The sequence below is a fragment of the Clostridium estertheticum subsp. estertheticum genome (assembly GCF_001877035.1).
GTDB lineage: Bacteria > Bacillota > Clostridia > Clostridiales > Clostridiaceae > Clostridium_AD > Clostridium_AD estertheticum.
Window position 1 is genome coordinate 3,055,778 of record NZ_CP015756.1, and the last position, 230,686, is coordinate 3,286,463.

Sequence of the window (230,686 nt, forward strand, 5' to 3'; positions counted from 1 at the left end):
TTGTACGATTAAAAACAATATCATTCCAAATAAAAGTGGTATTAATAGGATGCACATCAATAAACCCATAGGATTGTAATTTTATTTCATCCTCAGGTTGACAAAACACAGGGATGTTTTTAGAAAGTAATTTTGCTGCTGCCTCGTCGAAGTGATCTCTATGAGTATGTGTAACAATTATAGCGTCACAATTAGTAATGTTATCAATATCTATAGGCAATGCAACTAATGGATTGTAGTTTTGATTTGGCACATTTTCAATAGGAACCATAGACCCTGCTTCACTTAATACAGGGTCTACAAGTATTCTTTTATTATTTACTGATACTATTAAGGTGGCATGACGAATTAATTGAATTTTCAATGTATATCCCTCCAATTCTTTATGATATACTTATTATATATTAGATATTACTTGATTAGATAAATCATAAGAGTCAAAATGACCCCATCATGAAAGGATTTGTGTAATTATGCTTGACCAAACAGATACTCAAATTTTAAGTCTTCTTACAAAAAATTCACGAATGCAGTGGCAAGAAATTGGTGAAGAAGTTCATTTAACTGGACAAGCAGTTAAAAACAGAATAAGCAAAATGGAAAAATCAGGTGTAATTAAAAATTATACTGTAAATATAAATCCCGAAATACTCGGTAAAAATCTAACCGCTTTTATAACTGTTTTTATGAAAACGACTGACCATTTATCATTTAAAAAATACATAAATAATAATTCATTAGTAACCGAGGCTCACAGAATAAGCGGAGATGGCTGCTATATACTAAAATTAACAGCCTCTACTCAAGCTGAAATTGTAGACTTCTTAGATGAAATTTTAAAATATGGAAATTATAAATTAAACTTATCAATACAAAATATAAAATAGAAATATAAGCGCCTTACTTTTATCAAGATATATAATTATATTTCTAATTATTTCAACGAAATATAAACCAAAAGATAAGACAAGGGAATGTATTAAACATAACTCCCTTGTCTTATCTTAGTGAATTCGGAAACCCTTAATGCCCCCGTATATATATCCTGGATTTAGATATACTTAAAGCACTACTTAAACCACGTTTTTCTACTACTGGCAAACCTTCAAATCAACAACCTGAGATATTTTGTTCTTTTATTTTAATGTCTGAACTCCATTTTAACAGCATTTCAAAGTGATAGAATTTCTCAAAGCTTCCCACATTTCATCTTATGCCGTAGGCGTTTCACCCACTAATATACCTGATGTATGTAGTCATTAGGTTATGGCACTTGTATTAATACTGGTGAAAAGCCCTACGGGATTAAACTTTCAAAGTTTAACTTTATATCTATTTTAGAAAAATTAGCTTTACAATTGGCTTACTTTAAATAACTACCACCGTTTTTCCATATAAATACATTCTATGAGTTAGCTTTGCTATGCTCATTTTTATTATTTACATTTTAAATACCAACAAATGAGCAATTCTAATGAACCTACGGTTTAAAACACTTTTTCTTTAGCCTTGTTAAATTAGCGATTAGTTTCCGAATTCACTTTATCTTTATTGAAAATTCACAAAATCCTTTAGCGACTCCTTATCCCTTGACCTTCCGCAGCACATACTAATATTATGACTTTCTGCGGAAGTGACTTGAAATAAGAAGAGCAGAAAGAATTGAAATTCAATTTAGAAATTCTTGTTTTGTAATTGAAAAATTCTCGTGAGCCTGACAGGAAGTCAGGCTAGCGAACCCGAGACAGGACGTCGAGTGTTAGCGCCAGAGAATTTTCCATTTACAAAACACTAGAATTTCTTAATTGAATTTCACATTTCAAGCTCTTATTTCAAGTCACATAGGAGAAAGTCTATAGTTTTCTAGTCTTCCTTCTTTTTCCTAGGTATTTCTTTTATATATTGGTAATAGTAACATAACAATCTTCCATTATATAATTTTCTATTTTTATCTGCTTTCTTTCCAAAATCTTTTTGAAAATCACGATTAGCTGTTATAACAAAACAAGACCATTCATTTAAGCTTGAATACATAACACCAAGATCAATATGAAGTCTCTTTACTTCCTCAATCTCGCCCAATCTTTCTCCGTATGGTGGATTTGTTATTATAACTCCATACTTTTGCCTTGAAGCAAACTCTTGCATTGGTATTTTCTGAAATTTTATATATTCCTTAACACCAGCTTTTTCTGCATTATCTATTGCTGTCTTAATTAATCTTCCATCTATATCTGACGCTAGTATTTCAACTGGATTAGGATTTATAGTTCGTTTTGCACCTACGCGTACTTGCTCCCAAACGTCCTTATCCATACTTGGCCAAGTCTCAGATACAAATTCTCTATTTACCCCTGGTGCCATATTTTTTGCTATAAGCGCCGCTTCTATTGCGATGGTTCCTGAACCACAAAGTGGATCAGCGAGTACTCTCGTACTATCCCATTTGCTTATTAAAACAAGTGCAGCAGCTAATGTCTCCTTGAGTGGTGCCTCACCAGCATATTCTCTATACCCTCTCTTATGTAATCCCACACCTGAAGTATCTATTGATAAAGTTACAACATCTCTTAAAACTGAAACCTCGATCTTATAGACAGGTCCCTCTTCTGTAAACCATTCTTTATCATATTTTTTCTTCATAGATTCTACTACTGCCTTTTTTACTATACTTTGACAATCTGGAACACTATGTAGTTGTGATTTTACAGATTTACCTACAATATGCATTTTCCCTTCTTCTGGTATTAAATTACCCCATTCAACAGCTTTTGTACCTTGAAATAATTCCTCAAAAGACAATGCATTAAATTCAGCCATTTTTATAAAAAGTCTTTCTGCAGTTCTTAACCAAATATTGCATATAGCAATATCCATTTCATCTCCTTCAAACATGACTCTTCCATTTTCAACTATTAAATCCTCGTACCCTAGTGCCTTTAGTTCTTTAGCTGTAACTGCTTCTAACCCAAAGGTTGTAGTGGCTATTAAAGTATATGTCATATATTATCTCTCCCATTTCTTCTTTTCCTTAGGAATATTTAAATAAATAGTATACTAACTTTTTATTCATTTGAAAATCCCTTTTAATTGTATCACTCATATAATAATATCTCTATTTGCCATTATTGTCTATAATTTTAAAATTAGCCGTCCTTTTGAAAAACAAAAGTGCCAGAACTAGTCTGACACTACATATTATGATTTTTTAAGACTTTATTAATTCTCCCCTGACTTGCTTGTTTGAGGTAAAACTAAATTTAATACTATACCCACTAAAGTTGCAAGTGCAACCCCTGCAATTTGCACCTCGGCACCTGCAAAGTGGAAATTAATGCCACCTCCGCCTACTCCTAAAACTATTATCACTGAAGAGATAATAAGATTTCTCTTTTTACTAAAGTCAACTTTATCCTCAACAAAAATTCTAAAACCAGATGATGCAATTATTCCAAATAACATTACACTTACTCCACCAATTACAGGTAATGGGATATTTCCTATAACTACTGACACAGGTCCTATAAATGATAATACAATTGCAATAATTGCAGCTCCACCAATTACCCAAACACTATAAACCTTTGTGATTGCCATAACTCCTATGTTCTCACCGTAAGTCGTATTAGGAGGGCCTCCAACAAAGCCTGCAAACATTGTAGCAATACCATCTCCAAGTATTGATCTATGAAGTCCTGGATCTTTTGTGAAATCTCGACCGCAAACATTACTTGTAACATACACATGTCCAATGTGTTCAGCAAGTGTTACGAAAGCTATTGGAGCCATAAGCATAATGGCATTTATGTTAAATGTCGGCAAAACAAAACTTGGCAGTCTAATAAATTTTGCTGTTGATATCTCCTTTAGAACTTCATGGGGAATTACCCCAAACAATATTGACAATATATATCCAACTACCATTGCAATTAAAATAGGTACTACTCCGAAAAAGCCCTTGAAATACATAGTACCAACTATTGCTACACCTAAAGTTGTCATTGATATAAATATCCATGTGGCTCTAGCTACGCCTTTAAGTCCAGGATCTGTAAATGTTGAATTTAAACCAGACCAATTTATTGCACCACTTGCCAGGCTTAGGCCTATTACAATTACAACAGAAGCTACAACAACTGGTGGTAACATTCTATCTAACCATTTAATGCCTACAAGTTTAATAATTAAAGCTACAATTACATATACAAGCCCTGCAGCAATAATTCCAGATAGCATTGAACTTTGCCCATATGCCTTTGTAGCGACACTCATAGGTCCTATAAAAGCAAATGATGAACCTACATATGCCGGAAGCCTAGCTTTTGTACATAATATATATAATAGCGTTCCCACACCACTACAAAATAGCGCAATTGAGGGACTAAGACCTGTAAGCATTGGTACAAGTATCGTTGCCCCCACCATAGCAAATAAGTGCTGGAAACTTAATGGGAGAGTCTTTAAAATGGGTAATTTTTCATCAACATCTATAAAATTTTTCATTAGTTAGTTCCTCCTTTTAGTCTCGCTGGACTATATTAAAAGATAAGTCACCACCTAAGGTGCCATTTGTTTATTTAAGCTACAGTTCGTATATACTCACTGAATCATTTTCATCAGTTTCTAAAAGTTCAACGGAAATCATCTCTTTACTCGAAGTAGGTATGTTTTTACCTACATAATCTGCTCTTATAGGCAGTTCCCTATGCCCTCGGTCTACTAAAACAGCTAATTGTATCATTTGAGGTCTACCATTATCTATTATGGCATCTATTGCAGCTCTAGCAGTCCTTCCAGTATAAAGTACATCGTCTACTAAAATTACTTTCTTACCTCTTACATCTATGCCCAAATTCACATTATTTAATACTGGCTGGTCATCTAAAGTGGTAAGATCATCTCTATATAATGTAATGTCAACAGAACTTACTGGAACTTTAACTCCCTCAAACTGTTCTATTAAAAAAGCAATTCTTTGTGCAATTGGTACTCCACGCCTCTTTATTCCCACTAGTATAATGTTTTCTGTACCCTTGTTTTTTTCAGTAATCTCATGTGCAACTCTTGTTAATGTTCGATTTATAGCTTTTTCATCTAATAACACTGACTTAAATTCCATAATTTAGCCCCCTATCAAATATATATTTATACGGAATTAATATAAAAAAACCCTTACCAAAAGGTAAAGGCATACTATACTTGTATAATAGTAGTACTATCTTTATCCTTATGCTCTCTCTGGAACATTTAAAGGTATAAATATTATATTAAAAACAATACACATAATATGTGATATTGCACCTTCAATATAGTATCACATGTCATATACTATTTCAACTATTTCTTAACTTAGTTATTAATTTTTCAAAATAAGCTGGGATTGGCGAATCAAATTCCATGTATTTATTAGTAGTTGGATGTATAAATCCAAGCCTTTTTGCATGCAGAACCTGCCCTTTTAAATTAAATTTCTGCTTCTTGAACCCATATATCAAGTCACCAACTAAAGGATGTCCTATCTTTGCCATATGTACTCTTATTTGATGAGTTCGTCCTGTTTCTAAATTACATTCTACTAATGTATAACCCTCAAATCTCTCAATTACTTTATAATGAGTTACCGCTTTTTTACCACTCTCAACTATCGCCATTTTTATCCTATCTTTTGAATGTCTTCCGATAGGTGCATCAACCATGCCTTCATCATCTTTAATAAGACCTTCTACAAGTGCTAAATAACTTCTTGTCATTGAATGATCTTTAAGCTGCGCTGCAAGAGAGTTATGTGCATTATCATTTTTAGCTACTACTAAAGCCCCAGATGTGTCCTTATCGATTCTATGCACTATGCCTGGTCTAAGAACACCATTTATACCTGATAGGTCTGTACAATGATTTAAGAGTGCATTAACCAATGTACCCGAATAATTTCCTGGTGCTGGGTGAACCACCATGTCCTGAGGTTTATTAATCACAATTACGTCACTATCTTCATATATAACGTCCAAAGGTATGTCTTCTGCCTTTACATTTAACTCAACAGGATCCGGAATAGACAAATCAATTGTGTCGTTTAATTTCAATTTAAAATTACTTTTTCGACATTTTCCGTTCACAGTAGCATTTTCCTTTTCAATTATCCCTTGAATGTATGACCTTGATTTATCCTCAAATTCATTAGCAATAAATACATCAAGCCTCATACCAACCGAGTTTTCTTCAACTTTAAAATCATAATTTTCCATCTATACCTCTTCCTTTACTATTGAAATTGCCAAAACCAATGTTCCCACAACAACTAACGTATCTGCTACGTTAAATGTTGGAAAAGAGTAAACCTCTTTATAATGAATTAAAATAAAATCTACTACATACTTATAAAATATTCTATCATATAAATTTCCAAGTGCTCCACTTATAATGAGCGCAAAACTTATTCTAAGAAATTTTGATTTTGGCTTATACTTAATAATATAATATATCATGCCCGATATAACAAGTAATGTAACTAATGCAAGCAATATTAATTTGTTCTGAAGTATTCCAAAAGCAGCTCCCCTATTCTCTAAATATTCCAATTTAAAGAAATCTTTAATTAATATAACTCCATTATTATCTTTCAATGCAGTGAGTGCCCAAACCTTAGTTAATCTGTCCAACGCCAGGCCTAAAAAAATAATTAAAACTTCCATACCCTTCCCCCTAATAATACAAAAGAAAGCATATATTACTCTAAATTTATTATTTTAAAATTATAAGCAATATATACTCTTTTATTTTTTCTAATTAGATATACTGTTAATCTGGTAGCTGACTTTTATATTGTTGATTACTTATTTTCTCTATAGGTTCAACATAACCATCTTCATCATCAAATTCGATTATATCATCTAATTTATTATTAAAACGTTCTACGTCTTGATAAGTATCTTCTTGATCAACACCTACATCACCTTTATTACTATATTTAAAAAATGATCCAAGTATATCTTCCTCAACACATCTATTGTTTTGCTCTGCTGGTTTCTTATTGTCACTAGATTTTTCACATGACACACAATTAGTAGCATATGGTATAAATTCTAATCTTTCTGGGTCAATATCAACTCCACAACTTCTACATTTTCCATAAGTATGGTCATCAATGCTCTTTAAAGCATCTTCAATTTTATTTAATACCGATATCTCATTTCCTTTTAACGCAATTCCCTTTTCCTTATCAAACAATTCAGTGGCAACATCAGATGGATGATTGTCATAAAACGACAATTCAGTTGCCATTTCACTATTAGAATCTATAACCCCATTCTGTCGCATTAATTTAATAAGATCAAGTACCCGTGACTGTTCATTTATCAATTTGTTTTTAAAATATTGTATTTTATTCTTTTCCATAATAACAACTCCTCTAGTTTTAATATAGTAGTAATATTAAAAATTTAAAACTTCTATATGGTTATGTTTTCTCATGGAAAGAATTTTATTACATTTATTTAATAATATTTTTATAAGGATTGATTTCTAAATTAGTTTCAGCATATTATTTAAAATATTTGTAGAATTTTCAACTGCAATATCTTTGAATTTTTCATATTCCATTTGAGCCCCATTACTTGCATTGTCGGATATAGATCTAATAACAATAAATGGGGTTTCATTTAAATAACATACCTGAGCAATGCTTGCCCCTTCCATTTCACATGCCAAACATTCAAATTCAGAATTTAACCACTTTATCTTATCAATATTTGCAATAAATTGGTCACCTGACACGATTCTTCCGGTAAAATGATTATGCCCTTTTATATTTTTACATGATTCCTCTGCAAATTTGATTAAAGAAACATCACATTTAAACTCAAAGGTGTCTAACCTTGGAATTTGTCCTATCTTATCACCAAATATAGTTGTATCTATATCATGTTGTACTAAATTATTTGCAATCACAATGTCTCCTGGATATATGTTATCGACTGTTCCGCCTGCAATACCAACATTTATAATGTAATCAACATTAAAATCATCAATTAATATTTGAGCACAAATTGCTGCATTAACTTTACCTATACCACTAGTCACTACAACAACATTTTTATTATGTAAACTTCCAAGACTAAATTCCATTTTAGCCTTCACTTCTTTCCGCTTAAACTCCATATCCCTAATTAAAAATTGAACCTCTTCCTCCATTGCTCCAATAATACCTATATTCATTTTTATATTCCTCCTTGTTTTATCCTAATTTATACATTACATGTTTGTTACATAAAAAATCTCACCCAATGAGTGAGATTTTTTATGATTTTACCCTTTAGCAAAAAAACTTTTTATTTGTTCCATTTCACCGTTTTCATGAAAATCTTTTTCCTCAATATTTTTGAGTGTTAAATTAGAACATTCAGAATCAATAGCAGCTTCATCATCTACTCTATCATCATGCGTAACATTTCCTATGTTATAATTTTTAAGATAATCGTTTTCGAGTCCTTCAAACATCTCAAGTTGACAATTCATGAAACTTCTGAATTTAGTCCTAAATTTTGCAAATTCCTGCTTAACTTTTTCATATTCATCATTTACTTTAAGTACATCATCATGAGCCTTATTTAGCATCCTTTGGGAAGTGTCGTTTGCATTTTTAATAATCAATTCAGCTTCCTTTTGAGCAGACACCCTTGCTTGTTCTGCTGCATTTTGAGCTAATACTAAAGTATTTTGAATTGTTGCTTCTATCTTGACATGATGATTTAACTTCTCTTCTAAAAAACTTATCTTCTCTTTAAGCGTAGAATTTTCTTTATATGCCATTTCATATTCATCAGATACTGTTTCTAAAAAATCATCAACCTCTTCTGAGCTGTATCCTCTTATGACCTTTTTAAATTCTTTATTGTTAATATCCATAGATGTTATTCTCATTCTTTCCCCCCTACCTATATGTACTTCTTTATTACAACTTTCAAGCGGCCCTTTTGCGTATTTCCTACAGTCTCTACCACCTTAAATTTTCCATATCCTCTAATTGTTAATGTATCATTGTTTTCAATTACTTTATCTTTCTTTAAACAATTAAAATAATTAACTAGTATTTTGCCTGAAGATATTAGTTCAACTGAACTATTTCTAGAAATATTACATACAGCTGAAACTAACCCATCTAACCTAAATGAGGTAGTTATAATAACTTTTTCCTCAAATTTTCTTTCTGGAAGATCCTGTGATACATAATCATACTCAGTGACATCGCAAGGACAATTCTTTATTGTATTTAAATTATTAATTATGAAATCACTAATATCACTGCAAACCGGTGCATAACATACAGAATCTTGAATTATTAAATCACCCAATTTTTCTCTTTTTATGCCTAGTGACATTATTGCACCTAAATAATCCTTATGATCGACCCTTGCAAATTTAGATTTGTTTTTTATTTTAAGTAAAACTATAGGATACTCTATAGGAGACTCACCAGAAGAAAATGATAACATTCTCCTATCTGAATCTTTAAATATTCCATTTGTAAATGGTTTTATTTCATACTCTTCACTTATAGCCAGAATTTGATGCCATATAGCTGGAGGTAAAAAATCATTAGTAAATATGATTTTATTTGTCTTTTCAGCTATTTGTATTTTATTAAATATGTTAGAAATTAAATTTTTATCTTCACAATTTATACTATTTAAAAAATGTTTTTTATCCATTTGTGTTTAACCTTATTACAATAGTGTAAATAAAGCATACACTATTTGTTTTAAAATCATTATAATACCAAGCGCTATTATTGGAGAAAAATCTATCATCATATTACCAAAATATCTATCTTGAATCTTTCTACCAGGCTCTAGCAAAGGATTAGTTATTTTATGTAAAATTTCAGTATATTGATTTGACCGCCCAGCATAAACCCAAGACAAAACTACTTCAATAAGAATTGCATACTCTAACACCTTAAAAAACATATTAATTACATTATACAAATACAAATTTTATAACCTCCTGAATTTTCTAAATATAGACAACAATATTTTATTGTGTCCTAAAAATCTCTTTAATACACATTTTTACTTATTCCAATTAAAAATTCCCTTTGAACTTAGTTCATTTTTCAATTCATTATTAACTTCTATATTTGATGGAGAAATTAAATATACCCCTTTTTCTACCTGCTGAAGTTCGCCGCCTAAAGCGTAACATACTCCACCAACAAAATCTAATAATCTTTGACCAGTTTTTGGTTCTAGCGCAGTTGTGTTTATCACAATTATCTTTCTAGCCTTTAAGTTGTCACTAATCACCGTTGCTTCATCAAAATCATCTGGTTTTATAATTACTACCTTTGTAGATGTTGATGTATGAATATTCACTACTTTACTTTGTTTCTTGTTTGCACTCATCAATGATTCAATATCCACATTTTCATCTTCATTATCTATTTCTTTAACCTCCTCCTCTTCTTCCTCTGCCATACCCAAAAAATCCATAACTTTGTTAATCACTTTATTTGCCATTTTATAATGCCTCCAGTTTTTTATAATCTCTTTTTCCAAATATTTTTGTGCCTAGTCTTATCATATTAGCTCCTTGTTCTAAGGCAATTGGAAAATCTTTGCTCATCCCTAAAGATAAAAACTCCATAGAAACATTTTTGTATTTATAAGTCTTTAGATCATCAAAAACAGCCTTCATCTTCGCAAAATATTTTCTAGAACTTTCATCGTCACCAATTGGAATTGTAGCCATAAGCCCTTTGACTTTTACATTATTACATTCTTCGCAAGCCTTTATTAAATCATTCATTTCCTCTGGAGCAACACCTGTCTTCGCAATTTCGTTTCCAATATTTATTTGAATTAAAACATTTGCTATTTCATTCTTTGCCCCATAACGCTTTTCAATTTCTTTGAGTAAATGTATGCTATCTAAAGAATGTATAAGATGAACTTTTCCAACTATATATTTCACCTTATTTGTCTGCAAATGTCCTATGAAGTGCCATCTAATGTCTTTTCCTATGCTGTCATATTTTTCAAGAAATTCTTGGACTTTGTTTTCTCCAAAATCCCTAGCCCCAGAATCATAAGCCTCTTTAATTTCACTAATTTGCCTAGTCTTAGAAACGCATATTAGTGTTACGTTTTCTGGAATTTCATTCTTTATCTTATTATAAACTTCACCAATTGACAACTATCCGTCCCTCCTTAGTTTTTTAGGGCTCAAAACAATTATTAATTACCCTATCCCATTTCTGTATTAATTCTTCATTAAACATGAAAATCCTTTAAGATTCGTATATTTAATATTATTTATTCACTAAACTCATGTACTTATAAATAAAGTCACCATTATATGCTAATATCTTTATATTATCTGACTTGGCAATATTAATTTTAACATCACTTCTTTGGAGTAATGATGTATGAGTTTGCTCTAAAGTTAAATAATTATACATTATATCCTTGTTTCCAATAGCACTAATATAAAATGGAGTTACTATATTAACACCATTTAACTTAATACTAGCACCATAACATATCCCCCAATTATCATAAACAACTCTTATTCCATTTACTGATATTGCTTCTGCCCCTGCATTTCTAAGATCATTTATTACTTGAACAATATCAGAATCATGAATTAACTGATTCATAGTAACATTCTTATCAAAACTATCGGCGCCATCCTCTAGTTTAATTATAACCCCTTGACCCTGAACATCACTATTCCCGATTATTAAATTATTATTAATAACTTCTTTTTTAATTTCTTTTGAAACCTGGAGTGTTTTTTCATCACCAGTATCATACTTTTTAAGCTTTACACTTGTACTATGATATTGCTCTTTTAAATTGTTTAATTCTGAATATAATTTAGTTCTCTCATTATAGGCTTGATCATACTGTTTTACATCTAAAAAATTAATTTTCCCTTTAAATCCAATATTCATTGATATAAGAATTCCTATGATTATTGAAGCAATAAAAACAAATATGGTAGCTTCATTATTTTTCATTTAATCACCTCATGAGTGGGATTTAGCTTTGTCAATTAAAAGTCGTCTAATAATTGCAAAGTTATCAAATATCCGACCTCCGAATACAATAATAGCGGCCAAATAAATTGGAATTCCTAATTTATCACCTAAATAAACCATTGCTACAGCTAGCGCAGCATTCCCAAAAAAACCTGACACAAAAATATCTGCACGGAAATTATGAGACATTGAACCTCTTAATGCACCAAAAACAGAATCTAAACACGCAAAAATTGCTACCGAAATATATGGAGAAAATTTAACTGGAATATTAACATTCCATACAATTCCTAATATTACACCTATAAGTAATCCTACAAAAGCAACCATTTAATCACCTCTACTTCTTTTCTATTGGTTTCGCAAAATCAAATTTGTATGCTCTATTTGATTTTGCAATTACTATTTCATTTGATTTTTCCATTGTTATATCACAAGTCTGGCTAAGTGTTTGTGGAATTGCTCCTGGGAAACTAATAGTACTTTCCAATATGTCACTTTTACCAATTGCTTTAATAGTTATTCTTTTACTATAAGAAATTCTTTCATCATTTATAATAATCGCATTTCCAGCATTTCTTATACCACTACGAGAGGTTAATCTAATACCATTGATAGAAATTGCTTCTGCATTTCCAGCATTTAATTCATTTACTATATGAACTAAATCTGTATCATTTATTTTTTGATCATCAGAATTACTTCCAAAAATACTACTTTTAGGAGTTATATAAATTGTCATCCCTTCACCTTTTACATCGGTATCTCCAGTGAGTATTCTCGTCTCAACTAATTCTTTATTTAACAGTTCACTTTCTGCGTCTTTCCCCCCTGCAGCAGTTTCATATTCTTTTGTTTTAGCATCTAAATCATCAATTTTTTTCTGCATCTCTACCTTACTCTTTTTTAATTGTTCATTTTCAGTTATAATTTCAGGTGTATTTTTATTTGTATCTGTATCTGATGTTGATGCTGAATTTTGTTTGCTTATCATTTTAAATTGATAAGTTATCATAAATCCTAATAATACACATATAATACCAATAGATATTTGAGATATAAACTTCTTCATAAACTTCCTCCTTGCTACTATCTGGGGGAGATATCTTCTTACTTCTTGTGTTCTACATAAATTGCTGGATTTCCTGTAAAACTTACATCTACATACCCCTTTGCATTCTCATATTGAGGTTGCGTAATAATATTTATCGCCTTATTAAATTTATTTTTTAAATCTAGTGTTGTTCCAAATTTAATATACATATTTCCATATAAAATCTTAATATCTAACACATTTTTTACATCCAGTGCCATTATCTTATTTGATTTACTAATTTTTCTATAATTCTCAATGATACTAGCCATTGAAACTAGAGTATCAATTTTTCGATCACTCTTCTCTCCAATTAAACTACCTACTTGAGCATTTTCATAATTAAATCCAATTAGATTTACTAAGTTCATGCCTTTAATGTCTGATTTTTTTTGAAGTAGATTTCCTTTATTATCTATAATGTAAAAATTATTATTTGCTTTTCCATAAAACGTCGCTCTTTTTTCAGTAATTTCTATAATAATCTTGCTAGGAAAAGCTTTTTTAACTTTTACACTTAGAACGTATGGATTCTCCATAATTTGTTTATTAGTATCACTAAAACTATCATATAATATATTACTACCTAAATGAGTTTTAGCTAAATCATTAATTTCAGTTTTAGATGCATTCACATTTCCTATTATTTCAATATTTCTAATATTAAAATATGGCAATTTCATACATAATGTAACAAGCGTTGTTACCATAATTATAACTAATAAAATTAAGCCCCTTATTTTTTTCCGTTTTTTCCTTTTATGTAATAATTTTTCTTTATTTTCTATAATGTAATTCCCTTTATCAAGATTATTACTTTTCTTTCTCATTCACTTCCTCGCATTCCTTGACGAATTTAAAATTTACAAATTTATACATTAAAATGCAACATTAAAATTTGTATATTGTAAAATAGATCCAGATTTAGTTTACACAATATTATTTAAAACTAGTCTCATATATATAATAACACTTAACATAACTATTTTCATCTGAATTTTAACCTATTTTTAGAATTTATTATATTAACTTTCTGTAACTACACTAGAAGAAATAATAGCCAAAATATACAAGCCATTAGACTTATTATTTATTTAAATTCATACTCATTAATTGTAATTTTAAAATTAGAAAAGGCAATGCTACTACGCATGCCTTTTCTAATTTTCATTTGCAGTTTGCCTTGAAATATTTAAAAGTATTCCCATTGCAATCATATTAAAAACCAGAGCTGATCCACCATAACTTATAAACGGAAGCGGTACACCGGTTACTGGCATGGACCCAGTAACTACTGCAATATTAATTACTGCTTGTATTGCTATAACTGATGTAATCCCAATGCCAAGGATGGTTCCGTACATATCTTTACAAGTAACTGCTGTTTTAATACCTCTCCATATAAAAATTACAAACAACAACATTATAACTGTGCATCCTATTAGACCTAGTTCCTCACCAATTATTGCAAAGATGAAATCCGTTTGAGGCTCTGGTATATAAAGACATTTCTGCCTTGACTGACCAATGCCTGCGCCAGTAATTCCGCCTGACCCCAGTGCAAGAAGTGACTGAACTAATTGATATCCCTTACCTTGACTATCAGCAAAAGGGTCTCTGAAACTCATAAGTCTAGCCAATCTATATGGTTCAAAAATTGTTAAAGCACCAACTGCTGCAACAAGCGTAGAACCTATTGCAAAAAGGTGTAAAAATTTTGCACCTGCTGCAAATAATATAATAACCGTAACAATCATTATAACAGCTGCTATACTTAAGTTTGATCCAAGCAAAACTAGACCTGCATAAAATCCTGAAACTAATAAGTATGGACACATTCCTTTTAAAAATTCTTTTACTCTTTCTCCCTTTTTATCTAAACTCTTAGCCATAAACAAAACTACAGTGTATTTTGCAATTTCAGATGGCTGAATAGATGCGAACCCTAATGGAATCCATCTCTTAGCACCGTTAATGGCTGGGAAAGCTAAAACTACAAGTAAAAGTAGTATAGTAATTACCATCATAATGCCAGTATATCTTTTTAAAATATGATAATCAATTTTAATTGCTACAACCATTAAAATACTTCCAACAATTGCCCACATAATTTGTTTTTTCAAAAAATACTCTGGATCATTATATTTAAAAGCAGCAATATATGAACTAGAACTATAAACCATAACTACTCCAATAGCCACAAGAATCATTATTGTTGCAAATAATATAAAATCTATTTGTCCCATTTTAGAATTGTGTTTTTTCATATTATATCCTCCTTACATCACTAATAGGAAAATGATAGAAATCCAATTAAACAGAAAACTACTGTTGTTATAGAGAATACTGCAACAACTTTAGTTTCATTCCATCCACTTAATTCAAAATGATGATGAATGGGGGACATTTTAAATACTCTCTTACCCGTAGCCTTAAATACAAAAACTTGAATAATAACTGAGAGTGTCTCCATAACATATATACCACCTACAATAGCAACGAGGATCGGTGATTTTAGTATCATGCCAACACCTGCCACTGCTCCTCCAAGTGCTAAGGAACCCATATCTCCCATAAAAATTTGTGCTTTATAAAAATTGTATTTTAGGAATCCTAATAATGCACCCGCAAGTGCTGCACAAAATATTGCAAGAGAGGGATGAAACAACATATTGCTAACCAAAGCAAAAAATGTCATAACTATTATTGTAACTGAAGTTGCAAGTCCATCTAACCCATCAGTTAAATTTACTGCATTTGTAGTTGCCGCAAAATATATAATAATACAAGGTACATACCAAATTCCTAAATTTATACTCCAATTGGTAAATGGTATCATTATATCTGTTCCTAGCCTAATGGAGGTGTAATATCCAATTACTCCTGCAACTATTACTATAAGTAACATCTTTTGTTTAGATTTAAGTCCTTCATTCTCTTTATGTGTTATCTTAAGGAAATCATCAATAAGTCCTATTAATCCAAAAGCTATAAAACAATATAATGCAATCATTGCTTCATCATTTGTATGTCTAACAATTAATAACATTGTAATTATTGTTGAAACCATAAATATTATGCCACCCATAGTAGGTGTCCCAGCTTTTTTAAGATGACTTTTAGGTCCTTCTGCCCTTATATTCTGACCAAACTTAAGCTTATGTAGGAGTGGAATTAAAAGTGGTCCTTGTATAATTGATAATAAAAATGCAATTATTACAGAATAAATAATTAAATTCATTTTTTTATCACCTCTTTATTATTAATATTTTCGCAAAAATTTAAGTTCTCGAGTTCATTGACTATGCCCTCAAACTTCATATATCTTGAAGCTTTAACCAAAACAACATCACCCTGTTTTATAATTCCATCCAAAAATGAAACTACCTGGTTATAGGTTTCAAAGCTTCTATATTTATCTATATCATTAAATCCTTCTTTATATGCATCATTAAATTCGCCAAGTGTAATTAACAAATCAATGTTTTTACTTTTAGCATATTCTCCAACTTGTTTATGTGCATCATATGCACTATCCCCTAATTCTCTCATAGTGCCAAAAATTGCAATCTTTGTTGTGCCTCGAGTATTTCCTAGGACATCAATTGCAGCGAGCATTGAATCAGGACTAGCATTATAACAATCATTAATTATAGTAAATCTTTTCCCTTTTATTATATTTAAGCGCATAGATGTAACTTCAAGTTTTTTAAAACCTACCGCAATTTCTTTATAACTCATATCCATTACCCTTGCGCAAGCTACAGCGAGCATCGAATTAAGTATATTATGTCGTCCTGGTATATTCACCTCAATACCAGTTTCTATTAAATTCCCCTTATCTATTATGTTAAATTTTATTTTATTTTCAAGTATATTTAAATTGCATGCGTTGTAATCGGCCTTAGCGTCAATTCCTGTTTTTATAAGTTTATATTTTGATGTAATATCTTGTAATAGATCATTATCTGAATTTACAATTAGAACACCATTTTCACTAAAAAAGTCCGTTATTTCCATTTTAGCTTTTAAAATATTTTCTCTAGTTTTAAGATTTTCAATGTGAGACATTCCAATATTAGTAATAATAGCAATATCAGGGTTTGCAACTTCACATAAGTTATGAATCTCTTTAAAGTCACTCATGCCCATTTCAAGAACAGCAACATCATAACTTTTATCTAACTTAAATATCATCATTGGTAATCCTATTTCGTTATTAAAATTACCTAGTGTTTTAAACACTTTGAACTTAGCACTAAGCACTGCCGCAACCAAATCTTTTGTAGACGTCTTACCTGTAGAACCAGTAATTCCTACTACCTTTATATTAAGTTTATTTATGTAAAATTTAGCAAGCATCAGAAGTGCTTTTTTAGTGTCTTCTACCTTAATAACTGATGTTTTTTTATTAAACTCACTCCTTTTAAACTTCATATCATCAATTATACAAATTGAAGCTCCTTTTTTACTAGCCTCTAATGCATAATCATTAGCATTAAAATTCTCACCTTTTATTGCTATAAAAACATCTTCATCTTTTATAATTCTTGTATCTATGCATATATTATTGTGTTTAGTCTTCTCGCCTTGCAAAACTAGCTCTCCATGAATTGCATCTATTATCTCATTTGTAGTAATATACTCCATTTATAATTTCTCCTTAAGTATCTCTGAAATGACTTCTCTCTCGTCAAAATGTATAGTTTTATCTTTAAGTATTTGATAATCCTCATGACCTTTTCCTGCAATAACGATTATATCCCCAGTTGTTGCACTCTCTATTGCTCGTTTTATAGCCTCGCGTCTATTCTCTATTATTTCAAAGTTGTTTTTTTCAATTCCGAGAACTACATCCTTTATTATTTCTAGCGGGTCTTCAGTTCTTGGATTATCAGAAGTTATAAATGAGAAATCACTTAAGTTTGTTCCTATTTTACCCATTATAGGTCTTTTGGTTTTATCACGATCTCCACCGCAACCGTAAACAGATATAAGTTTACCTTTTGTGAATTCCCTTACAGTTTCCAAAATATTTTCTAAACCATCAGGTGTATGTGCATAATCCAAAATTATTTCAAATCCCAAATTATGATTATTTTCAACAAGCTCACAACGTCCAGGTACTTGTACTTTTTGTAATGCTTTTTTAATTACCGTAATCTCTATTCCTTGAATTAAGCAAACTGTTATACACCCAAGAGCGTTATATACATTATAATTTCCTGGTATGTTTAATTCTATATCAAAAGAACTTTCTTTATACTTTAAAGTAAATTTACTTCCTCTTGAATGCATTTTTATATTGCTAGCCATAATATCTGCCGTGTGGTTTAATGCAAAACTTAATTTACTATTTTTTATTGAATTATAGGCTTTAGCGCCGTATTCATCGTCAATATTAATTACTGATGTTTTGCTTAACTTAAACAATTTTAATTTAGCATTAAAATAATTTTCAAAAGTTTTATGAAAATCCAAATGATCTTGAGTTAAATTTGTGAAAATGCTTTCGCAAAACTCTATTCCATATACTCTATCTAAACTTAAAGAATGTGATGACACCTCCATTACACAATAATCAACATTAGAATCTACCATTTCTTTGAAAAGCTCATGTAATTCTAGTGATTCTGGAGTAGTTCTCTCTGTATGAATCTTCTTTTTTCCTATAAAATTTGCTATGGTACCTATTAGTCCAACTTTGTATCCACTCTGCTCGAGTATTGCTTTAATCATAAAGGCTGATGTTGTTTTTCCGTTAGTTCCTGTAATCCCTATCATTTTCATACTACGACTTGGATTTTCATAAAAATTAGCCGCACTTATAGCTAATGTCCTTCTCGCGTCCTCAACTTTAATCACAACGATATCTAGTCCATCTTCTATATCCTTCTGACATACAACAGCAACAGCGCCATTATTAATAGCGCTTTGAATATATTTATGACCATCGAGATTATATCCTTCAATAGCGAAAAACACGTCCCCTTTTTTTACCTTTCTTGAATCATATTGAATTTTTTTTATATCTATATCAATATCACCCTTTATTAAATTGAAATTAATATTCTCCATAATTTTTCTTAACTTCATACAATCGCTCCCTTAATTCATAACATATTGCCTCAAAGCAAAATATATTATTCTTTTTATTACTAACCTCTTTTACAAATAATATACAAATAAAGTTGATCTTATTAAAAATCACTCTACCCTCTAACATGGCAAATCCGACAGTTCACAAATGCTGAATACTGTCGGTTTTTGTTTGCCACGTACTAATTTATAATTATACACTATATTTAATAACATTTCACAATGTCAGTCATCTATTACTAAAGATAAAAGCTAATCAGCCATAATATCTAGATCTGCAGTGATTGTAGTTCCTTTCTTTACGACTTTACCTTCTAACGTTTGCTCTGTCACTATCCCGTTCCCAGCAAATGTAACTTTTAGTCCAAGACTACTCAGTAGTTCACTAGCGCTTTCTGAGCTACGACCTATAATACTTGGAACCATAACCGTATTACTATCTTCTTTAACTACGCCCGTATGCAGGATAATCTCAGTTCCCTCTTTAACCGTACAACCAGGTTTTGGTGTCATATCAGTAATAGTACCTCCATCTGAACTTAATTTTATATTTAAATTGTTTTCTTTTATTATCTTCTGCGCATCTGCTGTTTTAAGACCTCTTACCTCAGGTACAATAACATCTTTTAATAAACTTTTGCCAATTTCCTCGCTAGTAGCATCAGATTTTAATGATAAATAATTGAAAATATCATTAAATACCTGTTTTCCAACAACAGTCGCAATCTGACCACCATAGTAATTAGATGGGTCTGGTTCATCTATATTAATTAGTATAGTTATTTGAGGATCATTTGACGGAGCCATCCCTGCAAATGATGAAACATATTTTTGTGATGCATATCCTGGACCTGTCTCACTAATCTTTTGAGCAGTTCCTGTTTTTCCAGCAATATGATATCCCGCGATAAATGCCTTCTTACCACCACCACTTTCTACAACTTGTTCAAGGTAACCCCTAAGCTGCTTTGCGACTGACGGTTCAATTATCTTTCTCTCATTATAATTTGAATATTTCTCTAGAACCTTTTTAGTATTTGTATCCCCATAATCAACTATCTCTTTCATGATATGAGGAGTTATAAGCTTTCCTCCATTTGCAATAGCATTAAATCCTGTTAGATATTGTATGCAAGATATAGCATTACTTTGACCAAATGATGTTGTCGCTACATCTTGAGCAGTCATATCCTTAGTCTTTCTAACTATTCCTGAAGCTTCCCCATTTACATCAATCTTAGTTTTTTGACCAAATCCAAACAAATGAATATACTTATTTAATTTTTCAGGTCCTAGCCTACGACCGAGTTCCATAAATCCAACATTACATGAGTTCTTTAATATATCCACAAAGTTTTCAGCTCCATGCCCTGTAGTTTTCCAACACTTAATTCTTCTCCCTGCAACTACAGTGCTACCAGTACAATTAAATTTATCATCTTCCTTAACTAACTTTTCCTGCATTGCACCTGTGGCTGTAAATACTTTAAAAATAGATCCAGGTTCAAAGATATCACTAACAGCCCTATTTCTCCATACCTTTTGATTTTGATCATAACTTTTGCTAAGATCCCAAGGATCATTAGGATTATAGTCTGGTTTATTAACCATTCCTAATATTTCGCCGTTTTTAGGATTCATTGCAATTATGCTAACTGCTTTTGCTTTATTATCAATCATAGCTTGTGATGCAGCTTTTTCGCAAAAATACTGAATCATCTCATCGATTGTAAGCACTACATCTTTACCATTTATTGGTTTTGTATAATCGGATATTGTGTAAGGCACTTCCTCACTTTTTCTATCGGTTTCTGAAATTTTCATTCCAGGTACCCCTGATAGAAACTTATTGTAATAAAGTTCAACACCTGTTAATCCATTACCATCAGAATTTGTATGTCCTAAGACACTTGATAAGAAATTATTATTGGGATAAAATCTTTTTGTGTCCCCAGTAATCACAATTCCACGAAGATTATGTTTTTTCGAATAATCACTTATTTTATCAGCTGTATCTTTTTCTATCCTTCTCTTCAAAGTAGCTGACCCAATAACCTTGCCTTTTGAATTTGTCTTAGTCAAAGTTGATAAAACGTCACTAGATTCCATTCCAAGTATTGTAGCTAGTTCTGGCGCAATAATTTTCATAGTTAAGTTATTTTTCGTCGTAGTTTCTCTTAACGCATTAAGATCTAAATCTACTCTAAAAACATTTGCACTTATAGCTAGCTCCTTTCCACTTCTATCTAGAATTCGTCCCCTCTTTGGTGAAATTCGAACATCACTTGTCCACTGTAGAATTGCTTTTTCTTTGTAATCATATCCTTTAACTATCATTACGTAGCTTAACCTACTAATTAATAGAAAAAACAAAATAAAAAGTATGAAAAAGACAATTAACATTCTACGTTTAACTATTACCTTGTCTCTATACTCCCCTCTTGCCAACTTCTTTCCCCCTTGCTACTTAACTGGGCATTCCTTACTATCTAAAACATAAAATCTTTTATTTTATTTACTACATTATTACTTATTCTAACTTTCGAATCATCATTTGCTTCTAAATTGTTTTTGCTTAAATTAAAATATTGTATATCGCTTACTTTAGGTTTAACCATATGAAGTTTTGTCGTAGCCGTTTTCTCAATATAACTTATATTTCTAAACTTTATTAGATCTACCTCATATGCATCATTTTGTTTACTTATTGTGTCTATCTGAGCTTTGGCTTTAGAACTTGCTTGTTGATAAGAATATATCATACAGTACCTTGCAATAATAACCATTCCAATAACAAACCCTATAAAAATATTAAAAAGAACTCTTTTTTTCTTTTTAATATCCTTTTGTCTTTTACTTTGCCTAGCCTGCCTTTGTGACTTCTCTAAATCTTCATATTTTCGTTTTGTAATTTGTTCTTGTGGTGCTAAAACTGTATTTCCAAACACTTCAAACTCTTTTTTTGCTACTATCACTTTATTCACCCCATCCACAATTTAGAACTATATTTTTTCTGCCACTCTTAGTTTTGCACTTCTGCTCCTACTATTTACCTCTAGTTCTTCTTCTGTTGCTCTTATAGGTTTTCTACTAATAAGTTTTACGATTGGCATTTTACCACACACACACATAGGTAACTCTTTTGGACATTTACATGGATCTTCTAAGCTTTTAAATTTAACTTTAACAATTCTATCCTCCAGTGACTGGAATGTAATAATCGCCATTCTTCCACCAGAGTTTAGTCTATCTATCCCATCTTCTATTGCTTTATCAAGTATTTTCAGTTCCCCGTTAACTTCAATTCTTATGCCTTGGAAAGTTCTTTTAGCAGGGTGACCTCCATCTCTCTTAAACTTTGCAGGGATAGCTGCATCTATAACATTCACTAGCTCAAGCGTTGTTTCAATTGGTTTGTCCTTCCTCCTATCCACTATGAAATTTGCAATTCTTTTAGAAAATTTCTCTTCACCATAATTTCTTAAAACATCTGCTATTTGCTCTTCTTCGTAATTATTTACAACGTCGAAAGCTGTAATTCCGCGACTTCTGTCCATTCTCATATCAAGTTTAGCATCCCTCATATAACTAAATCCACGTTCTGTATTATCTAATTGATATGACGAAACCCCTAAATCCATAAAAATACCATCAACTTTTTCAATTTCTAATTTATCTAGTATTGTCTTTATATTGTAAAAATTATCATGTACATAAGTAACGTTATTAAATTCCTTAATCTTTTCCTTTGCAGCCTTTAGTGCATCCTCGTCTTGATCAATTCCAATAAGCCTTCCTTTAGAAGATAATCTTTTTAAAATTTCGAGTGAATGACCTGCACCTCCTAATGTACAATCGACATAAATTCCATCTTCCTTTATATCAAGTGCTTCAATACACTCATTTAATAAAACTGATATATGTTTAAACTCCATTTTTATCTCCTTTTATAAACCTAATTCGTTCATTTTTTCTGCAATCTCATCAAAATTCATATCTGACTCATTATATTTATCCCATTTATCTTTAGCCCATATTTCTATTCTAGTTGATACACCTATACTTACTATTTCCTTTTTAATTGAAGCATATTCACATAAATTTTGTGGTATTAAGGCCCTTCCTTGCTTATCACTTGTTATTTCATTTGCACCTGAGAAAAAAAATCGCACAAATGCTCTGGCATCCTTACTCGTTAATGGAAGTTTTTTTAATTTTTCCTCCATTATCTTCCATTCGTCCATTGTATATATATACAAGCAACCATCAAGGCCCTTAGTCAGTATAAATTCGCTACCTAGTCCCTCGCGAAATTTTGTGGGAATAATCATTCTGTTTTTACTATCAATGGCATGTTGATATTCACCAATAAACATAATATTACCCCACTTTATATTATTACTCCACTTTGAACCACTTTAAACCATTTTAAACCACTATTAAGTAATATTCTATAGAAAAACAAAAATTCCTCTTTATTTTATATCATTTTTGAAATTTTAAATGTAATTTTAAATGTAATTAAATCATTTCAATCCTTTACTTGAATTTATTAACTAAAATTACATTAATATCTTTGAAATGCATTAGCTTGAAATAGAATAATATCTAGAGTATAATTTATTAGAACTGAATAATATTAAACGCAGGAAAGGAATGTACATATATATGAAGCTAGGAATTGTAGGTTTACCAAATGTAGGGAAAAGCACATTATTTAATGCAATTACAAAGGCAGGCGCAGAATCTGCCAACTATCCATTTTGTACTATAGAACCAAATGTAGGAGTTGTAAGTGTTCCAGACAAAAGACTGGACGTATTACAAGGTATTTACGATAGTAAAAAAATAATTCACACTGCTATTGAATTTTATGATATAGCTGGCCTCGTAAAAGGAGCAAGCAAAGGAGAAGGTTTAGGTAATAAATTTTTATCTCACATAAGAGAGGTTGCATCTATTGTTCATGTAGTAAGATGTTTTGTAGATGAAAATATCATACATGTAGATGGTAACGTTGATCCACTTCGAGATATAGACACCATTAACCTAGAACTTATTTTTTCTGATCTTGATGTATTAGAGAGGCGCCTCGAAAGATCACAAAAACTTGTTCGTTCTGGAGATAAAACGGCAAAAATGGAATATGAACTTATGGAAAGAATAAAAGAACACCTTGAAGCAAATCTTCCGGCAAGGACCCTTGACTTTACAGAGGAAGAAACTATTTTCGTAAACAGTCTTTTCCTAATTACTTCAAAGCCAGTATTATATGCTGCAAACATTAGTGAAGATGATCTTATGTCTGGTAATACAGAAAATGATATGGTTAAAAAAGTTCAGGAATTTGCTAAAAATGAAAATTCAGAAGTAATTGTAGTTTGTGCAAGCCTAGAGGAAGAATTATCTACTTTAGACGACGCGGAAAAAATGGAGCTTTTACAAGAATATGGCCTTAACGAAACAGGCCTTGATAAACTTATTCATTCAAGTTATAGATTACTCGGACTAATGAGTTACTTAACTGCAGGCCCTCAAGAAATAAGAGCCTGGACTATACACGTTGGGACTAAAGCCCCTGCTGCAGCTGGTAAAATTCATTCTGATATAGAAAGAGGTTTTATAAGGGCAGAAATAGTTTCTTATGATAAATTAGTTGAATGTGGTAGCGAAGCTGCTGCTAAGGAAAAAGGACAATATAGACTTGAAGGAAAAGAGTACATTATGCAAGATGGTGATGTAGTCAACTTTAGATTTAACGTATAAAAAATATAAGCCGCAGATACTAAGAAATTAGTTCTGTGGCTTTTTTTCATTAATTCTTGCTTTTCTCATGTCCATTATAACAAAAGTATATATTGCTACAACTGCGTTTCGCTTCACCTTGAAATTCTAGAATTTATTATATTTATGGATGCTAAAACCCACAAACTCGCTGCGCTCAAACATGTGGGTTTCTTAACGCATACATAAATATAATAAATTAAGAATTTCTAAGGTTTGCTCAAATGCATTTTACGCAATATATACTTTTGTTAACATGTTATGATTAACAACAACGTCTAATTATTTTCTGCTACTGTATTTCTTTAGCTCTTTGCTAATGATTAACATTAGAGATTCAAAGTTCTCATTTGAGTCCCCTATTAGTAATTGAATTGCATCATCGATCGAGGTCATTGTGTATATATGAAAGTTTCCATTTTTAATTTCCTGTTCAACTTCCTCATTTAGAACCAAATCGTCTGCATTAGATAGAGGAATCAACACACCTTTGCCTTTTATAGTGTCTAAGGCTTTGCAGGCTGCAAAGAAACCTTCTATTTTATGATTTACTCCTCCAATAGGTTGGACTTCTCCAAATTGATTTACCGAACCTGTAAGGGCAATGTTTTGCTTTACTGGTATTTTGCTTAAGGCAGAGATCATACTTATGATTTCTGCAACCGATGCACTATCACCATCTATTTTTCCGTATATTTGTTCAAAACTTACGTGGAAATCAACTGGTAGTTTACTAAACCCGCCATTAATATTACTCATGTAACCCTTCAGAATATTAATAGATTTACTATGAATGTTACCACTTAGATTGCTCTCTTGCTGAACGTCTATTATATTACCTGCTCCCTTATAACAACAACAGGTGATCTTTATTGGCTTACCAAAACTAAAATATCCTGTATCAATTACTGATAGTCCATTCACTTGTCCTATTTTACTATTTGTAACATCAATAAGCATTTTCTTTTCAGTATAGTTATTTAAAATTTCCTTTTCCATAATATTTTTTGTGTACCCTACGTCAATTATATCATTTTCATTAATTTCAGATCTATTTTCTGACTCAACCTTATTACTAGCTAATATTAATAATTTTTTAATCTCATGTTTGTCATAATAAACTTTTTTCTTACTTTCTACCCTCTTAGACATTATTCTTGCCACTTCTCTGATAGCTCCATTTGTAAGTGATTTAAAATTATTTTCAAGGCAAATCTTATTAATTCCAAATACTAAGGAGTTTTTTAGATTATTATCTATATTCTGTACTGGATTACATTCTGCTATTATAGTGAATATTTTTTTAAAGTCCACATCATAATTATAAAGCAAGTCGTATGTCTCGTAATCTCCAATAAGAATAATTTTTGTTTTGATGGATATAGGTTCTGGTTTTAAAGTGTTTAAAGAAATAATCTCATAATGGTTACTGTTAGCGCCAACATCTACCTTTTCTGCTAATAAAGATTTCTTTAACTGATTATAAGCTAAAGGGTTACTTAGTAAACTATTTATTCTAATTATCAAACACCCTTCATTTGCTTTGAGTAAACTTCCGCTCCTTATAAATCCAACATTAGTTGAATAAACTCCTTTGTGATTTTCATATTCTATATTCCCAATTAAGTTCGTTAAATTAGGATCTTGCTCAAATATTACTGGTGGTACTTTATTATTGCTGTTATCCACAATTACATTAATAATATATTTATATATAATCTCATTTATTTGCTCTTCATCATCATCATAATTCATAGAATAATTATCTACAAGTCTTGTTTCAATACTAGTACATACTATATCAATATACTCCACTACAACTTTATCTTCCATAAACATATCTTTAAAATCATCTTTTAATTGGCTCATTTCATTTTTGTAGTATATTCCCATTATTTGTTTTATTTTTTCTAAGTCCCTTGCTTCAAAGTCTTTTAATTTCTCTAAAGTATCTTTAGCTTTTTCTTTTAAAATTTTCGCCGTAGCTAAAATTTCTTCTTTTCTCTCTTTATCTAGTGTATCATATTCATTCTCTGACATTTCCTTTCCTTTACTTAAAGGAATGAATGTAAACCCACTATTAGTAGACTTTATGTCAAAACCTCTATCTTTTGCTATATCTATTAGACCCCCAATAAGTTCATTCCTTTTTTTTTGAATTCCTTCTTGGATCCCCTCTTTTTCTTTATTTGATGAGTTATTATAAAACTGAAATGTACACTCTAAATACTCATCTTGTAATTCCTCAAGTATATCTTTTAACCTATTTCCACCCCCATTACTTACAATAATAGGTTTAGGAGATTTTTCATCTTCATATAATACATAACAAATATCTTTTGGTTTACTATTATTCTGAAAGATTTTATCTACACATTCAGTAATATCGTTAAGACTTTCCTTTGAAAAATCGTCTATTAAATAAACATTAAAACCCTCTTTATCTATACTCATAGCAGTTTTAATATTTTTTATTACATCTAAATATTGTGGCATGGGATTTAATGTTTCCCTTGCATCTATATTCTCAATATCAAATTCATATATTATATCCTTTGGAGTTAATTCCTTACTCATATTCCTCCTCCTTTCAATTCTTTATTCTATTAATATTCTTAAATCACACATTTGGGGACAAATATTCTCATTATGGATTAATAATTTTTCTAATTTTATGATTACGCCTCTTTTTATACATATACTGTAAAAATAAATTTATAAATACACCCTTTTTAATACTTGAGTTAAATAACAACTTAAGATATAATAAGCTTATTGACTTTTTATATTTTTTATAATTTTTTTTGTGAAGGAGTAATTTAATGGGATTAAAAGACAAATTGACTAATAGCTACACAAATGCTTATTTAAAAAGATATGGCGATAGACTTACTCAAGCACAAGGCAGAGTTCTATCTGTCAAAGTGGAAGCGAAAAATTATCTTAGAATATTTTATAAATTAACAGTAACCATCCTTGTAAAGGCTGATGGAAGCAAATCGATTTCTAAGTGCATATATAAAAAACATCGTTGGTTTAAAAAGATAGCCTTTATATCAGTACTTCAAGGACAGTCTGTTATAATTCAAGGAATGAAAGGCAAAAAAGGTAAAGAACACAGAGAACATATTCAAATTGTTAACATTAGAAATATGACTACGAAAAAAGATTTAGTTCCACAAAAGCAAGGAACACCACCTCAAAAGGTACAAAGAGTAAGAGCGGATAAACGATTTAAGTAATAAAAGCTATATGACTTTTGTCATATAGCTTTTTAAATTCACAAACAGCACCGCTATGTGACGAATTACCTAGCGGTGATGATTAGTGCTTGTTTGTTAAATATAAATACAAACTATTTATAAAGGAAATAATACCAGAAAAAAACAAAACAATTAACCATTGTCCTAAATTAAGTGGTATAGTATGAAAAACACTTTGCAAAAATGGTATATAAACTATACTAAGTAACATAATTACCGATATACTTACAGCCCCCAATAAATACATATTTGTAAATGGGTTAATTTCAAATAAAGAATGCTTTTCAGATCTACATTCAAACACATGTATTAGTTGAGATAAAACTAAAGTTCCAAGAGCAAGTGTTCTACATGCCTCAATACTCATACCATAATATTTGCCACCAATAAATGATAATATAGTACAAACACCTATAAGGCAGCCACGTATGATAATCTTTTCTGTAAGGCCTCTTGAAAATACACTTTCATTTTTTCCTCTAGGTTTTTCGAGCATTATATCAGTATCTGCAGGATCTACGCCTAGTGCAATAGCTGGAAGTCCATCCGTAACTAAATTTACAAATAAAATTTGAATTGGAAGAAGTGGATTCTCTAAATAAAATAAAGAAGCCAAAAACATGGTAAGTACTTCTCCCAAATTACAAGATAATAAATATCTTATAAATTTTCTTATATTATTATATATAACGCGACCTTCTTCAACTGCAGAAACAATAGTCGCAAAATTGTCATCGAGTAAAATCATAGATGATGCCTCTTTAGTTACATCTGTACCAGATATCCCCATAGCTATACCAATATCTGCCTCTTTTATAGCTGGTGCATCATTAACACCATCCCCAGTCATAGCCACAATATAATTTTTATGTTTAAATGCCTTAACTATCCTTAGCTTGTGTTTAGGACTAACCCTTGCAAATATTTTTAAATTATCAATATTCTTATCTAATTCTTTATCACTTAATTTATCCAGTTCATCTCCAGTTATAACTTCCTCTGGCGATTTACAGATTTCTAAATCTTTTCCTATAGCATAAGCTGTATTTTTATGATCTCCTGTTATCATTATAGGTCTTATACCTGCAATCTTACACTTTATAACTGCATCCTTTACTTCTTTCCTTGGAGGATCGATTATACCTGCTACACCTATAAATATTAAGTTACTTTCCAAATCATCATTATGCACAATACCAGTCACCTTATAGGCACATGCCATACATCTTAAAGCCTTGTTTGACATAGCCTCAACCGATCTCATTAGTTTATTTTTATAAACGGGAAGCATAGGCTGTATAAGTCCATCAATTAATATATAATTACATTTTTCTATAACCCGTTCAGGGGCACCCTTTACATAGCAAACTTCTCTACCATCTTCTTTAACAATAACAGACATAATTTTTCTTGTTGAGTTAAATGCTATTTCATATACACGTCTAGCTTTGTTTAAAAATTCCTGTAAATCCTTAGAATTATTGAAAAAGCCTTTAATCAATGCCGTTTCTGTTGGATCACCAAATAAACACTTTTCAATATTTCTTTCACTGAAATCATAATTACAATCATTACAGTATGTATAGGCTTTTTTCATCATTAAATTAAACGGAATTTTGTCATTGTCAACATTGTAAATCTGTCCATCAAAATAAAATGCTTTTACTGTCATATTATTTTCAGTTAAGGTTCCTGTTTTATCAGTACATATTACAGAAGTACAACCCAGAGTTTCAACGGCTGGTAATTTTCTAACTAGAGCGTTTCTTTTAAGCATTCTAGATACACCAAGTGCCAAAGCGACTGTAACTATAGCGGTTAACCCTTCAGGGATTGCAGCTACTGCAAGACTTACTCCTAGTAAAAACATTTCGTACTTATCTTGTCCACGCCAAATTCCCATAAACGTTACAACAAAGCAAATTATTATACAAAGTATAACTAATATTTTTCCAAGATGCGCCAATCGTTCTTTTAATGGCGACCTCTCATTATCTATACTATGAAGCATATCTGCTATTTTCCCCATTTCCGTACTCATTCCTGTTGCAATAACTTTTGCTTTAGCTTTTCCAGTAAGGATTATTGTTCCCATATAAATGGTATTTTCCTTAGAACTTGCACTTTTAGATACTCCAGCGGATTCTCCAGTAAGTAAAGATTCATCTAGCATAATGTTATTACACTCATTCAAAATGCAATCTGCAGGGATTCTATCTCCGCTTTCTAAAATTACGAGATCTCCGGGCACTAAATATATTGCATCTATTACTGAAATTCCTCCATTTCTAACTACTTTAGCTGTTGGTGCTGCAAGCTTACTAAGCGCCTCTAATGACTTCTCAGTTTTAAACTCTTGAATAAATCCTAATATTCCATTCATTATAACTATTATGAATATAGTTATTGCATCCGCTTTTTCACCCATAAGACCTGAAAGCACCGTTGCCACAATTAATATCCAAGTAATAAAGTCATTGAATTGAGAAATAAATATTTGAAGAGCTGATATCTTTTTTTTACTTTCTAATTTATTAAACCCATATTTTTTAAGCCTACTCTCGGCATCTGCATTTGTTAGCCCCTTTGATGAGGTAATACTATCATAACCAAGTCCACTTGACTTATTTTTATCCTTAGTATTGTTATTTGACATTCGTTCATTAAACACTTATATTCCCCCTTACCCCTCTTTAAAATAGATAACATTTTATACTGCTATCTTTCCTACGTAATCATCTTATTATTTTAAGATAACTACATTGCTATATTCTATATTCTTTACTAATATATGTGGTTACTTTCCTACATATGAAAAGAATATTTGGTTTTTTCTTTACAATATGTAAGTTTGAATATAAAATAATGTTATCAACAATTATTAGTTAAAACGACACGCAGATAATAATTACTATCTGCCTATGGGAAGACAAGGAGGACATACATGAAAAACATTGTTTATATTACTGGTCACAAAAATCCAGATACTGATTCTATTTGTTCTGCTATTGCCTATTCAGAATTTAAAAATAAAACTGGTAAACTTACTGCTGTGCCTATAAGGCTTGGTGAAACAAATTCCGAAACAAAATTTATTCTTAAATATTTTGCTGTACCTGAACCTGAACTTATAACTACAGTTAAAACACAAATTTCTGATTTAGACATTGATGTTGTAGCTCCAATTTCACCGGATATTTCTCTGAAAATGGCTTGGTCTATTATGAAGAAAAAGAATGTTAAGACTCTACCTGTAATAGATGAAAATGATCAACTAGCTGGTGTAGCTTCAGTTTCAAATCTTGCTTCAAACTATTTAGATATTTGGGACAATTCTATTCTTGCAAAGAGTAATACACCCCTTGAAAATATCTTAGATACACTATCGGCTAAATGTTTATACAAACCAGAGACCCCCTTTAAGCTAACTGGTAAAATTATTGTAGCTGCTATGCATCCTGATAGCACAAAAACAGTAATTGAAGCTGGAGATATTGGAATATGTGGCGATAGAGATGATTCACAGTGCTTACTTATTAAGTCAAAAGCATCGCTTGTAATTATTACAGGTGACCATGCACCAACAGCTGAGGTTTTAGAACTTGCAAAAACTAACAAGTGTACAATTGTATTAACACCATATGACACATTTACAGCTTCTAGGCTGATAACTCAAAGTATTCCTATAGATTATGTTATGACTAGAAAAAATCTTGTAACTTTTAATACAGAAGATTTTATTGATGAAATAAAATACACTATGATTGAGACTAGATATAGAAGTTATCCAGTCCTTGATGAAAATAATAAAGTGGTTGGAAGTATTTCAAGATTTCATTTAATATCAGAAAATAAAAAAAAGGTTATACTTGTAGACCATAATGAAAAAACCCAATCTGTACTCGGACTTGAAGATGCTGAAATATTAGAAATAATAGATCATCATAGAATTGCGGATGTTCAAACTGGTCAACCTATATATTTTAGAAATGAACCTGTAGGAAGCACCTCAACAATCGTAGCAACCATATTCTTTGAAAATGGAATTAGACCATCAAAAAATGTTGCTGGAATTTTATGTGCAGCAATTATTTCTGATACATTATTATTAAAATCACCAACATCTACAATAGTTGACGAGCTCACTTTAAAAAGATTAGCTCAGATTGCCGACTTAAATATTGAAGAGTTTGCTAAAGAAATGTTTAAAGCTGGTACCTCACTTGAAGGTAAAACAGCTGAGGAAATTTTCTATCAGGACTTTAAAATTTTTACGCTTAGTGGTTTTAAAGTAGGAGTATCACAAGTTGGTACAATGTATATTGAAGGTTTCGATGCAATTAAAGATGACATGATAGATTTAATGAATAAAAAAGCAACAGAAAATGGTTTCAACTTGATTATATTAATGCTAACTGATATATTAAATGGCGGTTCAGTATTAATAGCTTCAGGGGAACACAAAGACATTGTTTCAAAAGCTTTTAATGTTAATTTAACAGATAGCGGTGTATACATACCTGGTCTTGTTTCAAGAAAAAAACAAGTTATACCACCTATCACAGTTGCCCTAAGTAAAATAAACTGAAATTTTAATTAAATAAAAACAAAGCATTTATTGAGAAATATTTGCTTTGTTTTTTATTTATTATAATTATAAATACCTCTATATCAGCTGTATAACAAGAAAAACTATAAAAACTAGGAAACATATAGAATAACTTATGCTCAAATAATCCTTAATGCATACGTTATCAATTTTATTGTTGTAATCACCATAATATTTTAGATAATGCATATTGTTGCCATTATGGTAAGAATAAAAATTAACTGATTCTATAAAGGCAGCCAAAATATCAACATTAAGGAGAGGTACTATAAAAAGATTACTAATGTAATCTCCTTTAAATTTTATCTTTAAATTTCGTTTTCTAAACACATAAATTATATATAAAAAAACTTCTGCTATTATTGATGGTATTATATTAGCTATAGACACAATAAACCCTAATAGATTCAGGTCCTCATCAGCACTTAAATTATATAATATTGTAAAGACAATTGCTAAGCCGTTACCAAACATTATAATAAGAAATAAAGGTGTTATAAATCCGCATATAAGAGCTCTAGTTATACTAGATATTGTGTCATAAAAATATTTTTTTTCATTGTTTTTTAAATTTTTTCTCTCTGTATTACTAATATCTATTACTATAAAAGCTGTAATAGCATTATATACTTGGTTATTTTTTATAAAAACAAGCCCTAAATATATAATAAATATAAGAAATAGATATAAAAATTGTAATACATATATATTATTAATTTTATCCTTTGATTTTACATTAATAAAATTAAATATCCTTTGCCTATCCACTCTCCACAGTAATATGCTAAATAAACAACCAATTATATATCCTATTCCCACGATCACCCTCCTAAATCATATTATTATGTACTTTACTAATAATATATGAGGAGTTCTCTCCAATTAAAACTATTTTTTGATTATTTATTATAAACAAAAAAAGACATACTTCAAAAGCATGTCAAAACAATTATAAATTAATTACCCACGTAAATTATTAGCCATTTGCCACATTTCATCAGCTGTTTTTAAGGTACTTGAGCTAAGCTGAAAAGCTCTTTGAGTCATAAGCATATCAGTCATTTCAGTAGCAATATCAACATTTGATCCTTCTAAAAACCCTTGATTAATAGAATAATCTTTACTATCCACTACCTTTGTGCCAGGTTTGGGCTGAAATAAATTATCGCCTATTGAAATCATAGAATTATCCCCTACAACAGTTGAAATTTTTATTTTCCCTACAGTACCATTTACACCTTTTATAGATACATTGCCACTTTCATCAACCTGAAAATTATTAGCAGTAAATTTATAACGACCATTTACTGTATTAATATTTTTGCCACTGGCATCAACTATACTTAATCTGTTTCCCTTCTCATCAACTATAGTTTCACTTGCATCTGAAAGGAAATTACCAGCCCTTGTATAAGCCTTGGTATTGTCTGGCTGAATTACTTCAAAATAACCAGCACCATCTATAGCCAAATCAGTTGATAAGCCTGTCTGAGTAAGTGCACCTTGTGTATTATCTCTTTTCCATTCCCCTACTCTAACACCCGTACCATTTTGAAGGGTAGTTTTTGAAGCCGTACTTACTGGATATCCTTTTCTATCAATAGTCTCGTAAACAAGATCTTTGAAATTTGTGTTAAGCTTTTTATATCCATTTGTATTTACATTTGCAATATTATTTGATATAGTATCTAACTTTTCTTGTTGTGCCATCATAGCACTTTTACTATCCCATATAATTCTTAACATATTTAATCACTCCCCCTTTTATAGTGCTTTATTTAACTGTTCCTACTTCATTTACAGCTTTTCCCAAAGTCGTATCAATAGCTTGCATAACCTTTTGATTACTTTCAAAATTTCTCATGATCTCCATCATATTTACCATTTCATTTGTTACATTAACATTTGATTTTTCAAGGGATCCTTGTCTTACAGTAACATTTGCATTTTGAATAGGATTTGCTCCATCATACAAGTTATCTCCAACTTTTTTAATAGAATTATAATCTTTAAAGTCAACTAGATCAAATTTATATTGTTTTTTACCGTTAACACTAATATTTCCGTATTTATCAGATTGAATTTTACCATCACCTACAAATATTGGTTCTATAGCATTTGTTGTACTATTTTTACCTAAAACCTTATCTCCGCTATCTGTTACCAAATATCCACTTCCATCAACATGAAAATCACCAGTTCTTGTATAATAATTTTTGGTAGTTATTCCGTTATTACTTTGAACTGTAAAAAAGCCTTTTCCCTCAATTGCAAAATCTGTAGATTTATCTGTCGTTTGTAGAACACCTTGAGTAAAATCTGTGTTTACATCATCAACTTTACTTCCCTGACTAAGAGAGCCAATAACATTTTTTGTATTTTTACCATTGACCATCTTATCATAGTTTTGTATTAAAACATCATCAAATGATTTGATAGAAAGATTCTCAGCTTTATATCCATTTGTATTCGAATTCGCTATATTATTAGTTACTGTACTTTGCTTTGCTTCTCCAGTTATGAGTCCTGTAACTGCTGTGTATAAAGCTCTAATCATTTTTTCACATCCTTAATAGTTATTGGCATATCATCTGGGTAACGCATACCATACCCACTTGCCTTAATTTCAATTTGTCCTTTACTCGTTTCATAATTTATCTTTGAACCAGCGAGTAAAATACATGCCATAATCAAACCTATTCCTATTCCTATCAAGAGTTTTCTATCACTTAAAAAGTCTATTAATCCTTTTATTTTATATATAAATCCTTTATTAATAGTACTTCCCCCTTACCCAAATGCAATATTTCACAAACTTCGTCAGTAGATGAGCCTTCACTAAATAACCTTTTTATTTCCTCAACTTTTTTATTACTATTATTATGAGGTTTATCTAAGATGCTACTATCAATTTCGCCTTGCTTAGCTATATATGTAATGTTCGTATTTTCTTGTTTAATGTCATCTATAGTAATCGAGTTCTCTTTATTATCGTGATCCACTTCATAATCTTTATGTATTTTATTATTTTTAGCCATAATCTCTTTGATTTCCATTATTTCGCTTTGAAGTTCTAAAATGCTTTCAGAAAACTCCGCTCTAATTTCCCCTATCCTAATATCATCATCTTTAATATTTCCCATAGCATTCCCTAAAACTCCATTAAAGGACTTGTTTTGTTTTTTTATAGACAACACATTTAAAATTATAAGAATTAACCCAATAAAAATTAATAACCCTGTCATAAATTCACCTCAAATCTTAAATTAAATTATTAGTATATAAGCTCTATATTATAAATCATATTTAAGTTTTACTAAGGCCTTTCTTAGATTTATAAGAGCTCTGCTATGGAGTTGGCAAACTCTTGATTCAGATACGCTCAAAATATTTCCTATTTCCTTAAGTGTAAGACCCTCAAAATAATATAAGGTTAAAACAAGTTTATCTTTTTCTTTAACGTTATCTAGTCCTAAAGCTAAATATTCGATTTGCTCTTTTTGTTCTAATGCTCCCTCAGGGCTTGGACTCCTATTATCTCTAATAGTACCACTAAGTGGCATGTCATCATCATCAGAAAAAATCAGATCTTCAAGCGAAACTACGGATATATAATTTATATTGTTTTCAATGCTTGCAACTTCATTTATTGTAATACCAAGTTCACTCGCAATTTCGTGGTTTGTTGGTTCCCGATATAGGCATTTCTGAAGATTCTCAATTGCTTCGTTATATCTGTTAAGCTTATCCATAGCTCCTTTAGATATTGGGCTATTACGCCTAAGCTCATCTATCATAGCACCTTTTATTCTTATTGATGCATAGCTTGAAAACTTCATACCTTTAGTGGCATCGTATTTTCCTAAAGCATCCATAAGGCCTAACATACCATAACTAATTAGGTCTTCATATTCAACATATTTAGTTTTTCCAATAATTACTCTAGATGCAATATATTTAACTAAAGGTATATGTTTTTTTACAATTTGCTCTCTTATATCATCTGCTTTAGCTATGGACATTTAAAAACCTCCTCAAATTTTTTTCATTTGATTTCTCATAAGTTGAAATATAAATCTAATAAGTTGCTCCCTTGTTGCGTTATCTAAAAACTCGAAACTAAGACCACATATAAATCTACCATCATCGTCTTTTATTCTCCTCTTTGTTTGCCCCACAATAAGTACCTCTTCTTCGTTAACAGTTAATGCTACCAATAGAAAATCATTATCCTTAATTTCCTCTGACACCTTAACCCTCATGCCACCACCACTTAAATCAATAATTACCGCCTTTAAATATTTGCTATTATCAATGGTACTAAGATTTACTTTCGGCTCATTCTTAAGATTTATGTATTTAGCAGCTTTTATTAATGGTACTCTAACATATCTTCTTCTTTGTATTTCTTTTATTTCCTCAGGTTTTGCTAGGAGTAAAATGGGGATATTCTCAAATTTACGCCCTATAATTGTAGATGAAAATTTATAAATATTTTCTTCTTCATAATATATTACATCTATTATGGATCCACTTGACAATGGAAGATACTCTCCTGAATTCGTAGGAATGCTAATTGCTATGTACTCTTCTGTTACGTCTTGAACATTACTATTAAAATATTTTTCGTCAACTAATATCTCTAGCTTCTTATTTAATTTAAAATCAACTTTAATCAACTACCCCAACCCCTTATGAAAAAATGCTGAAAATCCTTTTAAATAGCCCCTCTACACCAATACCACTTACTTTATCCTTTGTGCCCTCAAGTTTACTTGCAATCTTATTTATATCCTGAGCCGCCCCAGAATTCGGATAACTTACAATTACAGGCTCTTGTTGCCTTACCGCATAAGACAATTTCTTATCTTCACCGATTTTACCCAAATATTCAAGTTTCATATCAAGAAATTTAATAACAGCATTATTAAATTTCTTAAATGTCAAATCAGCTTCATTATTGTCTAGGGACCTATTTATTATAACTTTAGCAGAATTTTTAATATCAAAATGCTTAACAGCCTTGAGTAAACTATAAGCATCAGTTAGCGACGTAGGTTCTGGCGTTGTTACAATTACTAAATCTTCACAACAAGCAATAAAACCCAAAACGCTTTTATTTACACCAGCTCCTGTATCCATTATTATATAATCAAGTCCCGTTAAAGCTGTAAGCTTATTTAAAAATATATTTCTTTCAACTTCTGTCAAATCCTCAACCTTTGTAAGAGCTGAACCTCCTGGAAGGAGTTTTACACCAAATGGTCCTGTTAAAACCACTTCCTCGATTTCTTTGCCTTTACTTATAACATCAAATACACTATATTTTGATGAACATCCCATTATAATATCATCATTACCCATACCAATATCCGCATCAAAAATCATAACTTTTTTGCCCATTTTTTGAAGTGCTATAGATAAATTCACTACTATATTGCTTTTACCTACGCCCCCTTTACCTGATGTAACAGTTATAATTCTTGGTTGCAAATCCACCTTGTTATCATTTTTCTTTGCCATCTGCCTGAGTATTTGTGCTTGGTCTAGCATATGGTATCCTCTCCTAGTATAAGGCTAACAATTGAATCAGCAGATAACTCTTTAATATCATCAGGTACGTTCTGACCAATTGACACAAAACTAAGAGGTATTTTAGCTATTTCTAGTATATTTAGTATAGATCCATATGTGGAAGTTTCATCTAATTTAGTTACTATTATACTACTATAATTCAAAATTCGATATCCTTCAATAATATATTTCATGTCTCTATTTTTAGTTGTAGAGCTTAGAACTAAATGGATATTTTTAGTATCTGCTTTTTCTACAAATGTTCGAAGTTCAGCTATTTGCATTTTATTTTTACTACTTCGTCCTGTAGTATCAATTAACACTACCTCACATTCACTCATACTTTTTATTGCCTTGTCCATATCATTCATATTATATACAACTTTGAAAGGCAAGTTCATAATATCAGCATAAGCTTTTAACTGTTCTACTGCACCTATTCTATAAGTATCTACAGTAATCAGCCCTACTTTTTTTCCCTCAGCTAGAGCAAGCTTACCTGCAAGTTTTGCTATAGTTGTAGTTTTTCCTACACCCGTTGGACCTACAAGCACTATTCTACCTTGGAGTTTTGGTTTGGTTATATGAATCATTTCTTTTAATATAATTTTTGATTTTTCAAAATCTGTTTTTTCAGTCTTATCATTTTTAATTTTCCTGATTATATTCTCAATATTTTCACTATCTACATCATTATCAAATAATATCTCTTCTATGTCACTCTTTTGATTTTCCATTGGCTTGCCAACTTGAGAGAGTTCTCTCTCGAGAGAGAGCTCACTAATCATAGTTTTCATTTTCATCATTTCACTCATTAAATTCTCTGAATTATTATCACTTTGATTAGAATCTTTATGTACACTGTTATTTTGTTTTTGGACCACTCTTGAATGGTTTACATTTTCATTTTCCTGCTGCACAACTTTTTTTATTGCTTCTATACTATTTAGTTCTATGTTATTTAATTCATTACTATTTCGACCATTGTCATTATCATTTACTGTATTTTGTTTTTTTTCATTTACTTCATTTTCAACTGCAGCGGTAACTTCAATACTTTTTGCAGAAAAGAATCCCTTTATTCCTGGCTTTCTAATTTTCCTTTGGCTTATAATTACCGCATCTCTTCCTAATTCATATCTTATTCTTGTCATGGCCTCATTCATGGTATTAACTATATAATGTTTTATAATCATTGTAGAGTCACGACTCCTTCAGTTTTAATCTCAACTTCATTTGGTATCTCATTAAGAGAAAGCACAGATACTGTAGGAAATACCATTTCAATTAACCTTCTGAATGCTGGTCTTATCTTAGGAGATACAAGTATTACTGGTTGGTTATTATGAAAATAAATTGTATTAATATTTTCTTTAATAGAATTTAATATTTTGGAAGTTGTCTCTGGATCAACTGCCGGGAAAGAGCCTTGAAGAGATTTTTGAATATTATTTGATACAATATTCTCAATTTCAGGTGAAAGTGTCATAATTGTCATAACACCATTCTCGTCAATTAGCCCATTACATATACTTCGTCCAAGTGAAAAACGTACATACTCTGTTAATACTTCTATGTCCTTTGTTATTCTCGAATTATCTGCTAGAGATTCTAGAATAGTTACCATATCCTTTATAGCTACCTTTTCTTTAAGAAGACTTTGAAGAACCTTTTGTACTTCACCAATAGTCATAAGATCTGGTATTAATTCTTCAACTACGGTGTTATATTTTTCTTTAACCGAATCAATTAATAATTTAGTTTCCTGCCTTCCTAGAAGTTCGAAAGCATGATTCTTAATAGTTTCGGTTAAATGAGTTACCATTACAGTAGTTGGGTCTACCACTGTTAACCCCTTGATTTCAGCATCTTCTCTTTGATCATTATTTATCCATACTGCTGGTAATCCAAAGGTTGGTTCAACAGTATTAATACCTTGAATAGTAATGTCTTCTGAACTTGGATCAATACAAAGTAACATACTTGGCATTAATTCACCTTTTATTATTACAGTACCTCTTATCTTAACTACGTATTCATTTGTTTTTAGTTGCAAATTATCTTTAATTCTAATAGGTTGTACAACAATTCCCATCTCGAGTGCACATTGCCTTCTTACCGATGCTATTCTTTGTAACAAATCTCCACCTGTAGCTTCATCGGCAAGTGGTATTAATCCATAACCTATCTCTATCTCCATAGGTTCTACAGAAATCAAGTTCATTACATCCTCTGGTTCTCTATTTTCTGTTTCAAAAGATTCTTGTTCTTCAGTTTCTGATTTTATTATCTTTTGATCTTTTTCATCCTTATTCAAGAAATAAGCACTGGTTGCCATAGCAATAGCTAGTATTATGAAAACAATATGTGGCATTCCTGGAATACAAGCCAAAACTACTAACACAAGTGATGCTAAAGCAATAACTTTTGGGAATGTAGTAAGTTGCGATGTTATTTGGGTTCCCAAATTCACAGTGCTACCAGATCTAGTAACTAAAATACCTGATGCAGTTGATATTAAAAGAGCTGGTATTTGACTTACAAGTCCATCTCCAACTGTTAACCTAACATAAGTAGTTGCAGCTGTCCCAATTGGCATACCAAGCATTACTACCCCTATTATTATCCCACCGAAGATATTAATTATAGTAATAATTATACCTGCTATTGCATCTCCTTTTACGAATTTTGAAGCTCCATCCATAGCTCCATAGAAACTAGCTTCATCTTGAAGCTTTGTTCTTCTCTCTCTTGCCTGTTCCTCAGTTATAACGCCTGCATTCAAATCAGCATCTATACTCATTTGTTTACCTGGCATAGCGTCTAGCGTAAATCTAGCAGAAACTTCTGATACACGCCCAGCACCGCTTGTAATAACAACAAACTGTATAATTATTATTATTAAGAAAATAATTATTCCGACTACATAATTACCACCAACAACAAACTCACCAAACGCTTCTATAATATCTCCTGCATAAGCTTGTGTTAATACAAGTCTTGTAGATGAAATGTTTAGCGCTAACCTTAAAAGTGTGGTAATAAGTAATAATGTTGGAAAAACTGAAAATTGCAAAACTTCTGTCGTAAACATTGTTAATAATAAAATCACAACTGCGAGTGTAATATTAAATGCAATTATTACATCAAGAAGTTTGGGTGGTAATGGAATAATAATCATAAGAACTATTGCGATTACTCCAAATGCAACTAATACGTCCAAATTATTCTTTATCTTAAATTTTGCTTTTTCAGCCACAAATATCATCCTTTACTATTTTTTCTTCAGTTTATATACCAATGCCAATATCTCTGCTACTGCTTGATACATATCAGCTGGTATTTCTGAGCCTACCTCTAATTCCTTGTATATTAACCTTGCTACAGGTTTATTTTCAATAATTGGAATATCATTTTCACTTGCAATTTCTTTTATCTTTATTGCAACGTTATCTGCGCCAATAGCCACAACTATAGGTGCTCCATCCCCTCCTTGCTCATACTTAATTGCAATAGCTAAGTGGGTCGGATTTGTAATGACAACTGTTGCATCAGGTACGTCTTGCATCATTCTACCAGACGCCATTTCTCTTTGTTTCTGCCTAATTTTTGATTTAATCTGCGGATCTCCTTCTTGTTGCTTATATTCTTCCTTAATTTCCTGCATACTCATTTTTAGTTCTTTATTATGTTTATATTTTTGATAAGCGAAATCAATTACAGATATTATAAGCATAACTATTGCTATTTTAAAAAATATATCTATAACTAGACTTCCAAAGGCCGCCAAAATAGCCTCTATTTTTAAGCTCCCGTAATTCATTATTTGCATATAGTTATTTTTAACAAATTTATAAGCTATAACTGATATAAGAGTAACTATAGTTAAATTTTTAATTAAATCCACCACTGATCTCATGGAAAATATTTTCTTAAACCCACTTATAGGATTTAGTTTTTTAAGATCTGGTTTAAGTGGTTCACCTGTAAATATAAATCCAGATTGCATAAGGCTTGCAACTATTCCCATTATCATAATAGGAACCACAATCGGCAAAATTAAAATACCAAATTTCATAACTGATACTAAAAGCACAGTTTTAAAAGTATACTCAGTAAGTGTAAATGTTAAATAATTGTTTAAGAAAAGAATTACTATACCTTTTAAATTGTCTAGAGTATATGCCCCAAGCGTCATCATCAGAATTGTTACTGTGAGTAGTGTTGTGGTAGAAGATAATTCCTTACTTTTAGCAACTTGACCCTTTTTCTTTGAGTCACTTTTCTTCTTAGGAGTAGCATCTTCAGTTTTTTCACCACTATCAGATGAGACAAAAACAAGTAGTGGTATTACTTTATAAAGCCCCTTGATTATATCTGGAATAGTGTAAAAAGAATTCACTATTAAAGTAATCGCCGCAGGAAGCACTAATGAAAAACAAGCAAGTCCTATTACTATTTTTATTGGCATACCTAAAATCATAACATTTAATTGTGGTACTGTTCTTGAAACAAGCCCAATACTTAAATCTGTTATGATAATTATTAAAATAATCGGTATTGCTATTTTTAATCCAAGCGTGAAAAACTCTATGAAAACTTTCAGCATCATCATAGATGTTTGCTGCGATAATATAAATTTCCCAATTTCAACATTATTGAATGAATCAATAATCGCTCTAATTAACATATGGTGGCCATCCACCACAAAAAACATTACCATACTTACCCAATAAAGCAAATTCCCTAGTAAAGTAACATTCTCGTTAGATATGGGATCAAACATACTCATCATAGAAAATCCGATTTGGAAATCCATAAGTTGCCCAGCCATTTGCGCAGAGTAAAAACAAAACTTTGTTAAGTACCCAAGCATTAAACCAGTAACAACCTCTGCTAGTGAAAATATTATGAGCGTTCCATTATTAGTAATTAAATTCACATTTTGATAATTAATTCCTGGCATAATTATAAAAGTGAAAACAGCACAAAATCCGACCTTAAGCAAAGCAGGGGCAGATTTGGGGAAGAAAATTGGTATACTCATAAAGAATGCTGATATTCTAAGAAGTACCATGATAAAGCCTAAATAGTAAGCCATATTAGTCAAAACAATTCCACCTAACCTCCCATATTAGCTATAAGTGCAAAAATCCTAGTAGTAAAATCAAGCATTATATGGAGCATCCAACTACCCATTAATAAGCCAATTAGTGCTACTGCAACGAGTTTTGGCACAAAAGTTAATGTTTGCTCTTGAATTTGAGTAGTAGCTTGGAATATACTTATTATTAGCCCTACTACAGTAGCTACAACTAAAATTGGAGCAGATATCATTATTGCAGTATAGATAGCATCTTTTATTACGGATAATACAATACTCTCTGTCATTTAATTCACCTCAACTAAAACTCATAATCAGCGCTTTTGCAAGCAAATTCCATCCATCAACCATAACAAATAACAATAATTTAAATGGAAGAGAAATCATAACTGGTGGTAACATCATCATCCCCATAGCCATAAGTATACTACCTGTTACTATATCTATTATAATAAACGGTATAAACAGTAAAAATCCCATTTCAAAAGCTCGTCTTAATTCACTTATTATAAATGATGGCACAACAGCATATAATGGTACTTTGTCATATGTAACTACAGGTTTTCCATTTTTAAGTATTTCTTTTCCATTACCATCAACTTGATTTTTAACTGTATCCTGTAATTTACCTACATCTAAGAAAAGTTTTAAATCTTTTGCTCTAGTCTGTTTTAACATAAAGTCCCTCATGGGTTTCGAACCTTTTTCAATTGCAACCTTTTGAGTTATTTTACTGTTTAAATAAGGAGTTAAAGCCTCACTATTGATTTTTGTAAATGTCGGAGCCATAGTAAAAAATGTTAAAAATAGAGCAAGTCCAATTATAACCTCTTTTGGTACTGCATTTTGAATACCTATAGCACTTTTGAATAATGATAACACTATAATTATTCTTACAAAACTTGTAGACATTATAATAATTGATGGCAATAAAGTAAGTACTGTTAGAAGTAATAATAACTTAATATTATCAACATACTCCTTTGGTGTACTCGCATTATCAACCGAAATATTAATTTTAGGTACTGGTATTGTAGTTGCATGTACAATGCTTATCATCGCTATACCTGTTATAGCAAGAGCCAGAGCAAAAACAAACAAATTTTTATTTTTTATTTTCATATCTAACTTCCTCTTTAGTTTGCTTTTTAAAAATATGTTTTTTGAATAAATCCTTCATGTCTTCATATTGAGGTAGCTCTTTAATTTTTTCTATTTTTATAATTTCTTCGCTAGGTAATTCAAATAGAATTTTAACATCATTTAAACTTGATGATACAGCATAGGCTTTATCACCAATTTTTACAACCGCAATACTGTTTTCCTTAGATAAAGAAATTCTATCGAGTATCCTCATATATCTACCATCTTGCAATTTACGAAGTTTTGTTCCTCCATATTTTAAGGATAAATACAACATAAATAATATGAAAGGTAAAAATATTATAATTTTAAACATAAACATCCAAAATTCTTTATCTAACATAATATCACCTACTGTACCAATAAATCATTAAAATATATATGATCTACTTTACCTTTTGTTAAAACTGGGTTTATTTTAGCTATTATCTCTTTTTTTATAAGATCAACACCAGCATCACTAAAATCAGTTGTTTTCTTAGATCTAAGAATTTTAATAACTAAATCCCTAATAACTGGCTTTTGTTCTTTTAGTTCTGTAGATAATTCCTCATTTTCCCCATACCCAACATAAACCAATACCTTTAGGTATCTTTTTGCATCACTATCTGTTAAATTGACTAAGCATTCATCTAATGAATAAGTTGCCTCTTTTGTCTCTACTGCCTTAGTTGTTGTAGTAGGCGTTGCTCCTTTTTTGCCAGCTAACATCATACCGCCAAAGGTTGCCCCCCCAACTACAATTAGTCCGAGTAATACTATAATAACTAATTTTAACGAATTCCCTTTTTTTGGTTTTTCACTCATTTCGTAATGACCTCCTTATCATTTGCAACAATTAAAATATTTACTCTTCTATTTAAAGCTCTATTAGCATCACTATTGTTTGCTGCAATAGGTTGATACTCACCACAAGCTATAGATTTAAATCGGTTTGGACGTGCTTGACCCTTTGTCACCACAAAATACTCAAGTACTTGTAGCGCTCTATCTGAAGATAATTGCCAATTGTTTTTATATTTAGAATTACTAATTGGTTCATTATCTGTATGTCCTTCTATTACAATATCATTAGGAAATGTAGATATTAGTGCATTTATTGAATTTAATACTGACTTACTTTTATCTATAATTTCTGCATTACCACTCTCAAATATAATATTTTCACGAAGTTGAATTATAACACCCCTATTGTCAGTTTTTATCTCAACTATTGACCCTAATTCTTTATCTTTTATGAAACTTTGAACCTTTTTATAAATACTTTGTGTATCACTACCTGCTGCTCCAGATTGTAATGGTAAACCAACTAATGGAACATCTCCATCTTTCACATTAAAATTCAAACTGCTTTTTGTCGTTTCACCCGTTAATACAGATTGAAAAGATGATGCAACTTGTTTAAACTTAGTTGCATCAACTGTTGAAAAAGAATATAATACTACGAAAAAAGTTAGAAGAAGTGTCATTGTATCTGCAAAAGTAGCGAGCCACGTATCGGTTCGTATCTCTGGTCTAATCTTCTTTCTTCTAGACATTCTCACTCACCTCAACTACTTTCGCCTGCTCTTCAATAAACTTAATTCTATCCGCCGGTGATAAATAAGTCGTTAATCTTTCCTTAACACTGCGTGGATTTACTCCAGATTGTATTGAAAGTATTCCCTCAAGCATCATTTCTCGATTATTTACTTCAATACTAGATTTATAGGTTAAATTATGTGCCATAGGAATTAATACTAAATTTGCAAGTAATGCACCATAGAAGGTAGTTATTAATGCTTTACCCATACCAGAAGCTACTGCCGAGGCATCACTTAAACTTGATAACATTTGAATAAGTCCTATAAGTGTACCAAGCATACCAAAAGCTGGCGCATAAGCTGCCCAAGCTTTTAACATATTAATCCCATCCTCGTGGCGCCTTTCCATTTCATCCGTTTCCAGCTCCATAACTTCTTTTATTGTTTCAGGGTCTAGACCATCAACAACCATTTGAATTCCTTTATTTAAAAATTTATCAGGCAATAGTGCTATGTCATCCTCAAGAGATAAAAGTCCGCCTTGTCTTGCTTTTTTAGATAAACTTATAAAACAATCAATGATTTCTGTACTAGATGATGTGTTTTCTTTAAATGATTGTCTTATAACCTTTGTAACTCTCTTCATTGCTGAAATAGGATAAGCTATAAGCAGTGCAGCAAATGATCCACCCACAGTAATTGCTATAGAAGCTGGGTCAAAAAATATTTTTAAGTTAGTTCCACCAGATGCCATCCCCCATACCGTTAACCCAAATCCTATCACTATTCCAATAGTGGTCAAAAAATCATGCTTCTTCATGCAATTGCCTCCTAAAACTTGCCAGTAAATATCCTATTCTTATACTTTATTACCTCTGCAATTACCTCATCTGTACTTTCAATCACAATATATTTTTTTCCATTTGTTAAAGTTATTAGCGTTTCTGGCATTATATCAATCTTTTCTATAACCTCTGCATTTAAGACAAATTCTTTATTATTTAAACCTGTAAGTTTTATCATGGGCCCTCCTATGATACTTTACTTATTCTATCTCTTTAGACCTATTATATCCTGTAGTATCTCATCTCCTGTGGTAATTGTCTTACCCATTGCCTGGAAGGCTCTACTTGCAACTATCATATCTGTAAACTGCTCAGCTAGATCAACATTTGACATTTCAAGCATTCCAGAAAGCATACTGCCGTAGGCTTTGCTGTTGTCATTAGTAGTAGCTCCTAATCCTGATCTAACCACCGCTTGTCCTGAGTTAGAAGTACTTGTATATAAATTTTTACCAACCTTTCCTAATCCTGCTGGGTTATTAAAGGATGCCATAGCAATCTGTCCAATTACAGTTACACCATCACCCTCTAACGTAGCTTTAATAGTTCCATCCTTTTCTATTGAAAAAGATTTCACCTTTTTTGCATCAGTACCTGTTCCTATTGTGTCTGGTATTGATAATGCTATAAGACCACCCGCTGCCGTTGGCGCCGTTTTGCCGTTTGCATCTACAAATATTGTGGCAGTTGTACCATCACTTGCGTTAGTTAAGCTACCACCTACAGAGTAACCCATAACTCTAAGCCCATCTGATGTTAATAAATGACCTGCATCATCTAGTGTTAAAGCTCCATCTCTTGTGTAAGAAATATCAAATCCACTAGATTTAGTTGCATCAATTTTATGATCGTCACCCAATGATACACTCCCTCCAATAGCTCCAGTAGCAACTATTAAATAACCTTCGCCATCCATAGCAACATCTAAATTCCTAGACGTTGGCTGCATCATGCCTTGACCTACCATAGTATCTATTCCTGAAATTTGCACTCCTAGTCCTACTTGCTTTCCATTAACTCCACCTGTATTTGTTGATGATGAAGATGCATCAGACATGCTTTGACTTACCATATCTTGAAATCTAACTCTGGAGCTTTTAAACGCTGTAGTTCCACAGTTAGCTATGTTGTTTGCTATAATATCTAACTTAGTCTGATTTGCTTTCATTCCACTTATTCCAGCATATAATGATCTTAACATAATAATACCTCCATTTTTTTAGTAATCACTTTGCTTCCGTCATTCCACAAAGTTAAGCTCCCTATAAGGTCCAGCTTATATCATAACTACACTATCTATATTTGTTATTACATTTCCTGTGCTTTGATTTTTATCCATTGCGGTAATTACAGTCCTATTTTTAATACTTGTAATCAGAGCCATGTCCTTATATAGTATTAAGGATTGTTTAGCACCTTTACTATCCGCCATATTTATTCCCTCATTAATTTTCTTCCTATCAGCATCATCTAAATTTATATTTCTACTATTAAGCCTTTGCGCTGCATGAGATGATATGGTAAAACATTCTTCTTTTTTTACCTGTTTATCTAAAATATTATTAAATGCACTTTTATCTTTACTTAAGCTACTAGCATCTTTGTTAACTATAGTACTTTTATTTTGTAAAGCAACATTTGAATACCCAGTAAAGTCTGCAGCTGAATATAGTTTACCATTTACTACTCTATAAGACATATTTAAGCCTCACCTTACGATCTTAATTAATTTTTTATCCTACTTTTGAAATGTCATCATAACTTATATCTTTAGTGACATCCTTACTATTCTCTTGATAAGAAATAGTTAAATTAATTCCTGTTGTAGTTTTAGCCACACTTTTAACATTTCCTGTATAAGCTACTTTAGCATCCCCTAAAGCTCTTGTTGTAACTTGTTTACCCATTAAATTTATAGCCGCAGAAAATGCTGTATTGTTATTTAAATAATCTGATGTAGCGTTTGATACATCTATAACATCTGATAAAGTGTCAGCTGGAAAATCTTTTGTAGTGCCATCTATCAATTGTACTGCCATGTAGTTTTTACCTGACTTCTTATAAACAGCTTGGACAGTTCCCCCGTATTGAACACCTTTATCATTATAACTATCAAAAGCTACCATCTTACCCACTAGCGAAGTTTGATTTCCAAAAGTCACATTGCTATTTAAATTTGACATTTGTTCTAGTGCAGCAAATTGTGCCATTTGAGCTACAAATTCTGTACCGTCTTTAGCCGCCGTCGGATCTTGGTTACTAAGTTCTGCTGAAAGTATCTTAAGGAAAGAATTCTGATCCATTGCTGCACCTTTCTTTACAATTGCAGTTCCACGATCTGTAGCCCTTGCTGAACTTGTTTGTGCTGTACTTAAATTTTTTAGTGCTTCATTTGAAGTTTTTGTAACCTCAGTTGCCATTAATATCACCTCTTAAATATTGATTTTTATCTAAGCATAATTAAACAAACTTATTTACTTGATTATCTTCTATAACATAGTTACTACTTATATCAACATCATCGTCTATATCCACATTAGTTTTTGAGTTGTTATCTTGTTTTCCATTATTATTGTTATTGTTTCCACTAGAGTTCTTGTTAAAAAAGGTTGAATCCTCATATACGTTTATATCTAAGCTTTGAATTTTAATGTCCATACTTTTCAATCTATCTTGAATGTCCGAAGCATTATTATTTAACAAGTTATAAGTTTCCTTATTTTGAGCCAATATACTAGCCTTCATAATTCCACTTTCCATAGTAAGTTTTATTGTAATTTCTCCAAGTTCTCTAGGATTCATTTTCACTGTTAAATCCTTTATATTATTAATTTCCATGAATTTTACAGATTTAATTACATCAGCTTGAAAATTATTTTTATCAACTACTAAATTTGCACTTAGTACTTTGGAAACATCTGAAGTTTTCACAGTTTGAAATTGATTCATAAAATTAACTGCTTTTGATATTTTCACATCGTCCTTATCTCCACTTAGCAACTTATTAAGAAATTTTTCCTCAGAAGAGCTATTACCAGAAGATTTATTGTCTTTTTTGTTATCACTTAAACTCTGATTTTGATTTTTAGAAATATTTTCAGAAGTTGACTTTGTGTTTTGCGACTTCAACATTTTTATTAAATTATCTTTTACTGATTTATCCTCACTATTATCGCTGTTAGTTTCAGGAGTAGGTACTTTTAATAAATTCAAATCTGATTTTATATCCTTAACCTGCGTAGTTAGCTTTTGAAGCATAGCAAGCATTTCAGAAGACATTTTTGTATTTTCTTTTGGGTTTTCTAGTAATGATAATATTTCACTAAGATTGTTCTTCAACGTAGTCTTTGTTTCAGGTGTCAATTTTTTTGTACCTACTAATTCTTCTAAATTAATAGAATTAAGTTCAGTTCCTGAAGTTTTAGTAGTTGCAGTTTTATCAGTACTTTGAATCATAACAGTTAAAGATTGTAATAACTGCTGAATTTGTTCCATTTGATCAGTTGTTTTTTCGGTGCTTGCTGATTCTCCTGATGTTTTCTTAATATTTTGCTTTAATAAATCAATAAGTTTTTTTAAAGTATTGTTTATCTTAATATCAACATCTTCTAGCGAGTCTTTTGGTAGTTCCTCAGTGTTTTGCTTTAGTGTTTTAATTGCTTTTTCTATAGTGCTGTTTGTATCTGTACTTACCTTACCACCAGTATCAGAATCATCTAAACCCTTTTTTTTATCTTCTGCTGTAGTTTTACCAACACTCTCCTTCTGATTTTCGTTATTTGTTTCATCTGAATTTTTTATCTTTGTTTCATCCAAATTTTCTTCTTTGTTGTTTGTTTTATTAACATCGTCATTTGAAAAACTCTTAGATTTTAGTGTTTGATCATCTAAGGCTTTTTTAAATTCTTCTTTTCTTTCTGGTTGTTTTGGCGTATCAACTTTAGTAGGAGCATTATTGTAATTTATTACATTATTATTAACATTCACTTTTCTCACCTCCTTTAATAACATTTATGGAAATAAATAACCATTAACATATAAGTCTATTTATTTCCATGAATCCTTGTATTATTTCTAATAAAAGCAAAAAGTGCAAACTCATCATTACTTTTTTGTTCTATTAAATTTTGTTCTTTTAAAAATGAAATTTTCTGCTTTTCTTTCAAAATTTCTACAGTCTTTTTTTCAACTTGACATAACTTTAATTTTTCTCTTTTTTGCTCTAATATCTTCCCTTTATCCTCAAGTACTATAGTATTTTTATCTATTGAATAATTCAAAGCATTCAAATAATTCTGCTTAATTTTCTGCTGTATAATTGATTCATAAGCATCAATATTCCTATGGGCCGAATAATTTTCTTTTAGACTATTCAGCTCTTTTTCTACCATATTTTTTTCTCTTTGTGCTTCTTTAAATTCAAGTTTACTTTTATCTTCAAAATCTTGTCTAATATCGAGAAGTTTTTGAAGTCTGAACTTGTACGCTCCGCTCATATAAAAACTCCTTCCATAAAAACATCCCCAAGAGACTCACTTGAAACATCTATTCAAACATATTTTGGAGTACACTTAAACTAACATTAATGTCTGTATTTTCATTTGTATCCTGCTTTAAAAAAGCTTCTATACTATCATTATACTTAATTGCATTATCAATTTTTTCACTACTGCCCTTTACATAAGCCCCAATATTTATTAAATCTTCAGAATCTTTATAAGTTGCCATTAAGTCTCTTGCAAGGGATGCAGCCTTTTTATGCTCAGGCGTAGTGATTTCAGACATCAATCTACTAACGCTATTTAAGACATCAATGGCAGGGTAATGATTTTTACCAGCAAGTGCTCTTGATAAAACTATGTGACCATCAAGTATTCCACGTACTGCATCTGCTATTGGCTCATTAAAATCATCACCATCTACAAGCACTGTATAAAAAGCTGTAATAGATCCTTTATCAGACATTCCACTGCGTTCCATTAACTTAGGTAACATTGCGAATACTGACGGAGTATATCCTTTACTTGCTGGAGGTTCCCCAATAGCTAGTCCAATTTCCCTTTGTGCCATAGCGAACCTTGTTACTGAATCCATCATTAGAATTACTTTTTTACCTTGATCCCTAAAGTATTCTGCAATAGCAGTCGCTGTAAATGCACCTTTTAATCTTACCAGGGCCGCTTTATCAGAGGTTGCACATACTATAATTGATTTTTTCATTCCCTCGATCCCCAAATCCTTTTCTAGGAAATCACGAACTTCACGTCCTCTTTCACCAATAAGTGCAATAACATTTACATCTGCTTTTGCCCCTCTTGCAAGCATCCCAAGAGTTGTACTTTTACCCACTCCACTGCCTGCAAATATACCAACTCTTTGACCTTCCCCACAAGTTAAGAAACCATCAATCGCCCTAACTCCAGTAGGCAGAATTTCTTTTATTCTACGTCTCTTTAAAGGATCTGGAGGAGATGTATTTAAAGAATATGCTGTGTATTTAGTAATCTCATCACCATTCAATGGATTTCCTAGCCCATCTAGAACCTTTCCAAATAATTCATCTGAGCACTTAACACTAAGTGGATTTCCAGTTGGCACTACTCGGCATCCAGGTGATATACCCACTAGTTCCCCAAGCGGCATGAGTATTACGTCCTTCTCACGAAAACCAACAACTTCGCAGGGTATCTCTTCGTTTGATATATTATAAATGTTACATACTTCACCTACAAATGCTGTTATTCCCTGTACCTCAATTGTAAGTCCTATAACATTTTTCACCACACCCTCGCAGTAAGTGTAGTTAATATCAGGAATCTTTTTCATTAAATACTCAAAATTTAGAGATACCATAAAATCATTCACCCTCTTTATACTTGTAATTGTTCTTCCTTAAACATATCAACTATTTTTTCTATACCATAAGATATACTCACAATACTTTTCCCTGTTTCTTTTTCTATAACAGCAGTTCCATCCTCTAAGAAATTATCTTCTATTACAAATATATCACCTTGAAATGCAAGTTTAGCTTTCCAGTTTTCAACTTGGCCCTTCACATCATCAAAATGGGTGTTATTAGTTTTTATAATATATAATTTTATATTTCTTTCAGCTTTTAGAGTATTAAAAATCATCTCATTTATTGCATCTGGCTCTTTTACTTCTTTTTTTAATATATTCTCAGCTATACTTACAATTAGATCCTTTATATGCTTTTCTTTCTCTATCAAGAACTCATCATACTTAGATTTTGAAAGCTTTAACATATCATCTGCTTGTGCCCGTACAACGTTTGCCTCCTGCGTTGCGCCGCTAATTGCTTCATTATACCCATTTTCATAACCTTCTTTATTTCCTTGTTCAAGCCCTTCTTTAACTGCTCCAATTTTCGCCTCTGCAGCATCAATGACTGATTTTGAAATTATTTTCTCACTTTCGTGTCTTGCATTTTGTAATATATTGCTAGCAAGAGTTTCATAATTTTCTATATTATCATTTTTTATAACTTGCTGCTCATCCATAATTTTGGGCAAAGGTTTTGCACTTAAATGAGTGCTTATTTCTTCCTCACCCTGCTTTATGACATTCGAATTTTTTATCACATTAAATGACAATCGATTCCTCACCGCCTCTTGAAAGAACTATTTCTCCAGCCTCATCTAAACGTCTCAAAATGCCAACAATTTTTTGTTGTGCTTTCTCTACATCCATAAGTCTTACTGGTCCAAGGAATTCCATATCTTCTTTCAAAGATGCTGCTGCTCTCTTAGATTGATTCTTGAATATAGTGTTTGCAACTTCTTCTGAACATCCTTTTAATGCAAGAGATAAATCCTTAGTATCTATTTCTCTTAATGTTCTTTGTATTGAAACATCATCCAATGTAATAATATCCTCAAATACAAACATAGATTCTTTAATCTTTTCTGCAAGTTCTGCATCTTCTCTCTCAAGACCCTCTGTGATATTTTTTTCTGTAGTTCTATCAACTTGATTTAGAATTTCAACTAGAGATTCTATTCCACCAATTACGGCACTATCTGTTCTAATTACAGAAGATAGTTTACCATTTAAAACTTTTTCAATTTCTTTTATAACCATAGGCGAAATACTGCTCATAGTTGCAATTCTATAAGATACTTCACTTTGCAGATCAAGGGGTAACTCTGCCATTATCTGAGCAGCCTTATCCGACTGCATATAACACATAATAAGTGCTATTGTTTGTGGATGCTCATTTGCTATAACATTTAAAAGTTGATGAGCATCTGCCTTCCTTGCTATGGCAAATGGTCTATATTGTTGAGTTTCTTCCATAACTTTGTCTAAAATTTCCTTTGCTCTTTGCGAACCCAATGCCTTTCCTAACAAATTCTTTGCATATTCAATTCCACCTTCTAAAAGAAAATCCTTAGCTTTATTCATTTCCATAAATTCCTCTAAAATTGACTTCCTAAGTTCTGGTTTAACTGAATTAATATTTGCAATCTCATAAGTTATTTTTTGTATATCTTTTTCTGGCAATTTTTTTATTATACCCGATGATGCGTCCGGCCCTAAAGTTATAAATAATATAGCTGCTTTTTGAATTCCCGAAAGTTTTTCACCTTTAGCCACTACTTATCACCTCTCATCTTCTGTCAGCCAAGACTTAATTATATCTGCAACTTGTTCTGGTTTATCAGCAGCATATTTTTTAACTTGATTCTCCATACTAGATTTTTTATCCTTAGATTCAAATTCAATAGTTGGAAAAATCTCTTCCTGTTTTGGAGGAATTTCATCTCCAATCATCATGTCAATTCCCTCTGTAGTTATTTCTTCCTTCTTTCTTGACCTGCGAATTACAAATATTACTATAACTAATATCAGAACAGCTAAAGCACCTATTGCAATACGAGTATATAATATTTTAGACGCTGCCGCCTTATCTGCATTTGCTATATCAAGTAGTGCTTGCTGAGCAGCTTTTTTAGCAGCCGTATTAAAGTACAACCCCTCTATACTTATAGTGTCTCCTCTAGCTCCAGAGTATCCAATAGCTTGTGCAACTAAATTGTTTACAGAAGTCTTAGTAGCTGCATCCAAATTGCCATCAAGTACTACCGAAGTAGTAAGTTTCTTAATTGCACCAGGAGACTTTACTACATTGTCAACTGTTTGTGACACATCATAATTTTTTGTACTATCTTTTACCACAATGTTTCCATCTTTATTAGTCGTTGGCGATGTATTTTGCGTCGCATTATCCACTGGACTAGTTGATAAACCGGTGCTTGTACCACCATTCCAAGTTTCAGTATCATGTGAACTTACGACTGATCCCGTTTTACCATATGTTGTGGATTTTCTTGTAAGCGCATCAAAATCGAGTTCTGAATTAACAGATACCTTCACTCCGTCTTTATATACAGGCTCAAGTACTTTCATTATCTTCTCTTCCATATTCTTCTCAATTTGTGCTTGAAGCGCTTGTTGATCATCGGTAGAGTCAGTTAATGTCTTCTTTTCCTTGTCGTATAACCCTTCAGTTAAAAGTTTAAAGTCATCGGAGACTATACTCACATTTTCCTTTGGAAGATTCTGCACAGATCCAGTTAATAATGAAACTATTGCTTTTACCTGTTCATTAGTAAGTTTAGTCCCTGATTTAAGTTTTAATACAACCGATGCTGTAGCCGGATCTGTTTCTTTAACAAAAGCAGTGCTTTCTGGCATAACTAAATTAACCTTAGCTCCTTCTACTTCTGGGAATGACTTTATAGCTCTTTCAATCTCACCAGATAATGCCCTTTGATACATAATTTTAGTTTCTGTATCCGTAGGTGCCATTTTACTACTATCAAAAAGCTCAAATCCCTTACTTCCATCCGTAAGTTTAACCTCTGACGCAAGCGTCATTCTAAGGCTATCAATCTGATCTTTAGGTACTAATATACTAGTTCCACTTACCTTATAGCTAACTTTATCAGTTTTTAACTGTGTAACAATTGTCCCTGAATCTTCTGTTGACAAATTTGAATATAACACAGCATATTTAGTTTGCGAGGATGCTACTATAAAAGAGATAATAGCTATTAGGATTACTCCCACAAGTATGCTATAAGCTATTTTTTTATTTCTGCTTAAGTTACTCCAACTTTGCGAGAATTTATTTCTCACTTCAAGTAGCTTGCTCATATTCTTGCTCCCTTCCTATATCTGCATCCTATTAAATACATCATAGGCATCCACAAGTTTATTTCTAATTTGTACAGCGGTTTCTAAAGACAGTTTAGCTTCTGCCGTAGATAACATTACCTTCTGTACATCTTTTTCATCACCCTTTATAAACTTTTGAGTGAGATCATCAGATTCAATTTGTTTATCATTAACTCCATCTAATTTTTCTTTTAATGTATCCAAGAAACTAGTACCAGAATTTTCAGTATTAACAGCATTCGTTTTAACATCATTAAGAACCGCTGTATTGCTTACATTTGCACTTGCATTAATGTTCATAAAAACACTCTCCTATTTACCTATTTCTAATGCTTTAGAAAACATACTTTTCTGAGCAGTCATAGAACTTACATTTGCCTCATATGCTCTTGTAGATGCAATCATATCTGCCATTTCATTCAAAATATTTACGTTAGGCATACTCACATACCCGTCTTTATCAGCATCTGGGTGTGATGGGTCATAGACACGCCTTAAAGCAGACGGATCATTTTCTATTCCCACAGCCTTAACCCCTTTAAAACTTGTTTTATATGTACTCGTAGTTTTATCTAATTCTTGTTGTAAATTTTCTTGAAATACAGCTATCTTTCTTATGTAGGGTTTTCCGTTTTCGCCTCTAGTAGTAGTTGCATTCGCAACATTAGAGGATATTGTATCCATCCTTAATCTTTCCGCTACCAGTCCACTAGAGCTTATCCTCATCCCCATAAATGCATCATTCATAATATTATTTGCCCCCCCCTATAACATAACTGGTAAGTGAAATCTTACTATTAACTTGACTAACAAGGGCAGCATACATTAAAGTATTTGCTGCTTGATTAGTCATCTCAAGATCTATATCTACGTTATTACCATCTTGCCTTGCACTAGTACTCTCATCTCTGTTTACTGTAATTTGGTCATTACTATTACCTGCTTGAATATCTTTACTATTATCGGTTTTCATTGTATCTGCTGTCATGTTATCCTTTAATGTTTCCTCAAATGTAACATAAAGCCCTTTGTAGTTTTTCGTATTAATATTTGCAATGTTATTTGCACTTACTTTACTTCTAAGTGCAGAGGCATCCATACTTTTTTTAAGTAAACTATATGTATCTCCACTTGTAGAACCTCCAATTATATTCAAAATCATCATCCCCCTTAATTTAGATTTAGATATAAAATATGTAATTTCAATTTAATGTCCCGCATAAATTGTCGTAATATGTTTTTAAAGATAATATATTCCACCTCACAAGTATTATTATATACTATTTTATCATTTTAGTGAATATTTTTTTTAACTTAATTTCAACAAATTCAATTTTAAATTCTAAGCTACTCCATTTTACTGTCGAAGTACCTATCTCAAGGTTTATAATTATTAATTGTCACGTTTTATTAAATTATGATTTGATTACATATTATTATTATATTATACATTATTGTTGTAATTTGTGTATGTATTAATTAGTATAATTAATACATACATATGATATCCGTGCTTTTATTGTCATATTTATGCTTTTTTGTTAAAAATATAATCTTCATCCTTAACATAAATCAATACTCAATACTAAATACGCATTTTTCGAGTTTAAGTTGCAAAATTATAAAATAAATTTTTAAGAGTTACACCCCTGGGGTAAACGCAAAAAAAATTACAGCCCTTGGTGAACCGTAATTTTGCATATTCCCATGTTTTTTTCTTTTTCTTTTTCACCCCTGGGGTAACCCTCATCCATATTTTACACTCCTAGGGTGCTAAGTTCCAGACTCCACATAACTTTTATATAATTCTCTGTTCTTATCTTTAAAGTAAGATAATATCCTATTGCTACAAACAAACCCTTCTTTCCCACCACTCATATAGATAAGATAACTACTCCATTCATAAGCCTCAGGTTTTTTAACCATTTTAGCTCTCACTGGGTTTAAATGTACATATCTACTTGCTTCAAGCATTTGAGCATCTGTTTCTATAAGTTCAGAATAATATCTATCTTGAAATAAATGCCCAATATAGTTATATTTTTTATTATAGTACTTCGCATATTTACTATGTATTCTTCCTATAAATTATCCTAAAGGCTTTTCTTCAGTTCTAATTAATATGTGCACATGATTATCCATTAAACAATAACTTATTACCTCATATTTGTCATACATATAGTAATCCAACGTTTCTTTCATCAATGTTAAGTAATGCAAAAAATCCTCTTTATTTTTAAAAATATCATTTCTATGATTACCTCTTGCGGTAACATGATAGCTTGCACCCGGATACCATTTTCTTTTTATAGTTGGCATAACAATAACCTCCACTTTATTTGAGTATTGTTAATTATTGCCAAATCCACAAAGATTTACACCACAGGGGTGCTTAAGATTTACACCCCTGTGGTGCTTGCGAATGATTAATATTATCCTATAGCCTTTAGTTTTGCAATATCCGACCAATTATTTGCTGTTATAATTTCAACACTACTCAAATCTTTTCTCATACTCTTAACTTCACCTTTAATTTCTAATACTTCATGCTTTAAATTTTCCTGCTCTGCTGATATAACATCAGTTTTATGTTCTAAAGCTCTAAGTATTTGAGTGTGTTCTTCTTGGGTTATTTTAATTGATTTGATATCACTTTGTGTTAATTTAATATCACTTTGTGTTAATTTAATATCACCTTGCATTGATTTCATATCACCTTGCATTGATTTCATATCACTTTGCATTGATTTCATATCACTTTGCATTTCTTTTAGAATATCTAATATTTCCTTATCCATAAATTCACCGCCTAGATCTTTTGCTATCATTATATCATATATAAACTAAGATTAAAATAATATTTCATCCACCAATATCGATTCATTATTCTACACTACGTTGCTATATATATGTTCTAATACAATTTACAAAATATCTACATAAGCCTCATTATCCTCCATAAAATATATGAATGAATCAGCATCAAATTTACAAATATTTACACTGCCAGAGTTTTGCAGACCTAACCTTTCACTGCAAGGTATTCTTTTTTATTTCAATTATTTTCTCTATTGGTACGCCTGTTCCCTTGGCTCCTATTTCTTCACTTATTCCAAGTTTAAGAAAATTAATGGCATTTTCTATTCCTTTTTCTTCTGCTGATTTTATCCTAGTAAGTTGGTCGCTAATTTCTGCTTGCCTTGATTCATATAGCATTCTTGCCTTTTTATCCTTACTTATTGTTTGCAATAATCCATAGGCTTTCTTTATGTCTTTATTTTTCTCAGCTAACATTTCCATCGCTCCCTTCGATTTTGCATCTTGCATCTTAAATCAATGGTAAATTTTACACCCCTGGGGAGCTATTAAAAATATTTTTCTGCTAATGTTCTATCACTTTCTAACAATTTCTTCCTTGTAACCGATACATATATATCCCCACTCACTGCTTTAGTTTGTGTTATGTTTACAAATAAATCTACTCTAACTGTATCAGTTTTTGTTGTTATTACAGTTCCTTTTCCTATTGCAGGTCCACCTTTTGCTATTGAGTATATTTTCACTATATCCCCTATAGCTAAATTTTGGATTAATACTCTGTCTGATATTCCATTTGAATTATTTATTACTACTATATTGCTTTTATCTAGTGGTATTGACTTTGCTTCCGAGGCGTATATTATCTCTTTTGTTCTATCACTTTCAAGCAATTTTTCACTTGTTACTGATACATATATACTCCCACCCTTTGCTCCAAGTTGTGTTATGCTTACTGTTAAATCGCCTTCAACTGTTACAGTAGTTGTACCTATTACAAGTCCATCTGTTGCTGATGAATATACCTTTACTACATCTCCAATAGCTAAATTTTTAACCACTACTGTGTCTGCTGTTCCAGCTGCATTATTTGTTACAACTATATTGCTTGGATATAGTTGTATTGATTTAGCTTCTGCAGCATATGTAACTGATGTTCTATTACTTTCAAGAAATGTTTTTCTTATTACTGATACATATACAGTTCCGCCCGCTGCTCCAATTTGAGTTATATTTACTGTTAATCCTGACGCTGTTGCAGTTGACGTGCCTATTACGGCTCCACCAATTGCTGCTGAATATACTTTTACTATATCCCCTATATATAAGTTTTGAACCACCACAGTATCCGGTGTTCCAACTGCATTATTTGTTACTACTATTTGAGGTTGATCTAATGGTGTCGATTTCGCCTCTGCATCGTATGCTAAAGCTGTTGTTCTATCACTTTCAAGCAATGCTTTACTTGTCACTGTTACGTATACTTTTCCGCTCTCTACTCCAATTTGTGGTATGCTTACTGTTAAATCTCCTGCTACTGTTACAGTTGCTGTTCCTATTAAGGCCTCACCAATTGCTGATGAATATACTTTTACCATGTCCCCAACAGCTAACTTTTTAACCATTACTGTGTCTGCTGTTCCAACTGCATTATTTGTTACTATTATTTTGGTTGGATCTAAGGGTATAGATTTTACTTCCGCATCATATTTTACTGCTGATGTCCTATCACTTTCAAGAAATGTTTTACTTATAACTGATACATATACATTTCCAGCTTCTGCTCCAATTTGATCAATCTTTACCGTTAAATCTCCTTCTACTTTTACAGTTGCAGTTCCTATCAAATCTCCACCTATAGCTGATGAATATACATTTACTATATCTCCTATAGCTAAGTTTTGAACCACTAATGCGTCTGGTGTTCCAACTGCGTTGTTTGTTACAACTATAGCCGTTGGATCTAATGGTATAGATTTTGCCTCCGCATCGTATCCTACCGCTGATGTTCTAGTACTTTCAAGCAAAGCTTTCCTTGTAATCGAAATATACACCTTTCCGGCAGCTACCCCCAGTTGTGTTATACTTGCTGTTAAATCTCCTGCTACTGTAGCAGTTGCTGTTCCAAGTAATTCTCCACCTACTGATGATGAATATACGTTTATTATATCCCCTATAGCAGCGTATTGAACTACTACCGTATCTGGTGTCCCAGAAGCATTATTTGTTACTACTATAGCTGTTGGGTCTAGTGGCGTCGATCTTGCTTCTGCCGCATATACTGATGATGGTAAAACAATTGATAGTAATACTATTATGATTAGTAATTTTGATAATAACTTTTTCATAAATTTATCTCCTCTTGATTCTATTTAAATATATGATTTATAATTTTTATAAAAGAAAAAAATAAAAAACCCAAAATGAGTTCTTTATCTACTTCTAACATTTTCTAATATCTTTAATGCATTTTGTGGTAACTGATTTGATTGAACCATCATAGCGGTCCCCGCTTCTACAAGTAAGTTGTATTTAGAATATTCCATCAGTTCAGTAGCCAAATCTGTATCTCTAATACCACTTTCAGCAGATTGGATCTTATCTGATATTTCTGTTGTAGAATCAGAAGAGCTTTGGAATCTGTTTTCTAATGCTCCAAATTTACTTCTTGCGCCCATTATAGCATCAAGAGCCGTATCTACAAGTCCTAAACAAACAGCAGTATCTACATTAACTACATCTACCTTGTCTGTTGTTCCATCCCTAAGTTTTAAACCACTTGCAGTTAAATTGTACGTCGGTATGACGATTTTTTCACCTGAAATAACACCCGTAACCATTCCTATAGCGCCTGTAGCCACCCCTGTAGCACCTGTAGCATCACCAACATTTAAAAGTTTAACTCCATTAAATTCATTGTTATTAGCCATATCATCTACTCCTGATAACATTTGGGTTATTTCCTTTTGAATAACTTCTTTGTCCAAATCAGTTGTCGTACCTCCAGCTTGTACTACTAACTCCCTAACCCTTTGTAGCATACTAGTTATACCATCAAGACTGCCTTCTGCAGTTTGGAGCATGCTAACTCCATCCTGAGCATTATTCCCTGCCATTTGAAGTCCTCTTATCTGCATTCTAAATCTTTCACTTTGAGCCATTGCATTAGGATCTTCTTTTGAATTATTTATTTTTATCCCAGAAGATACTCGCTCTAAGGATGAACCCTGTTTAATAAGATTTTTGCTATATTCTCTATATATATTTATAGATGCTAAATTCTTATTTATTCTCATAAATTTAATCAACTCCATTAAATTTTTTTATTAACTACCTATTTTAATATATCGGAGATACTACATTTAACTTTAGCACCTTTTCCAACTACGCCCTTCAATGTTCCAACTTTTGTAATTTGATATATGTAACATTAATATACCATCTCATCAAATGAATACAAACTTAAACAACTATCAAATGAATTACTAGCCTCTTCTTTTGATATCTTACCTCTAACAAGATTTCTATATAACATATATAACTTTACATAAAGATCTGGACTGATTTGCTTAACTTCTATCATTTTATTATATATCATATCTTCCATAAAAGATGTGCTGTCTACCTCAAAAGTACTAACAACAAAACTTTGTAGTTCTTTAATTTTGTTTTTTACATTTGAATCAAAACAAAGACTATTTATTTCATCTAGTCCTTTAATAATTTTTTTTACTGCCTCAACTTGATTTAAATCTTGGCTATTACTACTCACAAAACATCACCCCTCATAATTTAAAGCGTTAAACTTGTCTACGGTTTCATCTGAACATCGTGACACACGAATTAGAATCTTTGTTTTTATTATATCATATATCTAAATTCATTTTCTATATCTTTTTTCCATTGCACGTAATCATCCGAAATTATTGAATTTATAATGCTTTCTTCGGTTTTAAAATTATTCTCAATAAGCGCCTGCATTAATTCTTTAAGTTGAGACTCTAACTTATTTGTTTCTGCCATTACATTTTTATTAGCTAAATCTTCATTCATCGTTTTTAATGCGCTACTTATACTATTTACTCCATCTATAGAATCATTTAATACTGTTTTCACCTGCGATTTTGTACCATTTTTATAATTTAGTTGTATATAAGTTAAAGCTTCTCCTAATGTATCAGAAATCTTTAAGGTATACCTTATTTCATCTGCATGTTTTCCGCTCTCTTTTTTTAGAATTTTCTGATTAGAATTATTTAAAATTACTTTTCTTTTATTTTCTTTTAAAATCATGCTTGTGTTATGTATTTTCGTAAAAATGGATATTACAAAAAAAATTATGCTCATTACAAATATTATTCTTGATTTATCAATTTTAGTTTTTTTACTCATATTATTTACCCCACCTAGCTAAAATCTTAATTTTGTAAATACCTATCCCATACACTATTATCTTTTGTTAACTCCATAATAGGTATAAAGAATTTAAAGATATACTCACTATACCAACTTAAGTTTTAAACTACAATAGTAATAAATACTTATTAAAAGACAACAAAATAAGCACCACAACTACTGATTTAGTCACTAATGCTCATTTTGATTGTCCCTCTTATTTCACATTTACACCAACTTGTCTCATGATCTCTACTAACTTCTATCCAACCATAACATTGAAGTTCATACTACAATTCTATATCTTCATACAAATACTACGCCCATACATCCAAGTTCTGCCCTACATTAGAGTCTACTGCAACATTCTTTATCATTTCTGTCATTTGAGTAGCAGTTTCCTTACCAGTATCCATTGCCATCTTCATTACTGCTATACCTGCTGATTCTTTTACCTTTGATTGACTCATTACCATTGATAATACTCCTATGTCCATCAAAACACCTCCCATTTACTCTTTTCCCCAAATTACCATTACCTTAGTGGATTGTTTAAATTCTATAGCTTCTTTTATACCTGAAATATTTCGTTCCTTTATTTTAATGTCCTACCTTCATTATAACAGCATAATTGTTTATTGTATTCAAATATAGCTATTTTATAATATCTTTGAAAATACTCTATTGTCTCAAACTCATAATAAAAATTATCACTTAATACTATTTTTTTCTAAAACACCAAATATCAAAACCAATCCCACAAGTATGTCTTTTTATCTCTACATTCATTATAATTTAAGCTAGCTATATTAGCAAAATCCAAAAGCAACTAAAAGAATATAAATTCATTTAAACTCTTCCGACGACTTTACTTAGTCTATGATTTAAACCTCACAAAAAATATAAGTTTATACCAAGTATACGCTTATATTCCCTCTAAAATCCCTCTAAATTCTCAGTATTTTATTTTTTTATTGTATTTGTACATGTTTAACTCTTGTTAAATTATAAATACTTATAGCCCAATGAATTATCAAACCTACTTTTTAATATTGTAAGTTTTTTAGTTTTTAATCATTTTGAAAAATTCTCTAAAGTTTATGCTAATTTTTACGAAGATTATATAATACTTCATTTTTACAAGGAGGTGATTTTATTGATAATAAATAACAATTTTTCCTTACTAAATTCATATAATAAACTAACTAAAAACAAACCCCAAAGTGAGAATGTAATAGAAAAAATTTCTTCTGGTAAAAGAATTAATAGATCTTCTGATGATTCAGCAGGGCTAGCTATTAGTGAAAGCTTTAAAGCTCAAGTAAGAGGATTATCTGCAGCCCAGAATTGTATGGGGGACGGCATATCATTACTTCAAGTAACAGACGGAGCTTTAGGAGAAATTTCAACACTTCTTCATAGAATGAAAGAAACCTCCGTTCAAGCTTCTACTGGAACATTATCAAATGAAGATAGAAAAGCTTTAGATAATGAATTTAAGCAAATGAAGGCAGGTATAGATGAAATTTCACAAAGCACTAATTTTAATGATATAAAGCTTTTAACCGATGATAAATATTTAGATATTCAAACTAGAGACACCCCTTATGCTAGTTATTCTATAAAACTATTTGACACTAGTACTACTGCTTTAGGCTTAGATACTGCTTCACTAAATAGCCAAACAGATTCCAGCAATGCTATATCAAAAATTGATGAAGCTCTAATAAGAGTTATTAATAATAGAACTAGCACAGGTGCAGACTTAAATTCTATTCAGCACTCTTTGACAGATGCAACTAATGCAAACTATAATATTAACGTATCTCTTTCACAAATCGAAGATATAAATATGGCAACTGCAACTATGAAAATGGTTAGATTTAATGCCTTGGAAAGCGCTAGCAATCAAATGTTATTATCTTCAAGATTAAATAATGAAAATGTCAATAACATATTAAATAAATGGTTACAATCCTGATGTGAAAGTTATGATTAATACATAAATGGTTGTCCAATGAAATATTTCATTGGACAACCATTTTCTTATATTTCAAAATAACCCACCAGATAGTAAGTGGCATTGCGAGTGCCACTATTTACTTTTTTCCCAAGTAATATTTATCCATTGTTCAGTTTCTTCTATACCTTGTTCTAGCGTATATTCTGGTTGCCAATCCATAAGATCCTTCGCTTTTGAGTAATTACACTTAAGTTTCATTATTTCACTCTGTGGATGTATATGTTTTACATGATTTATTGCAACTCGCCCTTTATTTATAATTTCAGAAAGTTCATTTACAGTAACATCTCTATTTGTACCTGCATTTACTATTTCACCATTTATTTTATCTGAATAACCAGCCATAACAACAAATCTAGCACAATCTTTTACATAAAGTAAATCCCTTGTTTGTTCTCCCCTGCCATAGATGTTTATATCTTTTCCTTCTAATGCATTCTTTATAAATATTGCAACTACGCCACCTTCACCACCAGTTTTTTGATGAGGACCATAGGTATTAAAAGGTCTTATAACTACGGTAGGAAGCTTGTACGCATTGTAATATGAAAGAACCATGTTTTCTGCTGCAATCTTACTTGCTCCATAAGGTGATATAGGCTTTGTCGGATGCATTTCATCTATACCATCTTCATCTGCTGTATCGTACACCATACATGTGCTCATAAAAATAATTTTGCACGGATAAGTATTTTCATTAATATCCAATATCCATTCAGAACCATCCATTTTAGCATTTTCACCAAACATCTGAACTTTAGTTTTTTCTAAAATGTTAAATGTTCCAACAGTGTCATTATAGAATGTAGTTTTGGGATCATCTATACTATCCTGAACATTTATAGATGCTCCTAAATGATATATTATATCAAATTTTTCTTTGAAAATTTTATGTAAAATAATTTGGTCGTTTATATCACCTTTTACGAATTTGAAATTCATATTTTCATTAAATTCTTCTATGTTTTCTAGCATCCCATTGGATAAATTGTCTAATGCTACTACACTATGTCCATCATCCAATAATCTTTTTACAACCCAACGTCCAATAAATCCAGCCCCACCTGTTACTAATATATTCATATATATCCACTCCCCTTAAACTAATCATATTTTTCTAATCAAATTCTCCACTATTCTTTTCACACCACTTCCATCAATAACTTCTTTACCTCTTCTATTGATTTCTTTTCTTTCCCCATAATCATTACAAAGGTTATTTAACTCACTTACAAACATATCTTTATCTAATTTATCGTACCATCCTATATTTTTTATTATTCCCATTTCACTTAACTTAGCAGCTATTCCTTGTTGATTTTCCGCAACAATAATCCCTAGCGTCGCTATCCCGCAAGTTGCTAGTTCATATAATGTACTTCCACAAGCTGAAATAGCTATATCACATTTTTTCATAATTTCATACATATTCGCATTGTAATAAAAACTAATTTTAGGGCTTTTAAAGTTCTTCAAAAACCCTTTTCCATCAAAAGAAGGGCCTACAATTACATGAAAATTGTACTCTAACCTTTCTACATATTCTAGAAGTTGTTCTGTAACATGCTGTGGGTCCCCACCGCCTACCGTTATCATTATATCATTCACATTAATTTTTACATATTTTTTGGAATTCACTCTAAATTCTTCTCGTAACATTATATAAGTTGGCCCTATAAGTAGCTTTGTATTAGGATTAACTTTATATTCAAAATCAGCAGCATCTACGTTCTGATTAATTAAGAAATCTACATTAAAACAATATAAATTCATATCATCTATATATACAGTCTGATTAAACATTTTTTTAGTCTCATTAAAATACCTTTCATCTACATCGTAACTATCCGTAATTAATAAATCTGCTTGTATATCTTTTATATCAAGCAACATGGACTCTTCTCTTATTTCCATAACTACAAATCCTTGTGATTTTATCATTTCAATTCCTATTCTATATTTCTCACTTAAAGGATTATCTACTCTACATATATAAAAAACATCATTAATTTTAGAGAATTCTTTTGCTATAACCAAAGTTCTCATTATATGTCCCATACCAATATTTGCGCCACCATCTGCTCTAATAGCTATTTTCATTAATTACACCAAGCCTTCTTTCTTAAGTAATGCTCGAACTTCCTCTTTCTAATATATCATTAGTTAATTTATAATACTACGCATTCTCCATTGTTATGGATAGGTAGTTTTATAACATTTTCCGCTAATGATCTTTTTCTGCATAATAGCTATCCTTTTAAATTTAACTTCCTTTTAATCTAAAAACTTTGTTGCTATAATTGCATTTTGAGGCAATAAACAAGGTATTTCATCAATTATTGGATATGCAAGAAGACTTTCTTCTGAAAAATAAGCAATGTTCTTTTTCAGAAAATCAGTTTTAGTAATAGGACAGCATAATGGATTTAAAACTTGAAAATTTAAGTCTTTTTTAATAATTATTATTCCAGTGGGGTTTAAAGGATTTGAGCAAATTTCAAATAATTTATGTTCAATAACATTATATCCAAGTTCTTTTGCTGTTGAATATAAATTAGTAACGTATCCATGATTCAACATTCTTTCTCTTGACTCCTCATTTGCAAATTCATATGATGGTTCTAATAAAATTAAATATTTATTCGTTATGCGATATAGTTCCATAAGCGCTTCTTTTTCTTTACCCCCATTAGGTTCAATTGAATGCGATGTATATACTACATCAATAGAATTATCTTTAAACTGTGTACAAAATAAATCTCCTGTAAATAATTGCACATTACTTATTTTTAGCTCATTTAAGAATTTCTTAGCATATTTTATTCTTGACCAAGATATATCAAACCCATAACATTTATTAGGTTTATTTTCTAAGGAAAGAATCAAAGGTGCCAAAGTAGTTGCTTCACCAATCCCAACTTCTAATAATGAGTTATATTCACCTAAATTATCAATGTATTGAGCGAGTTCAAAACAATATTTGTTTATAAATAACGATTCTTTTTTGTATGCCTTAATATATGTACCAGCTTGAAAATCATAGCTAATCATAATATCTTCAATGGAATTACAAATATCCCCCTCTATCTCTTTTAAATATTTTATTATATTGGTATTTTGCAAATACAACTGCTTAACTCTACTTAAAATTTTTAACTTATCCATTTTTAATACTCCTTAGCGTTTTTATTTTTCCACTTTCACATTTTTTTGGTCTTGATAAGCTAGCGCTGCTAAATTACCACCACCATCTGCTCAATTATCTGTTTTCATTTTTCACACCAAACCCTCTTCCTTCAATAATGTTCTAATCTCCTCTTTACGTAAAATATTTTTATTTGCTGAATTATAGCTTTTAATTTCAACTTTTTTATGTTTCTCATAAAATTCATATAAATTTTCTAAATATGCTGATGGCAATACCGAATACATATTACCTAAATCAAAAGCAAATTCCGATTCTTCCTTAGTCATAAGTTCTTCAAATTTTCTTTCTCCAGCCCTAAGTCCAATAATATGCAGCTTCACATCTTCTTTTTTTATATTAAGTATTTTACAAGTTTCTTCGAGCACTACTTCTGCAAGATCATAAAGCTTAATTACAGGCATTTTCAGAACAAAAACTTCTCCGCCTATTGTATTCTCAGCAGTATCCATAATAAGCTTTACCGCTTGAGTTAAAGTCATCATAAATCTAGTCATTTCTGGGTCTGTAACTGTAATCTTTCTATTTTGTTCAATTTGTTTTTTAAATAGTGGTATTACTGAACCTCTAGATCCCATAACATTTCCAAATCTAACTGCAACAAACTTAGTTCTACAATTACCTTTGTTAAAATTTGCTGCTTGTACTAATTTCTCTGCTAAGAGTTTTGTAGCTCCATAAGAATTTGCTGGATTAATGGCTTTATCTGAACTTGTAAACACTACGCATTCCACATTATTGTGCATAGCTGCTTTTATCACATTTTCCATTCCCACAATATTAGTTTTAATAGCTTCACCTGGATTATATTCGCATGCTGGTACATGTTTCATGGCTGCTAAATTAAATACTACATCTATGTTATTCATTGCTCTTTCTACTCTCTCATAATCTCGCACATCACCAATCAGAAATCTAAACTTTTTATCATCATTAATTTCATTTTCCATTATAAATTGTTTATATTCGTCTCTGCTAAGTATTCTTATTACCTTTGGTCCTTGTTTTACAAGTTCCTTTATAAGACCATGACCTATAGTACCAGTTCCACCAATGACAAGAATTTTTTTCCCTGTATAGTATCCCATGTTGTCCCTCCACTTAAACTTATTACTTAACTTTTATATTAAATATACTATAATACTCGTACAAATTCACCAATAGTTTATATTTTTTTAATAAATAACAAAATGATTAGTAGCATCAGCTACTAATCACTTTGTTAATTGTCTATTAAATTCCATTCCATAGGCATTCCTTTATTAATATCTGTTTTTGCTATTTTCCCGATTATTTCATTATAATACCTAGTATGCATTCCATATCCCGGTCTTATAGATTTCACATTATTTTCTGTAAGCACTTCACCCTTTTTAATATTTTCAACAGCAAATAGTGACCTAGAAAATGCCCTGCTATTTTTCATTTTATCAGTTAAATCATAAGTAACAGTCCCTAAAGCCTTCTCGATTTCTCTTATTGATATCACCATAGCTTTTAATTCATCCGGCTCTAAAGAAAATGCTGCATCTGGTCCGCCATCTGCTCTACATAAAGTGAAATGTTTCTCTATAATTTTAGCTCCAAGTGCTACAGCTGCTATAGGTACAGAAATACCTATAGTATGGTCAGATAAGCCTGACACCACATTAAATGTTTCTGCTAAATTAGGTATAGTTTTTAGATTCATATCTTCTAACGGCGCTGGATAAGCACTAGTACATTTTAGAATAGCAATTTGATAATTCCCTACTCTTTTACATGCATCTATGGCTTCTTGTATCTCACTTAATGTAGCAATTCCTGTTGCCAAAATCATAGGCTTTCCTTTTGATGCCATATATTCTATTAGTGGAATATCTGTAATTTCAAAAGAAGCCACCTTATAAACAGGTACATTCATATCTTCAAGGAAATCTACTGCTGTTTTATCAAATGGAGATGAAAAACATATTAAACCTTCTTCTTCAGCTATTTCTTTTAGTTTTGGCTGCCACTCCCAAGGAGTATATGCTTCTTTATATAAATTATAAAGATTTCTACCGTCCCATAAAGTTCCTTGTTTTATTTGAAAATACTCATTATTACAATCAATAGTTATAGTGTCAGCTGTATATGTTTGAAGTTTTACTGCATCAACACCTGCTTTAGCCGCTTCTTTAATAAGTTTTACTGCATTATCGAAATTCCCATTATGATTAGCTGAAATTTCCGCTACTACAAATACAGCTGAATTTTCAGAAATAACTTTATCGCTAATTTTTATTAAACTACTCATATAGCTACCTCCCTATTTAAAGATATTTTAAAAAACGAAAACTGTCATTTTCAATTTTACTTTCATATTGAAGCCTCTGAAAAATCTTTTGTGATGCTACGTTTTCTCTCTTTACGTAACCTACTAAAGTTTTAACCTTCATGTTACTTTTATAAATCTTCTTTTCCAATAATTCAAGCATTTCTATTGCCAATCCTTGGCCTCTATAATCTTTATCAAGGCTATAACTGATTGTTCCAATTTCATTTTCAACATCTAATCTCACTTGTCCAACTGGATTTTCGTCTATACAATATATATATATATAACAACTATTAGAAACCAATCTTCTTTTTAGCCACTCCATATGTTCTTCAAATATTATCGCCTTTGAACTATATGAATTTTCCCTCACCAGTTTCTCATTAGACCATCGAAATAATATCTTACAATCACTTTCAACTGCTTTTTCCAAATATTTTTTCATATATTTCTCCAAACTTTTTTAAACTATTATTTGTTTTATATATATATTTATATCCTTTAGTTCTGGATGAATTCTATATAAATCTAAGATATCATACATATTAAAATTATTTTCCTTCTTACAATGTAAATATTTAAATATAGTATTAATAAGCTTAAAATCCTCTTCAGTATCCAGTGTCCATCTTAAATTCGAATAATTAATGATGTTTTTATATTGGGCTAACCTGAAATTTTTATCATTATCCCATATATATGGAGTAACATGTTCCCTATCTCTTTGTATTATAGCTTCATTAAATGCTCTTTTTAATGATATAAAGCTAAATACTTCTGTATCTAAACCTCTCGGATAGGTTCTTTCTATTGTATTGCTTACATAATCATAATTTCCTCTATTATTTATAAAATATCCGATTATTTTTTCAGTAACCTCACTGTCTATAAGTGGACAATCACTAGTTACTCTTACGACTATATCTGCATTATTTTCTTTAGCTGCATAATAATATCTAGATAAAACATCGTCTTCCGAACCTCTAAAATATGTAATTCCTAACCTTTTAGCTTCTTCAACTATAATATTATCTTTTTCTAATGTTGTAGTTGCAATAACAATTTCATCTATATTATTTACTCTTTTTAATCTATCTATATCATGTTCTAAAACGGATTTCCCACATATTTTCATGAGGACCTTTCCCTGTAATCTTATAGACCCCATCCTAGCTTGTATTATACATACCACTTTCATTTTAAATATCACCTACCTAAGTATTTTTATCTAGTTTTAACTTAACGATAACTCGCAAGCTATGCTTTTTCTATATATTACTTTTGTTGGAATTACAATTTTTTCACATTTTCTAAATCCATTTCCACTGTCCCTTTTATCCTTGCTCCCTTACTACAATTTATAAATCTAACATTTTGATGTTCCTCAATTTCTTTTTCTATCTGTCTTTTAAAATACATATAACCATCATTTGTATCTATCATACTACCATTAACACCTAACACCTTTTTATAAGAAACATCTGCTAGAACATCATTAATTTTCCCTGCATGACTTCTATTTTCTAAAAATCCTAAGTCTTGTCCAAGAAATATAATTTCATTTGCTCCACCTTTTATTGCTATATCTAACGTTGCTACTGCTACAGTTTTCCCTGTGTTTATTATTACATTCTCTTCGTTATTATCATTATAAAACATATATTTAGGTCCTTTATAATTCGAAACAACCCATCTAGATGCGGTACTTAAAAAACATAATGGAATACTTAAGCTTTCATATCCTTTAAATTGCTCAGACACAATCTCCTGTGCATCAATTATAGTAACCATATCTGGTTTAATTCCATTATTCATAAGTGTATTTAAAGCTGTTCCAACAGAAAATATTTTAAATTTTCCATTCAGTTTTTTTAATGTACCTATATCATAGTCTAAAGAAGGTCCTGCCGCTACTATTATCACGGTTTCCCCTTTAACACTTATCCTATTAAAAAATTCTTTAATACCAGAATATTTCAGCCTTAAATTATGTTTATAATTTTCACTCATTACTTCACTAAATCTTTCTACAGCTATTTTAGCAACATTATAATCCTCAAGTATATTTTTTAAAGGTTTATATTCATCTGAGAGTGACTTAACAGAAGGTTTATATATCAATATATCATCTACCAATTGTGCAAGCCTTACAAAATCCTGTAAAAACTTTTGTGAATAATCGTTAAATATTTCCACTCTTTTATCTCTTCTTATATCATCTAATTTGCCTAAATTTTCGGCTATATTAAATATTTCTTTATCAGCATCAAAAATATATATTTTACAATTTACATTACAACTCGCTAACAATTCTTTAATATGATATCCCAGTCCTAAACCATAGATCATTACCACATTTTTATTTTTATAGAAATATTCATTTAATTTAATAAATTTCTTTCCCTCTTTTACTGGATAGTACTTACTATGAAGAAAAATATTTTCTACCAATAAAGTTACATTTGATTCTCTCGTATTAATTATGTCTATTTTCCTATTCATCAAATCGTCGTCCTTCTAATTATATTTACTTGTGATTCCCTAATTAGTATTTATTATATGTTTAGAGTATTTGTGAATAGCTACATTTGATGTCACCACTAAGGCTCCTTGAATATTAGTTCTTACCTCATTTAGTAATGAAGTAAGATTCAATATATACAAATTTTCAATACTTCTTTATTTTTAATATTATTTAAATATCTTCTGAAATATTATATTAATTTCATTCATAACAAGTACTCCACATATTTATCTACTTTTACGTTCGTAGAAAATATAGAATACTTTAATTTTAAAAATGACAGAATCAGTACTGTTCTTGTATTAACTATCCTTATATTAATAGCCGAACGCTCCGTTGCTATTGTTGCTTTGCTTGGGTAGCTTGAGTTAGGATATTGTTCTATGGAAATCCTTATTTTTTTACCATATCAACATCTCTAATTCTTGATTCTGATTTTTCTAATTTCTCAGATGATGTATTTAAATTGATAATTGCATGATCCAGTCTATTTATAAATTTTAGTTAAAATTGAAAAGAAATAAATTTTGTTCCCTTTTAACTATTATTCTTATAATTTTTTATGATTCACCACAATATTCATCAATTGTTTTACTCTAACATCATATGTATGCTCCCGCTTAACCTTTTCATACCCATTAATAATAATCTCCTGTCTTTCTTTTTCGTTATGTAAATAATACTCAGTAATTTCTAAAAGATCTTGTAAATCTCTATATATTATTAAGTCTTTACCATTATTAAAATATCTTACTATATCAGATTTATAGTTTGTTACTAAAAAACCTTTACTACCTAACACATCAAAAACTCTCATAGGTAACCCTGATTCCACATATATACGTGTTAAATTAATATTAATTTTAGATAACTTAAATACTTTAGGCATTTCATTAAAATGCTCCGCTTGCCCCATATATTTCAATTTATTACCATGTATCAACTTCCATGCTTCATCACCATATACTTTAATCTCAAATTTATTTGATATAGTGTCTATTAATTCTCTCCTTTCAATCTCATTAAATTTCCTTGCAAGAAGAAATGCATTCCTTTCCGATTTTGTCAAGATTGACATACTATCTTCATTCTCGAATTTTACTGCTTTATCAAAAAATTCAATATATTCCTTTATTAAATATTTTGTTGTGTCTTTCTTTTGTAAATCAAATAAATCAATTGTTTTTTTCATAATTTCTTCACTCAAAAATTTACTAAAACTATTAAATTCATTATCCATACCTGCAGATCCAACAAAGCTAACATCAGTTACATATTTTGTATAATCCTCTTTATTTATGATGATTTCATCAAATCGTTTAATGTTAGCTGCCACTGGCATATAGTATATATTCTTTACTCCCTTATCTTTTAAATCGTTCACAATTACTTCATCATATATAAAAATAATATTGTTTTTATAATATACCTCCCTTTTGTATAAGTTATAATTGGGAGTGTCAACTGTCCATGATATATAAGTTAATCCAATCTTATCAGCAATATCCGCTATTTCAGCGCAAAAATTAATAGTAAAAATATATTTTGGCATTTCACGTGCAATTTTACTAAAAATTTCTCCATATGATAAACCTAAAATATATTCTCCCATTACTATATTGTAATTCAAATTTTTCAAAGCTTCAATACAGTCATTTGCAATCGTTGGATGATGAAAAAACAATATCTTTTTATTAACAATACATTTATTAAAATGATTAGCTACTTTATAAATATATTCATTGGAAATACTTGAAATGTTTTTATTAATTATTATTTGTGTATCAGATATATCAATGTGTTGAAGTTTTTTATATTCATCACCAAATAAAAAAAGCGCCTTTGAATTTAAAACTATATGTTTTATTTCCTCATTTTCAATTATACTATTATAAAAAAACTCATCACTATCTATTACATAAATTTTTTTTGTTCCACATCTTTTCTCTATTTCCAGTAACTCGTATCCTAAACCTAGCCCTATGACAATAATACAGTTTTTACTATTACTAATATCAGGTATATAAATATTTTTCATTGGCTGATATTTAGAATAAATATATTTAATTTTTCCATCTACCTCAACTTTACAAGTAAGATTGCCATCTTTAGCTCGTTCAATTATAATTCTATTTAATTCCATAAAATCACTTTCCCCAATCATAAGAAATGCAACTAATTATTATGAAGTTAGTTGTCTTATTTTTTTATTTATAATAACTAATTAAGTTTCTACCTATGTTTAGCTTACTACTACCTTATTAATATTCTTTTGAATATCCTCAAGTATTGGTTTTAATTCATATTCAAACAAATCTGCAATTAAAATGAAATCTTCGTTTTCAAATGCCTCCACTATTTCCTTTAATTTTTCGTTCATATCCTGTAATGTTATATCTTGGTGATGGATATTTTTTGTAAGCATTAATGCTTCGCTCATCCATTGTATACCTTCTGTAATTGGTGAAATTAATTCGCAAGCTTTTCTCTCCTCTCCTGCTTGAAAATATTCTACTGCCCTTTCTATTCCATTTATCAAATTAACCATATATTCTTTTACACTTTTTAAAGCTTCAAATTGCTCATTCATTGTAACTCCCCCTACTTTTATGCATTTTTATTAAATCCTCATCAACTTTTTTAAGTTGTATTTTAGCTTCTTTTACTATTTCTAGAAGTCCTTTATATATTGTTTCACTTTTCAGTGCAACTCTTTTTCCCTTTTGTTTTTTGTTTTCATCTACTTTTTCCTTAAATTCCTCCGAAACCATAACTCTGGCCATTAATGGTGTATACAATTTTTTTATAATTTTCACGTTTATTAGTTCTTTATTTAGCTTACAATCTAATTTTTCTAAAAGATCAATTGTATTATTTATATCCACTTTCGAGTTTTTATCGTAATATTTATACATCCTAGAAGTGTATACAATAGCCTTTTTACATATCTCTTCTACATTATTAATTGATTTCAAAATATTAATTATATTTTTAATTACTGTTATTTTATTTACTTGTGATTTGTCGTTTAGTATATATTCTATGTTTTTATCTATACCTTCCTTACATGCATATGCTAAAATTGACTCCTGTAGTGCAATATTAAAGTTCCTTTAATATTTGCTCCGCCCTCTGTACTATTAATAAAAGTGATGTCCTTATTTGCTATTATCATTTGTTCTATGTTTTTTCTGTAAAAATCCATGACCCTAGTCGTAGGAACTTTTTCACCGTATATATCATCTACATATAAATATTCAACATCTTTAGAAATACTATTTCCTTCATTGTGTTTTGCATTTTCAGAATGATATTTATTATTTGTATATGCCAAATCTTGACCCACAAAAATAATTTCCCTACAACCTAAGTACTCAGCTAAACCAATACAAGTATGAGCTACAGACCCACCTTGCTTCAAATTATCTACCTCTATTCCTAGCAAATCCGCTGTAATATCTTCTGAATCACTAGTTTTAAAAAATATTTTTTTACCACTATATTCCTTAACTATTTTACAATTGCTTATTTCACAAAACACCAATGGCACCTTACTATGCAATACTTTTTCAAGAATTGTATAGGAAGTTTCACCAGGATCTATGGTACACACAAAATCCGGTGTTATCCCTTCATCTAAAAGGGTTTTTAAGGTTCTTCCACCAGTTATAATTATAAACTGCTCCTGAACTTCCCTTAACATATGAATGTTTTTTTCTAAAGACGGACCTGCTGAAACTACAATTGCAGGTCTGCCATCAAATATATTTTTAAGTTTATTTATAGTTACGCTATTTATTATTGTAGTAATATTACTCATAAAGCAAGTAAAAAATTGTTTTGAAAAATGTAATGATGTACATAACTCTATTGTCATAAAATTTACAAACTCAATAAAACTCTCCCAAAACTCTTTATATTCTTTATCGTATATCCTATCATAGTTTGCATAATTTACAAATTCCACATTATTAATTTCTATTGTGCTTATATTTCTAACTAAAAATTCTTTTAGATTTTCTTTTTTATAAGAAAACAATAAAACTCTGTCCTCATTTAATATCTCATTCAAATTATTACACAACGAGTTTTCAATTAATATTCTTTCATCTGGTTCAATAATAATAATTTTATTGCTTTTGGTTGTTTTTTTTAATATTTCAATGATATGTTCTCCTGTTCCAAATCCCCATACAAGAATAATAGAATTAAAAGTTATTTTTTTAATATTTCCCATAAATCTTTGAATATCTTTTTCTACAGTATATTTACTACCTAAATATATAAATTTGCCATCCCTCTTAATCTTTAATATTTTTTTATCATCCTTACTATCTTCTATAGTGTATCTTTCTTCATCTCTCAGCTTAACTTTCTTTATACGGTCTATTAATATTCTATTTACTTCATTCATAAAAGTTCCTCCACATATTCATCTACTTTTATATTCGTAGAAAATATAAAATACTTTAACGAAAAAAAGAAACAGAATTAAATTCTGTTCCTTTTTTAGGTATCATTATCTTAATAGTTGAAGAATTTGTTGTGGCTGTTGGTTTGCTTGTGAAAGCATAGCTTGAGCAGCCTGACTTAAGATATTGTTTTTTGAGAACTCTGACATTTCTTTTGCCATATCAACATCTCTAATTCTTGATTCTGATGTTTGTAGGTTTTCTGATGATGTGTTCAAATTGTTTATTGTGTGCTCTAGTCTATTTTGCACTGATCCAAGGTTAGCTCTTTCACTTGAAACAGCTTTTAAAGCATTATCTAATGATGCAGTTGCAAGTTGTGCAGCTGTAGCTGTATTTACCGATGCCTTTGCAGTATCAACACTTAATCCAGTTGCAGTCATATTCTTAATATTTAAAGATATTGTCTGATCTGCATTTGCGCCAATTTGGAAGTCTAATGATTTAGCACTGAATGCTCCACCTATTAATGCTTTAGTGTTAAATTCTGTTTGAGTACCTATTCTTGTAATTTCCTTTTGCATTTGAGTAAATTCAGTAGAAATTGCACTTCTATCTGCAGTAGTGTTTGTTGCAGTTGCAGATTGAACTGAAAGTTCTCTCATTCTTTGAAGAATACTAGTAGTTTCGTTTAAAGCACCTTCTGCAGTTTGGATTAAAGATATACCATCTTGAGCATTTTTAGCACCTTGATCTAATCCTCTGATTTGGCCTCTCATTTTTTCTGATATTGCAAGACCTGCTGCATCATCTGCTGCATTGTTGATTCTAAGACCTGAAGATAATTTCTGCATTGACTTAGAAGCACTTGTAGAATTAATATTTACGTTCCTGTTAGCATTCATTGCACTCATGTTGTGATTGATTATCATAATAAATTCCTCCTTGATTTTTAAAGTGGACATCCCTGTTCCACTGTATTAGCAGTTATGCTCTTTAAGCTCAACTACTTTGTAGCTATTCTAATAATATTTTTGAAGTTTAATATCTAGAATCACCTAATATCCTATTAGCTTTTTCTAGTATCATGTTTAACTTCTATTATGTTTATCGTATAGTAAATTATATACTTTATAGTTTTTTAAAATCTTTTTTGTTTTTATTTTTTGAATTACTCTAATCACTATTAAATTTTTTTACTCAAAAATACTGCTTTAGCAGATATATTATTATAGCCTGCCATTCCTGCTTGCTTTTTTTTGTTTTGTTTTATTTTTTTTAACAAATATTCTCTTTTAACTTTCATTTCAGAAGCTAATAATTTATTTAATTTTTCTATTCCATATTTTAAATAATATTTGTTTAATTCTTCTTTTGAATAATTAGCAGTATTCATCTCATCTAAAATTAACTGCCTTTGCAGAAAGATTTCATCTAATTTATCATATTCTTCTGCTTTAACTGTTTGAATAATAATTAAAGTTATATTTTTATAATTAATAAAATGTTCTTCTATATTCAATTTATCACCCACTTTATGTTAGTTAAATTGACAAAGATTATTATCAGCTATCACTTTCTTCTAAGAACTTGTACCAAGCATGGAGGAAAGTGAACTCTGTTGTGAATTCAACTTACTCATAGCTGTTTCTAATGCAGTAAACTTAGCATAATATCTAGTTGAAGCTGCCTCAAGTTGAGCTTTGAATTTAGCAACACTTAAAGTTTTACTATATACTTGATCTGGCAGTGTATTTTTACCAGAAGTTCCTGAAGCACTATGATCATATTGCTTATTTACAAATATATTCATATACCCACTCAATGAGTAAGTACCATCATCACCAAGTCCCGGTGCTGATACATAATCTCTCATTATTGTGTCCATTTTCTTAAATATGCCATCTTCATTGTATTCTTCTGAACCTATATAGGCTTCATTGGTACCTAAAGTAGCGCTAGATGCTCCAATAAATAATTTTTTAAACTCATCAATATTATTTGTAATGGCGTTTTTAAGTTTAGCCTCATCAGTAATTACAAGTTTACCACCATCAGTATAGTCTTTAGATATATCTATTCCTATAGCTCCAGTACCATAAGTACCAAAATTCAAAGCAACTTTACCAGTGTTCGGTGTTGTTTTATCATAACTATTGTATACTGGCGAATAAATTGCACCTCTTAATTGAGTCATTAAGGTACTTAAATAGTCATCTTTTCTAAGCACTCCAACCTTTGCTTTAGTTTCCCATGCTGTAATTTGACTTTCACTCATACTTGTTTTTTGTGCATCAGTTAATGGAGCATAGGCAGTATTTTTTGTTTCTGTTAATTTAGTATTAATAGTTGATATTAAAGTATTATAATCCTCAATAAAACTTTTGATATTAGTCACTGCTGTGTCTGAATTTGCTGTTACACTTACATTAGAAGTAACCCCAGCTTTACTAACCCCTGAAAGATTATAAGTAACACCATTTACAGCGAATTGGTTAGAACTTTGAGTCGTGGTTGTAGCTGTTTGTCCAGGTTCAGTAATTGATACTATAGCATCTTTGCCTGAAACTGGAATCAAATTATCAACTATCCCCAATTTCCCTGTATTGGCACTATTTTTAATTGTCAAACTTGACGCTGAACCATAATTTTTTGATAGAAAAATTAATTTTCCAGTTGTATCATCCAAACTCATTGTAACCGCTCCACCAGTTGCACTCTTTACTTTATCCATTAAACTTTGTATGGTATCAGTAGAAGTGGCACTAATATTTATTGGTTTTGTTGTTGTTGCTGAGTCATAAGATAATTCAAAACTCATGGTATCAGCACCTAAATCTGTTAATTTTGAGCTTGATGAAATTTGACTATTAATTGAAGTAATTGTACCCAATACTGCCGGACTTGCAGGCGTAGAAGAAATACTTAAACTGGCAGAGCCAGTAGTCGTAAATTTTATATGATTACCATTTGCATCACTTACATACGATGCTGAAACTGTGCCATTTAAAGCAGTTGCCGCTATTTTACTATTAATATTTGCAACAATTTCATCTACAGCTGTTAGATTTGAATTTGTATCTGATATAGTACCTATGGCACCTAGAGTAGTATTTCCTATCTTCAATACAACTCCACTCCATGCAGATTCTTCTGCGGAGGTTTTCACATCAACAATAGAATTTAATGAAGACCCAGAAATTTTAGCTTGCTCTGCTAATTGTTGCACCTCCACCTTATATACCCCAGCTTTAGCACTTGAACTAGGCTTTCCTGAAACAATAGTACTGTCACTATTAGTCGCCGTATTTGTATTCAAGGAATTTCCTGATGACATGTACTTACTTGAAAGTGGATCATAATACTCCTGTAATCCCTTTATTCCTTTAATAATATCCCTATAGCCTTCCTGCTTCCATGTTAATGTCTGCTTGTCTTGATTTGCCTTATCTATCTTAAGTTGATAGTTCGAAACCATAGATTTAACCACAGCATCCGTATCAATACCAGATGACATACCTGGTATCCTTAATAAACTAGCACTTGAAGTGCTACTAGTTGCGCTTGTACTACTTGCATAAATACTTGTCATTTATAACAACCCCCTATTTTATTTTCCACCTTTAGATTTTTTATAAGCTTCATTCCAAGTATCGCGAACATCATCGATTAGTGGTATTACCTCATTCATAATTTCTTCACTTTTTTTAATATTTGCATCCATAAGTCGACGAATTATAAAATCATATACTTTCATTAAGCTTTTTGCCCATTCACCACCCATTTCCACATCTAGCGTAGCCATTAGTTCGTAAAATATATTTTGAGTTTTTACAATATTTTCATGAGCCTTTTTAACATCTTTTTCTAAAATGGCCTGTTTACCTATTTTGGCAAATTTTGCAGCTCCATCTACTAACATTAAAAGCAACTGGTCCTTTGATGCAAAATTTACACTATTGCTTTTATAAGTGTTGAATGCATTACCATAAGCGTTCATCGCCATACTCCTTCACTCCTACTTTTTAGTATCTATAAAATTTCCAATACTTCTTTGCTCTTTTTCTAAAGCTTCCTTAAAAACCTGCACATTATATTGTTCATTTTTAAATGCTCCAATAGTTATTTTATGTTTTTTATTATATTTTGAAATTTCACCCTTGAACTCTTCGTAGGTCTCAGAATTTTTTTTTGGATTTCTATCTTTATTTACAGCGATAGACCCTTTTCTATGAACAACACCAGATTTAGTAGTATCTTTTACTCTGCGTCTTATCTCAACATCAATTTTATTTAATTTAAATTCCATAATAAACCTCCCAACTTTATCCTAGTGGGTTACTCCTTTTATACTAAAAGGTTATGCTTTTTTATCTACTAAAACACCAGCCATTTCACACATTTTAGCTACCACATCAAGTATTTTCCTTGAGGGAATCTCTTTTATAACTTGATTAGTATCGTTATCAACGACCTTTACAATCATTTGATTAAAAAAGTCATGTTTATCATATTGCAGATGGGTACCATCGCCCTCTAAAAATTTATTCACTTTTTTTACTGCACTCTTAATTTCATTTTCACTATTCTCATTTTCACTGAGTAAATTATCATTCTCATAAGGTTTAGAACCATTAATGTTTTCTGAGTATTTATTATAACTATTCAAATCTATAAAATCATTTTTAATGTTACCTCCAATATCCATTTTTCTCTCCTTTTATTTTTTTAACTTTTCTAACATCAATGCATCAACAACCATAGCTCTTTGATTCTCATCTATCACTTCTTTATAAAGTTCTTTTCTTAAAATGCCAATTTCTCTGGGTGCATTTATAGCAATTTTCACTGAACCATTTTCAATCTTTACTATTGTTATTTCTACATTTTCACCTATCATCAGTGATTCACCTTTTTTCCTACCTATTACTAACATTTAGACCTCCCATCTCGCTGCTTTTTAGTAAAAATAACAATTATTATTTGCTATTCTCTTTAAATAGAGGTTCCTTTATTCTATACTTATCATTATCTAATATTAATTGTTCTCCTACTTTTTCTTTTGTATTAATAATGATCGGAGCTTTTAAATTAGTGGTCATCTTATTTACATTTGAACTTAAAGTTACTGTAGTCAAAACCAATACTTCTTCTGGCTCTGTTATTTTAAGTTCTAATACACAGTTGTCTGGTACCTTAAATTCATACTCTTGAGATATCGTAAATGGAGATACCAAAACAAGACCTACTTCGGTATTTTCAATTGAGTGTAACACACTAAAAATGCCATTGTTTTCTATTGGGAATATTATGAATTTTTTTAACTCTTTAAACCCAGGCAGACCTTTTTTAAACTTTATAACATCTTCATCATTATATTCTCTAACTCCATGATACTTAGTGACTAGCTCCATTTTTCACTTCACTCCTTTAGTAAAAAGCATTTTAACCTTAATATTCATTTTACATTTTTCTATTTAAAATTATGATTTAAATTTTTCATTATTTATATTTGTCCATTATAGATAATCAAGTAATGAAGGCTGAAGTACCTTTGCACTAGTTTGAAGAGCTGCCGTGTACACAGTTTGCATTGTAGCATATTCCATTGATTTTTCTGTAATATCTATATCCTCAGTTGTGGATAAAATTTCTGTCATATTGGTGTTTTGATCTACATTTCTAGCTAAAGCACTATCCATTCTGTTTTGCTTAGCACCAACTTGCGAGCGTAATTTCAGAACATTAGTCATAAAATTTTGAATACCCTTTAAATCCGTAGTTGTTAACTCATTAACAGCAGCCGTTGTATCAGCTACATTTTTACCAGCATCGAGATTGCCTGTAATATTGGCTAAAAGACTTGTAAGACTCTTTTCACCTCCAAAATCCACAACATCAGAAGCTGTTACATTATAATCCATAGTCACCCCTTGAGAAATTTCAACCGAAAGTTTAGCTTTTGAATTAGCTACATCTGTTACAGTTGCACTATCAGCTGTTAAACTCAACGTTGTATTATCTTTATTAGTTGTACCTGTTGCACCTGTTACAACCGCGGCAGCTGTAGGCTTATCTGTTCCTCTTGTCCCACCAAATATATATTTGCCATCAAAACTCGTGTTTAATATTTCAGAAAGTTCTGACACCCTTTGATTAATTTCATCCTTCACAGCTGTTCTTTGATTATCACCATAACCAGCATTACCCACCGAAACTAAAAGCTCTTGAATTCTAGTAGCTACTTTGCCTACGTGATCCAATGCTGTGTCTGTTACATCAAGCCAATTTGATGTATTCGAAATATTATCATTATATTGTTTATTTGCATCTATATCTGAATATATTTGCATTATCTTAGAAGCTTTAGAAGGGTCATCCGAAGCCTTTCTTATTTGCTTACCAGTAGCCATTTGAGTTTGAATCGTACTCAGATTATTTAAATTTGTTTTCATGTCCCTTAAAAAATTATTGGATAACATTTTATTGGTTATTCTCATATATTCACTCCTTAATTAATACACTCTAAGTTCTATTGTTTATTTTTTTAAACCATTGACAATTAAATCTAGGAGCTCATCAACAGTTGAAATAATCTTTGCATTTGCTGCATAAGCATGTTGATATTGAATTAGATTAGCCATTTCCTCATCCAAAGATACCCCCGATATAGAAGTTCTAGATTGCTCTAAACTCGCAAGTTGTATTTCATGATTTTTTACAGTTCTTGTGGCCTCTTGAGTCTGTATCGCTAAATCATTAACGATTTTTGTAAAATATCCCCCAATAGTCGATCCATCCGTAGCAGAACTAATAGTCAACAGTGAAGTTGTGCCCCCAGTAATAGTGTTTCCAAAACCAGCTCTAGTAGTAATCCCATCGCTATTATCTGGAATTTTGAATTTAACATCTCTAAGCTGTGCAATAGCTAATGCTCTAGTTCCGTCAGTTTTCCCTGGGTTTTCACCTGCTCCGACCTTTATTTTCGTTGTGTCAGCAATAATTATTGGATTAACTGTAATATTTCCTGCCGTAATTCCTGCTTCCCCAACAGTTGTATGATTTGTACTATTGACAAAAAAATCATCTATCCCATCATTACTAGTAGCCGACCCATCATGCACAGCATTCACAGAAAATGCAATACTCTTAGCTAGGCTATTTAGTTTATTCTTATATGTAGCTATATTAGTTTGTACATCCATGTAGCCCTTTAGCTCTCCTGTTGTGGGAGTATAATCAATTGGACTATGTGGCGGTATATTAACATCATCTTTATCTATCAAAGATATTTTTTCTGTAGTTTCATCATAATAGAATCTTTTCACACCAGTATTTGAAGTTGCTTTTACAAGGTAAGTACTGTTACCATCTTTATCAGTAACTTTTATATCCTGTCCTCCAAATGATTGTTTGTCAATTTTTATGCCAAATTTTGTGCTTAGCTGGTCTTCAAGCAAATCCCTTTTATCCATTAAATCATTAGGCTCATTTCCACCAACCTTTACTTTTATTATTTGTTGATTTAATTCATCTACTTGATTAAGCATACTGTTTATATCTACTACATCCTGCTTAATAACTGCATTACAGTCACCTTTTAGGGTTGATAACTGATTATAAGTGCTATTTAATTCGTCAGTTAGTGCTTTAGACTGCTGTGCAACTACGGTTCTTGTACTTGAAAGTTCAGGGCTTGTTGATAGCGCTTGCCAAGAATCAAAGACCTTTCCTATCAATTTTGACACACCAGTCTCGCTAACTCCATTAAAAACGGTCTCAACCTTTGAAAGGAACTCTTCTTTACCCTGGTTTAATCCCAGAGCACCATTTTCATCTCTTATCTGGTAATCCAAATAACTATCTCTAATTCTCGTTATGGATGAAATTTGTACACCAGTACCTAATTGACCTGGTCCTATAGCGTTATTCATAGATGGCATACCAAATGGTGTTGTAGTCTCCATAGTTGCTCTTTGCCTTGAATATCCGTCGGTATTAGCATTAGCTATATTATGACTTGTTACATCTATTGCTCCTTGTTGAGCGGTCAAACCTCTTACTGCTACGTTCATCGTTGAATATAATCCTGACATTATCCCACCTCCTACTATTTTTTCACTTTACCGTATCCATTGTAAGTTTTTGCTTCCCTTACTGGATTTAATACATTTAACATTCTATTTGTAAAACTAAGTCCTTGTCTTATAAGTAACTCGTTTGTGTCCTTTTGTAATACTACAGCTTGTAATAACAATTTAATTGCATGGAAATTCTTTTCAAGTTCTGGATTTTTCGCCGCCTCAATTATTGGTCCCATAGCTTTATTCTCGGTAATTTTTCGTCGTAACACTTCCATGTGAGCTATGTTTTTATTTGCTGCTTTAATTTTATTTACGCATGCTTCCATTCCAAATATGTCATTAGTGACTATGTTTTTGTGTTGATTTTCAAGTTCTAATAAAAGAACCTTAAGCGATTGCGTTTCGTTTATCATAACATCATTTAGTTTTTGCATCATAACTAAATATCTCTCCCCTTCATGTTATCAATAATTTTTTTAGCTACTAATTTTGAATCCACGTTGTAGGTACCATTATTTACTTTGTCTTTTATAGCTGCTATTTCCTCATTAGAATTAACTGATTTACCATCTAATGCTAAAGCACTTAAACTTTTTCCTGCTGCTGACAACTCAATAGTATCTTTTGTCGTTTTTGTAACCTTGACCTCTGCTTTATTTGTATTCTTTTTGTAAAAATTAATCACATTAGGTTTTACTCCATCTATTTTCATTTTTTTCACTCCTAGCTTTTTATATCTTTGAGCCTCTAATTTCTTATCTACTTCTATTATCGTATAGAATTCTTTAAAGTTTATACGATAAACAAAAAAAGGAATAAATTTTCTTTATTCCTTTTTATATAATATGTAATTTCAGATCTATTCTGTTAGAGTTTTAACTCTTTCTTCTCCACTAATTATACTAGTAATTCTAACTCCAAAATTCTCGTCTACTACTACAACTTCGCCGTATGCTACTTTTTTGCCATTTACTAATATCTCTACTGGCTCTTCCGCCAATTTATCAAGCTCAATTAAAGATCCAGTACCAAGATTTAAAATATCTCTTATATTCTTTTTAGTTTTACCAAGCACTACAGAAATTTCTAATTGAACATCTAATATTAAATCAATGTTTCTAGGATTATTATATAGTGGTGCTTTTTTTAGAGGCTGAAAAGCCGCTTTGCGAACCTCTACTTGTGGCTCTTGTCTTTCAATTGGTTTCGCATAATATTCTGGTTCTGGTGAAGCTTTCGCACTATTTGATTCATATTGTGGTACTGAATCATCAGCCTTTGGTTGTGTTTCTGGTGTTTTTGTCTCAATTGGAGGTTCAACTACTTTCGCTGGCTCCTCACTCGCTTCAGTCCCCATCATAATAGAGACTATTTTTTTAGCAGTTTCTATAGGAAGTACTTGCATTATAACACTATCAACTAATGTACCTATAGTCATTTTAAAAGCTACCTGAACGACCTGCTCATCTTCACCTATATCATCATTTAAGGGTGAAGTACCCTCATCCCATATTTTAGATTGTGGAGGTGAAATATTAACTTCCCTTGCAAACATTGTTGCCATAGATGTCGCAGCAGATCCAATCATCTGATTCATAGCTTCTGATACTGCACTAAGTTCAATTTCTGATAGCTCTGGTTTACCTTCTATGTTACCATCTCCACCCATCATCAAACTAGCTATAACTGCTGCATCAGTATTCTTAATTACTAAAAGGTTCCCCCCCGCAATACCACTTGTAAATTTAACGTCTAAAGCAATATTGGGGATCTCAAATGTACCTCTTAGTTGTTTGAGTGTGCTTACCGTAACTACTGGCGTTGCAATGTTAACAGGCTGGCCTACAATAGTTGAAAGTGCTGTTGATGCTGAGCCCATAGAAATATTTCCAACTTCACCTAACAAATCTTTCTCACTATCAGTTAATTCAAATGATTCTATAGATTCAGTCTTTATATCTTTGTCCGCACTTATGTCCTTAGTATCTACTCCCTCAGCCGAGTTCGCCTCTTTTGCAGAGTCTGTAGTTGGAGTTGAATCCGCACCGTCTCCATTTAAGAGAGCGTCGATTTCTTCTTGTGAAAGAAAGCCGTTACTCATAATTTTCCACATCCTTATCTATTATATCTATTATCTCAATTCCCCTGTTTTTGCCTATAGTACCAGGTTTGCCAGTATAACATAAATGATCTTCAACAAATAGATTAACTTGGCTATCACTTGAATTATCAAGAGTTATTACATCACCTTCAGTTAATTGCAGAAACTCATCTACTGTAATATTAGTGCTACCTAGTATTCCAGTCATTGGAACACTTACTATATTTAATCTACTTTTTAATCTATTTCTAGATTCATTTACAACTTCTTCATCATTTTCTCTAAACCAATATTGAACAACCAGTTTATCAAGTACTTTTTCAATACTTAAATAAGGTATACACATATTTATAAATGTAGTGTTTTTACCCATTTCTACGGAAAAAGTAATTAAAGCAACTGGTTCATTTGGTGCTAGTGTTTGATTAAGTGATGGATTAGTTTCTAATGCCTCAATCTCTGGTTCTACGTCCAAAACATCTTCCCAAGCAAGTTTCAAGTTAGCTATAAGTCCTGCATTAACATTTCGTAATATGTTTTTATCTATATCAGAAAATTCCTTATTTGCAACCTTCCTATTCCCCATTCCACCTAAGAGTATATCAATCACTTGAAAAGAAAATTGAGGATTAGTTTCAAATAATATAGAGCCACTTAAAGGTGGCATCTTAAATATAGTTAAGATAGTAGGATTAGGAATTGAATGAATAAATTCCTCATATGTTATTTGCTGAATACTTTCAATTTGAATCTTTACATTATTTCTTAGCTGTGCAGATAAATAACTTGATATTATTCTTCCATAATTATCATGAATTAACTCAAGCGTTCTCAAATGATCTTTTGAGAACTTTTGAGGACTCTTAAAATCATATAATTTAACTTTATGCTTTTCTTCTTCATTTGGAATCTGATCTGGCTCTATTTCCCCAGAAGATAGGGCAGATAGAAGTGAATCTATTTCACTTTGTGATAATACCTCTGCCATAATTCTACCTCATTCCCCTGTAATATAATTGTAATATTTAACTTACTTTTAGTAAAGTTTTATCTTTCGATAAGTCTTATAGAAAAATAAGCTCTTACCGAAAGGGAATCTCTTATCTTTCAATAAGTTTACCAATATCAATTAATGTGACTATTCTATCCTTAAAGTTTATTATTCCTTTAATATAGGCTTTATCTTTATCAGTTTCAATCTTTTCAATTAAATCTGTTTCAATTTCTAATACTTCATCAACTTGGTCTACAGTTACTCCAACAGACTCTTCTTTTAGATTTAAAATAATAATATTTTCTTGTTCTATGCTGCCTTTTTCAATATCTAAAAGGAGATTAATATCTAAAAGGGAAATTATATTACCTCTTAGATTAATTAGTCCCTTTATGTATGCAGCAGATTTAGGTACATTTGTGATTTCCATCATATCATTAATGCTTTGAACACTTGATGCTTCAACCGCAAATTGTTCCTCATTAACCTTAAATACAATTACTTGCATAACTCTCCCCCTTTAACCTAAAACTTTTTTTATTGCCTCAAGTACTCTATCTGATTGGAATGGTTTAACTATAAAATCTCTTGCACCAGCTTTTATTGCATCCATAACCATAGTCTGTTGGCCCATTGCACTACACATAATTACTTTTGCTGCTGGATCAAATGCTTTAATTGCTTTAACAGCTTCTATTCCATCCATTTCAGGCATAGTAATATCCATAGTAACAATATCTGGTTTTTCTGCCTTATATAATTCTACACCCTTTAGTCCATTACTTGCTTCTCCTACAATTTCAAATCCGTTTTTCTCCAATATATCTTTTATCATCATTCTCATAAACGCAGCGTCATCAACAATTAATACTCTAGCCATTTTATAATACCTCCAATTAGTTTACACCTAGTGAATTTAATATTTTTTCAAGCGATCCGGGCATTGGTATATAATAAAAATGCCCTCTTATTTTTTCATTTTCCTGTAAAAAGTTTGTTTCTAAATCAAGTACATACTCATCAAATTGACCCGCTTCAATAAAGGTCGTTGAGAGTATTGCTGCCATCATATCTAGTGCTACTGCTGGCACGGAAGGCCTAACCTCAAGTTTCGTAAGTTCTGCTATTGCATTCATGAAAGAACTTGAAATAATATTTCCAATCTCACAGAGTGCTGAGTTTCCAATCTCTGTTATTTGCTGCTGCTCTTTTCCTACAAGCCCTGATATAATTCTTAGAGCAACATCCTTTTCCAAAGTAAACAATATATTACCCGGTATATCTCCAAGTACTCGCACAACAACACCAATTACTACTACTTCGACGTCTATACTTGAAAAGATATCATCAAATGGAATAATATTTACTGCTGGCACGCTCATATCTACTTTTTCATTCAGTAACTCTGATAAAGCAGTCGCTGCATTGCCTGCACCAATATTCCCCACTTCCTGTAGAACATCAAGCTGCATAGGAGTAAGCTCAGAATAATCCATATTATGTCCTCCTTAGACTAAAGCCGCAACATCAAGTATCAATGTAACAAGTCCATCTCCTAAAATTGTTGCTCCTATATATTCTTTTATTCCATGTAATGTTTGCCCTAATGGCTTTATTACAATTTCTTGTTGTCCTAGAAGTGAATCCACTAAAAGGCCTACAGTTTTCTCTCCGACTTTTACAATGACAATATATCTCTTTGTAATTTCAATATTTTTTATTTCCATTTTTTCATTTACTCTTACAAGTGGAATTACACTATCATTGTATACAATAACTTCTTTATTATTAGTCTTCTTAATTAACTCTACCTTATAATCTATTACTCTATCAATATATCCAAGAGAGATAGCCATAGTTTCATTACCAACTTTTACTAGTAATGCCTGGATTATTTGTAGTGTCAATGGTAATCTTATAATAAAAGATGTACCTTTGTCAATCTCACTTATCGCATCTACAGTTCCACCAAGTGCAGCAATTTTAGTTTTGACAACATCCATACCCACTCCGCGCCCAGATATATCAGTTACTTTGTCATTAGTACTAAATCCTTGTGCAAAAATCAAATTTTTTACATCAGCATCTGTCATGCCCTCAGTATTTATACCAGATTCATTTGCTTTTACCTTTATTCTCTCTACGTCCAGGCCTGCACCATCGTCTTCAACCTTTATAATTGCTTTAGTACCTTCAGCATAAGCTATAAGCTTAATTGTACCAACTGGACTCTTTCCTTTAGCAATTCGCACGCTACTAGGCTCAACACCGTGATCTGCTGCATTACGAAGCAAATGAAGTAATGGTTCCCCTATTTCATCAATAACTGTCCTATCAAGTTCTGTCTCCTGTCCTTGAATTACAAGTTCCATATCTTTATTAAGATTTTTTGATATATCGCGAATCATCCTTGGAAATCTATTAAATACTACTTCAAGTGGCAACATTCTAATCTTCATTACCAAATCTTGAAGCTCAGACGTAGCTCTAGCTACTTGTTCTAAAGTTTCATTTAAATCAGTTAGTTTATGAACGCTACTTATTTGTTCTAGTCTTGTTCTATGAATTACAAGTTCTGATACCATATTCATAAATTTATCTAGTCTATCTAGTTCAACTCTAACAGATTGATGCGCTTTTTTATGAGCTACAACTTCCTTCTTGTCTTTGTTTTTACCCTCTACCATAGGCTTGCTTTTCACTTCTTCTATTTTAGCCTCAGTAGCCTTTTCAATCCCTTTAACTTCCACTAATTTATCAGATAGAGTAGCCGCAGTGCTGTCAATGTCAACATCCTCCACATTTGCTTTTTCTACTTCAGATATATTGAGTAAAATATCAGTAACTTCATCTTTTTCCTTATTAGTTATATAAATTAAATTTATTTCAAATTCAAAATTCTCATCTTCTAAATCCTCAGCTCCTGGTACCGATTTTATTATCTCTCCGTATTCTTCTAAGCTCTTAAAAATGAGAAATGCCCTAGCTGCTTTTAATAGCGTATTTTCACTTATCAAAATCTTTATGTCAAATGCGTTATACATTTTTTCTTTTGCTTGTTTTATGACATCAATATCATATTCATTAAGACTTACTCTCTCACCCATATCTTCGTTACTAGTGTTTTGTGGCGTATTTTCAATTTTCTCTTCTTGGGCTTTTGGATTTTCACCACTCTCAGCCATTTCAAGTAAATCCTTTAATATCTCGTCTATTGAAATATCTTCTGAAATATCTTCTGAAATATTATTCACCATTTTTTCTAAAGTGTCAAGACACCTAAATAGAACAGTTACAACTTTTTCGTTTACCTTAAGTTTGCCCTCACGAAATTCTGATAAGATATTCTCCATGTTGTGGGTTAATTCAGCCATTTGACTAAAACCCATGGTTGCTGCCATTCCCTTTATAGTATGAGCTACCCTAAATATTTCATTTAACTTGTCTATATCTTCTGGGTTTTGTTCAAGCTCAAGAAGCGACTCATTCAATGTTTGTAAATTTTCCATAGACTCTTCTAAGAACATTGACATATATTGTGATGTATCCATTTTATCCCCCTCATTATTTCTTAATGCTTGTCCACCTATAATTTTTTATAGATAAATGTGGATGCTTTTTCAAATCCATACTCTTTATAATTATATATACTTTCAGTTGCACCTACAAATAATAAACCACCTTTTTTTAATGAATCACTTATTTTTTTATATATTTTATCCTTAATATCTTGATTAAAATAAATAACTACATTTCTGCACACTACTAAATCAAAATTATTATCAAAATTATCTAAAATAAGATCATGTTTCTTAAATTCAACCATTTTTTTAATTTGAGGACTAATTATGTATTTGTCCCCATTAACTACAAAATATTTGTCCATAAATTGTTTGGGAACATTTTTAACTTCTGAATAAACATACTCTCCATTTTTCGCTTTTTGAAGTATTGTACTATCGATGTCTGTAGCTATAATTTTATGATTTCCGCGAGAATTTAAATTATCTACAATCATAGCTAGTGAATAAGGCTCAGCTCCAATAGAACATGCTGCACTCCAAATTTTAAGTCCTGAATTATATGGGAGTTCTGACTTAATCTTTTTTGAAAGTTCATCAAATATTTCAGGATTTCTAAAAAATTCTGTTACATTTATTGTTATAAAATCTAAGAACTTCTGTTTTTGAGCGGGATCTTTTTTAAGTAAACTAATATATTCCTCTACGGAACTAACTCCCACTCTTGACATTAAGCTCAAAATTCGTCTGTGCAACTGATTAGATTTATACGCTGACAAATCTATACTATATTCTTTTAAGACCCAATGCTGAAATTCTATTAAATCCATTAGCGTTTGCTCATCTCCTCATTACAACCCTATTTATTTCCTGCGCAATATTTTCTAGCGGTACAACTTCATCGACTTTACCAGTTTCAAAAGCCGCCTTTGGCATGCCATATATGGTGCAGGTAGATTCATGTTCTGCCATAGTAATTCCGCCATTGTCTTTAATAGTTGCGGTACCTATTGCACCATCGCGTCCCATTCCCGTAAGTATAACGCTTAAAAGTCTGGAACCATAGACTGCTGTTGCTGATATAAATAGCTTATCTACCGCAGGCCTAACCCCCCAGATAGTTGGTTCAATATTTAAATGTATTTTCTTATCACGGCCTACCTCCATATGATATCCACCAGGCGCAATATAAACTACATTTTTTTGGATTAAATCACCATCAGAGGCTTCAACAACTTTTAATTTACTATTTAAATTAAGCCTTTGTGCAAAAGCCTTTGTAAAACCAGTTGGCATATGTTGCACTACTAAAACTGGTACTCCTATATTATCGGGCAATACTGTTATTACTTTATATAATGCTTTAGGACCACCAGTAGATGCTCCAATAACCACGGCCTCAACGGTTGGAACTGCTACCTTTAACGGTCTCTCTATAGCATTACTAGATACTACTTTATTTATAATATTTTTTTTTTCAAAAGTCGTGGTAGTTCTGCTTTCACTTTGCATATAAGCTAATTTTATTTTTTGGACCAATTCATCTTTAACTTTATTTACATCTAATGATATTGCTCCAGAGGGTTTTGCAATAAAATCAAAAGCTCCTAGTCCAAGGCACTGCATAGTTAACTCTGTACTAGCCTTAGAACTGTTGCTAAGCATTATAGCTTGTACATTTTTGTTAACTGCTTTTAATCTCTTTAGCGTCGTTATACCATCCATATGCGGCATTTCAATATCCAAAGTTATTACGTCAGGTAGCAATCGTTCTATTTTTGATAATAATTCTTCACCATTTCTTGCTGTACCTATAACTTCCATTTCTGCTTCAGCATTAATCATATCAGAAATTATTTTTCTCATTAATGCTGAATCATCTACTACAAAAACTTTTATCTTCTTAACCATTATATATCACCCTTTACTTTTGTTTAAATCATCTCCTGGGTCATTAAATCTCCACGGTTCCCATTCCTACAGTCCTAATAGACAGTAGACCATTAGTTGTATCAAATATTAAAGTTCTGCCTTTATTACCACCGATGTCTTCCGCGAGTAGCGGGATAGATAGCATTTTTAGAGCATTTTTCACTGCTATACTATTTCGATTACCAATATCCATAATTATACTTTTATCAGAAAAATTAAACATTGATGCTCCACCTGCTATTTTAGCCCGCATATTGCATAACTTCGCACCTTTACTAATCATTTTAGTAACTAAAATAGGTATAGCCAAATCTGCAAACTTTATTTCATTTGTTATTTTATTAAACTGACTACTGTCTGGAAGCATTATGTGTGCTAGTCCTGCAATTCCTATATATTTATCAAAAATTGCAATACCCACACAAGATCCAAGCCCAACAGTTATTAATTTATCTGGTGAAAGTACTACATTCAAATCTGCAATTCCTACCTTTATCTCATTATATTCCATAATTACACCCTATTTTATAATATTTGTGTTTTTTCTTCATCAGTCAATATAGCTGAAATGTTTAAATATATAATTATTTTACCATCTATTTTAATAAGCCCTTTAATGTATCTTTTAGATATTCCCGTAATTAACTCTGGTGAATCTTCTATATTATCCTTACCTACAGCTTTAACTTCTGATACAAAATCAACTATTATGCCTATCTTACTCTCCTTTTGTTTTGTAACTATTATTTTAGAATCCTTGCCAATTTCAGATGCTTCTAGATCAAATCTTTTGGTTAATGTTATAACCGGTAAAATGCTATCTTCATAATTTATTACACCCTCAACAAATTGTGGTGAATCTGGTACTTTAGTTGACTTTTCATATTCGAGTATTCGCTCTACTTCTAAAATACTTGTAGCATACTGTTCCCCATTTACACTGAAAACAAGTACCTTAATATCTTCCTGCTTCATGTTTACTCCTCCTACCCTTGTAATTTCTCAACTATTAATTCCCTATCCTTATCTATAAATGCATGAACATTTTTGCTAAGAACATCAAGGACATATTCTCTTTCTCCTATAATAAATCTAGTGTTAGGGTAAGCAACATCTGCCCATATATGCCCATTTTTTTCTACAATAAGTTTTGTCGATACTCCCCCTAAACCTCCAACTACTTTGCATTTGATTTCTTTCCCCGCTTTTATAACTCCCCCACGAGCCAAGCCTTTATCCTGCTGGAATAATATACTACCGCTTGCTACAAGCTCTGAAACATATTCACCTTTGCCAGTAAAAATAATATTACCCGAGCTCTTAATTGTTGAGTCTTGTGAGTAATCTAATACTACATCCACTGGAAGCTTTAAATTCATTTCCATTTTTTCAATTTTATTTTCTATAATTGTCACAACATCATTTAATTCCTCGAAATCAACAATATTAAGAGGTGCAAGATTTAGTATTTTATGTTTTATTATAAGTACTAATTCATCTTCATCATTTTCTAATTCTGTTATTCTTTTAACTACTTTAATTGCAGTTTGAGGAAGCTTTTTAAATTTACTTTCAAGTAATATTTTAATAAGTTCTCCATCACTACTATTTTTCCTTATAAGATTTATCCCTTTCACTTGCCTTACGGATGCTATTAATTTTAACATGTCATCTTTCATACTCTTTATATCATTTAAAAATTCTAAATTTAATACATCTTCTTTTCCAGATGAAATGTTTGAATGAATTACATTACCCTTAATCACAACATCACCAGAAGCTTTAATCTCAGCTTCCGCTACATTATTTTTTATCAAAATAGAATTACCTGATTCTACTTTCATACCTTCACGTACACTTCCGCTTATAACTATATCACCAACAAATTGAATATTCCCTGTTTTTAATTCTACATCCCCATTTACTTCATAAGTTTTATAAACGAAAAAGGTACTTCCCCTAAGCGATGGTCTACCTTTACTAGTTGCAGTAACCGTAAACTCATCTGTAAGTTCACACCCTTCTCCTACACCCAGTGTTAATGTTTTAGAATTTTTACATTTTAAAACCTTACCATTAATATCTATTCCATCTTCTCCACTTTTACCACGATGAAGGACAGCTAAGACCTGTCCTTTTTCTACGCCTTCTACCGTTCCTATAGCTTTGTAGTCAATAACCTCATCATTGTTATAATCCTTATGACCGCCATCATACTTTACTTCTAGTCTATCATCTATTGCATCTATTACTTTCTTCCCCTTTGCAATAATCAACTGGGAAACTTCATCTTCTTTTGAACATTTTATAACAACCATTTTCAAAATACCATATTTAATTTTATTGCTTAATAACTCATTGTTAATTTCTGCCTCTGTAAATTTTGGTGGCATATTTTTTTCTTTTACTTCAGACTCTATTAATACTGAATTTTTAGGTAGACTATCTTTTAATTTATAGGTCACCTTAGGTTTATACTTTATACTGATATAAGCTTCCATATTGTCTGGGCTTGTGCTTAAATCTAAATTGCGACTTGCTTCATCTTCTTTTAGAAATACTTCAATAATATCTTCTTTTTTCACATTAGCGCGGTGAGTTACTTTTTCTCCGTTTACAGTTAGTGTAATATTATTAGCATTAGAAATTACAGCCGGTTCACCGCCATCAAAAGGATTTTTTACTATGATTTCACCATTTTTAATTTCTATAGTTCCATCTTTTTCATTATGAGTATCTGTTTTAATATCATCTTTTTGAGCAAAGTCTAATTTTAGACTTCCTTCATCAGTCATCCCATCTATAGAATCGATAGAAATTATAACATGTTTCTTAAATAAACCTCTTTTCTCCTCAAGTATTGAATATTTAATTAGTTCTTTCGAAACGCCTAAACTAAGACTTGCATTTTTTAAACACTCCTTAACATTAGATCCTTCAAATTTTTGAAGTTCTGGCCTATCATCCACTTATACCACCTCTTCCTATATAGAAATTATGCAATAATCATTCTGTGGTATCCCACTCATCTTAATGTTTTATTTATTTATTTATTTATCGTTCTATTCGAAATAAACTTTACAAATTTCTGTTTATTCTCTTTTAATTCATCATCGAACCCCACCATTATTGCTTTTATTATTGAATTTTCTGATGAATTAAAAGAAAATCCATCCACACTTTCTATTGGAAGAACCTTAGGTGATGTCCCTGAAATAAACAAACCATTATATGATTTAAGGTCCTTTTCAAAAACATCTTGCTCTATAAATTTTATATTTAATTTTTCACAAGTTTTTATAATAAATTGTCTTGTAATTCCAGGTAATACATTCATAACTCTCGAGGTTACAACTGTAGTTCCTTTTACCATAAAAATATTTGATTTACTACCCTCTGTAATATATCCAGCATTATCAATTAAGATTGCTTCATAAACATTTTCACCCTTTATTTTCAAATTTACATTTTCACGAAATTCATTATTAATAACCTTCGCATTAGGATTACTTCTCTCACCATGATAAGTAATAGTTTTTACGCCCTCTGTGTATTGATTTTTTGTTGGATATGAATGTTTCACAAAATATACTAAAAACTTTTCATTAGACCCTTTATTATAAAGGTTTTCATCATGTGGATTATAGTTTATAACTAATTTTAAATTTCCATCTTTTACTTTATTGTGACTTATTAATTTAATAACTCCATCTATAATTTCATTTCTGGTAATAGTCAAGCTGTATTTCATAATTTTCGCAGAATTTTCAAGACGGCTTAAGTGTTCCATAAAAAATATTGGAATTCCATCACTTACTCTTATAACCTCATATAATGATTTTCCAGCATCACTACTATAACTATCAAATTCTTCACTGCTCTTAAGTTCATCCCCAAATAAAAAATACATTTCTGTACACTTGTCCATATCAATACTCCTCCCTATTTTAAAGATATAACAATTAATATTTGTCATATCTTCCATGTTTATATTTTTATTATACTTTATATCTTATAAATAATCCTATTTCCATCTCAGAATTTCAATTTTATCATGTGTTTTTTTATAATTTATCAAATAAGGATGCCCTACTAAATTAAAAAGTGGTAAATCAGAGAGTGAATCGGAAAACATACATGAATTTTCAAAATCCACCTCTATATTTTCTTTAAGCAAGACTTCTTTTAATCTTTTTACCTTTTCTTCACCCTTACAATTTTCACCTAAGATCTGATTTCTATGCAATCCATGCTCTTTTATAAAACGAGTTCCTATTACTTTATCGACTTCTTTTATATTATAGAGTTCACTTAAATAAAATTCAGCTGAAGCAGAAATCAAATAAATTTTATACCCCTGTTTTTTCATTTTTTTTATAGTATCTATAGCGTCTTTATATAATATTTTGCTTAAACATTTTTCATAAAATTCTTTAACAATTTTTTTCATATCATTTTCTTCTATACCGTCTATAAATCTTATAAAAATCTTTTTTGTTTTAGAAGCATCATATATTTTAAAGACATAAAAAAGGGATGAAAATATGCTTTTAGGTAGATATTTTATATATTTGGGATTTCTCTTAAGCATGAAAATATAAAATTCTACTAAAGTCTCTCGTTTTGTTATTGTGTAATCCACATCAAAAATAGCTAATTTTTCTTTCAAATCTGTTCCTCCTTTTGAAATACCTTATAATATTATTACCTTAATGTTATTCTTAATACTTATTTTAACACAAAAAAGCCGCTGCATACGCAACGGCTCCTCCTAGAATTATTTTTCGTCTTTAATTAATTCTTCGTAATATTTAGTTACTTCTGCAAATTCTTCATCTTCAGGTATAATTAATTCACCTGTTTCTTCATCTCCAATTACCTTGAAAAGATATATTGAATCATCTTCAGGGTTTTGAACTAAAGCATATTCATTTTCTTTATAAGTAAATCCATCTACTATTTCACATGGAACTACGTTACCATTTTCATCTTCTAAATCTACTGTCAATGCTTCGCCTTCGCCTTCTCCACATCCGCAACCACAGCCTTCATGCTCATGTTCATGTTCATGACCACCGCATCCACAGCCTTCGTTCTTTTCTTCATTATCATGGCCACCGCATCCGCAACCTTTATTTTCATGGTCATGTTCGTGACCACCACATCCGCATGATGTATTTTTATCTTCATTCATAATGTAGTACCTCCTAGTTTCAGTATATCTTAATTCTACCCTAAAACATAAAATAATAAAAGGCTTTTTTAAATTAATTTTTATTAAATTAGTGTAAATGAAAAAGGAAGATGAAATTTAATTCATCTTCCTTTTCTTTTAAAATTTTAAATACTATTTTTCACTAGCAAGTTTTTTGTATCCTGCTAATCTTTCTTTAGCATCATTTTCTGTTTTAACAAATAATTCTTCTGCAACTTCTGGGAAACTTTTTGCAAGTGAAGAATATCTTACTTCGCCCATTAGGTAATCTCTAAATGAAGTAGTTGGTTCTTTAGAGTCTAATACGAATGGGTTCTTTCCTGCATCTTTAAGATCTGGATTAAATCTATACATAGCCCAGTATCCTGATTCAACAGCTCTCTTAGTCTCAAGTTGTGTACATCCCATTCCAACTTTAAGACCATGATTAATACATGGTGCATAAGCGATTATAAGTGATGGTCCTTTATATGCTTCTGCTTCTTTTATAGCTTTTAATGTCTGTGCTTTATCAGCACCCATTGCTATTTGAGCAACATAAACATATCCGTAAGTCATTGCCATCATACCTAAATCTTTTTTCTTAGTTCTCTTACCAGTAGCGGCAAATTTTGCAACTGCTGCAGTTGGTGTAGATTTTGAAGCTTGACCACCAGTATTTGAATATACTTCAGTATCAAATACAAATATATTTACATCTTCTCCAGATGCAAGTACATGATCAACTCCGCCATATCCGATATCATAAGCCCAGCCATCTCCACCAAATATCCATTGAGATTTCTTAACTAAATGATCTCTCTTAGCAAATATTTCTTTTAATGCTTCGTTATTATCTTTTTCAGCATTTAATAATGGTAACATTTTATCAGTTGCAGCTTTTGAACCTTCTGCATCTTCTTTGTTTTCTATCCATTCATTAATAACTGTTTTCAATGCATCACTAGTTTTCATTGTCAATGCTTCTTTAGCTGACATTTCAACCTTATCTCTTAATTGGCTAGTTGCAAGGAACATACCAAATCCGAATTCAGCATTATCTTCAAACAATGAGTTAGCCCAAGCTGGACCTTGACCACGTTTGTTAACTGTATATGGTGAAGCTGGTGAACTTGCTCCCCAAATAGATGAACATCCTGTAGCATTAGCTATTAACATTCTATCTCCGAATAATTGAGTTATAAGTCTAGCATATGGAGTTTCTCCACATCCAGCACAAGCTCCACTGAATTCCATTAATGGTTGCTCAAATTGGCTTCCCTTAACAGTTGCTGTTCCCATTGGATTTTCTTTCTTAGGTAAGTTTATGTTAAACTTCCAGTTTGGTAATTTAGCTTCTTGCGTAGCATATGGTTTCATGATTAAAGCTTTTTCTTTAGCAGGGCAAACTTCTGCACAGTTACCACAACCACTACAATCTGCATTACTTATACCTATTGCAAAATGTTGACCTTCAAGTCCTTTTCCAATAGCTTTCTTACTTTCGTAAGTCTTTGGAGCATTTTTAAGATCTTCATCATTAGTTAAGAAAGGTCTTATTACTGCATGAGGACATACATATGCACATTGATTACATTGTATACATTTATCTACTTGCCATTCTGGTACATTAACAGCAATTCCTCTCTTTTCAAATGCAGCTGTTCCTGGCATTAATGTTCCGTCTTCTATTCCAACAAATGCACTAACAGGTAAAGAGTCTCCTTCTTGTCTGTTCATTACATCTGCAATATTTTTAACGAAATCTGGCCTAGCATCTTCTGCTACAACTACATCTTTAACTGTTTTCCAGCTTGCTGGTACATTAATTTTAACAACTGATTGAACACCTTCATCAATTGCAGCGTTATTCATATTGATAACTTTTTCGCCTTTTTTACCATAAGATGTAATAACAGCAGCTTTAAGATACTTAACTGCATCTTCTACTGGTATTATGTCTGCAAGTTGGAAGAAAGCTGCTTGCATAATCATGTTAACTCTTCCACCAAGACCTATTTTACCTGCTATTCCAACAGCATCAAGCGTATTGAAATTAATATTGTGATTAGCAATATAGTTCTTCATTGTAGCTGGTAAATGTTGTTCTAATTCTTCTGGAGTCCATATACAATTCAATAAGAATGTACCACCATCTTTAATTCCTTTTAAAACATCATATTTAGTTACATAAGCTTGGTTACCACAGGCAACGTAGTTTGCAGAACTAATTAAATATGTTGATTTTATAGCTTTCTTACCAAATCTTAAGTGAGAGATTGTTACTCCACCTGATTTTTTAGAATCATAAGCAAAATAAGCTTGTGCAAACATATCTGTATGGTTTCCTATGATTTTGATTGCACTCTTGTTAGCTCCAACAGTACCATCTGATCCAAGACCCCAGAATTTACATTCTTTAGTTCCTTCTGGTGTTGTTGTAATAGCATCACCAATTACGAGTGATTTATTAGTAACATCATCAACTATTCCTACAGTAAATCCGTTTACTGGAGTTTTTGCTTTTAAAGCATCATATACAGCAACAATTTGAGCTGGAGTAGTATCTTTTGATCCAAGTCCATATCTTCCGCCAACTATAACTGGTCTAGTTTCTTGATCAAAATATGCACTTCTAACATCTTGATATAAAGGTTCTCCAATTGATCCTGGTTCTTTAGTTCTATCAAGTACTGATATTTTTTTAACTGTTTTTGGTATGTATTTAAAGAAATGATCTACTGAGAATGGTCTAAATAAATGTACTTTAAGTACTCCAACCTTTTCTCCCTTAGCAATTAAATAATCAATAGTTTCTTCAATTGTTTCACAAACTGATCCCATTGCTATTATTATTCTATCTGCATCAGGTGCACCATAATAGTTAAATAAGTGGTAGTCAGTTCCGATTAATGAATTTATTTTTCCCATACATGTTTCAACTTTTTCAGGTAATGCATCATAATATGTGTTTGAAGCTTCTCTTCCTTGGAAATAAACATCTGGATTTTGTGCTGTTCCACGAGTTACTGGATGTTCTGGGTTTAACGCTTTATTTCTAAAAGTCTCTAATGCTTCTTTGTTCATAAGACTTCCTAAAGTTTCATAATCCCATGCTTCTATTTTTTGTATTTCATGAGAAGTTCTAAATCCATCAAAGAAGTTTACAAATGGAATTTTTCCCTCTAGTGCTGTTAAATGAGCAACTGGTGATAAATCCATTACTTCTTGTACACTATTAGATGCAAGTAAAGCAAAACCTGTCTGCCTAGTTGCCATTACATCTTGATGATCTCCAAAAATATTAAGTGCATGAGTTGTTAACGCTCTAGCAGCTACATGGAATACTCCTGGTAATAATTCTCCTGCAATTTTGTACATGTTTGGAATCATTAATAATAATCCTTGAGAACATGTAAAAGTTGAAGTTAAAGCACCTGTTTGAAGTGAACCATGTACAGCTCCTGCAGCTCCTGCTTCTGATTGCATTTCCATAATTTTAACTTTTTGACCAAATACATTTTTTGTTCCTTTAGCTGCAAGTTCATCACAATATTCTGCCATCGTTGATGATGGTGTTATAGGGTAAATTGCTGCAACATCAGTATATGCATAGGCAACATGTGCCGCTGCTGTATTTCCGTCCATAGTTTTCATTTTTCTCATTTAATAAGCCTTCTTTCTTAAATAATATTATAAAAATTGTTAAAACGCTTTTATTTAAATTAAATGTAAGAGTATTATATTAAATATCTCTATACTTCAAAATAATAACTTCCTAATAGATTTTATGCAAAACTAGCTAACACTTATCAGCGTTAGCTAGACATGATGAACCCTTGTAATCTACATATTCTGTAACTTACCTCACCATTTCATAGTCCTGCATGTTTTTATAAAAAAACTTATTTAACCAGGCTTTTTCCCATTTCTTCTGCTTTAACTAATTGTTCATTAGTAGGAGCCTCGTTAACTGTTATGTTTTGTACAACATTAAATTCGTATTCTTTCATTAAACTTACCCATTTGTTCATAAATTCTCCATTATCCCATCCATAAGATCCAAATAAACCTGTGATTTTATTATTAACTGGAATCAATTTGAATTTATCAATAAAAGGTTGCATTTCTTTTTGATCAATATTATTGTTGTCCATTGATGGACTACCAAATGCAACTACATCTGCATTAGTTACATCTTCAACTGATGCTTCGCTAACTAGTTTAAGTAGTACCTGAGCACCTGCATCCTTTGCACCTTTAGCAATGTGATTTGCTAAAACTTCAACATTTCCACCGTTACTTAAGTAAATTATCGTTAGTTTTTTCATTACTATCACCCCCATACTTTCATATTAATAGATAGTCTACGTTACAATTTAATTATACATCAATATGAATAATATTCAAGTTTTTTCGTTAAAAATACTACATTATATTTAAAAATAAAATACTGTATAAACACAATAAGTTAGTGTTATAGAACAGTTTTCCAAATAATATTCTCTAAATGTGATAAAACATTGTTAATGTTTTATCACATTTTACTAACCACTTGTTCTCTCTTATATTATAAAAAGAACAAAGAAATTTTACCTTTTTCTATATTTTTCTATTAATTCTACTATTAAATCAATACTTTTTTCAGTATTGCTATTATTCATATTTTCAATATATTTATTTTTATCATTATATAATTCCTTAATTTTCATTTCTACATTTTCAGGTGTTAAATCTTCGTCTTGAATAACCATACTATAACCACTTTTTTCAAAAGATCTTGCATTAAGTATTTGATCACCACGACTAGCCTTTGCTGATAACGGTATTAATAAATTAGGTTTTCTTAGAGCAAGTAGTTCAAAAATAACATTTGCTCCTGCCCTAGATACAACAATATCTGCACTAGCCAATAAATGAGGTAATTCGTCTTTTATATAATCAAATTGCTTATACCCATCTTTGTTTTGAAGCGATTTATCAATATTGCCACTACCACAAATATGAATAACATTATATTCTAGTAATAATTTATCAAGCTTCGCCCTTATAATCTCATTTATAACTTTAGACCCTAGACTACCACCTATAATCATAAGTACTGGTTTTTTATCTTTAAAACCACATATATGGTTACCTTTAATTTTGTCTCCTTCGAACAATTCATGCCTGATAGGATTTCCAGTTACAACACCTTTTCCATTTTTTAATTCTTTTAATGCTTCTGGAAAAGTTACACATACTTTTGTGCAATAAGGAGATACTAACCTATTTGCAAGTCCTGGTGTAATATCACATTCATGCGCGATCACTGGTACTTTGTTAAAAAATGCAGCAAGCACAACAGGAACAGAAACAAATCCACCTTTAGAAAAAACAATATCCGGTTTTTCCATTTTAATAATTTTTTTCGCCTCAAAAATGCCCTTAATTACTTTTAAAGGATCTGTAAAGTTTTTAAAATCAAAATATCTTCTAAGTTTTCCGCTAGATATAGGAAAGTACTTAATATTTTCACCCTCTATTATTTTCCTTTCTATACCTTCCTTTGTTCCAATATATTCAATTTCATAACCTAACATTTTAAGTTTTGGTATAAGTGCAAGATTTGGTGTTACATGTCCTGCTGAACCTCCACCGGTCATTATAATTTTGTGTTTTTCCACTTTAACACTCCTTTTAAAACATGCTTTATTCAGTTTATACTATCTTATTATATACTACTTAGAATAAGAAGTTCAGTATTTATAAAAACTTTCATTATCCACAATTTTCTAAACAACTTACGATTTTCAAAATTATCCTTCAATCAACTAATATAAAAAAAGAATATGCGGTTAAACTACTATCATCAAATAATCACCAAAATAAAAGGAGGCAATTATTATGACAAGTAGAAATAGACAATTAGTACCAGAGGCAAGAGAGGGACTTAATAAATTTAAAATGGAGGCTGCTCAAGAAGTTGGAGTTAATTTAACAGATGGTTACAACGGTGATCTTACTTCTAGACAAAATGGATCAGTTGGCGGACAAATGGTTAAAAGAATGGTAGAACAATACGAGAAAAACTTATAATTCAAACCTATATTTTCCTTGTTTACCTCTAATAATCTATTATATATTTATAGATAATGCACAAGATATTATCATAACAAAAATATATTAAAAAGGAGTGAGTTAACAATGGCAAATAAAACATTAGTACCACAAGCAAAAGCAGGTCTTAACAAATTTAAAATGGAAGCTGCTAAAGAAGTTGGAGTTAATTTAACAGATGGTTACAATGGCGATCTTACTTCTAGACAAAATGGATCAGTAGGCGGACAAATGGTTAAAAAAATGGTTGAAGAATACGAAAAAAACTTATAATTTAAATTTCAAATAACAAATTATTTCAACAAAAATAAATTATAAAAGGAGTGAATTAACAATGGCTAATAATAAAACATTAGTACCACAAGCAAAAGCAGGTTTAAACAAATTTAAAATGGAAGCTGCTAAAGAAGTTGGAGTTGATTTAAAAGAGGGTTACAACGGTGACCTTACTTCTAGACAAAATGGATCAGTGGGCGGACAAATGACTAAAAAGATGGTAGAACAGTACGAGAAAAATTTATAATTAACATTTTAAAATTGGTTAAGAGGTATATGCAAGTCATATGCCTCTTAACTTTTTTATTTTATTTACTTACAAAGATTCATTTTGAATACTTTACTTTCCTAATTTCCCTCAAATATTCTATTATAAATTTGTTATTTCTACACAAGATACTATCATAACCAAAATAAATTATAGAAGGAGTGATTAAAATGTCAAACAGACAATTAGTACCTGAAGCTAAAGCTGGATTATATTCTTTCAAAATGGAAACTGCAAAAGAATTAGGAGTCAACTTTACAGATTACAATGGTGACTTAACTTCAAGAGAATGTGGTTCTGTTGGTGGACAAATGGTTAAAAAAATGGTAGAACAATATGAAAGAAATTTATAATTTAAAAGAATAATAATAGTAAGGGCACATAGATTTAGTCTATGTGCCCTTACAAATTAATTACATTACAGTTCCAGATTTAACCGCTCTGTAAACGATAATTAGCTAAGTTGAAATTCTAAAATTTTAAGTTGAATGGATTTACGCCCATTATACTCATTGATTTGAGGCGAATAAATTAAGTCTAATTTCAATCCTCTAGGGTTTGTTAGATAATTCATATGCTCTTCTCCATATCTCTCTTTTAACATTTCTATAAATTCATCTACCCTATTAAAAAATATTCCATCAATAGTCTTGTTTAATCCCGGTATTACACACTTTATTTTTATTGTATTTGCGCTCTTACCTAAAATATCTATTTTTAAAATAGGAATATTTTTCTCAGCAAGTAAAGGTGACGAATTTCCTTTACCAAATGGTTCTAACTGTTCTAACTCGTTTATCATCTCATAATTTATTTTACCAAGTGGCATTCTCTGGTCTATTCTTATCTTAGGTTTTATATCCTCATCTGTTAATGTACAAATAAGATTTAATTTTTGCCTTAGATTTTCTATATTTTCTTCTTTTATTGAAAGACCCGCTGCCATTGGATGACCTCCAAATTTTTCAAGTAATTCTTTACATTTTATTAATTCTTCAAACAAATTATATTCTTTAATAGATCTTGCTGAACCTTTAGGGGTTTCCTTTCCTTTTGTTAATATTATTGTTGGCACATTAAAAGTTTCCCTAACACGACCCGCTACAATCCCTGCAATACTCTCATGAATAGTATCTTTATAAATTACTAATACTTTATCATTTTTAAAAGTTGAATTATGTATAAGTTCTATAACTTCTTCCACATTTTCTGTAGTCATTTCTTGTCTTTTCTTATTAAGATCAAATAAAGTTTTAGCAAGCTCTTTTGCTCTATTTTCTTCCTCACATAGGAGTAATTCAACTGATATAGCTGCAGATTCTAGCCTACCAGTAGCATTAATACATGGTCCTATTTGAAAACCAACATGGTAACACTTAATCTCTTTATCATTAATACTTAACATTTCCTTTAAACACCTTAAACCAAGATTCTTTGTATTAGTTAACATATCTAAGGCATTTTTAGCAATTATCCTATTCTCATCCACTAAATCTACCACATCACAAATAGTTCCTATCCCTGCAATTTCTATAAATTCATTTGCAAATTTCACATCAATCCCAATTTTTATAAATAATGCTTGTACAAATTTAAAAGCAATACCGGCACCACATAAATTCTTAAATGGATAATTACATTCTTTTTGTTTTGGGTTAATAACAGCATCTGCTGGTGGTAACTTAAAGGTTCTTTCCCCCGATTCATTTTCATCAAATTGTAGTTCATGATGATCAGTTATTATAACAATCAAACCTAATTCTTTTGCTAGTTTCACCTGCTCTATAGCTGCAATTCCATTATCGCATGTTAAAACAACTTTAAAACCTTCATCATTTAGTTTTCTTATCCTATCACTATTTATACCGTAACCTTCATGTTCCCGATCTGGGACGTAGTATTCCACGTTAGCCCCAGAACGTTTTAATCCCTTATACATTATAACGGTACTTGTAACTCCATCGGCGTCATAATCACCGTAAACAACAATTTTTTCTTTGTTTTCTATTGCGAGTTTTATTATATATATAGCTTTTTCCATATCTTTCATTAAAAAAGGATCATACAAATCATCTATACTTGCCCTCATAAATTTTCTTATGTCTATTTCATTGTCAAATCCCCTATTAATTAAAATCTTAGCTACAACTGGACTTACGCCCGATTTATTTGCGAGTGAAATAACATCTTTAGATGTATTTCTTAGTAACCACTTTTTCTCCATATTTATCTCCTACTTTCCAAATTTGGCATTAGAACCTGCACCGTAGCATTAACTAAAACCTTGTTTACTACATCCATTATCTCGGAATCTGTAATGTCTTTCATTACTTCGAATTCAGAAAATAGTTCAAAACCATCATTATACATAATTTCATATACGCATAAGCTCACACTAGTTTGAATAGATTTCTCGAGTGCTACCATTCTACGAAGTTTATAACTTTTACACAATTTTAGCAAACATTCCTTATCAAAAAAATTTCTAAGTTCCTTAACTTTTTTTATTTCAAAATTAATAATTTCTATAGTCTTGTAAGCATTTTCATTTGAAGTTCCAAGTGATATAGTAAAAAGTTTTATTCCTATTTCATTTTTAATCTTACTACTTATATCATAAACAAGACCTCTCTTAGTCCTGACTTCATCAAACAAAATACTGCTTGTACCGTCTCCAAAAACTACGTTAAATACTTTTAACGCACTAACTTCTCTAGGTGATAAATTATGTATTGGGAAACAATACTGGATTTTAGCACCTTGCAAGTCATCTCTATATTCATAATATATACCTGGTTTATTATTTTCGTAGATGTTCTCTAAGTTTTCTTCTATAATGCCTTTTTCAGAGACTAATTTAGCCTTCATATTACCGATATATCTCTCCACTATTTTTAAAATATCTCTAATATTCAAAGAGGATACTACACTTATTACGCAATTATCAGTAGTGTAATATTTCTCATAAAAGTCCTTAATTTGCTTGATGGTAATAGAGCGTACACTTTCCTCAGTGCCTATAATTAGATCCTTAATCCTTCTCTTTTCAAACCCATTATAAAACATGGAATCTTCACAAAATTGATTGGAATCATCCTTCCATTCTTTTAGTTCGGCGCAAATCACTTCTATTTCCTCGTAAAAGCCTTTTTGGGGAAAACAAGGATTTAAAATAATATCAGAATAAATTTCAAATCCTTTTTCAAAATCCTCATCTAAGGTTGTGCCATAATATACTACGTACGGATAATTAGTCATTGCATTACAAAAACCAAAAGTTTCATCACACAATTTATTTATTTCATATTCTGAGCGCGAATTTGTACCCTTAAAAAGCATATGCTCTACCACATGAGCAATTCCTAAATTTTCTTTTTCCTCTCTATTGGCTCCTGCATCAAACCCTATTGTAAAAGAAGTTAAATTATTTTCAGCCCTTTTATATAATAATTTTATACCATTTATTAACTTTATTTTTTCCATATACTCACCTTCGCTTCTTTTTTTAAAATGTTTTTGTTTTATTTTATTTTGTTTTGTTGTACACTAATGTAGGCTTACTAATATTACAAATAATTTCATTATATCTCTTTTTAAAGGTGGTGACTAATTTCTTAAACAAATTTCATTTAAGAAAAATATTATATGAACAATAAAAAAAAAATAAATCAGTCCCTAGCTCAATTTATTAAGTATTCTATAGTTGGTGCTTTCAACACCGTAATAGATATTGGGGTATTAAATATACTATCCTATATTACTGGCATAACTCATGGAAAATTTTTATTTCTTTTTAACTTCATCGCATTTTTAATTTATTCAATTTGCGGTTATTATTTAAATATAAATTACACTTTCAAAGAAAATGAAACTAAAAATGCCTACTTTCAATATTCCTCTTTACTATTTTTGGGTATGATTTTAAATAGCTTTATTTTAGTACACTTAACACGTAGGAATCCCTTAATTCATATTTTGCATCACCATAGAAGTATGGCTCACTTAAATCACCTATGGCTTAACATATCCATGATAATCGGTTGTACAATATTAGGTCTTCTTGGATTCTTTATTAACAAATTCTTTATTTTCAATAAAAAAAAGGCACTCTAAAATTAAGTTTTTTTAACTTTTAGTTTGTGTCTTTTTTATATTTCTATTTTAAAGTAACAGTTTCTATATAATCATCTATGAGGGAACTAGTTAAATTTTTTCCTCTACCTGCTCTATTTTGAACATTTATATCATTGAGTTTTATAATTTTATTTTCACCACCAAATGAACTAACCGCCAAACTTAAGTTCTCATCATTTATTTCATTTGATCCTTCCGCAGTTTTTGCATCTATCAAATTTACAAATATAACTTCATCATTCTCTTTTAAGCTTATTCCAGTTACCCCTGATGCACCTTTGCCCATAAAATTAATTGTATTTACATTAAATCTTATACACATTGCTTTTTTCGTCACAATTAAAGCGTCTTTGTCTAACTTATCGTCATTAACTTTTACAGAAATTAATTTATCTTCTTGTGTTTTAAGTTTATATACCAAAGTAGAATAGAAATCTCCTTCTAATTCTTTAAGTTTAGTTCGTTTTGTAATTCCTTTCTTTGAAAAGAAGTATAAGCTTTTTTCTTCATTAAGGTTATCAACGGAAATTATCTGGGCTATTTTATCGTAAGCATTAAAATTATCTATAAGAGTATTTATGCACGTACCCTTTATAGTAATATTCTGAACCATATAGCTAGGTAATTTATGAACTAACCCATTTTGCATAAATATTAGTAATGTAGATGTTGATTTAGTATATGTGCTTAATTCTGTATTAGTCTTTCTACTTGATATTTTTATAACACCTTTTGCATTTAAACTAAGATAAAATTCTTTATAATCGTAATCATTTGTATATTCAAGTTTTACCACTTCATCACCAGCAGTTAGATTAAATAACTGAGTTCCAATTACATTTCTATCAGTAGCTTTAAGCTCTGGTTCCTCTATAGAAAATTCTAGACCCTCTTTAGTAATTATCTTTATATAAGCTTCTTTTCTTTTTTTCTCCATTAATTTAACATCAATAAGGTTTTCATTGTCTTTTAGTTTTAAAGCAGATAATTTAGAATAACTTGTAACAAATTTATCTAAAAATGTTTTCTTAATGTTTCCTTTGCTTGTAAAAAACATAAATTGCTTACTTGCAGACAAATCTCCTAATAAAAAAGTAGCAATGATTTTTTCTTTAGTTAAATCCATTCCACGAATAAGGGTATCCAGTCTTTCGCCTTTTTCCTTCCACTTATATTCTGGAACTAAATCTCCTCTTAATTGATAAACATTCCCTATATTAGTAAAAATCATCAATGTTTCTTTAGTATTGGTTCCAATTAAATCTGTATTAAAGTCTCCCTCTCTATACTCAATGTCATCAATATTTGCGTTAGACCTATTATAATATTTCATAGGAACTCTCTTTATATAACCATCATTAGATAAAGTTATCATAATGTCTTCGACTAGTATTATATCTTCAACTTCTATTTTTGCTTCACTATCATCTTCAATAATTTTAGTTCTTCTTGGATCATTATATTTTTCTTTAATTTCTAAAATTTCTGTTCTTATTACATTAAGAAGTTCTTTCTCACTTCCAAGAATTTTGTTGTACCCCTTAATTAGTCCTTCTAACTTCTTATATTCCTTTAAAAATATCTTAAGTTCTAGCCCAGTTAGCCTATATAACATAAGTTCTAATATCGCTTCAGCTTGGATCTGTGTAAAATCAAACTTAGCTATGAGGTTTTGTCCAGCATCTTTTTTAGATTTTGAACCCCTAATTGTTATAATAATTTCATCCATTACATCTATAGCCTTAATAAAACCCTCTATAATGTGGAATCTGTTTTTTGCGGCCTCAAGTTCCATTTGAGTCCTTCTAGTAACAACATCCTTTTGATGATTTAAATAATGCATAAGAATAGTTTTAAGACTCATTGTTTGAGGTTTTCCATTGGCAAGTGCTACCATGTTAAATGGCACATTACATTGGAGTTCTGTTTTCTTCATTAAGTAGTTAAGCACCTTTGTTGCAATATCTCTATTTGTAGACTTCTTAAATTCAATAACTGATCTAAGTCCAGTTCTATCAGATTCATCTCTAATATCTACAATGGACTCTAGTGCTTTCAAATGCTTCTTCTCAGCTGTCATATCAGAAATAGATTGGAGTAATTTCGCCTTATTCTTCCTGTATGGGAATTCAGTAATAACTATACCTAGTCGTCCACTTTCTAAGACTTCTATTTTCATTTTAGAACGTAACGTTACTTTTCCCTCTCCAGTCTCATAAGCAGATTCTATAGCATTTCTACCAATGAGAATACCACCTGTTGGTAAATCTGGCCCTTTAATATACTGCATAAGCTGTTTTGTTGTAATTTCATTATTATCAGCATAAGCAAGTAACCCATCAATTACCTCCCCTAAATTATGGGGCGGTATGTTTGTAGCTATCCCTACTGCAATACCAAAGGTTCCATTAACTAACAAATTCGGATATCTCGATGGCAATACTGATGGTTCCTTCTCTGTATCAGAATAGTTATTTACCATTTCCACAACGCCTTTATCAATATCCCTTATCATTTCAAGCGCAATAGGAGAAAGTCTTGCTTCTGTATAACGCATAGCAGCAGCGTTATCCCCATCTTGACTTCCCCAATTTCCATGACCATCTATCAAAGGTTTTCTTGTAGCAAAATCTTGAGCAAGTATAACCATTGCACCATAAACAGAGCTATCTCCATGTGGATGGTATTTACCAAGAATATCTCCAACAATTCTTGCTGATTTATAATAAGGTTTATCTGGAAATGCTTTTAGCATATATGCGCCATAAAGAATCCTTCTATGTACTGGTTTTAAACCATCTCTCACATCTGGAAGCGCTCGTTCTCTAGCAACTTCAACAGCATATGGGAGGTAATTATCTGGCATTGCTTCTTCAATTGGTGTCATTACTATATTATTATCTTTTGGTATTTCAATTTTTTTTGCCATTTGAAAATTCCTCCTAAATCATCACCTACAGTGATGAATCACCTACAGTGCTGTTTATCATCACGCAATGTGATGATTACGACTTTTAAATATTCGTTAGAACTCTGCATATTTATACATGTAACTTTTTCTTGGTGCAACCACATCTCCCATTAGAAGTGAAACCATTTTCTCAGCTTTTGCTGCATCTTCTATAGTAACTTGCTGAAGAGTTCTAGTAATTGGGTTTAGCGTAGTTTCCCAAAGTTGGTCTGGGTTCATTTCTCCAAGGCCCTTATATCTTTGAATAAGCGCACCTTTGCCAATTTCCTTTTTAGTCTCTTCCAATTGCTCATCACTATATGCATACTTAGCAACTTCTCCATTTTTACTAGCTTTATAAACCTTATAAAGTGGTGGCATTCCCATATAAAGATGACCATTCGCAATGAGTGGCCTCATATATCTATAAATAAAAGTCATCCATAATGTTCTAATGTGGTATCCATCAACATCTGCATCACTTAAAATAATTATTTTACCATATTTTAATTCTTTTTCACTATAATTTTCGAGTACTCCTGTTCCAATGGCAGTATTGAATATTTTTAATTCTTCACTAGCTAATACATTTTCTAGCTTTTGTTTTTCTGTATTCATAATTTTACCCTTAGATGGCATTATAGTTTGAAACCTTCTATCACGAGCTTGCTTAGCACTTCCACCAGCTGAATCTCCCTCAACCACAATAAATTCTGTAAACTCTGAATTTTTTAATGTGCATACCGCAATTTTACCTGCAAGAGGTGATGCTCCCTTACCTATCTTTTTTCTTTCCGCATCATTAATTTTTTTTATTTTATCTCTTCTCGATGCTGCAGAAATGGCATTATTTATTATATTAGTAGCCATATCTTTGTTGTCTTCTATCCATTCTAAAATTTTAACATAACAAAGTTCATTCATCATGCTATACGCCTCGTTATTACCTAACTTGCTCTTAGTTTGACCTTCAAAGATCGGATTACTTATTTTAATTCTGACTATTGCAGTCATCCCTTCTCTTAAATCGTCACCTTCAAAATCTTTATCCTTGTCTTTCTCTTTCAAAAGATTAAGTTTCTTAGCTCCATCTTTAAAAGCCCTTGTCATACCAGTTTTAAAACCGGTCTCGTGAGTTCCAGACTCTGTAGTCGGTATATTGTTAACGTAGCTAGCAATGTATTCTGTAGTAGAATCCGTAAACTGCATACACACTTCTCCGTATAATTGTATCCCATTTATTTCTTTTTCACCTTGGAAAAATATTGGTTCCTTATGCAGAAGGGTCTTACTCTCATTTAGATAGTCAATAAAATCTAATAATCCTCTATCTGAGTGATATTCTTTTATAGTGTTTCCTTCTTTTCTATTATCAATAAACACTAACGTAATCCCTTTATTTTGAAAAGCCAATTCTTGTAGTCTCTCATCAATAAAATCAGAGTTAAATTGAAGGGTTGTAAATACCCTCGAATCCGGCATAAACGTAATTTTACTGCCTGTATCTTTTGACTGTCCAATCACCTCAAGCTTACTTACTGGTGTACCTGGCATAATTCTTTTTAATTCCTTATCAAATGAATATTCGAATCTTTGAGAAAAAATTTTTCCCTTTTGTTTTATTTCAACAACCAACCATTCTGATAATGCATTTACAACCGCTGCTCCAACACCATGAAGTCCACCAGAAGTCTTATAGTTTTTATTATTAAACTTTCCACCAGTGTGAAGTTCTGTAAATACCATTTCTACACCAGATTTATTTTTCATAGGATGTATTCCTGTAGGAATACCCCTACCATTATCAACAATAGTAACACTTTTATCTTCATTTAATATTATTTTAGCTTTATCTCCATAGCCATTAGCTATCTCATCTATTGAGTTATCTAATATTTCCCATATACAATGATGTAGGCCTTTGCTACCTGTAGAACCTATGTACATGCCTGGTCTTATCCTTACAGGCTCTAGCTTTTCTAGAGAAGTTAAGTCTGTTACATCATATGTTTGAATTTCTTCATTTTCAAAACTCATAAAAATCCTCCAGTAAAATTTTATCATACATTTGCTATTTTATATGTTTATTCACAAAAGGTAAAGAGATTTTAATAAAAAAATAGAACGTTAGTTTCTATTTTTAAGAATAGTTTTATCCTTTTATATTATTTTCGCCCTATTTTATAGAAAAATATTGACCAGCGAATTAAAACTTTTCTGCCGGCCAATACCGTAGTTTACTTTAATTTTTGCCGCCACCTTACTTAATTACTTTATTAGTTGGTGGCAATAATGCCGCCGCTACTCTTATTAAATATTTTAAACTTTCACCATCTATATTTTTTTTAAACCCTAATAAGCTTGTAGCATCCTTTGCCAATTGAATAGCTTTCTCTTCTTTAAGGGCATTATCGCTATTTCTATAATTAATTTCTATATTTTGTACAACTTGTGAAATAATTCTAAGAATTGTTTTTGCATTTTCGGGTGTAAATTCACTGGTAGTTAACGATCCAAGTATTACAGAAGCAAACCCAAAATAATCATCTTTTAAATTACTATCTTTATCTTTTAATAAGTAAGCTAAATAAGCAAGTCCCATTACTAAAAACACTATTAATACATATTGTATAATTATTTCTACCATCACGTACCCCTCCTTATTTGTTTTTATATTACTTATATGCCGCTCAAATAAGAAATGATACGTTTTTCAACTAAATTGTAATAAAAAAAAGCCTTTCAGCTTTATTTTATATAGATTGTTATAGTTTTCACTTAACTTTCTATAACTATATTACTTAAACTGCATGTTGTAAAGATAAGAATATACTCCATCTTTCTCTATAAGTTCATCATGTGTTCCTCTTTGGTTTATTCCCTCATCAGTAAGTACTACTATCTCATCTGCATTTTTTATTGTACTTAATCTATGAGCAATAACCAAAGTAGTTCTATTTTTCATAAGCTCTTCCAATGATTTCTGAATGAATTGTTCATTTTCATTATCAAGAGCAGAAGTAGCTTCATCAAGTATTAAAATTGATGGATTTTTTAAAAATACTCTTGCTATAGATATTCTCTGCTTTTGTCCACCAGAAAGTTTTACTCCTCTCTCGCCAGTGTACGTACCATATCCATGCTTAAGACCTATAATAAATTCATGAATATTTGCCTTCTTCGCCGCATCAATTATTTCATTTTCCAATGCCCCTGGCCTACCATATAATATGTTTTCTCTAATGCTTCCTGCAAACAAATAGACATCCTGCTGAACTATTCCAATAGATTTTCTAAGTGATTTAAGTTTTATGTCTCGTATATCAATACCATCTATTGTTATGCAGCCGTCATTTACCTCATAAAACCTTGGTATTAGGCTAGAAAAGGTTGTTTTACCACCACCTGATGGACCAACAAGTGCGATATTCTTACCTGATTGTATTTTTATATCTATATTACTTAATATGTCACTACTATTATTATAACTAAAAGATACATTGTTAAAAGCTATCTCTCCCTTAGGATTCACAAGTTCTACTGCATCCTCTCTATCTGTTATTTCTGGCTTTGTGGTTATAACTTCAACAAATCTTTGAAATCCTGAAAGCCCTCTTTGAAACTGCTCTGTAAAATTTACAAGCTTGTCAATAGGATTTAAGAACGTATTTATATAAAGTATGTATATTACAAGGTCAGTTACTTTTAATGAACCGTCACTTATAAATATACCCCCTGCAAGAATAACACTAAGATAAAGCAATCCTTGAAAAAAGGTATTACCACTAAAAAATCTGCCCATTATAAAATAGCTATCCTCTTTAGTCTTTAAATATTCATTATTACCTTTAGTAAATTTAGCATTTTCGATTTCCTCATTAGCAAATGATTTCACTACTCGTATACCCTCTAAACTGTCCTGAATTTGTGCATTTACTCCCGCTATCTTTTCCTTATTTTCCACAAAAACATTTCGCATTTTCTTATTATAAAAATATGAGAAATATAACATTACCAATGTAAATAAAAGAAGTATAAATGTTATTTTTAAATTTATACCTGCGAGTATAACAAAAGATCCAACTATTTTTAGTATGGATATGAATACATCTTCTGGTCCATGATGTGCAAGTTCTGATATATCAAAAAGGTCTGTAACTATTCTCGACATGAGTTTTCCAGTACTTGCTTCATCATAATAAGAAAAAGATTGCTTTTGAAGATTATCAAAAATATCTTTTCTCATGTTTGCTTCCATTTTTGCTCCCATTATATGTCCCCATGAGGTTATGAAATACTGACAAAAGTACCGAACAATATACATAATTAATAGAGCTATACCAACATATATAACATACTTAATTATCTTATTTCCATCCTGTAATACATAAACATCATTTAACAAATACCTCACTATTAACGGAAACACCAAATCTATTGCAGATAAAATTAATGCACAAAACATATCTGCAAAGAATAGAGCCTTATATGGCCCATAATAACTTATAAAGTTTTTAAAAAGTTTCATTATTCTTGTAACCCCTTATCCTTAAAATTAGTTTACTTTTTTCAAAAGTTAAACTTAGTTAAATTATAACATGTTTTTTTGCTTTATGGTTCACCTACCTAACCTCTCATACTTAACTTTGAAGATGTTTTTCATAGAATACTAATGTCATTTTACTGTTTATAACTTTAGTCCTTCCAGTTTTTACATAACCTAATTTTTCATACAAATAACAATTCCGCGATTCTTGTAGTATAGTGTCTAATTCCCATACCTTTGCATCATAATATATTTCTTCAATAATTTTGAAACTCTTTTGTGCGATCCCAAACCCTTGGTGTTCTGGTAAAATGAAAATAGGGCTAACACGATAGAGTTTATTATCCTTTTTCACTATTCTTATAGAGCCAACAGGTGTATTACCTCTTTTAATAATATAGTAATCTGTAAACGCTTGGTTTATTCGCATAATAGTTTTTTCTATTGATTCATTTGCAGGACTTGTCTCAAAATCCTCATATTTTGATAATAAATCCATGAATGATTTGATTTGCATGATATAAATAGTTTCTGCATCATCTAGTGTTGCTTTAGTTAAACATATATCCATTGCCTTATTCCCTCCCATTATTATTAAAATATAAACTGTAATCCCCCGTTGGAATATCATCTTCTAATCCAACAACTTTAGGCCATAATCCTGTTTCCGCAATAATAAATCCCATAATCATTCCCATGTGACTGTGTAAATGCCTATGTTGTGCAAGAATTAACGTAAACCTTGTCCACTCACTGTTTTCAGGTTTAGCTAGAATTATATCATTTGTTAAACTATTGTTATATTTATTTATTTTCTCTTCAATTATTAAATAATAATGTTTTAATTCCTCTTTAGATAAAATTTTATCTGTCTTTACGTCCAAATTATTTAAATTTTCGATATGAAATAATGGATGAGAATATTTTCGTGGATTGATATACCACATATCCAAAGAATGTAGTGTATGATAAATATGTTTCCACAGAGGCATTTCACAATAATTTTCATTCCAATATTCAATAGGGACACACTCAATAACATTGCTTAAACTCCACAGAGCACGCTTTGTTTGATCTTTTATTATTTCAATATAACTTGCTTCATTCATTATGGTATACTCCCCTCACAATAGTATTCAACTATAGATTGTTTTTTTATTAAATTAAATATATAAGTCCATTAGTATATCATCGTCAAAATTAGTTCTGGTATTCATGCATTAAGTTTAGCCATAAAATAATACCCCTTTGTTTAATTATCATATAATCATGTCTAAAATGTCTTCTCTACAATCCATTGAGCAGCCTCTAATACATTATTTGCTACATAGTCTGGATCTATTTGTGACCACCTGTCTCTATCTTTCCCTAATGTCTCATTACCAGCCCCAGTTAGTACAAGAATTTTCCCCATATTAGCCATCTTCGCAGCCATCATATCGCTCCACCTATCCCCAATTACAAAACACCTTGAAAGGTCAAGTGCATATTCGACTTTTGCTTTTAATAACAGTCCCGCTTCAGGTTTCCTACATTTACAGTTATGTTCTGGGGTATGAGGGCATATATAAACTTTTTCAATCCCAAATTGTTCTAATTCATTAATGAAATCTTCTTCTGTAGCTTCTCCGGCTGAGATGCCTGGTTGATTTGTGAATGCAAATACTTTGATTCCGTCGCTCTTTAACATTTTTATAGCCTTTTGGGTAAATGGATATAAAACAAATTTATCAGGGTATGTTACATCAGTATCGCCACCCATTGTGCCATCTCTATCTATAAATACTGCTTGGACCTTTTTTAAACCTACCATATCATCTACTCCTTAAATTTTTATTTTCTATTTTCTACATATCAGTAGTGCATGGTTGCTGCTCCCTAAAATGCTCTTCTCTCTACAACTACATAAATTATAATAAATCCATGCTTCATATTCTTCATCATTCATTTCATCTACAAGCTTTCCTAATAATGGACTTATCCCATCTGTTGCCGCATGTTCAATAATTTTAGTATTAAATTTCGAAACTAGTAACTCCATGTCTGTTGGAGTGGTGAAAAATGCATCAGTCCAAAAACATTCTTTTTCACCTTCCTCTATAGTCCCACCACTTAAAATTTTATCAATAAAACCATGAGTTAAAAATTTTTTATCTTGCGACATAATAGAATTAAGCACATAGTGTTTATTTATATATGCAACTGCGAGTATTCCTCCCTTTTTTAATATTCTCAAACTCTCACTAATACACATTTCTCTATCTTTTTCATTTACAAGATGGTACATTGGTCCAAGACATAATACTACATCAAAACTTTCAGGATCATATTGCTTTAAATCTATAGCATTAGCTACTTCTGCTTGTAATTTAATAGTGTTACTAACCTTAGAAAGCTTTTGCTTAATAATTTCTACATGTTTAGGTGTTATATCAGTAGCCACTATCTCATTTCCCATATTTGCATAATAAAAAGAATACACTCCTGTCCCTGCGCCTAATTCTATAATTTTATCCTGATGCTTTATATACTCATCTAAAATACTTGTTGTTACATTAAACTCTACTTTTCTTGCTTTATTGGTTGAAACCCTGCCGTCTTCATCATATGTATTATAAAAATTAACAATATTATTCATAAAAATACTCTCCCCTTAAAAAGTGATAGTGTTAACACTATCTTTGTTTTATTTTTAATAAAATTAAATTATTACTTAGCAAATGGTATAAAATAAAAATACTCTCACCTCCAAGAATTGCATATCTTGGAGATGAGAGCTACTTGTTTACTCTTCTTAACATCACTTTCTTATATAAAATTATTTTGTTAAATTATACATCTATATACTCATATTGTAAATATTATTTTTTCCTACTTTATAACTAATTAGCCCCATAATATATGAGCCATTTAAATTTTATATTCTTATTTATTTTGATTAACAATTTTGTGATAAATAATATATGAGTATACAGTAGGCACAATTGAAATTACAGCAACAATAATTATAAATCCTAGCCAACTAAAATTTACTTCTGTAATAGTTAATAATATATTTAAAATTCCTCCTATTACCCATATAGGTGCCGCCATTCTATGAGTTTTCCTCCATACTTCTTCATTTGCTAAAGTCCAAGGAGTTTTTATTCCCACAAAATAGGTGAACTTAAATCTACCCATTACATTTCCTAATAAAATAAATAACAACGAAACCATTATTTGAATGATGATTGTTATATTAATCGCAACACCTGTACCTATTAGAAGTGTAGTCACTTCTATCCCAAGAAAAAGTATAATTAATAGATATTTTAAATATTGGTAAGTTGACTGGAAATCTTTATAATTTTTTCCTTTAGGGTCGATATAAGGTAGCGCAATAAATAATAAATACATTGCTAAATTTATAAATGCTAAACCAAATGCTCCTAAAAATTTACCTCCATAACCATCTACTTGGCCTTTAAAATTCCAATGTATTGGTACTTTAGTAGGAAGCAATGGATAGAAATATACTCCAAGTGCAAACCCTAAAATAATAAGAAATAAAATCCCCCAATCTTTTTTTAAAACATTACTTATCTTTTTCATTTTCATTTCCCCCCTCATTAACATGTGTTGCATTAAAAAACCAATTAGTTACTTCCTGGAACACTGTAGTATCAAGCGAATAATAAATATATTGACCTTTTCGCTGATCTGTTACCAAAAGTGATTGTTTTAAAGCATTAAGATGGTGAGAAATACTTGGTTTTGTCATATTAAAATGTTCTGCTATTTCCCCAGCAGTCAAATCTTTCTCTTTTAATAATAAAATTATTTTTCTCCTTGTTGGATCTGCAAGTGCCTTAAACGGTAAATTAAGAATTGACATATTAATTTCTCCTTACATTTTTTAGGTTTAGATAATTAATTAGATATTTAGATAACTGTCTAACCTTCTAATTGTATTGTATTCCCATTCTGTATAAATGTCCACACTTTTTCATTCTTTATATGGTTATAATTTTCATGTATATAAAACTATATACACAAAAAAACAAAAAAGAAGATTTCTCCTCTTTTTATCTACATTAATCATTTTCCACTAAGTTTTTGGAATAAAATGACCCCCCCGGACAATAATACAGCCACTAATTATGGTTATAACTGTTATAAACAGCATATACTAAAGCACTCGCGTTTACTGTTTTTATCTTGTTTATCATAATATCACGTCCATTTCTACTTTTTCAGAATTTATAATATCATTCAAATAATTCATTGGTGATTCCTCCTATAAGGTATTTGATAACATTAAGATTGAAATTTAAAATCATTCATATTATTTATGTGCTTTCATAAACTATTATTTTGATTGCTAAAATGACATTACATCTGAATTTTCAAAAAAGGTTTCCTTATGATAAATAAGTCCTATTCCAATAAGTCTTCCATCAATATCCTCTATAACAAATTCATAACTTCCATAATCTGTTCTACTTGGTTTTGAGACTACTTTAACACCTTTTGATTTAAACTCTTTATAGAGTATGTCTACCCCACCAACTGTATCTGGGTCAATATATGCATCATAACCTACACCATATGTTTTTTGATTTGATTGAACTTTTCCAAATTTTGATTGCACAATTACAAATTCAATTGAATCTCTATATACTGCTGCAAAATTAATAATTTTATCATAATGCTCTGCATACTTAAATCCAAGTTTTTCAACATAAAAGTTTACAGTTTTTCTTACATCTTCAGATATAAATACTGGACATAAATTTGTTAATTTTACTTTGTTGTCTGACATTATACATCGCCCCTATTTATTATTAATTATGCATATTTTATTAAGCCCTTATTATAGTTTGAATTTTCCTATGCATCTCTCAAACATCACAATCTTTATATGTGAGACAACGTCATTAGATGTCCAGTTATCATAACTGCCCAAAAATCCTTCTTTTTTATATTCCAAATTAATTTTAAAATTTTCTTCCTCCATATTGACGTTATGAATAATCTCAAGTAATTTTATATTCCATGACCTGTCCCCCTAATTACCATCTTCATATCTCGAATTCAAGAATATAATTATTCTCTTGCTCAGTCGAACTATTTACTCTAAAATTACAATTATTTAATATTTTATTCGAACCTATATTTGTTTTTGAAACTTTGGCAATTATTCCTCTGCATTCTCGAAATCCATGAGCCCATCTTATTAATGTTTCCAAGGCTTCCGTCATAAGTCTCTGCCTTCTATAATTAGGTGAAATACTGTATCCAACTTCTGAATAACCATTTCCGTTTAGCAACCCTTTAAAACCAATAAAACCTACTCCTAGTTGATTTTGCTTATTTATGATTAGCCAGTATGTATACCATTTTTGAGTATCTTCACTAATACTTTTCATCTTTTCTAGTTTCATTGTTATTGCTAATTTAACAGAATGCGATATTGCTTCTAATTCAATGCTAGGTTCAATATTATCAATCATATTTTCACTAATATATAATAGTTCATTAAAAGATAAAGGCTTTAAAAGTAACCTATTTGACTCTAATACTTTCATACGCAATACAATACCTCCATTTGAAGTTTTTACATAGATTTAATAATTTTTGTATAAAAATGTCCATGTTTTTGACAATCAATCAATATAATCGGATTTGAAAATATTATAGTATAAGGTGATAACTTCTTTATTATCTAACAGTATTAACCTATCAGTTTTTTGAAACCTATATTTAAATCCACATTTTTCAATTACTCTTTTAGACTTAGAATTAAAGTCAAAATGTCCACACCAAATTAAATCTAAATTTAATTCATTAAATCCATATCTTATTAAATAATTTACGGCCTCTGGAATAAACCCGTTTCCCCAGTATTTAGGGTTAAGAACATATCCTATTTCTTTTTGCTTCAAGTCAAAAAGATTATCATCAGGTTTTCTATTATGGAGCCCTATACCACCGATTACTTTGTTTTCTGATTTTAGAACTACAGCATATGTTTCATTATTTTCAATGAACATTTTTATTATACCTTTACTGTCTTCCTCATTCTTATGTGGTGGCCAGCCAGCACTTGGACCTACTAATTCACTTTTAGCATACTCATATAAGTCAGCGCTATCACTTTCTTTCCATTCCCTTAGTATCAATCTATTAGTTACTAATGTTTCCATATTTGTTCATCCCCTTTTTCTAAAAGTACTTACCCCTAACAACTAATTTATTTGTAATTAACCTTTACTTTCACAAAAATACTATTGTGCAAAACAATCAATTTCTAACAATCTACTTAACACCAATACGCATCCGATAGCAAAAATCTATATTAAATTCACTGCTGCCAAAGATATCAATAATTCGCTCTTTAAAAGAAATCAAAAGAGGATTAATTTCATCTATATTGGCTTTCATAATAGCCTGTACTCCTCCTTGGCTTAAAGCAATTGAAATAAATCTTTGTGCATTACAAATCTCAGAGTTAGAAAATACTATTTCTCTTACATATCTGAAATTACCACTATTTTTTATATTTGAAAGATGCTTGTCTTTGTCCCATCTCTTAAAACTTTCTTTAATATCTGGATGTGATAATTCAAATTCTCTTACTTTATCAAAAAGCTTATTATATTCAAATTCTGCTTCCCAATTACATACGGGTGGCCAGTCATTATCGTAGACTGCAAATATACCACCTTTCTTTAAAATTCTCGATACTTCATTCAAGGTATTTTCTGGACTCATCCAGTGAAATGATTGCGAACATGTGATAATATCTGCACAGCTATTGTTTAATTGAGTATTATCTGAAAATGCAGAATTAAATAATATATTATCTAACCCCACCGATTTTTCTCTTGCCACTTTAATCATGTCAGTACTTGGTTCTATCCCAATTACTCTATTACTTACCTCACTCCAAATTCTTGTAGAAAGCCCTGTACCACATCCCAAATCAACCACAAGAGTTGGATCACGATTCAAATATTTGAGTATTATCTCCTTAACTTTCTCTGGACATTTAGGTCTTGCATTATTATAAACATCAGCAAATCCCATAAATCTATCTGCATTAAGTTGCAAGTTTTCTTTCATTTATCCATCATCTCCCCCAATTCCATATGTACACTATTTCATGGAAATTTATATTTCATTCTTTATTCTCTATCCAAATTTTTCTAATCGGTAATTTGTGCTTCCTTTTAAAGTCCACCTCAAAAACTACCATGTAAAGCTACCCATTTATAATCCCTTAATATCTTACCTCTCCCCTCTTCATTTTCAAACAAATCAAACCAATCACATATTTCAATTGCAAAATCAATAAATGCTACTCCTTGAGCAGTTATCACATTTCTATACTATATTTCTAATTAAACCAATCTTTTATGATGCTTACTCTCTTATTTGTAGCATCAAGTTCAATTCCACATCCTATTGGTAGCGTCATCATTGGGTGCGTATGACAGCAATCAAAATCGGCAATAAATGGTAACTTATTATCTCCCAATACTTCTACTAAAATTTCATATGGTTTTCTACCTGTCTTCATATCATCAAATAATTCATGTTTCCCAAGTATAATTCCAGAAACTCTATCAAATACTCCATTTAATTTTAGAAAAGAAAAACTTCTTTCTATCGTTGCAGTATCTTTTAAAGAATCTTCTATAAAAAGTATATCTCCATCCTTTATTTCAGGCATATATTTACTACCCCATATCCCTTGAATTGTATTTAAGTTGCCACCCATTACCCTTCCTCGGACATTTCCTCCATAAATTGTAATCCAAGAGTTTTCTCTTTTCTCTTTGCCTCTATCTTGTGTTTCCCAATTAACGTACTCATCTGTCCAGTATTCTGGAGTTTTAAAGACATAAGGAAAACTCATTTTATCCATAGTGATTTCTTTGAAATATTTATAAGTAAGATCAACAAATGGTGCAAATTCTCCAAATGATGCCACTAATGCAGGTCCATAGTATGTACTTATTCCTGTTTGTGCATATATAGCAAGCAAAATTGCTGTAACATCAGAATACCCTATTATTATCTTAGGATGTATCTTAAACTCAGCGTAATCTATATAAGGAAGAATTGAATTTGAATTCATCCCACCAATTGTTGCCATGATACATTTTACTTCTGGATTTCTAATTAAACTATTTAATTCCTCTGCTCTTTGCATAATACTCCCTGACCTATAAAAATCATATTTTCCTGTTAAACTTCCCTCTATCAGCTTAAAGCCTTTACTTTGTAAATATTTCTTGGCTTTATCAAATCTATTAGGACATGAATATGTTATAGGTGCTGATGGCGAGAAAATACCTATCGAATCATCGGCCTTTAATTTGGTTATTTCATCCATGTATATCCTCCTAAAATATTTTCAATTTTCCACCATATTAATTCTTCATCTTCCTTATATTTAATAGCACCCACATTTTTTAATACTTTATGAGATTCTATATTATCCTTTTCTGTATCTGCAATTATATATATAGCCTTTGGATTTTTGAAAATCCATTTTTTTAAACCTTGTAATGCTTCCGTAGCATAACCCCTATTTCTGTACATCTCTTCAATACCATATCCAACTATTACTTCACCATTTTCATTAGGACATCCTTTAATCATTATAAATCCTATTATCCTATTTTCTTCTTTAAGAACGATCGCCCAATTTGTTAACCATAAATAGTTTTTATTATCTTCACTCACCTTTTGCAACCTTACGTTCATTGCATACTTCATTTCATCATCAAGTATTGTATTAGAAACACTTAATCCTAGCTTACTCTCCATTTTTCCATAGCTCTCTACAGCTAATGCCAGGTGTTTTGCCTGTAAGGGTAATAATTTTAATCTTTCACTTTCTAAGTTTATCACGTGATTCCTCCCCAATGATTTATTAAATAATGTATATTATTTGTTGGGTTATAAAACACCAATATTCTACCTAATACTAAGTTTATTCATTAACACTATTTATTACTTCTATATTCATCCTCGAGAATACTCATGTTAATCAATGACCAGTACTTTCCATCTATTTTTCTACATTCTCTAAAATTCCCTTCAATAATAAATCCTGCTTTTTTATAGCAAGCAATTGCAGATTCATTAAAATCGAATACACCCAAATCTACCCTATGTAAATTTAATTTATTAAATGCAATGTCCAAAATTACATTTACCATTTCCAAACCAATTCCTTTTCTTCTATATTTTTTATCACCTACAAGAACCCTACCTACTCGAGCAGACATATTTACTCTATCTATACCAAGTAACTGTATATGACCAACCATCTCATTACTTTCAAGTAATTTACAACTAAACATTAAATTTTTAGGATTCTCACCTATCATCTCATTTATATCATTAAGAAACTGTTTCCGCATAAATTCAAAATTATATAAGGGCCCTCCCCATTGAAGTAAGAACTCTTTATTAGGAACCCATGACACTAATTGCATAATTTCCTCACTTCTAAATTTTTCAAGTTTGATTAACATAATAACTACTCCCCCTTAATCCCTATAAAATATTTTTTCTTTAGGATTTCAAAACTTCAAATTATTTCATGAATATTCTGTCTATTGTATTATTAGCTCACTTATAAATTTCTCTACACTTCCACTACTTTTCAAAATAATAATACTCTATTGTGAATGATTTTTTAATAATTCATAAATACGGGGACGCATAGCTCCTAAGAAAAGATGATATGTCATTGAATCTTTTGCTTATTATACCATATTTTCCAAATAACCTTCTCATTTTATAAAAATTATATATTTATCATTAAAGATTTATCCTTTTGCTCAGTTTCTTAATAATGTAAAAAAAATAGAGCTAAGGAAACTAAATCCTTAATTCTATCAGAAGTCCGTGCATTTGCTGTATCCATCTATATATGTGGTAATACATTTGGAGTATATTATCACATTTTTCACAATCAAGTCGTAGCTGTTCAATAACACATATTTTCAACTAAATATTATCCACATTATTTATAACAAACCATGTATCTTAAAACTGTTTTCAATTTGGATTCTTCAGTTTTCCTTGCATCAGAAAGATATATTTCTTTATGATGCACATTTGATACAATTCGTAGATTATTATCCATACAATATTTATCCATTAACTCAAAACTTTTAGGTTCATCATCATATGAGCCAATATGAATCATTTGAACAGATAATCCATCTTCTATAGTTTCAAAAGTTACATCATCTAAAAAAGAATTAGGTTTTTTCTTTCTAACATTTTCAAATGCTAGATCCACTATTTCTTTTGTAACAAAATCAGGCTGTCTAATCATAATTGTATACACTAATTCATCTTTATTCAATTTTTTAAATTGTCTTCCTTTTTCAGTCAAATTCCATGTCGCCTCAAGTGGGTAAACAGTATATTCGAAATATCCATTTGGAACATACCCTTGTTTAGGCATCATTCTAATAGCATAAGCTAAAGAATACAAAACACCTATTTTCTCAGAGTACTCCTCATCATTAGGATTTCCTTGTCCCCTTAACATAAAAAACTTTTGATTCGGAACCGTTATTAAATTTGGTTCGTCCTTTGGTAAGTATAAATTTTTCTCTTGCTTTCTCCATTCATATTTCATAATGTCCCTACTTTCTACTAAATTTACATTTATCCCTAATTAACCCTTAAAATCCATTCTTTCACTAATGAATTAAATAATTCTTCCTGTTCTATTTGCAAACTATGTCCAGCTCTATCTAGTATAGCGAAAGTCGCTCTTGGAAAATTGTCTAATATATTCCATGAATCTTTATATCCAACACAATTATCTTGTTTTCCTAACAATATAAGAGAAGGTTTATCAAATTTATTATTTAACCTATCTACACCGAATGTGAATGCATATCCATCTTTTTTAAGAGTTTTCAAAAATACCCTATCAGCTATTTTAGCTCCAGATATTATTTCATTTTCACATCTCTCATATATTTTTTCACTTTGAACCACTGAGCTAGAATTAAAACCTTCAGCCACTTCTGGTGTCAGTTTAGCTAACAACTTACTATCTTTAAGCAAAACAATATGCTCCGGAACATTGCGTTTATTATGCTCTGCTACTATAACTGGGCAAATCAGTAAAACGCCATCAACTCTATCTGCCATTCTATAGATTACTCCTCTTGCCAAATATCCCCCATATGACTCCCCAGCAAGTAAAAAATTTTCATTTGGAATAATCTTATCAATGAAACTAATTACAATATCAAGCATAATATCAGAATCAATAATCCATTCAGCACTATCTGATTTGCCCATGCCTGGTAAGTCAATATATATCCTTTTATAACCATTTTCAGCACTAAATACAGGTTCCATACATCCTGCCATTAACCTGTGGTCTACATTATAACCATGTAACATAATAATCGGTTTTCCATTTCCTATTATTTCATAGTTTATAAATATGTTTTTTATTTTGCATTTCATCCTTTTGTCTCCTTTATTGAAGTACTTTTATTCAATCCCTTCTATTTCTAACTTTAATCTGTTAAAATATTCTTTCATGAATTCAAGTCTTCTTTTCCCTATTTCCTTTGCTTTTTTTGTATATAACTTATCGGGGATTTTTTTAAACTTTACTTCATATTCAATAAAAGGTGTATGTTTTGAAACATCTTTTATCCGCCCATTTTCAACAGTATTGGAATTTAAATAGTTATCAAGCGGTTCACCAATTGTTAATCTTTGTCCAAATTGTCCTGCTAACATAAAAGTACGCGCAATTCCACTTGCCCCAATAACATCAAGTTTATCTGAATCAAAAAGTATTTTTGATTCTATTGTATTAGGCTCATTTCCAGTTCTAAATCTATGTGCTATAATGCAGTGCTTTATCTTATCTATATTCTCTTCTTCATATTCCAAATGTCTTAATATCCCCTCTGCAATTTCACTGCCCAAAACAGCATGGTCAATTTTTCCTGTTTTATCTTCACTCTCTTCAACTCTTGCAATGTCATGCAACAATGCTGCTGGAATAAGAACCTCCAAATCAACATTTTTTTCACCTTTTGAAATCAACAGACAAAGATTGTACACCCTAAATACATGATCTAAATTATGAGCAGAACAAGTTAATTTATCCTTAACAATTTCTATGATTTTTTTATGTTTCATTTCCATATCCATTAATATTACTCCTTTTATATATCACATACAGAAGATTTTATTGTTGGTTCTCCTTGGTTAATTTTATTTCTTCAAATCTTTTCTCTGCTGCTTTTATAACTTCAACGCCTGTTTTACATAACACATTAATACCTTTTACAATAGTTACAATTACAAACGCTTCTACTAATTCTTCCATGGTTAAACCTGCTTCTATTGCAGTAACAGCATGTGCTTTTGCACCGCTTACCTCATTATCTAAACTATCCAATATTGTAAAAATTAATTCGCTTGTCTTTTTAGGCAAATGACCATTTTGAACGGATTCACGCATTACCAAATAACCTTTCAATCCCTCTTGGGAATATTTAGAGAGTATGTCAGCAAAAGGCGGATTCCATTTTAATTCATTCTTATAATAATTAAGTATACTTTCAACATCATCCATATTAAATTAACCTCCATTTTATCAGAAACATTAGTGACTAAAAAATATAATCCATGTAGCTCATTAGTATGAATCGGCCTTACACATTTCACCATTACGCTGCTTTTTAAGAAGGCTTCCTCTTAAACTGTCAGTTTTATATTAGTCAAAATAATCATCAACATCAAAAACATTATTTTTATAGTAATATTTACGGTCTTTTTCAGTAATTTCACGAATAACCTTGCATGGATTCCCTACTGCTATCACATTATTTGGAATATCTTTAGTAACAACACTTCCCGAACCTATAACAACATTATTTCCAATGTGAACCCCAGGATTTACAACAACATTTCCACCAAGCCAAACATTATCTCCTATTGTTATACCAATACCATATTCATATCCAGAATTTCGTGAATCAGGATGTATTGGGTGACCTGCTGTATATAGAGAAACATTTGGAGCAAATTGAACATTATTACCTATGATTACTTTTCCCACATCTAAAATTGTACAGTTATAATTCGCATAAAAACAATTCCCAATTTCAATATTCTTTCCATAATCACAATGAAAAGGAGCTTCAATATGTATGTCTACACCAGCTTTACCAAGAATATCTCTTATTAATTTATCAATTTTTCCGTATTCATCTGGTAGACAGTGATTATACCCATATATCTTCTTTTTATTCTCCATTCTTTCTTCTGCCAATCCGTCTAACCACGCCTTATATGGCAAACCCGCAAGCATTCTATCTTTCTGATTCATAATTTTTCACACCTTTCAGTATATATTAATATGTACCATAATTTCTTTTCCCGAAAGAATTATATTATCCTCTAGGTCTTTAATTTCTAATTCTCTTAACACTGTATTTATTGATTTTATTTCTCCTTAAATCTCAAAAATATTTTTGATATTAATTTAGCATAAACCTTCTGCATATGAGGTTCATTTGAATATGTATTAACTTCATCAATGGGAATCCACTTAACATCACTATTTTCATCAGCTTTAACACTAAGTAATTCCTCTTCATCAGCTTCTACTAAGTAAGTAACCGATAAATGTAAATGTGGAGAAACATATTCACCTCTTTTTATGTGCCCAAGTACAGTCAATATATCTAATGAAAATATTTCACAAGATATCGGCCTAACATTTTTTATACCGGTCTCTTCCTTTGCTTCTTTAATTGCAACAGCCAATAAATCTTTTTCTCCATCTGCATGACCGCCTACCCATGACCAAGAATTATATATATTATGATGTACCATTAACACCTTATCTTTTGCCTTATTTACTATAAATGCTGAGCTTGTTATATGTGCTATCTTATTTTCCCTAGTTAAAATATCATCAAATATATCTATACAATGTAAAATTAGTTCTTTATCTTTTTCTTCTTGACCATTATAAGGATTATATTTTCTTATCAAATCAACCCACTCCATATTTCCTCTCCTTTTTATGATAAAACGCTTTCCGTTTCATTAACAATTTTATGTCAAAGTTTAATAGTCATACCGTCATACACAAACCTAACATTTTCATAATCTTTTTCTAAATCAAGATAGTCATCATATTATTTCCCCTTTTTTCTGAAAATATATCTTCTAAAATACCTACGGCATCCATTATTACTTTAGGGCAAATACTATTAAAAAGTCCCTTTTCCCTAATAATATTGTATTCTCTTTCATCAGACAAATCATACCCTAATAATTTTTTACAAATTATTGATTCATTTTTCTCCTCAAACCTTCTTATAAATTCCTTCGTCAACGCATATGCTTTGCTTTTTGATTTTGTATCACCTTCTATATAATGACCACTCCCTAATCCTAAAGTCATTATCGCTCCAGAAACTGCTCCACAAACCTCACCTTTACGAAACCCTCCGCCAAATCCTGTAGAGATTTTTAATGCGGTTTCTTTATCTAAGCCAAACTTCTCACAAAAGACACTTAAAACTGCTTGACTACAATTAAAGCCATTATTAAATACATTTATAGCTTCTTCTTTTTTATCCATTTTATATTCTCCCTTTTAATATCGTTATATTATGGTATTAGCAAATTATACACTAAGAATTTAAAACTCTAAATTGTAATATCTGTTACTAATTTTTCTACTTCTTGAAGAGTATTAGCAACATAATTTGCAAGCAACACTTCATCTTTTCCAAAGCCATATGTTACGCCAATTGATATTCCCCCATTATGTGAAGCTGCTTCAATATCACTTGTCCTATCTCCCACCATAATAAATTTTTCTACTTTATATTTGCTCTTAAGCCTTCCAACTGCTTGTATTTTGCTAATTCCATCACTACTATAACAAATATCATCGAATATATTAAAAAATGAAAATTTCTTAGAAATACCTAAAACATATTCTTTATTCCCATTTGAACAAATGCACAGAGTATATCCTTTTTCCTTTAATGTTTTTAAGCATTTCAAAACCCCATCATATAACTCACCATATTCTCTTATATATGGTTGTTCGAATGCTATAATATCTCTTGCAAATTGATTAATACTATCTTCATCAACTCTATTGATTAACACCTTACATACATCTCTCAACGTTAATCCAATTAAATTTAAAATCTCATCATCAGATTTCATCTCATATCCATTCTTAACCAAAGCATCGTTAATTGCTTTTATATCTACAGTCTCCGTCCTAAAAAGTGTTCCATCTAAATCAAATATAACAAGTTTTATATCTTTCATAATAATCACCTATCCCCACTTTGTTAGATACAATAATAATTAAATTAGGTTAAAGACATATTCAACAAGTATTTATTGCTTTCCTATAAGGTATAATTCTACTGTATCGTTAATAGCTACTTCATTTCCAGCTTCTTCAATAGCTGTTCTAATAGCATTAAAAAAAGGTCCTTGTATTGATTTGCTCAAAGCTATATGGTCTGAATTTCCTAATCCTCAACATATTTTGATTCAAATGGGTATTTTGAATAAGCCGTTTTATGTTTTTTAAACCCTAATTTCTTATAAAAGCCTTCATTTCCAAATGTTGAAGTTAGGTGAATTGTCATATGTTCTTCACCTTTTAAAAGTAACCTCATCAACCCTTTCCCAATGCCTTTTTTCTGATATTCAGGTAATGCTGCAACATCAAAAACAGACCCATAGCATATGCCATCCGATAACATTCTACAAGACCCCACCAAAGTATTTTCTTCCCATGCTGTAACAACCTTGTAACTCACTTGAAATGCAGACTGAATTTTATTAAATTCTTTACTTTCTATAAAACGCTTTAGCATCCCTACCTTTTCATATAACCTAAAAAGTTGAGACCACTCAATACACTCTAATCCAATTTTATAAGAAATCATTTTTATATCTCCTTCACTAAATTCATATTGAATTTTTTCTATCTAAATGAATTTATGATTTAATAGAACTTAATATTTACTTATATACCACTTCAAATTCCTCAAATACTACTAACATATCTTGAGAAAACTCCCTTTTCACTTCTTTTAATTCTCTTGTAAAAAAATCTATATGTACCTTTCTCCAATACTCTAAAGACTTATCACCTTCGCCTTCTATTTCCGCAAATTTTTCATTTACATCTTTAAAAGGTAATACTGTTACTTTTTTAGTTTTTATAACACATTGAGCAATTCCATTCCAAGTTGTAATAATGCTATGATTATCTTCCATAGGCAGCTCTTCATTTTCTACACCATAGAAATAATAAAGTGAACATGTCCCTCTTTTGACTTTTCCTCTAACCAATTTTGCTAAATCATTAGCACTTTTTTCATTATCACAAAAATGCCATGAAGTATAATTTTTATTAGTATTGTAAGTAGACCCTCCTATAGATTTTAAATACTTTCTCCACATTTTTTCTACTGATTTATGTTCTTGTTCCATAATTTAAATTCTCCTTTGCATGTATAAGTTATAACGTTAACTTTATTAGTTAAACTTACCTTCGCAATTTTAATTTTTTCTTACTTGAATATGTAGTAGTTCTTTTTTCTGCCATAAAAATATAGTAACTATCGATTTCAGTTATTTTTACACCACCAAAAATTGAAACCAGCTTGTTCTTATACCAGTCTTTTCTTTTAGTAACCATATATATTCTCCCACCAATGGCTAATCTATTAAATCCTTTTTCAATAAACTCCTTTGGAACAGAAAAATCCGCATGATACGGAGGATTTGAAATAATTAAAGTTAAGTCTTTTTCATTAATATTTTTAAATCCATCACTTTGGTATACTTCAATTCCTTTAACATTATTTAGATCAATATTTCCTCTTGTAAGCTCTACTGCTCTACTATCTATATCTGCCATAACTACATTAGTCGCTCCAACTATTTTTGCAGAAAGTATTCCAACTATACCGTAACCACACCCCAAGTCTAGAACCTTATCATCATTTTTAAATTCAATAATTGACAACATCGCTAAAGTACCTTTATCAACATTTCGAGGTGCAAAAACTTCATTTGATGTATTAAATTTCATATCAATATTTTTTACATTTACATTTAACATTATTATATGCCTCCAAAGATATTCTTAACTTAACATTTGTTCTATTATATATTGCTATTGTTATGTAACTATAATAAATTATACCATTATATACAATAGTTAACTACTCTCACTGTATTTACATTTAATTGGTCATTTAGTATACTTTACATGAAATGATTAAAAGTTAAAGCTATATCCTTTTAAAATAATAATGTTAGGGGTTGATTCTATGGAAAATGTTATAAATGTAATTTCTATGAGGTGGTTTACTACCTAACTCAAATTTATAGGTATTACTCCACCTTTAATTCTATCAAATTATTTTAAATTGAAAGGTTGAAAATATAATGGATTTAAAAAACATACTTACAGACAGATTAATATTAATACCAGTAACATTTGAAATTACTAACTCTTTATCAGATGGAAGTAGTAACGAAATCGAAAAGCTCGGAATAAAAACAGATGAGCAATGGCCTACTAAGGATACAATGGACATATTACCTATTGTTAATAAATCCTTAGAAAAAGATAGGATCCCGACTGGATTCGAATTTTGGATGATTGTAAAAAAAGATACTATGCAAGTAGTTGGCGATATAGGTTTTCACGGAAAACCTAATGAAAAAAGTGAAGTTGAAGTCGGTTTTGGGTTAGTAGAACATGAAAGAAGAAATGGTTTCGGTTTCGAAGCACTAAAAGCAATTATAAATTGGGCCATTTCTCAAGATAGTGTTAAAATTATTAAAGCAGATTGTTTGATTAGTAACAACCCTTCCGCACGGATATTAGAAAAGGTTGGTATGAAAGAATTTAATAGGGACCAAAATTTGATTTATTGGGAGCTTAAACCAATAAAAAGCAGACATATATAAGGTTTTTTTGTTAGTTAAAAAGGCAGCAATGTCTTTTTAACTATATAATCAATAAATCCCTGGCGTATTTTTTCTCCTTCATATATTCTTTCTAGAACTCTATTTTCTTTATATAATATCTCCATATCGTAGAAATATTTATCTGCTTCATATTCTTCACAATACGAGTGTATCACAGGAAAATAATCCATCTGTTCATACTCATTTTCTCCAACGGCTGTGCCTTGTCCACACCGAGAATCTTTTGTGCTTAGAAAATTTACAAAAAGTAACCCATTAGGCTTTAATACCCGTTTCATTTCACTGATAGATTTTGATATATCTGCTTTTGTCATGTGAAATACGGAGTTATATGAATAAACAAAACTTAATGACTCATCTTTAAATTTCAATTGTCTCATATCACCTTTTTCAATATTCAAATTTTGTTCTTTTTTCTTTGAATAAATATTAGATTCTTCTAATTGTTTAGTATTAAATTCTACCCCATGTGTTAAGTATCCACATTCTAGAAATAAACTTAGTGGTGGGCAATCTCCTCCTGCGCCACAATCTAATACTTCTTTGTCCATATTTGTGTCATTACAAAACATTATAAATCTGTATAATGGTATTTGCTTAAATATTTCCTTCATCTTTTTTTCCACCTTTTTAAATATTTTCTAGGAATTAATATAGCTCACCCTTTCCGCAGCTATAACTAATTCGCCTAAAACTACTTTACCAATAAATGCATTCTTATAATTTTAGTAATTCTAATAAATTATACCATTATATGTATCAATTAACTTATTTCCAATTTAATATAATTTCTATGTCTTTTTAACTATTTTAATATATAATGAAAATCTATTATTCCTAATATAAGCGTTAATTCTCGTCCTATATAATCTATCGTACATTACTCGGATACGAATATGTTTCCCGTTTTAAAAGATGTTTCATCATATCAATCCACTCATCCGGATTAAATATAAGAAATTCTTCATGATGCATTCCCCCCAAGGCAACCAGTTCAGCTTTAGGAAAATGCTGAATATAACGTCTAGTCAACGTTTTGGTATCCTCCTTAGTACCATAAGTACAGTAGATTATAGTATTTTGTAAAACTATATTATCTGCCACAGGAGTTACTAAATCCGTATAATAGACGTTGTATAATGACTTGTATGAGATACCTTTATACATTACTCCCAATACTTTTGAGGAATCACCATATATTTTATCCAAAAAATTTCTAAGAATTTTAACGGGATGCTTGGCCTTAATTAAGTAATAGAAAAGCGGGGTAATCAATGCAGTTGATAAGATGGCCCATGGATTAGCCTTTTGCTCAAAGTCGGTACTGCCGGTTATTGCAATATCAATTTGTACATTGTTTCTTTCTAGCAGCTTTCCAATAACAGAGCCTCCTAGAGATGATCCGTATACACCGTATAAATGGCCGTTATAATGTTCTTTAATATATTTTTCTATTCCAAGTATCTGGTCGTTAATATGCCGAAATGTATTATGATCATTTTTATCATGTCCGTCAAAACCGACGCAGATAATTGTGTAATCTTCAGCAAGTCCATCAATTACCTCAGCGAATTCCCCCTGCCAGCTAGAGCCTGTACCGTGAATCAACAAAACAGCCAGATTACCTTCTTTTCCAAATTCATAAAATTGCATCTTACCACCATCCTTTACACATATATTTATTTTATCCGCTTTAATTACATATCGCAGCAATTATTACCATTTACTAATTTGCCTTACGAATGAATGCTGTGTTTTATTTCATAGTTGTATAAACTATTTTTTAAGCATTTCCGCATATTCTTTCGGATGATTTAGTAAATATCCACAATGACCATAACCTGCTTTTTTCAAAATATTACTGTATTTATATTTTTTTAATCGAAATATGCATATACGTGCTGGTTCCTTGGTTCCGTATATAAAAGTAACTGATTTCTGTGCTGTTTCATCTAACTTCGGTAATGGAAAGCTATAGCATGCTCGAGATAGATTTTCAACACTTTCCTTACTTATATAGCAACACACATTAGACATCAGTTTACCTAAACCAGCGAATAATTTGTCTAATCTTTCAGTACCATTTTGGGCGTTTTGTCGCATTAAATAGCAAATACGCCAAAATTTCTTCATTGCAATCCTCTGAAATAATGAACCAAATTTCAAAAATGGTCCTCCATCCAAAAACACTTTCTTTATATGTACTATATTTCGATGATATACTTCAAACGCAATTATTGCACCCAAAGATGTACCTAATATAAAATCTAATTCGTCAATATTATTTCCTTTCAAATAAGTCAATATTTTATCTACTTCATCATCAATAGAAAAAAAAGTGGAACTTTCCTCTACATCATGTCCATCTAACGTAGGCATAATTATAAAATAATCTTCCTTTAAATATTCTACCAAATTTAAAAAGCTCTTATACGTCATAAACATAGCATGTATAAGTAATACTTTAGGACCATTAGGGTTACCTATGGTTTGAAATTTCATGTGATTGTCCTCCTTTTCTATTTTTACGTATATAATAGCTAGTTTTTAGGTCGTAAGTGACTGACCTAAGATGGTCATTTTATTTCAGTGTTTATAAATTTAAACTCATAGTATTCACCACGTTCATTCCACCATGAATTATAAAATTTATCCTTTATTTATATTATATAGAAATTGTTATTGATAATCAATATCACTATGATGAAATAATTAATAGACAGTATATTGACAATTATGAAATATTTTGCTATTATTAATTTAGACAGTATACTGTCAACAAAGGAGATATTAATGGATACTTACAGAGAGTTATTTTTAATGCAACAAACTTACGCAACACTTTTTTCTGTTACCAATAAGCTTCAGGTACAAGGAGATAGGTATTTTGAGGTCCTAACGTCAAGACAGATGATGGTGATGATTGCGATTATTCATTTACCAGAAGATGAAACTACACTCAATAATATTGCAAGAAAGTTAGGTACCACAAAGCAGAGTGTGAAACAAGTCATAACCATTTTAGAAAATAAAGCTTACGTAATCACTTCACCAAGCAGACAAGACAAACGTGCCGTGAATGTTAAAATTACAGAACTCGGAAAACAGACTATGATTGCTTGTGCTGAAAAATCATTGAACTTTTTTGCAGATGTTTTTGAAAATTTTACAACAGAAGAAATGGAGATATTGTGGACCCTATTAAAGAAAATGTATCGTTTTGATGGTGAAGAACAGGATGGATTTGAAGAAAATGCCAGTTCAGAAGAAGAACTTAATGAGGATCAAACTAGAGCATTAAAGGAATTTGAAAGGCGAAGAATTGAGAGGAGATAGTATAAAAATGAATAACGTTGTTACAGTCAAAAATTTAGAAAAAAGTTACCATACTAAAAAAGCTATTAATGGAGTGGACTTTGTAGTTCATAAAGGTGAAATCCTTGGTCTCTTAGGCCCTAATGGAGCAGGCAAAAGTACAATTATAAATATCTTGACTACCATATTATCATCTGATAAGGGTGAAATAACTATCTTAGGACATGATTTAAAAAAGGATGCGAAATTCATCAAACAAGAAATTGGAATAGTTCCCCAAGACTTAGCCATTTATGAGGAAATTTCCGCGGAGAAAAATGTACATTTTTTTGCAAGTCTCTATAAACTCAAAGGAGAACAATTAGAAAACCATGTCAAGGCGGCTTTAGAATTAGTAGGTCTTTATGATAGAAAGGATGAAAAACCTAAAAGTTTTTCCGGCGGAATGAAAAGAAGATTAAATATTGCTTGTGCCATTGCCCATGAGCCACAACTTATTATCATGGATGAGCCAACGGTTGGTATCGATCCCCAATCAAGAAATCATATACTCCAATCCATAAAAATTCTAAAAAAAAGAGGTGCAACAGTTATCTATTCCACGCATTACATGGAAGAAGTCGAAGAAATTTGTGATTGGATAATTATTATGGACAATGGAAAAATTATTGCACAAGGTACAAAAGAAGAATTAAAGCAGAAAGTGAATGATGAAATTACCTATTCCTTTTGCGTGGATAATTTAAATAAATTAAGCACTAAGGAGTTTTATTTAATTGATGGCGTAACAAAAGTTAAAATATCACAAAATATTGTTGAAGTAACTATAGAAAACTCTAAGGACAATATCAATGAAATCATATCAGTTATAACATTAAAGGGCTGTAAAATTGAAAGTCTAAACAGTAAAAAAGCATCTTTAGAAACTGTATTCTTAGAGTTAACTGGAAGGAATTTACGAGATTAGAGGGGAGAAATATGAACTTTATAAAAATGGTGAAATTTGATTTTATGAATATTATTAGAAATCCAATGCTGTTAATTGTAAATACAATATTTCCATTAATACTTATAGGTGTCATGGGTTTTGTAATGAGCAATGTTTGGGGTAAAGGAAGTATGAGTATCTATGATTATTATGGCATAAAGATGATGATTCTTACAGCGCTATTTATTGCAATGACGGCTACTAATACGTTTATGGAGGAAAAGGTCAAAAGTGGAAACAGTCGCATCATATATGCACCAGTTTCAAAAACATCAATATATTTATCAAAATTGATATCCACTTATATTTTGGGTACAATTTCATACAGTGTTTTAATCCTTATAGGACAATATTTATTGCACATTAACTTTGGTGGGAATAATATTATTTATATTATGGTGTTAATCAATATACTAGCTTTATTTGGCTGTAGTTTAGGTACCATGTTTTGCTGCCTTTTCAAAAGCGAAGAAGGCGCAAATAGTATTATGCAAATTCCATTAACATTATTTATATTTTTCGGAGGAATAATTTTTGGAGTACATAGACTTGGAAATGTGGTGGCTGAAATATCAAATTTATCTCCAATCAAGTGGGTTAATGAATGTGCTATTCGCATAATCTATGATAATGATTTTAGTATTTATCTACCAGTACTGGCATTTCTGCTAATTGCTTCTATTGTCTGTATCATAATATGTCAAATCACCTTTAAACCGGAGGAATATGTATAATGAATATAATTAATCTATTTAAAAATAAATTAGACAGAATCTTATCCAAGAAATCAATAATTATATTTGCAGTGGTAGTTATACCTATTATGATTGGAATTGCTGTAATATTTTCAACCAAAGCACCGTCAAAAGAAACCATTGCTTTTCTTTCTAACAATGTGCAAAATACTCCAGTAGATAGTAGATATGATGTTCAAGTAGTCCATAAAAAACCAACTACGGCTGATCTTGTTTTAGGTAAATATGTTGCTATTGTGGAAGAAAAAAATAGTGGGAATTATGAGGTAACAACTTTAAAAAGTGAAGAGGATAAAAAAATAATAGAAAATTTTTTCAAGTCCGGCAAAATAGCAAAAGATTATAAAGGTGAAGATGAAATAAGAGCACTGTTGGCATAGCTACAATGTTAATGTAACTCAATTGTGTTATATTAACAAAACTACTTTGCCCAATTATCCAAAAATTTAATTGTATCATTCCATTCCTCAATATTTGCTTTTGCCCAACCGTCTATGTCAACTCGAATTCCAAACAAGTAATTTCTTCACCTTTATACATCCATGAAGAATTATGTGCAGGAAGTCCACCCTTTTTCATCTTCTCATATGAATAGCAGCTTGGCATACTAGCAATAACACAATTAATATCCTTAAATATAGATGCTGCCAAAAGAGCCCTCTCTCCCCCCTTAAACCTTCCTACATAGCTGTTTTGTCTTATTAAAATCTTCAAATATACTATTCATCATATGCAGCTAATGCAATAGGTAGTGCTTGGATAACTATATTACCAACAGCAGGTAATCCAACTAAAATGCTACTTATAATTTCCTCCCTTGAAGCTCCTAACTTTTTGGCCTGTTTTACATGAAATGTTATACCGCCTTCAAGTCGAGCAGCTGCTAATACAGCTAAATAAGCAAGTGCTTCTGTCTTCTTATCAAGTTTACACGAAGTATCCAATTTTTCAATAAATTCACCCCATGCCTTTTGTTGTTCTGGTGCTTCTTTAGAAAATGCCATAAATGCATTACTTATGCTCATAATATATCCTCCTCAATTTATAATGTTTTACAAAACACAGTCTGTCCCCTTTCATTCACACTATTATACCATTTATTACAATTAAGCTCTATATTTACAAACAACTTATGTCAGCTATAAATATTTATATTTATTCAATGAAAGACAAGGCTGAAAAATTAAAATATGTGGTGCAGGATTATATATGAGGCTTAAAAATATATAATATTGTAGCTAAAAGTAACCTTTTATGTGTTCAATTAATATAATAATAGTGAATGAAAATTTTCAAGGAGGATTTACTATGTTATCTAGTACTGAATTCATACGACAATCGCTGGAAATACATCTTTTTTTTGCAAGGATTATGAAGGAACACTCATTCTTTTTAGAAGTTGGGTTTACACCAAAAGACTCAATTTATATTAAGCAGGCAAATAACTTTAGAATAGAGTTTGACAGACTTTTAGCAGATACTATATCACTTTCTAACGGTGCTGTTAGCCCCAGTGTATTACAGTCTGGTGAAGTAATAACACCTTTTACACTAAAAGCTGAGATGGCTTCAGCATATTTTACAGGAGTGAATATTCCATTTAATTTAACAAAATCAGAAGCTGGTTTAATGGGCAGTAATGCATCAATGCTAGGCAATCCTATAATTGAACAAAGAGTATGTACACTTAATCAGAGAGCACTAGTATTAATTAAAGCCTTAGCTCAGTTTAAGACTATGGTTTTGTCTGAAGTTATATCCTGTAAAATGTTTACAAGTAGCTACCCTTTGCTTATAGATCATATATTAAGAGAGGCAAAATTTTATTTTCAAATAATTCAAAGGCTGCAAAACCGTGAGGAAATCAACTTTGAGAAAGATATGTATGTGCAAGAATCTTTTTGGAATAGAATTATGGCTGAACATTCAAAATTTATTCGTGGACTTCTTGATCCAACAGAAAATGAGCTTATAAATACAGCAAATAACTTTGGAAATGAATTTGATAAGTTAACAACAGAGTCAAAAGAAGCAATGGATAATATAATCCCCATCTCAAAAGTTACGCAAGACAGCCTTACAGCAACTATTGAAATAGCTAAATTTAAATCGCAAGGTACGCAAGGATTGCTAGAATGTAAAATCAAGTCCATAATAATACCATTATTAGCCGACCATACTTTACGTGAAGCAAATCACTATTTACGTTTATTGAAAATATTTACAAAAAATAAATGAAATATAGATAAATAAATCTTTTGTTTTATGCTTGTAATTATTCTGCATAGTATTAATGACTGTTAACATAAAAATATGAAGAATTTTCATACCTAAAATTAATGGATAGAGTTTGACACCAACTCTATTCATTAGTTTATTGAAAAAATACAATAAATCAAGTAAGAAACATTACCTTCATTGTATTTGTCATCCATTTTTTCTACTATCCAATTTATCTTTGCTTGGCACTAATATTCTCAAATTATATTTGAATCAATTGTATTATCACTTTCTTTATAATGATTTAACCTGCAAACAGCTGGCCCTTCTATAATATCACCTTCAAAAGAAAATCTCGATCCATGGCAAGGGCAATCCCAAGATTTTTCTTCACTATTCCATTTTAATTCACAACCTAAATGAGTACATGTTATATCAACTATATGTAGTTCTCCATGTTTATCTCTATATGCCCCATACCTTTCTCCATCAATCTCTACTATCTTTCCCTGATCATTTTTCAGATCAAAATTATATTGCCCAACTTGAAGCTTTCCTTTTATTAGCTGCTTTGCAACATCAAAGTTTTCCTTAACTAAATTTTTAATTCCATCAGTTAAAATTTTACGAGATGGATTATATACTTCTTGATAAGGACTTTCATTTTTAACTATAATATCCCTTAGTATAGTCGCTGCTGCTGTTCCATTTGTCATGCCCCATTCACCATAACCTGTAGCAACATAAATATTTTCTGATGTAGACGTAAGCTTACCCACATAAGGTACACCATCTATTGTTATATAATCTTGAGTTGACCATCTATACAAAAAATTTTCAACATTAAAGTTTTTTTCAGCATAATTTTTTAAATTAACATAATGTTTAATCATGTCGCCACCATGAGCGGTCTTATGCTCTTGCCCCCCAATAATTATCATCTGACCATCCTTATACTTTTGTGAACGGAAATACCAACCTGCCTCTCCTGAATCTACAAATGTTCCATTTGGTAATGCATCCTTTATTATTGCAGATATTACATATGATCTTTGTGGTCGAAGTTTTGCAAAATATAACCCCAAACCATCATAAAATGGAAAATGTGAAGCTAAAACGACTTTTGAGGCTATTACTTTAAAGCCTGTGTCTGTTATTACAGTATATAAATTATCATGCTTTATATCTACCGCTCTTGTATGTTCATATATTTGACTACCATTACCAGAAATGTTTTCAGCCATTTTAAGGAGATACTTTCTAGGGTGAAATTGAGCTTGATTTTCAAAGCATAGTGCCCCGCTTATTGAAAATGGTAAATCTAGTTTTTCAATATATTTTGCTTTTATCCCTAGGCTTTTAGCTGCTTCTGCCTCTTCCTTGATAGTATCTTTATAGCTTTCATCTGTTGTATAGATATATGCCGGTAACCTACAAAAATCACAATCAATGTCGTATTCCTTTACCATGTTTTCTATAAAATCTATGGCACCTTCATTTGCATCTGCATATTGCTTAGCTTTCTTAATTCCCATCGTGTTAATTAAATTACTATATATGATATCATGTTGTGAAGTAACATAAGCTGTAGTGTGTCCTGTAGTTCCCTGAACTATTTTATCTGCTTCAATTAATGCAACTTTGTAACCTTCATTTTTCAATAGGAGGGCAGTTGTAATTCCTGTAATACCTCCTCCTATAATTGCTATATCAACTTTAATGTCTTTTTCTAAAGTTGGATAGTTTGTTTCATCTGTTGAATCAAGCCAATAAGATTTTGGTGTTAAAATATTATTAATACACATATTATTTTTCCCATTCATGAATTTGCTCCCTTCCTATAACATAATTAACATATTTATTTTATGTTTATAACCATTCTCATACATTGTATTTTTATTTTATTAATTCCCTTTATCATTAGGATAATTAGCTGGAAATATACCCACAATATATTAGAAACAATTTAAATAAATCCATAATAAATTTTTCACTTCCGGGACAATATATAAAAATACAAGAATTTAACCAAGGAGGTATTTAATTATGGAAAATAAAGAGAAGAAAGGTACTTTTAGTGGCATACCAAGTATAATAATAAGATTTGTAGTAACTTCAATTATATTAGCTATAACGTCATTTTTAACACCAGGCTTTGTACTTGTGGGTCTACGATCAATTATATTAGCGTCGGTAGTTATTTGTTTAATAGATTATTTAGTGGAAAAACTTATGAAAGTTGATGCATCACCTTTTGGGAAGGGAATAAAAGGATTTGTAATAGCGGTTATAATATTATATATAGCACAATTCTTAGTTCCTGGAATGAGAGTATCTATAATAGGCGCTATACTTGCTTCAATAGTCATTGGAATACTAGATGCAGTAATACCTGGAAGATCCATATAATCTCCAATAGACTTCATGTAGTTTTGGACTTACATTATTAAATGTAAGATTGAAATTTTAGTAATTAAAATTGCACCTATCGATTATAAGTAAAGCAAAACCATTCAAGAAAAAAATTATCTTGAATGGTTTTTAATTTTGACAAATAATAGCTTCACACCTTAAAATATTCATCTTCATATAAATCCACAATATAAAAATAACTATCATTGTTAAGCAATCCATAGTTATATAACTGCTGATTCCATGATTGAAAATGTATTCTTCTCACAATCAATTTCAGCTAAGATACCATATGGCAGACAAATTTTAGGTTCTGTATGGCCAAAGTTCATATTATACAAAATCGGTAAATCTGCTTTATTAAACTCTTTCATTACTTTGTAAATTACTTCTTTATATTCAAGATAATTTTCTTCATCCTGAGGCTTTCCCCAAATGATACCATTAATACGATCAAGTATTCCAGTGATGCCATAATTTCGTAACTCACCTTCTACAAACCATACCGGTGGCTTTTCCTCTGAGGTTTCTAAAAATAATATTGAATCATCAAACTCTTCAGGTGTTGGATATACTGCTGTTCCACGAAGACTATCAAAAACTTCCATACATCCGCCTATTAGCCTTCCCTTTACAACGCCTTTTCCTTGTAATAATTCATAACCATTATTAGGTTTATACTCTCTTTGCATTGACTTATTTGACTCTTCCCAAGATAGATATTGGCTTGTCCATTCTGGACCTGCTTTTACTTCTCCAATTGCATTTGTTTCGAATAATGTTTTTTTAATATTTTCAACTGTGTAAGGGTGCATAGATACATTCTCTGCAAAATCAACTAATAATGTCGGTCCATAAATACTTGATATCCCTGCTTTAAGGCAAAATAAGTGGGTAGTAGTTGTATCTGAATAACCCATAAATACTTTAGGGTTATGATTTATAATATTAAAATCAATATATGGGAGCATTCGAATGCTTTCATTTCCACCAATACATGCTATAATACCTTTTATTGAATCATCTTGAAATGCACACATTAAATCTTCTGCTCGTTTCTCAGGATGATTGTATATATAATCTGTTCCAGCCAAAGTGTATTTCATATCTACAACTTTTAATCCAAATAATTTCTCTAAACGATCCTTCCCTTGTTCATAGCGCCACAATATTTCTTTGTCACCAGCGCCACCCCAAGATAAACTGACTAATGCAACCTTATCTCCAACTTTTAACTTAGATGGTTTCTTTAATTTTTTCATTGTATATCTCCTTTATAATATTTGTTTTTTAGTCAATAAACAAATTTGCTTGTATTTATATATTTAATATTTAAAACTTATTAAGGATTTTGTTTTTATTACAAGTCAACACAATTCCAGTAGCCACAATCATTCCTTATTTTATATGTTTATTAGCAAGTTTATACACTTGATTAATTGTTTTTTGTGATAAATCCCATGTTTGAAGTTCTAATTTTATTAATTCACTATGCCTTTTACTTATATCCTTTAATGCGTTTCCGACCGATTTCCTAACATATTCACTTTTATCATTCTTCAAATTAGATATTAAGCTTATTGCTATATTAGGATTCTGTTTAAAATAATCCCTACTTGTCCATATTCTTAATCCCTCGGTAACTGCTCTCCTTACGTTTGGATTACTATCGTTTAACCAAACTTTAATTATGGGTAACGCATTTTCATATCCTATATCGCAACAGTATTTATCAAAAGCCTTTGCCAAAATCTCTTGAACACGCCAATTTTCATCTATACTTATTTTCTCTTTTAAAAATACTAATGCCTCATTTAACTCACATGAAATTGAACCACAGATAAATGTAGATAACTCCCTAACTTGATAAAATTCTGATGAGTAAAACTCTTTTGCAATAATAAAACATTTATTAATAGAATTATTGTTGAGAATAACTATAGATTCTTTTTCTATTTCTTTAAATCCATTTTCGACCATTTTAACTTTTTCAATTATATCATCATACAATTTTAGTCTAACCTCCTAACCCAACGGTGTCCTTCATAAATTCAAACTCAACCTAATCATATCAATACATTCAATTCCATTTTCAATAATAATTTCTTTATAATGTTTTTTAAAAAAATCTCTATCTATACCAACTATACGGAATCCACATTTTTGATAAAGTGCTAACTGATATAGGCTAGAATTTCCTGTTCCACCCTCTAAGACCCTTGCACCTTCTCCTCTTGCCATATCTATTGCACTAAATATTAACCTCTTCCCTATACCTTTACCTTGATATGCTTCACTAACTGCAATATTTACAAGCTCTAAAGTCAATGGTCTCGTCCTAAGAATTATATAAGCAGCTACTATATTATTGTTTATATAAGCAACATAACAATCGCCTCTATATACATAATCATTAATTATATCCATAGATGGGTCTGCTAAAAGAAGCAACTCATAAGGTACTTCTTCGTCATTACTTAGCTTCTTTATTACAACATCATCCATTTACTAACCCTCCTTCTACTCTTAATAATCTACATTGCTGCTTTATATAAAGCTTTTTAAATTTACATTAAACGGAAATCTTTATTCACCATCATAATAATCTACGTTAGTATCCTTTTTATAAAATGTTCCTGGTTTCCCATTTACAAGTATGCCCATTTTGTTAGAATTGGGGTAAACCACTACCTCTGGTGAATTAACAGTGTCGCAACTAAAGTACACAAGCATTTCAGTCTGCGAAGAATTAATTATTTTATGTGCTCCTTTTTCTGATGGCGGGCAAACAATAATATCTCCTACTGAAATTGATTTATTTCCGCTATGTGTTTCTAATATGCCATTTCCTCTAATGATATAAAATACTTCTTCATTTTTAAGATGGTAATGATATGGGTAATTTGCTTTCTTAGGTGGAATTTCATAGATAGCAACATAGCTTTGATTTTCATTCCCTTGCCCTGTTACTTCGTACTTATTATACTCGTAAGGCTCATGCTCACATTTGTGTTTTGGCTTAATTAAATTTTTATTAGTTATCCGAATTTCACGACTATCCATCTAATAATCTCCCCCTTAATATCTCATGTGATTTATACACACCTCCACTTTGACCTAATAAGATGTACTAAATATTAACCTAAAGATTTGTCAACTTCCTTACCTTCATTAAAAATAAAGAATAGTTAACTGTTTCAGCATCTATAACTTTTTTATCATAATTAAGCAATTCATAATCTTGTTTATATTTTTTTAAGCGTGACTGCAATTATTATGACTCTATAACCCTTAAAAGCCATTCATTCACTAATGAATTAAATACTTCTACCTCTTCTATCTGCAAATTATGTCCTGCTCTATCCAATACAGCAAAAGTTGCTCTTGGATAGTTGTCTAAAATACCCCAGGCATCTTTATAACCTACACTTGAATCCTGTCGTCCTAATAGTATAAGAGTCGGCTTGTTAAACTTTTCATCCAGTCCATCCACATCAAATGAAAACGCATTCCCGTTTTGTTCAAGCTTTAGTAAAAAATCTTTATCTGCCAATCTTATGCCAGATAAAATTTCATTTCTATATCTATCCCAAATTTTTTTACTTTGCACTACTTGTATTGAATTAAAACCCTCGGCATCATATGGATCAAGTTGTGCTAATAATTTATCATCCTTTTTTAAAACAATATGCTTTGGAACATTGCGTTTTTTTAAATCCATTGTAATTGAAGGACATAGTAATAATAGTCCATCTATTCTATTTGCAATTTTATGTACTATTCCCCTTGCTAAATAGCCACCATATGATTCACCTGCAAGTAAAAAGTTTTCATTCGGAATAATTTTATCAATAAAATCAATTACAATATCCAGCATTATATCTGAATTTGTAATCCACTTCTCGCCTTTAGTTTTTCCCATTCCTGGCAAGTCAATATATATCCTTTTATAACCATCTTTATTACTAAATACAGTTTCCATGCATCCTGTCATCAATCTATGGTCTACATGGGAACCATGTATCATAACAATTGGTTTGCCACTACCCATTACCTCATAATTTATAGATATATTGTTCATCTTACATTCCATTCTTTTATCTCCTCTCATCCGACACACATCTTAATACTAAATCATCAAAAACTTCAAATACATTTTCATTCATTACTATTCTAAAAAATTTTTTTCACTTTTTAAACACAACGATTTATCATCTATGACTCTCATTGTTGCAATTATTCCGTCGAGATGGTCATATTCATGCTGCAATAATTCTGATAAATCTCCTTCAAGTTTCATCTCATTATCAATAAAATCTATGTCCTTAAAATGAATTGTACATCTACAGTGCCTTTTAACCTTTACCAATAACTCTGGAAAGGACATACAGTCGTCTATTACCTCCATAAATTCATCATCTTCAAAAATCAATATTGGATTTATAAAAACTACAGGCTTGTCAATATTCATATATATCAACCTCTTAAATACACCTATTTGTGAGGAAGCTATTGCTCTACCTACACCATACTTGTTTCTAAAATTCATAAGTGTATCATGCAAATCAATAACAAGTTCTTTTATAATGTCCATTTCATCCTTTTCTATAGTAGAGCTTATCTGATATAATTTAGGGTTTCCCAACAAAATGATTTTTTTTACCATATATACACCTCCTTCAAGCTATTATAAAAATGTTCTTCTTATCATATATTTTGTATAAATTCCAATAACCTGTTTACGATGGTATGACTTATGAATTATCTATCCTTTCTTTATATACCTTTGGGTATATGGACATATCTCTATGCATTTACCACATAATGTTATTTCTTTAGCTATTTTATCATTTGCTATCTGACGTGCCTTACGTCGACAATTAATAATGTTAATAAACTCATCTCTATCAATGCCAACATGCCATAGTTCACCTGAAATGGCTCTGCCAGGGCAAGCATCTTTGCATTTTAAGCAATCCCCACACTTAGATTCTGTTACTGGCGTTCCATAATCTAATTTTGCATTTGTAATAATTGACGTTAACCGAATAGACGAACCAAATTCGTCTGTTGTTAACAATGCATTTTTCCCAATCCATCCGAGTCCAGACATTGTTGCAACAGTCTTATGAGGTAATAATGTTCTATAGTTAGAGAATTTTTTTACAACGTCAGTAGTTTGTGCAACTGCTTTATATCCCTTATTTTGAAGATATTCAGCCCCACTATTGGCTATTTCATTCAATTTATTATTAAGCGAGTGATATTGATTAAAATAATCCATATTAGGTCCATTACAAATTGACTTAACGACTTCCACTGGTATATTTATCGCAATAGATATTCCGTGATTTATTTCACTATCTACAATAGATTCTAAATTCGCAAATCCAACCAAAGAAGCCCCTTTATCATACAAATATTCTTTTAAATCCTCACTATTTATCATAATATTTTTTTCGCCTCCAAATCAATAAAATGTGAATTGCTATCGTAATCCCAATAGACAAGCTACTATACAGAAGCCACAAGCATCTTTTCTATCATGTTTTTTTTAAAATAAACTCCTTTTGAAATAACATAATTGCTGCATCACATAAAAGAATAATTTTGATATTACATATTAGTTCCATCCTTATAATAAGCCCATAAAAGTAAATGTATGATTATAAGTTAAACCTTATTTATAACATTTTAAAAAAACTACAACTTACTACATCAAAATTTAATTTCACATTTTTTTACTAATGAGAATATTATAATAATTTAATGTTATATTACCATAACATGGTATTAAAATAAAGATGAGTTAAGATTTATTTATTATACAACTAACAAAAACGCCACGAACTTTTATTGTTTGTGGCGTTTCATATTAAATGTGTTTTTCTTTTATGAATAAAGCGTTTTTCTTCCACTAATATACAAAATAATATAATCTACTTTATATCCAAGTCTTTTAATAAGTCTTTTGCCTTCTGGGCATCTTCTATTGGGACTTGTATTTCCATAATATTATTAAGTACAGCAATACTTCTAATCATTTCTCCTTTAATAAAATATCTTATTTCCTCAGAATCTAAAATTGACTTAACAATAGGTATTATAGAAAAGTCCATTGTTTCTGCTATAGTGACAAGTTCTGAATACTCAAATTCTTCACTTGACAATTCTTCGCTTGGTAATTTTTCAACCAATTCAATTTTACAGTCCGAACAGAAATTAAATCCCTCTCTATATTCACATTTGCATTTTGGACAAAACATTTTATACCTCCTTAAAATTTTATTTTATACGGATTATTCTACAATTATTCATATAGTAAAATTCGGATTGATGTAACACTAAATAAAAATGTGTCCTAACTGTACTTACTATTTAGTCTTCGCTTATTTATGCCAACTTAATTCTGGAGATAAATTCCTCTTTCAAAATCAAATAATATAGCCTATCTACATATTGTCCATCCATATAAAAGAAATCTCGTAATGTTCCTTCATAAATGAATCCACATTTTTTAATGACGTTCCGAGAAGGAATATTTATTGATTTACAACAATCTAAATATGCTCTAAGGTATTTTTAGCAATTGATAAATAGTAATAGAGGGTTTATAATTGTATAATATGGTGATATATTCAAATTTATTACTGTAAAAAAATTCAGGAAGTGACTTTATGATAAATACAATAGAAGACAATAAATTATTACAATCGTTTTATAACTTAATGCCATATTTCCAGCATTATTTTGAGGATGAATTAGTATTTACAATATCCAATACTGAAAAGTTCCTTTTAGTACAAGATTGTAAAAATCTAAAAATGTCATCAAAAACAGGGGATGCAATACCAGTTGGTTGTGCAGCAGATATATGCTTAAAAGAGAAAAAACCAATATCAGTTATAGTACCTAAAAATGTTTTTGGAGTTCCATTAAAGACAATGGCAGTTCCGGTATTTGAAAATGATAAAATATCAGGAACAATGATAATAGGCATGAGTTTGAGTAAAAAAGAAAAAATGTCAAATTTATCAAATACATTATCAGATTCATTATCACAAATAAGTACTAATTTATTTGATATGACATCAGGAATTCAAAAAATAGCTGAAACAAATTCAGGTATTCAAAAATTCATTGAAATAACAAAGGATAATTCTAAAAAAACTGATGAAGTATTAAGTTTTATAGAAGGTATTGCTAAACAAACGAATTTGTTAGGATTAAATGCTGCAATAGAATCTGCTAGAGCAGGAGAATTTGGAAAAGGGTTTAGTGTAGTATCAAATGAAATTAGAAAACTTTCACAATCAACTAAAGAATCTGCGAAGCAAATTAATAGCATGTTAAATACTATTCAAGATTCAATAAATGAAATTTATTTGAGATTTAATGATTCGAATTTAATATTAGATAATCAATCATCTGGACTCGAAGAAATTACTGCTACAGTACAAGAACTTAATTCTACTGCTACAATTTTAAATGAATTTGCTTCAAAAATGTAGAAAGGGGGCTCTAAAATGAAAATAACTACTTTAATAGAAAATACTCAAGATGAGAATCAAAAGTTAAACTATGAACATGGTATTTCTATGTTTATTGAAACTGAAAAGTGTAATATTCTTTTCGATACAGGAAAAACAGGAAATTTTATTGAAAATGCTGAAAAGTTAAATATAGATCTTAAAAGTATAGATGTTATAATTTTAAGTCATGCTCATTATGATCATTGTGGTGGTGTAAGAAGATTACTTGAAACTTACAATATAACTCCTCAAATTATAGTGAGTGAACATTTCTTTCAAAATTCCAACAAATTTCATTATTCTGACGGCAGTCTTAAATCGGATTTTTCAAAGGAAACGGGATATACATATGTGGGAATAGATTTTAATAAAGAATATTTACAAAGTAAAGGAATTTCTATAAATTTCGTACAAGCTGACACTCTAGAAGTAAGTGACGATGTTTTTGTATTTTCTAATTTTAACAAATATTATGATTTTGAAAAATTAAATAAAAATATGAAACTTAAAATTGATAATGATTATAAAATTGATACTTTTAACGATGAAATTGCTGTAGGACTTAAGACTAAAGATGGAATAGTGGTTTTACTTGGCTGTGCACATCCGGGATTTTTAAATATTGTAAAGACTATTCAAGAAATAACTAAAGAAAAAATAGTAGGAATAGTTGGTGGGACACATCTTATAGAAGCTGATGAAGAAAGAGTAGATAAGTCAATTGAATGCATAAATAATTTAAATGTAAATTTATTAGGTTTATCTCATTGCACAGGAGACAAAGCTGTGAAAATGTTTCATGAGAATTGTAAGAATTCATTTATGAATATAACAGGAACAATCTTAAGGTTAGAATAATATAATAAATGTTATTCTAACATAAAGGAGAGAAGAAAAATGTATATTTTAATGTTAACATATATAAAACCACTTGAGGAAGTTGACAAAGAGATAAGTTCTCACATAGAATATTTAGAGAAATTTTATTCATTACAAAAATTTATTTTCTCAGGTAGAAGAAACCCAAGGATAGGTGGAACAATTATTTGCAATGCAAAAAATAAAACTGAAGTTGAATCAATAATAGGAGAAGATCCGTTTTTCATTAAAAAAATTGCAGAATATGAAATAATTGAATTCCTACCTACAAAATGTGCTGATGGATTAGAACGTTTTCTTTAAAAACATTTCACATAATAAGGCTACATTACTTTTAAAAAAATTAAAATGAATATAGTCTTATGTAGTGATTCGATATTGCTTTTGAAAACAAATTAATTTAGTACCTTTTATCATTAAAAAGATTATTGCTTTCTTGTATTATGAAGTCAATATAAGATAAAACATCTACTCGTCTCTCAAAAATAGATTTATAGTATGACTTTGGATTACCCTTGCGTAATCTCATTGCCTCATTAATTACCTTATGCCATCTTTGAGGCACTTTCTGTAGTATATATTCACCTGCCCCTACTTTCGATGTCATATCTCGTTCTTTGAATGTGTAATATAAACGAGAAACACCTAAAACTCCCCATTCAATCATTCCTAAATCAACAAATAAGCCTATGTATTTTTCGGATAAAAACTTCTTACAGTCATCATTCCAGTTAAGCCAATAAGTATTAAGATTTTCTCTCATATCATGAATTAAGATGTCCCAGTTTACGTTAAAATCAATATTATCAATTTCTTTCCCTTTAACAGTTAAACCATATTTTTTTAGTTGAAAAGCGTCAATTGAATTTTTCTCAAATTTTTCAAGACCTTTATATACTCCACCTATGAAACAAGGGCATGATTTCTCATTTTCATACTCTAATTGAAGATCATTGCCCATTACATAAAGTCCCATTAAATCTGTTTCAGGAAATTTTTTTTTAATATTGCTATGAATTTTTTTTAGAACCTCTATATCTAATTCTGTAACTTTTCTTTTAACTACTGCTATAAAATCAATATCACTCAGCCCATAATTAAATGCACCTAATGTAATAGAACCATAGATATAATATGATTCTAAAAAATTCGGCAATTCTGATTCAAACAAATCTAAATACTCTTGCAATATTGTCTTAACGCTTTCTGGAATACTATTCATTTTACCCCAAAGTTCCATTTAGAGACCTCCAACAAATATGATTATGCTCCTTCCCTTGATATAAAAATCCCCTTCATAAACTCTGATTTATTATGAAATCTATATATCGTTTCTTTTTCATTATTAGTACAACCACTCAGTATTTTGATTTCAGAATCTTTTTTCAACAAATCCACAATACATATAATCCCATCTATTTCATGTTTTTCATCCGTTCCTCTCCATATATCAATTCCTCCGCCATCCATAGAAGTTGTATTCTTTAAATATCCATAATCAACTTCATATAACATATCAGGATATTTAGGATGCCTTGAACCCTTAGGTCTATCTATTACTATTTCAGAACCGCTTACTAAATCGTCTAACATACTCCAAAATCCTTTGTTATTATAATCCATTATTTATCCTCCACTCATTCTAATATCCATAAACTCACGATTGCTACAAAATTTCAAAAAATTGTATATCAAGTATTTTATTTTAAATGGAATGTTTTTTTATACATAAGTGAATTAAGCTCAGGATAGGTTAAATTTTCTGGTAACCCGTCAAACATCATAATTTCACATATTTCTGAAATTGGTAAACCACCTATCTCTTTTACTTCACTAAAAAATAGCCTTCCATATGATTTGTCATTAGAATTATTCATATAAAAATCACAAATTGAATAATCGCAGACTGGTATTAAGTTAAATTCCTTTGCACCAGTTTCTTCAAATAACTCTCTTTTAGCAGTATTAACAATACTTTCGCCTATCTCTCTATGCCCACCTGGAATCTCCCAAGTTTCACTCTGCTCTTCTCTAACGTAAATCCATTTCCCTTTATACACACTTGATATTACTGCACACTTAAGGCTTTCCTCATCAACCTTTCCTAACTCATAAAATTCTACTTTCATAGATTTATCCCCCACTCATTTCTATAATTGCAGTACAAAATTAAATACCAGTGTGACACAATTTATAAAAACTATTTTTAATAATCCATAGGTAATAAAATTAATAAACCGTTACTATTATTTTTTCTACTTCTACTCTATCTCGAACCAACTTACTATTCGATCTTTTTTAAACCCTAAACTCATTGCTAACTTCATAGATCTTTCATTTTCTTCTTCAATATGCACAAATGGTATTTTATTTTCATCACGAACTTTGTTAATTAAATCTATCATTACATCTCGCGCGTATCCCATCTTTCTATATTCAGGTAAAACATGCAAAAATCCTATAGCTCCATCGTCTTGTGTAATCCCCCAAGCTATTAATTTATCCATATAACGTATACATGAACTTACTCCATTTGTTATTGTCTCAATGATATATGGCATAGATATAAAATCTTTATAATTTGAATTTTCATATATAAATTTAGAATCACAAATCGCCAATTTTGATACACTATGTTTTGGTTCAGCTTTTTCTCCCCACCTTTACATCTCAAATGCAATATATTGTATTCATGTTTTGCTCTGTTTAAGAATACTATAAGATAAATACTTATATATTTTTATGGTTTTGTTGTCATAATAATTGAACGTGGATAAAATCCTAATTTCTGATAAAACGATACTGCTTCGTTCCCATATACTACTGTAAGTTCTATATCATTTATATGATTTTCACCAAACCACTCCATGGCACTACTCATTAATTTGACACCTAATCCATTTCTTCTATATTGTTCATCAACAAAAAGAACTTCTACCTTTCCGCAAATCCTTTTGATAAATGCTATGCAAAATCCTATAATATTGTTTGTTTCAGCGTCAATCAATAACTCAATTCTGTATTCTCCTAATTTTGCGTTTTTTCTATACATTTCTACACGCTCTTCAAACGTTATTCTTGGATAATCACCAGAAAAATATTCTGATTTACTGTTATGGTATTTATGAAGTTTATCTAATGATTCTCTTAAAATCTCCATTTTTTCAATAGGAATCTGTTTAGTAATAATTTTCACACTAATACCCCCTAATACCCAATTTTCAATTTACCTTCTCCTCATATAATATTTTTGAAAATTTCAAACCCCATAATATCTTTAATATAGTTTGATTTTTCTTCGGATGGTTACTAATTCTAATAGCTTAAAAGCGACATCTATTGCTATTGAAGGATTCTAACAACTTCCAATAACCCTTTGTTTATTTTTTCACATTATACCATTTTAGATTATTTATGAACGATATTAATTTATATTAAACAAATTTTAATACCTAAAACGCCATATTTTTTTTCTTGTTCCTTTGTATAAATATCATATGTTTCATCAATCATACGTTTCATTAGATAACCCTGACAACCAAATAAAGAAAAATCAAAATTACTATATAATTGCTCAAAATTCTCAAATACATATTTATCTAAAACTTTAACAGTTAATTTTTCTTCCCTATCAGGAAGTTTATAAAAGATAATTAAATCTCCAATACAAATGGTTTGTCTTTTTTCATCATTCAATCTAACTTCTATAATCTTTTGTCTGTTTTTAATCATATTGAAAGGTTCTTTAAACAGAGTCATATCATGTTCCATTTTAATTTTCCCCCTATTATATAATGTGGTCCACAACAAATTACCATGGTGACGCACCCAAATAAAGAATTCTTTTTATTCAATAAGTGGCGTCCTAATACAGCATGATAACTTCCCCTGGTTTATCCTCACTCTCTTCTACCCTTCATCATGCAATAATGCTGAAGGAATAAAAACTTCTAAGTCAACATCTTTCTCATATTTTAGAAGTAACAGGCAAATATTTGTCATAAGTTTTCTTAGAATGCTCTAAGAATATTATACTATTTTACCATAAAATAGTATAATTATAAAGATTGAGATATTAATTTTTTTGTTTAACCTAATCCACCAACTCTATCATAAAGAAAAACGCCACAACCTTATTTTTGACAGCTTCCTTTTTGAGGTGCAAAAGATTTTATTTTTAGGTTTTAAGCATATTTTTCAACCTTATAAAAATAAGAGATTCTCGATAATAATATTTTACATTTTTGGAATTTAGCGATGTGAAAATATGATATAATTTCTATAGAGTTAAGTCGGTTTCGTTAAAAACTCCGACACAAAGATTATAGATATTTACCATAGAAATATATAAATAATATAGATATTTTAGAGGAAAGGAACAGCATACATGAAAGTTAGAAGTTTGAGTATTAAAGTAAATCAATACAGGAGGGGACTAAATTGAATAATATAGTTACAGATAGATTAATTATTAGAAAGTTTAATAAAACGGATTGGAAAGATTTATATGAATACTTATCAAATGACACAGTAGTAAAATATGAGCCATATAATGTGTATACAGAAACTGAAGCTAAGAAAGAGGCTATAGATAGAGCAAAAGGTGAATTATTTTATGCTGTATGTTTAAAAGAAAGTGGTAAACTCATAGGAAACTTGTATTTAGCTAAAGGTGACTTTGACACCTGGGAAATAGGCTATGTATTTAATCTGAATTATTGGGGAAAAGGTTATGCAACAGAAAGTGCAAAGGCATTGATGAATACAGTTTTTTCACAATTAGGTGCGAGACGTATTGTGGCAATGTGTAATCCTTTGAATGTTCATTCGTGGAAACTATTAGATAGGCTTGGTATGCGGCGTGAAGGAACTCTTATTAAAAATATATATTTTAAGAAAGATATTAATGGAGATCCTTTATGGTCAGATACCTATGAGTATGGTATTTTAAAGTCCGAATGTATAATATGTAACTAATCATCATTTATAGTTATGTCGAAACATTCTTCAACTACGTCACAATTGTATAACGATATGGGAGATAATCAAATAGTCGTTATATTTCCAGGTGGAAATTATAGCACATATTAAGCATTGTCATATTATGTAGGCGTTAAGTTTGAAGTTCGAGGATACGAACATAAATGTAGATTAAAAGATTAATTGGGATATGTTGAGCTTATATAATAGAACATAATTAATATCTATTTGATATGATAGGTTAATATCATTTCATAAGAAGTATATTATTTTATTAATGAGAATAAAAAATTATGGGGGTTAGGTTATGAAAATCGTGGTACTTGCAGGCGGATTAAGTCCAGAAAGGGACGTTTCATTATCTTCTGGAAGTCAAATTGCTAATGCTCTTAGAGAAGCTGGTCACCATGTGGTGCTATTAGATGTATATGAAGGTTTAAGAACAAACGAAAGCGAATTTGAAAGTTTATTTGAAGATAACATTACTGGGAAGCCATATTATTATAATGTTAAAGGTACCGAGCCTGATTTAAATGAAATAAAGAGAAAAAGCAACAATGGGGATTCTCTTATAGGTAAAAATGTATTACCTCTTTGCCTATTTGCTGATGTTGTATTTATAGCTCTACACGGTTCAATGGGGGAAAATGGTCAAATACAGGCAACTTTTGATTCACTGGGAATTAAATATACTGGAACTGGCTATATTGGTAGCCTTCTTGCAATGGATAAGGATTTAACAAAAAAACTGTTGCACCAAGTAGGTATTCCTACAGCTAAATGGTTAACTTTTAGTAAAAATCCACTAACAACAGAATATATAGTTAAAACGATTGGTATACCGTGTGTAGTGAAACCTTGTAGTGCCGGTTCAAGTATAGGGGTATCAATTGTTCATAATATTGAGGAGCTTGAAGTTGCAATTGCTACAGCTAATAAAATTGAATCAAGTCTACTTATCGAGAAAATGATAGTAGGTAGAGAGTTTTCTGTAGGTTTATTACATGGGAAAGCATTACCTGTTATTGAAATAATACCAAAAGAAGGATTTTATGATTATAAGAATAAATATCAAGCGGGATTAACTCAAGATATATGCCCTGCAAATCTTTCAGAATACGATACAAATAGGATTAAGAGTCTAGCATTAAAAATATGTGAAACTTTACGGCTTGGGACATATTCTAGAATTGATTTTATTTTAGATGAGAGAGATGAATTTATATGTCTTGAAGCTAATACGCTTCCAGGTATGACACCTACAAGTCTAATTCCTCAAGAAGCTTTAGCTGATGGTATTTCATATATAGAATTGTGCAATATCATTGTTAATGCTAGAACAAAATAATCCATTAAACACCGTATTATTCATACTGAATTTACGGTGTTTAATATCATACTTTAAATCTTAAATAACATTAAATTTAGCATATAAAACAACATTTAAATTCAATTTATGTGGTTAAATTTTTGAGCAACAATTACAAATCTATGTTGCTTGCTTTCAACAAAGCCCTTTTGCTCAACTATTGATTGCAATTGACATAATTGATTAAAACAACTATCAACAGAGAACTTAGGGAATTCCCATTCGATAATTCTCGCATAATAAACCAATGCTCCCACATCCAAAAATCTCTGTTTTGGAAAAGACTCATCTGCTTTTAAAATAGTAAAACCTTTACTTTTTATTAAATCCAGATTATTTTTTAAATTGTGTTCATTGGCGTTAGTTTCATTAAAATCACTTATTAAAAACCTTCTTAGTTCCTTATTGTTTAATTCACCAACTTGCTGAGTAATAAACAAGCCATTCGGTTTTAACAATCGATAAACTTCGTTCATATCAAAAGACGCTTGTCTGTTTATTATGACGTCAAACATGTCATTTTCAAATGGCAAATAATTATCATTAAAAACTTGTCTAACATCAATTCCAAGTGGTGTTAGTTTCTTTTTACACAATTCAAAGTTAGGTTGATACGCCTCTGTAGCAAATGTATTGTTGTAAGGGTGCTTTAGCGTCAATAAATGTTCCCCACCACCAGTTCCCATATCCAATAAAATTGAATTGGCACTTAAATATTGGTGAACCATCTTATCATAATTCCAATGTAAGGGTTCTTCCGATTTTCTTTCACCAATATATGAAAAATTCCACCCTTCAAATATCTTTTTCTCTTCTGACAACCAGTACTCTTTTAACTTCATATATTCCATAACATAAACCCCTTTTCATAATTAATTTTGATGAAAAGCAGTGCAGTTATCTGATGCCAAATTTAACTATCTCGGTACAATCTGCTATCAGATTATGTTAACTGCACCAAGTATTTAATTAGCTTTATTCTTTTCATAAGAGTCACCACCTTCCCACGTCATGTGTTTCTGTAAAACCATCTAAAAATTTTCTTTTAACTTTTTTAATGAAGATTCTACATCATCAAAGAATAAAAATTTTTCATCATTATAGACATTATCTCTTGCTAAAAGTTCAATAATTTCATTATTAGCCTTTGAATAATTAATTTCATCTAATGCGATTCCATAAAATTTCTTAAGCATAAAAAACTCCTGTTCTTCATTTTCTACTAATAGTATTTTATTAATATGAACAGAAGCTTTTTCCATAGCATCATCTAACTGTTTATATGAATAATTAAACTGTGAATTTCCAATAATACTATGAAAATTATTTTAGCATATTTTCTGCAAACCCCTCTTTCGTATACCCTTTATTAAATACCATTTTCATGCATGGCTTATTTTCAAATGATATCAATAGCCAACCATTATGTAGTAGGGTATCTCTTAATTATTCAATATTGATTTCATTATCTATTTCCAACAAAATATCGACTGTTGGCTTAGCAATCAAACCTTCAACCGAAGTACTTCCTATATGATTAATCCGGCTAATATCTTTTCTATCAATACGACTTAAAAGTTTTTGTTTTTCAGTTTCATACCACTCTTTATAATCTGTATTATGTTTTTTTAATATTATCGGGAATAACTCCCACAATTCTTTCAGCGCCATTTCTGACAATTCTTTTCCCATTTATACATACCTGGTTAATTAAATCTAAACAAATCTGAACATGTCAGATTATTTATAATCTAAGCACCTTATCCTTTCAAATAAATTTTTGTTTAGTTGTAAGAAAATAGATGCGAGCTTTTCACAGGTTTTTCGCTCAGCTCCTAGATTCCGAAGAACCATCAGCAATGCCAACGTGCCTTTAGTTTTCATAAAGCTAAAGTTCAGCAGCATTGGGGCAGTTAACCCAGCATAGTAGGTTGCATAAGCCTTTCTCAACGTGTACTTATGCAATATTCTATTTTAAGTTATTACTTGTATTAAGCAAGTATCATATCTCTTATATCTTTACGATTCTTAATAACAAATCCTGGGTAACAATCCTTTTGAAGTATCATTTTGAATCTCGCAGAAACATTAAACCAATTACTCCATTCGTTAGAATAAGTCGTATTAGTATAAGTTAATTTTCCATCTTTAATGATTGGTATTGGCTTAAAGAAACCCTTATATAGCTTCGGGACTTTTTCTTTAAATCCATAACTTCGCCTTGCTATAACCATAGCCGCTCCGTTATGAACATCCATTCCATACTGGTGACAATATTTATATAAACCAATCTTACTTGTATATTGTGGTTTAACTTTAATAAATTCAACACCATTTTTATAACAAGCTGATTCAAGCATAGTTAGTATTAATCTATAACAAAACTGTGATGTTTTTCTTGCAATTTTTGAATGAACATCCTTATCATTAATAAACTTTAAATCCTCTACAGCAATGCCACATCCGTAAGTTTTTGATGCCCAAACTACTGATTTAGCTAGTTCCCCGCATAGATTTACTCTGCGGGTACTACTTGCGGTTAAAAGTTCTGTATTTTTTAAATAATAATGCCATTTATAATTGCCTTTGTTATCTATCATAGTTAATGCTAAACCATCTGGATTAGTATCAATTCCGATAATGAAATTATGGCAATTATTAGTAACTTCAGTTTTTTCTAGTTCAAAAGTAACATGTGCATATATCTTTCCATCTCTAAGAAGTAGTTCAACTTGATATGGATTTTCATTTACTACTTGCATAAGTAGTTTATTTTTATAGTTAAATCCATTTATCTTGCCAGTTTTTTTAGATAATTTTTGTGGAATGTATATTGGCGTTAATATTTTTTTGTAAGTTATTTTTGATTTTGTAACGCTACCGTCAGATTTTAACCTAGTTTCTTTTGTGGTTGATTCAAGTGTTGTTATTTCAAGATAAATATTTGTATCTTTAATAACAATTCTAAGATTAGGATTACCTTTCTTAGTTTTATCACCACGAGAAACAAATTGATTATTTCTACGTAATTGATAGTCTTCCTTAGATATTGTACCCTTGCAACGGTTGTAGAAATTTTCTTTGCCTCCAAATATAACTGAAGGTAACGTATTATTTGTTTTGTGAGTTAAATAAGTACAAAGTTTTCTAAGCCTTTTATCTAATTTAGTTATTAGACCATGTCTTTGTTCTAACTTAACTCCTTTATCAAATTTCTTAAGAAGTTTTTCTACTTTGCCTTCATATTCTGTTATTCTTAAATTTAATAGCTGTACCTGGGAAATCATTGTTTGTCTAGCTTGTTCCACAGCATCTTTAGATTGCCTTGAATTTAAACCGTAGTTTTCAGAAACAATTTTACTCAATTCATGGATTTTAAAACCTTCTGTAAATCTATTTTCTTCAAGACGCTTATAAGCAAAATGCTTAGCTTTGCAAAAATGATTCATCATGTCACTTATTAAGTCAAAGTCTTCGTTACTTGGATTATAAAGTAGACATCTTAGAGTCGCCTTCAATTACATTCACCGCCTTTTCTATTAATTTAGGCATGGCTAGTTCATCTAAGGTTTTTTTTACTTTTCTTCGACCTCTAGCACCATATAATTTAGCAGAAAAACATGTTATTATACTTATAATATCTTTGGTCATATCCTCATTTATAGATTTACTTTTAGCATCTTCGACAAACTCCACGGTAATACCTATGTTTTTTAGCATTAAAATTAGATAATTCAAACCAAATCTAGCTAATCTATCTGGATATTCAACTATTATTTTACTTACGCTGTCCAAATTAGATAGCATTTTACTTAGCTTGGGTCTTCTATCGTTAAGACCAGAATCAACTTCGTTATAGATTTCAACAACTTCATAATCTTTATCTAAACAATATTTTTGTAATCTTTGTGTTTGTCTATCTAAATTACCACTTTCACATTGTTTTCTTGTTGAAACTCTTGAATATATATAAACCTTATTATCTATATTAACAACATTAGATACTCTTCCCAGTGCTAATGACTCAATTTCATCTAAAGAGTACCTTCTATGACCTTTTGGTGTTTTATAACTTTTAAGCACACCTTCATTGTCCCATACTCTCATAGTTTTAGGTGTTACACCTATTATTTGAGCAGCTTTTGTTATACTTACATATTCATGCATATTTACTCACCTCTAATACTATTTTACCCAATAGTATTAATTACTATACCTTTTGGTTCATATATGTCTATAAATGTACAATTATTTTATTACTGCTTATACCTCCACAATATATCAAATTTATGCATCTCCCTATTCCTCCCTTAAATATAAAGACCTCATTTTCTTAAATTTATAATTGCTTATTATATTTTTCCTTCTGTCATTTAATAAAAATAATGTATATAATAATTCATTTCTTTGCTTTAAAAATACACGATTTTGTAGTTATTGTTAACTTTCCTTTTTCTTTAATATAATCTCCTACATACTTTGTAAACTCACGCTTCTTTTCCCCCATAAGTACCGAACTCCCCTTTATAGAAGAAGCTTTATAAGCTACCACTGGTTCAGCATTATCTACTATTATTTTCCCTTCAAAAGTACCCACCTTAACTTCACTAAAATATTCTTTTAGCAACAGTTGTCCACATTCCAAATCAAACCTATTGCACATTCCATTATCATGCAATCCCATACTACAATCAAAGTTTTTTACAAGTTCATTTAATTCGGCCATAGCTTCGCCCGAGTTAGTAGTTGCATAAAACAAGCCACCTTTAACAAGAACTCTCTTTATTTCGGATATAGCTTTCGTAATATCTGGTACAAAATAAAGCATATGTCGTGCTATGACTACATCAAAACTTTCATCTTCATAAGGAATATTTTGTGCATTAATCTCCTCATATAAGAAATTACCATCTACTAAGTCCAATCTATTTTTTGTGCTACTTAGCATACCTTTAGAAAAATCTGATAAAGTTATTGTCCATTCCTCATTTATATTATGACTATTTTTACTCCACAACTCCCCCGTTCCACATCCAAGTTCCAGTATTCTGGCTTTAGTGGGGATTTTCATTTGATTAAAGCACCAGGTATTCCAATCTGTCTTATTTGTATTATAACTATGAAGATTACCCCTTAAATTAAGATTTTCATCAGTCTTATACTGCTCAATTACCTTATTTTCCATATTAGTTATCTTGATAATATCAATTAGTTTATCAACCTCTAAGAATCCATTTTCTTTTATTTGGTTCTCGGCCTTGTTAAAGACAGTTATAACTGATTCTATATGTTTTTTCTTTTCTTCTAAAGCTTTCTTTTGAATAATGATCATATTTTCTAAATTTGCTTCTGTTTCATGCAAAATCTTTCTTATCTCACTTAAAGATAGACCAATAAATTTTAAAGTAGTAATTTGTTGAAGTACCAAAAAATCTTTTTCGCAATAAATTCTATATCCACAGTCAGTTTTTTGTGATGGTTTCAATAATCCGATTTTATCATAATACAGTAACGTCTTTACAGTTACTCCTGCTCTTTTAGCAAACTCGCTGATTTTCAAGATATTACCTCCCTTCAACTGTATTATAAACTCTGACCTCAGAGTAGAGTCAATACAAATTTTTATTGTGGTACACTAAAAAAAATATGAACTAAGAAACTCAAATAAATACTTTATATGATTTGGGTATTCACCTTGTTTTTTTTAACAAAACATGGTTGTAAAAAGATATATTTATATAATCCTCTATATCAGAAACCATCATTTCAACCTCAAACATCTTTTCTTGCCAAATTGGGTCATATCTAATCTCATTATTCGGGTGCAAAGCAAAAAACGTTCTAATTCCAAGCATCTTTTCAATATTAATATCTAATTCACCTATCCACCCCGTAATATCATTGATATTACAATAATTTACCTGACCAAAATTAGCTACATTACTTACTCCACCATTAAGCAACCTGATTGCCTCGTCCATATTATTTTCGAAAATGACCTTGGACATGATTCTTCCAGCATGATTGTGTTTTACCATAGAAATTATTCCATTGGGTCTAAGAACTCGATAAAATTCTCTAAATTTTTCCTGTTTTGTAAGCTGTCATAGTAGAATTTTTTTAATACTTCTAGGTATTTGTCCCAATCATAATTTTCAATATTGTTGTTTACTTCCTTGAGTAATTTAATTCTTAATTTTACAAAACTATCTATATCATTAATTGTCGCCATACTTATCATTATCAGTTACTCCTCACTAATTACTTTACTATTTCACTTGTTAAATGTTGTATCGTACTATCTATATTCAGAGCTCTCATTCTCTACAAGTTTACAGCATTCTTTTAAATCTGATTTAAAAGAATTCACTTTATAATTTTATAGCCTTTATAATAAATGACATTGGTATAATCTTAGCTTTAAAAGCTGAATAATATTTTTCTGAAAAATTAGCAGCATGATTAAGTGTTTCTGTGTCCGTTTTCTCAATTAATCTTTCCACCTTCATCCCTGCGTTTGAAAGTGCATTTATGTATGTTGATAACTTCCAATTATAAAGCGACATCTGTTGTCCACCTTTTTTCATATTTATTAATTCTTCCTCCATATACGAGCAATTAAAAAAAATCTTGTCATCCTTTGCTTCTAAACACTGCATAAGTGGGTTATCCCAACTAAAAATGAATATCCCACCTGGTTTAAGATAATTAGATACCATACTTATTGTCTTTTCCAAATCAATAGTCCAACCTAAAGCATATATTGAGTAAACAATATCAAAATAATTTAATGGTATCCCAGGATTATTTTCCATTGGTGAAACAAAAAGCTTTTGTGAGTAACCGCTTTTATTAAGAACATCTTTAGCACTTTTTATCTGTGTTGATGAAATATCAATTCCCCACAATTCGGATGCACCCTTTTCACCCATATAACACAGCGAATGACCACTACCGCACCCTATATCTAATACATATTTACCTGAGACATCTTCAAATAAATTTAATTCATCCTCTTTAGGAGTAAATGGGCCATAAGTAGGAAGCGCTGTTACTCCAAACCAATCATCAGCTATGATATCCCAACTCTTACTGTTTTGGTCTAATATTTTTTCATTATCCATTTTTTATACCTCCGATTTTGGTTCAATTGTCTTATGTATTTCTAATTATTTCTTATTACCATACTACTATCATATTTTAACTTAAAATATACATTAATGAATAATATAACCGATTACATTCCCATTAATTTATTCCATTTAAAATTTCTATAATATACTGTTTTGATTGTCTTCTATTTTTGAATACTATTACCTGTTTATTATTTTTTTCAAGTTTATCAATATTTATTTGACCTGGTTTATTAGAGAAATTCCAAATATACTTCATAAATTCAAAATCAAACTTTTCAGGGCAACCCTCTGGCATATCAGGTCTTATTTTACCTAAATTTGTTATAACCCGTTTAAAGTAACTCAATAAGCAAACAACTCTACTTAATTTAAAATATATTATTGTATCAGCCTTTTCAAGACGAATATCTATAGTACCCCCATAGTTACCATCTACTATCCATTCATCTCCTGATACTAACTTCTTTTGCTTTCTCACCCATTCAGTCCTAGGGGTTTCAATCCATCCATTATTCCAAAACTCTTTATCAAGATGAATAAGAGGAATACCCGTGATTTTTGACAACTTCATCGAGAATGTACTTTTGCCACTACCTGGTGAACCTATAATCATTATTTTTCTTCCTATACTACTCATTTACATCCCCCCCTTCATTCTAAACATATTAAAATATCACTTACTAAAAATTATTATCAAATAATAATTTGATCATTTTCAAGCCCTCCAAGAAAAGAAGCTAATGTGTCTTAATAGTGTTAGGGTACGATTTACAATCTTTCTTTCTTGCTCTAATAGATGGCAGCACATCTACCATAATAGAGCTAATCCTTTCTTTAAGTAAATTAAAATTAAATGAAGAGTTATCAATTTTATACTTAATTAGTTTAAGTGAATCATAAACCTGGGTTTCAAGGCTTTTTCTTGCTTCAAGAACTTGAATAACTCCGTCTAACCCCTTTAAATTATTAGATAAACCATAGCCTTGTCTTGTATAATAGTCTTTAAATTCTTCAAACCACTCCTTGGTTCTTTCACATACAATTGTATTAAATGACACTTTAATATCACCTTGCTCTAGATATATTAATACAGGCTCTAATGGCATAATTATTTCAGTCAAACTATTGATATAATTCATAGTAACCTCTTTAGGAGAATTATTTCTAACCATACTTACTGTTATTGGGTTTTGAATAAAACAACATTCAAAGATAACAACCTTATCTTCATTAATGTATTTATTAACAAAGTCCTTCCATCTACTTATTATTAATTCTGTATGAATCTCTATTGGCAATTCATATATATCATTTTTAGTTATAATATTAAACAATTTCTCTTCAAATGATATTTGTTGTTCTTCAATAGCTTTTCTGTATGGAATTAGGTATCCATTATAAAATTTAATTTTTATTCTATTTAAAACATCTCTACTTGTTAAATTAAATTGTCTCAATATATTAAAGTCATCACTATTAAAATAAGCTACTCCATCAAAGTCTGCGGGGTGATTATAATTACCTTCACTATAGAGTTCTGTAGTAATACCTTTTTCTTTACAAATATCATATACTATTTGAGCTGTTGTTGATTTCCCTGACCCAGGTAAACCCTCTACAATAATCAACTTTGTTGCCATTTTTTATCTCCTTTATTTTCTAAAAAATATTGAATTCATCTTCTTCTCAAACAACACTATCCTTCAATACAATAAGTTAGTTTATTATATTCCACTTCAATTCCTTGCTTGATGGATTTATAGTTCTTTTCCTCTTTAATTTTAGTCATATCACACTTTTCCATAACTCTGTAGGATGCCCGATTTTTACTAGTACAGTTCGACATAATTTTAGTAGTGTTTAATTTATTAAATGCATATTTAATGATTTTTCTAACCGCTTCTGCCATATAACCATTGTTCCAATATACCTTATTAGAAATCCAACCGATTTCTGTGAACCCTTCTTTAATTTGCAGTAAATCTTCTCTTTTAGACATGAATATCAGCAACTGTAGTTTTATATAGAAAAACAAAGCACAAGATGTATTGATTACAACTTGTGCTTTTTGTTTAGGCTTTAACTACAGTGAACAAACCTAAGAACATCATAATACAACTAAATGTTAATTTCAATATTTTTTGTTAAAATTATAAAAAAAAGTATTTTAAAGGTTTTTTAAAGAATTCACTCCGAAAGGAATTAAACATACCAGAATCAGATAAACTCAAGAAAAATGTTACATTCAAACGTCGACTAAATATTCTGTTAGTGTGCTTAAAGGGTAAGCAAAAAAATCTTGTAAAAATAAAATGAGATAACTTAAATACTAAGCTATCTCATTTTATTCTCTGTATTATTTACCAAACCCAGTTGAGCCAAACCCACCTTTACCTCTTTGAGTAGAATTTAATTCATCTACCTCTACAATACTAACTTTTAAAACTGGCTTTATTACCATTTGTGCAATTTTCATATTCATTTCAACTCTAAAATTAATTTTACCATGGTTGATTAAAATTATTCCAATTTCACCTCTATATCCCTCATCAATAGTTCCGGGTGTATTTAGTACTGTTATAGAATTCTTTAAAGCTAGTCCGCTTCTGGGCCTAATTTGAGCTTCTGTATCTTTAGGTAACTCAATTTGAATTCCTGTATGTACAAGTACTGTTTCACCTGGCATAATAATCATTTCTTCAACTGAAAATAAATCTAAACCTGCATCACCTTCATGAGCATATTGAGGAAGTATAGCCAATTCATTAATTTTTTTTACTTTTACATTTAACATAAATCAATTCCCCTTTCTTGAATGATCCTCTGATTCTACATAATTAACAACCTTATTGAATTCACTTAACTTACAATTTTATAAGGTCATTCCATAAATTAAAAATTCCCCCAAACACTCGTCTGAGGGGACATGAAATATATTTTAATTTACTATTAAAAGTCTTTGATACAATCCTATGCCTTAACTATATCAACAATAGTTTCTATATGAGGTGTGTGAGGAAACATATCCATCAATATTACCTTATTCACCTTATATCCATTATTAATCATTTCTTTTAAATCAACAACTAGACTTTTAGGATTACAGGAAACATAAACTATGTGCGGTGCATCAAATTTTATTACATAGTCTAATGCTGTAGGGTGAACACCCGCTCTTGGAGGGTCCAAGATAATGCTATCAGGTTTATCTTGGACATCTTTTATAATTTTCGCTACATCACCTGCTATAAACTCACAATTATCTAATCCATTAATTCTTGCATTTTCATTTGCAGCAGCAACTGCCTCTTCTATTAATTCAATTCCTAAAACTTTTTTAGCTTTAGCTGCAACAATTTGACCTATAGTTCCAGTTCCACAATATAAATCAAATACAACTTTTGATTCTGAATCACCTAAAAAGTCTCTAACTATACTATAAAGCTTTTCTGCACCTTTTGAATTAGTTTGAAAAAAAGCAAAAGGGTTGATTTTAAACTTAAGATCTAATATGTTTTCCATAATGTACTCTCTACCGTATAATGTTTCAGTTTTATCAGCTTGAACTATATCTGATAATGAGTCATTATATGTATGCATTATTCCGGTAATAACTCCATCACATTTTAATTCCTTAAGCTTACTCGTAATTTCACTAAGATCTAAATCTATCTGAGATGTAGTTACTAAATTAACCAGTATCTCACCAGTATTTTTAGCCTTTCGGATAACTAAGTTTCTTAAATAACCCTTACGCTCCATTACATTATAGTGTGGTAATTTTAGTTCTATAAAATAGTTTAATACTAATTTTAAAATTTCTCTAAAATCTACATCAACTATTTTGCAATCATCAACAGTAACTATGCTAAAACTTCTTCCTTTTGTATGCATACCTAAAGTTAATTCTTCATTTTTTCTAAAATCTCCAAAAGTGAATTCCATCTTATTTCTATACTCGAATTGTTCAGGACTCTGCTGTATACCCAAAAATTCATAATCTTTGATTTCTGCATCTTCAAATAATTTTAGAACTTGTTGTTTTTTAAATTCTAATTGCTTTTCATAAGAAAGAAATTGATGGCTACATCCTCCACAAAATTCAGTGATTTTGCAAAGAGGTTCAACTTTATAGTCTACATCTTCAAGTATTTTTACAAGTTTTGCTTCTACCCCTACTGGCTTCTTTCTTGATACTTTAGCAATTACCTTTTGACCTGGTAATGTGTTTTTAATCAGTACCTTTTCACCCTCATAGTATGCAATTCCCTGTGCTGGAAATTCTAATTTTTCTATATTAAATTCATATTCTTTTCTTTTTTGCATATTTTTTTCACAAACTCCTATCGTTTAGTAATAAATAGTCCTGATGCTTTCTTACCAAGTGTAGCAGACATTTTTCCACTTTCCATAATGCTCATGTATAATACCATAACAACCATAAAAATCACAAATATCATTCCAAATTTTTGAGTTAATGCAAATCCTGATATTCTAAGCACAGCATCTGCTAAAAATACTACTACTGTTGATGCCACACCTATAACTATTAAATCTATAAGGCTAGCCATAAAAGTGTTTAAAAAAGTAGGTCTTGATGCATTATTAGAATTGGATTTAACCGATTGACCGTCTTTACTATTTACCTTTTTTTCTTCTTGTTCTAACATTTTAATTCCCCCTATTATTATATTATTATTTTTGCTAACTTTTATTTTTTTAATTCCCCATTATAAAATGCTTATAATTTTTTACTCCACCTATATATAATACGTATTTTTGACATATAAATCAATAGTTTATTAAGTATCTTGATGTATTTGCCTGTTGTTTTTGGTGTTTATTTAATTTAAATTTCATCAATATGACTCTTTAATTTATACTAACAATCATTTATAATAAAGGAAACCCTTATTATTTGTTTTAATTTATTGAAAATTAGGAAGGTGTTACATGATTACTAAAATTATCCTCTTATGTATGGCAGGCTTTTTAGCTTCTTTTGTAGATTCCATTGCTGGAGGTGGTGGTTTAATAAGTATGCCTGCCTTTATGCTTGCAGGTTTACCTCCTCACATGGTGCTTGGAACCAATAAATTCAGTGCTACTGCTGGTTCTTTTACTAGTTCGCTACAATTTATAAAATCAGGAAAGGCTAATTTCAAGTTATTAAAATATCTTATTCCCTTCACCTTTATAGGCTCTATATTAGGTGTTAAAGCAGTTCTACATATAGACCAAAAGTTTTTAAATACATTAGTATTAATTCTTATCATGTTTATTGGAATCTATACTCTCTTTTCCAAGTCTTTGGGATTAGAAGATAAATTCCAAGGCCTCACTAAAAAAAATGTTATTCTTGGAGTAATCCTCGCACTCTTTTTAGGTTTTTATGATGGATTTTTCGGTCCCGGAACTGGTTCATTTTTAGTATTTGGATTTATAAGTATCTTTGGTTTTAACTTTGTAGCTTCTTCTGCTAATGCAAGAATTTTAAACTTTGTCAGCAATATTACAGCTCTTATATTATTTGCCCTAAGCGGTAAAATAAATTATATGATAGGATTACCAGTAGCGATTTCTATGATTATAGGTGCTAAAATGGGGACAATCGTTGCATTAAATAAAGGCTCAAAACTCATAAAACCTATTTTTGTAACTATGTCTTTAGCTGTTGCCTTAAAAATGCTTACAGGCCTTTTTAAATATCTCTAAATATAATCAACCACCATTTTTATTGAATTTTTCTTATTAATGAATAAAAAGTGCGAATAATAACTAATCGCACTTTTTATTATCTAAATTTTCAAGTATGAAATTCCCTAATTTTTATTTCTATTTTCCAATATCTTTTCTATAATACATTCCATGAAACTGAACTTTTTTCATATCAGCATAAGCTATTTCCCTTGCTTTTGCGAGTGTTTCACCAAATCCTGTTATTCCTAGAACTCTTCCACCATTTGTCTTTAAAAGACCATCATCAAAGGTAGCACCTGCTAAATATAATTTACCTTCTAATTTTCCAGATTCACTTATTTCATATCCAGTATTGTATTTTCCAGGATAACCTTTTGATGCAGTAATTAGGCAGCAAGAATATCCCTTTTTCCACAACAACTCAAAGTTTTCAAGATCTCTACCTATCGCACTAATTACAAGTTCCGTAAAATCACTCTTCATTAATGGTAGCACCGCTTGCGTCTCAGGATCTCCAAATCTTACATTGTATTCCAGCGAATATACACCTTTTTTAGTTATCATTATACCAAAAAATATTATGCCCCTATAATCCATTTTTTCCTCTTGAATTCCTTTAAGAGTAGGCAACAATATATTTTTGTAAAATTCATCTAATACTTCTTTAGTACAGTATGGATTTGGTGCTATAGCTCCCATACCTCCTGTATTAGGTCCAATTCCTCCGTCAAATATTTGTTTATGATCCTTTGAAGATACGAATGGGAGTATAACTTTCCCATCTGTTATAGAGAGTATAGATGCCTCAACACCTTCTAAAAATTCTTCTATTATAATTTTCTTCCCACTGCCTTTAAATATATCCACTACCATAAAGTCATTTATACTACTTTTAGCTGCGAGAAAATCATTGCAGATAACTACCCCTTTTCCTGCTGCTAGTCCATCTGCCTTAATTACTATAGGATATTCACAATTTTTAAGATAATCTATAGCTTTGTTCTCATCTTCAAATACTTCATACGCAGCTGTTTTTATGCCATATTTTTTCATAAATTCTTTAGAATAGGATTTACTTCCCTCTAGTCTTGCCGCTTTTTCACATGGTCCTAATATTTTAAGTCCCTTTTCATTAAACTTATCTACTATTCCTTGTACAAGCCATTCTTCTGATCCAACTATTGTAATATCTATCTTGTTTTCAATAGCAAATGATAAAAGCTCATCTATCTGCGTAATATTAATATTCTCACACTTATTTTCTTTATATGTCCCACCATTACCAGGTGCACAATAAACCACCTGAACATTAGAATTTTCTGCAACCTTTGATGCTAAAGCATGCTCGCGTCCACCAGAACCAATAATTAATGCCTTCATTATTCCATCTCCTTTATCTATATAAACTAAAATTGATGGAATAACTAGGTTATCCCATCATGAAGTTATGATTAGTGCTTGAAATGTCTAATTCCCGTAAATACCATAGCGATTTCATTTTTATCACACATCTCTATTGATTGTACATCTTTAATTGAACCACCTGGTTGAATTATAGCTTTTATATTATATTTTGCGGCAAGTTCTACAACGTCTCCGAATGGAAAGAATGCATCTGATGCCATAACTGTTGCATCTACTCCTCTTTCTAAAGCGTGCTCTGCTGCCCATATTCTATTAACTTGGCCTACTCCGATTCCTTTAGTTACACCATCTTTAACTACTACAATGGCATTAGATTTAACATATTTGACTACTTTCATAGCAAATATTAGATCTTTCACCTCAGCCTGGGTTGGGCTCTTTTTAGTAACTACTTTTATTTCCTCTGCTAATTTATCATCTGAGCTTTGTACTAGTATTCCGCCATCAACAGTAACCATATTAATAGTGCCTTCTGATTTGTTTAAACACTTCACAACTCTTAAATTTTTCTTACCTTTTAATACCTCTAATGCATCTTCATCAAAGTCTGGTGCAATAATTACCTCTAAGAATATCTTTTTAAGCTCAAGCGCAGTTTCTTTATCAACTTTTCTATTAAAAGCAACAATGCCTCCAAAAATAGACATTGGATCACATTCATATGCCTTTTTGTAGGTCTCAAGTGTACTACTACCTATCGCCACGCCACATGGTGTATTATGTTTAAGAGCGCAACAAGTAATTTCATCGAAATCACATACTACCTTCCATGCAATATCCATGTCCTTTATATTATTATAAGATAACTCCTTGCCATTTAACTGCTCAAAATTTTTCATTGCTCCATTTCCTGCTGTCTTAACGTAATAAGCTGCACTTTGATGAGGATTTTCCCCGTATCTTAGATCCATTTGCTTTTTATATGATATAGAAAGATAGTCTGGGTAAGACTCCTCTCCTAGTAAAAAATTACTTATAGCTGCATCATAAGCTGATACTAAATTAAACACTTTACCTGCTAGGTGTTTTCTAGTATCAAAATCTACTTCTTCTTTTGCATCCATTTTTTTTATTATATTTTCATAATCAGAAACATCACTTAATACAATAACATCTTTAAAGTTTTTAGCTGCTGCTCTTAGCATCGTTGGTCCACCAATATCAATGAATTCAACTTTCTCCTCGAAACTTATATCTTCGCAAACTTTATCAAAGAAGGGGTAAAGATTAACTACTACCATATCAATAGGTTTTATTCCTTTAGCTTTAATAGTTGCCATATGCTCTTTATTATCACGAATAGCAAGTATTCCACTATGAATAACTGGATGTAATGTTTTAACTCTTCCATCTAATATTTCTTCGAATCCCGTAACATCAGAAATCTCCACAACCTTTATACCATTTTCTTTTAAATACTTAAATGTTCCGCCTGTGGATATAATCTCTACACCACTGTTTTGAAGTGATGTTGCAAGCCCCAAAATATTTTCTTTATCAAACACACTTATAAGTGCTGTTTTAATCATTAAAATTCCACCTTTCATATAACTAGTACTTTTCTTCCTTCAATCCTTATTTTTCCCTCACTTATATATTTGATAGCTTCGGGTAATGCCTTATGTTCCTGTTCTAAAATTCTTAATTGCAGATCTTTCGCTGTATCCGTGCTAAAAACATCTACAACTTTTTGAATTATTATTGGACCAGAATCTGTACCCTCATCTACAAAGTGGACAGTACACCCAGAAACTTTAACTCCATATTCTATAGCCTTCTCATGTACTTTTAATCCATACATACCCCCACCACAAAATGATGGGATAAGAGCTGGATGTATATTTATAATTTTGCCCTTAAATGCTGAGAGAAGTTCACCTTGAAGTATAGATAAAAAGCCAGCTAGTACTATTAAATCTACTTTTCCATCTAGAATTTTTAATATTTCAGCTGACATACTTTTCCCATACTGCTTTCTGTCTAATATATATGTTTTTATATTTTTAGCTTTTGCCCTATCTATGCCATATGCATCTTTTTTATCACTAATTACGACCTCTATAGAACAGTTTAAGTACCCACTTTCTATATTATCTATAATAGATTGAAGGTTGCTTCCGCCACCTGATACTAATACGGCTATTTTAAGCAAACTCCTGCACCTCCAGCCTCAACATGACCAATTTTATATGCTTTGTCTCCTAAATCATTAATAGTCTTTATGATTTTTACAACATCTTTATCTTCAACGCATAATACATATCCTATTCCCATATTATATGTGTTAAACATATGCTCCTCTGTTACTCCAAGAGACATTAGGTGTTTACAGATGTCTGGAGTATTAAAGCTGTTTTTATCAACTACTGCTGTGAAAGCTCCATTAAACATTCTTGGTATATTTTCATAAAAACCGCCACCAGTTATATGTGCCATACCTTTTATATCAAATTTATCTAAAAGACTTAGTACAGTTTTTACATATATTTTCGTTGGAGTTAAAAGAGTCTTTCCAATCTTATCTCCATTAAAATCTTCATCCAAATTTGGTATTAACTTTCTAACTAATGAATATCCATTACTATGAAGACCTGAGGATTCAATTCCTATAAGTGAATATCCACCTTTGATAGCAGAGCCATCAATAATTTTATGTTTATCAACTATTCCTACAGTAAATCCAGCCATATCATATTCACCATCTCTATAAAAGCCTGGCATTTCAGCAGTTTCACCACCTATTAGTGCACAATTAGATTGAATACATCCATCTGACACACCTTTTACAAGCTGAGCCGATACTTTAGAATCTAATTTACCACAAGCAATATAATCTAAAAAGAAAAGAGGTTTTGCACCATGACAAAGGACATCATTAACACACATAGCAACGCAGTCAATACCTACAGTATCATATTTTTTCATTCTAAATGCTATATCAAGTTTTGTTCCAACTCCATCAGTACCAGAAACTAAAATAGGATTTTTATAACCCTCTCCTATTTCGAACATACCAGCAAAACTTCCTAAATGATTTAAAACACCTTTTGTAAATGTTGCCGCTGCATATTCTTGTATTAATTTTACTGATTTGTATCCCTCTTCAATATTAACACCTGCATCTTTATAAGTTATCATAAATATCCCCTACTTTCCTAATTTTTCTTTCTCAGTTTCGTATGGAGCTGATACTGGATATGTACCATTAAAACACCCTAAGCAAAACTCGTTATGACCAAGTGTTTTAAGAAGTCCATCTATACTTAAATATCCAAGGCTATCCGCACCTATCTCTTCTCTTATTTCTTCAACGCTAATACTCGAACCTATTAGGTCTTTCCTATATGGCGTATCTATTCCAAAATAACATGGATATTTTACTACTGGTGAACAAACCCTAAAATGGACTTCTGTTGCCCCAGCTTTCCTTAAAATGTCAACCAATCTTTTACTTGTAGTTCCACGAACTATTGAATCATCTATTAAAATAACTCTTTTACCTTCTACATTTATTTTTAATGCATTTAATTTTACAGAAACCGCTCTTTCGCGAATTTCTTGAGTTGGGCTTATAAAAGTTCTACCCACATATCTGTTTTTTACAAGACCTATTCCAAAAGGTATTCCAGACATTTTAGAATAACCTATTGCTGATGCCAGTCCTGAATCTGGAACTCCTATAACCATATCTGCATCAACTGGAGACTCTTTAAATAACTGTTCTCCAGCTGCCACTCTTGAAGTGTACACATTTATTCCATCAATTGTGCTATCTGGTCTTGCGAAATATATATACTCAAAGGAACAAGTTGCATTTTTAGTTTTTTCTGCAAAATTAATAGATGTAAGGCCGGCTTCATCTATAATTACTATTTCACCAGGTTTTACATCTCTTAAGAACTCTGCACCAACTGCATCAAGTGCACAACTTTCTGAAGCTATAACATAACTGTTTTCTATTTTACCAATGCAAAGAGGTCTAATACCATTTTGATCGCGAACACCTATTAACTTATCTTTTGTAAGCATTACTATTCCATAAGAACCTTTAACAGCTTGTATTGCATCAACTACTGCCTTTTCCATGCCTTTTTTTGCACCTCTAGCAATTAAGTTAAGTATTACTTCTGAATCTATTGATGTTTGAAACATATAGCCGCAATCCTCAAGTAACTCGCGGATTACCTCTGCATTTACTAAATTACCATTATGAGCTATTGCTATGTCACCTAGTTTCGATTTACTTAAAAGTGGTTGTGCATTTTTCACTTCACTAGATCCTGTAGTTGAATATCTAACATGTCCAATAGCAGCTATACCTTTCATTTCACTAATCTTTTTCTTATCAAAAACATCGCTTACAAGTCCCATAGCCTTTTCACAAGTAAGGGAAACTCCATCAGAATATACTATTCCAGCACTTTCTTCTCCCCTATGCTGAAGAGCATAAAGCCCATAATAAGTTAACGATGCAACATCTAAGTCTTTATCCGCCGCAAGAATTCCAAAAACACCACATTCATCCTTAAACTTATCTTGATCATTAATAATGACCTCATTTGATTCTATAAATTCACTCAAAGAAATTCCTCCCTATATGTTCATTGCTATTGTTCATCGCTATTGTTCTTTGTAGGCTACTTTCTATATCTTCATTAAAATTTAATTTTTATTTAGTAATTCTACTTAATATTTCTTCATACGCTTCTGTAACATTTCCTAAATCTCTTCTAAATCTATCTTTATCTAGTTTTTCTCCAGTTTCAACATCCCAAAATCTACAAGTATCTGGTGATATCTCATCTGCCAAAATTACTTCATCATTAAATCTTCCAAATTCTAATTTAAAATCTATTAAATTAATACCTTTTTTAAGGAAAAGTTCTCTTAAAATATCATTTATTTTAAAAGCCATTGTATATATTTCTCCTAATTCCTCAAAAGTAGTAAGTTCCATAGCTACTGCGTGATAATCGTTTATAAGAGGATCACCTAAATCATCATTTTTATAACTTAATTCAATTACAGGTATTTTAAGCTTACTTCCCTCTACTATTCCATATCTTTTTGCCATGCTACCAGCGGCAACATTTCTTATAATTACTTCTAGAGGTACTATTTCAACTTTTTTGCATAATTGTTCTCTATCATTTATTTTCTTAATAAAATGAGTTTTTATATCATTTTTCTCTAATAACTCATATAACATAGTAGTTATACTATTATTTAATATTCCTTTTTTCTCAATTTGACCCTTTTTAGCGCCGTTTCCAGCCGTTGCATCATCCTTAAAATATACTCTTATCTCATCTTTATTATCTGTACTAAACATTTTTTTAGCTTTTCCCTCATATAATAAAACTGAATCTCCCATTTATAACACTCCTTAATATTTTATTTTTTAAACTATATATTTAATCCTTAAAATTCGATTTGCTCTTCATTCTCTGCTATAAATTTTTCTTTCATTTCTTCTCTATATATAATTAGTTTATCTTTAAGAAGCGAATACTTAAGAGATAAAATTTGTACTGAAAGCATACCAGCATTATAACTGTTATTGAGACCCACCGTAGCTACAGGAATAGCTTTTGGCATTTGCACAATTGAAAGTAATGAATCTATACCTCCAAGAGCTGCTTTAATTGGCACCCCTATTACTGGTAATATAGTCTGAGAAGCAATTACGCCCGGAAGATGTGCTGCAAGACCTGCTCCTGCGATAATGCATTCTACCCCTCTGTTTTCCATTTCCTTTATTACCTGTGTTAATTTTTCTGGTACTCTGTGTGCTGAGAGGATGTGTACTTCATACTCCACTCCAAATTCCTTAAGCGCCACTCCAGCATTCTTCATTATATCTTTATCTGATTTGCTTCCAAATATAATTCCTACTCTCATATATTTGCCTCCTTATTTACATAAAGTATTTATCTTTATAATTGCAATAAAAAAAGACTACACCACAAAATAATGTTTTTATGGTGTAATCTTGAATTAAGGGCATAATACACACCCTTATAACTTCAATTCAAGATTCACCAATAGTGAGAAGTTAACGGCCTCTCGTAGAAACTTCTAAGCCATTTCCCTAGAAATATATCGATGAACTGATTATTCGTTTTTCCCTAATTTATGTTTTAATATTAACATCTATTTCCCATTAAGTCAATTCATTAATTATGTTTTTTATATTATTGTTCGGATTTATGCCGATATATGCACAAATAAATGTATTATTTTAATTTATCGTTCGTATTTTATTTAAAGTAGTTTACTCCAGCATCAAATATTTTTTGGTCTTTATTTCCGATAACATTCACTAAAGTATTAACACCAACTCTTTCAGAATGTCCCATTTTACCCAATATTCTTCCATCTAAACTTGTAATTCCTTCAATTGCATATCTTGATCCATTAGGATTAAAATTTATATCGTTACTTGCAGCCCCATCAAAGTCTACATATTGAGTAGCTATTTGACCATTTGCAAATAATTTTTTAATCACATCATCATTTGCTACAAATCTACCTTCGCCATGTGATACTGGAATAGAATGTACATCTCCAACTTTTACATTACTAAGCCAAGGAGACAAAGTTGAAATTATTTTAGTTTGCACAACACAAGATACATGTCTTCCAATTTCATTGTATGTTAATGTTGGACTATCCTTTGTTATATCAGTTATTTTTCCATAAGGGAGAAGTCCAAGCTTTATTAACGCCTGGAATCCGTTGCATATTCCCAGCATCAATCCATCCCTTTTTTCTAATAATTCACTAATGCTTTCACTTATTATAGGATTTCTAAAGAATGTAGCTATAAATTTACCCGAACCATCTGGCTCATCACCAGCACTAAATCCACCTGGAAGCATAACAATTTGAGAATTTTTTATCTTTTGTGCTATTGCTTTTATAGATTCCTCAATATGTTTTGCTGATAGATTGTTTATAACCACAATTTCTACTTGCGCGCCAGCTTTCTCAAAAGCCCTCATAGAATCATATTCACAATTAGTTCCTGGGAACACTGGAATTATAACTCTAGGTTTCGCTATTTTAATAATAGGAGTAGATTTAGTTTTTATATTTTTAACATCTATTTGGTTTTTATTAATTATATTATCTTTTGAAATAGCAACTTCTTTCATGCTACTTACTTTTGCATTATTAACTTTTGTGTTAAATACACTTTCTAAAGGTTCTTCCCAATTACTCAAAGCTTCTTCTAAACTAATAGTTTCCCCTAAGACTTTAATAACTGGCTCTTTCGTTGTATGTCCAAGTATTTGAATATTTGAACTTTCCTTTGTTAGAACATCAAGAACATCATTTTCTATTTCCATAACTATGCTGCCATAATTTTCTTTAAATATATCCTCTACTTTAATATCATCTGCAAACGCAAATCCTATATTATTACCAAAACTCATTTTTGATATGACCTCTGTAAGTCCACCCATTCCAACTGCGTAACTAGACATTACTTTACCACTACTAATTAATTTTTTTACTAATTTATAATTTGTACGAAGTTTTTCAAAATCAGGTAATCCATCTTCACCTATAGTTGCATAAATTAAAACGACCTTACTATCGCCTTTTTTAAATTCTGGCGATATAACCTTATCTGTATTTACAACATCTACAGCAAAAGATATCAAAGTTGGTGGTACATTCATCTCATTAAAAGTACCTGACATACTATCTTTTCCACCGATTGCAGCTATACTAAATTCTTTTTGAACATGTAGCGCTCCTAAAAGAGCTGAAAATGGTTTACCCCATTTATAAGGTTCTTTTGATAATTTTTGAAAGTATTCCTGGAAGGTTAGTTTAATGTTTTCATAATCACCACCGCTGGCAACTACCTTTGTTACAGAATCAATTACTGCATATGCAGCTCCATGAAAAGGACTCCAAGTCGATAATTTAGGATTGTATCCATAGGCCATTATTGTACCTGTGTTAGTATCACCGTGAAGAACAGGTAATTTTGCAACCATAGATTGAGTTGGTGTTTTTTGATATTTCCCACCGAATGGCATAAGTACTGTCCCTGCACCAATAGTACTATCAAATCTATCTGATAATCCCTTTTTGCTACAAACATTTAAGTCTGATAATGTAGATTTCCATAAAGCTTTTATTGATTTAGTTTCACTTGAATTTTCTAATTTATTTTCTTTAAAGTAATATTCATCCTCTTTAGGTGTTGCTATTTTTATATTTGCATGCTGCTTAACTCCATTAGTATCAAGGAAACTTCTACTTACATCAACTATAGTTTTACCCTTCCATACCATTTTAAGCCTATTATCGTTAGTTATTAGAGCCACTTCTACAGCCTCTAAATTCTCTTCTTCTGATAATTTTATAAATATGCTTGCATCCTCTTTCCTAACCACAACAGCCATACGTTCTTGTGATTCCGATATAGCAAGCTCTGTACCATCTAACCCCTCATATTTCTTAGTAACTTTGTCCAAATTAATTATAAGTGCATCTGCAAGTTCACCAATAGCTACTGATACTCCACCTGCACCAAAATCATTACATCTTTTTATAAGTCTAGTTACCTTAGGATTTCTAAATAATCTTTGAATTTTTCTTTCTGTAGGGGCATTACCCTTTTGAACTTCTGCTCCCGAATCCAGTAGTGAGCTTTCACTATGTTGCTTAGATGACCCTGTAGCTCCACCACATCCGTCACGTCCTGTTTTACCTCCAAGAAGTATAACTACGTCAGACGCAACCGGCTGCTCTCTCACTACGTTACTATAAGGTGCTGCTCCAATAACTGCTCCTACTTCCATTCTTTTAGCTACAAATCCTTCATCATAAACTTCAGAAACAAGTCCTGTAGCAAGTCCTATCTGATTTCCATATGAGCTAAATCCATGAGCAGCTTCAAGTGTAATTTTTCTTTGAGGCAATTTTCCTTTTATAGTATCTGAAATTTCTGTTCTTGGATCACCACTTCCCGTAACACGCATTGCTTGATACACATAACTTCTACCTGATAATGGATCTCTTATTGATCCACCAAGACAAGTTGCTGCGCCACCAAAAGGTTCTATTTCAGTAGGGTGATTATGGGTCTCATTTTTAAACATTACAAGCCATTTTTCTTTTTTGTTATCAATATTAGCTTCAACTACTATACTACAAGCATTGATCTCATCTGAAACATCAAGATCTTTTAATTTTCCTTGCTTTCTTAAATCCTTCATACCAATAACAGCCATATCCATTAATGTTACGTCTCTAGTTGTTTCTCCATATACAAAGTCTCTAGTATCTAAGTACGACTTGTAAGCCATCTTAATTGGTTTAGAGTATTTTCCTTCGTCTATGCACACATCATCAATTACAGTATTAAAAGTTGTATGCCTACAATGATCTGACCAATATGTATCAATAACTTTTATCTCCGTTATAGTTGGATTTCTCTTCTCAGTTTCTCTAAAATAATCACTACAATATTTCAAATCCTCAAAACTCATAGCAAGCCCATTACTTTTTAAGAACTCTGCAAGCTTACCATCGGTCATATTAGTAAAAGATTCTATTATTTTAACCTGCTCTGGTTCATTAAAACTTTGCTCTAAATCTTTTGGTTTATCTAAACTCGCTTCTCTAGAGTCTACAGCATTTATACAATATTCTTTAATCTTATCTAATTCACTGATGCTAACATTTCCTTTTAATAATATCAATCTTGCTGTTTTAACTATATGTTCATCTTCCCTTGTTAAAATTTGAATACATTGAGCTGCTGAATCTGCTCTCTGATCATATTGTCCTGGCAAAAATTCAATAGCAAATACTATATTATAATCCTTCATATCTAGTTCTTCATCATAAACGTCATCTACTGTAGGTTCTGAAAATACAGTATTTTTTGACAATGGATATTGATTCTGTGTTATCCCTGTTACATCATATCTATTAACTAATCTAAGCCCCTCAAGACTTGTTATACCTAAATTTATTTTTATATCGCGTAAAATTTTTCCACCTTCAATATCATAGTTCGTTTTTTTCTCAACATATAACCTATATATCTTATTTTTCATGATTAATACCTCCAAAAATTAAATTTATACGAATATTAAACATTATTTATCTTTTATAATTCGTTATATTAAGATTATAATATACTTTGATCAATTATAAAAGGTCATTTGGCAATAAATTTTTTTATATTAATAAAATTTAATATTTAAGGTTGATATAACCATTAATCCATTAAAAGTATCTGCGAATTCGCATATTAATTCAACATTTAGATATGCGCCTAAAACTATAAATACTAGAACTACTATACACATATTCTTTAAATGAAGGTGATAAAAATAAGAGTATTTCTAGCTATTAATTTCGATGATAATACTAATTCTTACCTTAATAATATACAACACAAACTAGGTGAATACTGTACTAAAGGTCGATTTACTAATATAGTGAATTTGCATTTGACATTGCAAATTATTGTTGAATTAGATAATTGCTATATTAAAGAATTAATAAAGGATATGAACTCATGCATTTCAAAACATGAATCTTTTAATATTACATTAGATTCACTCGGATCTTTTAAAAAAAGAAATGCAAACTTAGTATGGGTAAGTAATATAAAATCAGCCTATATTTACTTAAGAGATATAGGCTTAAAGCTTAATTACTTTTAGTATTTATATGTACATGATTAAAAGTTTCGGATTAAGGAACAATATATAATAATTGATTCCTTAACTGGAATATACCTTGCAATGTTTATTAAATAAAAAATTAGGAGATTGATTATATGAGGTCTATATTACTAAAAAATGGATTACACATGAATATGGAAAATGGAAGTATTTCTAAGCTGGATATATTAATAGAAAATGGTAAAATTAAAAATATATCTAAGAATATTATCTGTGGTTCTGCTGACTTAGATATTATTGATTTGAAAGAATATTATGTCTACCCCGGATTTATAGATTGTCATACTCACATGGGAATTATAGAGGAAGGTACAGGCAAGATTGGTAAGGATAATAATGAAGACTCGAATCCCGTAACTCCAGAGATTAGAGCAATAGATGGTATAAACCCACAGGATATGGCTTTTAATGACGCTGTTCGACATGGAATTACATGTGTAATGAGCGGTCCTGGAAGCCATAATGCAGTAGGAGGACAAAATGTTGCTATAAAAACAGCCGGGAATATTATTGATAAAATGATTGTGAAAAATCCTCTGGGACTTAAAATATCCCTTGGAGAAGAACCCATATGTACATATGGTGTCCAAGGTAAATGTCCAGTCACCAGAATGGCAACGACAGCACTTATAAGAGATTTATTTCTACGTACACAAGACTATATGCAAATCAAAGAAAATGGAAAACTAAAAGAAAGGAATATACAATTGGAGGCTGTTATACCTCTATTAAAAGGTGATATGTATCTTCGTGCCCATGCGCATAGAGCTGATGATATTATTTCTGCTATAAGAATAGCAGAAGAATTTCATATAGAGAAGCTTGTAATTGAACATGGAACAGAAGCACATTTAATTATTGATTACTTAAAAGAAAAGAGTATCCCAGTTGCCTATGGACCAATGTTTACACCTAGAATTAAAATGGAATTAATAAATAGAAATTATAGTTCAGCAGTTAAATTAGTTCAAGGTGGAATAAAAGTGGCATTTATTACTGACCATCCATACAATTCTATCGACCAACTAAGATCCGTTGCTATACAAGCAACTTCAGAAGGGTTAAGCCCATTAGAAAGCATTAAGTGTATTACTATAAATCCAGCAGAGATAATGGGGTGTGAGGACCGAATTGGTAAATTAAAAGAAGGATATGATGCAGATATAGTTGTACTTGATAAAACTGCATTAGATATTATGGCAAAGGTAAAATTAACAATTATAGATGGTAAAATAGCTTATAATTCTGATATCTCCTTTTAATATTACAAAATAGCCTATAGGTTAATGCAGACTATTTTGTAATATGTTATCAATAATTTAGTTATACATTTATTTAAAGTACAATGAATTTTTATTTATGCTCTTTCTTAATTGAATTATATTTAGATTTATTTTTTTCTTCAGGATTAATATACACATAATCATTTTGTTCATTTTTTTTAATCCCTAATGAAGCCATTTTATTTTTGTTTACACTTAATTTATTACTCATATTGTTTCTCCTTTCAATTTTTATAACATTATTAAATATATTTTTACCCTATACCTATTTATTATCCATACTTATTTTTTCATTCTTAACCTTCACTTCCCTCTCATAGTTAAAATGAATATGCACATAATAACATTAGAAGTTAATAAGGAGGAATGAAAAATGGCAAATAGAAATAGAACTCTTGTACCTGAAGCAAAGCAAGGATTAAATAGATTTAAACTTGAAATTGCTAGTGATTTAGGAATTGATAATTATGATCAATTAGATAAAGGTAATTTAACTTCAAGACAAAATGGTTCTATAGGTGGTGAAATGGTTAAACGCATGGTTGAAGATTACGAAAAAAAATTAGGAAATTATGATCTTTAAATAAAAAATTAATACTAAATAATAAAAACGCAAGAAATAATAAATTCTTGCGTTTTTACTATTTAATGCTAGGAATAATTAGACCAATAATTATTCCTTATACAGCCTCCTTCAATTATGTTCATCTCTTGGACAGGAATATAATTATAAACTTTAGGGTAATTTAATTTTAAACAATATAAGGGAGGAATCTACAATGAATAATAATAAAACAAATGTTAAAGATGGTTTCACAGATAAAAAATTAAATAAGGAAATTAGTAGAGAATTATTAACTAATTCTACAGAGCAAGTACAGCTAAATTCTCAAAGACAATCTGATACTCAACTTACTCAACAAATTGAAGATTGTAAAATTATAAATAAAACGAGAGAAGAATTAAGCAAAATGGGATACAGGTAAGAGCTTTGAGATTCTATATAATTATATGTTTAGGAGGCGTATGTTAATGAATAAGGTAGTTATTGTAAGTGCAGTTAGAACTGCCATTGGGTCTTTCGGAGGTAGTTTGAAGGACGTTCCAGCAGTTAATTTAGGTGCGTTAGTTATTAAAGAAGCAGTAAGTAGGGCTGGAATAAAAACTGAACTTATTGATGAAGTTATTATGGGAAATGTATTACAAGCAGGATTAGGACAAAATACTGCAAGACAAGCCGCTATAATAGCTGGATTACCTGTAGAGATTCCTGCTATGACAATTAATAAGGTTTGTGGATCAGGATTAAGAGCAGTATCATTAGCTTCACAAATGATACGATCTGGCGATGTAGATATAGTTGTAGCAGGTGGTATGGAAAATATGTCAAGAGCTCCCTACATATCTAATACACAAAGATGGGGGGCAAGAATGGGGAATGTTCAATTAATTGATGAAATGATTAATGATGGACTATGGGACTTTTTCAGTCAATATCACATGGGCGTTACTGCAGAAAACATAGCGGAACAGTGGAACATAACTAGAGAAGAACAAGATCAATTTGCAGTAAATTCGCAAAATAAAGCAGAAACAGCAATTAAAGCAGGGAAATTTAAAGATGAAATTGTTTCAGTTACAATAAAGACAAAAAAAGGTGATGTAGTATTTGATACAGATGAGTTCCCGAGATTCGGAACAACTTTAGAAGGTTTATCAAAGTTAAAACCAGCCTTTAAAAAAGATGGAACAGTGACAGCCGCTAATTCCTCAGGTATAAATGACTGTGCCGCAGCCTTTGTTCTAATGAGTGCTGAAAAGGCTGAAGAACTTGGAATAAAACCACTTGTTAAAATAGTTTCTAATGGTACAAAAGGGCTTGACCCATCAATTATGGGATATGGTCCATTCCATGCTATCAAGAAGGCACTAAAAATGGCATCTCTTACTATTGATGACATAGATTTGATTGAGGCAAATGAAGCTTTTGCAGCACAAAGTCTTGCTGTTGCAAAAGATCTTAATTTTGATATGAGTAAAGTCAATGTAAATGGCGGGGCCATAGCATTAGGGCACCCAATTGGAGCTTCAGGAGCTAGAATTCTTGTTACTCTTATACATGAAATGCAGAAAAGAGATTCTAAAAGAGGTCTTGCCACTTTATGTATAGGTGGAGGAATGGGAACAGCTCTTATTATAGAAAGATAATTGCTTAAAATAAGAACACCACTCTTTTATTATAATTAAATTGGATTTGCACATAATAACTTATATTAATTTAAATAAACATTAGGAGGGCTATTAATGTCAAAAAATAATTATATTATCCCACCCATAGAGAAACATGATACTGCATCATGGGCAAATATAAGCGATCAAAAACCAGTTTCAAAAGTTCCAATTCCAAGCGAATTGGAAGTTAATAATGCGAAGGATTGGGTTGATGATGAAAATAAAAAATAATTTATTTTAATTTAAGAACGCAAGAAAATATAAATCTTGCGTTTTTATCAATGTGATTTAAAACTAATATTTAGGAAATAATATATATAGTGTACTAAAAAAATCCATGGAGGTATAAAAATGTCGGATAAGCAAATTAAAGAATCCTATGAAAATAGTTCAAAAAGAATGAGTGGTCAAGATTCTACCATAGGATCAAAAATTAACGATTCAAATGATCCAAATATGCATAAAGATCTAAATGATAAGATTAATATTGATTATACAAAGATAAAAAAGTCACCAGAATCAATGGAAGAAGTGCATAAATGGCAACGAGATCATGTTGCTAAAGGAGATCAATCAAAAGAAGGATATCCCTTAAATGTAATTATTGATCCAGCAATGAGAGAGATGTATCAAGTTGTACACAATGCTTCTATGACTAATGTATTTGATAGGTTTTCACAACAACAGCCAATACAATGTAAATTTTGTGTAGAGGGTCTATCCTGTCAATTATGTGCAAATGGTCCGTGTAGAATAAGTGAAAAGGTTCCTAGAGGAACTTGTGGTGTAGATGCACATACTATGGTTGCAAGAAATTTTATGTATAGACATGTAACTATAGGAACCTCAGCAAATATATTTCACTGTCATCAAGCAGCCAGAGCCTTAAAAGCTGCTGGAGAAAATCCAGAGAGTGGTTTTAAAATAAGAGATGCAGAGAAGTTAAAGAAATATTCGGCTATAGCAGGACTTGATATAAATATGCCAATTGAGAAACTTGCAGTTGCATTTGCAGATTGGGTAATTAATGATATTCATTCACCTTCTGAAACTCCATCAAAAACTGTTGAGGCTTTTGCTCCACAAAAGCGAAAAGAATTGTGGAGGAAACTTAATTTACTTCCTGGAGGCGGATACAGTGAAATTGCCTATGCGCAAACTCGATGTATGACTAATTTCACCTCAGATCCAGTTGAGTTTTTACTGAATGCAGTTAAGTTAGGTATAGCAAATGAATATCAAGGCTTATACTTACTTTGTATAATACAAGAAATTCTTATGGGTACACAAAAAATCACTATGAAAAAACAAAATATGGGACTTTTAAAAGATAATATGATAAATATTATAACTAATGGTCATATGCCATTACTTGCTAATGTTGCTTTAGATTTAGCTTCTACAGATGAGTGGCAACAAAAGGCAAAGGCAGCAGGCGCAGACGGCATGCAGATTCTTGGTCACGTATGCGAAGGTCAGCAATTAATAAATTATGACGGCACCCATAACCAAAAAGCATATGGAGGACAAGAGGGAGAATGGCTTTCTGAGGAATACTTACTAGCCACTGGCGTAGTAGACTTATTTTTATTTGATTATAACTGTACAATGCCAACACTTCCTATCTATGCTAAGAAATTCGGTACAAAGTTACTTGGAACCCATGATGTAATAAAGCTTCAAGGCACAGAAAGCTTAGATTTTATTCCGGAAAAAATGAAAGAACAAGCTATAAAGGCACTTGATATTTCTATTGAATCCTTTAAACAGCGCAAAAAAGAAAAAAGAAAGACATATATTCCTCCTCATGTATCAGACTGTATGGTGGGTTTTAGTACTGAGTCCGTTAAGGAAGCCTTGGGTGGAAGCTTTAAACCATTAATTGACCAAATAGTGAAAGGTAATATTAGAGGAATTGCAACCATTGTTGGTTGCACTACAGCAAGATATGGTCAGGGTGGAAGCAATATATTTAAAATTACACAAGGTTTAATAAAAAATAATATACTTGTACTTTCAGGCGGATGTACTTCATCAGTAATGGAGTATACAGGACTTACAAATCCTGAAGCAGCGGATGAATGTGGAGAAGGTCTAAAGACAGTGTGTAAACAGCTCGGTATTCCACCAGTACTTACCTATGGTGCTTGTGTTGATATTGGAAAAATGTCTCAAACTGCAGTAGAAATTGCAGATGAGCTTAATATCGATACAAATATGTTACCTATTGTTATAGGCGCACCAGAATATCTAGAGCAGAAGGCAGTGGCGGATGCTTGTACGGCTATAGCATTAGGATGGCTTGTTCACATAGCCCCTGTTCCCTCTATTACTGGTAGTGACGTGGTAGTTAAAACCTTAACTGAAACTACCGAAACATTAGGTCTTGGTAAGGTCGTAGTAGAAATGGATGCTCAAAAAACCATTCAAATCTACGTAGATCATATTGAGAAAAAAAGGAAAGCATTAGGGATTTAATTCAACAATAAAACTTTTTTAGGTATTAAGGAGAACTTTAGATGTAAAAAAATAAAAACGCAAGAACATTTAAGTTCTTACGTTTTTATTTTTTCTGATTTATTCTGCTAACTTTTTATATGTTTCATATCTTTCTTTAGCATTCCTCGCAGAAAGTGCAAACATCTCATCTGCTATTTTAGGAAATGTTGTTTTTAATGAAGCATATCTAATTTCACCATTAATAAAATCTCCATATGGCAATATAGGTTCCTTTGAATCCAAAACAAAAGGATTTTTGCCTTCTTCCTTTAACTCTGGATTATACCTATATAAATGCCAATAACCTGAATCAACAGCTTTCTTTTCTTCTTTTATACTACTCCCCATTCCAACTTTTATACCATGACTAATGCATGGAGCATATGCTATTATAAGTGATGGTCCCTTATATCTTTCAGCTTCAACTATAGCCTTCATTGTCTGATTCATATTAGCCCCTAAAGCTATTTGAGCTACATAAACATATCCATAGCTCATTGCCATCATACCCAAATCTTTCTTTTTAGTTTTTTTACCTAACGTTGCAAATTTTGCTACTGCTGCTGTCGGAGTCGCTTTTGAAGACTGCCCACCTGTATTTGAATATATTTCTGTATCCATTACAAATAAATTCACGTCTTCTCCCGTTGATAATACTTGATCTACTCCACCGTAGCCTATATCATAGGCCCATCCGTCACCACCGATTATCCACTGAGATTTTTTAACTAAATAGTCCTTTTTATTAATTATTTCTTGAATTATTTTATTATCAGCATATTTCTCATGACCTAATTGAATTTCCTCTAATATTTTCTTAGAAGCAATTTTCGAAGCATTTCCATCTTCTCTTGTAGTAATCCATTCATTGAATAGCTCTTTTAAATTTTCACTTATAGGTGATTCTATAGATGTTTTCATTAATTCCTCTAGGCGATTTCTCATTTGTGACACTGCAAGATACATTCCATAACCATACTCTGCATTATCTTCAAATAAGGAATTCCCCCAGGAAGGTCCCTTTCCATTTGCATCAGTAGTATACGCAATTGATGGAGCACTAGCTGCCCATATAGATGAACATCCTGTTGCATTTGCTATCATCATTCTCTCACCAAACAATTGTGTTAAAAGTCTTATATAAGGTGTTTCACCACATCCCGGACATGCTCCATTAAACTCTAATAATGGCTTAACAAACTGACTTCCCTTTAATGTATTTATATCCATTAATCCATCTTTTTGAGAAAGTTTTAATGTAAATTCCCAATTCTCTGCTTGAGCTTCAATTTCTCCATCTGAAGGCATCATTACTAAAGCCTTCCCAGGTGCTGGGCAGACATCTGCGCAATTGCCACATCCTGTGCAATCTAAAGGTGTTACTTGTATTCTAAATTGATACTTTTCAAGTCCCCTTCCTTTCGCTTGTATAGTTGTATAGTTTTCAGGCTTTGCGGAACTTTCTTTGTCATCTAAAGCGAATTGTCTAATGGTTGCATGTGGACATACGTATGCACATTGGCCACATTGTATACACTTTTCTGGTTGCCACTGAGGTACTAGTACTGCAATACCACGCTTTTCATATGCAGTTGTTCCTAATGGGAAACTCCCGTCCTCCATACCAACAAATGCACTTACAGGTAACTCATCGCCCTCATGTCTTTCCATCGGCCTTTGTATTCTTCTAACAAAGTCCGGTTCATTTTGGCTAGTATGGCTTTCTTTTACATCCAATTGAGTCATAGCTATGTTCTTATCTATATTAAGCCAAGAGTTTGGAACTTCAATCTTTAACAATTCGGATATACCCTTATCCACAGCAGCTTTATTCATATCTACTATTTTTTGTCCTTTTCTACCATAACTTTTTTCAATAGAATCTTTTAAATAGTTAACTGCCTCTTCTACAGGAATCACCTGTGACACCTTAAAAAAAGCTGCCTGCATTATCATATTAATTCTTGATCCAAGTCCAATTTCTTGAGCAATTGCAACTGCATCAATAGTGTAGAAACTTATGTTATTTTCGGCCACATATTTTCTTATAGTACCAGGAATTTTTTCTTCCAATTCTTGACCTATCCAAGGACAATTTAGAACAAATGTACCGCCTTTTTTTAATCCTTTCAAAATATCATAATTATATAAAAAAGAATTGTTGTGACAAGCAATATAATCGGCCTCAAATATTAAGTAAGGTGATTTTATTGGTTGTTTACCAAATCTTAGATGAGAAACGGTAGTACCTCCGGACTTTTTACTATCATAAGAAAAGTACCCTTGTGCATATAGCTCTGTATTATCACCAATAATTTTAATTGCAGATTTATTAGCGCCCACAGTGCCATCTGATCCAAGTCCCCAAAATTTACACTCTATAGTACCAACAGCTGAAGTTTGCACCGGTTCCTCTTCTGGTAATGAATTATACGTCACATCATCATTAATCCCTATTGTAAAATTATCTCTTGGTTTATCTAAAGATAGATTTTTAAAAACAGCTAATATCTGAGATGGTCTTGTATCTTTTGACCCAAGACCGTATCGACCACCAACAACTATTGGCCTATCCTCACTATTATAAAGTACCTTGGTTATATCTAAATATAAAGGTTCTGCCAATGATCCAGGTTCTTTGGTTCTATCAAGGACTGCAATCTTTTTAACTGACTTTGGTATTACATTAAAAAAATGTTTCTCACTAAAAGGTCTATATAAATGTACTTTTATGCATCCAATTTTTTCTCCTTTAGCTCTTAAGTAATCCACGGTTTCATAAATAGTATCGCAAACGGATCCCATTGCAATTATAATACTTTCAGCATTAGGATCACCATAGTAATCAAAAGGATGGTACTCTCTTCCTGTAACCTTATGTATTTCTTCCATATATTCTTCAACGATATCTGGAAGATTGTCATAATAGTTATTTGAAACTTCTCTGCCTTGAAAATATATATCTGGATTTTGAGCCGTTCCACGCACTACTGGATGTTCAGGATTTAGTGCCCTATTCCTAAATTCTTGAATTGCACTATAATCAACAAGTTTTCTTAAGTCCTCATAATCTATTACTTCAATTTTTTGTAATTCATGAGAAGTTCTAAATCCATCAAAAAAATGCATGAAAGGAACCCTTCCCCTAATTGCACATAAATGTGATACACACGCTAAGTCCATGGCTTCTTGCACATTAGTAGAAGCTAAAAGTGCAAATCCAGTTTGCCTGCAAGCCATTACATCTTGATGATCACCAAATATAGATAATGCATGCGTAGCTATAGCTCTTGCACTTACATGAAAAACTGCAGGCAATAATTCTCCCGCCATTTTATACATATTTGGAATCATTAAGAGTAGACCTTGTGAGGCAGTATAAGTAGTAGTTAAAGCCCCAGCAACTAATGAACCATGAACAGCACCTGCCGCACCTGCTTCTGATTGCATTTCCACAACTCTAACCTGTTGATCAAATAAATTTTTTTTATTGTGAGCAGACCACTCATCTACCACTTCCGCCATTGACGTTGACGGTGTAATTGGATATATAGCCGCTACCTCAGTAAATGCATATGATGCATAAGCAGCCGCACTATTACCATCCATTGTTTTCATAACCTTTCCCATGTTTTCTCTCCTTTTGTAAAGTATTTTAAAAACTAACATTAATGTTAGTATTAGTATTGGTAACTATTCAGATATCATTCATAATATAATTACTGTCCTTAATTTTAAAATAGTTCGTGTTAAAATTATTTATTTAATAAGCCACTAATATTTAAAATAAATATTAGTGGCTTACTTAAATTGTTAATTAAAAAACATACTGCATAAAGGCAGCAACCTTATACAGTTCTATGGATTAAAATTAATAAAGGCTTACATTATAATTATGTACAGTTTTAAAACTTTTAAACAAATTACTTTAAATTAAATTTTATAATTCACTAAATTAAAAACCCATCTGAGTTTAAGATGGGTTTTACCGTTATACTAAATAGTTTTGTATAATATTATAGTATGACAAATAAAATAAAACACCATGCATTAAACATAGTGTTTTCATTGGTGTGAGTAAGTCTATAAGCCGAGTCCTGTATTAGACAATCATCTATCTAGGCCTATTGTTACCAATAAGCTCAAGCGATACACCCGAGAACGAGACGGGCCGTCCCAAAATGTTCTCCTATTCGATCTTGCTCCAAGTGGGGTTTACATAGCCGCAAAGTCGCCAGTGCGCTGGTGAGCTCTTACCTCGCCTTTCCATCCTTGCTAGTATATTCTAAAATCTTAGTAAACTAAACTTTTAGAATACCTTTAGCGGTATCTCTCTGTTGCACTTTCCTTAAAGTCGCCTTCACTGGGGGTTACCCAGCACCCTGCCCTGTGGAGCTCGGACTTTCCTCTTCTAAGTATTGCAAGCAATACTTAGCAGCGATTGTCTGGCTTACTCGCAAAACTATAATATCATATTATTAAAACAAAAGCAATCACTATTTGATTTTATATGGATCAAAGGTGCACTTAGAAATTATAACCTCATTGTCATATCCATCTTTTATTAGTTGTTTTTTGAATTTTTCAATAAATACTTTAAATGGTATCCACTCCGTTTTAAAATGGCCAGCATCGATTAAAGCAATATTTTGTTCTAGTAAATCACAGGCACCATGGTATTTAGTGTCTCCTGTAATAATGCAATCTGCTCCAAGCTTTATACTCTCACTAAAAAAATCTTCTCCACTGCCATTTATAATGGCTATAGTATTTACTAATTTATCATCCTTACCTACAACTCTTATAAATTCTGCTTTAAGTGTCCTTTTAACATTTTCGCATAACGATTCAAAACGCATAGGTTCATCTAAAATTACTAATCTACCAATTCCTGCATCAGTTTTACCTGAATCATTTGTTTCTGACATCTCTATTATTTTATATTTACTAAATCCTAAGATTTCAGTAACAATATCATTCAAACCACCTTTAACAGAATCAAGATTTGTATGACTAGAGTACACATTTATACCATTCTTAATCAGCTCAATAACTTTTCTTCCTACTAATGTATCTGTAGTAATAGTTTTAGGTTTAACAAAAAGAAGAGGATGATGCGTCAATATAAAGTTACACCCTTTATTTTTTGCTTCACGTATTACATCCATTGTGCAATCTAATGCGACTAAAATTTTTGTAACATTTTCCGCGCTCTCTCCAATCATAAGTCCTACATTATCATAACTCTCTTTTAAAATAGAGGGTGCGTACTCTTCCATAATATTTTCTATGTCTTTTACTTTTAAAAGCATTCTAAAAACTCCTTAAGTTTTTGTATAACATAATAAAGCTGCTCTTTCCTAGTGTTTGATAAAATGGTATCCTCGTTTAAACAATCGTATACTTTTGAGTATTTATGCAATTTGTATTCTATAAATTCTTTCATCACTAAATGTTTTTTGTCTAATAATATTTTACTTATTTCATAATATATATTATCTAACACTTTAGGTTTAGAATCATATCTAACTTTAATTATTTCATAAAACTTACCATCATCATAACAAATTTCTTCATCAATAAATTCATATCCAGTTTTATATAAATACTCCCTAAGCACTTCAGCATTTTGAACTGGTTGAAGCACCATGTATTTTAATTTTTTAACAATATCCAAATCAGTTTCTAATATATCTCTTATTAAATTGCCACCCATTCCTGCAATAATAGCTACCTGAACTTCGCCTTCTTTAACAGTAGACAATCCACTTCCTAGCCTACAACTAATTTCATTAGCAACCTTATTGCGAGTTACATTTTTTTTAGCCTTTTCAACAGGCCCTCTATTTATATCAGATGCAACAGCCTTTTCTGTTATACCCTTTTGCACTAAATAAATAGGAACATATCCATGATCCGTACCAACATCAATAACACTATCACATTTTTCAATCATACTTGCTATTGCGTTTAATCTTATACTAAGCTCCATAATCTACATCCTTATCTAAAGTTAATTAATATTTTAAACTGCATAATCAAAAATATAAGTGCCACAACTAGTGACAAATAAATATATTTATATGCCGATTTTCTATCATATTTCGCGCAAAAATAACTTGCATAATACATGCAAAAAAGCAAAGCCATATTTAGTACTCCATAAAGCATCTGAGTAAATGCAAATTGCTTACCTGTACCCATTTTTATTGGCTTAAATTTTGCATCAAAATTTAATGGCATAATATCAGGTATCGCATTTTTCAAATGTAATATAAGTGGATTTAAAGTTAATATTAGTATTATAATACTAACTATCATTAATGGCACAATAAAATATTTGTCTTTATGAAGATTATAGCTATTATTCACATTATGCTTCCACTGCGCAACAGGTATATCATGATAGATTAAATCTTCCTCAAATCCTTTATAGTTAAGTGGCGAAACTGCATAATTCATATGTTTAGTTTTTATATAAACAACATTTTTATTATCAGTTACAAACATTCTAGACATTCCAATTTTATCAATTACAAATCGACCCATTACAAAACCGCTAGCAGCTATACCATTAAGCTTTACACCTTTAATTTTACCAGTCGTCATAAAATATCCTTCAATTTCATTTAGTGGAATTATCACCTTTTTTAATGACCAAATAGCATAAATTTTAAGATTTTCCTCATCAATAGAACATTTAACTGAGGAGAACAGCAATATATAATAAACTTGATATATATTGCAAGCGACTAATAAAAGTTTTAATAGATTAGCTACAATGTATGAGTTAGTAAATTTAAGAAATATTAAAATTAATATATTATATAATGCAATAGTCAGTATCATAAGCACTAACCCGTATCCTCGTTTCGATTCATAACTCTCCATTTAATCACCTTCTAAAATGTATTATATCATATATAAATCTACCTTGTAAATGCATTTACATATTTTTACACGATAACAAAAAAAACACCTTGAAAAGGTGTTCTTTTATGCTTAATATGTTCTAATCTAAATAATCTTTTAATTTTTTACTTCTGCTTGGGTGTCTTAATTTACGTAGTGCCTTTGCTTCAATTTGTCTTATTCTCTCTCTAGTTACATTAAACTCTTTTCCAACTTCCTCAAGAGTTCTTGCACGTCCATCATCTAACCCAAATCTTAATCTTAAAACTTTTTCTTCTCTAGGAGTAAGCGTATCTAAAACATTAATTAATTGCTCTTTTAGCATTGTAAATGCAGCTGCTTCCGCTGGTGCTAGCGCATCATCATCCGGAATAAAATCACCTAAATGACTATCTTCTTCTTCACCAATAGGGGTCTCAAGAGACACTGGTTCTTGTGCAATTTTCATTATTTCACGAACTTTTCCAACTGGCATTTCCATTTTTTCAGCAACTTCATCTGGTTGAGGTTCGCGTCCAAGTTCCTGTAACAATTGCCTTGAAACTCTAATAAGCTTATTTATAGTTTCAACCATGTGAACTGGTATTCTTATAGTTCTTGCTTGATCGGCTATCGCTCTTGTAATCGCCTGCCTAATCCACCATGTAGCATAAGTACTAAATTTAAAGCCTTTTCTATAATCATATTTTTCTACAGCTTTTATTAGTCCTAAATTACCTTCCTGAATAAGATCTAAGAACAACATTCCACGTCCAACGTATCTCTTAGCTATACTTACTACCAATCTTAAATTAGCCTCTGCAAGTTTTTTCTTAGCAGCAAGATCTCCTTCTTCGTTTCTTTTAGCGAGATCAATTTCCTCAGCCGATGATAATAGTGCAACCTTGCCGATTTCTTTTAAATACATTCGAACTGGATCATCTATAGATATACCTTCTGGTATGCTAACATCAAGTTCTTCAGTTTCAGGTTCTGCTTCTGCTTGGGCACCTGTAGCAGGTGCAGCTTTTGCATGCATATCCCCAACAACCTCAATCTCCATTGATTCTAAAACTTCATATACTTTCTCTATTTGTTCTGGTGACAATTCTATTTCATAAAGTTCATCCATTACTTCTTTATAAGTTAAGGATCCTTTTTTCTTGCCTTTTTCAATAAGTTTTTTAACAATAGTCATTTTTGAGCTTTTATCCTTCATCATATAACCTCCTTTCTGAATACTATAATTGTTTTAGATTCTTTTGTAATTCTATTAGTTCTTGAGCAAGTTTTATAGATTCTTCGAGCAAACCTTTTGATTCGTATTGTTTGATTTTATTCATAATTTCTTTTTTCGACTCCTCTAACTTGAATTTTTTCAGTTGTTTTATGCAGTCATTTATTAGTTTTTTATGATCCTCTTCATTTCCAGAGAATTCAATTTCCATAATATTAATCCATTCCTTTGTGCATTCTATATCTTTCTCACACATAGGTTCTATATTTTTTATTTTTTCACCTATTATTAAGTTTTTATATTTAACAATTAGCTCATATATGTTTTTATGACTTTGAATTACTAATTGGTCTACAGACATGTTTTCTGTAATATAGTTACAATTTTCTTCATTTATAAACATAAACTTTAATAAAGTTCTTTCAGCCTTAATATAAGCTGGCTCTAAATATAATTTTTGTCCAAAATCCTGTTGTATATTCATTTTTTTCATTTTATTAGAACTTTTATTGAGTTCTTCGCTTAATAAGTCATATATTGCCTGTTCTTTGATACCCGTATCCTCAGAAACCTTTTTTATATAAACATCTTTTTCAACAGGATCAAGTTCTGCAATAATTTCAGTAACTTTTTTTACATACTGTATTATCATTTCACTATTTGAAAAATTTATTCCGTCTCCTGCTCTTTTAAGTCTATAATCTATTAAAGGAAGAGCATCATCTATTAATTTTTGAAAGGCCTGCTTACCACTATTTTTTATATATTCATCAGGGTCTTTACCACTAGGAACTATAAGAACTCTTAAATCGAAACCTTCACTTCTTAATATCTCAAGTCCCTTTATAGTTGCAGCCTGACCTGCAAAATCAGCGTCAAAAGAAATAATAACTTTATCTACATGTCTTTTTAATAACTTTGCTTGATTAATAGTGAGCGCAGTACCAAGCGACGCAACTACATTTGAAAAACCATATTGATGAAGTGAAATACAATCCATATATCCTTCTACGATTATTATTGTTCGAGATCTGTTATTTTTAATTACAAAATTTAATCCATAAAGATTTAATCCTTTATGAAATAAGGGAGTTTCCGGTGAATTTAGATATTTAGGTTTCGAATCATCTAAAACTCTTCCACCAAATCCAATTACTTTCCCCATATAATCAAACACAGGGAACATTATCCTATTTCTAAATCTATCATAATAAGACCCCTTAGGACTTTTAATAATTAATCCTATATTAAGTAAATCTAGTTCTGAGTAGCCTTTCTTTTTTAAATATAATAACAATCCATCCCATTTATCGAAAGAAAAACCTAATCCAAATTTTTTCATAGTAGCCTCTGTAATACCTCTGTTAAGGAAATATAATTCAGCTTTCTTATCCTTTCTTAAGTTTTCATAAAAATACCTGGCCGTTTCAACATTAATATTGTACATTTTTTTATACATGTCACGCTGTACATTATTTTCTCCATTATCTACTTCTATACTAATGTTAGCCCTTTGAGCAAGTATCCTTGCAGCTTCTGGAAAAGTTACATTTCTATCCTTCATAACATAACTAATTACATTTCCAGCTTCTCCACATCCAAAACATTTATAAATTTGTTTTTCCGTTGACACTGTAAATGATGGACTCTTCTCATTATGAAAAGGACAAAGGCCAGTATAATTTTTTCCTGTCTTTTTAAGTTTTACTCTTTCAGATATTACATCCACAATATCATTTTGTTCCTTTATCTTTAAGATGACATCTTCAGCAATCAATATATTATTACCACCTTACTTATATAAGTTCACAATATGTTCTTATTCGACAAAAAAGCATGCTATCCTTCTTTAATTTTACTTTTTTTAATAATAATTATGTCTGCTTATAATATATTCTTGATAAAATAGAAATTTCCTGCATTTTTTTAAATTTATTTTTTATTTATAATTTTTATACTATAATTTTTAGAGGTGTTATCCTTTATTATTATCTTTAATAAATACTAAGTTTAGGTACATATATATTATTAAAGAGCATTAAGCAATAGTCATCACTCATACCTGAAATGTAATCTGCTACCCCTATGTAAAGCCCCTCATCCTCAACTATACCCTTATAGAACTCTGGCATAGCAGATGGATTCTTATAGTAGTATTCAAAAACATTTGTCACCACAAATTGTGCCTTTTTCCTTTCTTCCTTTAATATTTCACCTTTATATATATTCTCAAACATAAAATTTCTTAAATCACCTAATGCATTTCCAACTTCCTGCGTAAGTGATACCCCTATAACTCCTGTATCTAAATTATTTATTGTATTATAAATACAATCTTTTACTAAAATATCTATTCGCTTACCATGGTTCGTGCCTAATACTTTTGTAGCTCCTTTTGGTAGCATTTCTTCAGTTAATAGATGAGCCCTTATAGAATCATCTATATCGTGGTTTACGTATGCAATCTTATCGCTATACCTAACAACTTGCCCCTCAAGAGTTGCAGCCTCACCAAATTTCTCCGAAAGTCCACTATGATTAAGAATTCCATCTAATACTTCTATGCTTAAATTAAGTCCAACACCTGCTTTTTCTATTTTTGTGAGTACCCTGATACTATTTTCATTATGCCTAAATCCCTTTGGCAAAATATCATTAAGCACAGCTTCACCATTATGTGCAAAAGGGACGTGGCCTATATCATGCCCTAAAGCTATAGCTTCTATTAAATCCTCATTTAACCCAATACCACGTCCTATGGTTCTAGCTATCTGTGCAACTTCTAATGTATGAGTTAACCTTGTTCTATAGTGATCGCTACTTGTCTTTATGTATACTTGAGTTTTATGCTTTAGTCTTCTAAATGATTTACTGTGTATTATCCTATCTCTGTCAACCATATAACAAGTTCTTAGATCATCCTTCTCCTGCATTTTTTCGCGTCCCTTTGAATTTATGGATAACGCGCCATATTGTATAATGGTACTGCTTTCATTAGTTTCTATTTTACTTCGAATGTTCATAGCTTTCCTCCTAAATTTAAAAGTACCTCTTTGTTTTATTTCTTATTTAGGTTTCTTAAAAACGTCTTGCCAATTTAATTTTAAATTTAAAGTTATATTAGTTAGTATTCTACAAATTAAATTAATTTCCCTTTTTTTACGTTAAACGTATATTATTTATATTTTATTAATATTCTAATAATGTAATAATTTTTAGGAGTGTTAAGATGCCATCTACGGCTAAAAACTTTAATAACATAAATTTGTTATCAGAAGAAAATGTAAAAAAGAACATTTTACCTCAATATGACTTAGCTAACGCTGATATATCACAAATTAAATTTAAGGATACTGATAAACAAAGAGCTGTATATAAAGTGCAATACTTTGACGAATGTTATTGTCTTAAAAAAGTTTATTACTCTATTAAAGATTTATTATTTGTGTACTCAGCAATAGAATGGTTATATAGAAATAATATTCATGTACCACGAATCCTTAAAACAAAAAACAATAGTAGATTCGTAAATTACAACAACATGTTATTTATACTCACACCCTGGATTAATGGCATAAAATGTGATTACGATAATATCGATCATATTTTAGTATGCAGTACGAATCTAGCAAATATGCATAAAGTAAGTATTAACTTTAAACCTATATGTGGTAGTTCCTTAAAAGAAGACTACAGCCCTTTAGGACCTTCCATCTATAAACATTACGAAAGCCTTCTTAATTTTTCAAATTTAGCTTATAAATACGATGATTCATTTTCAAAATTATATCTTAAATATTTTGAAACAAGCAGTATTCTCGCTAAGTGTTCTTCAAACATTGCTTATAGCTTAAACCTTAATAATCTTACAAAATCATTGTGTCACCTTGACTATGTTAACAAAAATATTATTTTTGACACTAATAATGAAATATGGGTAATTGATTTTGATAAGTGCAGGAATGACTATTGCGCCCATGACATCTCATATTCATTAAGAAGATTGCTTAAAAGAGACAATACAAAATGGGATTTAGAACTAGCCATAAGTTTTCTAGATTTATATGATAAGATTCTACCTTTAACCTTGGATGATTATAAATATATTCTTGTTTATTTAGCTTTCCCACAAAGATATTGGAAAATATCAAGAGATTATTATGGTAACATTAATAAGTGTAATAAAAAAGCCTTTTTAAATTTACTAAATAATGCAACTAATAAAAATGACTATCAATTAGATTTTGTACAAAAGTTTAAATCCTATATTGAAAATAAATTTAATGTGACACATAAACTATAATTAAATCATCTCCTGTGACGCGTAAGTATTATCCATGTAATATTTTTTAAATTATAATAACACCGTTAATGAATTCATTAACGGTGTTATTATAATTAAGAAAGTTATTTAAGATCTACTTATTTATTTTCCCACAGAATCCATTACAATTAATCTTAAAACTCGGCACACTATATATTCTTTTTACATCAGTATTCCCACATTCACATTTAATCTCAACTTCCTCATTCATAGCCTTTTCAATGATAAATTCATTATTACATTTATTGCATTTATATGTATATGTCAAATTGTTCACCTCTTATTTGCTGTTTTATTATATTCCTATATCCATATACCATATTTAATAATAGGTCATATCATTTATTATAACAAGCTTAATAATAACTTTATAATATTAAAATAGGGCATTGTACTTAAAATCAATAATGAAATTAAGATGCAATACCCTATTCTTTTTATACTATTTTTTTCTTGGGTTGTTTATTTCAGCTTGAGCAGCTGCAAGTCTTGCAACTGGAACTCTAAATGGTGAACATGATACATAATTAAGTCCAACATTGTGACAGAATTCAACTGACGATGGGTCTCCACCATGTTCGCCACATATTCCAAGCTTTATATTAGGCCTAACCTGACGTCCAAGGTCAGCTGCCATTTTAATAAGTTTACCTACACCTACCTGGTCTAGTTTTTGGAATGGATCAAACTCATAAACTTTCTTTTCATAATAATGCTTTAAGAAGTTTGCAGCATCATCTCTTGAAAATCCGAAAGTCATTTGTGTTAAATCATTTGTTCCAAACGAAAAGAACTCGGCTTCTTTTGCTATTAAATCTGCTGTAAGTGCCGCTCTTGGTATTTCGATCATTGTACCAACCATGTATTTTAAATCACTGCCAGACTCTGCTATGATTTTATCAGCTGTTTTTACTACTATATCTTTAACATATTTTAGTTCCCTAACTTCTCCAATTAAAGGAATCATTATTTCTGGAACAATATTATATCCTTTTCTATTTTTAACATCTATAGCAGCTTCAATAACTGCCCTAGTTTGCATCTCTGCTATTTCTGGATATGATACTGCAAGTCTACATCCCCTATGTCCCATCATTGGGTTAACTTCATGTAATGATTCAACTGTAGCCTTTAACTCCTTAAAAGTTATTCCCATATCTTTTGCTAATTTTTTTATATCTTCATCAGCATGTGGCAAAAATTCATGTAGTGGTGGATCTAAAAATCTGATTGTAGTTGGTTTTTCTTTAAGTTCTTCATATATTCCTACAAAGTCACCTCTTTGAATTGGTAATAACTTATCTAATGCTACTCTTCTTGCGTCCTCATTTTTAGCTACAATCATTTCTCTTATAATCATTATTCTATCAGAGTCAAAAAACATATGTTCTGTTCTACATAAGCCTATGCCTTCAGCTCCATATTTAACTGCTTGAGCTGCATCTTTGGGAGTATCAGCATTAGCTCTAACCTTAAGACTTCTTACTTCATCAGCCCAACCCATAAATATTTCAAAGTATCCATTTATCTCAGGCTCAACTGTTTTAATTACTCCAGCATATACACTTCCTGTACTTCCATCCATTGAAATAAAATCACCTTCATGATATACCATTTCTCTAATTTGGAAGCTCTTAGATTCTTCGTTAACTTTTAAATCAGAACAACCAGCCACGCAGCACGTCCCCATTCCTCTTGCAACAACCGCAGCATGAGACGTCATCCCTCCTCTTACTGTTAATATACCTTCTGCAGCAACCATGCCTTCAATGTCCTCTGGTGAGGTCTCAAGCCTAACAAGAATAACCGCTTCTCCAGCCTCATGTTTGATTTTTGCCTCATCTGCAGTAAAGTAAACTTTTCCACATGCAGCTCCCGGAGATGCTGGTAATCCTTTAGCTATTATCGTAGCTTCTTTTAATGCAACTAGATCAAAATTAGGATGAAGTAATGTATCTAATTGTTTTGGATCAACCTTCATTAAAGCTTCTCTCTTTGTAAGCATTCCTTCTTCAACAAGTTCTACTGCAATTTTGAGTGCTGCTTGCGCAGTTCTCTTTCCATTTCTTGTTTGCAAAAAGAATAACTTTTTATCTTCAATTGTAAACTCCATATCTTGCATATCTTTATTATGTTTCTCAAGAGTATTAACAATATTCATAAACTCGCTATATACTTTTGGCATATCTTTTTCAAGTTGTGAAATATCTTGTGGCGTCCTTATTCCTGCAACAACGTCTTCACCTTGAGCATTCATTAAGTATTCCGCAAAGATTCCTTTTTCTCCAGTAGATGGATTTCTAGAGAAAGCAACACCAGTTCCTGATGTTTCACCTTTATTACCAAACACCATTTCTTGAACGCTTACAGCTGTTCCCCAGTCTCCCGGAATATCATTTAGTCTTCTATATACATTAGCACGAGGATTGTCCCATGATCTAAATACTGCGGATATAGCCTCTATTAATTGTATCTTTGGATCACTTGGAAATTCTACACCTTTAGTTTCTTTATAAAATTCTTTAAATTGTACTACTAATTTTTTAAGATCACTCGCATCTAATTCTGTATCGAATTTTACACCTTTTTCTTCCTTTATCTTATCCATCATATTTTCAAAATTTCTTTTTTCAACGTCCATAACAACATCAGCAAACATTTGTATAAATCTTCTGTAAGAATCATAAGCGAATCTTGGATTATTTGTAAGTCTTGCCATAACTTCTACTGTTTTATCATTTAACCCCAGGTTTAAAATTGTATCCATCATACCAGGCATTGATGCTCTTGCTCCGGATCTAACTGATACAAGTAATGGATTTTCTAAACTTCCAAACTTCTTACCGGTAAGGTTTTCTAGTTCAGTCATTTTAACATAAATTTCACTAACAACTTCAGGTGTTATTACTTGACCATCTTCATAGTATTTATTACAAGCTTCAGTAGTAACGGTGAATCCCTTTGGAACTGGAATTCCAAGACTCGTCATATCTGCAAGATTTGCACCTTTTCCACCTAGAAGATTTTTCATTGAAATATTACCCTCACTAAAATGGTATACGTACTTTTTCTTTTCCATTTGCACACAACTCCTTCGATTATAATTAATATATGATAATGGTTATAAGAATATCCCATTAACAACAATAAGCACCCTTCAAATTCACTACAATTTTCTAAAATGGTATATATTTGAATCAAAACGTTTGCACGAATTGATAATATTCTAAGATTTCACATACCATTTGTAACATTATACCACGTTTTCGAATTGAATGTAGGCCTTTTTAATCACTTTTTTCGTCATGTTTATTGCATTTTTTACATTTATAAAGCCAGCAACTAATAGCTGCTGGCTTTATAAATGTAAAAAATTACTTAGGTTCTATTTAAAAATATTAGACTGAAAAAACAAAATCATTATATTGTTATTCATCTTCTTTAATATTTTCATTTTCTATATCTTCTTTTTTATCTTCTTCTTTATCTTTTTCTTCAAACTTTACAGTATATTGGTATACATTGTCAGTGTTAGTATCTTTATTGTCTTTGTTATCTTTATTACCTTTGTTAAAACTGTCCTTTGTTTCATTGTATTTTTCTTTTACATCCTCACCCATATCACTCATCTTGTTTACTACATCATCAACTGTATTTTTAATTATAGTATTAATTATTTCTACGCTACCATCTGCTTTAGTTATCTCTATAGTAACATTTGTTACTACAGCTGCAAATATGCCTATACCAAATAAATAAGGTATACATAACCCAACTATACCTACTGCAATGCCTGCATTAACAGGGATATCTATAACAACTTTATCATCCCTTTTAATTTTTATCCGTGTTACATTACCTTTTCTCGCTATCTCTTTTATCCATGATAAAAATTCATCCTTAGTAGTATACATTTCATCCATATTAAATTTAGCTGATTTTTTCTCTTTTGCTTCGATATAAATCAAAGCATCAACTACGTTAGCATCACATTCCTCTAGCGCTTCTTTAGCATCAGTATATGAAACCCCTGTACGCTCCTTAATAATATCAATCTTTTCAAGTGTAATTTCTTCCATTAAAATCATCCTCCTTAAAATTTATCTAAGTAATCAAACATTTCTAAGCTCTTTGGCTTTCTTGTATAATTTTGAGAAATAATAAGCGATAAAATTTTATATAATTCAAGCTTTGATGTTTTAGATACAATAATTCTATTAATTCTATCCATACCAAAGTTATTTAAGAATTTCAATGTATTATATGTAGGATTTGATATATATATACTATTTAACTTTTCACACTCGCTGCAAATTGGACCATAAGATATTAAATCTATATAATTCGAGATAGTTATTTTTTTTCTACACCTTACACACTTATTAAAATTTAATTCATATCCTGTTGCTTTTAAGATTCTTATTTCAAAAGCCCTTGCAAGAATTTCTATATCCATAACATCATTTTTAATAAAATAAAAAGCAGTAACTAAGTCTTTAAACAGTTCTTTATGAATCTCATCATTTTCAAGTGTTATATCAATTAATTCATTAAAATATGAGGCATACGTAATTGTATCCAAATTCCTTAGTAATTGCTGAAAGGAATCTATAATTGTAACTTCATTTATTGTATGTAAATTTTTTCCTTTAAAAAGCACAAATTCGCCATAGCAGCAAGGTAACGTGGATGATATATACCTACTTTTACTTTTCCTCGCGCCCTTTGCTATAGCTGTTATTTTACCAAAATCTTCAGTAAATAACCAGACTAACTTATCATTTTCCTTAAACTCTTGTGTTTTAATGACAATAGCTCTAGTTTTTAAAATCGCCAGAAGATCATCCCCTATTTATATCCAAGTTCCTTCAAAATACTTGAAGTATCTCTCCATTCTTTCTTTACCTTCACCCATAATCTCAAATGTATGTTTTCTCCTAATAATTTCATTATATCTTGTCTTGCATAAGTAGAAATTTTCTTTAATGTTTTTCCACCTTTTCCGATTATTATACCTTTATGGGAATCTTTTTCACAAAATAAGTTAACTTCAATATTGTATATTTCTTTTTTGTCTCTTTTCATAGAAATAATTTCTACTGCTATTCCATGAGGCACTTCCTGTGATAATAATTTTAGAGCCTTTTCCCTTATGATTTCAGTAATAATAAATCTTTCTTGTTGATCTGTAATCATATCTTCTGGATAATATAAAGGACCCTCTGGGATATTTTCCTCTACAAGTTTTGTAACTATGTCAATATTTTTTCCTTTTATTGCAGCTATTGGTATTATTTCTTTAAAGTTAAAATACTCAGAATAGCCTTGAACTGTTTTAGCCACTCTCTCTTGAGTGTTCTCATCTATCTTATTAACTAATAGGAATACTGGGATTTTAGTGTCTTTAAATTGTTCAAGAATATGTTTATCACCCATCTCAATCTCATCACCAGGTGTTGTTATAAATAATATAACATCAACCTCATTCGCAGATTGTTTAGCTACTTTAACCATATATTCTCCTAGTTTATGTCTAGGTTTATGCATTCCTGGAGTATCTACAAATATTATTTGAGATTCCTTAGTTGTTAAAATAGTTTGTATATTATTTCTTGTAGTTTGGGGTCTACTAGATACAATTGATAATTTCTCCCCCATTATATAATTTATTAATGTAGATTTCCCTACATTAGGTCTTCCAATAATTGTTACGAATCCTGATTTAAACATATATCCTCCTTCTTTTTATCTTAAGTAAATAGTTTCTATTTCTATCTTACTTTAATAAATTTTCTTTTATAAAAACACCTAACCTTATAATATATCGTCAATTTTTTTATTAATATAATTTGAATATCCTTCACCTAAAAATCGTGTATACCAATTATATCACTAAATATTAGTATTTCAATATTATTATAATTATATTTAAAGTGCTTGTCATTATCAACAAATAAAGTTATCATCCTAACATTTTAAATAGTAATAATGTTAATAATGTACCAAAAATACCACCAAACACAACTTCTAAGATAGAATGGATTTCTGAATCAACCCTACTTTGTGCAACAATTACAGCTATAAAATATGATAATACCATAATTAAAGGTTCACTAGTTAATAATGTTATAGCTGTTGCAACTGAAAATGCTATAGTACTATGTCCACTCGGCATCCCACCCCTAAGTGGAGTTCCCTCTCCATATATTGCCTTAACTACAACAGTCGCAATACATACTATAACTAGTATAAAAAAAATCATGTGAGGGTCAGATTTTTTTATTTTGAGCATCACACTCTTATTAAATGGAGTGACTCTATCCCAAAATATTATATATCCTACTAAGACTGAATTTATAGCAGTTACAAGTACTGCGCCAGCCGCTACATTTTTAGCAATTTTAGCTAGTGGATGATAGAAATTTGTTGTGGCATCTATTGCACATTCTACTGCAGTATTTATCATTTCAGCCACTATTACTAGTGTTATGGTTATAGTAATAATTAAAAGTTCTATTTTTGAAAGATCATAAAAAAATGTGGCAGTAAGTACTAATATAGTAGTTAACATATGTATCTTCATATTTCTTTGTGTACGAATTGAATATATAATTCCCTCAATAGCGTAATTAAAACTATCAACTAATTTCTTTACTTTCATACTTGACCACCTTTAATAATATTCTCTGAAGTAAGGCACATTAACATAACCCTGCTGCATTTTATCTAGTTAAGCTAAAATTCTTTAATATTTCCTCCTCTCTCTTTCTCATAATGTTTTTTTGATCCTCTTCCATATGGTCATATCCAAGCAAATGCAGAATTGAGTGAACTGTAAGGTAAGCACATTCGCGAATGAAGGAATGTCCAAATTCCTCACTTTGCTGCTTTGCCCTCTCAAGTGACAACGCAACATCTCCAATTACTAACTTTTCATCATATAGATCACTCTGGTCAAATTCGTAATTTATATACACTTCTTTAAAAACCTTGTTTTCTGGATAATTCAACATTGGAAAAGATAACACATCCGTAATTTTATCTATTCCCCGATACTTTTTATTTATTTCCTTAATTTCTTCATTATCTATAAATATAACACTAACTTCATTATCTATAGAAAGTTTTTCCTCGCATAGTGTATACTCAATAACATCCTTTATTACGGCTTCGAGTTCCTTTGTAACTTCAATCTTATTTTGCCTATTATCAATTAAAATCATACTTGTTTTTGCTCCTTTACTTGCCTTCTATTCTCGCAAGACTTATCCTTTTCCCATTTATCTAGTGGGTACTCTATTCTCTCATGATATATCCCTGAAAGCACTTTTAAAAATGATTTTCTTATCTTTTCTAAATCTTTTAAAGTTAAATCACAATTATCTAATTGTCCATCATTAAGCCTAACTTTTATTAAATTATTAACCATTTCCTCTATTTTACCTTTAGTGGAATTTGGAATTGATCTCACGGCTGCTTCAACTGCATCTGCAAGCATTATAATTGCTGCTTCTTTACTCTCCGGATTAGGCCCATTGTATCTAAAATCTTCTTCTTTAATTTCATCTGGATTTTCACTAGAATTTTTCATAGTTACATAAAAATACTTAACCAAAGTTGTACCATGATGTTGTACTATAACATCTTGAATAACCTTAGGTAATTTATATTCTTTGGCAAGTTCAAGTCCATCTTTTACATGTGAAATAATTATAAGTGTGCTTAAATTTGGAGTTATTTTATCATGTGGATTATCATTTCCCAATTGATTTTCCTTAAAGAAATAAGGTCTCTTTATCTTGCCAATATCATGATAATATGCGCAAGCCCTTGCTAGAACAGGATTTGCTCCAACTACTTCCGCTGCAACCTCTGATAAATTAGCTACCAGTACCGAATGATGATAACTGCCTGGTGCCTCTAAAAGTAACCTCTTTAATAGAGGGTGATTCGGATTAGATAGTTCTAAAAGTTTTACCGTAGTTACTATATCAAAAATGCTTTCGAAAAATGGTAAAAGTCCTATAGTAAGTGTTCCGGCTACTAAACTTGCTATATAAACCAATCCTGCTTTTTTAAATACCTCTATTATACTATTACTAAGCAAAAATCCCATAGAAAGATATATAACTAAATTCACCATTGCAATATATAAAGATGAATATAATATATCGTTTCTTTGCTGCATTTTCTTAAGTAAAATAACCCCTACAATAGAGTTTAGTAAAGCGAGTATTGTAATTTCAAAATTAAAATTAACTGCAACACTAATTAGAATACAGTTAAAAATATTTAAGACTATGGATATTTCCTCATTGCTCAAAATGGCCATAAGCATAGGTACGCAAGCTAGTGGAATTACGAATATAGAAATTATCCCAAGAACCCTTGCTAGCAATATTGCAATTATGCTAAGAATATTAAGCATAATTAATTTTTTCGTATCATAATAAATCTCTGGATGGTACTTGTATAAATAGAACCATTGTAGCAAGATTACAAAACAAACAAGTGCAGCTAAACTTAAGTATAATGACCAATCAAAATTATTAGTGCTATTTAGGAGGCCTAATGATTCGAGTAGTGACATCTGCTCAGATGTTATTGGTTCCCCCTCTTTTATTATAATTTGATCTTTCTTAATTATAACTGGTTTAACATTCTTTTCAGCTTCTTTGATGGCAACATCCGTACTTGCCTTATCATATATTGTATTAGGTCGAACTTCTACATTTGCAATAGCTATTCCTATTTCTCTTATATTCTTAGGGAAATTCGAGTTTATAAAAGTTGTTGCTATCATTCCCTTTGCCATGGTAATTTCTTCAGGCTTGTTTTCATTAATTGTAGTTATATCATTAATTGTTGTCATTGTTTTTTTAATAAATTTTTCTAATTCATTAGCTTGTTTAAGTTCTAAATTTATTAAAAACTGATAGTTTTCATAAGTAAAATTAGAAATTGGATTGCTTTTTTTTAGTGATGTTATTTTCTCCTTTTCTAAGGCTGCTTTACCATCTAAATCTTCATTATTTACTGAGCCTGCTTTATTAACATCAGCAGCATTTAGCTTACTTACTGTAGAAAATAACTTATCTATATTTTCTATAGCCTTCTCATTAACGGGGACTTTTATTGTTTTTTTCCCTACACTTTCTATCGCCTTATCTATATCACTTTTTGTTAATTGTTCATTTTCAACTTCTCTTGGCGCTTTTATATCCGCCTTTGCAATATCTCCAACGGTTAAAGTGTATTTTTTAGGAACTAAAGCTGTTACTAAAATTGAATACATTATAATCGTCGTAACTATAAAAATGATATAAGGCTTTGTTTTCCTTAGCTTTATAAGTTCCCTAATATTTCTCATGCCCCATCTCCACCTTTTTCTAAAGTAAATTTAAAAATATACTAATCTTTATTTTTCTTTATTGTGATTTTTTTTGAGATTCACTATTTTTTTCAGGTACTATACTTGCTTCCGTTGCAATATTTTCTTCAGCAAGAACCAATACTCTTATCGAATATTTATCATTTTCTTTTTTTACACTTTCTATTTTATTTATAATCCTTACACTTTTATCTAACTTTCTCAAAATATTAGAATATATTTCATCTTGTGTTTTAGTAACATTCGCAGGTATATTTTCCACTTTAACTTCATAATATGTTTCTTTGTGCACAAACTTATTGTTATTTTCTATTTTATCATAAGTCTTATATGGATTTAAGCTATTTTTAAGATAAACTTTTTTATTTCCTAATTTAATGTAAAAATTACTAATAATGTTCCCTGTTTTCACTCTTGTCTCTTTGGTTATTGGTACTTCGTTAATCTGCTCATAAAAAGTTCTTGCTATAACTTCACCTTTCGCGTGTACAGGATAAACACTCCCTTCCTTTCCTTGCTCACCATTAACTAATATATCACCCTTTTGCACCGAATCTCCATCTTTCACAATGGCTGTACCATCCGTCGTGTATACCCTAGATACTATGCCATCTTTACTCGCTATTAAATTGCAAGGGGTTTTATTGCTAACTATGACAGGTGGAGACTGTCTTTCTATTACATCAACTTTTAGCTTAATGCCGTCAATTCTTGCTTTTACCCACATTATTTCATCATTACTTCTTAAAATTTTGCTTTCAATATCATAAACATCTATGTTCTTCTTCCTCATTCCAGGTATTACTCCAAATCCTTTGATTTGATTTCTGAGTTCATATGGACTTATGTAATTTTCTGTATTAATTTCTATATTCCATACAAATGTAGATAAATAATATATTATACTGCCAAATAAAATTATTCCAATTAAAAGAGCTACTCTGCTCCTTAATTTTATTAAAAAAAACGACATTCCACTTCTTCCTACAATTTTAACTCTTGTACCTGTTCGTTTTGCCACTTTACTAATTTCACCATAATCACTTAGTTTTACTTCTAAAATAACAGTTGTTATGTTAATCTTTCGTATGTTTTTTACTACAACACCATTTTTCCATAATAAATTAATAAATTTTTCTGGAATTAATGATTGAATTTCCATTGTGACGACACCTTTTTTATATTTTTTAAAATTATTCATGGCTTTCATACACAACTGACTTAAAATTACCACTTAAAGTTATTGTGTTTCCTCCTATAAATAATATTTTAAAATTTCTACCATATATCGAAATCGGTCCCACATTAGAATTTATTTTTATTTGTTCTTCTTCAAATATTACAATACCTTTATGGTTTTCTATATTTATTTCATTATTTGCCAAAATAGTAATTTTAGGTAAATCTAATAAGATATCCCTTGGCAATTCTAACTTACTCGCAATAATTTCTCTTGTTTTATAAAATTTATTATCCATACACTCACCCCACAAAATACTTCATATTAAATTTATGAAAAAAGTGTCTAATAAATAACCGTTTATAATTTATTTTAATAAAAAAAAGATTCAGCAAATGCTGAATCTTTTTTTTATTAAAATATTATTTTGCAAGCAAGTTCACCTTTAACTATAGGTTATGAGGTAAACATAACTTTTCTTTTGTCTTTTCATACTATTGTATCCCAACCCACCACTGCTTTTTTTGAATAGCTCTAATTTTCTGTTTTGTTACTGCTGAGGAAGGTATTATAACAAGATTCTTTTACATTATAAAACAAATCCTGTCTTTCTCAATTTTAAAAATCTATTTAAACTTTCTTTTTCTTGCAGCTTCTGATTTCAATTTCTTTTTAACGCTTGGTTTTTCGTAGTGTTCTCTTTTTCTTACTTCTCCGAGCACTCCACTTCTTGCACACTTTTTCTTAAACCTTCTTAAAGCATTCTCAATTGTCTCGTCTGTTCCAACTTTAATTTCTGACATCATTATCCCTCCCTCCGCTAGCTCAATTCAATTTAAAAGCAGCTAATGCGGGGCCTAAATAGTACATTTTTTATTATACAACACTGCTTTACATAATGTCAACATTTTCATTGCTGTTTGTTATATATATAACAGTTTTTTTATAAAATATTATCAAAATTCAAATATAAAATAATTATAAATTAACCAGGTGGCCACTCAAGTAATCTTCCACCGAGCAAATGAAAATGTATATGTTGAACGGTTTGACCCCCTTGCTCCCCACAATTAGATACAATTCTATATCCAGACTTTGCAATCCCTAAAGTCTGTACAACCTTAGTTGCAACCATAAATATATGACCTACTATTTCTGATTGATCTTTTGTTAAACAATTTAAATTATCTATATGCTGCTTTGGAATAATTATAGCATGTATGGGAGCCTGAGGACTTATATCTTTAATAACTATAACTTTGTCATCTTCATATAACATTTCTGATGGAATTTGTTTTTTTACAATCTTACAAAAAAGACAATCTTCCTTTTCCACATAATCACCTCCAATTCATCTTATACTATACTATTCAACATAAAACTTAATTTTCCTTCTAAGTAAATTTAGTTGAATATTTATTTTACACTTCCCCCAAGATCACCAAATTCATACATTATTAAGCTTAAACAAGTAAACCCTGCTGTTTCAGTTCTAAGTATTCGCGGTCCTAAAGTAATTATTTTTGATCCTATCTGTTTAAGTTTTGATATTTCAAATTCCTCAAATCCACCCTCAGGTCCTATGATAATTGCAACTTTATTAATAGTCTCTTTGTCTATGTCTTCGATTAATTTTTTCATGCCGTAGCCCTCTTCATTCTCATATGGAACCACCACTAAATCCATAGCTTTTAACTCTAAAAGTAAATTTTCAAACTCTATAGGCTCATTAATCACAGGTATTAAACTTCTTTTGCTTTGCTTAGAAGCTTCAAGGGCTATCCTATTCCATCTAATTATCTTTTTATCAATTTCTTTATCTTTTTTAAATTCCATTATTTCAGTTTTAAGTTCTACCCTTTTCGTAATTATAGGGGTTATTGACTTAACACCAAGTTCCGTATTCTTTTGAACTATTAAATCCATTTTTGTAGATTTAGGCATACCTTGAAATAAATATACTTCAATAGGACTTTCATTGTTTATAGGATTTTCTTTAAGAATATTTATATTTACAACTTTCTTGTCTATATAAGTTATCTCACCTATGTATTCCTTGCCGCAAGAGTTGTTTATACTTACCTTTTCTCCAACCTGAAGCCTTAATACCTTATATATATGTTTTACATCTTCGCCTTCTATAATAGCTTTATTCGCATCTATACTGCTTTTGGGCACAAAAAATTTATGCATTATTTATTCTCCCCTCACTTAGACATTTACTATAATTTTGCAACTATGCAAACCCATTCTCCCTCTATATTTATCTCCTCAATTGTAAAACCACACTTTGTTAACTTATTTATTACTTCATCTTTTTTACATAAAATTATTCCTGAAGATATAAAATATCCGCCCTTAGTTATAACTTCCTTAACTTGATCTGTCAAAAACATAATTATATCAGCCATTATATTTGCTATAACTATATTAGCCTTCCCTTTAACAACCTCGAGCAGGTCTCCGTATAATATCTCAATGTTATTTATATCATTATACGAAACATTTTGCTTTGCAGAATCTACTGCAACTGGATCAAGATCAACTCCTACAGTTTTCTTAGCACCAAGCATGGCCGCTGTGATAGCTAATATTCCAGACCCTGTACCTATATCAAAAACAGTTGAATCAGCGTTCACATGCCTCTCTAGTGCCTTTATACACATTCTGGTAGTCTCGTGAGAACCAGTACCGAAAGCCATACCCGGATCTAACTGCACAATTATTTCGCCAGGATTTTTATTGTAATCTTCCCATATAGGTTTTATAACTATTTTTTCTCCTACCTTTAATGGTTTATAATACTTCTTCCAGTTATTTTCCCAATCTTCCTCATTTACCTTTTCCGCAGTTACAGAACCTACTCCCTTGTCTAATCCAAAGCTAGGTAAATTATTTACCCCTGTTTTAATTTCCTCTAAATGCTTTTTAAAGTGTTGATCTTTTTTATAATATCCCTTAATTACAACACCACTCTTTGTATCAATAATACTTTCATCAAAATAGTCCCAATCCGTAGTATGATCTCGCCTATAAATCAAATCTAAAGGATCCAAAATAGATACACCCTCAACTCCAGTATTATATAACATTGCTGACACTGCCTCAACCGCTTCAGTGCTTGTTATTATAGTTACCTCAATCCAATCTTTATTCATTTTTATTCTCCTTATTTAAAATAAAAAACCCCGTTTTACAAAACGAAGTTTTTTATTATTATTTACCTAATATTTTATCTACAAAAGACTTTTTATTTTCTTCAAAATTTTCTATACTCTCACCACTAGCCTGCATAAATAGTTTAAGTGCTTCCTTTTGTTTATCGTTCAAAGATTTTGGAATATCAACAATAACTTTTACGTATTGATCTCCTCTTCCATGTCCGTTTACTCTAGGTATTCCCTTGCCCTTAAGCCTAAATACAGTGCCAGATTGTGTTCCACCAGGAACTTTGTATTTAACATCCCCATCTACTGTTGGCACTTTAATTTCAGTACCCATGGATGCATAACCAAAGCTTATATGTGATTCTATATGAATATCAATTCCCTTTCTCTTAAAAGTTTTATGAGGAGCTACTCTGATATTTATATATAAATCTCCTGCTGGTCCGCCCTTTTCACCCTGTTCTCCTTGGCCTCTTAGTGGCATAACATTTCCGGTGTCAACTCCACCCGGAATATTAACTTTAATTTTTCTGTTTTTTCTCTGTTTTCCAGAGCCATGACAAGTTTTACATGGTTCAGAAATTATCTTGCCACTGCCTCCACACTTATCACAAGTGCTCATGCTAGCAAAACTTCCAAATGCAGTATTTCTTTGAACTTTTATCTGCCCATTTCCACCACATTTATCACAAGTTTTAGGTGTTGTACCAGCTTTAGCACCACTACCGCTACAATCTCCACATTTTTCGTTTCTTGTGATTGATACATCTTTTTCTACACCAAATACACCCTCTTCAAAAGTTAGATTTATGTTATATTCTAAATCCGCACCTTTTTTAGGACCATTCTGATTTCTTGACGAGAATCCGCCTCCAAATATATCTCCAAATATATCTCCAAAACCACCAAAACCAGAGAAGTCAGAGCTACCACCATATCCTGCTCCATTCTCATCAGCTGTACCATATTGATCATATCTAGATCTTTTTTCTGCATTAGAGAGAACTTGGTATGCTTCATTCATTTCTTTGAATTTATCTTCAGCTTCTTTATTATCTGGATTTCTATCTGGATGGTACTTTAACGCACCTTTTTTAAAAGCTTTCTTAATATCTTCTTCACTGGCATCTTTACCTACGCCAAGTGTTTCATAATAATCTTTATTTGCCATTCTGCTCTTCACCACCTAAAATATATATACTTATATATTATAACTAATCCTTAAAATAATACAACTCTTATTATTATATAGTTCGTATATAACAATTGATAATACTGTTTTTCTTAAAGCAAATTAAATTAGGGAAGGGCAGTTACCCATCCCTAATTTAATTGTTTTGTTAATTATTTATATTATTTCTTATCTTCTTCTTTTTTATCTTCTTCTACTTTATAATCAGCATCTACTACATTGTCGTCATGCTCAGCATTTCCAGCATTATCTGCGCCTTGACCAGCTTCTCCAGCTTTTGCTGTTTCTGCTTCTGCTTGATATATTTTTGTAGTTACTGCATAAAATGCTTCAGTTAATTCTTCCGTAGATTTCTTTGTAGCTTCAGTATCGTCTCCATCTTTAATCTTTTTAAGAGCTTCTAATTTAGCTTCAATATCTTTCTTATCTTCCTCTGATACTTTCTCGCCCAGGTCAGTTAAGCTTTTTTCAGTTTGGTATACTAACTGTTCTGCATTATTTTTAATTTCTATTTCTTCTTTTCTCTTTTTATCTTCTCCTGCAAATTTCTCTGCTTCTTTTACTGCTTTATCAATTTCATCATCACTTAAATTAGTTGATGCTGTAATTGTTATTTTAGCTTCTTTTCCTGTTCCTTTATCTTTAGCTGATACATTAACAATACCATTAGCATCTATATCAAAAGTAACCTCTATTTGTGGAATGCCTCTTGGTGCTGCTGCAATTCCGGATAAAGTAACTCTTCCTAAAGATTTATTACTTGCAGCCATTTGACGTTCACCTTGAACAATATTAATTTCAACTGATGTTTGGCCATCTGCAGCTGTTGAGAATGTTTGACTCTTCTTAGCTGGAATTGTAGTATTTCTCTCTATTAGAGGAGTAGCTATTCCACCTAATGTTTCAATTCCAAGAGTTAATGGAGTTACATCAAGAAGTAATACATCTTTAACTTCTCCACTTAATACTCCCGCTTGGATTGCTGCACCAAGTGCAACACATTCATCTGGATTTACTCCTTTTGAAGGTTCTTTACCAGTAAATTCTTTAACTGCATCTTGAACTGCTGGTGTTCTTGTTGAACCACCTACAAGTACAATTTTATCTATTTCATTAAGAGATAAACCTGCATCTGCAATTGCTTTTTTCATTGGTTCTATTGTAGATTGAACTAAATCATGAGTTAATTCATTAAATTTAGCTCTTGTCAAATTCATATCTATATGCTTAGGGCCTGTTGCATCAGCTGTAATAAATGGTAGATTAATATTTGTTTGTGTTGAAGATGATAATTCTATTTTTGCTTTTTCAGCAGCTTCTTTAAGTCTTTGAAGTGCCATTTTATCATTTCTTAAATCTATTCCATTATCTGCTTTAAAAGTATCTGCAATATGATTCATAACTTTTTCGTCAAAGTCATCTCCACCAAGTTTAGTGTTTCCGTTAGTTGATTTAACTTCGAATAATCCATCACCAAGTTCTAATATAGATACATCAAATGTACCGCCACCTAAATCATATACTAATATCTTTTGGTTAACGTCCATTTTGTCTAGTCCATAGGCTAATGCTGCAGCTGTTGGCTCATTTATTATTCTCTTAACTTCAAGTCCAGCTATTTTTCCTGCATCTTTTGTTGCTTGTCTTTGGCTATCATTGAAGTATGCAGGTACAGTTATAACTGCTTCTGTAACTGCTTCTCCTAAATAAGCCTCAGCATCAGCTTTTATTTTTTGTAAAATATATGCTGAAATTTCTTGTGGTGTATGTGTTTTTCCATCAACATCTACTTTATGATCAGTACCCATTTCTCTTTTAATTGACATTATTGTTTTATCTGGGTTTGTAATTGCTTGTCTTTTAGCTACTTGACCTACTAGTCTTTCTCCATTAGCTTGAAATGATACTACAGATGGTGTAGTTCTTGCACCTTCTGAATTAGAAATTACTACGGGCTCTCCACCCTCCATAACTGCTACACATGAATTTGTTGTACCTAAATCTATTCCTATAATTTTTCCCATTATTATTTCCTCCCTATATTCCTTTTATATTTATTAAAGATTTTTACATTTATTAAGGTTAATTTGCAACCTTAACCATGCTATGTCTTAATACCTTTTCTTGTTTTTTATATCCCTTTTGTAATACTTCGACTATTTGATTTACTCCATATTGTTCATCTTCTACATGCATTACTGCATTGTGGAAGTTAGGATCAAATTCGCCTGTTGAAGATAATTCTTCAATGCCTAGTTTTTTAAATGCAGCATTAAATAATTTAACTGTATTTTCTACACCAGTTCTTAGTTCATCCCCACCACCTTCAACCGAAAGAGCTCTTTCTAAGTTATCGAGTACTGGTAGAATTTCTTTTAAAACATCTGCACAAGCATCTGTGTATATGTTTTGTTTTTCTTTTATTGTTCTTTTTCTAAAGTTTTCATACTCTGCAGTTGTTCTTAAAAGTTTATCCTTAAAAGAATCCAAATTATCTTGTAAATTTTTGTTTTCCGCTTCTAGTTTCTTTTTACTTTTTCTCATATCTTTCTCTTTATCACTTTCTAAAAGTTCTTCAACTTCTTCATCTTCCTCTACTATTTCAGCATCTTCTAATACTTCAGCTTCTTCTAATGTTTTATCTAAGGTATCCTCAGTCTCTTTTTTACTTTCCTTAACTTCGTTAGCATTACCTGCTAAACTGGAATCTTCATTTGAAAACTTTGTGTTTTCTTCGTCTAATATTTCTTCATTATTCGTATTCACTCAATCATTCCTCCAAATCTTGCTCAAAATAAATCTTTAAAATTTTATTTATGATCATCATAAATTTGAGCTATATTATCATTTAATTCTTTAACTACTCCCGTTAATACTGATATAACTTTTCCATAGGGAATTCTTGTTGGCCCTATAACTCCAATGGATCCAAGCGGTACTCCAGAAGCGCTATAAACTGCTGTTATAATACTACACTCCCTTGCACACTCAACAAAATTTTCCCCACCAATTTTAATTGTAATATTAGAAATATTGTCGTAAGTACCTAGTAAGCTATTTATACTCTCTTTATTGTCTACCAATACTAAGAACTCTCGAGCTTTAGTTATATTATTATATTCTGGGTAATTAAATATATTAGCAGCGCCTTGAATATAAACTTCCGAAGACTCAACCCCAGATAAACTATCATATAATGCTGGAATAATACCTGCAAATATTTCTTCATAAGAAGCTAAATCGCTTTTTAGATTATTGATAACTTCTAAGTTTATCTGTTCTATTGTAAGTCTTCCTAATCTAAAGTTAAGTATATTAGTAAGTTTTTCTATAGTTGCAATGCCAATTGGCTTACTAACTTTTATAACATTGTTTTTGATAATACCACTATCTGTAATAATTACAAACAAAATGCTTATAAAATCTAAATTCATTAGCTGAATATATTTTATACAGCTTTTTTGAACAGAAGGTGCTTTCACTATAGATGTAAGATTTGTAAGAAGAGAAAGCATTTGTGTTGCTTGCTTAACAATTTTATCAACCTCATATAATGCAGCATTAATAAGATGATTTTTAATCATATATTCTTCCTCAGAAGATAACTTTGTAAGTTCCATAAGTCTATCAACATATAACCTATAACCTTTATCTGATGGTTTTCTACCAGATGAGGTATGTATATGTTCAATATATCCCATTTCTTCCAGGTCTGACATTTCATTTCTTATTGTAGCCGAACTAATACCTAAATCATACTTTTTAGCTATGGTTCTGGACCCTACAGGCTCACCATTATTTATATAATCTGTTATTATAGCCTGAAGTATTTTAATTTTTCTTTCATCCATTTCCATAATATCACCTCTTTTATTAGCACTCGCTTCCGTTGAGTGCTAACGGGTATACATTTAAGTTATCATTTATTATGGTTTTTGTCAATAATCTTGTTTTTTTAATATAGCTATTTTACAAAGTTTATTTTGAACTATATTTAAAATGCTCTATTTTCCTTCAATTTACTACCTAAGACGTTAAAAAGCAAAATTTCTTATTAAGATTACTATAATTTATAATAAAAACTCTGCCATAATTACGTTCGATACTTCAATACCCTCATATGTTAAAAAAATATTATCTGTACTTTCTATCATAAAACCAGTACTTGTGTATTTATTAATTACATCGTAATAAACATCATACATATTTTTATGAAATCTTTTCTTGAATTCACTTTTATTTACACCCTTTGTTTTTCTAAGTCCCATGAACATAAACTCTTCCATATTATCTTTAAATGAATTTTTCATTTTTTCAACTATCGCAGTGTTGTCATTATTCATTTTTTCAATATATTTTTCTATATTTTCTTCATTTCTATACCTAAAACCGTCACTATACGAATGAGAAGCAGCTCCACACCCAATATATTCATCTAATTCCCAATATACTAGATTATGTCTACATTTTTTATTCCTTTTCGAAAAGTTTGAGATCTCATATTGTATATATCCTTTTTTCCTTAAAACTTCTATTGTCTTCGCATACATAGTTCTGTCTATTTCCTCATCTGGGAGATTTAATGTACCTTTTTCAAATCTTTTATAAAATTCTGTTCCCTCTTCTACAATTAAACTATAGCAAGATAAATGCTCTGGATTAAGCTTAGTTATATTATCTAATGTCTCTGTCCATTGACTTATAGTTTGTGATGGAAGTCCAAACATCAAATCTACATTTATGTTATCAAATCCTAATTCTCTAGCCATTTCAAAGCTTTGTTTAAAATCTTCTATAGTATGAATTCTTCCAAGCTCTTTTAAAAGTGAATCCTGCCAGGCTTGAAGTCCGATACTAAGTCTATTCACTCCCATTTCTTTTAGGAAGTTCAATATTTCTTTTGTAAATGTTCCTGGATTTCCCTCCACCGTAAACTCTAAATCATCACATATATCTAATGTATCAATACTTTTTTTTATTATTTTCCAGCCCGCTAAAGATAAATAGGTGGGAGTTCCCCCACCTATAAAAATAGTTTTTATTTTTTTATTCTTTATACTATATATTTCATTTGCGAGTGCTGCAGCATAATCAACCATACAATCCTCTTTGCCAGCTAGTGATGGAAAATCACAATATAAACACTTCTGCTTACAAAAGGGAATATGAATATATAAAGCAACCTTCTTCATGTTTTATCCTCACTTTAATTATCTTTTTCAAACTACTAATCATCTTTTTCAAAGCAGTTAGTCATCTTCTTCGAAGATACTAGTCTACTTTAAGTATCGCCATGAATGCTTCTTGTGGAACTTCTACACTTCCAACTTGTCGCATTCTCTTTTTACCTTCTTTTTGCTTTGATAATAATTTTTTCTTTCTTGAAATATCTCCACCATAACATTTAGCTAAAACATCTTTTCTTAGAGCTTTTACAGTTTCTCTTGCAATTACCTTTGAATTTATAGATGCTTGTATTGGTATTTCAAACATTTGTCTTGGTATATGTTCTTTTAATTTTTCAGCCATAATTCTACCTCTATGCCCAGCTGATTCTTCTGGAACAATCATGGACAAAGCATCAACTTTTTCTCCCTTGAGTAAAATATCTAGCTTTACAAGATTTGCGGTTACATATCCCTTTACTTCATAGTCAAAGGATGCATAACCTTTTGTTCTTGATTTTAGAGCATCAAAAAAGTCATATACTATTTCATTAAGTGGCAAATCATAATTTACCACAACTCTAGTGGTTTCTATATATTGCATATCAATATATACGCCCCTCTTTTGTTGGCATAACTCCATAACTGATCCAAGATACTCTGATGGTGTTATGATAGATGCTTTAACTATTGGTTCTTCCATATACCTAATTTCTGTAGGTTCTGGAAGATTAGTAGGATTTGTTATCTCTATTAATTCTCCACTAGTTTTCATTACTTTATATATAACTGATGGTGCTGTCGTAATGATATCTAAATTAAATTCTCGCTCGATTCTTTCTTGTATTATTTCCATATGAAGAAGGCCTAAGAATCCACATCTAAATCCAAAACCTAAGGCAATAGATGTCTCTGGTTCAAACCCTAATGCTGCATCATTTAACTGAAGTCTTTCTAGCGCCTCTTTTAATTCTCCATACCTTGCACCATCTATAGGATAAATACCACTAAATACCATTGGAATCGCTGGTTTATATCCATTAAGCGCCTTTAATGCTGGCCTATCAGCTTCTGTTACAGTATCACCAACACGTGCATCCCTAACATTTTTTATAGAAGCAGTTATATATCCAACATCACCAGCACTTAACATTGCTACCGGGAGATAGTTTGGAACAAACACTCCAACTTCTACTACCTCGTATACCTTATTAGTATTCATTAGCTTAATTTTTGTTCCTGGTTTAACTATGCCGTCTTTAATTCTTACATAACATACTACACCTTTATAACTATCATAAAAAGAGTCAAAAATCAAAGCCTTAAGTGGTGCTTCTTCATCCCCACTAGGTGGTGAAATTTTCTTTACTACAGCTTCTAAAACATCTTCTATATTAAGTCCAGTTTTTGCCGAAATTCTTGGAGCATCCAGGGCTTCAATACCTATTACATCCTCAATTTCCTTAATTACTTCGTCCGGCCTTGCACTAGGAAGATCTATTTTATTGATAACTGGCGCAATATCAAGGTCATTATCTAATGCAAGATAACAGTTTGCTAAAGTTTGAGCTTGAATTCCTTGTGACGCATCAACTACAAGTACAGCGCCCTCGCAAGCAGCTAAACTTCTTGAAACCTCATAATTAAAATCCACATGACCCGGAGTATCTATAAGATTGAATATATATTCTTCTCCATTCTCCCTTTTATAAACGAGCCTTGCCGGTTGAGACTTTATAGTAATTCCTCTTTCTCTTTCTAAATCCATATTATCAAGTACTTGCTCTTCCATTTCTCTTTTAGTTAAAGTACCTGTCTTTTCTAGTAATCTATCTGCAAGAGTAGACTTGCCGTGATCAATATGTGCAACTATTGAAAAATTCCTTATGTACTTTTGTCTATTACTCTGCATTAATTTTTACCCCCGTTGTACTATATGTTAATTTTTTTTGATTTTATACATCTACTTGAATTATATCATAATTATATCTGTTTTTGTCAATGCATTGTTATTTTACGTGATACTTTATTTAATCAATATGTTACCCTTATATTATTTCATAAAAATTTCATTATAAGTGTCAATACATTTTTCTTTAATATTATAAAAGAATTTACCATTTGTATAAAAAACATATCCCTTCGTCTCTATTCTAAAATCTAAAGGGTTTAATTTAAAATTCATTGTAAATTTCGACTTTTCTTTTACAAGTTCAGGTTTGTTAATATTAACTTCAACAAATCCATAAATAAGTATAGAAAAACAAATAACTAGTATAAATATGTATTTAATAATACCTTTTTTCAACATAAAAAGTGCCCCCTATTCTCTTAAGCAGATAATACTTAATTATTATCTGCTCATTATTAAGGATGCACTTTTTATAATAATTTATTCATTTTTTTCCATTTAATTGTTCCGCTATTATTCTTGATAGATATTTACCTGTATTTTTTACTTCTTGGATGTTATTACTATTTGCGCCTACTTCAATTAAAAGTGCGTTATTGCTTCTATCTTGATTATAAAAACCCATGCCCCAGTGATAAACCCAAATTGATTCATCGCGTATAAGCCCTGGATATAATCTATTTGATATTGACATCATAGAATCTATTAATTTCTTCTGCTGTGCATATCTAGGATTCTTATCTGTTACTACAAACATAAATCGTGCAACATTCTCACCATTCAATTTTGTAATTAACGTCTTCTTGTTGTCTATACTATCTCTATGTAAATCAATAATCAAATCAAATTTTTCATATAACTTTAAATACTTATCTAAAGTAACTCCAGACTTTTTATAAGCATTTTTGTAATCTCCTGTATCATTTACATTCTTATCATGTATAACTGAAATTCCATAATTTTTCTCTAGGTTTTCGGTTATTACATCGCCTACAGCAACTACACTTCTAGATTGATCTAAACTCTCAGTATCTTTAGTTTTATCCGTGTCAGAAGTTAGATAAGCTTCAGATGTATGAGAATGATATATAAGTACTCGAGGCTTGGCCTTATTTAACGTACCTTTCAAAGTAGAGTCATATAATTTTGATACCACATTAGTAACCTTCGTCTTATTTACCTGCTTATCATCTAAATTAAAAGAATTAAGGCTAAATGTATTTGAATTCTTTACATCCGTGATAATTTCATTTTTATCTAAATAAGCTATTTCCTTTATAACTATTGATATAGGATTCGAAATATCAATTCCTAGAAATGATAAAACTACTGAATCCTTTGTGTTTTCACCGTTTGTATCCTCTCCCTTTACATACGATGCCTTCATTACAGATAAAACATTATTAATAACCTTAATATGAAAATAGTTTCTATAATTTTCTCCACAATCTGCCTTCGCACTTTTAGGCAAAATTACTCCTAATAAAAAAATAGTGAGCAATGTGAAAACACAAAAAAACATTCTCACATTACCACTTTTTTTAATGGAATTTTTAAAGAAAATCATTTTTTCACTTAACCTAATCTTATTTTTCCCTCTAAAACTTATACCTCTATAACCCATTTTTATCCCCCCTGTTTATATAATATATATATGAGGGAATCTGAATAGTTATTACTAATTTAAATACTTATTTATGTCCTCTAAGTCTAACGCTGGTTGCAATGCTATATTAATTCCATTAGCAATTATTTTAGAAACAGAGCTTATAACCATATCTATTTCCTTTGGTGTAACAACAAGATTGCCTACATAAGGATTTAATATCTCAGCAATCATCTTTTGTTTTTCCACTTTATCAATGGATTTTAACATATTGTAAAATTCTTTACCTTCATTTGCAGATTTAATCATCTCATCAAGTACTAAATCAATAGTATCATTTGCAAGTGTTGCAGCATCTACTACTGTTGGTATCCCAATTGCAATGACTGGCACACCTAATGTTTTTTCACTTATTTCCATCCTTCTATTTCCAATTCCTGCACCTGGAGAAATTCCAGATGTCCCTATCTGGATAGTTCTATTCACCCTATTCATTTTTCTAGAAGCTAATGCATCAATACAAATCACTAAATTGGGTTTAATCCTCTCCACAATGCCACGAATAATTTCACCAGTTTCCATACCTGTTATTCCAAGAACACCAGGAGATATTGCACATACAGGACGTATACCCTCATCTATAGAATCTGGCACTAATTGTTTTAAATGCCTAGTAACCATTATTTTCGATACAACTTTGGGTCCTACAGCATCTGGGGTAACATTCCAATTACCAAGGCCAACTACTAGGGCCGTCATACTGTCATCCAATTTTATTAGCGGTGATAGAACCTCTCCCATTACTACACTTACTCTATCCATAGCATCACCATCATAATGAACAAATTCCGGGATATCAATAGTTATATATGTACCTTTTGGTTTTCCCATCATTTTTTCTCCGATATCACTTACTATTCTTACATTAGTAATTTTAATATCTTCCCTATTGTACTCTTCTACATCAACACCAGGCATTTCGCCATTATTTTTTTCTTTGTATATTTCTTTAGCTTCTACAGCTAAGTCCGTTCTTATACTTATCATAATTTCACCTCAACTACATTTTTATTATTATCCTTTCCTAATAGTATTTTCTTATTCTTAAAAAGTTTATTTTAAGCTTTCTACCTCATTTAAATAAGTCTTATACTAAAATTTATGTATATAGATTAATTTACCCTTGAAGTGCTTATATTTTAATGCTATAATACTAGTTGATTAATTAAATAGATTCGTATGCAGTTTCCCCAAAACTGCTGACACGTTATTAAATACAAAGGGGGGTGAAAATTAATGGCAAATATTAAATCAGCAAAAAAAAGAATTAAAATTACTGCAGTTAAAACAGAAAGAAATACAATGATTAAATCTGCTTTAAAAACTAAGGTTAAAAAATTTGAAACAGCACTAGTTACTGGTGATGTTGCAGAAGCTAAGGTTACATATGCATCTGTAGTTAAAGCTTTAGACATGGCTGTAACAAAAGGAATACTTCACATAAACAAAGCAGCAAGAAGAAAATCAAGACTTGCAGCAAGATTAAACGCTTTAAGTTTAGCAGCATAATAAAAAACCGGTGATTTACACCGGTTTTTCTATTTTTTTTGTTTATTTATTTTTATAATTAAAATTTAAATCATCTCCTGGGCAGCTACATTACCGTCTTTACCATAAAGACTTCAATATTTGTTTTATCATCAGTTGAAGTACTTTTTAAAACTTTTTCTGTTTCAAGACATAGTTCAATATTTCTTTTTAACCTTTTCATAGTAAATTTATTACTCTGCGAAATCATTTTTTCACAAACGTATGGATGAAGCCTTAATTCACTTGACAAAAGCTCCTTTGTTTTCCCATTTTCAGTACCTAATTTTATATTAAATAAAAGATTAAACTGCCTTGTTACCATAAATAATATAAATGGTATTTTCTCTCCCCTATATATAAGTTCATTTAAAATGTCTAGAGCCCTCTTTATATTCTTCTGAGACAAAAAATCAACTAAATTAAAAATATCATTTTCACTCTTTTGAGGCATCATTGCCAAAATATCTTTTTTAGTAATCTCTTTTCCATTTGCAAATGATACTAGTTTTTCTACTTCATTTATTATAATATTCATATTGTTATCTACCTGAGAACAAAACAAAACAAGTTCTGATTTTCCGATTTTTGCTCCAGCACCTTCAAATAAATTTTTACATATTTTCTGAAGAGATTCACCTTTTAATTTATCAACTTTTATCACACATGCTTTTTTGTCTAGTTTTTTGATTTTGTTACTCGGTTTTTCCCTATCGCTTAAAAAAGTATAATATATAATCAATATACATTGAGGCGGTGGATTTTTTAAATATTCATTTAGCATAAGAAAATTTTTATTTTTCAAATCATTAGAATTCTTAGTTCCTGAATTGTCCTCTAAAAAGGTTGCCCTATATACAACCACTACCTTTTTATCACTCATAAACGGCATAGTTTCACAAGCATCACTAATTGTCTCAAAATCTGTTTTACTACCATCAAATTTCGAATAATTTAGATCAATAAAATTTTTGTCTAGTACACTATTTGTTATATATTCAACATGATCTTTTATTAACTTTTCATCTGATCCACAAAATATATAACAACTATCTAATTCATGTTTTTTAATCTTTTTTTCAAGCTCTGCATAATTAATCAATTATTTCCTCCAACCCTTGTGAAAATTTTAAAACTTTATTTCCTATGATTATATATTTATTAATAATTGTTCCTGACGGTACGTATGTTTCATCATTTTCAAGTTTTACTATATCTTTAAATGGTGTAATTTCATCCCTTCCACTTTTAAGTAATTCCATTTTCTGTTTTTTATTTGTCTCCTGAGTAAAACATACTAAAGCTTCTAATTTATCACGATTACAGATTAATTTTATAGTATATCTTTTTGAAAGACTTATAGCTGACTTACCAGTATAATTTTCGAAAATTCTATCTATTTTAACCGGCACTTTTAAATCATTTCCCTTAATATTCCCCGTAGTTACTGCAATAGCTGTTCGTTTGTATTGTATTAAAACCACG

General features: G+C 30.7%; 247 protein-coding genes, 1 other RNA gene and 1 riboswitch (2 of these 249 cut by a window edge). Of the genes, 32 read left to right on the forward strand and 216 right to left on the reverse strand.

Annotated elements, in window-relative coordinates; translation table 11 throughout:
- Positions 1–364: the 5' end (the start) of an MBL fold metallo-hydrolase gene (locus A7L45_RS14170; protein WP_071613391.1), read on the reverse strand. Its footprint begins 395 nt before the window's first position; the window shows 364 of its 759 coding nt (coding positions 1–364); it begins with the start codon at positions 362–364; its stop codon lies beyond the left edge, outside the window.
- Between the two features lie 109 nt (positions 365–473).
- Here A7L45_RS14170 and A7L45_RS14175 point away from each other — a divergent pair, with 109 nt between their 5' ends.
- Entirely contained in the window at positions 474–887 is a 414-nt protein-coding gene (locus tag A7L45_RS14175; protein ID WP_071613392.1) for an Lrp/AsnC family transcriptional regulator, read from the forward strand.
- 976 nt (positions 888–1,863) lie between these two features.
- Here the strand turns inward: A7L45_RS14175 and A7L45_RS14180 are convergent.
- From A7L45_RS14180 to mraZ, 24 genes are all read right to left on the reverse strand, one after another.
- Entirely contained in the window at positions 1,864–3,003 is a 1,140-nt protein-coding gene (locus A7L45_RS14180; RefSeq protein WP_071613393.1) for a THUMP domain-containing class I SAM-dependent RNA methyltransferase, read from the reverse strand.
- Positions 3,004–3,219: 216 nt separating this feature from the next.
- Positions 3,220–4,503, reverse strand: coding sequence for a uracil permease (gene uraA, locus A7L45_RS14185; RefSeq protein WP_071613394.1), 1,284 nt, complete (start codon positions 4,501–4,503; stop codon positions 3,220–3,222).
- A 79-nt stretch (positions 4,504–4,582) separates the two neighbouring features.
- The gene (gene pyrR / locus A7L45_RS14190; RefSeq protein WP_071613395.1) at positions 4,583–5,119 is read right to left on the reverse strand and encodes a bifunctional pyr operon transcriptional regulator/uracil phosphoribosyltransferase PyrR; all 537 of its coding nucleotides are present in this window, start codon (positions 5,117–5,119) and stop codon (positions 4,583–4,585) included.
- A gap of 214 nt (positions 5,120–5,333) precedes the next feature.
- On the reverse strand, positions 5,334–6,245 hold the full coding sequence (locus A7L45_RS14195; RefSeq protein ID WP_071613396.1) for an RluA family pseudouridine synthase: 912 nt from the start codon (positions 6,243–6,245) through the stop codon (positions 5,334–5,336).
- Complete coding sequence (lspA, locus tag A7L45_RS14200) at positions 6,246–6,692, reverse strand: signal peptidase II (protein ID WP_071613397.1); 447 nt, start codon at positions 6,690–6,692, stop codon at positions 6,246–6,248.
- Between the two features lie 106 nt (positions 6,693–6,798).
- Positions 6,799–7,395, reverse strand: coding sequence for a TraR/DksA C4-type zinc finger protein (locus A7L45_RS14205; RefSeq protein ID WP_071613398.1), 597 nt, complete (start codon positions 7,393–7,395; stop codon positions 6,799–6,801).
- Between the two features lie 126 nt (positions 7,396–7,521).
- A complete protein-coding gene (locus tag A7L45_RS14210; RefSeq protein ID WP_071613399.1) occupies positions 7,522–8,214 on the reverse strand; it encodes a 5'-methylthioadenosine/adenosylhomocysteine nucleosidase in 693 nt (230 codons plus the stop codon).
- 90 nt (positions 8,215–8,304) lie between these two features.
- Positions 8,305–8,919: a DivIVA domain-containing protein gene (locus tag A7L45_RS14215; protein WP_071613400.1), complete on the reverse strand. Its 615-nt coding sequence runs from the start codon at positions 8,917–8,919 to the stop codon at positions 8,305–8,307.
- Between the two features lie 14 nt (positions 8,920–8,933).
- Positions 8,934–9,707, reverse strand: coding sequence for a YlmH family RNA-binding protein (locus tag A7L45_RS14220; RefSeq protein ID WP_071613401.1), 774 nt, complete (start codon positions 9,705–9,707; stop codon positions 8,934–8,936).
- 15 nt (positions 9,708–9,722) lie between these two features.
- Positions 9,723–9,989 (reverse strand): YggT family protein, encoded by a 267-nt coding sequence (locus A7L45_RS14225; protein WP_224616923.1) that lies wholly within the window; start codon positions 9,987–9,989, stop codon positions 9,723–9,725.
- 78 nt (positions 9,990–10,067) lie between these two features.
- Positions 10,068–10,514 (reverse strand): cell division protein SepF, encoded by a 447-nt coding sequence (locus A7L45_RS14230; RefSeq protein ID WP_071613402.1) that lies wholly within the window; start codon positions 10,512–10,514, stop codon positions 10,068–10,070.
- A 1-nt stretch (position 10,515) separates the two neighbouring features.
- Complete coding sequence (locus A7L45_RS14235) at positions 10,516–11,190, reverse strand: YggS family pyridoxal phosphate-dependent enzyme (protein ID WP_071613403.1); 675 nt, start codon at positions 11,188–11,190, stop codon at positions 10,516–10,518.
- 115 nt (positions 11,191–11,305) lie between these two features.
- Positions 11,306–12,016: a DUF881 domain-containing protein gene (locus A7L45_RS14240; protein WP_071613404.1), complete on the reverse strand. Its 711-nt coding sequence runs from the start codon at positions 12,014–12,016 to the stop codon at positions 11,306–11,308.
- A gap of 9 nt (positions 12,017–12,025) precedes the next feature.
- Positions 12,026–12,367 carry a small basic family protein gene (locus A7L45_RS14245; protein ID WP_071613405.1) on the reverse strand — a complete coding sequence of 114 codons (342 nt, stop codon included), beginning with the start codon at positions 12,365–12,367 and terminating at the stop codon, positions 12,026–12,028.
- A gap of 10 nt (positions 12,368–12,377) precedes the next feature.
- Positions 12,378–13,109 carry a DUF881 domain-containing protein gene (locus tag A7L45_RS14250; protein WP_071613406.1) on the reverse strand — a complete coding sequence of 244 codons (732 nt, stop codon included), beginning with the start codon at positions 13,107–13,109 and terminating at the stop codon, positions 12,378–12,380.
- Positions 13,110–13,147: 38 nt separating this feature from the next.
- The gene (locus A7L45_RS14255; protein ID WP_071613407.1) at positions 13,148–13,960 is read right to left on the reverse strand and encodes a cell division protein FtsQ/DivIB; all 813 of its coding nucleotides are present in this window, start codon (positions 13,958–13,960) and stop codon (positions 13,148–13,150) included.
- A gap of 330 nt (positions 13,961–14,290) precedes the next feature.
- Positions 14,291–15,397 carry a stage V sporulation protein E gene (gene spoVE / locus A7L45_RS14260; RefSeq protein ID WP_071613408.1) on the reverse strand — a complete coding sequence of 369 codons (1,107 nt, stop codon included), beginning with the start codon at positions 15,395–15,397 and terminating at the stop codon, positions 14,291–14,293.
- A 20-nt stretch (positions 15,398–15,417) separates the two neighbouring features.
- Positions 15,418–16,371, reverse strand: a complete 954-nt coding sequence (mraY, locus tag A7L45_RS14265; RefSeq protein ID WP_071613409.1) for a phospho-N-acetylmuramoyl-pentapeptide-transferase — start codon at positions 16,369–16,371, stop codon at positions 15,418–15,420.
- Positions 16,368–17,780, reverse strand: a complete 1,413-nt coding sequence (locus A7L45_RS14270) for a UDP-N-acetylmuramoyl-tripeptide--D-alanyl-D-alanine ligase (RefSeq protein ID WP_071613410.1) — start codon at positions 17,778–17,780, stop codon at positions 16,368–16,370. Before A7L45_RS14270 ends, mraY begins: the two co-directional genes overlap by 4 nt.
- Entirely contained in the window at positions 17,781–19,226 is a 1,446-nt protein-coding gene (locus tag A7L45_RS14275) for a UDP-N-acetylmuramoyl-L-alanyl-D-glutamate--2,6-diaminopimelate ligase (protein WP_071613411.1), read from the reverse strand.
- 255 nt (positions 19,227–19,481) lie between these two features.
- Positions 19,482–21,677, reverse strand: coding sequence for a stage V sporulation protein D (locus A7L45_RS14280; protein ID WP_071613412.1), 2,196 nt, complete (start codon positions 21,675–21,677; stop codon positions 19,482–19,484).
- A gap of 41 nt (positions 21,678–21,718) precedes the next feature.
- Complete coding sequence (locus tag A7L45_RS14285; protein WP_170288032.1) at positions 21,719–22,213, reverse strand: hypothetical protein; 495 nt, start codon at positions 22,211–22,213, stop codon at positions 21,719–21,721.
- An 18-nt stretch (positions 22,214–22,231) separates the two neighbouring features.
- Complete coding sequence (gene rsmH, locus A7L45_RS14290; protein WP_071613414.1) at positions 22,232–23,164, reverse strand: 16S rRNA (cytosine(1402)-N(4))-methyltransferase RsmH; 933 nt, start codon at positions 23,162–23,164, stop codon at positions 22,232–22,234.
- A 12-nt stretch (positions 23,165–23,176) separates the two neighbouring features.
- Positions 23,177–23,605: a division/cell wall cluster transcriptional repressor MraZ gene (gene mraZ / locus A7L45_RS14295; RefSeq protein ID WP_071613415.1), complete on the reverse strand. Its 429-nt coding sequence runs from the start codon at positions 23,603–23,605 to the stop codon at positions 23,177–23,179.
- 292 nt (positions 23,606–23,897) lie between these two features.
- On the opposite strand from mraZ, the gene ychF reads away from it, so the two are divergent.
- Positions 23,898–24,995, forward strand: coding sequence for a redox-regulated ATPase YchF (gene ychF, locus A7L45_RS14300; protein ID WP_071613416.1), 1,098 nt, complete (start codon positions 23,898–23,900; stop codon positions 24,993–24,995).
- 300 nt (positions 24,996–25,295) lie between these two features.
- Here ychF and A7L45_RS14305 read toward each other — a convergent pair whose 3' ends face one another.
- Positions 25,296–27,590: an AAA family ATPase gene (locus tag A7L45_RS14305; protein WP_071613417.1), complete on the reverse strand. Its 2,295-nt coding sequence runs from the start codon at positions 27,588–27,590 to the stop codon at positions 25,296–25,298.
- A 245-nt stretch (positions 27,591–27,835) separates the two neighbouring features.
- Between A7L45_RS14305 and A7L45_RS14310 the strand changes: the two genes are divergently transcribed.
- Positions 27,836–28,255 carry a hypothetical protein gene (locus A7L45_RS14310; RefSeq protein ID WP_071613418.1) on the forward strand — a complete coding sequence of 140 codons (420 nt, stop codon included), beginning with the start codon at positions 27,836–27,838 and terminating at the stop codon, positions 28,253–28,255.
- A gap of 82 nt (positions 28,256–28,337) precedes the next feature.
- On the opposite strand, the gene A7L45_RS14315 is transcribed toward A7L45_RS14310, so the two are convergent.
- Positions 28,338–30,947 (reverse strand): calcium-translocating P-type ATPase, PMCA-type, encoded by a 2,610-nt coding sequence (locus A7L45_RS14315; RefSeq protein WP_459349039.1) that lies wholly within the window; start codon positions 30,945–30,947, stop codon positions 28,338–28,340.
- 273 nt (positions 30,948–31,220) lie between these two features.
- Between A7L45_RS14315 and A7L45_RS14320 the strand changes: the two genes are divergently transcribed.
- Positions 31,221–32,864, forward strand: coding sequence for a putative manganese-dependent inorganic diphosphatase (locus A7L45_RS14320; protein WP_071613419.1), 1,644 nt, complete (start codon positions 31,221–31,223; stop codon positions 32,862–32,864).
- 78 nt (positions 32,865–32,942) lie between these two features.
- Here A7L45_RS14320 and A7L45_RS14325 read toward each other — a convergent pair whose 3' ends face one another.
- The 39 genes from A7L45_RS14325 to A7L45_RS14505 all read right to left on the reverse strand — a co-directional run bounded on the left by A7L45_RS14325 (position 32,943) and on the right by A7L45_RS14505 (position 63,987).
- Entirely contained in the window at positions 32,943–33,704 is a 762-nt protein-coding gene (locus A7L45_RS14325; protein ID WP_071613420.1) for a hypothetical protein, read from the reverse strand.
- A gap of 141 nt (positions 33,705–33,845) precedes the next feature.
- Complete coding sequence (locus tag A7L45_RS14330; RefSeq protein WP_071613421.1) at positions 33,846–34,631, reverse strand: flagellar hook-basal body complex protein; 786 nt, start codon at positions 34,629–34,631, stop codon at positions 33,846–33,848.
- 28 nt (positions 34,632–34,659) lie between these two features.
- Positions 34,660–35,442 (reverse strand): flagellar hook-basal body complex protein, encoded by a 783-nt coding sequence (locus tag A7L45_RS14335; RefSeq protein WP_071613422.1) that lies wholly within the window; start codon positions 35,440–35,442, stop codon positions 34,660–34,662.
- Positions 35,439–35,600: a hypothetical protein gene (locus A7L45_RS23540; protein ID WP_207647787.1), complete on the reverse strand. Its 162-nt coding sequence runs from the start codon at positions 35,598–35,600 to the stop codon at positions 35,439–35,441. Before A7L45_RS23540 ends, A7L45_RS14335 begins: the two co-directional genes overlap by 4 nt.
- 35 nt (positions 35,601–35,635) lie before the next feature.
- Positions 35,636–36,130, reverse strand: a complete 495-nt coding sequence (locus A7L45_RS14340; protein ID WP_071613423.1) for a DUF6115 domain-containing protein — start codon at positions 36,128–36,130, stop codon at positions 35,636–35,638.
- 48 nt (positions 36,131–36,178) lie between these two features.
- On the reverse strand, positions 36,179–36,907 hold the full coding sequence (locus A7L45_RS14345; RefSeq protein WP_071613424.1) for a FliA/WhiG family RNA polymerase sigma factor: 729 nt from the start codon (positions 36,905–36,907) through the stop codon (positions 36,179–36,181).
- 12 nt (positions 36,908–36,919) lie between these two features.
- The gene (locus A7L45_RS14350; protein ID WP_071613425.1) at positions 36,920–37,564 is read right to left on the reverse strand and encodes a flagellar brake protein; all 645 of its coding nucleotides are present in this window, start codon (positions 37,562–37,564) and stop codon (positions 36,920–36,922) included.
- 13 nt (positions 37,565–37,577) lie between these two features.
- Complete coding sequence (locus A7L45_RS14355; protein ID WP_071613426.1) at positions 37,578–38,438, reverse strand: MinD/ParA family protein; 861 nt, start codon at positions 38,436–38,438, stop codon at positions 37,578–37,580.
- On the reverse strand, positions 38,432–39,655 hold the full coding sequence (gene flhF / locus A7L45_RS14360) for a flagellar biosynthesis GTPase FlhF (RefSeq protein WP_071613427.1): 1,224 nt from the start codon (positions 39,653–39,655) through the stop codon (positions 38,432–38,434). The genes A7L45_RS14355 and flhF overlap by 7 nt, the downstream gene beginning before the upstream one ends.
- Positions 39,652–41,718 (reverse strand): flagellar biosynthesis protein FlhA, encoded by a 2,067-nt coding sequence (gene flhA, locus A7L45_RS14365; RefSeq protein ID WP_372445220.1) that lies wholly within the window; start codon positions 41,716–41,718, stop codon positions 39,652–39,654. The genes flhF and flhA overlap by 4 nt, the downstream gene beginning before the upstream one ends.
- Before the next feature lie 15 nt (positions 41,719–41,733).
- Positions 41,734–43,569 (reverse strand): fused FliR family export protein/FlhB family type III secretion system protein, encoded by a 1,836-nt coding sequence (locus A7L45_RS14370; RefSeq protein ID WP_071613429.1) that lies wholly within the window; start codon positions 43,567–43,569, stop codon positions 41,734–41,736.
- 11 nt (positions 43,570–43,580) lie between these two features.
- Entirely contained in the window at positions 43,581–43,850 is a 270-nt protein-coding gene (fliQ, locus tag A7L45_RS14375; protein ID WP_071613430.1) for a flagellar biosynthesis protein FliQ, read from the reverse strand.
- A gap of 10 nt (positions 43,851–43,860) precedes the next feature.
- A complete protein-coding gene (gene fliP, locus A7L45_RS14380; RefSeq protein ID WP_071613431.1) occupies positions 43,861–44,685 on the reverse strand; it encodes a flagellar type III secretion system pore protein FliP in 825 nt (274 codons plus the stop codon).
- Positions 44,669–45,049, reverse strand: coding sequence for a flagellar biosynthetic protein FliO (locus A7L45_RS14385; RefSeq protein ID WP_071613432.1), 381 nt, complete (start codon positions 45,047–45,049; stop codon positions 44,669–44,671). The genes fliP and A7L45_RS14385 overlap by 17 nt, the downstream gene beginning before the upstream one ends.
- A gap of 8 nt (positions 45,050–45,057) precedes the next feature.
- Positions 45,058–45,513, reverse strand: coding sequence for a flagellar basal body-associated FliL family protein (locus A7L45_RS14390; protein ID WP_071613433.1), 456 nt, complete (start codon positions 45,511–45,513; stop codon positions 45,058–45,060).
- Positions 45,510–46,244, reverse strand: a complete 735-nt coding sequence (locus A7L45_RS14395) for a flagellar motor protein MotB (protein ID WP_071613434.1) — start codon at positions 46,242–46,244, stop codon at positions 45,510–45,512. The genes A7L45_RS14390 and A7L45_RS14395 overlap by 4 nt, the downstream gene beginning before the upstream one ends.
- On the reverse strand, positions 46,237–47,049 hold the full coding sequence (locus tag A7L45_RS14400) for a motility protein A (protein ID WP_071613435.1): 813 nt from the start codon (positions 47,047–47,049) through the stop codon (positions 46,237–46,239). The genes A7L45_RS14395 and A7L45_RS14400 overlap by 8 nt, the downstream gene beginning before the upstream one ends.
- An 11-nt stretch (positions 47,050–47,060) precedes the next feature.
- Positions 47,061–47,252, reverse strand: coding sequence for a flagellar FlbD family protein (locus A7L45_RS14405; protein ID WP_071613436.1), 192 nt, complete (start codon positions 47,250–47,252; stop codon positions 47,061–47,063).
- A 27-nt stretch (positions 47,253–47,279) separates the two neighbouring features.
- The gene (locus A7L45_RS14410) at positions 47,280–48,275 is read right to left on the reverse strand and encodes a flagellar hook-basal body complex protein (protein WP_071613437.1); all 996 of its coding nucleotides are present in this window, start codon (positions 48,273–48,275) and stop codon (positions 47,280–47,282) included.
- Positions 48,276–48,350: 75 nt separating this feature from the next.
- Positions 48,351–48,773, reverse strand: a complete 423-nt coding sequence (locus A7L45_RS14415) for a TIGR02530 family flagellar biosynthesis protein (protein WP_071613438.1) — start codon at positions 48,771–48,773, stop codon at positions 48,351–48,353.
- Positions 48,774–48,807: 34 nt separating this feature from the next.
- On the reverse strand, positions 48,808–49,494 hold the full coding sequence (locus tag A7L45_RS14420; protein WP_071613439.1) for a flagellar hook capping FlgD N-terminal domain-containing protein: 687 nt from the start codon (positions 49,492–49,494) through the stop codon (positions 48,808–48,810).
- A 40-nt stretch (positions 49,495–49,534) separates the two neighbouring features.
- On the reverse strand, positions 49,535–51,061 hold the full coding sequence (locus A7L45_RS14425) for a flagellar hook-length control protein FliK (RefSeq protein ID WP_071613440.1): 1,527 nt from the start codon (positions 51,059–51,061) through the stop codon (positions 49,535–49,537).
- A gap of 56 nt (positions 51,062–51,117) precedes the next feature.
- Complete coding sequence (gene fliJ, locus A7L45_RS14430; RefSeq protein ID WP_071613441.1) at positions 51,118–51,570, reverse strand: flagellar export protein FliJ; 453 nt, start codon at positions 51,568–51,570, stop codon at positions 51,118–51,120.
- A gap of 49 nt (positions 51,571–51,619) precedes the next feature.
- Positions 51,620–52,927, reverse strand: coding sequence for a flagellar protein export ATPase FliI (gene fliI, locus A7L45_RS14435; RefSeq protein ID WP_071613442.1), 1,308 nt, complete (start codon positions 52,925–52,927; stop codon positions 51,620–51,622).
- A gap of 17 nt (positions 52,928–52,944) precedes the next feature.
- Complete coding sequence (locus tag A7L45_RS14440; protein WP_071613443.1) at positions 52,945–53,691, reverse strand: FliH/SctL family protein; 747 nt, start codon at positions 53,689–53,691, stop codon at positions 52,945–52,947.
- Positions 53,681–54,694, reverse strand: coding sequence for a flagellar motor switch protein FliG (fliG, locus tag A7L45_RS14445; RefSeq protein WP_071613444.1), 1,014 nt, complete (start codon positions 54,692–54,694; stop codon positions 53,681–53,683). The genes A7L45_RS14440 and fliG overlap by 11 nt, the downstream gene beginning before the upstream one ends.
- A gap of 6 nt (positions 54,695–54,700) precedes the next feature.
- Entirely contained in the window at positions 54,701–56,257 is a 1,557-nt protein-coding gene (gene fliF, locus A7L45_RS14450; protein ID WP_071613445.1) for a flagellar basal-body MS-ring/collar protein FliF, read from the reverse strand.
- A gap of 15 nt (positions 56,258–56,272) precedes the next feature.
- Positions 56,273–56,578 (reverse strand): flagellar hook-basal body complex protein FliE, encoded by a 306-nt coding sequence (gene fliE, locus A7L45_RS14455; RefSeq protein WP_071613446.1) that lies wholly within the window; start codon positions 56,576–56,578, stop codon positions 56,273–56,275.
- A gap of 12 nt (positions 56,579–56,590) precedes the next feature.
- Entirely contained in the window at positions 56,591–57,025 is a 435-nt protein-coding gene (flgC, locus tag A7L45_RS14460; RefSeq protein ID WP_071613447.1) for a flagellar basal body rod protein FlgC, read from the reverse strand.
- A 4-nt stretch (positions 57,026–57,029) separates the two neighbouring features.
- Positions 57,030–57,377 (reverse strand): flagellar basal body rod protein FlgB, encoded by a 348-nt coding sequence (gene flgB / locus A7L45_RS14465; RefSeq protein ID WP_236900490.1) that lies wholly within the window; start codon positions 57,375–57,377, stop codon positions 57,030–57,032.
- A 674-nt stretch (positions 57,378–58,051) separates the two neighbouring features.
- Positions 58,052–58,252, reverse strand: a complete 201-nt coding sequence (locus A7L45_RS24235; RefSeq protein WP_338132987.1) for a hypothetical protein — start codon at positions 58,250–58,252, stop codon at positions 58,052–58,054.
- Between the two features lie 114 nt (positions 58,253–58,366).
- Positions 58,367–58,597, reverse strand: coding sequence for a transposase (locus A7L45_RS24240; protein ID WP_338132988.1), 231 nt, complete (start codon positions 58,595–58,597; stop codon positions 58,367–58,369).
- A 113-nt stretch (positions 58,598–58,710) separates the two neighbouring features.
- On the reverse strand, positions 58,711–59,106 hold the full coding sequence (locus tag A7L45_RS14475; protein ID WP_236900453.1) for a hypothetical protein: 396 nt from the start codon (positions 59,104–59,106) through the stop codon (positions 58,711–58,713).
- 202 nt (positions 59,107–59,308) lie between these two features.
- On the reverse strand, positions 59,309–59,605 hold the full coding sequence (locus A7L45_RS14480) for a hypothetical protein (protein ID WP_236900454.1): 297 nt from the start codon (positions 59,603–59,605) through the stop codon (positions 59,309–59,311).
- Positions 59,606–59,643: 38 nt separating this feature from the next.
- Positions 59,644–61,443 carry an autotransporter outer membrane beta-barrel domain-containing protein gene (locus A7L45_RS22895; RefSeq protein ID WP_071613450.1) on the reverse strand — a complete coding sequence of 600 codons (1,800 nt, stop codon included), beginning with the start codon at positions 61,441–61,443 and terminating at the stop codon, positions 59,644–59,646.
- A gap of 84 nt (positions 61,444–61,527) precedes the next feature.
- Complete coding sequence (locus A7L45_RS14490) at positions 61,528–62,391, reverse strand: flagellin N-terminal helical domain-containing protein (RefSeq protein ID WP_071613451.1); 864 nt, start codon at positions 62,389–62,391, stop codon at positions 61,528–61,530.
- 134 nt (positions 62,392–62,525) lie between these two features.
- Complete coding sequence (locus A7L45_RS14495) at positions 62,526–62,867, reverse strand: hypothetical protein (RefSeq protein ID WP_071613452.1); 342 nt, start codon at positions 62,865–62,867, stop codon at positions 62,526–62,528.
- Positions 62,868–62,956: 89 nt separating this feature from the next.
- A complete protein-coding gene (locus tag A7L45_RS14500) occupies positions 62,957–63,487 on the reverse strand; it encodes a DUF8042 domain-containing protein (RefSeq protein WP_071613453.1) in 531 nt (176 codons plus the stop codon).
- 320 nt (positions 63,488–63,807) lie between these two features.
- A complete protein-coding gene (locus A7L45_RS14505; protein WP_071613454.1) occupies positions 63,808–63,987 on the reverse strand; it encodes a YjfB family protein in 180 nt (59 codons plus the stop codon).
- Positions 63,988–64,646: 659 nt separating this feature from the next.
- Between A7L45_RS14505 and A7L45_RS14510 the strand changes: the two genes are divergently transcribed.
- Entirely contained in the window at positions 64,647–65,471 is an 825-nt protein-coding gene (locus tag A7L45_RS14510; RefSeq protein WP_084647473.1) for a flagellin, read from the forward strand.
- Between the two features lie 114 nt (positions 65,472–65,585).
- Here A7L45_RS14510 and A7L45_RS14515 read toward each other — a convergent pair whose 3' ends face one another.
- From A7L45_RS14515 to A7L45_RS14715, 42 genes are all read right to left on the reverse strand, one after another.
- The gene (locus A7L45_RS14515) at positions 65,586–66,596 is read right to left on the reverse strand and encodes a dTDP-glucose 4,6-dehydratase (protein WP_071613455.1); all 1,011 of its coding nucleotides are present in this window, start codon (positions 66,594–66,596) and stop codon (positions 65,586–65,588) included.
- A gap of 24 nt (positions 66,597–66,620) precedes the next feature.
- Entirely contained in the window at positions 66,621–67,613 is a 993-nt protein-coding gene (gene pseG, locus A7L45_RS14520) for a UDP-2,4-diacetamido-2,4,6-trideoxy-beta-L-altropyranose hydrolase (protein ID WP_071613456.1), read from the reverse strand.
- A gap of 174 nt (positions 67,614–67,787) precedes the next feature.
- Positions 67,788–68,678 (reverse strand): methyltransferase domain-containing protein, encoded by an 891-nt coding sequence (locus A7L45_RS14525; RefSeq protein WP_071613457.1) that lies wholly within the window; start codon positions 68,676–68,678, stop codon positions 67,788–67,790.
- A 111-nt stretch (positions 68,679–68,789) separates the two neighbouring features.
- A complete protein-coding gene (locus tag A7L45_RS14530) occupies positions 68,790–69,806 on the reverse strand; it encodes an SDR family NAD(P)-dependent oxidoreductase (RefSeq protein ID WP_071613458.1) in 1,017 nt (338 codons plus the stop codon).
- Positions 69,807–69,940: 134 nt separating this feature from the next.
- The gene (pseI, locus tag A7L45_RS14535) at positions 69,941–70,996 is read right to left on the reverse strand and encodes a pseudaminic acid synthase (RefSeq protein WP_071613459.1); all 1,056 of its coding nucleotides are present in this window, start codon (positions 70,994–70,996) and stop codon (positions 69,941–69,943) included.
- A 16-nt stretch (positions 70,997–71,012) separates the two neighbouring features.
- Positions 71,013–71,462, reverse strand: a complete 450-nt coding sequence (locus A7L45_RS14540; RefSeq protein ID WP_071613460.1) for a GNAT family N-acetyltransferase — start codon at positions 71,460–71,462, stop codon at positions 71,013–71,015.
- A gap of 18 nt (positions 71,463–71,480) precedes the next feature.
- A complete protein-coding gene (locus A7L45_RS14545) occupies positions 71,481–72,215 on the reverse strand; it encodes a cytidylyltransferase domain-containing protein (protein ID WP_071613461.1) in 735 nt (244 codons plus the stop codon).
- A gap of 92 nt (positions 72,216–72,307) precedes the next feature.
- On the reverse strand, positions 72,308–73,519 hold the full coding sequence (locus A7L45_RS14550) for a motility associated factor glycosyltransferase family protein (RefSeq protein WP_071613462.1): 1,212 nt from the start codon (positions 73,517–73,519) through the stop codon (positions 72,308–72,310).
- Between the two features lie 415 nt (positions 73,520–73,934).
- Positions 73,935–74,036 (reverse strand): flagellin, encoded by a 102-nt coding sequence (locus tag A7L45_RS14555; protein ID WP_071614994.1) that lies wholly within the window; start codon positions 74,034–74,036, stop codon positions 73,935–73,937.
- A gap of 55 nt (positions 74,037–74,091) precedes the next feature.
- A complete protein-coding gene (locus A7L45_RS14560; RefSeq protein ID WP_071613463.1) occupies positions 74,092–75,684 on the reverse strand; it encodes a CgeB family protein in 1,593 nt (530 codons plus the stop codon).
- Positions 75,685–75,783: 99 nt separating this feature from the next.
- Positions 75,784–76,131 (reverse strand): DUF8042 domain-containing protein, encoded by a 348-nt coding sequence (locus A7L45_RS14565; protein ID WP_071613464.1) that lies wholly within the window; start codon positions 76,129–76,131, stop codon positions 75,784–75,786.
- Positions 76,124–76,516, reverse strand: a complete 393-nt coding sequence (locus A7L45_RS23900) for a hypothetical protein (protein WP_236900455.1) — start codon at positions 76,514–76,516, stop codon at positions 76,124–76,126. The genes A7L45_RS14565 and A7L45_RS23900 overlap by 8 nt, the downstream gene beginning before the upstream one ends.
- A gap of 101 nt (positions 76,517–76,617) precedes the next feature.
- Positions 76,618–77,955: a motility associated factor glycosyltransferase family protein gene (locus A7L45_RS14570; protein WP_236900456.1), complete on the reverse strand. Its 1,338-nt coding sequence runs from the start codon at positions 77,953–77,955 to the stop codon at positions 76,618–76,620.
- Between the two features lie 105 nt (positions 77,956–78,060).
- Entirely contained in the window at positions 78,061–78,885 is an 825-nt protein-coding gene (locus A7L45_RS14575) for a flagellin N-terminal helical domain-containing protein (protein WP_071613465.1), read from the reverse strand.
- Between the two features lie 254 nt (positions 78,886–79,139).
- On the reverse strand, positions 79,140–79,487 hold the full coding sequence (locus tag A7L45_RS14580) for a hypothetical protein (RefSeq protein WP_207647738.1): 348 nt from the start codon (positions 79,485–79,487) through the stop codon (positions 79,140–79,142).
- Between the two features lie 48 nt (positions 79,488–79,535).
- On the reverse strand, positions 79,536–81,545 hold the full coding sequence (gene fliD, locus A7L45_RS14585; RefSeq protein WP_071613467.1) for a flagellar filament capping protein FliD: 2,010 nt from the start codon (positions 81,543–81,545) through the stop codon (positions 79,536–79,538).
- Between the two features lie 18 nt (positions 81,546–81,563).
- Complete coding sequence (gene fliS, locus A7L45_RS14590; RefSeq protein ID WP_372445224.1) at positions 81,564–81,959, reverse strand: flagellar export chaperone FliS; 396 nt, start codon at positions 81,957–81,959, stop codon at positions 81,564–81,566.
- A gap of 12 nt (positions 81,960–81,971) precedes the next feature.
- Entirely contained in the window at positions 81,972–82,262 is a 291-nt protein-coding gene (locus A7L45_RS14595; protein WP_071613468.1) for a hypothetical protein, read from the reverse strand.
- 51 nt (positions 82,263–82,313) lie between these two features.
- Positions 82,314–82,661 (reverse strand): flagellar protein FlaG, encoded by a 348-nt coding sequence (locus A7L45_RS14600; protein WP_071613469.1) that lies wholly within the window; start codon positions 82,659–82,661, stop codon positions 82,314–82,316.
- Positions 82,662–82,673: 12 nt separating this feature from the next.
- On the reverse strand, positions 82,674–82,889 hold the full coding sequence (gene csrA / locus A7L45_RS14605) for a carbon storage regulator CsrA (RefSeq protein WP_071613470.1): 216 nt from the start codon (positions 82,887–82,889) through the stop codon (positions 82,674–82,676).
- A gap of 43 nt (positions 82,890–82,932) precedes the next feature.
- Complete coding sequence (fliW, locus tag A7L45_RS14610; protein ID WP_071613471.1) at positions 82,933–83,367, reverse strand: flagellar assembly protein FliW; 435 nt, start codon at positions 83,365–83,367, stop codon at positions 82,933–82,935.
- 105 nt (positions 83,368–83,472) lie between these two features.
- On the reverse strand, positions 83,473–84,453 hold the full coding sequence (gene flgL / locus A7L45_RS14615; protein WP_071613472.1) for a flagellar hook-associated protein FlgL: 981 nt from the start codon (positions 84,451–84,453) through the stop codon (positions 83,473–83,475).
- Between the two features lie 39 nt (positions 84,454–84,492).
- The gene (gene flgK / locus A7L45_RS14620; RefSeq protein WP_071613473.1) at positions 84,493–86,049 is read right to left on the reverse strand and encodes a flagellar hook-associated protein FlgK; all 1,557 of its coding nucleotides are present in this window, start codon (positions 86,047–86,049) and stop codon (positions 84,493–84,495) included.
- 14 nt (positions 86,050–86,063) lie between these two features.
- The gene (locus A7L45_RS14625; protein WP_071613474.1) at positions 86,064–86,474 is read right to left on the reverse strand and encodes a flagellar protein FlgN; all 411 of its coding nucleotides are present in this window, start codon (positions 86,472–86,474) and stop codon (positions 86,064–86,066) included.
- Positions 86,475–86,476: 2 nt separating this feature from the next.
- Positions 86,477–86,749: a flagellar biosynthesis anti-sigma factor FlgM gene (gene flgM, locus A7L45_RS14630; protein WP_071613475.1), complete on the reverse strand. Its 273-nt coding sequence runs from the start codon at positions 86,747–86,749 to the stop codon at positions 86,477–86,479.
- A gap of 147 nt (positions 86,750–86,896) precedes the next feature.
- Positions 86,897–88,138 (reverse strand): flagellar motor switch phosphatase FliY, encoded by a 1,242-nt coding sequence (gene fliY / locus A7L45_RS14635; RefSeq protein WP_071613476.1) that lies wholly within the window; start codon positions 88,136–88,138, stop codon positions 86,897–86,899.
- Positions 88,131–89,126, reverse strand: a complete 996-nt coding sequence (fliM, locus tag A7L45_RS14640; RefSeq protein WP_071613477.1) for a flagellar motor switch protein FliM — start codon at positions 89,124–89,126, stop codon at positions 88,131–88,133. The genes fliY and fliM overlap by 8 nt, the downstream gene beginning before the upstream one ends.
- Positions 89,127–89,238: 112 nt before the next feature.
- Complete coding sequence (locus tag A7L45_RS14645; RefSeq protein WP_071613478.1) at positions 89,239–89,640, reverse strand: chemotaxis protein CheW; 402 nt, start codon at positions 89,638–89,640, stop codon at positions 89,239–89,241.
- 12 nt (positions 89,641–89,652) lie between these two features.
- Positions 89,653–90,012, reverse strand: a complete 360-nt coding sequence (locus tag A7L45_RS14650) for a response regulator (protein WP_071613479.1) — start codon at positions 90,010–90,012, stop codon at positions 89,653–89,655.
- A gap of 16 nt (positions 90,013–90,028) precedes the next feature.
- Positions 90,029–90,628, reverse strand: coding sequence for a chemotaxis protein CheC (locus tag A7L45_RS14655; RefSeq protein ID WP_071613480.1), 600 nt, complete (start codon positions 90,626–90,628; stop codon positions 90,029–90,031).
- A gap of 12 nt (positions 90,629–90,640) precedes the next feature.
- Positions 90,641–92,683 (reverse strand): chemotaxis protein CheA, encoded by a 2,043-nt coding sequence (locus tag A7L45_RS14660; RefSeq protein WP_071613481.1) that lies wholly within the window; start codon positions 92,681–92,683, stop codon positions 90,641–90,643.
- Positions 92,684–92,718: 35 nt separating this feature from the next.
- Complete coding sequence (locus tag A7L45_RS14665) at positions 92,719–93,483, reverse strand: CheR family methyltransferase (protein ID WP_071613482.1); 765 nt, start codon at positions 93,481–93,483, stop codon at positions 92,719–92,721.
- 10 nt (positions 93,484–93,493) lie between these two features.
- Positions 93,494–94,564 (reverse strand): protein-glutamate methylesterase/protein-glutamine glutaminase, encoded by a 1,071-nt coding sequence (locus tag A7L45_RS14670; RefSeq protein ID WP_071613483.1) that lies wholly within the window; start codon positions 94,562–94,564, stop codon positions 93,494–93,496.
- Between the two features lie 43 nt (positions 94,565–94,607).
- Positions 94,608–95,096 (reverse strand): chemotaxis protein CheD, encoded by a 489-nt coding sequence (locus A7L45_RS14675; RefSeq protein ID WP_071613484.1) that lies wholly within the window; start codon positions 95,094–95,096, stop codon positions 94,608–94,610.
- Positions 95,097–95,110: 14 nt separating this feature from the next.
- A complete protein-coding gene (locus A7L45_RS14680; RefSeq protein WP_071613485.1) occupies positions 95,111–95,560 on the reverse strand; it encodes a chemotaxis protein CheW in 450 nt (149 codons plus the stop codon).
- A gap of 11 nt (positions 95,561–95,571) precedes the next feature.
- The gene (locus tag A7L45_RS14685) at positions 95,572–97,554 is read right to left on the reverse strand and encodes a DUF342 domain-containing protein (RefSeq protein ID WP_071613486.1); all 1,983 of its coding nucleotides are present in this window, start codon (positions 97,552–97,554) and stop codon (positions 95,572–95,574) included.
- 77 nt (positions 97,555–97,631) lie between these two features.
- Positions 97,632–98,513, reverse strand: a complete 882-nt coding sequence (locus tag A7L45_RS14690; protein WP_071613487.1) for an aminotransferase class IV — start codon at positions 98,511–98,513, stop codon at positions 97,632–97,634.
- A 96-nt stretch (positions 98,514–98,609) separates the two neighbouring features.
- A complete protein-coding gene (locus A7L45_RS14695) occupies positions 98,610–99,254 on the reverse strand; it encodes an HAD-IB family hydrolase (RefSeq protein ID WP_071613488.1) in 645 nt (214 codons plus the stop codon).
- A 108-nt stretch (positions 99,255–99,362) separates the two neighbouring features.
- Positions 99,363–99,779 (reverse strand): DUF1292 domain-containing protein, encoded by a 417-nt coding sequence (locus tag A7L45_RS14700; protein ID WP_071613489.1) that lies wholly within the window; start codon positions 99,777–99,779, stop codon positions 99,363–99,365.
- A 153-nt stretch (positions 99,780–99,932) separates the two neighbouring features.
- Positions 99,933–103,445, reverse strand: a complete 3,513-nt coding sequence (nifJ, locus tag A7L45_RS14705; RefSeq protein ID WP_071613490.1) for a pyruvate:ferredoxin (flavodoxin) oxidoreductase — start codon at positions 103,443–103,445, stop codon at positions 99,933–99,935.
- A 239-nt stretch (positions 103,446–103,684) separates the two neighbouring features.
- Positions 103,685–104,110, reverse strand: coding sequence for a flavodoxin (locus tag A7L45_RS14710; RefSeq protein ID WP_071613491.1), 426 nt, complete (start codon positions 104,108–104,110; stop codon positions 103,685–103,687).
- A gap of 261 nt (positions 104,111–104,371) precedes the next feature.
- Entirely contained in the window at positions 104,372–105,445 is a 1,074-nt protein-coding gene (locus A7L45_RS14715; protein WP_071613492.1) for an undecaprenyldiphospho-muramoylpentapeptide beta-N-acetylglucosaminyltransferase, read from the reverse strand.
- A gap of 220 nt (positions 105,446–105,665) precedes the next feature.
- Between A7L45_RS14715 and A7L45_RS14720 the strand changes: the two genes are divergently transcribed.
- The 4 genes from A7L45_RS14720 to A7L45_RS14735 all read left to right on the forward strand — a co-directional run bounded on the left by A7L45_RS14720 (position 105,666) and on the right by A7L45_RS14735 (position 106,775).
- Positions 105,666–105,857: an alpha/beta-type small acid-soluble spore protein gene (locus A7L45_RS14720; RefSeq protein WP_071613493.1), complete on the forward strand. Its 192-nt coding sequence runs from the start codon at positions 105,666–105,668 to the stop codon at positions 105,855–105,857.
- A 108-nt stretch (positions 105,858–105,965) separates the two neighbouring features.
- Positions 105,966–106,151 (forward strand): alpha/beta-type small acid-soluble spore protein, encoded by a 186-nt coding sequence (locus A7L45_RS14725; protein WP_071613494.1) that lies wholly within the window; start codon positions 105,966–105,968, stop codon positions 106,149–106,151.
- Between the two features lie 61 nt (positions 106,152–106,212).
- Positions 106,213–106,401, forward strand: coding sequence for an alpha/beta-type small acid-soluble spore protein (locus A7L45_RS14730; RefSeq protein WP_071613495.1), 189 nt, complete (start codon positions 106,213–106,215; stop codon positions 106,399–106,401).
- Between the two features lie 191 nt (positions 106,402–106,592).
- Entirely contained in the window at positions 106,593–106,775 is a 183-nt protein-coding gene (locus tag A7L45_RS14735) for an alpha/beta-type small acid-soluble spore protein (protein WP_071613496.1), read from the forward strand.
- 101 nt (positions 106,776–106,876) lie between these two features.
- On the opposite strand, the gene recJ is transcribed toward A7L45_RS14735, so the two are convergent.
- Positions 106,877–108,646: a single-stranded-DNA-specific exonuclease RecJ gene (gene recJ, locus A7L45_RS14740; protein WP_071613497.1), complete on the reverse strand. Its 1,770-nt coding sequence runs from the start codon at positions 108,644–108,646 to the stop codon at positions 106,877–106,879.
- A 2-nt stretch (positions 108,647–108,648) separates the two neighbouring features.
- Complete coding sequence (locus A7L45_RS14745) at positions 108,649–109,905, reverse strand: M16 family metallopeptidase (protein WP_071613498.1); 1,257 nt, start codon at positions 109,903–109,905, stop codon at positions 108,649–108,651.
- Between the two features lie 162 nt (positions 109,906–110,067).
- Between A7L45_RS14745 and A7L45_RS24300 the strand changes: the two genes are divergently transcribed.
- Entirely contained in the window at positions 110,068–110,535 is a 468-nt protein-coding gene (locus tag A7L45_RS24300; RefSeq protein ID WP_071613499.1) for a GtrA family protein, read from the forward strand.
- 43 nt (positions 110,536–110,578) lie between these two features.
- On the opposite strand, the gene A7L45_RS14755 is transcribed toward A7L45_RS24300, so the two are convergent.
- The 29 genes from A7L45_RS14755 to A7L45_RS14890 all read right to left on the reverse strand — a co-directional run bounded on the left by A7L45_RS14755 (position 110,579) and on the right by A7L45_RS14890 (position 135,225).
- Entirely contained in the window at positions 110,579–113,485 is a 2,907-nt protein-coding gene (locus tag A7L45_RS14755) for a DNA topoisomerase IV subunit A (RefSeq protein ID WP_071613500.1), read from the reverse strand.
- Between the two features lie 96 nt (positions 113,486–113,581).
- Positions 113,582–115,543: a DNA gyrase/topoisomerase IV subunit B gene (locus A7L45_RS14760; protein ID WP_071613501.1), complete on the reverse strand. Its 1,962-nt coding sequence runs from the start codon at positions 115,541–115,543 to the stop codon at positions 113,582–113,584.
- A gap of 223 nt (positions 115,544–115,766) precedes the next feature.
- A complete protein-coding gene (locus A7L45_RS14765) occupies positions 115,767–116,153 on the reverse strand; it encodes a hypothetical protein (RefSeq protein WP_071613502.1) in 387 nt (128 codons plus the stop codon).
- A 150-nt stretch (positions 116,154–116,303) separates the two neighbouring features.
- On the reverse strand, positions 116,304–118,034 hold the full coding sequence (locus A7L45_RS14770; RefSeq protein ID WP_071613503.1) for an ABC transporter ATP-binding protein: 1,731 nt from the start codon (positions 118,032–118,034) through the stop codon (positions 116,304–116,306).
- Positions 118,035–118,146: 112 nt separating this feature from the next.
- Entirely contained in the window at positions 118,147–118,623 is a 477-nt protein-coding gene (locus A7L45_RS14775; protein ID WP_071613504.1) for a GNAT family N-acetyltransferase, read from the reverse strand.
- 4 nt (positions 118,624–118,627) lie between these two features.
- Entirely contained in the window at positions 118,628–119,161 is a 534-nt protein-coding gene (locus A7L45_RS14780) for a hypothetical protein (protein ID WP_071613505.1), read from the reverse strand.
- Positions 119,162–119,325: 164 nt separating this feature from the next.
- Positions 119,326–119,865, reverse strand: coding sequence for an HAD-IIIA family hydrolase (locus A7L45_RS14785; RefSeq protein WP_071613506.1), 540 nt, complete (start codon positions 119,863–119,865; stop codon positions 119,326–119,328).
- A gap of 27 nt (positions 119,866–119,892) precedes the next feature.
- The gene (locus tag A7L45_RS14790) at positions 119,893–120,690 is read right to left on the reverse strand and encodes a class I SAM-dependent methyltransferase (protein WP_071613507.1); all 798 of its coding nucleotides are present in this window, start codon (positions 120,688–120,690) and stop codon (positions 119,893–119,895) included.
- A gap of 287 nt (positions 120,691–120,977) precedes the next feature.
- Positions 120,978–121,643 (reverse strand): SdpI family protein, encoded by a 666-nt coding sequence (locus tag A7L45_RS14795; RefSeq protein WP_071613508.1) that lies wholly within the window; start codon positions 121,641–121,643, stop codon positions 120,978–120,980.
- Positions 121,627–121,926 carry an autorepressor SdpR family transcription factor gene (locus A7L45_RS14800; protein WP_151554040.1) on the reverse strand — a complete coding sequence of 100 codons (300 nt, stop codon included), beginning with the start codon at positions 121,924–121,926 and terminating at the stop codon, positions 121,627–121,629. The genes A7L45_RS14795 and A7L45_RS14800 overlap by 17 nt, the downstream gene beginning before the upstream one ends.
- A gap of 486 nt (positions 121,927–122,412) precedes the next feature.
- Positions 122,413–122,853, reverse strand: a complete 441-nt coding sequence (locus A7L45_RS14805) for a VOC family protein (protein ID WP_071613509.1) — start codon at positions 122,851–122,853, stop codon at positions 122,413–122,415.
- A gap of 259 nt (positions 122,854–123,112) precedes the next feature.
- Positions 123,113–123,619, reverse strand: a complete 507-nt coding sequence (locus A7L45_RS14810) for a GNAT family N-acetyltransferase (RefSeq protein ID WP_071613510.1) — start codon at positions 123,617–123,619, stop codon at positions 123,113–123,115.
- A gap of 78 nt (positions 123,620–123,697) precedes the next feature.
- A complete protein-coding gene (locus A7L45_RS14815; protein WP_071613511.1) occupies positions 123,698–124,237 on the reverse strand; it encodes a GNAT family N-acetyltransferase in 540 nt (179 codons plus the stop codon).
- A 112-nt stretch (positions 124,238–124,349) separates the two neighbouring features.
- Entirely contained in the window at positions 124,350–125,156 is an 807-nt protein-coding gene (locus tag A7L45_RS14820; protein ID WP_071613512.1) for a class I SAM-dependent methyltransferase, read from the reverse strand.
- Between the two features lie 119 nt (positions 125,157–125,275).
- Positions 125,276–125,413, reverse strand: coding sequence for a hypothetical protein (locus tag A7L45_RS23295; protein ID WP_169829605.1), 138 nt, complete (start codon positions 125,411–125,413; stop codon positions 125,276–125,278).
- 17 nt (positions 125,414–125,430) lie between these two features.
- Positions 125,431–126,432: a S66 family peptidase gene (locus A7L45_RS14825; RefSeq protein WP_071613513.1), complete on the reverse strand. Its 1,002-nt coding sequence runs from the start codon at positions 126,430–126,432 to the stop codon at positions 125,431–125,433.
- Positions 126,420–126,953 (reverse strand): GNAT family N-acetyltransferase, encoded by a 534-nt coding sequence (locus tag A7L45_RS14830; protein ID WP_071613514.1) that lies wholly within the window; start codon positions 126,951–126,953, stop codon positions 126,420–126,422. Before A7L45_RS14830 ends, A7L45_RS14825 begins: the two co-directional genes overlap by 13 nt.
- Positions 126,954–127,048: 95 nt before the next feature.
- Positions 127,049–127,582 carry a GNAT family N-acetyltransferase gene (locus A7L45_RS14835; RefSeq protein ID WP_071613515.1) on the reverse strand — a complete coding sequence of 178 codons (534 nt, stop codon included), beginning with the start codon at positions 127,580–127,582 and terminating at the stop codon, positions 127,049–127,051.
- Between the two features lie 494 nt (positions 127,583–128,076).
- Entirely contained in the window at positions 128,077–128,703 is a 627-nt protein-coding gene (locus A7L45_RS14840) for a GyrI-like domain-containing protein (protein WP_071613516.1), read from the reverse strand.
- Between the two features lie 35 nt (positions 128,704–128,738).
- Positions 128,739–129,551, reverse strand: a complete 813-nt coding sequence (locus tag A7L45_RS14845; protein ID WP_071613517.1) for an alpha/beta fold hydrolase — start codon at positions 129,549–129,551, stop codon at positions 128,739–128,741.
- A 27-nt stretch (positions 129,552–129,578) separates the two neighbouring features.
- On the reverse strand, positions 129,579–130,253 hold the full coding sequence (locus A7L45_RS14850) for an HD domain-containing protein (protein ID WP_084647474.1): 675 nt from the start codon (positions 130,251–130,253) through the stop codon (positions 129,579–129,581).
- Positions 130,254–130,290: 37 nt separating this feature from the next.
- Positions 130,291–130,680 (reverse strand): carboxymuconolactone decarboxylase family protein, encoded by a 390-nt coding sequence (locus tag A7L45_RS14855; protein WP_071613518.1) that lies wholly within the window; start codon positions 130,678–130,680, stop codon positions 130,291–130,293.
- 141 nt (positions 130,681–130,821) lie between these two features.
- A complete protein-coding gene (locus A7L45_RS14860) occupies positions 130,822–131,436 on the reverse strand; it encodes a sugar O-acetyltransferase (protein WP_071613519.1) in 615 nt (204 codons plus the stop codon).
- A 116-nt stretch (positions 131,437–131,552) separates the two neighbouring features.
- The gene (locus tag A7L45_RS14865) at positions 131,553–132,122 is read right to left on the reverse strand and encodes an NUDIX hydrolase (protein ID WP_071613520.1); all 570 of its coding nucleotides are present in this window, start codon (positions 132,120–132,122) and stop codon (positions 131,553–131,555) included.
- 109 nt (positions 132,123–132,231) lie between these two features.
- On the reverse strand, positions 132,232–132,702 hold the full coding sequence (locus A7L45_RS14870; protein ID WP_071613521.1) for a C-GCAxxG-C-C family protein: 471 nt from the start codon (positions 132,700–132,702) through the stop codon (positions 132,232–132,234).
- A 68-nt stretch (positions 132,703–132,770) separates the two neighbouring features.
- Positions 132,771–133,409, reverse strand: coding sequence for an HAD family hydrolase (locus A7L45_RS14875; protein ID WP_071613522.1), 639 nt, complete (start codon positions 133,407–133,409; stop codon positions 132,771–132,773).
- A gap of 209 nt (positions 133,410–133,618) precedes the next feature.
- Entirely contained in the window at positions 133,619–134,041 is a 423-nt protein-coding gene (locus A7L45_RS14880) for a GNAT family N-acetyltransferase (RefSeq protein ID WP_071613523.1), read from the reverse strand.
- Between the two features lie 76 nt (positions 134,042–134,117).
- Positions 134,118–134,591, reverse strand: coding sequence for an ASCH domain-containing protein (locus tag A7L45_RS14885; protein WP_071613524.1), 474 nt, complete (start codon positions 134,589–134,591; stop codon positions 134,118–134,120).
- Positions 134,592–134,646: 55 nt separating this feature from the next.
- A complete protein-coding gene (locus tag A7L45_RS14890; protein WP_071613525.1) occupies positions 134,647–135,225 on the reverse strand; it encodes a class I SAM-dependent methyltransferase in 579 nt (192 codons plus the stop codon).
- A gap of 329 nt (positions 135,226–135,554) precedes the next feature.
- Here A7L45_RS14890 and A7L45_RS14895 point away from each other — a divergent pair, with 329 nt between their 5' ends.
- On the forward strand, positions 135,555–136,082 hold the full coding sequence (locus A7L45_RS14895; RefSeq protein WP_071613526.1) for a GNAT family N-acetyltransferase: 528 nt from the start codon (positions 135,555–135,557) through the stop codon (positions 136,080–136,082).
- A gap of 14 nt (positions 136,083–136,096) precedes the next feature.
- Here A7L45_RS14895 and A7L45_RS14900 read toward each other — a convergent pair whose 3' ends face one another.
- The 3 genes from A7L45_RS14900 to A7L45_RS14910 all read right to left on the reverse strand — a co-directional run bounded on the left by A7L45_RS14900 (position 136,097) and on the right by A7L45_RS14910 (position 138,605).
- On the reverse strand, positions 136,097–136,717 hold the full coding sequence (locus A7L45_RS14900; protein WP_071613527.1) for a class I SAM-dependent methyltransferase: 621 nt from the start codon (positions 136,715–136,717) through the stop codon (positions 136,097–136,099).
- Between the two features lie 256 nt (positions 136,718–136,973).
- Positions 136,974–137,756 (reverse strand): alpha/beta fold hydrolase, encoded by a 783-nt coding sequence (locus A7L45_RS14905; RefSeq protein WP_071613528.1) that lies wholly within the window; start codon positions 137,754–137,756, stop codon positions 136,974–136,976.
- 123 nt (positions 137,757–137,879) lie between these two features.
- Positions 137,880–138,605 carry an alpha/beta fold hydrolase gene (locus A7L45_RS14910; protein ID WP_071613529.1) on the reverse strand — a complete coding sequence of 242 codons (726 nt, stop codon included), beginning with the start codon at positions 138,603–138,605 and terminating at the stop codon, positions 137,880–137,882.
- Between the two features lie 291 nt (positions 138,606–138,896).
- Here A7L45_RS14910 and A7L45_RS14915 point away from each other — a divergent pair, with 291 nt between their 5' ends.
- Genes A7L45_RS14915 through A7L45_RS14930 form a run of 4 tightly spaced genes read left to right on the forward strand, consistent with a single transcriptional unit; the run spans position 138,897 to position 141,541 of the window.
- Entirely contained in the window at positions 138,897–139,439 is a 543-nt protein-coding gene (locus A7L45_RS14915) for a MarR family winged helix-turn-helix transcriptional regulator (protein ID WP_071613530.1), read from the forward strand.
- 7 nt (positions 139,440–139,446) lie between these two features.
- Positions 139,447–140,385, forward strand: coding sequence for an ABC transporter ATP-binding protein (locus A7L45_RS14920; RefSeq protein WP_071613531.1), 939 nt, complete (start codon positions 139,447–139,449; stop codon positions 140,383–140,385).
- Between the two features lie 11 nt (positions 140,386–140,396).
- Positions 140,397–141,140, forward strand: coding sequence for an ABC transporter permease (locus A7L45_RS14925; RefSeq protein ID WP_071613532.1), 744 nt, complete (start codon positions 140,397–140,399; stop codon positions 141,138–141,140).
- Positions 141,140–141,541, forward strand: coding sequence for a hypothetical protein (locus A7L45_RS14930; RefSeq protein WP_071613533.1), 402 nt, complete (start codon positions 141,140–141,142; stop codon positions 141,539–141,541). The genes A7L45_RS14925 and A7L45_RS14930 overlap by 1 nt, the downstream gene beginning before the upstream one ends.
- 112 nt (positions 141,542–141,653) lie before the next feature.
- Here the strand turns inward: A7L45_RS14930 and A7L45_RS22900 are convergent, their stop codons facing one another.
- Entirely contained in the window at positions 141,654–141,875 is a 222-nt protein-coding gene (locus A7L45_RS22900) for a hypothetical protein (protein WP_224616913.1), read from the reverse strand.
- 5 nt (positions 141,876–141,880) lie between these two features.
- On the reverse strand, positions 141,881–142,186 hold the full coding sequence (locus tag A7L45_RS14935) for a carboxymuconolactone decarboxylase family protein (RefSeq protein WP_071613534.1): 306 nt from the start codon (positions 142,184–142,186) through the stop codon (positions 141,881–141,883).
- A 283-nt stretch (positions 142,187–142,469) separates the two neighbouring features.
- Between A7L45_RS14935 and A7L45_RS14940 the strand changes: the two genes are divergently transcribed.
- Entirely contained in the window at positions 142,470–143,399 is a 930-nt protein-coding gene (locus A7L45_RS14940; protein ID WP_071613535.1) for a DUF2935 domain-containing protein, read from the forward strand.
- 239 nt (positions 143,400–143,638) lie between these two features.
- Here A7L45_RS14940 and A7L45_RS14945 read toward each other — a convergent pair whose 3' ends face one another.
- Positions 143,639–145,204 (reverse strand): FAD-dependent oxidoreductase, encoded by a 1,566-nt coding sequence (locus A7L45_RS14945; RefSeq protein ID WP_071613536.1) that lies wholly within the window; start codon positions 145,202–145,204, stop codon positions 143,639–143,641.
- A gap of 223 nt (positions 145,205–145,427) precedes the next feature.
- On the opposite strand from A7L45_RS14945, the gene A7L45_RS14950 reads away from it, so the two are divergent.
- A complete protein-coding gene (locus A7L45_RS14950; RefSeq protein ID WP_071613537.1) occupies positions 145,428–145,790 on the forward strand; it encodes a phage holin family protein in 363 nt (120 codons plus the stop codon).
- Between the two features lie 227 nt (positions 145,791–146,017).
- On the opposite strand, the gene A7L45_RS14955 is transcribed toward A7L45_RS14950, so the two are convergent.
- The 8 genes from A7L45_RS14955 to A7L45_RS14990 form a co-directional block, all read right to left on the reverse strand.
- Positions 146,018–147,055 (reverse strand): S66 family peptidase, encoded by a 1,038-nt coding sequence (locus tag A7L45_RS14955; protein ID WP_071613538.1) that lies wholly within the window; start codon positions 147,053–147,055, stop codon positions 146,018–146,020.
- A 136-nt stretch (positions 147,056–147,191) separates the two neighbouring features.
- Positions 147,192–147,803 carry a DNA alkylation repair protein gene (locus tag A7L45_RS14960; protein ID WP_338132989.1) on the reverse strand — a complete coding sequence of 204 codons (612 nt, stop codon included), beginning with the start codon at positions 147,801–147,803 and terminating at the stop codon, positions 147,192–147,194.
- Positions 147,804–147,836: 33 nt separating this feature from the next.
- Positions 147,837–148,298, reverse strand: a complete 462-nt coding sequence (locus A7L45_RS14965) for a GNAT family N-acetyltransferase (RefSeq protein WP_071613539.1) — start codon at positions 148,296–148,298, stop codon at positions 147,837–147,839.
- Between the two features lie 81 nt (positions 148,299–148,379).
- Positions 148,380–148,856 carry a cupin domain-containing protein gene (locus A7L45_RS14970; RefSeq protein ID WP_071613540.1) on the reverse strand — a complete coding sequence of 159 codons (477 nt, stop codon included), beginning with the start codon at positions 148,854–148,856 and terminating at the stop codon, positions 148,380–148,382.
- Positions 148,857–149,067: 211 nt separating this feature from the next.
- Positions 149,068–149,886: an alpha/beta fold hydrolase gene (locus A7L45_RS14975; protein WP_071613541.1), complete on the reverse strand. Its 819-nt coding sequence runs from the start codon at positions 149,884–149,886 to the stop codon at positions 149,068–149,070.
- Positions 149,887–149,961: 75 nt separating this feature from the next.
- Positions 149,962–150,459 carry a peptide deformylase gene (locus tag A7L45_RS14980; protein WP_071613542.1) on the reverse strand — a complete coding sequence of 166 codons (498 nt, stop codon included), beginning with the start codon at positions 150,457–150,459 and terminating at the stop codon, positions 149,962–149,964.
- 99 nt (positions 150,460–150,558) lie between these two features.
- Positions 150,559–151,242: a 4Fe-4S double cluster binding domain-containing protein gene (locus A7L45_RS14985; RefSeq protein ID WP_071613543.1), complete on the reverse strand. Its 684-nt coding sequence runs from the start codon at positions 151,240–151,242 to the stop codon at positions 150,559–150,561.
- A gap of 490 nt (positions 151,243–151,732) precedes the next feature.
- Positions 151,733–152,059 (reverse strand): putative signal transducing protein, encoded by a 327-nt coding sequence (locus A7L45_RS14990; RefSeq protein WP_071613544.1) that lies wholly within the window; start codon positions 152,057–152,059, stop codon positions 151,733–151,735.
- A gap of 411 nt (positions 152,060–152,470) precedes the next feature.
- On the opposite strand from A7L45_RS14990, the gene A7L45_RS14995 reads away from it, so the two are divergent.
- The 3 genes from A7L45_RS14995 to A7L45_RS15005 are packed head-to-tail and all read left to right on the forward strand — an operon-like array spanning position 152,471 to position 154,507.
- Complete coding sequence (locus A7L45_RS14995; protein ID WP_071613545.1) at positions 152,471–153,304, forward strand: methyl-accepting chemotaxis protein; 834 nt, start codon at positions 152,471–152,473, stop codon at positions 153,302–153,304.
- 15 nt (positions 153,305–153,319) lie between these two features.
- Entirely contained in the window at positions 153,320–154,183 is an 864-nt protein-coding gene (locus A7L45_RS15000; protein ID WP_071613546.1) for an MBL fold metallo-hydrolase, read from the forward strand.
- A gap of 39 nt (positions 154,184–154,222) precedes the next feature.
- Positions 154,223–154,507: a YciI family protein gene (locus tag A7L45_RS15005; protein ID WP_071613547.1), complete on the forward strand. Its 285-nt coding sequence runs from the start codon at positions 154,223–154,225 to the stop codon at positions 154,505–154,507.
- A gap of 97 nt (positions 154,508–154,604) precedes the next feature.
- Here the strand turns inward: A7L45_RS15005 and A7L45_RS15010 are convergent, their stop codons facing one another.
- The 6 genes from A7L45_RS15010 to A7L45_RS15035 all read right to left on the reverse strand — a co-directional run bounded on the left by A7L45_RS15010 (position 154,605) and on the right by A7L45_RS15035 (position 157,975).
- Complete coding sequence (locus A7L45_RS15010) at positions 154,605–155,444, reverse strand: aminoglycoside adenylyltransferase domain-containing protein (protein ID WP_224616911.1); 840 nt, start codon at positions 155,442–155,444, stop codon at positions 154,605–154,607.
- A 23-nt stretch (positions 155,445–155,467) separates the two neighbouring features.
- Positions 155,468–155,827 (reverse strand): inorganic pyrophosphatase, encoded by a 360-nt coding sequence (locus tag A7L45_RS15015; protein WP_071613548.1) that lies wholly within the window; start codon positions 155,825–155,827, stop codon positions 155,468–155,470.
- A 77-nt stretch (positions 155,828–155,904) separates the two neighbouring features.
- The gene (locus A7L45_RS15020) at positions 155,905–156,333 is read right to left on the reverse strand and encodes an NUDIX hydrolase (RefSeq protein ID WP_071613549.1); all 429 of its coding nucleotides are present in this window, start codon (positions 156,331–156,333) and stop codon (positions 155,905–155,907) included.
- Positions 156,334–156,465: 132 nt separating this feature from the next.
- Positions 156,466–156,825, reverse strand: coding sequence for a GNAT family N-acetyltransferase (locus A7L45_RS15025; RefSeq protein ID WP_224616909.1), 360 nt, complete (start codon positions 156,823–156,825; stop codon positions 156,466–156,468).
- Positions 156,826–156,944: 119 nt separating this feature from the next.
- The gene (locus A7L45_RS15030; RefSeq protein WP_071613550.1) at positions 156,945–157,400 is read right to left on the reverse strand and encodes a GNAT family N-acetyltransferase; all 456 of its coding nucleotides are present in this window, start codon (positions 157,398–157,400) and stop codon (positions 156,945–156,947) included.
- Between the two features lie 233 nt (positions 157,401–157,633).
- Positions 157,634–157,975, reverse strand: coding sequence for an ASCH domain-containing protein (locus tag A7L45_RS15035; protein WP_071613551.1), 342 nt, complete (start codon positions 157,973–157,975; stop codon positions 157,634–157,636).
- Between the two features lie 669 nt (positions 157,976–158,644).
- On the opposite strand from A7L45_RS15035, the gene A7L45_RS15040 reads away from it, so the two are divergent.
- Both A7L45_RS15040 and A7L45_RS15045 read left to right on the forward strand, forming a co-directional pair.
- Positions 158,645–159,181: a GNAT family N-acetyltransferase gene (locus A7L45_RS15040; protein ID WP_151554042.1), complete on the forward strand. Its 537-nt coding sequence runs from the start codon at positions 158,645–158,647 to the stop codon at positions 159,179–159,181.
- Positions 159,182–159,491: 310 nt separating this feature from the next.
- Positions 159,492–160,532: a D-alanine--D-alanine ligase family protein gene (locus A7L45_RS15045; protein WP_071613552.1), complete on the forward strand. Its 1,041-nt coding sequence runs from the start codon at positions 159,492–159,494 to the stop codon at positions 160,530–160,532.
- Between the two features lie 101 nt (positions 160,533–160,633).
- Here the strand turns inward: A7L45_RS15045 and A7L45_RS15050 are convergent, their stop codons facing one another.
- The 15 genes from A7L45_RS15050 to A7L45_RS15120 form a co-directional block, all read right to left on the reverse strand.
- Entirely contained in the window at positions 160,634–161,404 is a 771-nt protein-coding gene (locus tag A7L45_RS15050; protein WP_071613553.1) for a class I SAM-dependent methyltransferase, read from the reverse strand.
- A gap of 180 nt (positions 161,405–161,584) precedes the next feature.
- The gene (locus A7L45_RS23300; RefSeq protein WP_071613554.1) at positions 161,585–161,815 is read right to left on the reverse strand and encodes a hypothetical protein; all 231 of its coding nucleotides are present in this window, start codon (positions 161,813–161,815) and stop codon (positions 161,585–161,587) included.
- Between the two features lie 184 nt (positions 161,816–161,999).
- Positions 162,000–162,245, reverse strand: coding sequence for a GrpB family protein (locus tag A7L45_RS15060; protein WP_071613555.1), 246 nt, complete (start codon positions 162,243–162,245; stop codon positions 162,000–162,002).
- A 299-nt stretch (positions 162,246–162,544) separates the two neighbouring features.
- On the reverse strand, positions 162,545–164,071 hold the full coding sequence (locus A7L45_RS15065) for an IS200/IS605 family accessory protein TnpB-related protein (RefSeq protein WP_071613556.1): 1,527 nt from the start codon (positions 164,069–164,071) through the stop codon (positions 162,545–162,547).
- Complete coding sequence (locus A7L45_RS15070) at positions 164,040–164,720, reverse strand: IS607 family transposase (RefSeq protein ID WP_071613557.1); 681 nt, start codon at positions 164,718–164,720, stop codon at positions 164,040–164,042. The genes A7L45_RS15065 and A7L45_RS15070 overlap by 32 nt, the downstream gene beginning before the upstream one ends.
- A gap of 232 nt (positions 164,721–164,952) precedes the next feature.
- The gene (locus tag A7L45_RS15075; RefSeq protein ID WP_071613558.1) at positions 164,953–166,113 is read right to left on the reverse strand and encodes a MerR family transcriptional regulator; all 1,161 of its coding nucleotides are present in this window, start codon (positions 166,111–166,113) and stop codon (positions 164,953–164,955) included.
- 130 nt (positions 166,114–166,243) lie between these two features.
- Positions 166,244–166,591, reverse strand: coding sequence for a hypothetical protein (locus A7L45_RS15080; RefSeq protein WP_187350198.1), 348 nt, complete (start codon positions 166,589–166,591; stop codon positions 166,244–166,246).
- Between the two features lie 5 nt (positions 166,592–166,596).
- Positions 166,597–166,794, reverse strand: coding sequence for a hypothetical protein (locus tag A7L45_RS15085; RefSeq protein ID WP_071613560.1), 198 nt, complete (start codon positions 166,792–166,794; stop codon positions 166,597–166,599).
- Between the two features lie 130 nt (positions 166,795–166,924).
- Positions 166,925–167,677: a class I SAM-dependent methyltransferase gene (locus A7L45_RS15090; RefSeq protein WP_071613561.1), complete on the reverse strand. Its 753-nt coding sequence runs from the start codon at positions 167,675–167,677 to the stop codon at positions 166,925–166,927.
- Positions 167,678–167,801: 124 nt separating this feature from the next.
- Positions 167,802–168,326, reverse strand: coding sequence for a DNA topology modulation protein (locus A7L45_RS15095; RefSeq protein WP_071613562.1), 525 nt, complete (start codon positions 168,324–168,326; stop codon positions 167,802–167,804).
- Positions 168,327–168,426: 100 nt separating this feature from the next.
- Positions 168,427–169,329 carry a P-loop NTPase family protein gene (locus A7L45_RS15100; RefSeq protein WP_071613563.1) on the reverse strand — a complete coding sequence of 301 codons (903 nt, stop codon included), beginning with the start codon at positions 169,327–169,329 and terminating at the stop codon, positions 168,427–168,429.
- 56 nt (positions 169,330–169,385) lie between these two features.
- Entirely contained in the window at positions 169,386–169,688 is a 303-nt protein-coding gene (locus A7L45_RS15105) for a GNAT family N-acetyltransferase (protein ID WP_071613564.1), read from the reverse strand.
- Positions 169,689–170,045: 357 nt separating this feature from the next.
- Entirely contained in the window at positions 170,046–170,483 is a 438-nt protein-coding gene (dut, locus tag A7L45_RS15110) for a dUTP diphosphatase (protein ID WP_071613565.1), read from the reverse strand.
- A 176-nt stretch (positions 170,484–170,659) separates the two neighbouring features.
- Positions 170,660–172,015: a 23S rRNA (uracil(1939)-C(5))-methyltransferase RlmD gene (gene rlmD / locus A7L45_RS15115; RefSeq protein ID WP_071613566.1), complete on the reverse strand. Its 1,356-nt coding sequence runs from the start codon at positions 172,013–172,015 to the stop codon at positions 170,660–170,662.
- Between the two features lie 17 nt (positions 172,016–172,032).
- Positions 172,033–172,359 carry an RDD family protein gene (locus tag A7L45_RS15120; RefSeq protein ID WP_071613567.1) on the reverse strand — a complete coding sequence of 109 codons (327 nt, stop codon included), beginning with the start codon at positions 172,357–172,359 and terminating at the stop codon, positions 172,033–172,035.
- Between the two features lie 283 nt (positions 172,360–172,642).
- Here A7L45_RS15120 and A7L45_RS15125 point away from each other — a divergent pair, with 283 nt between their 5' ends.
- Positions 172,643–173,404 (forward strand): TSUP family transporter, encoded by a 762-nt coding sequence (locus A7L45_RS15125; RefSeq protein WP_071613568.1) that lies wholly within the window; start codon positions 172,643–172,645, stop codon positions 173,402–173,404.
- Between the two features lie 120 nt (positions 173,405–173,524).
- Here A7L45_RS15125 and purD read toward each other — a convergent pair whose 3' ends face one another.
- From purD to A7L45_RS15165, 8 genes are all read right to left on the reverse strand, one after another.
- Positions 173,525–174,769, reverse strand: coding sequence for a phosphoribosylamine--glycine ligase (purD, locus tag A7L45_RS15130; RefSeq protein WP_071613569.1), 1,245 nt, complete (start codon positions 174,767–174,769; stop codon positions 173,525–173,527).
- 71 nt (positions 174,770–174,840) lie between these two features.
- A complete protein-coding gene (purH, locus tag A7L45_RS15135; protein ID WP_071613570.1) occupies positions 174,841–176,343 on the reverse strand; it encodes a bifunctional phosphoribosylaminoimidazolecarboxamide formyltransferase/IMP cyclohydrolase in 1,503 nt (500 codons plus the stop codon).
- 14 nt (positions 176,344–176,357) lie between these two features.
- Positions 176,358–176,966, reverse strand: coding sequence for a phosphoribosylglycinamide formyltransferase (purN, locus tag A7L45_RS15140; RefSeq protein ID WP_071613571.1), 609 nt, complete (start codon positions 176,964–176,966; stop codon positions 176,358–176,360).
- Positions 176,954–177,952 carry a phosphoribosylformylglycinamidine cyclo-ligase gene (gene purM, locus A7L45_RS15145; protein WP_071613572.1) on the reverse strand — a complete coding sequence of 333 codons (999 nt, stop codon included), beginning with the start codon at positions 177,950–177,952 and terminating at the stop codon, positions 176,954–176,956. Before purM ends, purN begins: the two co-directional genes overlap by 13 nt.
- 9 nt (positions 177,953–177,961) lie before the next feature.
- A complete protein-coding gene (gene purF, locus A7L45_RS15150; protein ID WP_224616906.1) occupies positions 177,962–179,395 on the reverse strand; it encodes an amidophosphoribosyltransferase in 1,434 nt (477 codons plus the stop codon).
- 88 nt (positions 179,396–179,483) lie between these two features.
- Positions 179,484–180,188, reverse strand: a complete 705-nt coding sequence (purC, locus tag A7L45_RS15155; protein ID WP_071613574.1) for a phosphoribosylaminoimidazolesuccinocarboxamide synthase — start codon at positions 180,186–180,188, stop codon at positions 179,484–179,486.
- A gap of 47 nt (positions 180,189–180,235) precedes the next feature.
- The gene (gene purE / locus A7L45_RS15160; protein WP_071613575.1) at positions 180,236–180,715 is read right to left on the reverse strand and encodes a 5-(carboxyamino)imidazole ribonucleotide mutase; all 480 of its coding nucleotides are present in this window, start codon (positions 180,713–180,715) and stop codon (positions 180,236–180,238) included.
- 124 nt (positions 180,716–180,839) lie between these two features.
- A riboswitch (purine riboswitch) is annotated at positions 180,840–180,939 on the reverse strand.
- 135 nt (positions 180,940–181,074) lie between these two features.
- Positions 181,075–184,899: a phosphoribosylformylglycinamidine synthase gene (locus tag A7L45_RS15165; RefSeq protein ID WP_071613576.1), complete on the reverse strand. Its 3,825-nt coding sequence runs from the start codon at positions 184,897–184,899 to the stop codon at positions 181,075–181,077.
- Positions 184,900–185,163: 264 nt separating this feature from the next.
- Between A7L45_RS15165 and A7L45_RS15170 the strand changes: the two genes are divergently transcribed.
- Both A7L45_RS15170 and A7L45_RS15175 read left to right on the forward strand, forming a co-directional pair.
- Positions 185,164–185,514, forward strand: coding sequence for a 2'-5' RNA ligase family protein (locus tag A7L45_RS15170; protein WP_084647475.1), 351 nt, complete (start codon positions 185,164–185,166; stop codon positions 185,512–185,514).
- A gap of 116 nt (positions 185,515–185,630) precedes the next feature.
- Positions 185,631–186,797: an amidohydrolase gene (locus A7L45_RS15175; protein ID WP_071613578.1), complete on the forward strand. Its 1,167-nt coding sequence runs from the start codon at positions 185,631–185,633 to the stop codon at positions 186,795–186,797.
- A 91-nt stretch (positions 186,798–186,888) separates the two neighbouring features.
- On the opposite strand, the gene A7L45_RS23305 is transcribed toward A7L45_RS15175, so the two are convergent.
- Positions 186,889–187,029 (reverse strand): hypothetical protein, encoded by a 141-nt coding sequence (locus tag A7L45_RS23305; RefSeq protein ID WP_162855528.1) that lies wholly within the window; start codon positions 187,027–187,029, stop codon positions 186,889–186,891.
- Between the two features lie 162 nt (positions 187,030–187,191).
- On the opposite strand from A7L45_RS23305, the gene A7L45_RS15180 reads away from it, so the two are divergent.
- From A7L45_RS15180 to cooS, 5 genes are all read left to right on the forward strand, one after another.
- Positions 187,192–187,401 (forward strand): alpha/beta-type small acid-soluble spore protein, encoded by a 210-nt coding sequence (locus A7L45_RS15180; RefSeq protein ID WP_071613579.1) that lies wholly within the window; start codon positions 187,192–187,194, stop codon positions 187,399–187,401.
- A 196-nt stretch (positions 187,402–187,597) separates the two neighbouring features.
- Positions 187,598–187,804: a hypothetical protein gene (locus A7L45_RS15185; protein WP_071613580.1), complete on the forward strand. Its 207-nt coding sequence runs from the start codon at positions 187,598–187,600 to the stop codon at positions 187,802–187,804.
- A 46-nt stretch (positions 187,805–187,850) separates the two neighbouring features.
- Complete coding sequence (locus tag A7L45_RS15190) at positions 187,851–189,026, forward strand: acetyl-CoA C-acetyltransferase (protein ID WP_071613581.1); 1,176 nt, start codon at positions 187,851–187,853, stop codon at positions 189,024–189,026.
- A gap of 96 nt (positions 189,027–189,122) precedes the next feature.
- Positions 189,123–189,281, forward strand: a complete 159-nt coding sequence (locus A7L45_RS15195) for a CDIF630_02480 family spore surface protein (protein WP_071613582.1) — start codon at positions 189,123–189,125, stop codon at positions 189,279–189,281.
- Positions 189,282–189,401: 120 nt separating this feature from the next.
- The gene (gene cooS / locus A7L45_RS15200) at positions 189,402–191,528 is read left to right on the forward strand and encodes an anaerobic carbon-monoxide dehydrogenase catalytic subunit (protein ID WP_071613583.1); all 2,127 of its coding nucleotides are present in this window, start codon (positions 189,402–189,404) and stop codon (positions 191,526–191,528) included.
- Positions 191,529–191,627: 99 nt separating this feature from the next.
- Here cooS and nifJ (A7L45_RS15205) read toward each other — a convergent pair whose 3' ends face one another.
- The 8 genes from nifJ (A7L45_RS15205) to A7L45_RS15240 all read right to left on the reverse strand — a co-directional run bounded on the left by nifJ (A7L45_RS15205) (position 191,628) and on the right by A7L45_RS15240 (position 202,700).
- Entirely contained in the window at positions 191,628–195,179 is a 3,552-nt protein-coding gene (gene nifJ, locus A7L45_RS15205; RefSeq protein ID WP_071613584.1) for a pyruvate:ferredoxin (flavodoxin) oxidoreductase, read from the reverse strand.
- 440 nt (positions 195,180–195,619) lie between these two features.
- Positions 195,620–196,006, reverse strand: an RNA gene (gene rnpB / locus A7L45_RS15210) — RNase P RNA component class A.
- A gap of 39 nt (positions 196,007–196,045) precedes the next feature.
- Complete coding sequence (locus A7L45_RS15215; RefSeq protein ID WP_071613585.1) at positions 196,046–196,861, reverse strand: Nif3-like dinuclear metal center hexameric protein; 816 nt, start codon at positions 196,859–196,861, stop codon at positions 196,046–196,048.
- Positions 196,852–197,541, reverse strand: a complete 690-nt coding sequence (locus A7L45_RS15220) for a tRNA (adenine(22)-N(1))-methyltransferase (protein ID WP_071613586.1) — start codon at positions 197,539–197,541, stop codon at positions 196,852–196,854. The genes A7L45_RS15215 and A7L45_RS15220 overlap by 10 nt, the downstream gene beginning before the upstream one ends.
- An 11-nt stretch (positions 197,542–197,552) precedes the next feature.
- Positions 197,553–198,440: a PH domain-containing protein gene (locus A7L45_RS15225; protein ID WP_071613587.1), complete on the reverse strand. Its 888-nt coding sequence runs from the start codon at positions 198,438–198,440 to the stop codon at positions 197,553–197,555.
- A 121-nt stretch (positions 198,441–198,561) separates the two neighbouring features.
- Positions 198,562–199,659, reverse strand: coding sequence for an RNA polymerase sigma factor RpoD (gene rpoD, locus A7L45_RS15230; RefSeq protein ID WP_071613588.1), 1,098 nt, complete (start codon positions 199,657–199,659; stop codon positions 198,562–198,564).
- A gap of 22 nt (positions 199,660–199,681) precedes the next feature.
- Positions 199,682–201,454 carry a DNA primase gene (dnaG, locus tag A7L45_RS15235; RefSeq protein ID WP_071613589.1) on the reverse strand — a complete coding sequence of 591 codons (1,773 nt, stop codon included), beginning with the start codon at positions 201,452–201,454 and terminating at the stop codon, positions 199,682–199,684.
- 217 nt (positions 201,455–201,671) lie between these two features.
- Positions 201,672–202,700 carry a deoxyguanosinetriphosphate triphosphohydrolase gene (locus A7L45_RS15240; protein WP_071613590.1) on the reverse strand — a complete coding sequence of 343 codons (1,029 nt, stop codon included), beginning with the start codon at positions 202,698–202,700 and terminating at the stop codon, positions 201,672–201,674.
- Between the two features lie 206 nt (positions 202,701–202,906).
- On the opposite strand from A7L45_RS15240, the gene A7L45_RS15245 reads away from it, so the two are divergent.
- Positions 202,907–203,980: a CotS family spore coat protein gene (locus tag A7L45_RS15245; RefSeq protein WP_071613591.1), complete on the forward strand. Its 1,074-nt coding sequence runs from the start codon at positions 202,907–202,909 to the stop codon at positions 203,978–203,980.
- Positions 203,981–204,095: 115 nt separating this feature from the next.
- On the opposite strand, the gene A7L45_RS15250 is transcribed toward A7L45_RS15245, so the two are convergent.
- The 23 genes from A7L45_RS15250 to gpr all read right to left on the reverse strand — a co-directional run bounded on the left by A7L45_RS15250 (position 204,096) and on the right by gpr (position 228,661).
- Positions 204,096–204,269 carry an FmdB family zinc ribbon protein gene (locus tag A7L45_RS15250; RefSeq protein WP_152752875.1) on the reverse strand — a complete coding sequence of 58 codons (174 nt, stop codon included), beginning with the start codon at positions 204,267–204,269 and terminating at the stop codon, positions 204,096–204,098.
- 174 nt (positions 204,270–204,443) lie between these two features.
- Positions 204,444–207,080, reverse strand: a complete 2,637-nt coding sequence (gene ppdK / locus A7L45_RS15255) for a pyruvate, phosphate dikinase (RefSeq protein ID WP_071613592.1) — start codon at positions 207,078–207,080, stop codon at positions 204,444–204,446.
- A 349-nt stretch (positions 207,081–207,429) separates the two neighbouring features.
- Entirely contained in the window at positions 207,430–208,080 is a 651-nt protein-coding gene (locus A7L45_RS15260; RefSeq protein ID WP_071613593.1) for a DUF4342 domain-containing protein, read from the reverse strand.
- A gap of 14 nt (positions 208,081–208,094) precedes the next feature.
- On the reverse strand, positions 208,095–208,853 hold the full coding sequence (gene recO, locus A7L45_RS15265) for a DNA repair protein RecO (RefSeq protein ID WP_071613594.1): 759 nt from the start codon (positions 208,851–208,853) through the stop codon (positions 208,095–208,097).
- A complete protein-coding gene (era, locus tag A7L45_RS15270) occupies positions 208,850–209,731 on the reverse strand; it encodes a GTPase Era (RefSeq protein WP_071613595.1) in 882 nt (293 codons plus the stop codon). The genes recO and era overlap by 4 nt, the downstream gene beginning before the upstream one ends.
- Positions 209,732–209,963: 232 nt before the next feature.
- The gene (locus A7L45_RS15275) at positions 209,964–210,662 is read right to left on the reverse strand and encodes a diacylglycerol kinase (protein WP_071613596.1); all 699 of its coding nucleotides are present in this window, start codon (positions 210,660–210,662) and stop codon (positions 209,964–209,966) included.
- A 61-nt stretch (positions 210,663–210,723) separates the two neighbouring features.
- Complete coding sequence (gene ybeY, locus A7L45_RS15280) at positions 210,724–211,224, reverse strand: rRNA maturation RNase YbeY (RefSeq protein ID WP_071613597.1); 501 nt, start codon at positions 211,222–211,224, stop codon at positions 210,724–210,726.
- Positions 211,221–213,371, reverse strand: a complete 2,151-nt coding sequence (locus A7L45_RS15285) for an HD family phosphohydrolase (RefSeq protein ID WP_071613598.1) — start codon at positions 213,369–213,371, stop codon at positions 211,221–211,223. The genes ybeY and A7L45_RS15285 overlap by 4 nt, the downstream gene beginning before the upstream one ends.
- Before the next feature lie 58 nt (positions 213,372–213,429).
- Positions 213,430–214,593 carry a sporulation protein YqfD gene (gene yqfD, locus A7L45_RS15290; RefSeq protein ID WP_224616904.1) on the reverse strand — a complete coding sequence of 388 codons (1,164 nt, stop codon included), beginning with the start codon at positions 214,591–214,593 and terminating at the stop codon, positions 213,430–213,432.
- Complete coding sequence (gene yqfC, locus A7L45_RS15295; protein ID WP_071613600.1) at positions 214,586–214,870, reverse strand: sporulation protein YqfC; 285 nt, start codon at positions 214,868–214,870, stop codon at positions 214,586–214,588. Before yqfC ends, yqfD begins: the two co-directional genes overlap by 8 nt.
- Positions 214,871–215,198: 328 nt before the next feature.
- Positions 215,199–215,375: a 30S ribosomal protein S21 gene (gene rpsU, locus A7L45_RS15300; protein WP_071613601.1), complete on the reverse strand. Its 177-nt coding sequence runs from the start codon at positions 215,373–215,375 to the stop codon at positions 215,199–215,201.
- A gap of 182 nt (positions 215,376–215,557) precedes the next feature.
- A complete protein-coding gene (locus A7L45_RS15305) occupies positions 215,558–215,851 on the reverse strand; it encodes an HIT domain-containing protein (protein ID WP_071615001.1) in 294 nt (97 codons plus the stop codon).
- Between the two features lie 137 nt (positions 215,852–215,988).
- Positions 215,989–216,765, reverse strand: coding sequence for a 16S rRNA (uracil(1498)-N(3))-methyltransferase (locus A7L45_RS15310; protein ID WP_071613602.1), 777 nt, complete (start codon positions 216,763–216,765; stop codon positions 215,989–215,991).
- 29 nt (positions 216,766–216,794) lie between these two features.
- The gene (prmA, locus tag A7L45_RS15315) at positions 216,795–217,730 is read right to left on the reverse strand and encodes a 50S ribosomal protein L11 methyltransferase (protein WP_071613603.1); all 936 of its coding nucleotides are present in this window, start codon (positions 217,728–217,730) and stop codon (positions 216,795–216,797) included.
- A 58-nt stretch (positions 217,731–217,788) separates the two neighbouring features.
- Complete coding sequence (dnaJ, locus tag A7L45_RS15320) at positions 217,789–218,910, reverse strand: molecular chaperone DnaJ (RefSeq protein ID WP_071613604.1); 1,122 nt, start codon at positions 218,908–218,910, stop codon at positions 217,789–217,791.
- 182 nt (positions 218,911–219,092) lie between these two features.
- On the reverse strand, positions 219,093–220,955 hold the full coding sequence (dnaK, locus tag A7L45_RS15325; protein WP_071613605.1) for a molecular chaperone DnaK: 1,863 nt from the start codon (positions 220,953–220,955) through the stop codon (positions 219,093–219,095).
- A 58-nt stretch (positions 220,956–221,013) separates the two neighbouring features.
- Positions 221,014–221,697, reverse strand: coding sequence for a nucleotide exchange factor GrpE (gene grpE / locus A7L45_RS15330; RefSeq protein ID WP_372445174.1), 684 nt, complete (start codon positions 221,695–221,697; stop codon positions 221,014–221,016).
- A 44-nt stretch (positions 221,698–221,741) separates the two neighbouring features.
- Positions 221,742–222,788 (reverse strand): heat-inducible transcriptional repressor HrcA, encoded by a 1,047-nt coding sequence (gene hrcA, locus A7L45_RS15335; RefSeq protein ID WP_071613606.1) that lies wholly within the window; start codon positions 222,786–222,788, stop codon positions 221,742–221,744.
- Positions 222,789–223,001: 213 nt separating this feature from the next.
- The gene (gene hemW / locus A7L45_RS15340) at positions 223,002–224,123 is read right to left on the reverse strand and encodes a radical SAM family heme chaperone HemW (RefSeq protein ID WP_071613607.1); all 1,122 of its coding nucleotides are present in this window, start codon (positions 224,121–224,123) and stop codon (positions 223,002–223,004) included.
- A 79-nt stretch (positions 224,124–224,202) separates the two neighbouring features.
- The gene (gene lepA / locus A7L45_RS15345; protein ID WP_071613608.1) at positions 224,203–226,008 is read right to left on the reverse strand and encodes a translation elongation factor 4; all 1,806 of its coding nucleotides are present in this window, start codon (positions 226,006–226,008) and stop codon (positions 224,203–224,205) included.
- 141 nt (positions 226,009–226,149) lie between these two features.
- Positions 226,150–226,407 carry a hypothetical protein gene (locus A7L45_RS15350; protein WP_071613609.1) on the reverse strand — a complete coding sequence of 86 codons (258 nt, stop codon included), beginning with the start codon at positions 226,405–226,407 and terminating at the stop codon, positions 226,150–226,152.
- Between the two features lie 85 nt (positions 226,408–226,492).
- Positions 226,493–227,632, reverse strand: a complete 1,140-nt coding sequence (locus tag A7L45_RS15355; RefSeq protein ID WP_084647477.1) for a stage II sporulation protein P — start codon at positions 227,630–227,632, stop codon at positions 226,493–226,495.
- Between the two features lie 54 nt (positions 227,633–227,686).
- Positions 227,687–228,661: a GPR endopeptidase gene (gene gpr, locus A7L45_RS15360; protein WP_071613610.1), complete on the reverse strand. Its 975-nt coding sequence runs from the start codon at positions 228,659–228,661 to the stop codon at positions 227,687–227,689.
- 249 nt (positions 228,662–228,910) lie between these two features.
- On the opposite strand from gpr, the gene rpsT reads away from it, so the two are divergent.
- Positions 228,911–229,183, forward strand: coding sequence for a 30S ribosomal protein S20 (gene rpsT, locus A7L45_RS15365; RefSeq protein WP_071613611.1), 273 nt, complete (start codon positions 228,911–228,913; stop codon positions 229,181–229,183).
- Positions 229,184–229,268: 85 nt separating this feature from the next.
- Here the strand turns inward: rpsT and holA are convergent, their stop codons facing one another.
- Together holA and A7L45_RS15375 are read right to left on the reverse strand one after the other, a co-directional pair.
- The gene (holA, locus tag A7L45_RS15370; protein WP_071613612.1) at positions 229,269–230,303 is read right to left on the reverse strand and encodes a DNA polymerase III subunit delta; all 1,035 of its coding nucleotides are present in this window, start codon (positions 230,301–230,303) and stop codon (positions 229,269–229,271) included.
- Positions 230,296–230,686, reverse strand: the end of a protein-coding gene (locus A7L45_RS15375) for a ComEC/Rec2 family competence protein (RefSeq protein ID WP_084647478.1). It continues 1,382 nt past the right edge of the window; only the last 391 of its 1,773 coding nucleotides appear in the window; its start codon lies off the right edge, out of view; the stop codon is at positions 230,296–230,298. The genes holA and A7L45_RS15375 overlap by 8 nt, the downstream gene beginning before the upstream one ends.

What these genes read in the sequence shown, in the direction of transcription:
- A7L45_RS14970 (WP_071613540.1), bottom strand. Translation starts at nt 148,856, where the DNA reads ATGGATAGTCGTGAAATTCGGATAACTAATAAAAATTTAATTAAGCCA.
- A7L45_RS14515 (WP_071613455.1), bottom strand. Translation starts at nt 66,596, where the DNA reads ATGAATATATTAGTAACAGGTGGGGCTGGATTTATTGGACGTTGGGTT.
- A7L45_RS14815 (WP_071613511.1), bottom strand. Translation starts at nt 124,237, where the DNA reads ATGGAAACATTAGTAACTAATAGATTGATACTAAGGGAATGGAAAGAA.
- A7L45_RS14665 (WP_071613482.1), bottom strand. Translation starts at nt 93,483, where the DNA reads ATGGATTTAATAGAATTTCAGCATTGGGTCTTAAAAGAATATAGTATA.
- A7L45_RS14910 (WP_071613529.1), bottom strand. Translation starts at nt 138,605, where the DNA reads ATGAAATTTCAAACCATAGGTAACCCTAATGGTCCTAAAGTATTACTT.
- A7L45_RS14835 (WP_071613515.1), bottom strand. Translation starts at nt 127,582, where the DNA reads ATGTTAATCAAACTTGAAAAATTTAGAAGTGAGGAAATTATGCAATTA.
- A7L45_RS14175 (WP_071613392.1), top strand. Translation starts at nt 474, where the DNA reads ATGCTTGACCAAACAGATACTCAAATTTTAAGTCTTCTTACAAAAAAT.
- A7L45_RS15180 (WP_071613579.1), top strand. Translation starts at nt 187,192, where the DNA reads ATGGCAAATAGAAATAGAACTCTTGTACCTGAAGCAAAGCAAGGATTA.
- A7L45_RS24235 (WP_338132987.1), bottom strand. Translation starts at nt 58,252, where the DNA reads ATGCTTGAAGCAAGTAGATATGTACATTTAAACCCAGTGAGAGCTAAA.
- A7L45_RS14855 (WP_071613518.1), bottom strand. Translation starts at nt 130,680, where the DNA reads ATGGATGATGTTGAAAGTATACTTAATTATTATAAGAATGAATTAAAA.
- A7L45_RS14390 (WP_071613433.1), bottom strand. Translation starts at nt 45,513, where the DNA reads ATGAGTGAAAAACCAAAAAAAGGGAATTCGTTAAAATTAGTTATTATA.
- A7L45_RS14935 (WP_071613534.1), bottom strand. Translation starts at nt 142,186, where the DNA reads ATGAGCATAAGTAATGCATTTATGGCATTTTCTAAAGAAGCACCAGAA.
- purE (WP_071613575.1), bottom strand. Translation starts at nt 180,715, where the DNA reads ATGAGAGTAGGAATTATATTTGGAAGCAAATCAGATAAAGATATAATG.
- A7L45_RS14730 (WP_071613495.1), top strand. Translation starts at nt 106,213, where the DNA reads ATGGCTAATAATAAAACATTAGTACCACAAGCAAAAGCAGGTTTAAAC.
- A7L45_RS15215 (WP_071613585.1), bottom strand. Translation starts at nt 196,861, where the DNA reads ATGCTTTTAAAAGTAAAAGACATAGAAAATATTATGGAAGAGTACGCA.
- rpoD (WP_071613588.1), bottom strand. Translation starts at nt 199,659, where the DNA reads ATGAAGGATAAAAGCTCAAAAATGACTATTGTTAAAAAACTTATTGAA.
- A7L45_RS14850 (WP_084647474.1), bottom strand. Translation starts at nt 130,253, where the DNA reads ATGGATATGGAAATGAAACATAAAAAAATCATAGAAATTGTTAAGGAT.
- A7L45_RS14845 (WP_071613517.1), bottom strand. Translation starts at nt 129,551, where the DNA reads ATGAAATGCAAAATAAAAAACATATTTATAAACTATGAAATAATAGGA.
- gpr (WP_071613610.1), bottom strand. Translation starts at nt 228,661, where the DNA reads ATGATAAGTATAAGAACGGACTTAGCTGTAGAAGCTAAAGAAATATAC.
- A7L45_RS14950 (WP_071613537.1), top strand. Translation starts at nt 145,428, where the DNA reads ATGGAAAATAAAGAGAAGAAAGGTACTTTTAGTGGCATACCAAGTATA.
- A7L45_RS14880 (WP_071613523.1), bottom strand. Translation starts at nt 134,041, where the DNA reads ATGATTTCTTATAAAATTGGATTAGAGTGTATTGAGTGGTCTCAACTT.
- dut (WP_071613565.1), bottom strand. Translation starts at nt 170,483, where the DNA reads ATGTTAAATGTAAAAGTAAAAAAAATTAATGAATTGGCTATACTTCCT.
- A7L45_RS14770 (WP_071613503.1), bottom strand. Translation starts at nt 118,034, where the DNA reads ATGAAACTTTTTAAAAACTTTATAAGTTATTATGGGCCATATAAGGCT.
- mraZ (WP_071613415.1), bottom strand. Translation starts at nt 23,605, where the DNA reads ATGTTTATTGGTGAATATCAACATGCCATTGATAGTAAAAACAGAATG.
- A7L45_RS14900 (WP_071613527.1), bottom strand. Translation starts at nt 136,717, where the DNA reads ATGAAGGAAATATTTAAGCAAATACCATTATACAGATTTATAATGTTT.
- A7L45_RS14255 (WP_071613407.1), bottom strand. Translation starts at nt 13,960, where the DNA reads ATGAGAAAGAAAAGTAATAATCTTGATAAAGGGAATTACATTATAGAA.
- hemW (WP_071613607.1), bottom strand. Translation starts at nt 224,123, where the DNA reads ATGAAGAAGGTTGCTTTATATATTCATATTCCCTTTTGTAAGCAGAAG.
- A7L45_RS14765 (WP_071613502.1), bottom strand. Translation starts at nt 116,153, where the DNA reads ATGGTAGAAATAATTATACAATATGTATTAATAGTGTTTTTAGTAATG.
- A7L45_RS14710 (WP_071613491.1), bottom strand. Translation starts at nt 104,110, where the DNA reads ATGAAAAAACTAACGATAATTTACTTAAGTAACGGTGGAAATGTTGAA.
- A7L45_RS14670 (WP_071613483.1), bottom strand. Translation starts at nt 94,564, where the DNA reads ATGGTTAAGAAGATAAAAGTTTTTGTAGTAGATGATTCAGCATTAATG.
- A7L45_RS14205 (WP_071613398.1), bottom strand. Translation starts at nt 7,395, where the DNA reads ATGGAAAAGAATAAAATACAATATTTTAAAAACAAATTGATAAATGAA.
- A7L45_RS14790 (WP_071613507.1), bottom strand. Translation starts at nt 120,690, where the DNA reads ATGAATAATATTGTTAATTTTTATAATACATATGATGAAGACGGCAGG.
- A7L45_RS14180 (WP_071613393.1), bottom strand. Translation starts at nt 3,003, where the DNA reads ATGACATATACTTTAATAGCCACTACAACCTTTGGGTTAGAAGCAGTT.
- A7L45_RS15085 (WP_071613560.1), bottom strand. Translation starts at nt 166,794, where the DNA reads ATGATAAGTATGGCGACAATTAATGATATAGATAGTTTTGTAAAATTA.
- flgL (WP_071613472.1), bottom strand. Translation starts at nt 84,453, where the DNA reads ATGAGAATAACCAATAAAATGTTATCCAATAATTTTTTAAGGGACATG.
- prmA (WP_071613603.1), bottom strand. Translation starts at nt 217,730, where the DNA reads ATGAATAAAGATTGGATTGAGGTAACTATAATAACAAGCACTGAAGCG.
- A7L45_RS14890 (WP_071613525.1), bottom strand. Translation starts at nt 135,225, where the DNA reads ATGTTAAATGTAAATGTAAAAAATATTGATATGAAATTTAATACATCA.
- A7L45_RS15285 (WP_071613598.1), bottom strand. Translation starts at nt 213,371, where the DNA reads ATGAGAAATATTAGGGAACTTATAAAGCTAAGGAAAACAAAGCCTTAT.
- A7L45_RS24240 (WP_338132988.1), bottom strand. Translation starts at nt 58,597, where the DNA reads ATGCCAACTATAAAAAGAAAATGGTATCCGGGTGCAAGCTATCATGTT.
- A7L45_RS14980 (WP_071613542.1), bottom strand. Translation starts at nt 150,459, where the DNA reads ATGGTAAAAAAAATCATTTTGTTGGGAAACCCTAAATTATATCAGATA.
- A7L45_RS15195 (WP_071613582.1), top strand. Translation starts at nt 189,123, where the DNA reads ATGTCAAAAAATAATTATATTATCCCACCCATAGAGAAACATGATACT.
- A7L45_RS14860 (WP_071613519.1), bottom strand. Translation starts at nt 131,436, where the DNA reads ATGAATCAGAAAGATAGAATGCTTGCGGGTTTGCCATATAAGGCGTGG.
- fliD (WP_071613467.1), bottom strand. Translation starts at nt 81,545, where the DNA reads ATGACAAGTATTTATGCAAGTAGTACAAGCGCAACTAGTAGCACTTCA.
- rlmD (WP_071613566.1), bottom strand. Translation starts at nt 172,015, where the DNA reads ATGCAAAAAAGAAAAGAATATGAATTTAATATAGAAAAATTAGAATTT.
- era (WP_071613595.1), bottom strand. Translation starts at nt 209,731, where the DNA reads ATGTTTAAATCAGGATTCGTAACAATTATTGGAAGACCTAATGTAGGG.
- A7L45_RS14545 (WP_071613461.1), bottom strand. Translation starts at nt 72,215, where the DNA reads ATGAAAGTGGTATGTATAATACAAGCTAGGATGGGGTCTATAAGATTA.
- A7L45_RS14940 (WP_071613535.1), top strand. Translation starts at nt 142,470, where the DNA reads ATGTTATCTAGTACTGAATTCATACGACAATCGCTGGAAATACATCTT.
- A7L45_RS14995 (WP_071613545.1), top strand. Translation starts at nt 152,471, where the DNA reads ATGATAAATACAATAGAAGACAATAAATTATTACAATCGTTTTATAAC.
- A7L45_RS14895 (WP_071613526.1), top strand. Translation starts at nt 135,555, where the DNA reads ATGGATTTAAAAAACATACTTACAGACAGATTAATATTAATACCAGTA.
- purH (WP_071613570.1), bottom strand. Translation starts at nt 176,343, where the DNA reads ATGATTAAAACAGCACTTATAAGTGTGTTTGATAAAGAAAATATTTTG.
- A7L45_RS14920 (WP_071613531.1), top strand. Translation starts at nt 139,447, where the DNA reads ATGAATAACGTTGTTACAGTCAAAAATTTAGAAAAAAGTTACCATACT.
- A7L45_RS15355 (WP_084647477.1), bottom strand. Translation starts at nt 227,632, where the DNA reads ATGGGTTATAGAGGTATAAGTTTTAGAGGGAAAAATAAGATTAGGTTA.
- yqfD (WP_224616904.1), bottom strand. Translation starts at nt 214,593, where the DNA reads ATGAATAATTTTAAAAAATATAAAAAAGGTGTCGTCACAATGGAAATT.
- A7L45_RS14655 (WP_071613480.1), bottom strand. Translation starts at nt 90,628, where the DNA reads ATGGATTATTCTGAGCTTACTCCTATGCAGCTTGATGTTCTACAGGAA.
- A7L45_RS24300 (WP_071613499.1), top strand. Translation starts at nt 110,068, where the DNA reads ATGAACAATAAAAAAAAAATAAATCAGTCCCTAGCTCAATTTATTAAG.
- nifJ (WP_071613584.1), bottom strand. Translation starts at nt 195,179, where the DNA reads ATGGGAAAGGTTATGAAAACAATGGATGGTAATAGTGCGGCTGCTTAT.
- A7L45_RS15190 (WP_071613581.1), top strand. Translation starts at nt 187,851, where the DNA reads ATGAATAAGGTAGTTATTGTAAGTGCAGTTAGAACTGCCATTGGGTCT.
- A7L45_RS14675 (WP_071613484.1), bottom strand. Translation starts at nt 95,096, where the DNA reads ATGGAATATAATGAGATAAAGGTAGGAATTGCAGATTTGAATGTAGTA.
- pseI (WP_071613459.1), bottom strand. Translation starts at nt 70,996, where the DNA reads ATGAGTAGTTTAATAAAAATTAGCGATAAAGTTATTTCTGAAAATTCA.
- A7L45_RS14760 (WP_071613501.1), bottom strand. Translation starts at nt 115,543, where the DNA reads ATGAGTTTTGAAAATGAAGAAATTCAAACATATGATGTAACAGACTTA.
- A7L45_RS14410 (WP_071613437.1), bottom strand. Translation starts at nt 48,275, where the DNA reads ATGTTAAGATCATTATATGCTGGAATAAGTGGAATGAAAGCAAATCAG.
- fliQ (WP_071613430.1), bottom strand. Translation starts at nt 43,850, where the DNA reads ATGACAGAGAGTATTGTATTATCCGTAATAAAAGATGCTATCTATACT.
- A7L45_RS14875 (WP_071613522.1), bottom strand. Translation starts at nt 133,409, where the DNA reads ATGAAAGATATAAAACTTGTTATATTTGATTTAGATGGAACACTTTTT.
- spoVE (WP_071613408.1), bottom strand. Translation starts at nt 15,397, where the DNA reads ATGAAAAAACACAATTCTAAAATGGGACAAATAGATTTTATATTATTT.
- A7L45_RS14475 (WP_236900453.1), bottom strand. Translation starts at nt 59,106, where the DNA reads ATGATAGCAAAAGATCTAGGCGGTGAATTTATGGATAAGGAAATATTA.
- A7L45_RS15275 (WP_071613596.1), bottom strand. Translation starts at nt 210,662, where the DNA reads ATGAAAGTAAAGAAATTAGTTGATAGTTTTAATTACGCTATTGAGGGA.
- A7L45_RS14825 (WP_071613513.1), bottom strand. Translation starts at nt 126,432, where the DNA reads ATGGATGAAATAACCAAATTAAAGGCCGATGATTCGATAGGTATTTTC.
- A7L45_RS14230 (WP_071613402.1), bottom strand. Translation starts at nt 10,514, where the DNA reads ATGGCAAATAAAGTGATTAACAAAGTTATGGATTTTTTGGGTATGGCA.
- fliP (WP_071613431.1), bottom strand. Translation starts at nt 44,685, where the DNA reads ATGAAAATAAAAAATAAAAATTTGTTTGTTTTTGCTCTGGCTCTTGCT.
- A7L45_RS22895 (WP_071613450.1), bottom strand. Translation starts at nt 61,443, where the DNA reads ATGAAAAAGTTATTATCAAAATTACTAATCATAATAGTATTACTATCA.
- A7L45_RS14210 (WP_071613399.1), bottom strand. Translation starts at nt 8,214, where the DNA reads ATGAATATAGGTATTATTGGAGCAATGGAGGAAGAGGTTCAATTTTTA.
- A7L45_RS14885 (WP_071613524.1), bottom strand. Translation starts at nt 134,591, where the DNA reads ATGGAACAAGAACATAAATCAGTAGAAAAAATGTGGAGAAAGTATTTA.
- A7L45_RS14680 (WP_071613485.1), bottom strand. Translation starts at nt 95,560, where the DNA reads ATGAAGCAGGAAGATATTAAGGTACTTGTTTTCAGTGTAAATGGGGAA.
- A7L45_RS15015 (WP_071613548.1), bottom strand. Translation starts at nt 155,827, where the DNA reads ATGGATTATAATAACAAAGGATTTTGGAGTATGTTAGACGATTTAGTA.
- A7L45_RS14575 (WP_071613465.1), bottom strand. Translation starts at nt 78,885, where the DNA reads ATGATAATCAATCACAACATGAGTGCAATGAATGCTAACAGGAACGTA.
- A7L45_RS15050 (WP_071613553.1), bottom strand. Translation starts at nt 161,404, where the DNA reads ATGGAATATATGAAGTTAAAAGAGTACTGGTTGTCAGAAGAGAAAAAG.
- fliW (WP_071613471.1), bottom strand. Translation starts at nt 83,367, where the DNA reads ATGGAGCTAGTCACTAAGTATCATGGAGTTAGAGAATATAATGATGAA.
- rsmH (WP_071613414.1), bottom strand. Translation starts at nt 23,164, where the DNA reads ATGGAGTTTAAACATATATCAGTTTTATTAAATGAGTGTATTGAAGCA.
- A7L45_RS14930 (WP_071613533.1), top strand. Translation starts at nt 141,140, where the DNA reads ATGAATATAATTAATCTATTTAAAAATAAATTAGACAGAATCTTATCC.
- A7L45_RS14870 (WP_071613521.1), bottom strand. Translation starts at nt 132,702, where the DNA reads ATGGATAAAAAAGAAGAAGCTATAAATGTATTTAATAATGGCTTTAAT.
- A7L45_RS14925 (WP_071613532.1), top strand. Translation starts at nt 140,397, where the DNA reads ATGAACTTTATAAAAATGGTGAAATTTGATTTTATGAATATTATTAGA.
- A7L45_RS14805 (WP_071613509.1), bottom strand. Translation starts at nt 122,853, where the DNA reads ATGTCAGACAACAAAGTAAAATTAACAAATTTATGTCCAGTATTTATA.
- A7L45_RS14800 (WP_151554040.1), bottom strand. Translation starts at nt 121,926, where the DNA reads ATGTCAATTCTTAATTTACCGTTTAAGGCACTTGCAGATCCAACAAGG.
- A7L45_RS14530 (WP_071613458.1), bottom strand. Translation starts at nt 69,806, where the DNA reads ATGGGATACTATACAGGGAAAAAAATTCTTGTCATTGGTGGAACTGGT.
- A7L45_RS14955 (WP_071613538.1), bottom strand. Translation starts at nt 147,055, where the DNA reads ATGAAAAAATTAAAGAAACCATCTAAGTTAAAAGTTGGAGATAAGGTT.
- A7L45_RS15100 (WP_071613563.1), bottom strand. Translation starts at nt 169,329, where the DNA reads ATGGCAACAAAGTTGATTATTGTAGAGGGTTTACCTGGGTCAGGGAAA.
- purC (WP_071613574.1), bottom strand. Translation starts at nt 180,188, where the DNA reads ATGGGAGATTCAGTTTTATTATATGAGGGAAAAGCTAAAAAAATGTTT.
- A7L45_RS15170 (WP_084647475.1), top strand. Translation starts at nt 185,164, where the DNA reads ATGAAGGTGATAAAAATAAGAGTATTTCTAGCTATTAATTTCGATGAT.
- flhF (WP_071613427.1), bottom strand. Translation starts at nt 39,655, where the DNA reads ATGATTATAAAACATTATATAGTTAATACCATGAATGAGGCCATGACA.
- pseG (WP_071613456.1), bottom strand. Translation starts at nt 67,613, where the DNA reads ATGAAAATAGCTATTAGAGCAGATGGTGGCGCAAATATTGGTATGGGA.
- A7L45_RS14345 (WP_071613424.1), bottom strand. Translation starts at nt 36,907, where the DNA reads ATGTCCATAGCTAAAGCAGATGATATAAGAGAGCAAATTGTAAAAAAA.
- fliI (WP_071613442.1), bottom strand. Translation starts at nt 52,927, where the DNA reads ATGGTATCTCTAAATTTTGAGTATTTAATGAAAAAGATTCCTGATATT.
- A7L45_RS14405 (WP_071613436.1), bottom strand. Translation starts at nt 47,252, where the DNA reads ATGATAAAACTTACAGGTTTAAATAATAAAGAATTTGTCTTAAATGCA.
- A7L45_RS14975 (WP_071613541.1), bottom strand. Translation starts at nt 149,886, where the DNA reads ATGGAATGTAAGATGAACAATATATCTATAAATTATGAGGTAATGGGT.
- csrA (WP_071613470.1), bottom strand. Translation starts at nt 82,889, where the DNA reads ATGTTAGTAATAGGTAGGAAAAAAGGTGAATCACTGATGATAGGTGAA.
- A7L45_RS14840 (WP_071613516.1), bottom strand. Translation starts at nt 128,703, where the DNA reads ATGAAATATGAATGGAGAAAGCAAGAGAAAAATTTATACTTACCAAAG.
- nifJ (WP_071613490.1), bottom strand. Translation starts at nt 103,445, where the DNA reads ATGAGAAAAATGAAAACTATGGACGGAAATACAGCAGCGGCACATGTT.
- A7L45_RS14795 (WP_071613508.1), bottom strand. Translation starts at nt 121,643, where the DNA reads ATGAAAAAGATAAGTAATGTTTTAAAAAAAGATTGGGGGATTTTATTT.
- A7L45_RS14660 (WP_071613481.1), bottom strand. Translation starts at nt 92,683, where the DNA reads ATGGATACATCACAATATATGTCAATGTTCTTAGAAGAGTCTATGGAA.
- lspA (WP_071613397.1), bottom strand. Translation starts at nt 6,692, where the DNA reads ATGGAAGTTTTAATTATTTTTTTAGGCCTGGCGTTGGACAGATTAACT.
- A7L45_RS14415 (WP_071613438.1), bottom strand. Translation starts at nt 48,773, where the DNA reads ATGTCTTATAGAGTAGTAAATGGTAAACTATATTCAGCTGCAGACTTT.
- fliE (WP_071613446.1), bottom strand. Translation starts at nt 56,578, where the DNA reads ATGAACATTAATGCAAGTGCAAATGTAAGCAATACAGCGGTTCTTAAT.
- A7L45_RS14500 (WP_071613453.1), bottom strand. Translation starts at nt 63,487, where the DNA reads ATGAGTAAAAAAACTAAAATTGATAAATCAAGAATAATATTTGTAATG.
- ychF (WP_071613416.1), top strand. Translation starts at nt 23,898, where the DNA reads ATGAAGCTAGGAATTGTAGGTTTACCAAATGTAGGGAAAAGCACATTA.
- A7L45_RS15245 (WP_071613591.1), top strand. Translation starts at nt 202,907, where the DNA reads ATGCCATCTACGGCTAAAAACTTTAATAACATAAATTTGTTATCAGAA.
- A7L45_RS14540 (WP_071613460.1), bottom strand. Translation starts at nt 71,462, where the DNA reads ATGAAAAAATATTTGGAAAAAGCAGTTGAAAGTGATTGTAAGATATTA.
- rpsU (WP_071613601.1), bottom strand. Translation starts at nt 215,375, where the DNA reads ATGTCAGAAATTAAAGTTGGAACAGACGAGACAATTGAGAATGCTTTA.
- A7L45_RS15035 (WP_071613551.1), bottom strand. Translation starts at nt 157,975, where the DNA reads ATGGAACATGATATGACTCTGTTTAAAGAACCTTTCAATATGATTAAA.
- A7L45_RS14645 (WP_071613478.1), bottom strand. Translation starts at nt 89,640, where the DNA reads ATGCAAGTAATTGTATTTAAGGTTAATGAGGAACAATTTGCGGTTGAA.
- flgB (WP_236900490.1), bottom strand. Translation starts at nt 57,377, where the DNA reads ATGGATGCCTCTGCACTTAGAAGTAAAGTAAGTGCAAATAACATTGCA.
- A7L45_RS14810 (WP_071613510.1), bottom strand. Translation starts at nt 123,619, where the DNA reads ATGAAAGTATTAGAGTCAAATAGGTTACTTTTAAAGCCTTTATCTTTT.
- A7L45_RS15010 (WP_224616911.1), bottom strand. Translation starts at nt 155,444, where the DNA reads ATGGAACTTTGGGGTAAAATGAATAGTATTCCAGAAAGCGTTAAGACA.
- A7L45_RS14420 (WP_071613439.1), bottom strand. Translation starts at nt 49,494, where the DNA reads ATGGCAACTGAGGTTACAAAAACTTCAAATGAAGCACTAAAAAATTTA.
- fliS (WP_372445224.1), bottom strand. Translation starts at nt 81,959, where the DNA reads ATGGCGATGAACGCTTATGGTAATGCATTCAACACTTATAAAAGCAAT.
- A7L45_RS15220 (WP_071613586.1), bottom strand. Translation starts at nt 197,541, where the DNA reads ATGGAGCTTAGTATAAGATTAAACGCAATAGCAAGTATGATTGAAAAA.
- A7L45_RS15120 (WP_071613567.1), bottom strand. Translation starts at nt 172,359, where the DNA reads ATGTTAGAACAAGAAGAAAAAAAGGTAAATAGTAAAGACGGTCAATCG.
- A7L45_RS14560 (WP_071613463.1), bottom strand. Translation starts at nt 75,684, where the DNA reads ATGGAATTAAATAGAATTATAATTGAACGAGCTAAAGATGGCAATCTT.
- A7L45_RS14985 (WP_071613543.1), bottom strand. Translation starts at nt 151,242, where the DNA reads ATGATAAATAGTGAGGATTTAAAAGAATATTTGTATGATAAAGGGGCT.
- A7L45_RS15095 (WP_071613562.1), bottom strand. Translation starts at nt 168,326, where the DNA reads ATGAGTAGTATAGGAAGAAAAATAATGATTATAGGTTCACCAGGTAGT.
- fliM (WP_071613477.1), bottom strand. Translation starts at nt 89,126, where the DNA reads ATGGCAGAGGTATTATCACAAAGTGAAATAGATTCACTTCTATCTGCC.
- A7L45_RS14400 (WP_071613435.1), bottom strand. Translation starts at nt 47,049, where the DNA reads ATGAAGAAGCATGATTTTTTGACCACTATTGGAATAGTGATAGGATTT.
- A7L45_RS14220 (WP_071613401.1), bottom strand. Translation starts at nt 9,707, where the DNA reads ATGGATAAAAAACATTTTTTAAATAGTATAAATTGTGAAGATAAAAAT.
- A7L45_RS14320 (WP_071613419.1), top strand. Translation starts at nt 31,221, where the DNA reads ATGAAAAACATTGTTTATATTACTGGTCACAAAAATCCAGATACTGAT.
- A7L45_RS14250 (WP_071613406.1), bottom strand. Translation starts at nt 13,109, where the DNA reads ATGAAGAAGTTTATATCTCAAATATCTATTGGTATTATATGTGTATTA.
- A7L45_RS14755 (WP_071613500.1), bottom strand. Translation starts at nt 113,485, where the DNA reads ATGGCAAAAAAAATTGAAATACCAAAAGATAATAATATAGTAATGACA.
- A7L45_RS14480 (WP_236900454.1), bottom strand. Translation starts at nt 59,605, where the DNA reads ATGCAAGATGCAAAATCGAAGGGAGCGATGGAAATGTTAGCTGAGAAA.
- fliY (WP_071613476.1), bottom strand. Translation starts at nt 88,138, where the DNA reads ATGAGTAACGGCTTTCTTTCACAAGAAGAAATCGACGCTCTCTTAAAT.
- A7L45_RS14195 (WP_071613396.1), bottom strand. Translation starts at nt 6,245, where the DNA reads ATGGAAAATTATGATTTTAAAGTTGAAGAAAACTCGGTTGGTATGAGG.
- dnaJ (WP_071613604.1), bottom strand. Translation starts at nt 218,910, where the DNA reads ATGGCAAATAAAGATTATTATGAAACACTTGGCGTAGGTAAAGATGCC.
- A7L45_RS14700 (WP_071613489.1), bottom strand. Translation starts at nt 99,779, where the DNA reads ATGAATGAAGATAAAAATACATCATGCGGATGTGGTGGTCACGAACAT.
- fliF (WP_071613445.1), bottom strand. Translation starts at nt 56,257, where the DNA reads ATGAGCAAGCTACTTGAAGTGAGAAATAAATTCTCGCAAAGTTGGAGT.
- A7L45_RS15060 (WP_071613555.1), bottom strand. Translation starts at nt 162,245, where the DNA reads ATGGGAAAAGAATTGTCAGAAATGGCGCTGAAAGAATTGTGGGAGTTA.
- purD (WP_071613569.1), bottom strand. Translation starts at nt 174,769, where the DNA reads ATGAAGGCATTAATTATTGGTTCTGGTGGACGCGAGCATGCTTTAGCA.
- A7L45_RS14275 (WP_071613411.1), bottom strand. Translation starts at nt 19,226, where the DNA reads ATGAAGTTAAGAAAAATTATGGAGAATATTAATTTCAATTTAATAAAG.
- A7L45_RS23305 (WP_162855528.1), bottom strand. Translation starts at nt 187,029, where the DNA reads ATGAGTAATAAATTAAGTGTAAACAAAAATAAAATGGCTTCATTAGGG.
- A7L45_RS14690 (WP_071613487.1), bottom strand. Translation starts at nt 98,513, where the DNA reads ATGGACAAGTGTACAGAAATGTATTTTTTATTTGGGGATGAACTTAAG.
- A7L45_RS14780 (WP_071613505.1), bottom strand. Translation starts at nt 119,161, where the DNA reads ATGAATGAAGCAAGTTATATTGAAATAATAAAAGATCAAACAAAGCGT.
- A7L45_RS14335 (WP_071613422.1), bottom strand. Translation starts at nt 35,442, where the DNA reads ATGATTAGAGCTTTATACACAGCAGTTACAGGACTCATAACTGGAGAA.
- cooS (WP_071613583.1), top strand. Translation starts at nt 189,402, where the DNA reads ATGTCGGATAAGCAAATTAAAGAATCCTATGAAAATAGTTCAAAAAGA.
- A7L45_RS14820 (WP_071613512.1), bottom strand. Translation starts at nt 125,156, where the DNA reads ATGAAAGAAAACTTGCAACTTAATGCAGATAGATTTATGGGATTTGCT.
- fliJ (WP_071613441.1), bottom strand. Translation starts at nt 51,570, where the DNA reads ATGAGCGGAGCGTACAAGTTCAGACTTCAAAAACTTCTCGATATTAGA.
- A7L45_RS15045 (WP_071613552.1), top strand. Translation starts at nt 159,492, where the DNA reads ATGAAAATCGTGGTACTTGCAGGCGGATTAAGTCCAGAAAGGGACGTT.
- rpsT (WP_071613611.1), top strand. Translation starts at nt 228,911, where the DNA reads ATGGCAAATATTAAATCAGCAAAAAAAAGAATTAAAATTACTGCAGTT.
- A7L45_RS15005 (WP_071613547.1), top strand. Translation starts at nt 154,223, where the DNA reads ATGTATATTTTAATGTTAACATATATAAAACCACTTGAGGAAGTTGAC.
- A7L45_RS14720 (WP_071613493.1), top strand. Translation starts at nt 105,666, where the DNA reads ATGACAAGTAGAAATAGACAATTAGTACCAGAGGCAAGAGAGGGACTT.
- A7L45_RS14395 (WP_071613434.1), bottom strand. Translation starts at nt 46,244, where the DNA reads ATGTCTAGAAGAAAGAAGATTAGACCAGAGATACGAACCGATACGTGG.
- A7L45_RS14490 (WP_071613451.1), bottom strand. Translation starts at nt 62,391, where the DNA reads ATGAGAATAAATAAGAATTTAGCATCTATAAATATATATAGAGAATAT.
- A7L45_RS14725 (WP_071613494.1), top strand. Translation starts at nt 105,966, where the DNA reads ATGGCAAATAAAACATTAGTACCACAAGCAAAAGCAGGTCTTAACAAA.
- A7L45_RS15165 (WP_071613576.1), bottom strand. Translation starts at nt 184,899, where the DNA reads ATGAAAAATAAGATATATAGGTTATATGTTGAGAAAAAAACGAACTAT.
- A7L45_RS15000 (WP_071613546.1), top strand. Translation starts at nt 153,320, where the DNA reads ATGAAAATAACTACTTTAATAGAAAATACTCAAGATGAGAATCAAAAG.
- A7L45_RS15175 (WP_071613578.1), top strand. Translation starts at nt 185,631, where the DNA reads ATGAGGTCTATATTACTAAAAAATGGATTACACATGAATATGGAAAAT.
- A7L45_RS14595 (WP_071613468.1), bottom strand. Translation starts at nt 82,262, where the DNA reads ATGGAATTTAAATTAAATAAAATTGATGTTGAGATAAGACGCAGAGTA.
- A7L45_RS15020 (WP_071613549.1), bottom strand. Translation starts at nt 156,333, where the DNA reads ATGAAAGTAGAATTTTATGAGTTAGGAAAGGTTGATGAGGAAAGCCTT.
- A7L45_RS15310 (WP_071613602.1), bottom strand. Translation starts at nt 216,765, where the DNA reads ATGCATAAATTTTTTGTGCCCAAAAGCAGTATAGATGCGAATAAAGCT.
- uraA (WP_071613394.1), bottom strand. Translation starts at nt 4,503, where the DNA reads ATGAAAAATTTTATAGATGTTGATGAAAAATTACCCATTTTAAAGACT.
- mraY (WP_071613409.1), bottom strand. Translation starts at nt 16,371, where the DNA reads ATGAATTTAATTATTTATTCTGTAATAATTGCATTTTTATTATCAATT.
- pyrR (WP_071613395.1), bottom strand. Translation starts at nt 5,119, where the DNA reads ATGGAATTTAAGTCAGTGTTATTAGATGAAAAAGCTATAAATCGAACA.
- A7L45_RS15225 (WP_071613587.1), bottom strand. Translation starts at nt 198,440, where the DNA reads ATGGAGAGTTATGAATCGAAACGAGGATACGGGTTAGTGCTTATGATA.
- A7L45_RS14215 (WP_071613400.1), bottom strand. Translation starts at nt 8,919, where the DNA reads ATGAGAATAACATCTATGGATATTAACAATAAAGAATTTAAAAAGGTC.
- flgM (WP_071613475.1), bottom strand. Translation starts at nt 86,749, where the DNA reads ATGAAAATAGATGGAGTAAAACCTAATGTGATTAATTTTTACAAAAAG.
- A7L45_RS14565 (WP_071613464.1), bottom strand. Translation starts at nt 76,131, where the DNA reads ATGAATGAGCAATTTGAAGCTTTAAAAAGTGTAAAAGAATATATGGTT.
- A7L45_RS14570 (WP_236900456.1), bottom strand. Translation starts at nt 77,955, where the DNA reads ATGAATGAAGTAAATAGAATATTAATAGACCGTATAAAGAAAGTTAAG.
- A7L45_RS14385 (WP_071613432.1), bottom strand. Translation starts at nt 45,049, where the DNA reads ATGTTAGATAAAGAATTTTGGATGTTTATGTTTAAAATTATAATATTT.
- lepA (WP_071613608.1), bottom strand. Translation starts at nt 226,008, where the DNA reads ATGCAGAGTAATAGACAAAAGTACATAAGGAATTTTTCAATAGTTGCA.
- hrcA (WP_071613606.1), bottom strand. Translation starts at nt 222,788, where the DNA reads ATGGAAATGGATGAAAGAAAAATTAAAATACTTCAGGCTATAATAACA.
- A7L45_RS14270 (WP_071613410.1), bottom strand. Translation starts at nt 17,780, where the DNA reads ATGGAGTATATTACTACAAATGAGATAATAGATGCAATTCATGGAGAG.
- A7L45_RS14625 (WP_071613474.1), bottom strand. Translation starts at nt 86,474, where the DNA reads ATGATGCAAAAACTAAATGATGTTATGATAAACGAAACGCAATCGCTT.
- A7L45_RS14305 (WP_071613417.1), bottom strand. Translation starts at nt 27,590, where the DNA reads ATGAGTAAGGAATTAACTCCAAAGGATATAATATATGAATTTGATATT.
- A7L45_RS15080 (WP_187350198.1), bottom strand. Translation starts at nt 166,591, where the DNA reads ATGGTAAAACACAATCATGCTGGAAGAATCATGTCCAAGGTCATTTTC.
- A7L45_RS14600 (WP_071613469.1), bottom strand. Translation starts at nt 82,661, where the DNA reads ATGGATATTGGAGGTAACATTAAAAATGATTTTATAGATTTGAATAGT.
- ppdK (WP_071613592.1), bottom strand. Translation starts at nt 207,080, where the DNA reads ATGGAAAAGAAAAAGTACGTATACCATTTTAGTGAGGGTAATATTTCA.
- purM (WP_071613572.1), bottom strand. Translation starts at nt 177,952, where the DNA reads ATGATAACTTATAAAGATGCAGGTGTTAATATTGAAGAGGGATACAAA.
- A7L45_RS15260 (WP_071613593.1), bottom strand. Translation starts at nt 208,080, where the DNA reads ATGGAAGAAATTACACTTGAAAAGATTGATATTATTAAGGAGCGTACA.
- A7L45_RS14945 (WP_071613536.1), bottom strand. Translation starts at nt 145,204, where the DNA reads ATGAATGGGAAAAATAATATGTGTATTAATAATATTTTAACACCAAAA.
- A7L45_RS14245 (WP_071613405.1), bottom strand. Translation starts at nt 12,367, where the DNA reads ATGGTTGCTTTTGTAGGATTACTTATAGGTGTAATATTAGGAATTGTA.
- A7L45_RS14865 (WP_071613520.1), bottom strand. Translation starts at nt 132,122, where the DNA reads ATGGAGTGGGTTGATTTGATAAGAAAATATAATCCTTATAATGGTCAA.
- A7L45_RS14775 (WP_071613504.1), bottom strand. Translation starts at nt 118,623, where the DNA reads ATGGATATATGTTTAACTAAAGCAACACTAGATGATGCAGAAACTATT.
- A7L45_RS14915 (WP_071613530.1), top strand. Translation starts at nt 138,897, where the DNA reads ATGGATACTTACAGAGAGTTATTTTTAATGCAACAAACTTACGCAACA.
- A7L45_RS14240 (WP_071613404.1), bottom strand. Translation starts at nt 12,016, where the DNA reads ATGAAAAATAATGAAGCTACCATATTTGTTTTTATTGCTTCAATAATC.
- A7L45_RS15240 (WP_071613590.1), bottom strand. Translation starts at nt 202,700, where the DNA reads ATGAACATTCGAAGTAAAATAGAAACTAATGAAAGCAGTACCATTATA.
- flgC (WP_071613447.1), bottom strand. Translation starts at nt 57,025, where the DNA reads ATGAATGATGCATTTATGGGGATGAGGATAAGCTCTAGTGGACTGGTA.
- A7L45_RS14745 (WP_071613498.1), bottom strand. Translation starts at nt 109,905, where the DNA reads ATGGAAAAAATAAAGTTAATAAATGGTATAAAATTATTATATAAAAGG.
- A7L45_RS14735 (WP_071613496.1), top strand. Translation starts at nt 106,593, where the DNA reads ATGTCAAACAGACAATTAGTACCTGAAGCTAAAGCTGGATTATATTCT.
- A7L45_RS15105 (WP_071613564.1), bottom strand. Translation starts at nt 169,688, where the DNA reads ATGTCTAAAAGAGAAGATTTACTGCAAATTAAAGAAGGGTTCACAGAA.
- A7L45_RS14785 (WP_071613506.1), bottom strand. Translation starts at nt 119,865, where the DNA reads ATGGTAGGTTTAAAAAAGGTCCAAGCAGTATTTATAGATAGAGATGGC.
- A7L45_RS14905 (WP_071613528.1), bottom strand. Translation starts at nt 137,756, where the DNA reads ATGCAATTTTATGAATTTGGAAAAGAAGGTAATCTGGCTGTTTTGTTG.
- A7L45_RS15070 (WP_071613557.1), bottom strand. Translation starts at nt 164,720, where the DNA reads ATGCATGAATATGTAAGTATAACAAAAGCTGCTCAAATAATAGGTGTA.
- A7L45_RS14340 (WP_071613423.1), bottom strand. Translation starts at nt 36,130, where the DNA reads ATGACAGGGTTATTAATTTTTATTGGGTTAATTCTTATAATTTTAAAT.
- recJ (WP_071613497.1), bottom strand. Translation starts at nt 108,646, where the DNA reads ATGGAGAAAAAGTGGTTACTAAGAAATACATCTAAAGATGTTATTTCA.
- A7L45_RS14650 (WP_071613479.1), bottom strand. Translation starts at nt 90,012, where the DNA reads ATGGCTAGAGTATTAATTGTTGATGACGCTGCGTTTATGAGAATGATG.
- A7L45_RS14330 (WP_071613421.1), bottom strand. Translation starts at nt 34,631, where the DNA reads ATGTTAAGAATTATATGGGATAGTAAAAGTGCTATGATGGCACAACAA.
- yqfC (WP_071613600.1), bottom strand. Translation starts at nt 214,870, where the DNA reads ATGGATAATAAATTTTATAAAACAAGAGAAATTATTGCGAGTAAGTTA.
- A7L45_RS14525 (WP_071613457.1), bottom strand. Translation starts at nt 68,678, where the DNA reads ATGGATAAGTTAAAAATTTTAAGTAGAGTTAAGCAGTTGTATTTGCAA.
- flgK (WP_071613473.1), bottom strand. Translation starts at nt 86,049, where the DNA reads ATGTCAGGATTATATTCAACGATGAACGTAGCAGTAAGAGGTTTGACC.
- A7L45_RS23300 (WP_071613554.1), bottom strand. Translation starts at nt 161,815, where the DNA reads ATGGAAAAAGCTTCTGTTCATATTAATAAAATACTATTAGTAGAAAAT.
- A7L45_RS15125 (WP_071613568.1), top strand. Translation starts at nt 172,643, where the DNA reads ATGATTACTAAAATTATCCTCTTATGTATGGCAGGCTTTTTAGCTTCT.
- dnaK (WP_071613605.1), bottom strand. Translation starts at nt 220,955, where the DNA reads ATGGGAAAAATTATAGGAATAGATTTAGGTACAACAAATTCATGTGTA.
- A7L45_RS14355 (WP_071613426.1), bottom strand. Translation starts at nt 38,438, where the DNA reads ATGCTAGACCAAGCACAAATACTCAGGCAGATGGCAAAGAAAAATGAT.
- A7L45_RS15305 (WP_071615001.1), bottom strand. Translation starts at nt 215,851, where the DNA reads ATGTTATATGAAGATGACAAAGTTATAGTTATTAAAGATATAAGTCCT.
- A7L45_RS15185 (WP_071613580.1), top strand. Translation starts at nt 187,598, where the DNA reads ATGAATAATAATAAAACAAATGTTAAAGATGGTTTCACAGATAAAAAA.
- ybeY (WP_071613597.1), bottom strand. Translation starts at nt 211,224, where the DNA reads ATGATTTTAATTGATAATAGGCAAAATAAGATTGAAGTTACAAAGGAA.
- A7L45_RS14990 (WP_071613544.1), bottom strand. Translation starts at nt 152,059, where the DNA reads ATGTTTTGTCCAAAATGCAAATGTGAATATAGAGAGGGATTTAATTTC.
- A7L45_RS14965 (WP_071613539.1), bottom strand. Translation starts at nt 148,298, where the DNA reads ATGGATGATGTTGTAATAAAGAAGCTAAGTAATGACGAAGAAGTACCT.
- A7L45_RS14310 (WP_071613418.1), top strand. Translation starts at nt 27,836, where the DNA reads ATGGGATTAAAAGACAAATTGACTAATAGCTACACAAATGCTTATTTA.
- A7L45_RS15090 (WP_071613561.1), bottom strand. Translation starts at nt 167,677, where the DNA reads ATGGATAATGAAAAAATATTAGACCAAAACAGTAAGAGTTGGGATATC.
- A7L45_RS14550 (WP_071613462.1), bottom strand. Translation starts at nt 73,519, where the DNA reads ATGAATAGGAAAATAGACATAATTAATACGAGAGAATCAAATGTAACT.
- A7L45_RS14505 (WP_071613454.1), bottom strand. Translation starts at nt 63,987, where the DNA reads ATGGACATAGGAGTATTATCAATGGTAATGAGTCAATCAAAGGTAAAA.
- A7L45_RS15350 (WP_071613609.1), bottom strand. Translation starts at nt 226,407, where the DNA reads ATGTTGAAAAAAGGTATTATTAAATACATATTTATACTAGTTATTTGT.